General features: G+C 57.4%; 167 protein-coding genes, 7 tRNA genes and 2 pseudogenes (1 of these 176 cut by a window edge). 84 read left to right on the plus strand and 92 right to left on the minus strand.

All coding sequences use genetic code 11. The annotated features are described in order from the left end of the window. Window positions 1–53 precede the first annotated feature (53 nt). The 8 genes from gltX to IPJ12_02890 all read left to right on the plus strand — a co-directional run bounded on the left by gltX (window position 54) and on the right by IPJ12_02890 (window position 3,828). Window positions 54–1,448 carry a glutamate--tRNA ligase gene (gltX, locus tag IPJ12_02855; protein ID MBK7646117.1) on the plus strand — a complete coding sequence of 465 codons (1,395 nt, stop codon included), beginning with the start codon at window positions 54–56 and terminating at the stop codon, window positions 1,446–1,448. A 64-nt stretch (window positions 1,449–1,512) separates the two neighbouring features. Further along, a tRNA-Ala gene (locus tag IPJ12_02860) sits at window positions 1,513–1,588 on the plus strand. Between the two features lie 24 nt (window positions 1,589–1,612). Further along, window positions 1,613–1,688: transfer RNA gene (locus tag IPJ12_02865), tRNA-Glu, on the plus strand. Between the two features lie 22 nt (window positions 1,689–1,710). Further along, window positions 1,711–1,787, plus strand: a tRNA-Asp gene (locus tag IPJ12_02870). 87 nt (window positions 1,788–1,874) lie between these two features. Then, a tRNA-Ala gene (locus IPJ12_02875) sits at window positions 1,875–1,950 on the plus strand. Window positions 1,951–1,988: 38 nt separating this feature from the next. Continuing rightward, window positions 1,989–2,064, plus strand: a tRNA-Glu gene (locus IPJ12_02880). 12 nt (window positions 2,065–2,076) lie between these two features. Further along, a tRNA-Asp gene (locus IPJ12_02885) sits at window positions 2,077–2,153 on the plus strand. A 115-nt stretch (window positions 2,154–2,268) separates the two neighbouring features. Next, window positions 2,269–3,828: a transglycosylase SLT domain-containing protein gene (locus IPJ12_02890; GenBank protein ID MBK7646118.1), complete on the plus strand. Its 1,560-nt coding sequence runs from the start codon at window positions 2,269–2,271 to the stop codon at window positions 3,826–3,828. A 6-nt stretch (window positions 3,829–3,834) separates the two neighbouring features. Here the strand turns inward: IPJ12_02890 and IPJ12_02895 are convergent, their stop codons facing one another. The 6 genes from IPJ12_02895 to IPJ12_02920 form a co-directional block, all read right to left on the minus strand. Continuing rightward, the gene (locus IPJ12_02895; protein ID MBK7646119.1) at window positions 3,835–5,808 is read right to left on the minus strand and encodes a dipeptide ABC transporter ATP-binding protein; all 1,974 of its coding nucleotides are present in this window, start codon (window positions 5,806–5,808) and stop codon (window positions 3,835–3,837) included. After that, the gene (locus tag IPJ12_02900) at window positions 5,809–7,188 is read right to left on the minus strand and encodes an ABC transporter permease (GenBank protein MBK7646120.1); all 1,380 of its coding nucleotides are present in this window, start codon (window positions 7,186–7,188) and stop codon (window positions 5,809–5,811) included. It abuts the gene before it with no gap. Then, complete coding sequence (locus IPJ12_02905; protein MBK7646121.1) at window positions 7,188–8,165, minus strand: ABC transporter permease; 978 nt, start codon at window positions 8,163–8,165, stop codon at window positions 7,188–7,190. The genes IPJ12_02900 and IPJ12_02905 overlap by 1 nt, the downstream gene beginning before the upstream one ends. A 257-nt stretch (window positions 8,166–8,422) precedes the next feature. Beyond that, on the minus strand, window positions 8,423–10,534 hold the full coding sequence (locus IPJ12_02910; GenBank protein ID MBK7646122.1) for a transglutaminase family protein: 2,112 nt from the start codon (window positions 10,532–10,534) through the stop codon (window positions 8,423–8,425). 76 nt (window positions 10,535–10,610) lie between these two features. Further along, window positions 10,611–11,657: a 2-oxoacid:ferredoxin oxidoreductase subunit beta gene (locus tag IPJ12_02915; GenBank protein ID MBK7646123.1), complete on the minus strand. Its 1,047-nt coding sequence runs from the start codon at window positions 11,655–11,657 to the stop codon at window positions 10,611–10,613. Next, window positions 11,654–13,549 carry a 2-oxoacid:acceptor oxidoreductase subunit alpha gene (locus IPJ12_02920; GenBank protein ID MBK7646124.1) on the minus strand — a complete coding sequence of 632 codons (1,896 nt, stop codon included), beginning with the start codon at window positions 13,547–13,549 and terminating at the stop codon, window positions 11,654–11,656. The genes IPJ12_02915 and IPJ12_02920 overlap by 4 nt, the downstream gene beginning before the upstream one ends. 661 nt (window positions 13,550–14,210) lie before the next feature. Here IPJ12_02920 and IPJ12_02925 point away from each other — a divergent pair. The 7 genes from IPJ12_02925 to IPJ12_02955 all read left to right on the plus strand — a co-directional run bounded on the left by IPJ12_02925 (window position 14,211) and on the right by IPJ12_02955 (window position 21,743). After that, window positions 14,211–14,423 (plus strand): hypothetical protein, encoded by a 213-nt coding sequence (locus IPJ12_02925; GenBank protein ID MBK7646125.1) that lies wholly within the window; start codon window positions 14,211–14,213, stop codon window positions 14,421–14,423. A 53-nt stretch (window positions 14,424–14,476) separates the two neighbouring features. Continuing rightward, window positions 14,477–15,565 (plus strand): transaldolase, encoded by a 1,089-nt coding sequence (gene tal, locus IPJ12_02930; GenBank protein ID MBK7646126.1) that lies wholly within the window; start codon window positions 14,477–14,479, stop codon window positions 15,563–15,565. Next, complete coding sequence (pgi, locus tag IPJ12_02935; protein MBK7646127.1) at window positions 15,562–17,220, plus strand: glucose-6-phosphate isomerase; 1,659 nt, start codon at window positions 15,562–15,564, stop codon at window positions 17,218–17,220. The genes tal and pgi overlap by 4 nt, the downstream gene beginning before the upstream one ends. Next, window positions 17,217–19,301, plus strand: coding sequence for a transketolase (gene tkt, locus IPJ12_02940; GenBank protein ID MBK7646128.1), 2,085 nt, complete (start codon window positions 17,217–17,219; stop codon window positions 19,299–19,301). Before pgi ends, tkt begins: the two co-directional genes overlap by 4 nt. Next, a complete protein-coding gene (locus tag IPJ12_02945) occupies window positions 19,298–20,974 on the plus strand; it encodes an alpha-D-glucose phosphate-specific phosphoglucomutase (protein ID MBK7646129.1) in 1,677 nt (558 codons plus the stop codon). The genes tkt and IPJ12_02945 overlap by 4 nt, the downstream gene beginning before the upstream one ends. Window positions 20,975–21,144: 170 nt before the next feature. Beyond that, complete coding sequence (locus tag IPJ12_02950; protein ID MBK7646130.1) at window positions 21,145–21,423, plus strand: type II toxin-antitoxin system Phd/YefM family antitoxin; 279 nt, start codon at window positions 21,145–21,147, stop codon at window positions 21,421–21,423. Continuing rightward, window positions 21,423–21,743 (plus strand): type II toxin-antitoxin system RelE/ParE family toxin, encoded by a 321-nt coding sequence (locus IPJ12_02955; GenBank protein ID MBK7646131.1) that lies wholly within the window; start codon window positions 21,423–21,425, stop codon window positions 21,741–21,743. The genes IPJ12_02950 and IPJ12_02955 overlap by 1 nt, the downstream gene beginning before the upstream one ends. 242 nt (window positions 21,744–21,985) lie before the next feature. Here IPJ12_02955 and IPJ12_02960 read toward each other — a convergent pair. Then, window positions 21,986–22,073 (minus strand) — tRNA-Ser (locus tag IPJ12_02960). Between the two features lie 27 nt (window positions 22,074–22,100). Here IPJ12_02960 and mltF point away from each other — a divergent pair. Then, window positions 22,101–23,684 carry a membrane-bound lytic murein transglycosylase MltF gene (gene mltF, locus IPJ12_02965; protein MBK7646132.1) on the plus strand — a complete coding sequence of 528 codons (1,584 nt, stop codon included), beginning with the start codon at window positions 22,101–22,103 and terminating at the stop codon, window positions 23,682–23,684. Window positions 23,685–23,697: 13 nt separating this feature from the next. Here the strand turns inward: mltF and serS are convergent, their stop codons facing one another. Continuing rightward, window positions 23,698–24,990 (minus strand): serine--tRNA ligase, encoded by a 1,293-nt coding sequence (gene serS / locus IPJ12_02970; GenBank protein ID MBK7646133.1) that lies wholly within the window; start codon window positions 24,988–24,990, stop codon window positions 23,698–23,700. A gap of 187 nt (window positions 24,991–25,177) precedes the next feature. Between serS and IPJ12_02975 the strand changes: the two genes are divergently transcribed. Continuing rightward, window positions 25,178–27,346, plus strand: a complete 2,169-nt coding sequence (locus IPJ12_02975; protein MBK7646134.1) for a 4Fe-4S binding protein — start codon at window positions 25,178–25,180, stop codon at window positions 27,344–27,346. Here IPJ12_02975 and IPJ12_02980 read toward each other — a convergent pair. The 6 genes from IPJ12_02980 to IPJ12_03005 are packed head-to-tail and all read right to left on the minus strand — an operon-like array spanning window position 27,321 to window position 31,541. After that, complete coding sequence (locus IPJ12_02980; GenBank protein MBK7646135.1) at window positions 27,321–27,890, minus strand: DUF4126 domain-containing protein; 570 nt, start codon at window positions 27,888–27,890, stop codon at window positions 27,321–27,323. The genes IPJ12_02975 and IPJ12_02980 overlap by 26 nt on opposite strands. A 5-nt stretch (window positions 27,891–27,895) precedes the next feature. Then, window positions 27,896–29,209, minus strand: coding sequence for a replication-associated recombination protein A (locus IPJ12_02985; protein ID MBK7646136.1), 1,314 nt, complete (start codon window positions 29,207–29,209; stop codon window positions 27,896–27,898). A 5-nt stretch (window positions 29,210–29,214) separates the two neighbouring features. Next, entirely contained in the window at window positions 29,215–29,544 is a 330-nt protein-coding gene (locus IPJ12_02990) for a CcdB family protein (protein MBK7646137.1), read from the minus strand. Continuing rightward, on the minus strand, window positions 29,541–29,792 hold the full coding sequence (locus IPJ12_02995) for a type II toxin-antitoxin system CcdA family antitoxin (protein ID MBK7646138.1): 252 nt from the start codon (window positions 29,790–29,792) through the stop codon (window positions 29,541–29,543). The genes IPJ12_02990 and IPJ12_02995 overlap by 4 nt, the downstream gene beginning before the upstream one ends. A 49-nt stretch (window positions 29,793–29,841) precedes the next feature. After that, complete coding sequence (locus tag IPJ12_03000) at window positions 29,842–30,816, minus strand: integron integrase (GenBank protein ID MBK7646139.1); 975 nt, start codon at window positions 30,814–30,816, stop codon at window positions 29,842–29,844. A gap of 50 nt (window positions 30,817–30,866) precedes the next feature. Then, window positions 30,867–31,541, minus strand: a complete 675-nt coding sequence (locus IPJ12_03005) for a hypothetical protein (GenBank protein MBK7646140.1) — start codon at window positions 31,539–31,541, stop codon at window positions 30,867–30,869. Between the two features lie 91 nt (window positions 31,542–31,632). On the opposite strand from IPJ12_03005, the gene IPJ12_03010 reads away from it, so the two are divergent. The 7 genes from IPJ12_03010 (at window position 31,633) to IPJ12_03040 (ending at window position 35,625) form a co-directional block, all read left to right on the plus strand. Continuing rightward, on the plus strand, window positions 31,633–31,995 hold the full coding sequence (locus tag IPJ12_03010; protein MBK7646141.1) for a DUF2750 domain-containing protein: 363 nt from the start codon (window positions 31,633–31,635) through the stop codon (window positions 31,993–31,995). Between the two features lie 92 nt (window positions 31,996–32,087). Continuing rightward, entirely contained in the window at window positions 32,088–32,654 is a 567-nt protein-coding gene (locus IPJ12_03015; GenBank protein MBK7646142.1) for an HNH endonuclease, read from the plus strand. 83 nt (window positions 32,655–32,737) lie between these two features. Next, entirely contained in the window at window positions 32,738–33,097 is a 360-nt protein-coding gene (locus IPJ12_03020) for a hypothetical protein (GenBank protein ID MBK7646143.1), read from the plus strand. Between the two features lie 87 nt (window positions 33,098–33,184). Next, window positions 33,185–33,841 (plus strand): hypothetical protein, encoded by a 657-nt coding sequence (locus IPJ12_03025; GenBank protein ID MBK7646144.1) that lies wholly within the window; start codon window positions 33,185–33,187, stop codon window positions 33,839–33,841. Between the two features lie 84 nt (window positions 33,842–33,925). Further along, the gene (locus IPJ12_03030; GenBank protein MBK7646145.1) at window positions 33,926–34,249 is read left to right on the plus strand and encodes a hypothetical protein; all 324 of its coding nucleotides are present in this window, start codon (window positions 33,926–33,928) and stop codon (window positions 34,247–34,249) included. A 94-nt stretch (window positions 34,250–34,343) separates the two neighbouring features. Continuing rightward, the gene (locus IPJ12_03035; protein MBK7646146.1) at window positions 34,344–34,799 is read left to right on the plus strand and encodes a hypothetical protein; all 456 of its coding nucleotides are present in this window, start codon (window positions 34,344–34,346) and stop codon (window positions 34,797–34,799) included. A gap of 79 nt (window positions 34,800–34,878) precedes the next feature. Further along, entirely contained in the window at window positions 34,879–35,625 is a 747-nt protein-coding gene (locus IPJ12_03040; protein ID MBK7646147.1) for a nucleotidyltransferase family protein, read from the plus strand. Between the two features lie 185 nt (window positions 35,626–35,810). Here IPJ12_03040 and IPJ12_03045 read toward each other — a convergent pair whose 3' ends face one another. Beyond that, on the minus strand, window positions 35,811–35,990 hold the full coding sequence (locus IPJ12_03045; GenBank protein MBK7646148.1) for a hypothetical protein: 180 nt from the start codon (window positions 35,988–35,990) through the stop codon (window positions 35,811–35,813). Here IPJ12_03045 and IPJ12_03050 point away from each other — a divergent pair. The 21 genes from IPJ12_03050 to IPJ12_03150 all read left to right on the plus strand — a co-directional run bounded on the left by IPJ12_03050 (window position 35,985) and on the right by IPJ12_03150 (window position 48,822). Beyond that, window positions 35,985–36,530 carry a hypothetical protein gene (locus IPJ12_03050; protein ID MBK7646149.1) on the plus strand — a complete coding sequence of 182 codons (546 nt, stop codon included), beginning with the start codon at window positions 35,985–35,987 and terminating at the stop codon, window positions 36,528–36,530. The two genes, IPJ12_03045 and IPJ12_03050, sit on opposite strands and share 6 nt — an antisense overlap. A 43-nt stretch (window positions 36,531–36,573) precedes the next feature. After that, complete coding sequence (locus tag IPJ12_03055) at window positions 36,574–37,008, plus strand: hypothetical protein (GenBank protein ID MBK7646150.1); 435 nt, start codon at window positions 36,574–36,576, stop codon at window positions 37,006–37,008. 26 nt (window positions 37,009–37,034) lie between these two features. Then, a complete protein-coding gene (locus tag IPJ12_03060; protein ID MBK7646151.1) occupies window positions 37,035–37,346 on the plus strand; it encodes a hypothetical protein in 312 nt (103 codons plus the stop codon). After that, entirely contained in the window at window positions 37,343–37,684 is a 342-nt protein-coding gene (locus tag IPJ12_03065) for a hypothetical protein (GenBank protein ID MBK7646152.1), read from the plus strand. The genes IPJ12_03060 and IPJ12_03065 overlap by 4 nt, the downstream gene beginning before the upstream one ends. A 113-nt stretch (window positions 37,685–37,797) precedes the next feature. Further along, on the plus strand, window positions 37,798–38,355 hold the full coding sequence (locus IPJ12_03070) for a hypothetical protein (protein MBK7646153.1): 558 nt from the start codon (window positions 37,798–37,800) through the stop codon (window positions 38,353–38,355). Window positions 38,356–38,529: 174 nt separating this feature from the next. Then, window positions 38,530–39,042, plus strand: a complete 513-nt coding sequence (locus IPJ12_03075; GenBank protein ID MBK7646154.1) for a hypothetical protein — start codon at window positions 38,530–38,532, stop codon at window positions 39,040–39,042. Window positions 39,043–39,136: 94 nt separating this feature from the next. Then, window positions 39,137–39,499, plus strand: coding sequence for a DUF2750 domain-containing protein (locus IPJ12_03080; protein ID MBK7646155.1), 363 nt, complete (start codon window positions 39,137–39,139; stop codon window positions 39,497–39,499). Window positions 39,500–39,549: 50 nt separating this feature from the next. Continuing rightward, entirely contained in the window at window positions 39,550–39,978 is a 429-nt protein-coding gene (locus IPJ12_03085; protein ID MBK7646156.1) for a hypothetical protein, read from the plus strand. A gap of 85 nt (window positions 39,979–40,063) precedes the next feature. Further along, window positions 40,064–40,588 (plus strand): hypothetical protein, encoded by a 525-nt coding sequence (locus tag IPJ12_03090; GenBank protein MBK7646157.1) that lies wholly within the window; start codon window positions 40,064–40,066, stop codon window positions 40,586–40,588. Window positions 40,589–40,725: 137 nt separating this feature from the next. After that, entirely contained in the window at window positions 40,726–41,205 is a 480-nt protein-coding gene (locus IPJ12_03095) for a hypothetical protein (protein ID MBK7646158.1), read from the plus strand. Between the two features lie 96 nt (window positions 41,206–41,301). Then, window positions 41,302–41,568 carry a hypothetical protein gene (locus tag IPJ12_03100; protein MBK7646159.1) on the plus strand — a complete coding sequence of 89 codons (267 nt, stop codon included), beginning with the start codon at window positions 41,302–41,304 and terminating at the stop codon, window positions 41,566–41,568. Window positions 41,569–41,789: 221 nt separating this feature from the next. Beyond that, window positions 41,790–41,996, plus strand: a complete 207-nt coding sequence (locus IPJ12_03105) for a hypothetical protein (GenBank protein MBK7646160.1) — start codon at window positions 41,790–41,792, stop codon at window positions 41,994–41,996. A gap of 93 nt (window positions 41,997–42,089) precedes the next feature. Then, on the plus strand, window positions 42,090–42,485 hold the full coding sequence (locus tag IPJ12_03110) for a hypothetical protein (protein ID MBK7646161.1): 396 nt from the start codon (window positions 42,090–42,092) through the stop codon (window positions 42,483–42,485). A gap of 84 nt (window positions 42,486–42,569) precedes the next feature. After that, entirely contained in the window at window positions 42,570–42,917 is a 348-nt protein-coding gene (locus tag IPJ12_03115; protein ID MBK7646162.1) for a hypothetical protein, read from the plus strand. A gap of 575 nt (window positions 42,918–43,492) precedes the next feature. After that, the gene (locus IPJ12_03120) at window positions 43,493–43,993 is read left to right on the plus strand and encodes a hypothetical protein (GenBank protein MBK7646163.1); all 501 of its coding nucleotides are present in this window, start codon (window positions 43,493–43,495) and stop codon (window positions 43,991–43,993) included. Between the two features lie 84 nt (window positions 43,994–44,077). Then, complete coding sequence (locus IPJ12_03125; GenBank protein ID MBK7646164.1) at window positions 44,078–44,419, plus strand: hypothetical protein; 342 nt, start codon at window positions 44,078–44,080, stop codon at window positions 44,417–44,419. Window positions 44,420–45,004: 585 nt separating this feature from the next. Continuing rightward, window positions 45,005–45,391 (plus strand): hypothetical protein, encoded by a 387-nt coding sequence (locus IPJ12_03130; GenBank protein MBK7646165.1) that lies wholly within the window; start codon window positions 45,005–45,007, stop codon window positions 45,389–45,391. 151 nt (window positions 45,392–45,542) lie between these two features. Then, window positions 45,543–46,319, plus strand: a complete 777-nt coding sequence (locus IPJ12_03135; protein ID MBK7646166.1) for a hypothetical protein — start codon at window positions 45,543–45,545, stop codon at window positions 46,317–46,319. 209 nt (window positions 46,320–46,528) lie between these two features. Beyond that, a complete protein-coding gene (locus tag IPJ12_03140) occupies window positions 46,529–46,903 on the plus strand; it encodes a transposase (protein MBK7646167.1) in 375 nt (124 codons plus the stop codon). After that, window positions 46,891–47,229, plus strand: a complete 339-nt coding sequence (gene tnpB / locus IPJ12_03145; GenBank protein ID MBK7646168.1) for an IS66 family insertion sequence element accessory protein TnpB — start codon at window positions 46,891–46,893, stop codon at window positions 47,227–47,229. The genes IPJ12_03140 and tnpB overlap by 13 nt, the downstream gene beginning before the upstream one ends. A gap of 63 nt (window positions 47,230–47,292) precedes the next feature. Further along, window positions 47,293–48,822: an IS66 family transposase gene (locus IPJ12_03150; protein MBK7646169.1), complete on the plus strand. Its 1,530-nt coding sequence runs from the start codon at window positions 47,293–47,295 to the stop codon at window positions 48,820–48,822. A gap of 30 nt (window positions 48,823–48,852) precedes the next feature. On the opposite strand, the gene IPJ12_03155 is transcribed toward IPJ12_03150, so the two are convergent. Further along, window positions 48,853–49,107, minus strand: a complete 255-nt coding sequence (locus IPJ12_03155; GenBank protein MBK7646170.1) for a hypothetical protein — start codon at window positions 49,105–49,107, stop codon at window positions 48,853–48,855. On the opposite strand from IPJ12_03155, the gene IPJ12_03160 reads away from it, so the two are divergent. Then, on the plus strand, window positions 49,097–49,549 hold the full coding sequence (locus tag IPJ12_03160) for a DUF302 domain-containing protein (protein MBK7646171.1): 453 nt from the start codon (window positions 49,097–49,099) through the stop codon (window positions 49,547–49,549). The two genes, IPJ12_03155 and IPJ12_03160, sit on opposite strands and share 11 nt — an antisense overlap. Before the next feature lie 23 nt (window positions 49,550–49,572). Here IPJ12_03160 and lolA read toward each other — a convergent pair whose 3' ends face one another. From lolA to IPJ12_03175, 3 genes are all read right to left on the minus strand, one after another. Continuing rightward, a complete protein-coding gene (gene lolA / locus IPJ12_03165) occupies window positions 49,573–50,205 on the minus strand; it encodes an outer membrane lipoprotein chaperone LolA (protein MBK7646172.1) in 633 nt (210 codons plus the stop codon). 77 nt (window positions 50,206–50,282) lie between these two features. Next, window positions 50,283–52,577: a DNA translocase FtsK 4TM domain-containing protein gene (locus IPJ12_03170; protein ID MBK7646173.1), complete on the minus strand. Its 2,295-nt coding sequence runs from the start codon at window positions 52,575–52,577 to the stop codon at window positions 50,283–50,285. A gap of 14 nt (window positions 52,578–52,591) precedes the next feature. Beyond that, the gene (locus IPJ12_03175) at window positions 52,592–53,257 is read right to left on the minus strand and encodes a Crp/Fnr family transcriptional regulator (protein MBK7646174.1); all 666 of its coding nucleotides are present in this window, start codon (window positions 53,255–53,257) and stop codon (window positions 52,592–52,594) included. 129 nt (window positions 53,258–53,386) lie between these two features. On the opposite strand from IPJ12_03175, the gene trxB reads away from it, so the two are divergent. After that, window positions 53,387–54,343, plus strand: a complete 957-nt coding sequence (trxB, locus tag IPJ12_03180) for a thioredoxin-disulfide reductase (GenBank protein ID MBK7646175.1) — start codon at window positions 53,387–53,389, stop codon at window positions 54,341–54,343. A gap of 251 nt (window positions 54,344–54,594) precedes the next feature. After that, on the plus strand, window positions 54,595–55,092 hold the full coding sequence (locus IPJ12_03185) for a Smr/MutS family protein (protein MBK7646176.1): 498 nt from the start codon (window positions 54,595–54,597) through the stop codon (window positions 55,090–55,092). Between the two features lie 90 nt (window positions 55,093–55,182). Here IPJ12_03185 and IPJ12_03190 read toward each other — a convergent pair whose 3' ends face one another. From IPJ12_03190 to gyrA, 41 genes and pseudogenes are all read right to left on the minus strand, one after another. Further along, complete coding sequence (locus tag IPJ12_03190; protein ID MBK7646177.1) at window positions 55,183–55,521, minus strand: P-II family nitrogen regulator; 339 nt, start codon at window positions 55,519–55,521, stop codon at window positions 55,183–55,185. A 29-nt stretch (window positions 55,522–55,550) separates the two neighbouring features. Continuing rightward, window positions 55,551–57,170 carry an NAD+ synthase gene (locus IPJ12_03195; GenBank protein ID MBK7646178.1) on the minus strand — a complete coding sequence of 540 codons (1,620 nt, stop codon included), beginning with the start codon at window positions 57,168–57,170 and terminating at the stop codon, window positions 55,551–55,553. 6 nt (window positions 57,171–57,176) lie between these two features. Beyond that, window positions 57,177–57,725, minus strand: coding sequence for an inorganic diphosphatase (gene ppa, locus IPJ12_03200; GenBank protein ID MBK7646179.1), 549 nt, complete (start codon window positions 57,723–57,725; stop codon window positions 57,177–57,179). Between the two features lie 60 nt (window positions 57,726–57,785). After that, the gene (locus tag IPJ12_03205; GenBank protein MBK7646180.1) at window positions 57,786–58,571 is read right to left on the minus strand and encodes a 3'-5' exonuclease; all 786 of its coding nucleotides are present in this window, start codon (window positions 58,569–58,571) and stop codon (window positions 57,786–57,788) included. Continuing rightward, window positions 58,568–59,467 (minus strand): cysteine synthase CysM, encoded by a 900-nt coding sequence (gene cysM / locus IPJ12_03210; GenBank protein ID MBK7646181.1) that lies wholly within the window; start codon window positions 59,465–59,467, stop codon window positions 58,568–58,570. Before cysM ends, IPJ12_03205 begins: the two co-directional genes overlap by 4 nt. Next, the gene (gene rfaD / locus IPJ12_03215; protein ID MBK7646182.1) at window positions 59,460–60,458 is read right to left on the minus strand and encodes an ADP-glyceromanno-heptose 6-epimerase; all 999 of its coding nucleotides are present in this window, start codon (window positions 60,456–60,458) and stop codon (window positions 59,460–59,462) included. Before rfaD ends, cysM begins: the two co-directional genes overlap by 8 nt. Window positions 60,459–60,467: 9 nt before the next feature. Next, entirely contained in the window at window positions 60,468–61,403 is a 936-nt protein-coding gene (rfaE1, locus tag IPJ12_03220; protein ID MBK7646183.1) for a D-glycero-beta-D-manno-heptose-7-phosphate kinase, read from the minus strand. 3 nt (window positions 61,404–61,406) lie between these two features. Continuing rightward, entirely contained in the window at window positions 61,407–62,726 is a 1,320-nt protein-coding gene (locus IPJ12_03225) for a UDP-glucose/GDP-mannose dehydrogenase family protein (GenBank protein MBK7646184.1), read from the minus strand. A gap of 8 nt (window positions 62,727–62,734) precedes the next feature. Further along, complete coding sequence (lapB, locus tag IPJ12_03230) at window positions 62,735–63,907, minus strand: lipopolysaccharide assembly protein LapB (protein MBK7646185.1); 1,173 nt, start codon at window positions 63,905–63,907, stop codon at window positions 62,735–62,737. Then, complete coding sequence (locus tag IPJ12_03235; protein MBK7646186.1) at window positions 63,904–64,194, minus strand: LapA family protein; 291 nt, start codon at window positions 64,192–64,194, stop codon at window positions 63,904–63,906. The genes lapB and IPJ12_03235 overlap by 4 nt, the downstream gene beginning before the upstream one ends. A 60-nt stretch (window positions 64,195–64,254) precedes the next feature. Beyond that, on the minus strand, window positions 64,255–64,539 hold the full coding sequence (locus IPJ12_03240; protein ID MBK7646187.1) for an integration host factor subunit beta: 285 nt from the start codon (window positions 64,537–64,539) through the stop codon (window positions 64,255–64,257). 12 nt (window positions 64,540–64,551) lie between these two features. Next, window positions 64,552–66,231, minus strand: coding sequence for a 30S ribosomal protein S1 (gene rpsA / locus IPJ12_03245; GenBank protein ID MBK7646188.1), 1,680 nt, complete (start codon window positions 66,229–66,231; stop codon window positions 64,552–64,554). A gap of 88 nt (window positions 66,232–66,319) precedes the next feature. After that, complete coding sequence (locus IPJ12_03250) at window positions 66,320–68,251, minus strand: bifunctional 3-phosphoshikimate 1-carboxyvinyltransferase/cytidylate kinase (GenBank protein ID MBK7646189.1); 1,932 nt, start codon at window positions 68,249–68,251, stop codon at window positions 66,320–66,322. A gap of 70 nt (window positions 68,252–68,321) precedes the next feature. Then, window positions 68,322–70,175: a polysaccharide biosynthesis protein gene (locus tag IPJ12_03255; protein MBK7646190.1), complete on the minus strand. Its 1,854-nt coding sequence runs from the start codon at window positions 70,173–70,175 to the stop codon at window positions 68,322–68,324. Between the two features lie 18 nt (window positions 70,176–70,193). Next, entirely contained in the window at window positions 70,194–70,754 is a 561-nt protein-coding gene (locus IPJ12_03260) for a sugar transferase (GenBank protein ID MBK7646191.1), read from the minus strand. Further along, on the minus strand, window positions 70,751–71,749 hold the full coding sequence (locus IPJ12_03265; GenBank protein MBK7646192.1) for an NAD-dependent epimerase/dehydratase family protein: 999 nt from the start codon (window positions 71,747–71,749) through the stop codon (window positions 70,751–70,753). The genes IPJ12_03260 and IPJ12_03265 overlap by 4 nt, the downstream gene beginning before the upstream one ends. A 7-nt stretch (window positions 71,750–71,756) precedes the next feature. Then, complete coding sequence (gene wecB, locus IPJ12_03270) at window positions 71,757–72,884, minus strand: UDP-N-acetylglucosamine 2-epimerase (non-hydrolyzing) (protein MBK7646193.1); 1,128 nt, start codon at window positions 72,882–72,884, stop codon at window positions 71,757–71,759. Next, window positions 72,877–73,887, minus strand: a complete 1,011-nt coding sequence (locus IPJ12_03275) for a polysaccharide biosynthesis protein (protein MBK7646194.1) — start codon at window positions 73,885–73,887, stop codon at window positions 72,877–72,879. Before IPJ12_03275 ends, wecB begins: the two co-directional genes overlap by 8 nt. Window positions 73,888–74,007: 120 nt before the next feature. Next, the gene (locus IPJ12_03280) at window positions 74,008–74,865 is read right to left on the minus strand and encodes an SDR family oxidoreductase (GenBank protein ID MBK7646195.1); all 858 of its coding nucleotides are present in this window, start codon (window positions 74,863–74,865) and stop codon (window positions 74,008–74,010) included. Continuing rightward, window positions 74,862–76,097 (minus strand): glycosyltransferase family 4 protein, encoded by a 1,236-nt coding sequence (locus tag IPJ12_03285; protein MBK7646196.1) that lies wholly within the window; start codon window positions 76,095–76,097, stop codon window positions 74,862–74,864. Before IPJ12_03285 ends, IPJ12_03280 begins: the two co-directional genes overlap by 4 nt. Next, on the minus strand, window positions 76,094–77,239 hold the full coding sequence (locus IPJ12_03290) for a glycosyltransferase (GenBank protein MBK7646197.1): 1,146 nt from the start codon (window positions 77,237–77,239) through the stop codon (window positions 76,094–76,096). Before IPJ12_03290 ends, IPJ12_03285 begins: the two co-directional genes overlap by 4 nt. A gap of 2 nt (window positions 77,240–77,241) precedes the next feature. Then, window positions 77,242–78,228 (minus strand): NAD(P)-dependent oxidoreductase, encoded by a 987-nt coding sequence (locus tag IPJ12_03295; protein MBK7646198.1) that lies wholly within the window; start codon window positions 78,226–78,228, stop codon window positions 77,242–77,244. Next, window positions 78,221–79,465 (minus strand): oligosaccharide repeat unit polymerase, encoded by a 1,245-nt coding sequence (wzy, locus tag IPJ12_03300; GenBank protein ID MBK7646199.1) that lies wholly within the window; start codon window positions 79,463–79,465, stop codon window positions 78,221–78,223. Before wzy ends, IPJ12_03295 begins: the two co-directional genes overlap by 8 nt. Window position 79,466: 1 nt before the next feature. After that, window positions 79,467–80,378: a glycosyltransferase gene (locus IPJ12_03305; protein ID MBK7646200.1), complete on the minus strand. Its 912-nt coding sequence runs from the start codon at window positions 80,376–80,378 to the stop codon at window positions 79,467–79,469. Between the two features lie 3 nt (window positions 80,379–80,381). Beyond that, a pseudogene (locus IPJ12_03310) lies at window positions 80,382–81,891 on the minus strand (oligosaccharide flippase family protein). A gap of 14 nt (window positions 81,892–81,905) precedes the next feature. Next, window positions 81,906–82,655: a class I SAM-dependent methyltransferase gene (locus tag IPJ12_03315; GenBank protein ID MBK7646201.1), complete on the minus strand. Its 750-nt coding sequence runs from the start codon at window positions 82,653–82,655 to the stop codon at window positions 81,906–81,908. A gap of 15 nt (window positions 82,656–82,670) precedes the next feature. Next, window positions 82,671–83,120, minus strand: coding sequence for a GNAT family N-acetyltransferase (locus IPJ12_03320; protein ID MBK7646202.1), 450 nt, complete (start codon window positions 83,118–83,120; stop codon window positions 82,671–82,673). Beyond that, the gene (locus IPJ12_03325) at window positions 83,117–84,076 is read right to left on the minus strand and encodes a hypothetical protein (GenBank protein ID MBK7646203.1); all 960 of its coding nucleotides are present in this window, start codon (window positions 84,074–84,076) and stop codon (window positions 83,117–83,119) included. The genes IPJ12_03320 and IPJ12_03325 overlap by 4 nt, the downstream gene beginning before the upstream one ends. A gap of 3 nt (window positions 84,077–84,079) precedes the next feature. Further along, window positions 84,080–85,042 carry a glycosylase gene (locus tag IPJ12_03330; protein MBK7646204.1) on the minus strand — a complete coding sequence of 321 codons (963 nt, stop codon included), beginning with the start codon at window positions 85,040–85,042 and terminating at the stop codon, window positions 84,080–84,082. A gap of 3 nt (window positions 85,043–85,045) precedes the next feature. Next, entirely contained in the window at window positions 85,046–85,744 is a 699-nt protein-coding gene (locus IPJ12_03335; GenBank protein MBK7646205.1) for a WbqC family protein, read from the minus strand. A 42-nt stretch (window positions 85,745–85,786) separates the two neighbouring features. Then, entirely contained in the window at window positions 85,787–86,893 is a 1,107-nt protein-coding gene (locus tag IPJ12_03340; GenBank protein MBK7646206.1) for a DegT/DnrJ/EryC1/StrS family aminotransferase, read from the minus strand. Between the two features lie 12 nt (window positions 86,894–86,905). Continuing rightward, window positions 86,906–87,454, minus strand: a complete 549-nt coding sequence (gene rfbC, locus IPJ12_03345) for a dTDP-4-dehydrorhamnose 3,5-epimerase (GenBank protein ID MBK7646207.1) — start codon at window positions 87,452–87,454, stop codon at window positions 86,906–86,908. Further along, window positions 87,454–88,338: a glucose-1-phosphate thymidylyltransferase RfbA gene (gene rfbA / locus IPJ12_03350; GenBank protein ID MBK7646208.1), complete on the minus strand. Its 885-nt coding sequence runs from the start codon at window positions 88,336–88,338 to the stop codon at window positions 87,454–87,456. Before rfbA ends, rfbC begins: the two co-directional genes overlap by 1 nt. Next, window positions 88,335–89,402 (minus strand): dTDP-glucose 4,6-dehydratase, encoded by a 1,068-nt coding sequence (gene rfbB / locus IPJ12_03355; GenBank protein MBK7646209.1) that lies wholly within the window; start codon window positions 89,400–89,402, stop codon window positions 88,335–88,337. The genes rfbA and rfbB overlap by 4 nt, the downstream gene beginning before the upstream one ends. Window positions 89,403–89,437: 35 nt before the next feature. Continuing rightward, a complete protein-coding gene (gene galE / locus IPJ12_03360) occupies window positions 89,438–90,442 on the minus strand; it encodes a UDP-glucose 4-epimerase GalE (protein ID MBK7646210.1) in 1,005 nt (334 codons plus the stop codon). Between the two features lie 95 nt (window positions 90,443–90,537). Continuing rightward, window positions 90,538–91,377: a DNA ligase gene (locus IPJ12_03365; GenBank protein ID MBK7646211.1), complete on the minus strand. Its 840-nt coding sequence runs from the start codon at window positions 91,375–91,377 to the stop codon at window positions 90,538–90,540. After that, the gene (locus tag IPJ12_03370; GenBank protein MBK7646212.1) at window positions 91,377–92,246 is read right to left on the minus strand and encodes a prephenate dehydrogenase/arogenate dehydrogenase family protein; all 870 of its coding nucleotides are present in this window, start codon (window positions 92,244–92,246) and stop codon (window positions 91,377–91,379) included. Before IPJ12_03370 ends, IPJ12_03365 begins: the two co-directional genes overlap by 1 nt. Before the next feature lie 4 nt (window positions 92,247–92,250). Next, window positions 92,251–93,339 carry a histidinol-phosphate transaminase gene (locus tag IPJ12_03375; GenBank protein MBK7646213.1) on the minus strand — a complete coding sequence of 363 codons (1,089 nt, stop codon included), beginning with the start codon at window positions 93,337–93,339 and terminating at the stop codon, window positions 92,251–92,253. A gap of 10 nt (window positions 93,340–93,349) precedes the next feature. Then, on the minus strand, window positions 93,350–94,441 hold the full coding sequence (gene pheA, locus IPJ12_03380; protein MBK7646214.1) for a prephenate dehydratase: 1,092 nt from the start codon (window positions 94,439–94,441) through the stop codon (window positions 93,350–93,352). 5 nt (window positions 94,442–94,446) lie between these two features. Next, window positions 94,447–95,532, minus strand: coding sequence for a 3-phosphoserine/phosphohydroxythreonine transaminase (serC, locus tag IPJ12_03385; GenBank protein ID MBK7646215.1), 1,086 nt, complete (start codon window positions 95,530–95,532; stop codon window positions 94,447–94,449). Continuing rightward, complete coding sequence (gene gyrA / locus IPJ12_03390) at window positions 95,533–98,175, minus strand: DNA gyrase subunit A (GenBank protein MBK7646216.1); 2,643 nt, start codon at window positions 98,173–98,175, stop codon at window positions 95,533–95,535. A 97-nt stretch (window positions 98,176–98,272) separates the two neighbouring features. Between gyrA and IPJ12_03395 the strand changes: the two genes are divergently transcribed. From IPJ12_03395 to IPJ12_03410, 4 genes and pseudogenes are all read left to right on the plus strand, one after another. Next, window positions 98,273–99,601, plus strand: coding sequence for a TRZ/ATZ family hydrolase (locus tag IPJ12_03395; protein MBK7646217.1), 1,329 nt, complete (start codon window positions 98,273–98,275; stop codon window positions 99,599–99,601). Between the two features lie 61 nt (window positions 99,602–99,662). Next, window positions 99,663–100,320 (plus strand): annotated as a pseudogene (locus IPJ12_03400) (OmpA family protein). Window positions 100,321–100,394: 74 nt separating this feature from the next. Further along, the gene (gene ubiG / locus IPJ12_03405) at window positions 100,395–101,093 is read left to right on the plus strand and encodes a bifunctional 2-polyprenyl-6-hydroxyphenol methylase/3-demethylubiquinol 3-O-methyltransferase UbiG (GenBank protein MBK7646218.1); all 699 of its coding nucleotides are present in this window, start codon (window positions 100,395–100,397) and stop codon (window positions 101,091–101,093) included. Then, on the plus strand, window positions 101,086–101,754 hold the full coding sequence (locus IPJ12_03410; protein MBK7646219.1) for an HAD-IA family hydrolase: 669 nt from the start codon (window positions 101,086–101,088) through the stop codon (window positions 101,752–101,754). The genes ubiG and IPJ12_03410 overlap by 8 nt, the downstream gene beginning before the upstream one ends. Here IPJ12_03410 and IPJ12_03415 read toward each other — a convergent pair. Together IPJ12_03415 and IPJ12_03420 are read right to left on the minus strand one after the other, a co-directional pair. After that, a complete protein-coding gene (locus IPJ12_03415; protein MBK7646220.1) occupies window positions 101,732–102,904 on the minus strand; it encodes a methyltransferase in 1,173 nt (390 codons plus the stop codon). The genes IPJ12_03410 and IPJ12_03415 overlap by 23 nt on opposite strands. Then, entirely contained in the window at window positions 102,901–105,045 is a 2,145-nt protein-coding gene (locus IPJ12_03420; protein ID MBK7646221.1) for an ABC transporter substrate-binding protein, read from the minus strand. Before IPJ12_03420 ends, IPJ12_03415 begins: the two co-directional genes overlap by 4 nt. Window positions 105,046–105,140: 95 nt before the next feature. Between IPJ12_03420 and IPJ12_03425 the strand changes: the two genes are divergently transcribed. The 3 genes from IPJ12_03425 (at window position 105,141) to IPJ12_03435 (ending at window position 108,474) form a co-directional block, all read left to right on the plus strand. Next, the gene (locus IPJ12_03425; protein ID MBK7646222.1) at window positions 105,141–105,596 is read left to right on the plus strand and encodes a peroxiredoxin; all 456 of its coding nucleotides are present in this window, start codon (window positions 105,141–105,143) and stop codon (window positions 105,594–105,596) included. 45 nt (window positions 105,597–105,641) lie between these two features. Next, window positions 105,642–107,066 carry a PhoH family protein gene (locus IPJ12_03430; GenBank protein MBK7646223.1) on the plus strand — a complete coding sequence of 475 codons (1,425 nt, stop codon included), beginning with the start codon at window positions 105,642–105,644 and terminating at the stop codon, window positions 107,064–107,066. Between the two features lie 82 nt (window positions 107,067–107,148). Beyond that, window positions 107,149–108,474 (plus strand): transglutaminase domain-containing protein, encoded by a 1,326-nt coding sequence (locus IPJ12_03435; GenBank protein ID MBK7646224.1) that lies wholly within the window; start codon window positions 107,149–107,151, stop codon window positions 108,472–108,474. Between the two features lie 67 nt (window positions 108,475–108,541). Here the strand turns inward: IPJ12_03435 and dnaB are convergent, their stop codons facing one another. The 9 genes from dnaB to IPJ12_03480 all read right to left on the minus strand — a co-directional run bounded on the left by dnaB (window position 108,542) and on the right by IPJ12_03480 (window position 116,145). Further along, the gene (gene dnaB, locus IPJ12_03440; protein ID MBK7646225.1) at window positions 108,542–109,951 is read right to left on the minus strand and encodes a replicative DNA helicase; all 1,410 of its coding nucleotides are present in this window, start codon (window positions 109,949–109,951) and stop codon (window positions 108,542–108,544) included. A gap of 68 nt (window positions 109,952–110,019) precedes the next feature. Beyond that, complete coding sequence (locus tag IPJ12_03445; protein MBK7646226.1) at window positions 110,020–110,466, minus strand: 50S ribosomal protein L9; 447 nt, start codon at window positions 110,464–110,466, stop codon at window positions 110,020–110,022. 18 nt (window positions 110,467–110,484) lie between these two features. Beyond that, window positions 110,485–110,760 (minus strand): 30S ribosomal protein S18, encoded by a 276-nt coding sequence (locus IPJ12_03450; GenBank protein MBK7646227.1) that lies wholly within the window; start codon window positions 110,758–110,760, stop codon window positions 110,485–110,487. Beyond that, on the minus strand, window positions 110,732–111,052 hold the full coding sequence (gene priB, locus IPJ12_03455; GenBank protein ID MBK7646228.1) for a primosomal replication protein N: 321 nt from the start codon (window positions 111,050–111,052) through the stop codon (window positions 110,732–110,734). The genes IPJ12_03450 and priB overlap by 29 nt, the downstream gene beginning before the upstream one ends. Before the next feature lie 32 nt (window positions 111,053–111,084). Further along, window positions 111,085–111,471, minus strand: a complete 387-nt coding sequence (gene rpsF / locus IPJ12_03460) for a 30S ribosomal protein S6 (GenBank protein MBK7646229.1) — start codon at window positions 111,469–111,471, stop codon at window positions 111,085–111,087. Window positions 111,472–111,811: 340 nt separating this feature from the next. Continuing rightward, on the minus strand, window positions 111,812–113,665 hold the full coding sequence (locus tag IPJ12_03465; protein ID MBK7646230.1) for a hypothetical protein: 1,854 nt from the start codon (window positions 113,663–113,665) through the stop codon (window positions 111,812–111,814). Beyond that, window positions 113,637–114,302 carry an energy-coupling factor ABC transporter permease gene (locus tag IPJ12_03470; protein ID MBK7646231.1) on the minus strand — a complete coding sequence of 222 codons (666 nt, stop codon included), beginning with the start codon at window positions 114,300–114,302 and terminating at the stop codon, window positions 113,637–113,639. The genes IPJ12_03465 and IPJ12_03470 overlap by 29 nt, the downstream gene beginning before the upstream one ends. A 36-nt stretch (window positions 114,303–114,338) precedes the next feature. Further along, the gene (locus IPJ12_03475; protein MBK7646232.1) at window positions 114,339–115,271 is read right to left on the minus strand and encodes an electron transfer flavoprotein subunit alpha/FixB family protein; all 933 of its coding nucleotides are present in this window, start codon (window positions 115,269–115,271) and stop codon (window positions 114,339–114,341) included. 118 nt (window positions 115,272–115,389) lie between these two features. Then, a complete protein-coding gene (locus IPJ12_03480) occupies window positions 115,390–116,145 on the minus strand; it encodes an electron transfer flavoprotein subunit beta/FixA family protein (GenBank protein ID MBK7646233.1) in 756 nt (251 codons plus the stop codon). A gap of 115 nt (window positions 116,146–116,260) precedes the next feature. Here IPJ12_03480 and IPJ12_03485 point away from each other — a divergent pair, with 115 nt between their 5' ends. Beyond that, window positions 116,261–116,884, plus strand: a complete 624-nt coding sequence (locus IPJ12_03485; GenBank protein MBK7646234.1) for a TetR/AcrR family transcriptional regulator — start codon at window positions 116,261–116,263, stop codon at window positions 116,882–116,884. Here IPJ12_03485 and IPJ12_03490 read toward each other — a convergent pair. The 5 genes from IPJ12_03490 to ppx all read right to left on the minus strand — a co-directional run bounded on the left by IPJ12_03490 (window position 116,881) and on the right by ppx (window position 121,781). After that, the gene (locus tag IPJ12_03490) at window positions 116,881–117,486 is read right to left on the minus strand and encodes a membrane integrity-associated transporter subunit PqiC (protein MBK7646235.1); all 606 of its coding nucleotides are present in this window, start codon (window positions 117,484–117,486) and stop codon (window positions 116,881–116,883) included. The two genes, IPJ12_03485 and IPJ12_03490, sit on opposite strands and share 4 nt — an antisense overlap. Before the next feature lies 1 nt (window position 117,487). Continuing rightward, on the minus strand, window positions 117,488–118,414 hold the full coding sequence (locus IPJ12_03495; protein ID MBK7646236.1) for an MCE family protein: 927 nt from the start codon (window positions 118,412–118,414) through the stop codon (window positions 117,488–117,490). 9 nt (window positions 118,415–118,423) lie between these two features. Further along, the gene (locus IPJ12_03500) at window positions 118,424–119,179 is read right to left on the minus strand and encodes an ATP-binding cassette domain-containing protein (protein ID MBK7646237.1); all 756 of its coding nucleotides are present in this window, start codon (window positions 119,177–119,179) and stop codon (window positions 118,424–118,426) included. Next, on the minus strand, window positions 119,176–120,210 hold the full coding sequence (locus IPJ12_03505) for an ABC transporter permease (protein ID MBK7646238.1): 1,035 nt from the start codon (window positions 120,208–120,210) through the stop codon (window positions 119,176–119,178). The genes IPJ12_03500 and IPJ12_03505 overlap by 4 nt, the downstream gene beginning before the upstream one ends. 68 nt (window positions 120,211–120,278) lie before the next feature. Further along, on the minus strand, window positions 120,279–121,781 hold the full coding sequence (ppx, locus tag IPJ12_03510; protein ID MBK7646239.1) for an exopolyphosphatase: 1,503 nt from the start codon (window positions 121,779–121,781) through the stop codon (window positions 120,279–120,281). 17 nt (window positions 121,782–121,798) lie between these two features. Between ppx and IPJ12_03515 the strand changes: the two genes are divergently transcribed. Then, on the plus strand, window positions 121,799–121,999 hold the full coding sequence (locus IPJ12_03515; protein MBK7646240.1) for a hypothetical protein: 201 nt from the start codon (window positions 121,799–121,801) through the stop codon (window positions 121,997–121,999). Between the two features lie 7 nt (window positions 122,000–122,006). Here IPJ12_03515 and IPJ12_03520 read toward each other — a convergent pair whose 3' ends face one another. From IPJ12_03520 to IPJ12_03530, 3 genes are read right to left on the minus strand one after another with little or no spacing between them, the layout of a single operon-like run. Next, entirely contained in the window at window positions 122,007–123,899 is a 1,893-nt protein-coding gene (locus IPJ12_03520; protein MBK7646241.1) for a propionate--CoA ligase, read from the minus strand. Between the two features lie 50 nt (window positions 123,900–123,949). Continuing rightward, window positions 123,950–125,125 carry a diguanylate cyclase gene (locus tag IPJ12_03525; protein ID MBK7646242.1) on the minus strand — a complete coding sequence of 392 codons (1,176 nt, stop codon included), beginning with the start codon at window positions 125,123–125,125 and terminating at the stop codon, window positions 123,950–123,952. Further along, window positions 125,067–126,062, minus strand: coding sequence for an oxidoreductase (locus tag IPJ12_03530; protein MBK7646243.1), 996 nt, complete (start codon window positions 126,060–126,062; stop codon window positions 125,067–125,069). The genes IPJ12_03525 and IPJ12_03530 overlap by 59 nt, the downstream gene beginning before the upstream one ends. A gap of 120 nt (window positions 126,063–126,182) precedes the next feature. On the opposite strand from IPJ12_03530, the gene IPJ12_03535 reads away from it, so the two are divergent. From IPJ12_03535 to IPJ12_03585, 11 genes are all read left to right on the plus strand, one after another. Beyond that, window positions 126,183–126,692: a C40 family peptidase gene (locus IPJ12_03535; protein ID MBK7646244.1), complete on the plus strand. Its 510-nt coding sequence runs from the start codon at window positions 126,183–126,185 to the stop codon at window positions 126,690–126,692. Window positions 126,693–126,822: 130 nt separating this feature from the next. Continuing rightward, entirely contained in the window at window positions 126,823–127,383 is a 561-nt protein-coding gene (locus IPJ12_03540; protein ID MBK7646245.1) for an ankyrin repeat domain-containing protein, read from the plus strand. 225 nt (window positions 127,384–127,608) lie between these two features. After that, window positions 127,609–128,313, plus strand: a complete 705-nt coding sequence (locus IPJ12_03545) for a leucyl/phenylalanyl-tRNA--protein transferase (protein MBK7646246.1) — start codon at window positions 127,609–127,611, stop codon at window positions 128,311–128,313. Between the two features lie 3 nt (window positions 128,314–128,316). Further along, a complete protein-coding gene (locus IPJ12_03550; GenBank protein MBK7646247.1) occupies window positions 128,317–129,060 on the plus strand; it encodes an arginyltransferase in 744 nt (247 codons plus the stop codon). Further along, complete coding sequence (locus tag IPJ12_03555; protein MBK7646248.1) at window positions 129,057–129,731, plus strand: YbaY family lipoprotein; 675 nt, start codon at window positions 129,057–129,059, stop codon at window positions 129,729–129,731. Before IPJ12_03550 ends, IPJ12_03555 begins: the two co-directional genes overlap by 4 nt. After that, entirely contained in the window at window positions 129,715–130,125 is a 411-nt protein-coding gene (locus IPJ12_03560; protein ID MBK7646249.1) for a hypothetical protein, read from the plus strand. Before IPJ12_03555 ends, IPJ12_03560 begins: the two co-directional genes overlap by 17 nt. Further along, window positions 130,122–131,117 carry a CapA family protein gene (locus tag IPJ12_03565; protein MBK7646250.1) on the plus strand — a complete coding sequence of 332 codons (996 nt, stop codon included), beginning with the start codon at window positions 130,122–130,124 and terminating at the stop codon, window positions 131,115–131,117. The genes IPJ12_03560 and IPJ12_03565 overlap by 4 nt, the downstream gene beginning before the upstream one ends. 18 nt (window positions 131,118–131,135) lie before the next feature. Continuing rightward, entirely contained in the window at window positions 131,136–131,585 is a 450-nt protein-coding gene (locus IPJ12_03570; GenBank protein ID MBK7646251.1) for a MaoC family dehydratase, read from the plus strand. A 160-nt stretch (window positions 131,586–131,745) separates the two neighbouring features. Beyond that, the gene (locus tag IPJ12_03575; GenBank protein ID MBK7646252.1) at window positions 131,746–132,351 is read left to right on the plus strand and encodes a LemA family protein; all 606 of its coding nucleotides are present in this window, start codon (window positions 131,746–131,748) and stop codon (window positions 132,349–132,351) included. A 6-nt stretch (window positions 132,352–132,357) separates the two neighbouring features. Next, window positions 132,358–133,197, plus strand: a complete 840-nt coding sequence (locus tag IPJ12_03580; GenBank protein MBK7646253.1) for a YgcG family protein — start codon at window positions 132,358–132,360, stop codon at window positions 133,195–133,197. A 4-nt stretch (window positions 133,198–133,201) separates the two neighbouring features. Continuing rightward, the gene (locus IPJ12_03585) at window positions 133,202–133,696 is read left to right on the plus strand and encodes a TPM domain-containing protein (protein MBK7646254.1); all 495 of its coding nucleotides are present in this window, start codon (window positions 133,202–133,204) and stop codon (window positions 133,694–133,696) included. A gap of 113 nt (window positions 133,697–133,809) precedes the next feature. Here IPJ12_03585 and IPJ12_03590 read toward each other — a convergent pair whose 3' ends face one another. Further along, on the minus strand, window positions 133,810–134,064 hold the full coding sequence (locus IPJ12_03590) for an acylphosphatase (GenBank protein ID MBK7646255.1): 255 nt from the start codon (window positions 134,062–134,064) through the stop codon (window positions 133,810–133,812). 178 nt (window positions 134,065–134,242) lie between these two features. On the opposite strand from IPJ12_03590, the gene IPJ12_03595 reads away from it, so the two are divergent. After that, window positions 134,243–136,108 carry a potassium transporter Kup gene (locus IPJ12_03595; protein ID MBK7646256.1) on the plus strand — a complete coding sequence of 622 codons (1,866 nt, stop codon included), beginning with the start codon at window positions 134,243–134,245 and terminating at the stop codon, window positions 136,106–136,108. Between the two features lie 46 nt (window positions 136,109–136,154). Here the strand turns inward: IPJ12_03595 and IPJ12_03600 are convergent, their stop codons facing one another. The 4 genes from IPJ12_03600 to IPJ12_03615 are packed head-to-tail and all read right to left on the minus strand — an operon-like array spanning window position 136,155 to window position 142,193. Further along, on the minus strand, window positions 136,155–136,721 hold the full coding sequence (locus IPJ12_03600) for an SRPBCC family protein (protein MBK7646257.1): 567 nt from the start codon (window positions 136,719–136,721) through the stop codon (window positions 136,155–136,157). 23 nt (window positions 136,722–136,744) lie between these two features. Beyond that, entirely contained in the window at window positions 136,745–139,834 is a 3,090-nt protein-coding gene (locus tag IPJ12_03605) for an efflux RND transporter permease subunit (GenBank protein ID MBK7646258.1), read from the minus strand. Continuing rightward, on the minus strand, window positions 139,831–140,955 hold the full coding sequence (locus tag IPJ12_03610) for an efflux RND transporter periplasmic adaptor subunit (protein MBK7646259.1): 1,125 nt from the start codon (window positions 140,953–140,955) through the stop codon (window positions 139,831–139,833). The genes IPJ12_03605 and IPJ12_03610 overlap by 4 nt, the downstream gene beginning before the upstream one ends. Beyond that, complete coding sequence (locus tag IPJ12_03615) at window positions 140,952–142,193, minus strand: TolC family protein (GenBank protein ID MBK7646260.1); 1,242 nt, start codon at window positions 142,191–142,193, stop codon at window positions 140,952–140,954. The genes IPJ12_03610 and IPJ12_03615 overlap by 4 nt, the downstream gene beginning before the upstream one ends. A 65-nt stretch (window positions 142,194–142,258) precedes the next feature. Here IPJ12_03615 and IPJ12_03620 point away from each other — a divergent pair, with 65 nt between their 5' ends. The 4 genes from IPJ12_03620 to IPJ12_03635 all read left to right on the plus strand — a co-directional run bounded on the left by IPJ12_03620 (window position 142,259) and on the right by IPJ12_03635 (window position 145,421). Beyond that, window positions 142,259–142,948, plus strand: a complete 690-nt coding sequence (locus IPJ12_03620; protein MBK7646261.1) for a response regulator transcription factor — start codon at window positions 142,259–142,261, stop codon at window positions 142,946–142,948. Beyond that, complete coding sequence (locus IPJ12_03625) at window positions 142,935–144,305, plus strand: sensor histidine kinase (protein MBK7646262.1); 1,371 nt, start codon at window positions 142,935–142,937, stop codon at window positions 144,303–144,305. The genes IPJ12_03620 and IPJ12_03625 overlap by 14 nt, the downstream gene beginning before the upstream one ends. Window positions 144,306–144,447: 142 nt before the next feature. After that, window positions 144,448–144,930, plus strand: a complete 483-nt coding sequence (locus IPJ12_03630) for an ankyrin repeat domain-containing protein (GenBank protein MBK7646263.1) — start codon at window positions 144,448–144,450, stop codon at window positions 144,928–144,930. Continuing rightward, complete coding sequence (locus IPJ12_03635; protein MBK7646264.1) at window positions 144,924–145,421, plus strand: metal-binding protein; 498 nt, start codon at window positions 144,924–144,926, stop codon at window positions 145,419–145,421. Before IPJ12_03630 ends, IPJ12_03635 begins: the two co-directional genes overlap by 7 nt. Before the next feature lie 115 nt (window positions 145,422–145,536). On the opposite strand, the gene IPJ12_03640 is transcribed toward IPJ12_03635, so the two are convergent. The 6 genes from IPJ12_03640 to IPJ12_03665 all read right to left on the minus strand — a co-directional run bounded on the left by IPJ12_03640 (window position 145,537) and on the right by IPJ12_03665 (window position 151,990). Continuing rightward, window positions 145,537–146,799: an NAD(P)/FAD-dependent oxidoreductase gene (locus IPJ12_03640; GenBank protein ID MBK7646265.1), complete on the minus strand. Its 1,263-nt coding sequence runs from the start codon at window positions 146,797–146,799 to the stop codon at window positions 145,537–145,539. Then, window positions 146,796–148,016 carry an ABC transporter permease gene (locus IPJ12_03645; GenBank protein ID MBK7646266.1) on the minus strand — a complete coding sequence of 407 codons (1,221 nt, stop codon included), beginning with the start codon at window positions 148,014–148,016 and terminating at the stop codon, window positions 146,796–146,798. Before IPJ12_03645 ends, IPJ12_03640 begins: the two co-directional genes overlap by 4 nt. A gap of 79 nt (window positions 148,017–148,095) precedes the next feature. Beyond that, on the minus strand, window positions 148,096–148,797 hold the full coding sequence (locus IPJ12_03650) for an ABC transporter ATP-binding protein (protein MBK7646267.1): 702 nt from the start codon (window positions 148,795–148,797) through the stop codon (window positions 148,096–148,098). Beyond that, complete coding sequence (locus IPJ12_03655) at window positions 148,797–150,023, minus strand: efflux RND transporter periplasmic adaptor subunit (GenBank protein MBK7646268.1); 1,227 nt, start codon at window positions 150,021–150,023, stop codon at window positions 148,797–148,799. The genes IPJ12_03650 and IPJ12_03655 overlap by 1 nt, the downstream gene beginning before the upstream one ends. Further along, window positions 150,020–151,405, minus strand: coding sequence for a TolC family protein (locus IPJ12_03660; protein MBK7646269.1), 1,386 nt, complete (start codon window positions 151,403–151,405; stop codon window positions 150,020–150,022). Before IPJ12_03660 ends, IPJ12_03655 begins: the two co-directional genes overlap by 4 nt. 87 nt (window positions 151,406–151,492) lie before the next feature. Next, window positions 151,493–151,990, minus strand: a complete 498-nt coding sequence (locus tag IPJ12_03665) for a hypothetical protein (protein ID MBK7646270.1) — start codon at window positions 151,988–151,990, stop codon at window positions 151,493–151,495. A gap of 171 nt (window positions 151,991–152,161) precedes the next feature. Here IPJ12_03665 and IPJ12_03670 point away from each other — a divergent pair, with 171 nt between their 5' ends. From IPJ12_03670 to IPJ12_03705, 8 genes are all read left to right on the plus strand, one after another. After that, complete coding sequence (locus IPJ12_03670) at window positions 152,162–153,208, plus strand: quinone-dependent dihydroorotate dehydrogenase (GenBank protein MBK7646271.1); 1,047 nt, start codon at window positions 152,162–152,164, stop codon at window positions 153,206–153,208. A 72-nt stretch (window positions 153,209–153,280) separates the two neighbouring features. Next, window positions 153,281–153,865 (plus strand): electron transport complex subunit RsxA, encoded by a 585-nt coding sequence (gene rsxA, locus IPJ12_03675; protein MBK7646272.1) that lies wholly within the window; start codon window positions 153,281–153,283, stop codon window positions 153,863–153,865. A 5-nt stretch (window positions 153,866–153,870) separates the two neighbouring features. Further along, a complete protein-coding gene (gene rsxB, locus IPJ12_03680) occupies window positions 153,871–154,425 on the plus strand; it encodes an electron transport complex subunit RsxB (GenBank protein ID MBK7646273.1) in 555 nt (184 codons plus the stop codon). After that, window positions 154,425–156,179, plus strand: a complete 1,755-nt coding sequence (gene rsxC / locus IPJ12_03685) for an electron transport complex subunit RsxC (protein ID MBK7646274.1) — start codon at window positions 154,425–154,427, stop codon at window positions 156,177–156,179. The genes rsxB and rsxC overlap by 1 nt, the downstream gene beginning before the upstream one ends. Next, entirely contained in the window at window positions 156,179–157,195 is a 1,017-nt protein-coding gene (locus IPJ12_03690; GenBank protein MBK7646275.1) for an RnfABCDGE type electron transport complex subunit D, read from the plus strand. Before rsxC ends, IPJ12_03690 begins: the two co-directional genes overlap by 1 nt. Next, window positions 157,192–157,854, plus strand: a complete 663-nt coding sequence (rsxG, locus tag IPJ12_03695) for an electron transport complex subunit RsxG (GenBank protein MBK7646276.1) — start codon at window positions 157,192–157,194, stop codon at window positions 157,852–157,854. Before IPJ12_03690 ends, rsxG begins: the two co-directional genes overlap by 4 nt. Continuing rightward, window positions 157,851–158,540, plus strand: a complete 690-nt coding sequence (locus tag IPJ12_03700) for an electron transport complex subunit E (GenBank protein MBK7646277.1) — start codon at window positions 157,851–157,853, stop codon at window positions 158,538–158,540. Before rsxG ends, IPJ12_03700 begins: the two co-directional genes overlap by 4 nt. Before the next feature lie 38 nt (window positions 158,541–158,578). Beyond that, window positions 158,579–159,712, plus strand: coding sequence for an RNA methyltransferase (locus IPJ12_03705; GenBank protein ID MBK7646278.1), 1,134 nt, complete (start codon window positions 158,579–158,581; stop codon window positions 159,710–159,712). A gap of 82 nt (window positions 159,713–159,794) precedes the next feature. Here the strand turns inward: IPJ12_03705 and IPJ12_03710 are convergent, their stop codons facing one another. After that, window positions 159,795–161,204 carry a diguanylate cyclase gene (locus tag IPJ12_03710; protein ID MBK7646279.1) on the minus strand — a complete coding sequence of 470 codons (1,410 nt, stop codon included), beginning with the start codon at window positions 161,202–161,204 and terminating at the stop codon, window positions 159,795–159,797. Window positions 161,205–161,247: 43 nt separating this feature from the next. Between IPJ12_03710 and nth the strand changes: the two genes are divergently transcribed. Genes nth through IPJ12_03725 form a run of 3 tightly spaced genes read left to right on the plus strand, consistent with a single transcriptional unit; the run spans window position 161,248 to window position 163,362 of the window. Beyond that, the gene (gene nth, locus IPJ12_03715; protein MBK7646280.1) at window positions 161,248–161,925 is read left to right on the plus strand and encodes an endonuclease III; all 678 of its coding nucleotides are present in this window, start codon (window positions 161,248–161,250) and stop codon (window positions 161,923–161,925) included. Beyond that, window positions 161,922–162,938 carry an FIST C-terminal domain-containing protein gene (locus tag IPJ12_03720; protein MBK7646281.1) on the plus strand — a complete coding sequence of 339 codons (1,017 nt, stop codon included), beginning with the start codon at window positions 161,922–161,924 and terminating at the stop codon, window positions 162,936–162,938. Before nth ends, IPJ12_03720 begins: the two co-directional genes overlap by 4 nt. After that, window positions 162,931–163,362 (plus strand): DUF1841 family protein, encoded by a 432-nt coding sequence (locus IPJ12_03725; protein ID MBK7646282.1) that lies wholly within the window; start codon window positions 162,931–162,933, stop codon window positions 163,360–163,362. Before IPJ12_03720 ends, IPJ12_03725 begins: the two co-directional genes overlap by 8 nt. An 80-nt stretch (window positions 163,363–163,442) precedes the next feature. On the opposite strand, the gene IPJ12_03730 is transcribed toward IPJ12_03725, so the two are convergent. Then, on the minus strand, window positions 163,443–164,677 hold the 3' portion of the coding sequence (locus IPJ12_03730; protein MBK7646283.1) for a type II/IV secretion system protein. It continues 550 nt past the right edge of the window; 1,235 of the gene's 1,785 nt are visible here — the last part of the coding sequence; its start codon lies off the right edge, out of view; the stop codon is at window positions 163,443–163,445.

The raw sequence follows: 164,677 nt of genomic DNA on the forward strand, positions 1-164,677 counted from the left end.
CAAACTCGGGTCAGCTAGAATAGCACTCTTTGTCCTGAATAGACTCCGCATCCATGAAGCCTGTCCGCACTCGTTTTGCTCCCAGCCCCACCGGTTATCTGCACATCGGCGGTGCCCGTACCGCACTGTTTTCCTGGGCCTATGCCCGCCGCCATGGTGGCACCTTTGTCCTGCGCATCGAAGATACCGACGTCGCTCGTTCGACACCTGAAGCCGTTCAGGCCATTCTCGACGGCATGCAGTGGCTGGAGCTGGGCCACGACGAAGGTCCGTTCTACCAGATGCAGCGCATGGCGCGCTACAAGGAAGTCATTCAACAAATGCTGGCAGCCGGCACCGCCTACTATTGCTATACCAGCCGTGAAGAGCTTGATACCCTGCGCGCCGAGCAGGAAGCGAATAAGGAAAAGCCGCGCTACGACGGTCGTTGGCGCCCGGAAGCAGGCAAGACCCTGCCGACACCGCCAGCCGGCATCCAGCCGGTTATCCGCTTCAAAAACCCGAAAGATGGTGTTGTTGCCTGGGAGGATCAGGTCAAGGGCAGCATCGAGTTCGCCAATACCGAGCTTGACGACCTGATCATTGCCCGTGGCGACGGTACGCCAACCTACAATTTCTGCGTCTGCGTTGACGACTGGGACATGGGGATCACCCATGTCATCCGCGGCGATGACCACGTCAACAACACGCCACGCCAGATCAACATCCTTCAGGCGCTCGGTGCCGAGATTCCGGTCTACGCCCATTTGTCGATGATCTTGGGCGACGACGGCGCCAAACTGTCGAAGCGCCATGGCGCTGTCTCGGTCATGCAATATGACGAAGATGGATTCCTGCCCGAGGCTGTCATCAATTACCTCGCACGCCTGGGTTGGTCGCACGGCGATGACGAAGTATTTTCGCGCCAGCAATTTGTCGAGTGGTTCGACCTCGACCATATCACCGCCTCGGCCGCCCAGTTCAATACCGAAAAGCTCCTCTGGCTGAATCAGCACTACATGAAACAATTGCCACCAGCCGAACTGGCGGCCAAAATCAAGACCCGACTGGCCGAACGCGGCATCGATACGGACGCTGGCCCCGATATTGAAAAAGCCGTAGTTTTGTACGTTGACCGCAGCAATACCCTGAATGTGCTCGCCGATGCTGTCGAAGTATTCTATGGCCACGTCACCCCCAATCCGGAACTGCTAGCCCAGCATCTTGGTGATGATGCCCGGCCGGCACTCGCAGACTTTGCTGCCGGTATTGCCATGGTTGCCTGGGAAACGTCCGCGATCAATGCCTTGATCAAGGAAACAGTCACCAAGCACGGCCTGAAAATGCCCAAATTGGCGATGCCCCTGCGCGTGCTGCTGACCGGACAGGCACAGACACCCGCTGTCGATGCGGTCATCAACCTGATCGGTCGCGAAAAGGTTGCCAGCTCATTGGCTGCTTATCTCTAAATAATCGCCAAAGGCACTTTACAAGGACCAAGGTGATCCCTATAATGCGGCCTTCTTTCGCGGCGGGGGTATAGCTCAGCTGGGAGAGCGCTTGCATGGCATGCAAGAGGTCCGCGGTTCGATCCCGCGTACCTCCACCAAAAGCGCGAAAGAAAATAGTCCGGGTCCCCATCGTCTAGAGGCCTAGGACACCGCCCTTTCACGGCGGTAACCGGGGTTCGAATCCCCGTGGGGACGCCAAGAATTAGGCAGTAAAGGTTTAGGAGTGGTAGTTCAGTTGGTTAGAATACCGGCCTGTCACGCCGGGGGTCGCGGGTTCGAGTCCCGTCCACTCCGCCAACATTGAAGAGAACCGGATCGTTCCGGTTTTTTTTCGGGGCGAAGAGAATAGTCTTTTACCCAAACAGTTCGGCTGTCTCTCGATGTGGGGGTATAGCTCAGCTGGGAGAGCGCTTGCATGGCATGCAAGAGGTCCGCGGTTCGATCCCGCGTACCTCCACCAAGCGCCGAACTGGTAGTTGCTGTAGATTGAAAGTCCGGGTCCCCATCGTCTAGAGGCCTAGGACACCGCCCTTTCACGGCGGTAACCGGGGTTCGAATCCCCGTGGGGACGCCAAGGTTTTAGCGCGGAGTGGTAGTTCAGTTGGTTAGAATACCGGCCTGTCACGCCGGGGGTCGCGGGTTCGAGTCCCGTCCACTCCGCCAACTATTAAAAGACCAGCCTAGGCTGGTCTTTTAGCTACCCCGACAAAAATTGGGTATTCCCCATCGGGGTATAATTAAAGTTTTAGGCGATTCGTTCGTGCCAGGAGCCCAATTCATGCTGCATCGCAAAGCTCTGTCGCTACTTCGCCGTTTGTGTGGCACCGCGCTGTGTGCAGCTCTCTTGCTACTGTCCGCACCTACGCTGGCAGACGCCGACTCCTTCACCTCGGACAATACGCCAAGACTTTCCTTGATCATGCCTTCGCTGGCCGATCCTGGTTCTGCCGACGATACGGATATGCTGATCGTCCATGAAATGCCGGTCGTTCCTCAGTTGTCGAGCACCATCGACCTGACTATCCATTCGAATAATCTGTGGGAACGCATTCGCAACGGTTTTGCGATGACCAATCTCAACGACGATCTGGTCCTGCACTATCAGCAGTGGTACATGAATCGTCCCGATGCACTGCGCCGCATGGTTGAACGCAGTCGGCCCTACTTACATTACATCGTTGAAGAACTGGAAGCGCGAGGCATGCCGACCGAACTGGCATTGCTGCCCATGGTGGAAAGCGCGTTCAACCCGAATGCCAATTCATCAGCCCATGCCTCAGGTCTGTGGCAGTTCATCCCGGCCACCGGAAAACGATTCAATCTCGAACAAAACTGGTGGCGTGACGAACGGCGGGATGTCCTTTCGTCAACGGGTGCGGCGCTGGACTACCTGCAAGCGATCTACGACATGCACGGAGATTGGCATCTGGCGCTTGCGTCGTATAACTGGGGTGAAGGGGCAGTCAAGCGTGCGATTGGAAAGAACGAGTCGCGCGGCCTGCCAACCGACTATCCCAATCTGACCATGCCCAACGAAACCCGGAACTACGTGCCCAAGCTGCAGGCACTGAAGAACATTCTGGGTGACCCGGCCATGATCTCCCAACTGGGTTTGCCGGTGATCCCGAACGAACCCTATTTTGCAACGCTGGAAACCCGTCGCCCAATGGATGTCAAGACGGCAGCGCGACTCGCAAACATCTCACTGGAAGAGTTTAAGCGCCTGAATCCATCGCACAATCGCCCGATCATCAAGGCTGACACCCCACTGGTGATCCCTGCCGACAAACTGGACGCCTTCCGCAGCAATCTGAAAAACACGCAGGCACCGCTAACGCAATGGCAGGCCTACACCGTCACTTCGGCCTCCAGGCTTGATCGTATTGCAGCAGATTTCGACACCACAGCACGCGAACTGGCTCAAGTGAATGGTCTTTCAGAAAAAGTTCGTCTGGGCGCCGGTTCAACCTTGCTGGTACCGGGCAGCGGAAGCAGCATCAGCCTGAATAACTTGCTGAATACCTCGGCGCCGCAACACATCATTGAACCGGAGCCGGTTGTACACACCTGCGGCAAGGCAAAACGCGGAAAACACGCGGCCAAGAAATGCAGCAAGCGTGAGCAGCGTCTCGCCGCAAAAAGCAACAAGGCAGGCGGCAAGGCAGCAGCAGGAAAAACCGGCGGCAAGCAATCCAAGGCCGCCGAAAAATCCGGCAAGGCAAGCGCCAAGGCTGCGGCCAAAGCGACCGGCAAGAGCAAGACGAAGGGTGCTGTCACCACAAAGCCCGGCAAAAACGGGGCCAAGGTCGAAAAATCCAACCGTGGCCGTCGGGGCTAGTACAGATCAGCCAGCCAGGTGGCAGCTGACGATATGCGTTCCTGACATCTCGGTCACTGTCGGGTAACTTTGCCGACAAACATCCGTTGCCAGCGGGCAGCGCGGATGAAAGTGGCACCCCTCAGGCGGATTAGCCGGCGATGGTGTCTCACCGGACAGGCGAATGATCTCGGTATGGCCATCGAGGCGCGGCGCTGGCACTGCGGACAATAATGCCTGGGTGTATGGATGCCTTGGCGAACGCAAAACTTCTTCCGCCCTGCCCTGCTCAACGATGCGCCCGAGATACATCACGGCGACATCGTGTGCCAGATATTCCACCACCGCAAAATTATGTGTGATGAACAGGTAGGCAACACCGAGTTCCACCTGCAAACTCTTCAGCAAATTGAGAATTTGCGCCTGCACCGAGACATCGAGCGCTGATGTCGGTTCGTCACAGATCAGCAATTCAGGTTGTACGGCAAGCGCACGCGCGATGGCGATACGCTGGCGCTGCCCCCCGGAGAATTCATGCGGGTAGCGCTCGACAGCTTCCATCGGCAGGCCGACTTGCTGCAGCAAGGCTAGTACCGCTTCCCGGTTGCCGGATTCTGCTTCGACACCGAGCGCCCCCATGCCTTCGGCGATGATTTCCCCGACACGCAACCGCGGGTTGAGCGAGGCAAAAGGATCCTGAAAAATCATCTGCATGTGCCGGCGCGCACTACGCAGCCGCCGACCCTTCAGCCCAACCAGTTCATTGCCGCCCAGCGTCACGCTGCCAGCGGTTGGTTTGATCAATTGCAGCAGCGCCTTGCCCACCGTCGTCTTGCCGCAGCCGGATTCCCCGACCAGCGCCAGCGTGCGCCCGGCGGAGATGGCCAGCGAAACACCATCGACCGCGCGAACATGGCCCACCGTCCGCTGCAGAAAACCTTTGCGAATCGGGAAATGCACTTTCAGTTCATCCACTTGCAGAAAGGCTCGACCCGGTTCGATATCGAGCTCGGTCACCGCATTGCGCGTCCGGGCATCTTCGACGGCTTCGCCCTGCCAGTGACAGCGCACCGTATGCCCTACTGCAATTTCACGCCAGGGCGGTGACTCGGCGCGGCAAACCGGCATCACGTAGTTGCAGCGTTCGGCAAAGCGGCAACCCGACGGCATGGCGGCCAGCGATGGCACCTGGCCCGGAATGGTCGTCAGCCGCAGACCGCGCCGTGAAACCTCCGGCAAGGCCTGAAACAAGGCCTGGGTATAGGGGTGCCGCGGCTGCGTAAAGAACGCTTCGCGGCTGGCAACCTCGACCAATTCGCCGGCATACATGACACCAATACGATGGGCCATGCGGGCAACGACGCCCAGGTCATGCGTGATGAGCAACATGCCCATGCCGCGGTCAACCTGAATTTTTGCCAATAAATCGAGAATTTGCGCCTGCACGGTCACGTCGAGCGCAGTGGTCGGCTCGTCGGCAATCAGCAGCTCAGGCTCGCCGGCCAGCGCAACGGCGATCATCACCCGCTGCTTCATGCCACCGGACAGCTGGAACGGGTATTCCGTCAGGCGACGTTCCGGATCGGCAATGCCAACCAGACGCAACAACTCAATCATGCGAGGAATCGCCGCGTGACCAGACAGCCCACGATGGCGCTCCAGCACTTCGCCGATCTGTCGACCGACGGTGAGCACCGGATTCAGGCTGGTCGCCGGCTCCTGAAAAATCATCGCCATCCGGCCACCGCGATAGGCGCGCATCTCGGCTTCGGAGAGACTGAGCAGTTCTTCGTCTTCCAGCGCCACCTTGCCGTTCAGAATACGGCCGGCGGCCGGTAGCAGCCGCATGATGCCTTGCGCCGTGGCCGACTTGCCACAGCCGGACTCACCGAGGAGCGCGAAGGTCTCCCCTTTCGAAATCGCAAAGGAAATGCCGTCGACCGCGGCAAGCGTCGTCTTGCCGGCGGTGAAGCCCAAACGGAGATTGTCGACCTTCAACATTTATGCGGCCCTCGGGTCGAATGCGTCGCGGACCGCGTCGGCAAACAGGTTGGCTGCCAGCACCAGCAAGAACATCGCTGAAAATGCCGCCGCCAGTGACCACCAGACGACCGGCTCACGACCCAGTTCCATGCGGGCGTTATTGATCATCGTGCCAAAGCTGGTCATCGTCGGATCGACGCCGATGCCGACGTAGGACAAGACCGCCTCGGCCAGCACCAACCCGGAGAAATCCATGACCAGCGCAATGATGACGATATGCATCAGGTTGGGCAGGATGTGGCGAATGATGATGCGCCAGTTCGACACGCCGAAAGCCTGTGCCGCCTGAATGTATTCGAGTTCGCGCAGCTTCAGCGTTTCGCCGCGCAGCAGCCGGCAAAGACCTGTCCAGCTGGTGATGCCGAGGATGCCACACAATGCCAGCAGGCGCAGGTCGGCCCGCTCGGCCGCAGTCGAGAACCAGTCGGGATGGGTGTCGATCACCACCTGCATCATCAACACGGCGGCAGCGATCAGCAGCACGCCGGGAATCGAATTGAGCACCGTGTAGATGTACTGAATGACATCATCCACCCAGCCACGGAAATAGCCGGCCACAATGCCGAGCAGCACCGCCATCGGCAGCATGACCAGCGTCGTCACCAGGCCGATGATCAGCCCGGTACGCACACTCTTGAGGATTTGATAGAGCACATCCTGGCCGACCTTATCGGTGCCGAACACATGGTACAACCCGGAGAGCCAGAACAACGGCACGACCATTAACAGCATGATGAGCAGCGTCGCCAAGACCGCATCCCAGGCGAAGGCCAATTCAGCAATTTTCAATTTCTGGATTTTTTTCCGGTTGACCGCGGCAACCACGCCAAACGCTCCCAACCAACCCACAAAGGCCAGCATCCCTGCCTTGAAGGCGGTGAAACCGACATCAGCCGCCACTTCATCCTCACGCTCGCCCAGATGCTTCCCACCATATTTCAGGCGCGGGTAATCACGCACCGAACCCTGCCCCGGCACATCGATGGTCTCCTTGGCGTAAAGGCGGGTCGCAAACGGCTGAGAATAAGTTTTCTCGTTCCGCAGGCGCAAGGGCGCAGCAATCGCATCGAGCACCGACAGAACCTCGACCGCATAAACTGCCTTCTGCCCCGGCTTGCCGTCGAGCTGCACCCGATAATGCAGCGAATCGAGCAGACCGATCAAAATGAACGCAAGCAGCACGGTGGCCGACGCCATGCCCACGCGGTTCGCCCCGACCCGCCGCCACGCGGCGAGCAGTGGCGGATTTCTGGCGATCATGACACCAACACCAATACCGCCTGCGACCAGCAACCAGATCAGGATATCCGACCAGAGAACAATGACCTCAAAACCCATCATTCGAAGCGAATCCGCGGATCAACCAGCGTGTAGGAAATATCGGTCAGGATCAGGCCGACGATATAGAGCACCGAGCCGATGAAGACCATCGAGCGCACCACCGAAAAATCCTGCGCGTTGATGGCGTCGATGGTGTAGCTGCCGAGACCGGGGATGCCGAAAAAGGACTCCGTCAACAGCGAGCCCATGAAAAGCAGCGGGATGACCACGACGACGCCGGTCAGAATGGGAATCAGCGCGTTGCGCAGCACATGGCGGAAGAACACCACCGTTTCCGGCAAGCCCTTGGCGCGGGCGGTCCGCACATAATCCTTGCCCACCTCTTCGAGAAAGATCGTCCGATACCAGCGCGTTGACGACCCGATGCCCGACACCACGCCAATCAGCACCGGCAGGATCAGGAAACGCCAAGCCTCCAACCCCGCCCCAAAGCCGGAAATCGGCACCAGTCGCCACACCTTGCTGATCAGATACTGGCCGCCAATGATGTAGAACAGCCCAGAGACCGACATCGCTGCCACGCACAGAACGACGCCCCAAAAATCGAAAGCCGTGGCACGGAAAAAGGCCAGCGTCAGCGCGAAAGTAATCGCCACAAATAATCCAAGAACGAAAGTCGGCAAGGCAATGGCCAGCGACGGCAACATGCGGCTACCGATTTCCCGGGCAATATCCCGGCCATCCTCGGCCCGTCCGAAATCGCCGACGAACATGCGGGCCGATTTTTCAAAGAAGATGGTGTCGGTCAGGCTAGCCAAGCCGGACGCCCCGGCATTGATCATCAGCGGCTTGTCGTATCCGCGCTCGGCTTTCCATTTCTGGATCGCATCCGGCGTCACCCGCTTTACACCCAACTGCATTCGGGCCATGTCGTCAGGCGTATTGACGACAAAAAACAAGGCGAAGGTGATCAGATTCACCCCGATCAAAATCGGGAGGGCATAGAGAAGGCGACGAACGATGTAAGCAAGCATTGACCCGATTATGCCAAGAGCTGGCCTTGAGTGGTTAAAGCATAATAAAGCGTCAAGCTGGACTCAGCGTCACCGGTACGCCGAAACGCTCCGCTTTCCCACCCCATCCGATTAGCAATTCACGCCTGATGCTTGTTTTCCAGCGTTGCTAAAGGGCGTTTTCGAACGCAAAATACGCCGAGATGGAAGCAAGTCAATGATGCTATACCGCGCCGAAAAGTCCATTATCTGCAAGGGATCTACGCTTTCATCGCATTTCAACTAACACTTAAAAAGCGGATGTCTACGCAGTAGTCTCCAACACCACGACACGCTTCAGGTAACTCGGTCGTGGCCCGCTCTACAGAGGAATCCCTGTCAACTTTGCTCACGGTAACACGCTCACTACGACGCATCTCGGCATCGTCCATGTCTTCGGGCAAGCCAGGGTAAGCCTCACCACGTGGCTCCCACTCGTGGAGCGTTATCACGAAATCGCATGCCTCACCGGGGTAGCTGGCTCGAAATATCACCGGGGCCTGCGCCCCCAGCATGGGATGCAAGCCCTGTGTCGGTGGAAAACGCCGGTAGCGAAGGCCGTAGACCTTCAACTCTCCGAGGTAATCGCGCTCCAGGCGCATGGGCAGCGGGAGATTTCCGCTGGATATGGCGATCTCAGGCCATGCGCCGCTCGCCGCCATTTCCTGCCCTTCCTTCAGGGGAGCCGGGCGCAGGCGCAGTTCGACGCGGGCGGTGCTGGAATCGATCAAGCGCGAACTCCCACCCTGTTCCTCGCTGGTGACATCGCCCAATAACGGCCAGAATTCCATGGCACGACGTAGCTCGAGAACGTAACCCGGTAGCCGGACTTTCGCCATCAGGCGGAATTTGTCGGTACGCAGCACCTGCTCGATAGGCTTTCCCAGCCCCAAACCCGCTAAGGCCAAGGCATCGAACACCTGCTGCAAATCCTGCTCCAGATAGAACGGCAAAGCGTGGCGGTCGTGCAGCGCCCGCCCCCAGTCGATCAGCGGCTTGTCGTAAGGTACCGCTGATAGCATGGCAACGATGGCGCGGAGCAGGCAGGCGAGCGCCGTCGCTCTTTCCGTGCTTTGCGGCATGCGCAGGGCGCGGAACTCGACCAGGCCAAGACGTCCCCGCCCTTTCAGGAAGGGATTCCACAACTTTTCGATATTGATTTCGGAACGGTGGCTGTTGCCGGCCACGTCGCACAAGAAAGGGGCCAGGCCCTGCCACACCAGATCGGGGGTAAGCTCCGGGCAATTGGCCAGCAAGTCGAGTTCGAGCACGAGCTCATCGAAGGCATCGATCCCGCGTTCGTCCGGACGTACCGAAATGCCACTGCCGCCGACGAAATCGTGAGCGAAGAGGTAGGACAGTGCCGGGTGGTGGTTGAAGAATCGCACCAGACGCAGCACCAGTTGCGGCTGCAGGATGAAGGGGCTGGTATGCGGCGACGGGCCACCCAAAGTGATATGCCCTCCGCCACCGGAATCCGCCACGGCGCCGTTGAAATACAGGCGGTAAGGCGTCAGCCCCACGGTGCTGGCACTGTCGTAAATCCGGCGGCTGCGCCAGAGAAATTGCTCGGCGCTGGCATTGGGTGCGGAGTTGATCTCGATGACTGCCGGGTCCGGCGTGATGGTGGTGAGTTCGAAATTTTCATCGGTCGGCGGCGCGTCGCCAGCGATAATCAACGTGGACAAGCCGGCATTGCGAGCGGAACGCGCCACGGCGTCCAGTACCTTATGGCATCGCGGCATGCTGTCAAGGGCCGGCAGACCGAGGCGTGCCGACACGCTATCTGTCGTAACGGTGGCGATGGACAATGCGAAACGCAGTTTTTCGCTCTCCCCCTCGCCCCGTACGACGAGTTCTCGCTTATCGGTATCCGCATCAATCTCCAATTCAGTATCTCTGCTGTTGTCGACTTCGGCGTCATCTTCCGTATCGACAGGCCACCCTGCTTCGGTCAGGGCTTCCGCCAGCGCAGCAACCCAAATATCCAGGTCTGGCGATGCCGGTAACGCCTCTTCACACAACAGCGGATCGGGCGGACCTTGCCAGAACGGCGCCCCATCGCTCCGCCGATAGAGGCCAATATTCCAGCGCGGCCTGGATTCGCCGGGATAGAGGCGCCCAGTGCTGCGCAGGATCATCGCGCCCGACATATGCGTAGCAAGCTCCTTGGCCAGTTCGTGGGCCCGTGCTTCCTTTTCACCCCCCAGCGCACTGCTCAGCCATTCCGGCGCTTGCGAATAGCGATCAGTGAAGGTCGGCTCGGAGCCGACCCAAAGGTTCAGGCCACGCTCACGGACGGCCCGGTCGTGCTCACGAACAGCCAATGTGAAGGCATCTGTCGAATTCATGATAAGCATTTCCCGGCCGACTATCTGCAGCCCAAGCACTTGCCCGGCTCAAGCCTCAGGCAAGGCTGATCGTCGATCAGTGTTCGGCAGCAACCGTCCATGCAGCACCTCCCAGCAGCAGTGATTCCAGATGACCAGACCCTTTCTCGGCCACGAGGGCGGCGGATTGCTCGGCGCACAGCTCTTCGTAGGCCGGCAGGCTGGCATTGCGGAAGATGCCGAGCGGCAGCGGAAATTCCGGCGCCTGCATTTGCGACAGTAAAAAGCCCAGGCTGGACTCGGGCATGGCGGCGTCATGTACCAGCAGATCAGCCTCATTGACGCCATTAGCGCCCAGTGTGACGACCTCGGGCCGCAGCCCCCTGAGGCGAATACCCTTGTCGCGCTGCTTGCCGAAGATCATCGACATGCCGTGTTCGAGCACAAGGCGGGCATCGTCGCGCGTCGCTTTGTTGGTCAATGCTTCGTAGGTGCCGTCAGCGAACATATTGCAGTTTTGCAGTACCTCAACAAAGGCCGTGCCGCGATGCACGGCAGCCTGCTTCAAGATCGCGCCAAGATTGGCGAGGTCGGTATCGACGGTACGCGCCACAAACGTAGCCCCGGCGCCGATGGCCACGGCCACCGGATTGAAGGGCCGGTCGATATTGCCGTAGGGCGTGGTCTTGGTCTTCTGGCCGATCTCCGAGGTGGGCGATGCCTGCCCCTTGGTCAGTCCGTAGATGCGGTTGTTGAGCAGGACAATCTTGATGCCGATATTTCGCCGCATGGCGTGGATGAAATGGTTGCCGCCAATGGCCAGCGCGTCGCCGTCGCCGGTCACCACCCAGACCGACAACTCGGGCCGGGCCAGCTTCAGGCCGCTGGCAATGGCCGGCGCCCGGCCGTGGATGCTGTGCATCCCGTAGGTTTCCATGTAATAGGGAAAGCGCGAGGAACAACCGATGCCGGAAATGAAAGCGTAATTTTCACGCGGCGCATCCAGTGTAGGCAGCAGTTTCTGGATCTGCGTGAGCAGCGCGTGGTCGCCGCAGCCCGGGCACCAGCGAACCGCCTGCGAGCTTTCGAAATCCTTTTTGGTCAGGGCATGGAATTCGATGGACTTTTCGATGGGCTGGTTCATGCCGGTTCTCCACAGGTAAGTTCGAGAATTCGCTGGACAAGCTCGGACACCATGAACGGCTTGCCCTGCACCTTGGGCAGCGAAACCACTTCGCGCAAATAGGTTTCACGCAAGATTTTGGCAAGCTGGCCGAGGTTAAGTTCGGGCACCAGGACGATATCGAAACGGCTCAAAATGTCGCCCAGATCGGCCGGCAGCGGATTGAGATAACGCAGGTGTACATGCGCTACCGACTGGCCGCGAGCCTCCGCTTCAGCACGCGCCTGGGCGACGGCGCCATAGGTGCCGCCCCAACTGAGCAACAGCAATTCGCCGCTGGCCGGACCAACGATCTTGGTTGCCGGCATGTCGCGCACCATGCTGGCAACCTTGGCGGCACGGGTTTCAACCATGCGCTGATGATTGGCCGGCGCGTGCGAGATATTGCCGCTGAGAAAGTCCTTTTCCAGTCCACCGATGCGGTGTTCCATCCCTGGCGTGCCCGGTGTCACCCAGGCGCGCGCCAGATTTTCGTCACGCGCATAGGGCTGATAGCCGGCCGGATCGGTGCGATAACTGACCTTGAATTCGGGCAGGCTATCTACCTCCGGCACCCGCCAGGGTTCGGCGCTGTTGGCGATGCCTCCGTCGCTCAGGAAGATGACCGGCGTCATATACTTGACCGCCAGTCGGAAGGCTTCTTGCGCGCAGTCGAAGCAATCAGCCGGAGAGCTGGCGGCAATGACTGGCACCGGGCATTCACCGTTACGGCCATACATCGCCTGCAGCAGATCTGCCTGCTCCACCTTGGTCGGCAAACCCGTGGAAGGGCCGGCGCGCTGGACATTGACGATGACCAGCGGCAATTCCAGCATGACGGCCAGCCCCAAGGCCTCGGTCTTCAGCGCCATCCCGGGGCCGGAAGTGGTCGTCAGCCCGAGGGCGCCACCATAGGAGGCACCGATAGCGGCGCAGATGGCGGCAATCTCGTCCTCTGCCTGGAAGGTTCTTACCTTGAAGTTCTTGTGCAGCGACAGTTCATGCAGGATGTCGGTCGCTGGCGTAATCGGGTAGGAGCCGAGAAACAAGGGGGTGCCCGAGCGCTCCGACGCGGCAATGAAGCCCAGGGCAGCGCCCTGGTTGCCGGTGATGGTGCGGTATTTTCCCGGCGGCAGATGGGCTTGCGGCACGTGATAAACCGGGGCGACCATTTCCGTCGCGTCGCCATAGGCATAACCAGCGCTCAAGGCGTTGATGTTGGCTTCGGCAATCTGTGGTTCCTTACTGCCGAACTTGCTGCGGATGTCGGCAATCTGCTGATCCGGGCTCTCGCCGAACAGCGACAACATCAAGCCGAGAGCAAAGTAGTTCTTGCAGCGGCCGATTTCCTTTTTGCCCAGGCCGGAACTCGCCAGCGCCTGGGCAGTCAGGCCGGACATGTCCACCGCGAAAATCCGATAGTCGGCCAGGCTGCCATCCTCCAGCGGATTGGCCGCATAACCGGCCTTTTCCAGATTGCCGGCGGTGAAGGCACCACTATTGACGATCAGCGTGGCGCCAGACTTGGCATCGGACAGATTGCTGGCCAGCGCTGCCGGGTTCATGATCACCAGCAGATCGGGCTTATCCCCGGACGTGAGCGCACTACCGCTCGCCAACTGAACCTGAAAGCCGGAAACACCGAACAGGGTACCGGTCGGTGCGCTGATTTCCGGCGGGTAATCCGGATGGGTAGCAAAGTCATGCCCGGAACGCCCCATGACACGAGCGAAGTCACTGCCGGTCAGTTGCATGCCGTCACCGGAATCACCGACAAAGCGGATGACAATACTTTCGGTTTCCTGGATCAGCCTGTGCGGGATCGATGACAAGTCGCTGGCACCAATCCCGTCGCTAGGAGAGATTGTGGTCATGATTCCTCCTTGAAGATCGTTACGCGCGCAATGGGGAGCGCGTTGAATCCGACGCAAACAATATGCCAAGTTATTGCAATGGATGGGCGCCAAGGGTAATGAAGTCATCAAACCAAAGGGGGCACGACAAATCCGTTGCTCTTTAGCCAAGAACCTTGGCAATCAACAACATTAAACCGACGGTAACAAGCACTGCACGCGACTTTATGTAGTGATGAAACCTAATCAACAGCTTTTGTCATCGTGCAATTTTGGGCTCGACCAAACACTCTTAATGTTTGGTTCATGACAGTAATGCCGTCGCAATGCCGCACCGTGATGGCGTAGTTTCGCACTAATGTAGCGCACAGAAAGACTGGATGGGCGAACGCCTCCTTTAGCGGCCACCGTTTCGTGCCGGTGTCAGAAGTGACTTCCGAGTCGCGAAGTGGGTCGCTTGTGTATGGCAACGCACATACATCCAGCGGGTTAGGTTACAGAGTGAGGACATGTGAGTCGATGGCCGACTTCGACTGTGGTCCAACGTCCGAGGACAAGCGATCAACCGAGGCCAATGACGACGATCTGCTCCGTCACTGAAAGTTCCTGCCGCATGTTGGAAAGCTTGCAATACCTCGAGAAATTCGCATCGTCATGACTGATGGAGACATCGGGCGAGTCAATGACCCCTACTTCGACGACCAAGTCTTGGCCATCGGCTACTTCATTGTTAACACCAAGCGTGGCGGTCGAATTGCACCGCGAGTCGGTGAAGGTTGCGCCGGCCTACGACTCGTCAGCCGACCTGAACCGGCAAAGCGAGTCGGGCCTGTACACACACTACGCTCGCCCCAATTGCTGCAAGGCCAACTCGATGCTCGGGCACCAGTTCTGAAGCCAGCACCGCAGGGCCCACTCCATAACACTCCTGAACCGAAAGCTGCCCACATGAACAAACCCACCCAGTCACTGCATCAACTCGGCCAGAGCCTCTGGCTCGACAACATCACGCGGACGCTGCTGCAAAGCGGCTCCTTGGCCCACTACATCAGCGATCTGTCGGTGACCGGCCTGACCTCAAACCCGACGATCTTCGAACACGCGATTGGCGCCGGCGACAGCTACGACGCGAGCATCCGTGTGCTCTCAGAAGCCGGCTTGTCCGGCGAGGAGCTGTTCTTCGAACTCGCCATCGAAGACCTGAGCGAGGCGGCCGACCTGTTCCGCCCCGAATTCGAGGCGAGCCACGGCGTGGACGGCTGGGTGTCGCTGGAGGTATCGCCACTGCTCGCCCACAACGCGACCCATACAATCCAGGCGGCGAACCGGCTGCATGCGAAGGCCGCCAAGGCAAACCTGTTCATCAAGATTCCGGGCACCCCCGAAGGCATTGAAGCCATTGAGGAGGTCATCTTTGACGGCGTGCCGGTCAACGTCACGCTATTGTTCTCTTGCGAACATGTGATGGCTGCAGCCGAGGCTTATATGCGCGGCCTTGAACGCCGCTTGGTGGCCGGTCTCGACCTCAAGGTGGCGTCGGTGTTGTCGCTCTTCGTCAGCCGCTGGGACGTGGTGGTCAAGCAGGAAGTTGCATCGCCATTCCACAACCGCCTGGGCATCGCCATTGCCATGCGCACCTACAAGGCGCACTGCGAACTGCTGGCTTCGGAACGCTGGCAGCGCCTGGCCGCCGCCGGCGCGCAGGCGCAGCGCCTGCTGTGGGCGAGCACTGGCACCAAAGACCCGGCGGCGCCGGACACGTTATACGTGCAATCGCTGGCGGCACCCGGCACGATCAATACGCTGCCTGAGAAGACGCTGCTAGCCTTTGCCGATCACGGCCAGGTAGGAACGATGTTGCCGGTCGACGGCGGTTACGCCGAGGCCGTAATCGAAGAATTCCACCGCGAAAACGTTGACGATAACGCCTTGGCCGCAAGGCTCCAGCGTGAAGGTGTCGAAGCCTTCGCAACTTCGTGGCATGCCTTGCTGTCGCGCATCAGCGATAAGTGCCCGGCACCGCCAGAGCGGACATGAAGGGCGTGAAGCCAGCCACCGCACGCCCTGCCTGGCAGGCGCTGGTGACGCATCATGCGCATATCGGCACCAGGCATCTGCGCGAGCTGTTTGCCGCGGACCCGGAGCGCGGCCAGCGCTGGACAGTCAGCGCCGCCGGGCTCACCCTGGACTACTCGAAGAACCGCATCGACGAAAAAACCGTCGCGCTGCTCGCCGCGCTGGCCCGCGACAGCGATCTGCAGGGGCGCATCGCCGAAATGTTCGCTGGCGAGGTGATCAACACGACCGAACAACGCGCGGTGCTGCACACGGCCCTGCGCGCCCCGGCCAATGAACATCTCTGGGTAGACGGCGTAGACGTCGTGCGTCAGGTGCACGATGTACTGGCCCGGATGGCCACTTTCAGCGAGCAGATTCGCAACGGCAGCTGGCGTGGCCACACCGGCCGGCCGATCCGCCACGTGATCAACATCGGCATTGGCGGGTCCGACCTTGGCCCGGTGATGGCGTACGAGGCACTGAAGCATTACAGCCAGCGCGAGCTGGACCTGCGCTTCGTCTCCAACGTCGACGGCACCGCGCTGGCCGAAGCCACGCGCGGCCAGGACGCCGCCGAGACGCTCTTCATCGTCTGCTCCAAGAGCTTTGGCACAGTGGAAACACTGACCGATGCGCGCGCCGCCCGCGCCTGGAGCCTGCGCCAGTTGCATGACGAGGCCGCGGTGGCGAAGCACTTCGTCGCTGTGTCGACCAACGCCCAGGCGACCGCCGAGTTCGGCATCGCGCCCGAGCAGATGTTCCCGCTCTGGGACTGGGTCGGCGGCCGCTATTCGATGGCCTCGGCGATTGGCCTGTCAACCATGATCGCCATTGGCGCGGATCACTTCCGCGACTTGCTGGCCGGCATGCGGGCCATGGATGAACACTTCCGCCAGGCGCCGATCGAAGACAACATGCCCGCCCTGATGGGCCTGCTGGCCATTTGGAACAACGACTTTCTCGGTGCTGCCACGCAGGCGGTGCTGCCCTACGAGCAATACCTGGCGCGCTTCCCGGCCTACCTGCAGCAGTTGACGATGGAAAGCAATGGCAAACATGTCACGCGCGAAGGGCAGCCCGTTGGCTGCGAGACCTCGCCCATCGTCTGGGGCGAGCCAGGCACCAACGGTCAGCATTCGTTCTACCAATTGTTGCACCAGGGCACGCGACTGGTGCCCTGCGACTTCATCGGCTTTGGGCAAAGCCTCAACCCGATGGGCGCCGAAGTCGGTCGTGTCGACAGTCAGCATGACCTGCTGATGGCCAACCTGTTCGCCCAGGCTGAAGCACTGGCCTTCGGCAAGACGGCCGACGAAGTCCGCGCCGAGGGCGTGCCGGAAGCGCTGGTGCCGCACCGCGTGTTCACCGGCAATCGACCGAGCAACACGTTGCTGGCCCGCCAACTCACGCCGCATACGCTGGGCGCCCTGGTCGCGCTGTACGAGCACAGTGTCTTTACCCAAGGCGTGATCTGGGGCATCGACTCTTTCGACCAGTGGGGCGTCGAACTCGGCAAGGTGCTGGCCGAGACCACCGCGGCCGAATTGGCTGGCGAAGACCTTGCGCCATCGCACGACAGCTCGACCAATGCCCTCATCCAACGCTACCGCGAACTGCGCAAGGAACACCCATGACTTCAAACGAACTGCAAGACCTCGACCTGCGCTGCATCAACACCCTGCGCACATTGGCCATTGACCAGATAGAAAAAGCCAACTCCGGTCATCCGGGCACACCGATGGGCGCAGCCCCCACCGCCTACTGTCTGTGGCAGCGCTTTCTGCGCTTCGCCCCCGAAGATGCCGCCTGGCCTGATCGCGACCGTTTCGTGCTGTCGGTAGGTCATGCCTCTGCCCTGTTGTACGGGCTGCTGCACCTGTGCGGCGTCAAGGCCGCGACTAGCCTGGATTCCACACGCCAAGGTCTGGCGGTGACGATGGCCGACCTGCAGAGTTTTCGCCAGGTTGACAGCCGCTGCACCGGGCATCCCGAACACGGCTGGACGACCGGCGTCGAGACAACCACCGGACCGCTCGGCCAGGGTCTGGCGACCAGCGTCGGCATGGCCATCGCCCAGGCCTGGCTGGCCGCCACCTACAACCGCCCCGGTTTTACCCTCTTCGAACATCGCGTGTTCGCGCTGGCCGGCGACGGCGACATGATGGAAGGCATCAGTGCCGAAGCAGCATCGCTCGCCGGGCATCTGAAGCTGTCAAAGCTATGCTGGATCTACGACAGCAACCAAATCAGCATCGAAGGCTCGACGGACATCACCTTTACCGAGAACGTCAGCGCCCGCTTCACGGCCTGCGGCTGGCAGGTGCTGCAGGTGGCAGACGCCAACGACATCGAGGCCACCACGCTGGCCTTGCGAACCTTCGAGGGCACCGACGACCGCCCTACCCTGATCATTGTGCAAAGCCATATCGGCTACGGCGCGCCGCACAAGCAGGACAGCGCTGCCGCCCATGGCGAGCCGCTGGGCACGGATGAGGCGCGCGGTACCAAGCAGTTCTACGGCTTTGACCCCGACGCCAACTTCGCCGTGCCCGAAGGCGTGCGCGAGCATTTCAGTGCGCACTTCGGGCAACGCGGCAGCGTCGGACATGTCACCTGGCAGGCCAGTTTCGCGGCCTACCGCGCGGTCTACCCCGAGTTGGCGACGCAGATCGATCAGATGCAGCGGCGCGAATTGCCCGACGCCTGGGACACCATGCTGACTGTCTTCCAACCCGACACCAAGGGATTGTCCACGCGCGAAGCTTCGGGCCAGGTGCTCAACGCAGTTGCCGCCCACGTGCCTTGGCTGCTCGGCGGCTCGGCCGATCTGGCGCCATCGACCAAGACGACGCTGGCCTTTGACTTCGCCGGCGCCTTCGAGCCAGCGTCGCCGGCCGGCCGCAACTTCCACTTCGGCATCCGCGAGCACGCCATGTGCGCGGCAGCCAGCGGCATGGCACTGTCCGGGCTGCGCCCCTTCGCCGCCAGCTTCTTCATCTTTACCGACTACGCCCGCGGTGCGATCCGCCTCGCCGCGATGATGGGCCTGCCAGTGATCTACGTCTGGACGCACGATTCAATTGCCATGGGTGAAGACGGCCCGACGCACCAGCCGGTCGAACAACTGGCATCGTTCCGGGCCATGCCCGGCATGGTGACCCTGCGACCGGCCGATACGAATGAGGTGGTGGAGGCCTGGCGCTTGATAATGACACTGCGTGATCAGCCGGCCAACCTGGTTCTGTCGCGTCAGGCGCTGCCGACGCTGGACCGCAGTCGCTATGCGTACGCAACCGGTCTTGCCCGTGGCGCCTACGTGCTGGCCGACGCCGATGACGGCCGACCCGACGTGCTGCTGCTGGCCAGCGGCAGCGAGGTGGCGCTCTGCATCGCTGCTTATGAACAGCTCAAGCTCGAAGGCGTCAAGGCGCGCGTTATCAGCATGCCGTCGTGGGATTTGTTCGAGCGCCAGGACGAGAATTATCGGGAGCAGGTGCTGCCCGAAGCCGTGCACGCCCGTGTCTCGGTCGAAGCAGCCTCGGCGCTGGGTTGGGACCGCTATGTCGGTCGCCACGGTGAAATCATCGCAATGCGCAGCTTTGGCCTGTCGGCACCCGGCAAGGTGGTTCAACAGCATTTTGGCTTCGATGTACCGCATGTGCTCGCTGCGGCCAGGCGACAGCTGGACCGGCATGGCAGGGGAAGCGCCGCATGAGCACCGACATCAGCCCGCTGGCTGGCAAGCTGGCGCCGAAGTCCGTGCTCATCGACGTCGACAAGCTCGTGGCGGCCTACTTCGCGGAACGTCCGGACCCGACTGTGCCGGGCCAGCGCGTGGCTTTCGGCACTTCGGGCCACCGCGGCTCGGCCTTCGATGTCTCATTCAATGAATGGCATGTACTCGCCATCACGCAGGCGATCTGCGATTACCGCAAGAGCCAGGACATCACCGGGCCGCTGTTCATGGGTATCGACACCCACGCCCTGTCAGCGCCGGCCTGCGCCAGTGCGCTGGAAGTATTGGCCGCCAACGACGTATTCGTGGTGCTCGCCACCGACAACGAGTTCACGCCGACACCGGCCATCTCGCATGCCATTCTCAAACACAACCGTGGCGGCAGCGGCGCGCGGGCCGACGGCATCGTCGTGACGCCGTCGCACAACCCGCCGCGTGACGGTGGCTTCAAGTACAACCCGCCCCATGGCGGGCCTGCCAGCCAGGACGTAACCGATGCAATCCAGGCCGCCGCCAACGGCTATCTCGAGCGCAGCCTGCAAGGGGTGCGGCGCATGCCCCATGCCCAGGCGCTGCTGGCGACGACCACCCACCACCGCGACTTCCTGAGTACTTATGTCGATGCCCTCGATCAGGTGATCGACATGGCGGCGATCCGCGATGCCAAGGTCCGCATCGGCGTCGACCCGCTGGGTGGCGCCGGCGTGCATTACTGGGCGGCGATTGCCGAGCGCTGGAACCTCGACTTGACAGTGGTCAGCGCCGAGGTCGATCCAACCTTCGCCTTCATGACCCTGGATTGGGATGGCCAGATCCGCATGGACCCGTCGTCGGAATACGCCATGCAGCGGCTGATCAGCATCAAGGATCGCTTCGACATTGCCTGCGCCTGCGATACCGACCATGACCGCCACGGCATTGTCACGCCTGCTGCCGGGCTGCTGCCGCCGAACCACTTTCTCGCCGTGGCCATCGACTACCTGTTTCAACATCGACCCCAGTGGCCCGCGAGCGCCGCCGTGGGTAAGACGGTGGTCAGCACACAGTTGATCGACCGCGTCGCAGCGCGTCTGGACCGCAAGCTGTTCGAGGCGCCGGTCGGCTTCAAGTGGTTCTCGCAAGGATTGCTGGACGGCAGCCTCGGCTTCGGCGGCGAAGAAAGCGCCGGCGCCGCCTTCCTGCGCCACGACGGCACTGCCTGGACGACCGACAAGGACGGCATGATCGCAGCACTGCTCGCGGCCGAGATCACCGCACGCTGCGGGCGCGACCCTGGTGCGCTGTACCTTGAGCTCGCCAGCCAACTCGGCCAACCGGTCGCCGATCGCGTCGAGGCGCCAGCGACGGCCAAGCAGAAGAAGCGGCTGTCTGCCCTATCGCCCAAAGCCATCGCCTCGACTGAACTGGCCGGTGAGCCTGTCATAGATGTATTGAGCCAGGCGCCGGGCAACGGCGCGCCCATCGGCGGCATCAAGGTCGTCGCCAAGAGCGGTTGGTATGCCGCACGGCCGTCAGGCACCGAGGAAATCTACAAGATCTACGCCGAGAGCTTTCAGGGCAAGGCGCACCTGCAGCGCATTCTGCAACAGGCGCAGGCCACCGTCGACGCGGCGCTGGCGGAGAGGGTGGGACTCTTTAGGCAACAGCACTAACCCAATGAATACACGCGACATTCTATTCTTGTTGAGTGAAAGTGTCCCATACAAACCGGTACCCCGAAATGCGAGACCTAGCATTGTTCCGGCATGGCGGGGACACGTCAATCATTGACACCAACTAAATCCGGTACTAAATTTAGACCTAGTGAATTCTAGGAGGCAACATGCGGTCCATCGCCAACATCAAGTCCATTTCGTACCTGAAAAGCCATGCGGCCCAGATTTCTGAAGATCTGGAAATGAACGGAAATCCATTTGTTATCACTCAGAATGGTGAGGCCAGCATGGTGATTGAGGGCGTCAAGCAGTTTCAGGAAAAGGAAGCGCTCATTGCCGCTTTGAAAATCATTGCCTTGGGCGAAAAGGACCGCATACAAGGAAAAGGTATTTCCGCTACGGAATCACGGGCGCAACTGCTGGCTGCTCGTCAAAACCGCAAATAATGGCGGTCATCATTCTTCCAGATGCCCAAGCAGACTTGCTTTCACTCCAGGACTACATGCTCGACAAGTGGGGCGAAGTCGCATGGCTGAAAGCTGAGGACGAGATTTTTGAAAAGCTGGAGAAGCTTGACTCTCGCATTTTCAATGGAACGCCCGTTCAAGAACTGGCATCAGTAGGCATCTTGGACTACCAGCATGTCTATACCTCGCACCACAAATTGGTCTACCGACGGATCTGCAACGATACCTATGTGTACCTTGTTGCCGGGCATAGGCAGGACTACCCCACAACTCTGGCGAAACGGTTGTTGCGCAGGTGATTGGCTGATTAAGTGTTGGTGCTCATACAGGGCATTGATACGTGGTACCACTCAGCGCCACATCGGCTTTAACGCGCAGTTCGTTAACCCAGCTTTACAAAAGCTCACCATTAACCCAGTCATCATGTGAGATATTCTGCTCCCCACTTGAACGCGTCGTGGAGTTAAGCATTGGGTTATACGAAAAACCCTGTCGTTCTCAAGCTATTGATTAGCAAGGAAAAACAGGGCTTTATTGATGCTGGCGGAGAGGGTGGGATTCGAACCCACGGTACCTTGCAGTACGCCTGATTTCGAATCAGGTACATTCGACCACTCTGCCACCTCTCCGCAGCGGCCGGGATAATAGCACAAGAGATGCACTGGATAAAACGACTATCACTGCTTACCATCTGTTTTTTCATCGCCAGTTGCGGTGAGCAGGGGCCATTGCACAAGGCAGCCTCCCTGCCATTTCCCACGCCTGCCCAGCATGATCTGGTCGTGCTGACCACCCCCGGCCCATTAACCTATTCCACTGACGATAACGGAAATCCGATTGGACTTGAGTACGACTTGACCCAGGCATTTGCCCAGGAACTTGGCGTCGATGTGAAATACGAAATCGTTGAGCCCGGCGAACTGGAATCCCGACTGGCCAACACCAAATATCACATTGCCACCGCTTGGCTTTCGCCAGGTAGCAACAGCGACCTACAGGCCACTCCACCGATTTTTCTGACGCGCGACGTGCTGGCGCAGCACGACGCCTCGCTACCTCTCACCGACCCGAAACAACTGGCCGGCAAAACAGTGCACGTCATGGCCGGCACACGCCAAGCAAAAACAATGCGGCGACTGAGCCAGGAAATACCTGGTATTCAGGTTGTTGAAGTTGGCACCGGCGACATTCTCGAGCTCCTGGAAAAAGTAGGTGAACACAGCGTCCAATACGTCGCCATGGACGAGAATTTCGAGGACATTGCCGATCAATACATTCCCAACCTGCGTACCAGCCTGGCCCTGAGCGAAACCCAGCCAGTCGTCTGGCAACTCGGCAAGCAGCCCAATCCGGAACTGCGCGTCCGCCTCGATGCATTTATCGAGCGCGTTCAGCACGATGGAACACTGGCCCGCATTGAAGACCGCTACCTCGGCCATTTAAAGCGCCTGGATCAGGCCGACATCATCAAGTTTCTTGGCGAAGTCGAAACGACCTTGCCCAAGTACCGCAAATATTTCCTCGCGGCGCAGGCACTGACCGGCATCGACTGGCGACTGATCGCCTCGGTGTCCTACCACGAGTCGCGCTGGGACCCCAACGCCACCAGTTACACCAACGTTCGCGGCATCATGATGCTGACGGAAGAAACCGCCGACCGCCTGCAAGTCGGCAATCGGCTTGATCCGAGCGAAAGCATTCTGGCTGGCGCCCGTTATATCAACATGCTGAAGGACTTGCTGCCCGATGAAGTTGAAGAGCCGGATCGCACCTGGCTGGCGCTTGCCGCCTACAACATCGGACCCGGCCATTTCAACAGTGCTCGCGTACTGGCCAAACAACTGAAGGCCGACCCCAACGCCTGGTATGACATGAAGCGGGTGTTGCCAAAACTGGCTCAGGCCAAGTATGCCCAACTGGTGAAATCCGGCCGGGCTCGGGGCGGCGAAGCGGTCATCCTGGTCGAGAATATCCGAAACTATTACGACATCCTGCTCCGCAATGCCGATCCTTTTGCGCCAACGCCATCAGCCGCCGAAGGCCTGAAGCGCCTGGTGATGGAGGTGGAAGAGCGACGCAAGGCTTACGTCAAGCGGATCGCGGCAGCCAAGGCAATCACTACCGTAACCAGCACCGACGAATCAGGCACGCCCGCGCTTCGCCTGCCCACCATCGATCAGAATACGAGCCCTGTCGCCCCGGCCAACACCGGACAAGTTGAAAGCTTGCCCAAAAGCTAGCGCAAGAGGCCGACTACGCCCCTGGTTTGGCCGAGAGAACTTCCAGCCCGCCCATATAAGGCCGCAGCACCGCCGGAATTGTCACGCTGCCATCGGCCTGCTGATTGTTTTCCAGAATCGCCACCAGCGTGCGACCAACCGCCAGACCGGAGCCATTCAGTGTGTGGCAAAGCTCGGGTTTATTTTTGTCATTGCGGAAACGCGCCTGCATGCGACGGGCCTGGAAGGCGCCGAAGTTGGAGCAGGACGAGATTTCGCGGTATGTGTTCTGGGCTGGCAGCCAGACTTCAAGATCGTAGGTCTTGGCGGCTGAGAAACCCATGTCGCCGGAGCACAGCGCCATGCGGCGATAAGGCAACTCCAGCTTTTCCAGGATGACTTCGGCGTGACGAGTCAGCGCCTCGTGCGCCTCGGCCGACTGCTCCGGATGCACAACCTGAACCAACTCGACCTTGTCGAACTGGTGCTGTCGAATCATGCCGCGCACGTCACGACCGCCGGAACCGGCTTCGGAACGGAAGCACGGCGTGTGGCAGACGAACTTGAGCGGCAGCGCTTCGGCGGCGATGATTTCGTCGCGCACGATGTTGGTCACCGGAACTTCGGCCGTCGGGATCAGGTAGAGCGGATCCTGATCGCCGCGCAGCACCTTGAACAGGTCTTCTTCAAACTTCGGCAACTGACCGGTGCCGTACAGGCTGGCGGCATTGACGAGGTAAGGGGCATAAAGCTCGGTATAGCCGTGGTCAGCCGTGTGGGTGTCGAGCATGAACTGGGCAAGCGCGCGGTGCAGGCGGGCCAGGCCGCCCTTGAGCAGCGAGAAGCGGGAGCCAGCAATCTTGGCAGCGGTGGTGAAATCGAGCTGGCCGAGTTGCTCGCCGACATCGGTGTGATCCTTGACTTCAAAATCGAACGTACGCGGCGTACCCCAGCGCTTGACTTCAACGTTGCCGGTTTCATCGCTGCCAATCGGCACGGAATCATCGGGGATATTCGGCAGGGCTGCGAGGATCGCGTTGAACTGTTCCAGCAATTCGCCAAGCCGGGCCTCGGAAGCCTTCAGCTCGTCGCCCAGCGCACCCACCTGCGTCATGACTTCTGAAGCATCCTTGCCCTGCCCCTTCAACATACCGATCTGCTTGGACAGCGAATTGCGCTGGGCCTGCAGCTCCTGCGTGCGGGTCTGCAGCGTCTTGCGCTCGGCTTCCAGCGTCTTGAATTCGGTGAAATCGATCGGCTTGCCGCGCTTGGCCAGGCCTTCGGCAACGGCGTCGAGATTGGAACGAAGTTGTTGGATGTCGAGCATGGTTATTCCTGAATGTCGCGGTCGACCGGAAAAAATGGCCAAAATCGAAATTATACGCGAGGGACATGGGCAAGCCGAGCAGCGCTACCGTGATCGACATTTGCGCCGCGCAGGCCGGCAAATTTTGTGTACCATGAGCTGTATAAAAAACATATCCGACAATGCCCGCGCACACTCGGAGACCGCAATGGAAAATCCATTTCCCGTTGCAAGGCATTTGCACAGCAAAGCCGCATTGTTCTTTCGCCGCTTCACCGCGGCCTGCCTACTGGTTGGCGCCAGCGTACTGTCGGCCGCCCATGCCGGCGACTTGAGCAAGGCTGACATCGAACGTCGCTTTGAGCCGCCGTTGCACGTACAGGACAAGCTGACCCAAATTCCCGCCTGGCCGCTGACCAGCGAACTGGAGCCGGAAGGCGGGCCGGTTGGCTATGTTTTTGAATCCATCGACCTGGCACCCGTGCCCGGCTTTGAAGGCACACCGATGAATTTCCTGGTCTCGATCGACCGCAAGGGAAATTTCATGAATGTTGAACTGCTCCGCCAGCACGAGCCGGTCTTTCTGAGCGGTCTGGGCGAGCCGCCCTTGCGCGAGTTCGTCACGCAATACGCCGGCCGTAACCTCAAGCAACAGTTTCTCATTGCCCTCAACGCCGACCGCAATCGTACCGGCCCGGCCGACAAGCGTAGCGACCAGACGACGCTGGATGGCGTTGCCAAAGCTACCGCCTCGGTGCGCATCGTCAACCAGAGCGTTCTCGGCGCCGCCCTCGAAGTCGCCCGCGCCAAGCTCGGCTTTGCCGACCGCAGCAAGCGCGGCCCGTCGGCGCAGGTGCGTACGGATGTCAACGACACGGTTGCCTTCGCCGACATGCTCAAGAACGGCATGGTCGGCCACTTGCACCTGACCAACGCCGACGTCGAGAAGCTGTTTGTCGGCACTGACGGCGCCGGCGTCGATGAAGAAGGCCTGGCCCAACCCGACGCCGTCTTCACCGATATCTACATCGCCTACCTCAACACGCCCAGCATCGGCCGCGCCATTCTCGGTGACGCCCAATACAAAGAGGCAATGACCCGCAATTTCGAGAACCGGCATCTGTGGTGGATCGCCTCGTCCGGGCGCTACCCCATCGTCGACGACAGCTTCGTGCCGGGTGGCCAGTCTTCGCGTCTGAGCATGTCACAGGACGGCCTGTTTCTTGAACTCCGCGACCAGGGCTTCGAGCCCAAAGTCAGCGTCGGATTACCGGAACTCAACACCTCCCGCCTCTTTGGCGTCTATGCTGAAGCCGGCCTCGACCCCGGCCGCCCGCTGGACCTGACGCTGAGCATCACCCGCGCCAAGGGCATGATCCTGCCCGTCCTTACGCACAAGACCGTCACGCTGAAATACGCCCCGCCCGAGCGCCTGTTCACCTACCCGCCAAAGCCGCTGCCGGAATGGGTGCTGGCCTGGCAACAGCGCTGGGTCGATCTCAGCATCCTGAGCACCGCGTTGATCCTGCTCAGCATCGTGCTCGCCCGCCCGCGCTGGATTTCCATCGATGCCAGCCGACTGAAAGTGTTCCGCCTCGGCTTTCTCGCCTTTACGCTGATCTACATCGGCTGGACCGTACAGGGGCAACTCTCCATCGTTCAGGTCACCGGCGCGCTCAAATCGCTGAAATCCGGCCAGGGCTTGTCGAGCTTCCTTTACGACCCGATTTCGCTGCTGCTCATCGCCTTTACGCTGATCACCTTCGTCGTCTGGGGGCGTGGCACCTTCTGCGGCTGGCTTTGCCCGTTCGGCGCACTGCAGGAGTTTGTCGGTCTGCTGGCCCGCAAGCTGCACCTGCCGCGCCTGCACATTCCGCTGGCCATGGCCAAGCGCCTTGAGTGGGGGCGCTATCTTGCCCTCGCCGTGCTGGCCGGCGCCGCGTTGTTCTGGCCGCATCAGGGTGAAAGCCTGAACGAACTGGAACCCTTCAAGACCGCGATCACCGTCGGCTTTGACCGAAGCTGGCCATTTGTCGCCTATGCCGTCGCGCTGCTGGTCGCCAGTGCCTTCTATTACAAGTTTTTCTGCCGCTTCATCTGCCCGCTCGGCGCCGTGATGTCGCTCGGCGGTCGACTGCGTCGTTTTGACTGGCTGACCCGCCGCGTCGAGTGCGGCAAGCCGTGCCAGAGCTGCAAGTCAAAATGCGCCTACGACGCCATCGAACCAACCGGTGAAATCCGCTATGACGCCTGCTTCCAGTGCCTGGACTGCGTCGGCATCTACCACGACACCCAACGCTGCCCGGTGCTGCTCTACGAAAAGAAGGGAAAAGTCCTGACGCCAAAGGCCATCAAGAGCGCCGGCGCAGGCGGCTGAGCAAGGCCCGGAAGCGCGTCAGCAACCAACCGGCCAGCAGCAGAAAGACGACGAGCAAACCCAGGAAAACCAGCGGCGAGGCAAGCATGGTCCACAAGCCGCCGAGCACCATGCCCTCCTCGCTGAACGACGCGATCCAGTTGGAAAACGGCTCTGGCGAGGTGTTGATCGCCAACCTGCTACCAGCCTTGGCGAAATGGGTGCCGGCCGTGATCGTGCCGCCGATCAAACCGGCCGCCACCGTCCATGCGGGATCAACATCGCCCATGGCAAAGGCCGCCAGCAGCGCGCCAGCCGGGATGCGGATGAAGGTCTGAACGCTGTCCCACAGCGAATCGAAGGCCGGAATCTTGTCGGCGATCAGCTCCGCAAAAGCCATGATGCCGGCCGCGCCAATGACCAGCGGGTTGTGCAGGACGGCCAGCGTTTCCGGCAAATGCAGATAGCCGAAATAGCTCAAAACGCCGGCCAGAAAAACCACCAAATACAGGCGCAAGCCACTGGCCCAGGCAAGGCCGGTGGAAAGCGCGATGGTCTGGACCAGGTCCATTATTTCTTGCCTGCCTTGCGATCCAGTTCCCGCAAATGGGCCAGCTTCTGGCCAATCTGCCCTTCCAGGCCGCGCGGTGTCGGCTCGTACCAGCCCGGTTCTGGCATGCCGTCGGGCAGATAGGTTTCGCCGGCGGCATAGGCTTCCGGCTCGTCGTGGGCGTAGCGGTAGGCGTGGCCGTGGCCGAGTTCCTTCATCAGCTTGGTCGGCGCGTTGCGCAAATGGTTGGGCACCGGGCGCGAGCCATCCTGCTTCACGTAAGCACGGGCTGCGTTGTAGGCCATGTAACCGGCGTTCGATTTGGCGGCCACGGCCAAGTAGATCACCGCTTGCCCGAGCGCCAGTTCGCCTTCCGGCGAGCCGAGGCGCTCAAACGTTTCGGCTGCGTCGTTGGCGATCTGCATGGCGCGCGGGTCAGCCAGGCCGATGTCTTCCCAGGCCATGCGGACGATGCGCCGGGCGAGGTAGCGCGGGTCGGCGCCACCGTCGAGCATGCGGGTCAGCCAGTAAAGCGCGCCATCCGGGTTCGAGCCACGCACCGATTTATGCAGGGCCGAGATCTGATCGTAGAAGGCATCGCCGCCCTTGTCGAAACGGCGCAGGCTTTGTGCCATCGTTTTTTCGATAAATTCCCCGTTGACCGTGGGAATGCCTGCCGTGCGTGCTGCGGTACGAACCTGCTCGAGCAAATTGAGCAAACGCCGGGCATCGCCATCGGCCAAGCCGATCAGGCGTTCGCGGGCCGATGCATCGAAGCTCAGATCAGCCAGCGCCTGAGCACAGGCCCGGTCAAAAAGCTGGCCCATTTCGGCTTCATCAAGTGACTTCAACACATAGACCGAAGCACGCGACAGCAAGGCTGAATTTAGTTCGAACGACGGGTTTTCCGTCGTTGCGCCAATAAACGTCAGCAAACCGGATTCGACAAAGGGCAGGAATCCATCCTGCTGCGCCTTGTTGAACCTATGAATTTCATCGACAAACAGGATCGTCCGCCGGCCTTGCGTGCGCCACATTTCGGCCTGCGCTACCGCCTCGCGCACCTCCTTGATGCCGGAAAACACGGCCGACAGCGCAATGAACTCGCACTGAAACTGCGTCGCCATCATGCGCGCCAGTGTGGTTTTACCCACCCCCGGCGGCCCCCAGAGGATCATCGAATGCGGCTGGCCGGATTCGAATGCCAGTCGCAAAGGCTTGCCCGGCCCGAGCAGGTGCTGCTGGCCAATCACATCATTCGGCGTTTGCGGCCGTAGTTGCTCGGCCAGTGGCGCGCCGGCATCCGGGCTGGCTTTGGCAAACAAATCGCTCATCGCCGTTATCCCCAGGCCCGGGAAAATACTTCGTCGAGCGCCGCCACCACGCAGTCACCCGCTTCCGCCAGCGAAGCAACCTTAGGCCCCAGCGCATCCAGCGACACTGAAACGATGTCGAGCGGGTTAAGCACGACCCGCCGCCCCTCAACCGTGAAGGACGGATTAACCGGCGAGGCCGGCAAATCGACCTCACGCGCCAGCAGATCGCCGGCAACCAGCGGCACGACCACGCGCCGCCGCCGCGCATCAAATGCCGCCGACTGCACGACCACGACATAAGGCACCTGCGCCGCCTGCCGACCGATATTGCGATGCACGTCAAACTGGCTCATAGCGTCGAATGCTCGTCGGCAAACGAACCGTGCGCCTCTTCAAAACGGTTCCAGGCGCCGGAAACCTCGGCGTAATGCTGCTGTTGATCCTGGCGCAATTGCTGCTCACGGGCGACGAACTCGGCCAGCAAGGTATCCACGGTCGACGACAAATTTCGGGTAAAACGCCGCGCCTGCTGAACCGTGCCTTCATTGAGCAGCAAATTAACCGGGCGTTTAGCCGGCGACGTCTGGGCATGTGATTTCATACAAAAATCTCCTCTGCGCATGGTATGCGCAGCGATTCAAAAAAGCCAGTCAGCGCACCGCATCGAGCGGCGACACCACCCCACGCCCACCCCGGTTCAGCACGTGGGTGTAGATCATCGTCGTCGATACATCCGAATGGCCGAGCAGTTCCTGCACCGTACGAATGTCGTAGCCGGATTCCAGCAAGTGAGTGGCAAACGAGTGACGCAGCGTATGCGTCGACGCCGGCTTGGCGATGCCAGCCAGCCCAACCGCCGCCTTGATCGCCCGCTGCAAGGCCTGCTCGTGCGTGTGGTGGCGGCGCTCGATGCCACTACGCGGATCAGTCGACAACTCACGCGCCGGAAACACCCAGAACCAGCCCCAGGCCTTGGGGGCAGAAGGATACTTTCGCGCCAGCGCCTCCGGCATTTGCACGCCGGGCCGCCCGGCCGCCTCGTCGCGCTCCCACAACACCCGAACACGGGCCAGATGCGCCTGCAAGGCCGGCACCGCCGATGCCGGCAGCACCGTCAGGCGATCCTTGCCGCCCTTGCCATGACGCACCGTCAACTCGCCGCGCTCGAAATCCACATCCTTGACCCGCAAGCGCACGCACTCCATCAACCGCATGCCTGTTCCGTAAAGCAAGCGGGCCATCAGCGCATGCGTGCCCTCCATCACCGCCAGTAGTCGTTCAACCTCACCACGAGAGAGCACAACAGGCGTCCGCTTTGGCTTCTTGGGTCGATCCAGATCAGTCAGCCATGGCAGATCAATGCCCAGCACGTCACGATACAAAAACAGCAAGGCCGACAAAGCCTGCTGATGGGTGGAAGCCGCCACCTTCAACTCGGCAGCCAGATAGCCGAGAAACGCCCGAACCTCCTCCGCCCCCATCTCCCGTGGATGACGACGACCGTGAAACGCGACGAAACGGCGCACCCACTCGACATAAGTTCGCTCTGTCCTTATGCTGTAGTGCTTATAGCGAATCACTTCCCGAACGCGCCCCAGCAAAGTCGATGATTGGTTCAATTCCATGCCGTACCTGCCAACAAAAATATACTGTGTATAAATACAGTAATCCATGTTTAACCATATGACAAGTACCTTTGGAGGCGCCATGTTCGCCAGCATAGACGGCGCGAGTCCGGGATACACGGCGCTAACGCCGCATATCCCGGCACCGCGCCATATTTCACCGCCATCCATCCTCGGAAAGCACTTGGCCGCCAATCCAAAAACCCGCTCTGGCCGGCCATCTTCGCCTGAAGTGCTGCCAAGGATGGATGGCAGGTTTCCAGAATACACGGCGAAAACGCCATCCACTTTACGTTGGCAGGCAATGCCGGCACTGCATCAACCGCCGCGTCTAGCGCTTCGGCCCGTAGCGTGTCGCCAATACCATCAATCACACTCCAGTGCTGGCCGCGCCGGAGCTTCCGGTAGCGCTCCGCGTCATTCATCGCAGCAACCGTCTCGGGGTGGTCTTCCAGCGTGTCAGCGTCCGGATCAACAACCTTTTTGTCCGGGTCAAGCATAACGTACATACCCCAAATCACGCGGCCAATTGATCCACCTTGCAGAATGTCCAAAACGTGACGCAGCGCCTGGCCGCAGTGCGCGTCGTCGTTGCGGTAAAATTCCTCCGGGTCGTTGTCGCCTTCCGCTCCATCCGGGAAAAACCGGCGGTCAATCGCTTCCAGTGCGCTGCACAGTTTCAGCGCCATCTCCATATCGGCCGCGCTGGCCTTTGCCATCTTCATATTCGTTCTCCAAAAATGCCTGCCAACACAACGCTCGTTCGGACCGTGCGCAAACACCCGCGCACGTCCGCACAGCTAAGCGTTAGATGCTATGTCTATTGCCCCTGCACACGCCGCTGCTTTTTATCGAGAAGTCTCCGAGCATCAGGTTGTCTGGGCCATCAGCGATTCAGGTGGCTTCGCCGCCCCTCTAGCCACTGATGGTAAACGCGCTATGCCTTTCTGGTCTTCTCAATCAAGAGCCAATGCAATTATCGCGGGCGTGTCTGCTTATGCAGGCTTTCATCCGGTGGCAATCGACTGGAAAGCCTTTTGTGAGCGCTGGGTCCCTGGGCTCACACGCGATGGCTTGCTGGCCGGTATCAATTGGTCTGGGCCAAACGCATCTGGTTTTGATGTCACCCCTTCTGAACTGCAACGCAATGTTGAAGCCCTGCGCCATGGCCGCATCTAACATCCCGGTCAAGGCGCTCCCTCCGGTCGCTGGGACACGCGGCGAGCCGCGTGCCCCTTACCTACAACGTTGGGCGTCTTGAAAGGATGCGCATGAGCAAATACCTTCCGTTGGCCGAGTACCTCAGTAGGCTAGAACAGAACGAGGTTCGCTTGTCATTCAGCGACATCGAGAAAATCATAGGTTCTACGTTACCCAGAACTGCACACGACCACGACGCTTGGTGGGCAAATTCTAGAACCAATGACTCGCATAACTGGGCGCATTTATGGCTGCGTGCCGGGTGGGAACGAGCGGATCACAATCGCTCCCAACAATGGGCTGTCTTCCGCCGAATTGAACACTACCAATTCAGCGATGTGAAAGCACAGGAAGGATACGAGTACGACGCGAAAGTAATTCTCAGAACAAGAAATGCGGCGCTCGCGCTTAAACGAAAAATGATGGACAACTACACATGCCAAGGTTGTGGGTTTCACCTTCAAGTTGGCGAGTCTTACGTCATTGAAGTTCACCACTTGGAACCGTTATCTGCAACAGGGGAAAGAGAGACAAAAATCGAAAAATTAGTTTCGCTTTGTCCGACATGCCATCGGATTGCTCACCTCCGAAGCACGCCATACTCTGTAGAAGAAATTCGGGGTATTCGGGGTGGCTAACGGGAGACGCCCAACATCCCGCTCCACCGGACCGTCAGCCAGCGTTGCTGGCTGCCGTCCGGTGAGCTAGCACGTTAGACATTATGAAAATTCCCGCTCTGCGCATTGAAGTAAATGGCGAGCTAGTCGCAATCGCCGGTGCTGAAGATCTTTCTATTTTGACCGGCCAAGTTGCCTTTGGCGCAGGCAAAGATCGGACAATAAATGTAGGCCAAGTAATGTTCAGCGTAATGGGGCTTGCCGTTCACGGTCCGCAGCCTCGCCAGCTCACTTGGGGCAATGATGTTCAATTAAAACTTGGTGACCGCGTTACCTTTGAAATCACGGAAATTGAGCAACCAAGTCCGCCTCAAGCAATTGTACGCACGCCAAGCTCCGCTGAACTTGCAGCAGCAGCCGCCGCAGAAAAGAAACAGAAGCGCCAAGGGAAGCAAAATGTCTAACATGGCGCTCAACCTCGCTCCTTCCAGTCGCTGGACGCTGCGCGAAAAAACCGCGCAGCGCCGGTTAGCTCTACGTTGGGCCTCACTGTGACCACCACCGGCACCACTCACAATACCCAGCTTGCAAAGGCTGCGAAGAAGCACCTCGGCCCCATCGGCATGAAACGCAAGGGGCAGTCTCGCTTGTGGTTCAAAGACAATGGATGGTGGCTGGGAGTTGTCGAATTCCAGCCAAGCTCTTGGAACAAGGGTAGCTACTTGAACGTGGCGGCGATGTGGTTGTGGAACGCCAAAGACTATTGGTCTTTTGATGAAGGTGGCCGAGTAGAGAGGTTTCACGAATTCAAGGATGCTGATCAGTTCGCCGATGTGGCAGACGCGCTGGCCATGCGTGCAAGAGATGAGGTCCTTGCCCTGTCCCAGAGATTTCCGTCACTTGCCATAGTCGCGGCACATCTGGCTCGGAACTCCGATGAGAATCCTTGGCACAGTTATCACGGGGCAATGGCCGCGCTCGCCATCGGAGATGTCGAGCATGCGCAGAAGCGCCTTCGCGCTCTTCTCGCTTTCAAAGATCAAGCCCCCTTCATGGTCGCTCTCAAGGCCAGGGTGCGGAGCTTTTCTGAGCAGGTGGCATCGGGCATAGAGCCTTCCGCACTCGTCAGGCAGGAGGTCGCGCAGACGAGAGCACTACTGAAGCTAAGCCCCGTCGACACTGCACTCCTATGGCAGGCCGCAGGGTGAGGCCCAACCCATCATTCCACCGGACCTCGCGCATACAGCCGCGCGAGGCCTGTGAATTCAGACGTTGGGCGTCTGGAGTCGCGAATGTACTGTGAAAAATGTGGCGCAGACAATCTTGAGACATCGCTTCGCTGTATCCAATGCGGTAGCGACCTCGTTGCTAATTTCAACAAATCCACCTCACCGTCTGTTGAATTGCCTAACACTCCCGATTCGTCAAATGAAAAGCATCCGTCGCCTATGCGGGTTGGTCTGGCCTGGCTCAGCGCAATCGCTGTTTCTATCGTAACGGCCTTGTCCGTTGGAGCCGTGCCACGTACTGTTGGCCAGTGGGTTGGATTGGCATTGTTCGGCCCGATACTGCTGATGGCAATCGATATGTTGTTCAGTTCGAAATCAAAGAAATGAACGTAACCTCGTTGCTACGCCCAACCCATCATTCCACCGGACCTGCGCAAAAAGCCGCGCAGGCCGGTGAATTCAGACGTTAGCCCTTTTCCTCATGGCCAATACACGCCCTACCAAAATCTCGTTTTTTAAAGCGGTTTACTACTGCTTCCTTGCGATAGTCATGCCGCAACGGTTCGTAGCTGAAGAAACTGCTGACAATGCACTTCTAAATGCGTTAGCACCTCAAGAGCCAGAAGAAAGGGCACTTAAGCTACGCCACGCTTTATTCAAAGCATTTCAGCTCGTTTTCGCCTCCGGGATTTTTGGCGTAGTAATCGGTCTGTTGGCCCATCGATTCTGCGGGCCAGCATCCAGCAACACGATTGCTGCCCTACAGATTATTGGTGCCTTGATATTGTTGTGGGGCACGCTTGCCGTCAGAGGATGGGACATCCAAACGTACGGTGGTGTCACCCTAACCGAGAGGGTGAATCAATGGATTTACCGTTTTCTGTACTGCTGTGGCACAGCAGTATTAGTGCTCTCCTTGTCATGGCCCACAACTTAAGCCGGGCTAACATCACGCTCCAGCGGACCGTCGGCCAGCTTCGCTGTCCGTCGTCCGCTGAGCTAACACGTTAGGCCCCATGTCCGCCACCTTTCTTCGCGAGGTCTCGCTCAATCCAGCAAACGCTGCCATTCTCGCGCGCTGGCAACAACTTGAGCTTCCGAACGCTTGGCTCGTCGCCGGGTGCTTGTTCCAGACAATATGGAATCTTCAGTCCGGCCGACCTCCTGAGTCTGGAATCAAGGACTACGACCTCTTCTACTTCGACGCCGACGATCTAAGCGAATCCGGAGAGCAGCAGGCCCAGGCGAAAGTCAGTACGGCCTTCGCGGACCTCGGAGTCACTATTGAGGTAGCCAACCAAGCACGTGTGCATCATTGGTATCCGGGCCACTTCGGTCGTCCTTACCCGGAACTCGCCTCCTCGGAAGACGGGATCAAACGCTTTCTCGTTCTTGAAACTTGCGTTGGTGTTCGTCCTGGCGTGTGCCACGCGCCATACGGCCTAGCCGGCGTCTACGAGGGAACGCTCTCACCCAATCCTCTTACACCGTACCCTGAGTTGTTCGCCGAAAAGGTAGCGAGCTACCGTGCTCGTTGGCCCAACCTCGGCAAAGTGCCGTCGTCATCAATGGCGCCTAACCCTTCGGTCAAGGCGCTCCCTCCGGTCGCTGGGACGCTGCGCGATAAAACGCCGCGCAGCGCCCCTTACCTTGAACGTTCGGCGGCACCTGAACACAATCAACTCTCCCTAGTTGGCTCAATAGGGAAATCATTGCGTCAAGCTCTCCGCGTTCAAAATGCAACTCCATTCCGTTCATGTTGAACATGTAGGAATCTGCGGTCGACTGATATACGAGCCTGCCTTTGTGCCCAGGACACCCACTAGGCATGCAGTCGTCGCTACACCGATAGGTCACTTCTCGTTCTATGGTTGCCATTCTTTCCTCCGTTCAACCAGCCGCCGAACCCGTCGTTCCAGGCGAACTTCGCTACGCCCGTCGCCTGAACTCAGGCGTTCGGCGGCACAAGTTCGCGGGCGCGTTGCCATGCCAGCGGCTTGCGCCTGTCGTAGTCGAGGCCCATGCCGCCTTCTTCGCGCAGCAGCATGAAGCTGAGTTGGTCTTTCATATCCTTCAGCGCCACCAATTCGGCCAATGCTGCCCGCAGCGCGGCGTTCTCTCGGTGCATCTCAACAATCTTCCGTCTCGCGCTATTGCTCATTCTGTCCTCCGTAATGTGCCGCCGAACCCGTCGTTCAACCGGACGCGCCGCGATAAAGCCGCGTCGCTCCGGTTATCTCAGGCGTTAGAAATCATGCTCAGACACTTTCTGCTATTTGCCTTTGCTACCCTAGCCTCATTCTCGGCACATTCGGTAACAACAACATTCCGAGTGTGGGGAAGCCCTTGGCTTTATTACGTACCTCCAGAGCAATTCAACCAGGCTTTTGTTGGAACGTTATCTGATGGCAGCACAATTGTACATGTCTTGGTAGTAGCCACAGGTAGCGAGGCCGTCGATCCAGAAAGCGGCAAAATCGTCATCAAAGGCGACAAAATTTCTCTTTGTTACGGAATGCGCCCAGCTCGTTACTCCTCTGGGGCTGCAGGTTTCATCCACGCGGTGGCCATCCCTGCTGTTACCTATGCACAAGCACTTGAATATACGATCGCGGGACTCCCAAAAAATGCCAAATACTCCTATCAGGTCGGCATTGGGTGCAATTGAATTTCCCAAAGAGAAAAATCCAATTCACGTTAGGGTGCAGACAATGACTGAACTGATAGAGGTACGCACGCAGTTATGGGTAAGAGTGCTAATTGTCGTTGGGTTGCCCTTGCTCGCTTGGGCCGGGGTTTACACGCTTTGGATAACAATAGCAGCAGGCTTTCATCCGTTATTTATGAGCATTGTGCAGTTTGGCGCTGGTGTATTTTGCGTTGTGGCAGTCTTCAAAGGCATACCTCTACTTCGTTTCTTCAGACACAAGCTCATTTTGCATTCCGAAGGTATTGAAATTGCCTCCGGAAAAATCTCCAGGTATTTCACTTGGGCGCAAATCGGATCAATTAGAGCTAGCGATACATTCAATATTCTTAGCGTTTACGACCAGGCTGGTAGCCTTATTTATGCTGTCGACTATTACGCTGAAAATTTCAGGCATTTAGCGGGGCAGTTAAGTGCGTTATCAACCTCTCACCCCTAACTTTCGTTAGAAGGCAACGGTTTCTCATGTCACCTCGCCTCCCGTCGCTTGCTCTTGGCTCCGTGCTGATTTTGGCCCGTCGGCTCAGCGTTTCCGTCGTTGCTACGATCAACCGGAAATATCAGCCAAATTCAAAATCCACGGGTTTGGGGGCTTTCCCGGCTGCCCAGCATTTTCCGTTTGCCGCCAGCGGTCGCGGCTTCAAGCAGTTCGCTGGCGCCGCCGCTTTCCCGGCAAACCCTTCTAACACTGCGGTCAAGACCGCTCCCTCCGGTCGCTGGACGCTGCGCGATAAACCGCCGCGCAGCGCCCCTTACCTCCAACGTTGGGCATCATGATCTTCGTTGCTGAAACTGAGGAGCGCTCGTTCTACGCATTTCCGACTGAAGCGGAAGCCATAGCTCACTGCGAAGGCTTAGATGTTGAGGCTGCTACCTGGCTCTTCTGGGACGACTCAGGAAATCCTCTGGAACCTCTGTTTTCTGAGCCAAATAAGCGCGGTCTATTCACCGTCGCCAACGGCGTCTACTCCCTTGTGCCGGCTGCGCCAGAACATCATGGTACGTTGGCGGAGGTTCTGAATGAGTTTCTTCACTTCGAGGCTCCAGCACCGTTCAATTCCGAGGCTGGTGTTCGTAGCTATATTTCCCGAGGGCAGGCTGCACAGCATGCGTAACGCCTCTTCGTTGTCACACATGCTGCCCAACATCACAATCCACCGGACCTCCGGCAAGCTACGCTTGCCTGCGTCCGGTGATTTTCAACGTTAGGCCTCATGGGAGACTACGAGTGAATGCACAGGTTTTTATCCCGGTAGTCGCGGCACTAATTGCTGCGCTGGCAAGCATAGGTGGCGTTCTGTATTCCCAAAATAATGTGCTTCGTGTGGAGAGCGTTAAATGGGAAAAGTCGCGCGCCGACGAGACGCGACGGGCACAAGCGTCCGCATTAAGTGACTACGCTCGAGAGATATCAACCGCTGTTCAGCGTATTACTTACATCATGTGGCAAGTAGAGATGACCTCCAATGCTCTAACGAGCAAGGAATTTTCCACTTATGAGCAGGAAACAAAACAGCAATTTCCTCGACTGTTTGCTTCTCAGGTCATGCTCGCTACAACTAACGTTTGCGCCTATAACCTCGTTGAGCCAGTGGCCCGGAAATTTTATAAGCTTGATGAGAGGATAGTTGTGGCGGGGCGTAGATTCACCAAAGACCGCCATCAGGTGCTTCGCGAACTTACGGCGGACAACGACGCTGTGATGGAGTTACAGAACCACATGGTATCCGCGCTCAAAGAAGCAGCCACTGCCATCAGTCAAGGGAACTCTGAATCATGTCGCTGAGGCCTAACCAGGCGTTCAACACGGACAGTTTGCAGCGGGGCATTTTGCTACGCAAAATTTTTTGCCCCGCCGCAAACCACTCCGCCGGCAAGCGGGCTCCGTTCTGCCGGTTAACTTGGCGTTGGGCGTAACTAAACCATCCTCCTTATTTGAACGTATTAGAGAGTTATCGATATGAAAATAAAATCCGTAGCACTATTGCTTGTCGTCATATTTTCTTCAATATCGGCATTCGCTGAAAATCGATGCATCGAATGCCGACAGGCTGCGCTGCGTGAATGGCAAAAATGCATGGAAAGCAGTAAAACAAACACCGACATGGTCGCTTGTAAAGAGCAGGGTACCAAATTGCAGGAACAATGCGATAACGGTGAAGGCATATGCAAGGTAACTCTATCGGACCAAGAAAAAAAAGAATGGGCCCTGGTTATTGATTTCGTCAAAACCAATAAGGATGTAATTCGTGAGGTTGGAGATTTCAAACATGCGGTATCGAAGGCCAGTTATAAAGCGCCTGGGGAACCGATGCCATCAAGATACATGGCGTACGTTCTTGGAGGAAACAAACCGACTTATGCCGTCGTTGATGTTTCACGATTATCTGGCGAGACGAAACCCACGTTGGCTTGCATCACACATATATCGCCACCGGAGTTCCGGGGTCCATTAAAAGACATATGTAAATGAATGGCATGCTGAATATCTGCGAGATGCCCAACTCATCATTCCACCGGACCTCGCGCCTGCGGCGCGCGTCCGGTGAATTCAGACGTTAGATGCTATGTCTATTGCCCCTGCACACGCCGCTGCTTTTTATCGAGAAGTCTCCGAGCATCAGGTTGTCTGGGCCATCAGCGATTCAGGTGGCTTCGCCGCCCCTCTAGCCACTGATGGTAAACGCGCTATGCCTTTCTGGTCTTCTCAATCAAGAGCCAATGCAATTATCGCGGGCGTGTCTGCTTATGCAGGCTTTCATCCGGTGGCAATCGACTGGAAAGCCTTTTGTGAGCGCTGGGTCCCTGGGCTCACACGCGATGGCTTGCTGGCCGGTATCAATTGGTCTGGGCCAAACGCATCTGGTTTTGATGTCACCCCTTCTGAACTGCAACGCAATGTTGAAGCCCTGCGCCATGGCCGCATCTAACATCCCGGTCAAGGCGCTCCCTCCGGTCGCTGGGACACGCGGCGAGCCGCGTGCCCCTTACCTACAACGTTAGCCATATCTTGAGTCCACTTACTAACACCCTCAGAATCATCGTAGCTTTGACAGGCTCGCTATTCTTGCTGGTATTTATGGCTTTATTCGGCGACCAGACACTCAGTCATACGTTTATGGGGTTTGGGCTATTGTCATTCTTTGCCCTTGCGTATTGCGCTCTAACAGCTTCAGGTCTCGAATCGACAAAAGCCTCAGCAAGGGCAAAAAAATACTACCTAGCAGCAAAAACCCTCGGCAACACCGCAATATTCTTTTTCGTGCTTTCTGAAGTTATCAATATCGCCAGAGACAACCCCAATCCGGCGGTTCCTCTTTTGATATATCTACCGCTGTTACTTTTTCTAGGTGTAACCATTGGCAAACAAGCATTCGCTCTTGTTACCACGTTGCACAGCCGCCAATGAGCACTATGGCTAACATCCCGCTCCAGCCGACCGTCAGCCAGCTACGCTGTCTGCCGTCGGCTGAGCTTCCACGTTAAGTGCTCACATGAATGCCACCGCAAAGAAAAAATCCCTTTTTGTGCGCACAGGTGACCTATTGCGCTCGAATCCTTTCAGCGGCTATTGGGTCGCCAGTGTTGTGCTTGCTACACAGGAAAGAACTGATCAGTTTAGTGAGCTGTGCTTGGTGGGAGTTACCGGCACCGTTCTCTCTCACGAGTTCACAAAGGATGATCTCGACATAGAAAAACTAACGTTGCTAAGGCAACCCAACAGGCTCCAAGTCGAAGTTCCGTGCATCTATATCTACGCGGCAAAGTTAAACGACTCCGTTTCAGTTGTAGGCAACATTGATTCACCACATCTCTACAGCGAGCCGCTACGGTTCGAGATTGGTGACGGCCAGAATGGCAAATGGCCTTCATGTGGCAAGCTGGTGCCGTCTCTTGGTTCCCAGTCAGTTCATGCTTGGCGCAAGATAAACGACTACGAGCAATGGTCACGCGATGTTGAGGCTGCCCGACAGTCCCATCAAGAAATGATTGCGCGCTTGAAAGCCAAGGCCAAATGAAGCCAGCACCTAACCCGGCGCTCAACCTCGCTCCCTTCGGTCGCCGGACGCTGCGCGATAAAGCCGCGCAGCGCCGGTTAGCTCTACGTTGGGCGTCTTAGCAAATGCTTCCACTCGATAGCCCCCTTTGGAACTCATTGGAACATGCCTACGGGTATGCATCTGATGTCCCTGCCCTACTGGTGCAACTTGAAAGTTATCCGCCATACGAAAACTGGCAATCTGAACCCTATTACTCACTCACCAATGCGCTTTGCCACCAAGGCGATATTTATAGTGCGTCATATGCAGCCGTCCCCCACTTCGTCCGACTGTTGTCATTAAACCCGAAGGCATCTTGGGCCCTTTACAGTTTTCCGGCTGTCATCGAACAGTGTCGTCTCAAAGGAAACGCTCCAGAAATCCCTGGGTATCTTTCCGAAAGCTATTTCTCATCTCTAAACAAAATACCCAGTATCGTGGCCGAAGCAGCAGAGGCCCCGTGGGATGAATTACGTTGTCGAGCTCTTCTTTCAACCATTGCAGTCGTGAAAGGGCATCAACTGTTATCCGAGGCCATTGATATGCTGTACCCAAAAGAACTTGAGCGGCTTATGAATCATTGGAATTCGGAATGAGCAAACCGCCCAACAATCCGCTCCAGCCGACCGCCAAAAAGCTACGCTTTTTGCCGTCGGCTGAGCTTTTACGTTAGAGCGCTTATGACAAAGGCCATGTGGCTCCTCCTGCCGAGCCCAAGCATATTGATGGTTATAGTGCTAATTGCAGACGTTGTGCCGCCTGGTTATGGTGGCGTCTACGTAGCATTCGCAATACTTCAGGCGATCTTTCTTCTGGCAGCTATCGAACGGATACGACGCCAACCACATTTGCAAAATTGCGGAAAAGTTGCGATGCCAAAATGGCAAAAAGCAATTCTCTTTTTATTTATTGGCTACGCTGTTCTCCTGGTATTCGTCGGCAGCCTGACTTCTCAATGAAAACAAAAATTGCTGTATCAGGCCATAGCCTAACCAGCCGCTTTAGCCGACCGTCAGCTGAGCTTCAACGTTAGGGGTGCAAAATTATGCCAACGAGTAGATTGCTTAAACGGCTAATTGTTACGCTTTTCTTAATTGGGGCTTGCATCTCTGAAAGCATGGCACAAGACACCCCGACACAATCAAAGCCACTTCCTTCATGGGCACCGGATCGGTCATGCATGGAAGAGTTTGAAAGAACAACTCAACACAGCGCCAGATGCAAAGAACAACTTTCCATTGCCACTAAGCGCATGCAAGAAGAGTCAAAGAAGTGCAGTGATGCAATGCAAAAAGTGTACGGCTTATGTGGCATTGGACAAAATTCCAACGAAGCGTGCTACAAGAAATACCGCCCCGATCTAAATGCCGCTTGTAGTGGCATGTAGCCCCCCTCTAACATGGCGCTCAACCTCGCTCCCTTTGGTCGCTGGACGCTGCGCGATAAACCCGCGCAGCGCCGGTTAGCTCTACGTTAGGCCATGAGCGACAATTACCTCCTCCCAAGTGAGTTCGCCTTATTGCTGCTCTTCTGGTTTGGGCTACCACTTCTTATTTCGTTCGCGATCATTGGCCCTCTCTTCATCAAGCGGGGGCTGCTCCGCTCCCATCCATGGCGGGCACTTGTTGCTCTTAGTTTGTCCGTTGTTCTTAGTGTCGTACTGGGCGTTGGTGCTTTGGTTATTTCACCCTCGCTCCCCCGCATCCTTGGGATTCAAGATATTTTCTTCGCTGGTCATTCTTGGCCTGTTTTGCCTCTTTCATTTATTGTTGTGGCAGTCGTTTCAACAGTTGCCGCGTGGTGGGCTCTTCGTGCAGCCAGGCCTAACACTGCGGTCAAGCGGGACGCGCCGCAAGCGGCGCGCCCCTTACCTTAAACGTTAGGCACCGCAAAAACACCTTTTGCAACGATGAACTCCCGAAAATCACTCCCAGATATCCTCGCTGTTAAAGATGGCTCCATGCAGCAATCGATCCCTACCGCTTGGCGGTTGCCATTTAAGAACGTGGCGAGTGCATTCGCGAGAGGAGACTACCGCCTTAAATCTGGGGTGATCGGTGTATCCGAGATCTCGGCAGAGATCGCTGCTCACATTCAGGATTCCGTTCAAAGCTATGGCGCAACGCTGATCGAGCTTCCCGAGGAAACCTGGGAGTCCTCGGTTTGTATGTGGTACGGAACGTACTGGGACGCACTCGTTGACTTATGGACCCAAGAAGAAGGCCGCAGCGATTTGGTACTGAATGTGCGGGTCACAGAATCCTCGTTCGGCTTCTCATTCAAGGTACACATGGTCTATGTACCCTAAGCCAACTCTGCCTAACATTGCGGTCAAGGCCGCTCCCTTCGGTCGCTGGACGCTGCGCGATAAAGCGCCGCGCAGCGCCCTTACCTATAACGTTAGGCATTAAAGTGACGGAAACCAGATCGCTTTGCTCTGCATGCGGCCATCTTTGTCCTGACAGCAATTTCTTTTGCCCGCGGTGCAAAGAAGTGAGGCCGTTTCGTTTCATTGCCTGCCTAGGTTGTTCGCTTATTTTTTTGGTTTTGGCTGGCGCCGGAATCATAAATATTCTTACAGAATATAGTTCTGGCTATACCCGCCAGGGAAAGTTCGTTGAATCCTTTGGCCTCCCAGCTATCGCACATGGAATATTGCTCATTTCCAGCGGCACGCTTTTCCTAGCAGTGGGTTGGAAAGGGAAATTTGGCTTCGCCACAGGGCTATTCGCTCTCGCTGGCATATTGCTTAGTTTTTCTGTTCTTTATATGTCAAAACACCATGCCTAACATCCCGGTCAAGGCGCTCCCTTTGGTCGCTGGGACGTCCCGCAAGCGGGTCGCCCCTTACCTTCAACGTTGGGCATCGTTTCCACATCCGTCATGACCGTTGATTCCAAGAACCTTATCGTTCAAGTAGAACAAGGAGCGTGGATGATGGTATTCACGCCCTTCCTATTTGCCGCGTTTGCTGTAGAAATGCATCGCATTGGAATAAATATCTTATGGTGGGCGCCACCGTTAGGACTCTCGTTTGTACTTCTTCTGGCAGCGCTATTACGAAGGCCACGAGAAGTTGTTTTTTGCCCTCAAACGCAAACCATGGTGATTCGGTTTTGGTCAGGGATGGCAACAAGGGAGCATCCATTCGCTGAATTGGAATTCATCAAGTCATACGTAAAGACATCAGGCGAAAACGACACATACATTCAATTGGCGATTCAGATGAAGAATGGCGATCAAATCGCTATAAAGACGGAAATGCCTTCTTGGGACAAATCGGCGGTTATCGGCTTAACAGGATGTTACGAGCCGGAAACTCTCGCAAGTTTGCGAAGGAAGATTGCATCGCTCACAGGAATAGAAGACCGTGGCTTCATTTAGCCATGCCCAACAATCCGCTCCAGCCGACCGTCAGCCAGCTACGCTGCCTGCCGTCGGCTGAGCTTCCACGTTAGCCATCTTCGAATGCGCACCATTCCACCTCATCCACTGATTCGTTACAGGCATGCGCTGCTGGCTATAGCCATCATGGGCTGGATCATCGCAGGAGTGACCTTGCTCCAATTCAAGGGCAATGCGGATGTGCCGGTGGCCACCATAGTCGGGCTAGCCGGCTTGGTCTTCATTTGGGCCAATGGCATGTACTGGTGGGTCCTGCTTCGCTATCCGTATATCGACCTCGGCAACGGCAACTTCGCGAGCCGCGATGAATGGAAAGGCGAGAGTCACGGCGCGTTCTTTGTAGCCTACTTCCTGCTTGCCGCTATTGCCTCTATCGGTTGTCTTCGGGTGGCGATCGATGGCTAACCCGCCGCTCAACCCCGTTCGCTTCGCTCTCTGGACGCTGCGCGATAAGGCCGCGCAGCGCCGGTTAGCTCTACGTTAGCCGTCTTATGCCCGTTCGTCATCTGACCAAACTCAGTCGCATCGTGGAAACACCGTTCCGGCCAAGTGGAGAGCTTCTTACGTGAGCAAATGCAAGTTCATCCGGCCCGCGTTGTTTGTTGCGGCTTGCGCGTTGCTCTTGCTCGCGCTTTGGTCACTGCTTTGGGTATTTTCTTCAAGCAGTCTTGCGTGCGTTGAATGTAACTGCACTTACTCACTCTTCGCGTCAAATCCTCGCTGCCGCAATCCATCCGTCGCCGGCTTGCTCTGTCTGAGTAGCTTCGCTCTCGCCATAGTGGCAGTAGTTGTCGCTGTAAGGTCAGGCAAGTGAAAAGCAAAACCTCGCGGCATCGGCAATTCCAGACGGCTAACCCTACGGTCAACCGGAACGCCAACAGCTGCGCTGTTGGTTCCCTCCGCGCTGCGCGCTCCGGCGTCCGGTTACCTTCACGTTGGGCGTCATTGAAGTTCATCCCTGACCATTACGAGTACTGAAAGGAATCAATCATGGCAGCGTATGGAAATGCAGCCTTGCGCGCGGTAGAACTTCTCAAACGCAGAACCTGCGAGAGCCCCGAGGATGCTTGGCGCCTCGCTGCTTCTGAGGTGTTCGCACACAGCCCGTCCGCGCAAGCGAAAGTTTGCCCACGCGGGACATTCCTTGGCCTGTGCAGCAGTGGTGTAGTTGAAGGCGTACCCGCTGGAAATTACACACGGTCAGAAAAAAACAAGCTCTACGGTCTACGCGCTCTAGAAATTCTCCGGAGATCACCTGCTCTTGCAAACGACGAGAACACCCTGTGGGCGAAAGTCATAGACGGTGAAACCAAGGTTCCAAACTACCAGATGGAAGTCGTGACTTCGCTTTGGAAAAATGGGTTCCTTTCAAAGTGAGCCATTGCCGCCCAACCCGGCGCTCAACCTCGCTCCCTTCGGTCGCTGGACGCTGCGCGAAAAAGCCGCGCAGCGCCGGTTAGCTCTACGTTATGCCTCTAGAGCATGCTTGCCGATACGCCACAGCGCTAGTACTTAGGGAGATTGAATAATGCCAGGAGAAGAGGTTGTCATTACCGCAGCAGTGGCTGTTGGTGGATACGTCGGAACAAAGCTATTCGGAACTGCTCTGGCCACTATGGGCGATGACATCAACAAGCTCTACGTGAAGGGACGAGACAAGATCGTCGATGTGGCCACAAAGAAGGTGGACAACCCGGACGACGGCAAGAAAGTAAATCTACGCGCTGCACGAGACGTGCTTTGGAACGGCGCGATCACTGAGGATGAAGTTTGCGCTGAATATTTTGGCGGAATGCTCGCTGCCGCGCGCAGCGAAGATGGAAAAGATGATGGCGTGGTCCATTACGTCGACACCATCAAAGCCATGTCGGCTCGACAACTCGAACTGCACTACGTCATATATAAGGCATGGCAGATGCTCTTGAACCAAGCTGGAAAGCCCATCAACGTGGCGCAAAGCTCAGACGTCCAATCATGGCACGTCTTTATGAATGGGTTGGAGTTGAGCGCAAGGCGGCTTCCTTATGATCGTGATTTGACGGTGCTTCATCGACTCGGCCTCGTCTCTCAGTTCAAGTATGCCAGCCATGTTGTTGGCGAAAAGTCTATGCCGTTCGCTGACGTCACGCCGACAACCTTTGGTGTCATGCTGTTTGCGGAGGCACACAACAAGATCGACACATGGCGAAATTTCGGGAATGAGGCTTACGAGTCGGCAGCGGGAATTCAACCACTCGGCTACTTCGCGGAAACTTTGGAGAAGCTTTGTAATGCGTCTGGCATGCCATTCAAAGCCGAGGCATAACCCTGCGGTCCACCGGATGCTGCGCGATAAAGCCGCGCAGCGCCCCTGACCTCCACGTTGGACTGCAACTAAGTAACCGTTGAAATTAGCAACGCCCAACCCATCATTCCACCGGACCTGTGCAAAAAGGTAAGCCCCCGGCGAAGTCATCTGTGAATTGAAGGCTTAGACCGTGAAGATAGTGTCCACTAAGAACGATGGTGGACACTATGGAAATTGAGAAGCCAAGCCGCCGCAGGCGGAACCATACCGAAGAGTTCAAGCAGGCAATGATCGCGGCCTGTTGTGAGACCGGGGCATCAGTCGCCGGCATTGCACTCGCCAACGAGGTGAATGCAAATCAGGTCCGTCGCTGGATGCGGGAAAGAGGCATTGAGCCACCGAGCCGCAGCCTGCCGGCACGGTCGATTTCATCGAAGTGCATTGCCGAACCGGCATTTGTGGCGGTAGCGATTCCCCCCATCGTCTCGAGCGTCCCCGACATCCGAATCGAAGTCCGGCGAGGCAACACGGCGGTGAAGATTGAATGGCCCGGACAGGCAGCGAGTGATTGTGCCGCCTGGTTGCGAGATTGGCTCCGGTGATTCGGGTCGATGCCTTGTGGCTATCGACCACACCGCTCGACATGCGGGCAGGGACCGAGACGATCCTGGCCAGGGTCGTCTCGATGTTTGGCGAAGCCCGGCCGCACCACGCCTATCTGTTTGCCAATCGCCGAGCTAACCGGCTCAAGGTGCTGGTCCATGATGGCTACGGCATCTGGCTAGCGAACCGTCGGCTCAATCAGGGGCGATTCTGCTGGCGACATGGCAATACGAGTGTTGAACTGTCCCGGTCGCAGTTTGATGCACTCGTCCTCGGTCTGCCCTGGGAGCGCCTGGCAGACGGCGGTGTAATCCGGATCGTTTGACTGTCCACCAGTAGGGGAAGTCCACGATAGCCAAAGGCTGTGGTGGCCGGCATCATGCCGGTCATGTCCTTGCCCGCCAACCTTGATCAACTCAGTGCTGACGAACTTCGCCAATTGGTGATTCGTCAGGCAGGCTTGCTGGCCGAGAGTGATCGTGAACTGAACTGGCGGCAGGGCAAGATCGACAAATTGACGCATGAATTGGCCGTGCACAAGCGCTGGCGCTTCGGGGTCAAGACCGAGCACTGGCCGGTCGAGCAGCGGCAACTGTTCGAGGAAACCATTGATGCCGATCTGGCCGCGATGGAAGAAGAGCTGGCGCAACTTTCTGCAACACCAGCGAAGGCGAAAGGCCAAGCCAAGCGCCAGCCGTTGCCGGCAAGTCTGCCGCGTACCGACATTCATCACGAGCCGGAATCGACGGTCTGCCCTTGTGGCTGCACGATGAAACGGATCGGCGAAGATGTGTCGGAGAAGCTCGATTACACGCCCGGCGTCTTCAGCGTTGAGCGCCACATTCGCGGCAAGTGGGTCTGTGGGCAGTGCGAAACACTGATCCAGGCACCGGTCCCGGCACACGTCATCGACAAGGGCATTCCGACCAGCGGACTGCTCGCGCAGGTGCTGGTTGCCAAGTACCTCGATCACCTGCCCCTCTACCGCCAGGAAGCGATGTTCGGCCGGGCCGGACTGGCCATTCCGCAATCGACGCTGGCCCAATGGGTTGGGAAATGCGGCGTGGCCCTCCAGCCGCTGGTCGATGCCCTGAAGGGGGAGATGCTCGGGCATCGGGTGCTTCACGCCGATGAAACGCCAGTCGCTATGCTGGACCCGGGGGCCGGCAAGACACATCGGGCCTATCTCTGGTCATACAGCATCGGCGCCTTCGAGCCGACCAAAGCGGTGATCTATGACTTTGCCGAAAGTCGTGCTGGCAGGCATGCCCAGGAATTCCTGGGGGACTGGCGCGGCACGCTGATCTGTGACGATTACTCAGGCTACAAGGCCCTGCTGGCCAAGGGCCTCACCGAAGCGGGCTGCATGGCGCATGCCCGACGCAAGTTCTTCGATTTGCACAGCCAGAAGCAGAGCCTGATTGCAGGTGAAGCACTGGAGTATTTCGGCAAACTCTATGGGGTCGAGCGAGAGGTCGTTGACCTCGATGCCGATGAGCGACGACGAATCCGGGAAGCGAAAGCCCAACCGATTGCTAATGAGCTGCATGCCTGGCTGACCCGGCAACGGCAGGGGGTGCCCAATGGTTCAGGGACCGCCAGAGCCATCGACTACAGTCTGAAACGCTGGGTGGCGCTGACGCATTACCTGTCCGATGGTCAGGTGCCGATCGACAATAACTGGATCGAGAATCAGATTCGGCCTATCGCGCTTGGCCGCAAGAACTGGTTATTTGCCGGCAGCCTGCGTGCCGGCAAACGCGCCGCCGCGATCATGAGCCTGATCCAGTCCGCCAAACTGAATGGTTATGATCCGTTGGTCTATCTGAAAGATGTCCTGACGCGCCTGCCGACCCAACCAGCAAGCCGTGTCGGCGAACTACTGCCGCATCGCTGGCAGCCTCAAACTATCGCCTGACTCAGAAAACAACCTGGGTTCGCCGGGGGCTTACGCAAAAAGCCGCGCTGCGCCGATTAACAGCACATCCCAGCCGGTATCGCTTATTGGCGATATGGCAATTGATTCATCAAGCGGGCATAACGGTTTTGAATTTTTGGCTTTTTTTCCGGTCGACCGTGGGGACATTGCTTGTCCGTACGGTGTGGGATCAGTTGTTGCAAACCCGGTCGCCGAAGTAGGTTTGTGCCGCTTTTGCCATGCACCATTCACTACAACTCCAAGAGGTACGTCGATGAAACTCATCAAGACATTGCTGACCGCTACCTTCATTGCCTTCGCGTCCCTGGCAAACGCGGCTGATGGCCTGGTTTCCCTGAAGAGTCCGCATAGTGCCCGGGAGACGATGGACAAGTTTGAAAGCCTGGTCAAAGAGCGCGGCCTGACTGTGTTTGTCCGTATCGATCATGCTGCAGGCGCGGCAAAAATTGGCAAGCGCCTGCGCCCGACTGAAGTGCTGATCTTCGGGAATCCGCAGGGGGGCACGCCGCTGATGGAATGCGCACAGACCAGCGGGATTGATCTGCCGCTCAAGGCACTGGTCTGGGAAGATGCTGCGTCCCAGGTCTGGCTGGGTTACAACGATCCGGCCTTTATCGCACAGCGGCACGCGGCAGGTGAATGCCCGGTGGTGGCCAATCTGCGCAAGGCGCTCGGTGGACTGGCCGAGGCTACCGTCGCCAAATAATGGCGCGAGCGTGAGTCGACGATTTACTCGCCGACAATGTCGACACCCGCCGGCGGGGTGAATTTGAAGAGCGTGGCCGGCAGGGCCGGATTGCGTTCGAGCTTGGTAAAACGAATGAGCGTGGTTTGACCGAAGCTGTCATGCAGTTCCATGGCCTTCAGGTCGTTGCCGGCAAAGCCGAGGCGAACGGATTCGAATCCGCTGTCACCCACCTTGGGCACCGCCTCAACCCAGACGAGGCCTTCGGATTCGCCAGCGTCCTTGAGGGTAAAGTTCTTTTCGAGATCGTTATTACCGGAGAGCAACGCGGCCGGCGAGCCGCCAATGGCTTGCCCGGCTTTGCGAACCGTGACCTGCTGTAGCTCGGGGTCATGTATCCAGATTTTTTCGCCATCGCCGACGATCAGTTGCGGATAAGGTTTCTGGATTTCCCAGCGCAATTTGCCGGGCCTTGAAATGGCGACAACGCCGGACGATTGTTGCGGCTTGCGACCACCTCTACCGATCACCGCCTGCGAAAAATCTGCCTTCAGGGTGCGCGTGCTTTTCAGGAACTCGTGCAACTGATCAAGCGCGCCGGCATGGGCAGCGATGGGGAAAAGCAGCGGTAGCAACACGACTGCTGCGGTCAACCGGAATTTTTGGGCAAATTTCATTATTTCAGCTTAGCGCATCAAGGCGTGGCGCGTTGTTTCAGGGTGTAACAAATTGCTGATGAAACCGCCGGCGAGAATTACTCGGCCGGCTTTTTCATAATGACTTCGCGACCGCCACGGCCATCCATGCCGGACACCAGCCCGGCTTTTTCCATGGCCTCAATCAGCCGTGCCGAGCGGTTGTAGCCGATGCGCAGGTGACGCTGGACCAGTGAAATGGAGGCGCGCTGGTTCTTGAGCACGATGTCGACAGCCTGATCGTAAAGCGGGTCGCTCTCGGCATCGTTGCTGCCCTCGCCGGCTTCGCCACCTTCTTCGTCGTCACCGCCAGCACCGGTGAGAATATCTTCAATGTACTCCGGCGCGCCCGTGGCTTTGAGGTGTTCAACAACGCGATGCACTTCGTCATCGGAGACGAAGGCACCATGGACACGGGTCGGGTAGCCGGTGCCGGGTGCGAGGTATAGCATGTCACCTTGGCCGAGCAAGGCTTCGGCGCCCATCTGGTCGAGGATGGTGCGCGAGTCGATCTTGCTGGAAACCTGGAAGGACAAGCGCGTCGGGATGTTGGCCTTGATCAGGCCGGTGATGACATCGACGCTCGGGCGCTGGGTGGCCAGTACGAGGTGAATGCCGGAAGCGCGCGCCTTCTGGGCGAGACGGGCGATCTGCTCTTCAACCTTTTTGCCGACGACCATCATCAGGTCGGCCAGCTCGTCGATGATGACGACGATGAAAGGCATAGTCTGCAGCGGCTCGGGCGTTTCCGGCGTCAGGGACAGCGGGTTCGGGATGTGTTCGCCACGCTTTTCGGCATCGCGAATCTTGGTGTTGAGGCCGGCGATATTGCGCACGCCCATCGCCGACATCAGCTTGTAGCGCTTTTCCATTTCGGTAACACACCAGTGCAGCGCGTTGGCGGCCTGCTTCATGTCGGTGACGACCGGTGCCAACAGGTGTGGAATGCCTTCGTAAATGGAGAGTTCCAGCATTTTCGGATCAACCATGATCAGGCGCACCTGATCCGGCTCGGCCTTGTAGAGCATGGAGAGAATCATCGCATTGACGCCCACCGACTTGCCGGAACCCGTCGTACCGGCGACCAGCAGGTGCGGCGTCTTGGCCAGGTCGGCAACCACCGGCAGGCCGCCGATGTCTTTGCCCAGGCAGACGGTCAGCGGGCTGCTCATGTCGTTGTACGGTTTGCTGGAGATGATCTCGGAGAGCTTGACCATCTGCCGCTTCGGATTTGGCAGTTCGAGCGCCATGCACGATTTGCCGGGCACTGTCTCGACGACGCGAATCGACACCATGGCCAGCGCGCGCGCCAGATCGCGCGCCAGATTGACGATTTGTGCGCCTTTGACGCCGACCGCCGGCTCGATTTCGTAGCGGGTAATGACCGGCCCGGGCATGGCAGCAAGCACCTTGACCTGCACGCCAAAGTCGGCGAGCTTGCGCTCGATCAGGCGTGAGGTGTATTCCAGCGTCTCGGCGCTGACCGTTTCGGTGGCTGGTGGCGCCGGGTCAAGCAAATGCAGCGGCGGCAACCGGCCGCCAACAATGGCCTCGGGGAACAGGGCTACCTGCTTTTCACGCTCGATGCGCGCTTCGGCCTTCTTGGAAACGGGCACGTCGGGCGGAGGCGTTTCGATGAAGATCGGCTCATGCAGCTCAACGCGCCGCTTTTCTTCCTCAACGACCACTTCACGTTGCTGGGCGACTTCCTTGCCGATCTGCCGGTCGCGCCAGGCGTCGACGCGACCGTAGAAAAAGCTGAGCCCACGCTCGAGCACAACGCCCAGTTGCTCAAAGGCCCACAGCCACGACATCCCGGAGAAAACGCTCCAGCCGGCAGCCATCACCGCCAGCAGCAGCAGGGTCGAGCCAGTGTAGCCAAACTGGGTAGCCAGCACGCGACCGGCTTCAACCCCGAGCAATCCACCCGGCGCCAGCGGCAAGGCTGCCTTGATTGAATAAAAGCGCAAAGCCTCAAGCGCGGAACTGGCAACCAGCAGCACTGAAAACCCGGCCAGTGCGATGAACAGCGGATGCTGGCGATGCGCCTCGGGCGAATTGAATTTACGGAAGCCCCACCAGACGAACATGCCGAGCAGGACGATCCACCACCAGGCCGAAACGCCGAAGAGGTAGAGCATCAGGTCGGCAATCCAGGCACCGGCCCGGCCAGCCGGATTCTGGGGGGAGGCTGAGCCGACGGCGTGCGACCAGCCCGGATCTTCCTTGCTGAACCCCCACAAGGCCATGATCAGGAACAAGGCAACAGCCCCGACCCCCAACCAGCGTGATTCCTGCAACAAGGTGCCGATTTTTTCCGGCAGCGGGCTTGGCGCCGCTGCCCGATTGACCATCCGTGCCCCCACCGTCAGGCGACCCCGGGGATTACCAGCAGGTCATTCTCATAACGAATGTAACCGCTCAATTCCAGATCGCGCATGACTTTGCTGACCATTTCGCGCGATGCACCAATCATTTTCGCCATATCCTGCTTCGACATCTTTTTCTTCACAATACGATTTCCGTCCACGATCTCCGACATATCCAGCAGGAGGCGCGCGACGCGGCCATAAACATCGAGCAAGGCCAGGCTTTCGATCTTGCGGTCGGCTTCGCGCAGTCGCAAAACGAGGATCTTCATCAGTTTCTGAACGACCTCGAAATTGTCCTGCAGGCAGCGCTGCAACGAATCCTTGTCGAGAAAGAGCAGCTCGCAGGGTTCTGCAGCAACCACATTGGCCGAACGCGGACTACCGTCAATCATGCCCATTTCACCAAAAAACTCGCTGGGTCCGAGCCAGGCCAGAATGATTTCCCGACCTTCTTCATCGGTATTGGTAACTTTCGCTCGCCCACTGATCAGCACATACAGCGAATCGGTACTGTCTCCGGCACGCACGACAAATGCACCACGTTCAACACGCTTGCGCCCGGCAACTCTGGAGAGCTTTTCCAGCTCATGCTCATCCAACCCGGAAAATAACGGCACATTGCGCAAGACAACAAGGCTTAATCCACAAGGGGCAGCTGACATAAATCAGTTTCCGTTCATATAGTTACGAAAATATTATAAACCTGTTTCCCAAATTTCATAGGAACTTCAAGAAAATTGCGGGCTCAGAGAACGCTATAATTTTCAAATCGACCACCCAAGAGGATGACCATGTCCCAGAATGTCCGCCACACTCCCCTCATTATCCTCGGCTCCGGCCCTGCAGGTTACACCGCCGCCGTTTATGCTGCACGTGCCAATCTCAAGCCGGTCATGATTACCGGCATGGCCCAGGGTGGCCAGCTGATGACCACCACCGATGTCGACAATTGGCCCGCCGACGCCGACGGCGTGCAAGGCCCTGAACTGATGGCCCGCTTTGAAGCGCATGCCCGTCGCTTCGAGACCGAAATCATTTTCGATCACATTCATACCGCCAAGCTGACCGAGCGGCCCTTCACCCTGATCGGTGACACCGGCACCTACACCTGCGATGCGCTGATCATCTCCACCGGCGCCTCGGCCCAGTATCTCGGCATGCCTTCCGAAGAGGCATTCATGGGCAAGGGCGTTTCAGCCTGCGCCACCTGCGATGGTTTCTTCTACCGCAACAAGCCGGTCGCTGTTGTCGGCGGCGGCAATACTGCGGTCGAGGAAGCACTTTATCTCGCCAATATTGCCAGCCACGTAACGTTGATTCATCGTCGCGACAAATTCAAGGCCGAGAAAATCATGCAGGACAAGCTGTTCGAAAAGGAACGCGCTGGCAAGATCACCATCCTTTACAACACGACGCTGGATGAAGTGCTTGGCGACGACTCGGGCGTCACCGGCCTGCGCGTCAAGAACAAGCAAACCAATGCGACGCAGGATCTTGCTGTGCACGGCGTGTTCATTGCCATCGGCCACAAGCCGAACACCGACATCTTTGCAGGCCAGTTGGAGATGGACAACGGCTACCTCATTACCGAGGCCGGCCGCAACGGTAATGCGACACAAACCAGCATCGCCGGCGTTTTCGCTGCCGGTGACGTGCAGGACCAGATCTACAAGCAGGCTTGCACCTCGGCCGGCACGGGCTGTATGGCGGCACTGGACGCCGAGCGTTTCCTCGATCAACTCGCCTGAATTTGATCGACCCAGAAGACCTTGCCGTCTTCCACGCGGCAGTGGCTGATACCAGGCCACTGCCGCCGGCGAACCGTGTTCAACTCAATCGAACGAAGCCAGTGCCGATAAAACGTCCTCCGGACAACGAGCCGCCCGCTTCCAAAAAGAAAAAATCACGCGGCGACGCCTTGCCGGCGCATTGGAGCAGCGGAGCAGAAGAAGCCCCGACGCGACTGACCGACCCTGAGCAAGCGGCTTTTCGCACTGCGATGGCTGGCGTTGAGCGACTGCCGCCGCCCAATCTCGTTCAGCATGGCAGTTGCCCACCTCCGCCCCGTCCGTTGCAGCACCTAGCCGACGAGCGGGCAGCACTGCATGAAAGCCTGCATGGCCGCATCGAGCTGCAGGACCGACTGGAAGGCGGGGATGAGCCCCATTATCTGCATCAAGGAGTGGCGCAACATGTGCTGCGTGACCTGCTCCGCGGGCGTTGGGTAACTCAGAACGAAATCGACCTGCACGGCCTGAACCGCGACGAAGCCCGACACCAGCTCGCCGCCTTCCTGGCCGAATGCCTGCACCACGGCAAGCGCTGCGTGCGGGTTGTACACGGCAAGGGACTGGGCTCGCCGCAAAAAACATCGATCTTGCGTCAACTGGTACGCGGCTGGCTGGCGCAGCGCCAGGAGGTGCTGGCCTACTGCCAGGCAAAACCTCATGACGGTGGCGAAGGCGCACTGATTGTCCTGCTGCGCAATCAGAAATGACAAAGGGCAGCCTGGCTGCCCTTTTCAATTTTGGCTGTTTTTTCCGGTTGACCGCAGCAACACGAAAAAACGCCGAACCGGCGCCTGCGGTTAAATGGCAGCCTCGTTGGTTTCACCGGTACGGATGCGGACAACCTGCTCTACCGGCATCACGAAGATTTTGCCATCGCCGATCTTGCCAGTGCGTGCAGCCTTGATGAGCGCTTCAATGGCTGCATCGACGTGTTCGAGACTGACCACCACTTCGATCTTGATCTTGGGCAGGAAATCGACCACATACTCGGCACCGCGGTACAACTCGGTATGGCCCTTCTGGCGACCGAAGCCCTTGACCTCGGTCACGGTCAAGCCGGTGATGCCGATCTCGGAAAGGGCTTCGCGGACTTCGTCGAGTTTGAACGGCTTGATAATGGCTTCAATTTTTTTCATTGATTGGCTCCTCTTCTCTCTTCAGGTTCTTAAAATTCGTCTGGATATCTATTGGTAATAGGATACCGCCAATCCCTGCCAAAACCACGCGGCGTGATGCGGATCCCGATCGGTGCCTGGCGGCGCTTGTATTCGGCAGTTCTCAGCAGACGAACGACGCGCCTGACTGCATCCTCCGGCAAGCCGGCTGCGATGATTTCACGCGGACTGCGGTCTTCTTCCATGTATGCACGGACAATGGCATCAAGCACCTCATAGGGTGGCAACGAGTCCTGATCGGTCTGATCCGGCTTCAGCTCGGCCGAAGGCGGACGAACGATGATGTTTTCGGGAATGACAAGTGGACCATCGCCGCACAGCGTGTTGCGATAGCGCGAAAGACGATAGACCAGCGTCTTGTAGACATCCTTGATCACCGCGAAACCGCCGGCCATGTCGCCATAGAGCGTGCAATAACCAACCGCCATTTCGGATTTGTTGCCGGTCGTCAGCACCAGCGCACCCGTTTTGTTGGACAGCGCCATCAGGATGTTGCCACGGATGCGTGCCTGAATATTCTCTTCGGTCGTATCGGCCGGCATGCCAGCGAACAACGGATCGAGCATCGCGCCGTAAACGTCCATCGCCGGAGCAATGGCGATTTCGTCATAACGCACACCGAGCACGCGAATCATTTTGCGGGAATCATCCAGGCTCATTTGCGCGGTGTAAGGCGATGGCATCATCACCGCCCGCACTTTGTCCGCCCCCAGCGCATCGACCGCGACACACAGCGTCAATGCGGAGTCTATGCCGCCGGACAAGCCGATAATGGCGCCCTTGAACCCTGTCTTGCCAAGGTAGTCGCGAACCCCCAGAACCAGCGCCTGATAGGCCTCTGCTTCGAGTGAAAGCTCCTCCGCCATGTCGTCGGAGCGCAAACTGCCGGCCTCGAAATCGACGATACCCAAGGCTTCTTCGAAAGACGGCAAACGCATTCGGCATTTTTTCTGGGCATCGAGTGCGAACGAGGCACCATCGAAAACCAGCTCATCCTGGCCACCGACCAGATTGCAGTAGATTGCCGGAATACCGGTTGCGTCGATGCGGTTACTCAACACCTGCATACGTTGCTGGTGTTTTTCCAGATGGCAGGGTGAAGCGTTGAGGACAAGCAATAATTCTGCACCGGCCTTGTGTGCCATCTCGGCGGCCCCCTCTTCCCAGACATCGGCACAGATATTGATGCCGCAACGGACACCACCTAGTGTGACGACACAGGCTTCGGTGCCCGACTCGAAATATCGCTTCTCGTCGAAAACCTCGTAATTCGGCAGGCGAATCTTGCGGTAAACCGCCTTTTTCTGCCCGTTTTCAATAATGGTTGCGGCGTTGTAACAACTGCCATGATGTTCATCGGGATGCCCGACGACGACGGCTATGCCTTCGACACGTGCCGCCAGATCATCAAGCGCCAGCTTGCAGGCCCGGTAAAAATCAGGACGCAACAACAGGTCCTCAGGTGGGTAACCACACAATGCCAGCTCAGGTGTCAGCAGGACCTGAGCGCCGCGTGCTTTCGCGTCGGCAGCGTACTTCAAAATGCGTTCGACGTTGCCCGTCAGGTCACCGACGGTGGCGTTAAACTGGGCAACGGCGATACGCAACATCACAGCTTAGTAGTTCGGCTTGTCTTTCGCGTCGTTGAAACGCTGGACACCCGTCATGATTTCGTTCTTGGCGGCATCAATGCCTTCCCAGCCATTGACCTTGACCCACTTGCCCGGCTCGAGATCCTTGTAGTGCTCGAAGAAGTGCGAAATCTGCTTGCGCAGCAATTCCGGCGTGTCTTCGAAGGTCTTGACGTCCTTGTACAGCGGGGTCAGCTTGTCGACCGGCACGGCCAGCAGCTTGGCATCTTCTCCACCTTCGTCGGTCATCGACAGCTGACCAAGTGGACGGCAGCGGACAACAACGCCCGGCGGCAGCGGGAAGGGGCTGATCACCAGCACGTCAACCGGATCACCGTCACCGGCGATGGTGTGCGGAATGTAGCCGTAGTTGCAGGGATAGTGCATGGAAGTCGACATGAAACGATCGACGAAAATCGCGCCGCTGTCCTTATCGACTTCGTATTTGACGGGGTCGGAATGCGCGGTAATTTCAATGATGACATTGAAATCGTCGGGAAGGGACTTGCCGGAAGGAACGTTGTTAAGAGCCATCGTTATCTCTCTGCAGTTAGGTTTTGGAACTTGCAATTATAACGTCGCGTTTGCGCTAATTTATCGCCAGGCAGCGAGAAACTCCTGCCAATGTGACGTACCGATCTTGGCGAGTTGGCCTTTGACGAATTCGATTTCGGCATTTTCCTCGACGCCAGTCAGCTCTCCGCGCAGTCGGCGGAAGCGGTTGTAGACCAGATAGGTATTGATTACATCGGTTTCGCAATAGTCTCGGATCTCCGCACTCTTGCCGGCCTGCCAAGCTTCCCACACTTTGCCGCCATCCATGCCGAGCTTGCCGGGAAAGCCATAGAGTTTGGCCAGATCATCAAGCGGTGCATTGGCGCGAGCGTTATATAGGGCCAGCAAGTCCATCAGGTCGAGATGGCGCATGTGGTAGCGGCTGATGTAATTGTTCCACTTGAAATCGCGCGAATCGGCATAGTCGCCGTCACCAAGATCCCAGTAGCGCGGCGCACTGACGCCATGGAGCATGCCGCGGTAGTGCAGTACCGGCAGATCGAAGCCACTGCCGTTCCAAGAAACGATCTGCGGCGTGAATTTCTCGATGCCGTCGAAGAAACGCTGGATGATGGCGCCTTCATTCAGGTCTGGCTCCGATAGCGACCAGACCTTCAGTCCCTCGCCAGTGCGCAGTACGCAAGAGATCGTGACAACACGCTGCAAGTGCAACTGCAGAAAGTCGTTTCCAGTCTTGGCGCGCCGTTGCTGAAAAGCGAGTTCGGCGACTTCATCATCGGAAAGCCCATCCGGCAAATCGTTCAGACGACGCAGCCCTGCAACATCGGGAATGGTCTCGATGTCAAAAACCAGGACCGGTTTCATGCCGGGAAAACACCAGTCGACAGGTAGCGATCACCCCGGTCACAAATGATGCTGACAATCACCGCATTCTCAAGCGTTTGCGACAGCCGCAAGGCGACTGCCAGCGCACCGCCGGATGAAATGCCGGCAAAAATTCCCTCTTCCATCGCCAGGCGACGGGTCATTGCCTCGGCATCGGCTTGGCTGACATTTTCGACACGGTCAACCCGACTTTTATCGAAAATCTTCGGGAGATAGGCTTCCGGCCATTTGCGGATGCCGGGAATCTGGCTTCCATCCTCTGGCTGGCAACCGATAATCTGGATTGCCGAATTCTGCGTTTTCAGGAAGGCAGACGTTCCCATGATGGTGCCGGTCGTACCCATACTGGAAACAAAATGGGTGACCTTTCCATCTGTATCGCGCCAGATTTCCGGGCCTGTGCCTTCGAAATGGGCTAACGGATTATCCGGGTTGCCGAACTGGTCAAGAATAATGCCCTTGCCTTCATTGCGCATCTTTTCAGCAACATCGCGGCACAATTCCATGCCGCCATCCTTGGGCGTCAGCACCAGCTCGGCACCGTAAGCGCGCATGCTTTGGCGGCGTTCAATACTCTGGTTCTCGGGCATGACGAGAATCATCCGATAGCCTTTGATCGCTGCCGCCATAGCCAGCGCAATGCCGGTGTTACCGGAGGTTGCCTCAATCAGCGTGTCACCCGGCTTGATATCACCTCGCAGCTCAGCGTGGACGATCATCGACAATGCCGGCCGGTCTTTTACCGAGCCGGCCGGATTGTTGCCTTCCAGCTTGGCAAGAATAACGTTGCCACGCCTGTCATTGTCAGCGCCCGGAATCCTCACCAGACGAACCAGCGGGGTATTTCCGACAAAATCCTGCAGGGTTTTATACATTGCGATGAAGCCACTCGATATATTGGGAGACGCCCTCCTCAACCGTGGCCATCGACGCGTCGTAACCGGCAGCACGCAGTTTGCTCAGATCAGCCTGCGTGAATGCCTGATACTTGCCCTTCAGCGCCTCGGGGAAGGCCACGTACTCCAGCAAGCCTTGTGCCCGCAACTGCTCGAGCGATAGCGAAACTTCGCCTTTTGCCGCTCTACAGCCGTTGACCGCAGCAATCGCAACATCATTGAAGCTTTGCGCCCGTCCGGAACCGAGATTGAAGATTCCGGATTTCTCCGGATGGTCGAGAAAGTACAGATTGACCTTGGCAACATCGCCGACAAATACAAAGTCACGCTGCTGCCCACCATTCTCGTAGCCATGCGATCCCTCGAACAACTTGACCTTGCCATCCGCACGGAACTGGTTGAAGTTGTGGAACGCCACTGAGGCCATACGCCCTTTGTGGGTTTCGCGCGGGCCATAGACGTTGAAATAGCGGAATCCGACGATCTGTGACGACGGGTGCTGCGCCAGCCGCTGACGAACAATCTGGTCAAACAGAAACTTGGAATAGCCGTAAACGTTGAGCGGGCCTTCGTACTGGCGCTCCTCTTTGAAGACATTGCTGGCGCCGTAGGTCGCCGCGCTGGACGCATAAAGAAACTGGACGTCCTGATCCAGGCACCAATCGAGCAAAATGCTGGAGTAACGGAAATTGTTCTCCATCATGTAACGACCGTCAGTTTCCATGGTGTCAGAACAGGCACCTTCATGAAAAATGGCGTCTATCTCGCCATCAAAATGACCCGCCTGGATACGGTCGATAAAATCGTTTTTATCAATGTAATCAACAATCTCGCAATCGATCAGGTTCCTGAACTTGTCAGCCTTGGTCAGGTTGTCGACCGCAATAATTTTGGTCACACCGCGCTCGTTGAGCGCCTTGACGATATTGGAACCGATAAAGCCGGCGGCGCCGGTAACGATGGTGTACATGATTTTTCCTTACAATGCGGCAGCGAGCTCATCGCGGCTGACAACAGCGGTACCGAGTTTACCGACGACTATGCCGGCAGCAATATTGGCGACCCGAATGGCTTCCGCCCAATCGGCGCCGGCGGCGATCATGACTGCCAGCGTGGCAATGACGGTATCCCCCGCTCCCGAAACGTCAAAAACCTCCCGTGCCTGCGCTGCCTGATGATGAATTTCATCAGCAAACAGGGTCATCCCCTCTTCACTACGGGTCACCAGCAAGGCTTCAAGTCCGAGGTCGCCACGCAGCTTCCGGGCCTTCACGGCAAGTTCCTCATCGGACGACCAGCGGCCGATCACTTCCTTCAATTCGGAGCGGTTCGGCGTGATTACCGTCGCGCCGGCATACTTCCCCCACTCATCGCCCTTGGGATCAACCAGAACGGGCTTGTCCTGGGCACGGGCGATACGAATCATCTCGGCAATGTGCGTCAGCCCCCCCTTGCCATAGTCTGAAAGAACAATGACATCGGCCTGGGAAACACGGCTCTCGAAATCCGCCAGCTTGGCCTGAAGGATTTCGTGCGATGGCGTGGTCTCGAAATCGATCCGCAGCAACTGCTGCTGACGGCCGATGACGCGAAGTTTGACTGTGGTATCAATCTCGCGGTCAACGTGCAAATTGGCATCAATTTGTCCTTCTTCCAGCAAGCGTCCCAAGGTACGGCCAGCTTCATCATCACCGACCACCGACAACAAGGCAGAAACTGCGCCCAGTGACGATGCGTTACGAGCAACGTTGGCAGCGCCGCCAAGGCGCTCTTCCATGCGCTGAACCTTGACCACCGGCACCGGTGCTTCCGGCGAAATCCTGCTGACTTCGCCAAACCAGTAGCGGTCAAGCATCACATCGCCGACCACCAGGAGGCGAACCTCCGAAATCTTCTCCAGCATGCCAGTGCTCATCACTCAGCGCCCGATAGCGAAGTATTCGATCCCGGCATCACGCACGAACTTGGGGTCGTAAAGATTGCGGCCATCGAAGATCACCGGATTCTTCAGCGTTGCCTTGATGGCATCGAAGTCCGGACTGCGGAACTCTTTCCATTCGGTCACGATGACCAACGCATCCGCTTGATCAAGGGCGCCCATCGGGTTCTCTGCGTACTGCAGGCGCGGTTCATCACCGAAAACACGCTGCGCTTCATGCATGGCAACGGGGTCGTAAGCGGTGATGGTCGCACCCGCAGCAAACAAGTCAGCGATCAATTCCCGGCTCGCTGCTTCGCGCATGTCGTCGGTATTGGGCTTGAAGGCCAGCCCCCACAGGGCGAAGTGCTTGCCTTTTAGATCGCCAAAACGGGATTTCATCTTGCGAGTCAGCACATGTTTCTGCGCATCGTTCGCTTCTTCGACGGCAGTCAGCACCTTGAGCGTGATGTCGGCATCGTCCTGAGCGGTCTTGATCAGCGCTTTGACATCCTTGGGAAAACAGGAGCCGCCATAGCCACAACCAGGGTACAGGAAGTGATATCCGATGCGGGGATCGGAGCCGATGCCCTGACGAACCATTTCAATGTCGGCACCGAGCACCTCAGCCAGATTGGCCAGCTCGTTCATGAAGCTGATGCGCGTTGCCAGCATGGCATTGGCAGCGTATTTGGTCAGCTCGGCGCTCTTGACGTCGGTGATGATCAGACGCTCGTGGTTGCGCTGGAAAGGTGCGTAGAGCGCACGCATCAAGTGGATAGCCCGTTCATCATCAGCTCCGACCACAATACGGTCAGGGCGCATGAAGTCCTCGACGGCAGCACCTTCCTTGAGAAACTCCGGATTGGAAACCACACTGAACGGTATGTTGACACCCCGCTTGGCGAGTTCGTCAGCTATGGCTGCCTGTACTTTGGCTCCAGTTCCCACCGGAACGGTGCTCTTGTCGACCACCACCTTGTAGTCTGTCATCAGACGACCGATATTGCGTGCGGCGCCAAGCACATATTGCAGGTCGGCCGAGCCATCTTCGTCCGGCGGTGTACCGACGGCAATGAACTGGACGGTGCCATGTTGCACGGCCTTCTCGATGTCCGTGGTGAAATGCAGGCGACCAGCCGCTACATTGCGGCGCACCATCTCTTGCAAACCGGGTTCGAAGATCGGAATCCCGCCCTCTTCGAGAATGCGGATTTTTTCCGGATCAACATCCAGGCAGAGAACATCATTACCCACTTCAGCCAGACAGGTTCCACTGACCAAGCCAACATAGCCGGTACCAACAACGGTTATTTTCATGGAGCTTCCTACAAGGATTGATCGAATTCTTCACTGCGGCGTGGTGGATAGGTTTCCCAGCCCCCACAAGCCGGGCAGCGCCAGTAAAACTGGCGCGCCTTAAAGCCGCAATTATTACATCGATATCGTGACAGGCGCTTGGTATAGCCCTGAATGATGGTTTTGGCCAATTCGACATCCGGCCTTACCTCTGGCGCCACCAGCGGCAAACGCGCACTCATCAATTTCTCAAGGCCGAGCAAAGTGGGATTCCGTTGCAACTCCGCTCGAACAAGACGATAAGCAGACTCGATGCCTTCGCTTTCGAGTACAAGTTGATAAACCACTTCCAGCAAATCCAGTGACGGATAACGTTCCAGATATCCACTTAAAAGAGCGATACCTTCCGCCGGTCGCTCAAGTCGTCGATACGCTTCCAGCAAGCGCTGAGCCACCAAAGCCAAGTAGGCAGGATCCTGTTGCTCAATTCGTTGCCATGCTTCAATGGCACTAGCCAAGCGGCCCTCCTGCAACAACAAATCTCCTTGCAAAAGACTGGCACGAACGCATTTACGATTTTCCTTGGTGGCGACCTCCAGATATTCACGCGCCGACTCCGGACGAGAACGCATGATTTCATTGGCTGCCAATTCACAGTAATACTCCGCAATCTCGCGGCGCGATGCCACATCGGGTAATTCACGAGCAATCTCGATTGCCTTGAGCCACTCCTTCTCAACCTGATAGATCTCGAGCAGATTGCGCTTGGCCTCTTCTTCGAAAATAGTTCCCAACAGCTTGTTGAATATCTCTTCAGCCCTGTCGAGCAAGCCAGCCTTCAGGTAATCCTGTCCAAGTTCCGACAAAGCCTGTAATCGGACTTGCTCCTCCAGGTCCGGCAAATCGATCAGATTCTGGTGCATTCGAATAGCACGCTCGGTTTCACCTCGCCGACGGAACAGATTGCCAAGCGCAAAATGCAATTCAACAGTCTGGGAGTCAACCTTAGCAACTTCGAGAAACGAGTCAATAGCCTTATCAGGTTGCTCATTCAGAAGAAAGTTCAAGCCCTGAAAATAGGAGCGAGGCAGCGCACGAGACTCATGTACCACCTGCTGCATATCAATGCGAGCAGCTGTCCAGCCGAGTACAAAAAAGACTGGAATCAGCAGTAACTGCCAGTATTCAAATAACTCGCTCATTCGAGGTGCGAAACTACTTGCTTGCCTGAAACGGGGGCTCGAGTCTCTACACGCTTCAAGCGCGAGATTTCATGACGCTGACGAAAAATCACGCCGAGCAAGGAAAGCGCTCCGAGCATCACTCCTCCGACAAAGAACACCAGCAAGGCCGTCACAAGTGACACCTGCCAGATAACCCCAGGAAGGAGACGAAGACTCACCGGATCGGCATTTTGGGTTGCGAAAACAACCAGAAAAACAAATATAGTTAGGCGAATGGCCCAGGTCAGAGCTGTCATGACATTCAATAAAAAGGGCAGTGAAATAATTCACTGCCCTGAATCTACCACATTGGGCCAAGCCCGGCGTCAGATTGCCAGATCAACCCGTTCGCGCAATTCTTTTCCGGCCTTGAAGTGGGGAACCCACTTGGCCGGTACGCCAACCTTTTCCCCTGACTTGGGGTTGCGGCCAGTACGCGGTGGCCGGTAGTTGAGCGCAAAGCTGCCGAATCCGCGGATCTCAATGCGATCCCCTCGCACTAGTGCTTCGGACATCGCATCAAGAATCATCTTGACCGCAAAATCTGCATCTTTCGCCACAAGCTGAGGAAAACGCTCCGCCAGCCGGGCGATGAGCTCGGATTTGGTCATGCTTATGCCTTATCAGCCTTGCTGGTTAAGCTTGGCCTTCAGAAGAGCACCCAGGTTGGTCGTACCGGAAGCAGCGGCGGAAGATTCAGCAGAAAGTTTCTGCATGGCTTCGTGCTGTTCGGCATTATCCTTGGCCTTGATGGAAAGATTGATGCCACGTGTCTTGCGATCTACGTTGATGATCATGGCTTCAACCGTGTCGCCCACCTTGAGGTGTTGCGACAGGTCGTCGATGCGATCACGCGAGAATTCGGAAGCACGCAGGTAACCTTCGTTCTCACCATCCAGCGTCAGCACGGCGCCGCGAGCGTCGACCGTCTTGACGGTGCAGTTCACGATGCTGTTCTTCTCGTGGGTAGCGATGAAGTTGGTGTACGGATCACCTTCCATCTGCTTGATGCCGAGGGAGATACGCTCCTTCTCGACGTCAATGCCGAGAACCAGCGCCTCAACTTCGTCACCCTTCTTGAAGTTGCGGATGGCTTCTTCGCCAGTCGCAGACCAAGACAGGTCGGACAGGTGAACCAGACCATCGATGCCACCCGGCAGACCGATGAAGATACCAAAGTCGGTGATCGACTTGATGGCGCCCTTAACCTTGTCACCCTTCTTGTGGTTCATCGCGAAGTCGTCCCACGGATTGGCTTGACACTGCTTCATGCCGAGGGAGATGCGACGACGCTCTTCGTCGATTTCGAGGATCATGACTTCGACTTCGTCGCCGAGCTGGACAACCTTGGACGGATGAACGTTCTTGTTGGTCCAGTCCATTTCGGAAACGTGAACCAGACCTTCGATGCCTTGTTCGATTTCAACGAATGAACCGTAGTCGGTCAGGTTGGTGACCTTGCCGAACAGACGGGTACCAGCCGGGTAGCGGCGGGCAATACCGACCCACGGATCGTCGCCCAGTTGCTTCATGCCCAGTGAGACGCGGTTCTTCTCAGCGTCGAACTTGAGGATCTTGGCGGTAACTTCGTCACCAACATTGAGCACTTCGCTCGGGTGACGGACACGGCGCCAGGCCAGGTCGGTGATGTGCAGCAGGCCATCGATACCACCGAGGTCAACGAATGCACCGTAATCGGTGATGTTCTTGACGATACCCTTGACGGTCGTGCCTTCCTTGAGGTTCTCAAGGAGCTTTTCGCGATCTTTGTCAGCAGTGGCTTCGAGCACAGCGCGGCGTGACATAACGACGTTATTGCGCTTGCGATCCAACTTGATGACCTTGAACTCCATGGTCTTGCCTTCGTACGGCGTGGTGTCCTTGACCGGACGCATGTCGACGAGGGAGCCAGGCAGGAAGGCGCGAACACCGTTGGACATGACGGTCAAACCGCCCTTGACCTTGCCGGTGATGGTGCCGGTAACCAGGGAGTTGTTGTTCAGGGCTTCTTCCAGGAAGTTCCATGCGGCGATGCGCTTGGCGCGATCGCGGGACAGGCGCGTGGCGCCATAGCCGTCTTCCAGCATCTCGATGGCAACCTGGACGAAATCGCCCACTGCCACTTCGAGTTCGCCCTGATCATTCAGGAATTCTTCGAGCGGAACATAAGATTCCGATTTCAGGCCGGCATTGACCACAACGAAGTTGTGATCGATGAGCACCACTTCTGCAGTGATGACTTCGCCTTGACGCATTTCCTGGCGAGCCAGGGATTCTTCAAATAGTTGAGCAAAAGATTCCATTACGGAGAGAACTTTCATGCCGCGAATCGTGAAACTCACAGCGGGTTAGGGTTTGAAACAAATTACCGACCACCTGGCCGGCAACACCTTACTGCAATGCTTCCCTGCTCCAGACCAGCACCTGATTCACCGCCTGTTCGATGGTGAGATGCGTGGTGTCGAGCAGCTTGGCATCAGCCTCTTGCCGGAGTGGAGCGACGCTACGCTGCGAATCGCGTTCGTCACGTTGCTTCAGGTCCAGCAGAAGGTCGGGGAGATTAGCAGATAAACCTTTTTCGATCAACTGCTTATAACGACGTTCGGCGCGCGCTTCAGCACTCGCCGTCAGGAAGACCTTAAGCTCAGCCCTGGGGAAAACAACCGACCCCATGTCGCGCCCATCACCGACCAGGCCGGGCCGCTTGCCGAAGGCTCGCTGGCGAAATAACAGCGCCTCGCGAACTGCCGGCAATGCAGCAACGATTGAGGCACCAGCCGACATTTCTTCGGTTCGGATCGCGTCGCCAACAACAGCGCCGTTCAGGTGAATATCGTTCTCGGAAAACTCGACGTCGAGACCGGCGGCAATAGCTGCTACGCGTGCCTCATCAGCCCAATCAACACCGGCCTGCCTGGCGGCCAGCGCGGTCAACCGGTAAAGAGCGCCAGAATCCAAATAGGCGTAGCCAAGTGCCGTAGCCACCCGCGCTGCAACCGTGCCCTTGCCGGAGGCCGATGGGCCGTCGATAGCGATAACAGGCGCAGCCAGAGTCACCGCGGCAAAGCGGTCGAAGTAGTCTGGGAAGGTCTTCGCCACACACTTTGGATCGTTGATACGCAATGGTGTACCGAAAGCGGCCAATGAGAAACACATTGCCATTCGATGATCGTCATAGGTATCGATGGCAGCAGGTTTGAGGGTTGCCGCTGTAACGCAGATGAAATCCTCGCCCTCCTCGACCACCGCACCCAGTTTGCGCAGTTCGGTTGCCATTGCGGCAATCCGATCAGTTTCCTTCACTCGCCAACTGGCGATGTTGCGTAGCTTGGTCGTTCCTTTGGCAAACAAAGCGGTCGTCGCCAGCGTCATAGCCGCATCGGGAATATGGTTGCAATCCAGGTCGACCGCAACTAGACCATCTTGCGGCGCCCGCGCCGACATCCAGTTCGGCCCCATTTCTATTTCGGCGCCCATTTTGGCCAATGCTTCAGCAAAACGTACGTCGCCCTGAATCGAATCTCGTCCGACTCCCTCGACGCGAACCGGCCCGCCACCAATGGCACCCAAGGCTAGGAAATACGAGGCCGACGAGGCATCGCCTTCGACGTAGATCGTCCCCGGCGAGACATAGCGACTGCCGGCTACTACCGTAAAACGCTGCCAGCCATCACGCTGAACCTGCACGCCAAAACGCGCCATGGTCGCCAGAGTGATCTCAATGTAAGGCTTGGAAATCAGCTCACCGATGACTTCAACCACAACCGTTTGCCCAGTCAGCGGCAAAGCCATCAGCAAACCCGTCAAAAACTGACTGGATACATCGCCTCGAACCTTAACCACTCCATTTTGGAGAATGTTTGCCGGTTTCAGATGCAAAGGTGGATAGCCTACATTCTCCAGATAGTTAACATCAGCCCCGAGCTGGCGCAGACCATCCACCAGATCGCGGATCGGCCGCTCATGCATGCGGGCCACGCCCTTCAGTATGTAGTCTCCGCCCGACAGTGCCAGCGCCGCAGTCAGCGGGCGAAATGCCGTTCCGGCATTACCGAGAAAGAGTTCCGCTGTTCTGGTCGGAAATGTGCCGCCACAACCCTTGATCTGCCAATTTTCACCACCCAGATGGGTAACGCCCACACCTAACACCTTCAGCGCATCAAGCATCCGCTCGGTGTCATCCGATGCCAGCAAATCGCGGACTTCGGTTGCGCCTTCTGAAAGGGCGGCCAACAAAAGGACTCGATTGGAGATACTTTTCGAGCCGGGAAGGCGAACAACGCCGGATGCGGACAAGAGTTGGGGTAGGTCGAGAAATTCCATGATCGGCAGAGTGGGGGAAATTGAATAGTGTACCTGTACAAAAGCAAAGCCCGAGGCTCTCCTGCTAAAGTCAGGCGACTGGACTGGTTACGTACTCAGGCACAAAACGGCGGAGACCCGCCTTAACCTCATTACTCGGACGAACCCCGGACTGAAGCCAGGCTAGCAGTTCAGCGTATTCATCAGCAAGCAGGACATCCGACAGCCTGGCAATCCGCAGCTTCGGGTGCGGCGTTGGCAGAGTAGCCTCATCATCAGCCAGCAATTCCTCGTAAAGCTTCTCGCCCGGCCGCAGCCCTGTAAATTCGATTCGAATTTCCTCGTCAGAGAAGCCTGAAAGCCGAATCATGTCGCGAGCCAGATCGACGATCTTCACCGGTTCGCCCATATCAAGGACAAAAATCTCCCCCCCTTGCCCCATACTTCCTGCTTGCAACACCAGTTGCGCCGCCTCGGGAATGGTCATGAAGTAGCGCACGATGTCCGGATGAGTGACAGTGACTGGCCCGCCACGAGAGATCTGCTCGCGAAACTTGGGAATAACGCTACCATTGCTGCCAAGCACATTGCCGAACCGGACAGTGACGAACTTCGTCCCGCCTTCCGCATGGACTGCCAGGCAGAGACGTTCGGCCAAGCGCTTTGTGGCGCCCATAACATTGGTCGGATTAACAGCCTTGTCGGTCGAGATCAGCACAAACTTGTCGACCCCAGCCCGCTGCGCCGCGCGCGCCATGGTGAAGGTGCCCAAGGCATTGGTCCGTACCGCCTGCCAAGCATTGACGTCCTCCATCAGCGGCACGTGCTTGTAGGCGGCGGCATGGAAAACCACTGCCGGCGCTTCCGCCAACAGGATCTCGGCTACCCGCTCGCTATCCCGCACGTCAGCCGCCCAGCATTGACAAGCCAGCCCTGGAAACTTGCTGCGCAACTCTTCATCGATCGTGTACAGCGCAAATTCAGAAGAATCGAGCAGTATCAGCCGCGCCGGTTCGAAGCGAGCGATCTGCCGGCACAGTTCCGAGCCGATCGATCCACCGGCACCACTGACCAGCACGACACACCCGCGCAGCAAATCATGTAGACCATCGTCGTCAAGCGTCACCGCCTCTCTACCGAGCAGGTCTTCCAGTTCCACCTTTCGAATATTGGAGACGGACAAACGACCAGAAAGCAGGTCGTCGTACGAAGGCACGGTCATCACCGCAAGACCGGCCGCAGCCGCCAGTTCGGCCACCCGCCGCCGTTCTCCGGGACGAGCCCCAGGCATGGCTATGATTGCGTGCTGTGCACCAAGACGCTCTGCGACCAGTCCGATTTGATCGATAGGAGAAACGATGGGCAAGCCACGTAATTGACGGCCACTACGGCCGGGGCTGTCCTCTAGAACGGCCACCGCATACCATTGCCCACTTCGCCCAATCTCGCGCAACAATGAATCGGCCGACTCGCCGGAGCCAATCACCAGAACCGGCTGCCCCCGCAATTTAGCCGGTCCATATAAGCGATGCTCCTTCCAGCTCCGATACGCAAAGCGGCTGCCACCCATGATAACGGCCAGCAGCATAGGATGGAGTACCAGTACCGATCGCGGAATGTGTGGCACGGTAAAGAATGCGACAACTGCCGTTGTCAGCAAGGCCCCAACCCCGATCGCGGCGATCAGGTGATGCAGGTCCGAAATACTGGCGAAACGCCACAGTCCGCGATACAGGCCGAACAAGTAGAACAACCCGGCGAACAGCGGCACCAGCCAGATTAATGCTACTCGAGCCGCCTGTGCGTAGTCCACCGGCACATCAAAGTTGAAGCGAAGCCAGTAGGCGAGCAACCAAGCCAGCATAGCTGCGGCCACATCATGGGCAAAGGCTGCAAACGTACGCGGATTGGAGAATGGAACCAGTTTTGTTGTCTTGTTTTTCATTTTTCTGCCTGAATACCGTCAATGCGACACGCCCTCGCGACGAATGACCTTCATGGCTGTCAGCCAAAGAATATACACGTCGAATGCCAGTGAGCGGCGTTTGAGATACGCAGCATCAAGCACAACCTTCTGTGGAATCGGCAGTTCGTCGCGACCATTGACCTGCGCCCAGCCGGTCAGCCCTGGCAGCAGTTCATGAACCCCCGCCGCCGTCCGCAAGGCAACCAGATCATCTTGATTAAACAGGGCCGGGCGCGGCCCGACAAAACTCATATCACCCTTCAGGATGCTCCACAACTGAGGCAGTTCGTCGAGACTGGACTTGCGCAGGAAGGAACCGATCGGCGTCAGATAGGCATCCGGACTCTGCAACAAGTGGGTGGCGACGGCCGGCGTACCGGTCTGCATGCTGCGGAACTTTGGCATCTTGAACACACGGTTATTACGCCCGACCCGATCGGACCAGTACAGCACAGGCCCAGGCGACGTCAGTCGCACCGCGAGGGCCACCAGCAGCAGTGGCAGGCCAAGAAACAGCAGTGCAAACAGAGCAAGCTCTATGTCAAAGGCGCGTTTCATATCCGCAGCATCTCCCGCAAACCATCCTTGAGGTGAACAGCAGGTTTCCAGCCTATTTCCACCTGAATTCGCGAACCATCGTAACAAGCCGAGCCGAGAAGGCGCTGCAGTACCTCGCCATTGAGAAGCAGACGACGCCCTAGAAGCTTGCCCAGGCCATCGCCGGCCCCGGCCAGCCGCCTCAACAGGCTTTCGGAGATTGACCAAGAGCAGGGATGCATGCCCGACACTTCGCGGAGCGCATCGAACAATTGCCGGCCCGACGGCGCCTCTGGCCCGCAGACGATGTAGGTCTTACCGGCAGCCCGCCCGTCGCCGGCAACAATGAGAATCGCCGCCACCACGTCATTGACATGAACCATTGAGCGCCGATTGCCGGTCTCGGGCAGCGGCGGAAAAAACCCTTGGCGAACCAGACGCCCCATCCGCTCCAGGTTGCCGCGCCCGCCGGCACCATAGACCATGCTCAGCCGTAGATTGACGACATGCATCCCATAGGTCCGGGCCGCGTCGACAACCGTCGCTTCGGCGGCGCGCTTAGACAAGCCATACTCGCTCTCCGGCTCGCCTGGAAAATCCTCATTGGCACAGGCATCGCCCGGCTCGGCCATGGCTTTGACACTCGACAAAAACACAAAGCGGCGGACACCCGCCCGCCCGGCGGCCTCGATCAGGTTGCGCGTTCCTTCAAAGTTGACCTGCCAGTGCTGGCGAGCTTCATCGCTGGAACGGGCCGAGAACGCATGGGCATAACCGGCGCAATGAATCACGCAGTCAATGCCGGCGCAGGCCGCCACCAGAGCCGGCACATCGGCCAGATCTGCCCGCACGGTGCCCGGATCGCCCCCGTCGCAACGCACCAGCGACCGAAATTGATCACCGCGACGAGAAAGCGCGGCAAGTACCCGGCTACCAACGAAACCAGTGCTCCCTGTAATCAGATAGTGATCGGCAGCGCCCTCCTGGCGCCCTGTCGATATAGAGTCTTCCTTCATCTCCGGATCAGGATTTGCGCCAGACGGTCCGGTTGATGTAGTCCGTGTAGCTCAGGACTATCCGCACCACCTGCTTGGAAACCGGACCGGCCTGATAATCTGGCACCACCGGAATCACCCGCTTATTGGGATCGTGCTGGGACAGCACGATCCTGACGGCATCAAGCACCGGTTGGCGTTTCAGACCACTCATGATCAGCACGCCCTCATCCATGCCTTCCGGCCGCTCGTGGGCATTGCGCAGTGTAATCGCCGGCAGATTCAGCAACGAAGCCTCTTCGGTAATCGTGCCGCTATCCGACAGTACGCAGAAGGCCGACATTTGCAGCTGGATGTAGTCGAGGAGACCATAGGGCTTGACGAAGCGGATCAGCGGATGATCCAGCGACTCGCCCAGCGCCTCCAGGCGCTTGCGCGTGCGAGGATGCGTCGAGACGATGATCGGCAGGCGGTACTCGTCGGCCAGCGCGCGCAAGGTATCGAGCAGATCGCGCAAGTTTTCCGGTGTATCGACATTCTCTTCGCGGTGGGCGCTGACGATGAAGAAGCCTCCCTTTGCCAGCCCTTCGCGCGCCAGCACGTCTGATTTCTCAATACGCGGCATGTAGTACTCGAGCACCTCCTCCATGTGAGAACCGGTCTTAATGATGGTTTCCGGGCGAATGCCCTCGGCCAGCAGATAGCGTCGGGCGTGTTCGGTCAGGACCATGTTGATGTCACTCAGGTGGTCGAGAACCTTGCGATTCAGCTCTTCCGGAACACGCTGGTCGAAGCAGCGATTTCCCGCCTCCATGTGGAATACCGGAATCTTGCGCCGCTTGGCCGGGATAACAGCCAGACATGTGTTGGTGTCGCCATACAGCATCAGCGCATCCGGCTTTTCGCTTTCGAATACCAGGTCGACCTTGGCAATAATTTCTGCGATCATCTGTGCCGCCGTTTCCCCGGCAGCCCCAAGGAAATGGTCCGGTTTTCGGATCTCGAGATCGTCGAAAAATACCTGATTCAGTTCGTAATCGTAGTTTTGTCCTGAATGAACTAGAACGTGATCGACCTGGCGGTCGAGTTCGGCGATCACCCGGCTCATCTTGATCAGCTCGGGCCGGGTGCCAACCAGAGTCATGACTTTAAGCATCGAGCTGCTCCTTGATGTAATCGAGCTTGAGCAGCAACTGCTTGATGCCTGGCACATCCAGGCGCTCGGTGTTGTGCGATGTGTAGTCGTCCTGCTCGGAGATCCTCTCTTCGCCCTCGACGAAGTACTTCTTGTAGTTGAGATCGCGATTGTCCGCTGGAATGCGGTAGTAGCGCCCCATATCTTCGGCCTTGGCCATTTCTTCGCGGGAGACCAGCGATTCATAGAGCTTCTCGCCATGACGGGTGCCAATTACCCGCACCGGGTTGTCGCGACCGAACAATTCCTTGAGCGCCTGGGCCAGGTCACCGACGGTGGAGGCCGGTGCTTTCTGCACGAACAGATCGCCCTGCTCGCCATGCTCGAAGGCATGCAGCACAAGATCCACCGAGTCTTCAAGAGACATAAGGAAGCGCGTCATATGAGGATCGGTGACCGTAATTTGCTCGCCACTACGCATCTGATCGACAAACAGCGGAATCACCGAGCCGCGCGAGGCCATCACATTGCCGTAGCGGGTCGCACTAACCACTGTGCCACCCTCTGGAATCATGCGTGATTTGGCGACCATCAGTTTCTCTGCCATCGCCTTGGAAATGCCCATGGCGTTGATCGGGTAGACAGCCTTGTCGGTACTCAGCACCACCACGCGCTTCACACCGCTGGCGATGGCAGCGTTGAGGACGTTCTCGGTGCCGTTGACGTTGGTACGCACTGCCTCCATCGGATAGAACTCACAGGAAGGCACCTGCTTGAGCGCAGCAGCATGAAATATGTAGTCGACACCGACCATGGACTGCTTGAGGCTGTCGTAGTCGCGCACATCGCCGATGTAGAACTTGACCTTGTCGTTCGCCAGGGCAATGCGCATGTCCTCCTGCTTCTTCTCGTCACGGGAGAAGATGCGGATCTCGCGCACTGCAGTATTGAGAAAGCGCTTGAGCACCGTATGGCCAAAGGAACCGGTGCCCCCGGTGATCATCAATACCTTGTCGTCGAACATAGAACCTTCCAGATCGCAAACGCGTCCAATCAGGCCGCGCGAATAAATAGTAAAGTTGTCGCCACGTCACTCATCGCCCTTCCCTGACAATTCGAAGCAGCGAAGAAGTCCCGTAACCTCCTACCGCTCCACATACATCAAGCGAATCAGCTCGGGCCAAGTAGGTGCCACATAACCGGTGGCCTCGCGGAAACACGTCCCGTCTAGAGAGCGGTTGATCACCAACGCATCATCTGGCCGAATCTCAATCTCCTTGCCATACTGCAAAGCCACCAACTGCAATAGATCCCGCTTGGCGATTGGCTCGGCGGCGACATGATACAGGCCATTGAGCTGAGGTAGTGGAACTACAAAATCCTTCATTACCCGAGCCAACTCCACGGTCGGAAGACCAGAGAAAATTGCATGGGAGTAACCCTTTACGCTACCTTTTTGTGACAGAAACCAGTCCACCAGCGCGTAATTTGAGCTGAGCTCATGACCAATGATCGAGGTACGCAGCGTAATCGCGTTGTGCAGATCGTGCAGTTCGCCGATGTATTTGGACTTGCCATACAGGTCCTCGGCGTCAGACAGATCGCTCTCCAGATAGGAGCCCTTCCGCCCTGAGAACACGCAGTCGGTGCTTATATGGATCAACCGTGCACTAGCCAGCGCACACAGCCGCGCCAGTCGATGCGGCAGCATGGCATTGATCGGCAGTGCAGTCAGCGGATCCTTGGCGTCGGCCAGCTGCTTGATCAGTCCAACGCAATTAATCACCACATCCGGCCGCACCTTCGCCAGCACCGCAACCAGCGTATCCTGGTCGAGCACATCCACACCCGTCACCAGCCGAGCATGGCGCTGCTGCGGAAAATACCGCAACGCTGCACCACTGCGCAGCGTGCCCCAGACCTCATGTTCTGCATCTGCACCGAACACACGAAAAACAGCATTGCCCAGCATGCCAGTAACGCCAAGAACAAGTACCTTCATTTGTCACTACCCTTGCCAGCCTCAAAATCCAAGTACTTTACCAGCACCTGCACCTGCCGACTCATATCAAAATTCACATCGAAATAGGCCCGCCCCGAGTTCCCCATTTCCTTGCGCTCCGCATCCCCAAGCGCCTTCATGCAACGAATATTCGCCACCAGTGGCAACACCTTCTCAGCCGGCGAGACAAGGCCTGCGCGAGCTTCGCAGACAACCCGGGCGCCCTCGCCGTTCATGCAGGCAATGATCGGCTTCCCGGCGGCCAGATACGCTTGGATCTTGCTAGGAATGGTCTGCGCGAAAGCTTCTTCATCGTTGAGCGAAACTAGCAAGGCCGAGGCACGCTCGAGAATCTGCGGCATCGCTTCCATCGGAAAGCGGCCCGGAATCACCAGATTGTCCAGCCCATAAATCTGCTGCTGCGCCTTAATCCAGGCAAGGCGGCTACCGCTACCGACCAGCACGAGGCAGATCTGTGGATCATCACGCAGATGCACTGCGGCCTGAACCAGCGTATCCAAGGCCTGAGCGGTCCCCAAATTGCCAGCGAAGACCACGCAGAAATGCTTTTCCAGCAATTCACTCAACTCCGATGGTATAGGCAGCAGCACAACCGGGGGCCGTACATCCATAGAGTTGGGGTAATAGAAAATCTTCTCTCGCTCGGCATAGCGCGCCACCGGCTCGATGAACGCCCGCGACTGCACCAGCAGGGTATCGCTGCAGTGGTAGATGGCCTTGACCATCCAGCCCACAGCCTTAAGCAAATGAGGATTCCTGACAAAGCCAGTTGCGGCCAGGCTTTCCGGCCACATGTCCTGAACCCACAAGACCAATTTAGCCTTCTTCAACCATTTGAGTGGAATCGCTGGAATCGTTTGGGTAATGGGCGAAGGCGCGAAGACCAGAATCGCATCGAACTCGCGCTTGCGTAGCATCCAGGGCAGGAGCAACAGGCCTGCGAACACGAATGAAAGGTAGTTGAGGACAAGGTTCTTAGCGCCACCCTTGCCTCGAGGCCAGAGTGGCACACGCAGCACCTCGACCTTGTTCAGGTAACGCTCACGCTGGGTCCCTCTGGCGCGATAACCTTCGAACACCTCGCCATCCGGATAGTTGGGCTTGCCGGTAGCGACCACGATATCGTGTCCCTGCTCGTCCAGCATGCGCACGATGTCATTGATGATGAAACTTTCGGGCCAGAAATATTGGGAGACGATGAGCAGTCTCATCGCACCGATTCCGAAAGAATACGTTGATAAAGTTTGAGATACTCCGGTGCCAGTGCTATCCAGGAATACCTGCGATCAACGAAACTCACCCATGCCGGCGACAGTTTCTCCAGAACGCCGGGCTCTGCAAGGAGACTGACCAACCCGTCCGCGATGCCGCCCACGGAGACCGGCACTTCAAGCCGTTCGTCGATTGCCCTGATCTCGCCAAAACCGCACTGGTCGGTCAGCAGCACCGGCACACCGCAGATGCCAGCTTCTATCGCGACGATGGACATCGCTTCCTGCCGCGATGGAACCACCAGCAGGTCGGCCATGCGGTAGGCCGCCGATTTGTCGGCCCCGCCGACATAACCGATGAAATGCACCATTCCGCTCATGCCAGACCGCTCGGCGGTCTCAAACAGCTTGGCCAACATGCCTCCGTCCGGACCAGCAAACACTAGATGATGTTCCGGAAATGCCTGTCGCGAATTCAGGAACGCCTGCAACAGCAGATCCGGTCCTTTTATCAGGTTGAGCCGCCCCATGAAGAGAATGGTCGGCGCATCCGGCAGGCCATGCCGGCGTCTGAAGTCGGCGATATCCACGGACGGAAAATCTTCAGCGCTCACGCCGTTCGGGATCACCGTCACCCGGGAACGGGGCACACCGTATTCCTCAAATTGGGGAAATTCTCCTTCGGTGACCGCGATCCAGCCTGATGCATTGCGGACGATCAAGTTTCCGATGACAAAATTGTAGAAGCGCTTCAACCATCTTGACCTTCCGAAGAACGGCAGAGCCCCCGCCGGACAGACCACATAGGGCTTGCCAGCGCGCCGGACCGCCAGATAGACGACCGCATTCAGCACACTCCAGTGCCCCATGAGGTGAACGATGTCAGCCTCTTCGACTGCGCGCCGTATGGTCGCCAATCGACAGCGGGGAACCTTGAATCTTCGCAACAGACACGGCAGCACAGAAACCCTAACCGGCTCAAGCGCCTCAATCCGTTGTGCGTCGAGATGATCGGTATCGATCGTCAACACTTCGCAGGACACGCCTTGGCGCGCCAGGAAGCGACTCATCTGGAAAGTCCGCTCTGCCGTCCCTCCGCCCGTCTTTACGTCGAGCATGTCGTTGACATTAAGTATCCGCAGTGTCATGAAGGCTCCTGCACCTTTTCGCCGAGTTGAGTAGCGCGATACCAAGCAGCGTATTCGGCCAGCCCCTCACTCAGAATCACTGGACTCTTGAAGCCCATCCGACGTAGCTTGCCCGGATCAAAGTCGCAGCGCGGATTGACGTTGTTCCGCCCCAGCGACAGAAGCAACCATTTGAGCAAATCCGGCGGAAGCGGAAAGCGCGGCAGGATATCCGCCTTCACCCCCAGCGCACCCTTCAGAAATCTTTCCACATCTAAGAAGTTGTTCTTCGGATCATCGTCATCCGAGACTATGAATATCTCACCTTCAAGACACTTGGTTGCACGTACCAAGAAGACAATTGCTGCCACCACGTTCGCCACATGCACCAGATTCATCCGGCGCCTGTCGAACAGACAGGATTTAAGATAGTTTTTCCAGCGGTTTCCGCGACTGAGGTCCGCCGCCAGTTTCTTGAGCGGCTCGCCACCGATACCGAAGACTGCTGTCGGTCGCAGAACGACCGCCTCAAACTCCCCCCTTGCTAAGTCAATGATGTCCTGCTCAATCCTCAACTTGGTTACGCCATATTCCGTAACGGGAAGACAGCGGGTGGTTTCGTCGACCAGGTCGTTCTCCACCCGCCCCACCACGGCAGCGGTACTGCAATGTATCAATCGGGTGACCCTAGCCTCCTTGCATGCCACCAGCAGGTTGCGTGTACAGGCCCGATTCCTTTCCTCTCCGGCATCCCAAAGGTACACAAGGTTGATGACTGTACAGCCGGGTACAAGAAAACCTTCCAATGTGTGCTGATCATCAAGAGCCCCCTCGAATATCTCCACACCTGCGCCGAACCTCGCTTCACGCAAGTCGCGCTGCCTGTCCCTGGAAAGCACCCTGATGGCATACCCGCCGTCGCGCAGCAATTCCGCGACCAAGTATTTTCCGATAAAACCCGATGCACCGGATATTGCAATCGTGTGCTTGCCGATTTCATGCATGGCCAGTTCTTCGCCCAGCCAGAGGGAGCTCCGCCTTTATGATTATTCTGGCGCAAAGTATCACCACCATCGCCTGTAGATACTCGATGTAGGCCCCGAACCATCCGTTCATCAACCATATCAATCCTGCGAACCAAGCAAATTCGACTAGCAATCCCGCATTCTCCTGTTTCTTTGCTAGCCAGACACCCAGCCATGCCAGCAACAAGAGATACCCCACATAGGCCAACCACCAGCCGGGTGTAATCCAAAACCACCCGACCAGCCCGGAATGTGTGTTGCTAACGACGCCCTGCACTGTCGGCCTGAACACGGCAAAGTAGTCGAGCAGTCTCAGATGTATATCAGGTATGCGCGGCAGTTCGAGCAGGCGTTCCAGCGTAAACTGGGGCAACCCTTCTTCAAAGAAATACAGGAACTCCCTAGCCCGCACTTTTTCGTACAGGAATGTCGAGTTGTTGATGATCACCGTCACGTTGTCCACATGCTGCATGCGCATCAGTGACCGCTCTATCGTCAACAACATGGATTGCCACCAGTCCACCTCCCGTACCATATCCATCAGGTCGCTGGCGCTTGCTAGGAAAGCGTAGCCATGGTCGCGCATCTTCCATTTGATCTCGACCAGATAAGGAATGAAAATGACGAAGACCGTTAGCAATGCTGCGATCCTCTTCCAGTTGAAGCGTCGCTCCCGGATCAGGTGTGCCCCTTCGATGAACAGTATAAGAATCCAGAACCCTAGCCAGCCCCGCAGAATATTGGAAAGGACATAGACGCCCAGATTGGGAAACACTAAACGCGACCGCCTGTACAAGCAGTAATAGACCATAAAGATCGCATCCGCAGGAAAGAACACCCACACATACTTCAGCGGCAAATCGCTCTGTCTGGTCGATCCTGCGATACCCACCCGTTCAACTAGGCAGTAGACTAGGAAAGTGAACTGGAGAAAGAATACTAGCAGGGAGAGCAACCGTTCGGTGTGCTGCTCTCTCCTGCCTGGGGGGGGCAGAAGGGTTTTGACTCGGACGTTCCCCATCCAGTTGAAGATGGGCCCCATGCATAGCAGGTAGGCAATCACTATGCTGCCAGCCGCAACCAGCACGGTGGTCGGGTTGGAGATCACGACCCCCTTGAAGTCTCCGTCCAACTGACCCCTGATGGTGAACAGGCACGCGGCCACAACTGCAGCCATCACATACACTCCCAGCCAGAATGCCTTGTAATATCTCACTTCATATTCCCACGTTGATCCGCTTGAACCGTTTCAGTTGAGTAATGAACTCCCACGGCGAGACCCAGCAGAATGACCTAAACGCCAGCTTCAGGAACAGGAAAGCCGATGTACGCCGATTCTTCAGTTCCACCAGCAGGTATAGTAGGCTGTTGATGAAAATCTCCCGTCTGTGGCCAGGCAGCAACGCGAGATAGTGATCCAGGTGCTCTGCATACAGCCGCATGACCGTTTGCGGACCGCGCCCTTTTCTGGAGATACCGGTGTCGCTGTTGTAGCGGTACTTACCCAGTATCTCCTCCAGATATTTTCCATAGCCGGAAACGAGCATCTCGACAGTATAGAAGTAATCCAGCGTCTCGCCCTCGACACACCGGGTCCTCCTAGCGTTCGCCCGGTACATCATTGCACTGTGATAGCCGACGCTCCCGAATCTGAGGGCGTCGGACAAGAGCACGATGCCGTCCTCGAACACGCCCACATCGTGCAGATTCGGTTTGCATAACGTACCGGCATCATTGAAGAGCAGCACGCGGTGCCACACCACCGAACAGTCTGGGTGTGCCTCCAGGTAGTTAACCTGTGCCTGGAGTTTGCCCGGCAGCGCGATATCGTCGCCATCAATGTGGGCGACATACTTTCCTGCAGCCCGATTGTGCACCGAAATGAAGTTCTGAGTTCCGCCGACCTTGTGCGGATATAGCAACGGAACGATCTTGCCCGGATAGCGCTCCGCAAACTCGATCACGGCCTCTCTCGTACCGTCGCAGGAGCAATCGTCACCGACGATGACCTCGAAATCGAAGTCAGTCATCTGGTCCACGATGCTTTGCAGGCATTCGCGTATGTATGCCTCCTGGTTATATGTGATCACACAAACCGAAGCTTTCGGGGGAGTCCTGGTTGCTTGCATCGGCTATCCTCGGGCAAATTGGCTGCACCATCTGCTGTTTATCTTTTCTCTCGCCCACGATGAACTCGCGACAGCCGCTGCGGCCAGTCCCAAACCTATCGCTACTAGGCCCATCGCTATCATGGATCGCGACTGCGGCAATGTCACCCAGCGTTGCAGGCCAAACGCAAGAACCATCGGCAGCACCACGACTGGCATCACATCCTGCAGTATCCACCGGGCATGCAAACCCTTCACAAAGCGGCGGTGCACGAGCGGGAGCCAGACGAAGAATGGAAGCAAGTTCGCCCCTATCCATGCATATCCCGCCCCCACCATCCCATGCATGTTTACAGCCCAGACCAACATCGGGATAAATATCACCAGGAACAATGCGTTCCCGATCAGATGCAATTTCAGATCGCCTTTGGCGAACTGCAGAAAATATGGGAAGGCTGCTAGAGCAAGCAGTCCGTTCCCCAAGGCATAAAGCGTGAGCACAAGGGCGGATCTCTGCGCGATGACAATGTTTCCTGTCCACGCCCACAACACCTGTTCGGGAAAGAACGCCAAGACAAAAGTGGACGGAACGATGATAATCCCCACCAACTGCGTCGCCTGCCGATACAGCCGTACCAGTCCTTCCTCGTCGCCTTCGGCATTCATTTTGGTCATGCGCGGAAGCAGCGCACCGCTGATGGGCGCACTGAGCATCAGGATACTGCTGGCTACCAGTACCGCCAAGGTGAAATAGGCGTAATCGGACAACAGTAGCATGGTAGAGAGGATTAGCTTGTCGGTCTGCGTGACCAGTACCCATACCGCGCCGGTGAAGGCGATGCTCAGAGAGAACTTAAGAACGCCACGCAACGGCTCCCATTGCCACGGAATGTGCCTTTCCAGCACTTCAGGCAGGAGCGCATAGACCTTGATGGTCAGCCATATCACTTCTATCACTGCGACGACGACTTGGTATGTAAAGAAGGATGTCGCGCTGGTATCGACAAAGAGGAGGAATGGGATCACCAGAACGAAACGGGCCGTTGCAACGGCCGTATTGAACCAGCTCAACCAGACCAGATGCTCGAAACCGTTGATCACGCCCCGGTACAAACCGCACAACCAGCGCAGTGCCACGATAATGGCCATGAGCATGATGGCGTTAACCACATCGTCCTTCGGAAGCATCTCGACCCTGAGCCACCGATTTGCGATGCTGTCCGCTCCCGCGATGATCACGACCACGCCAAGCACGGCCACACCAATGAAAATACCCTCCAGGGCACGCAACAACCTGCGCAACATGAGCACGTCCATCGCACCGCCACGGAAACGCGCGACCTGCCTCACCATTGTGGGAGTAAGCCCCATGTCCAGCAGCATGAACCATGCTTGCAACATCGAGAAGAAACCTACGAGCCCGTACGCCTCCACACCCCATGTACCTAATGTATACGGGGATCATGACGATCCCGATCAGCGTGACATAGAACTGACTAAGATAGTTGGCAAGGATGTTCTTCCTCAGCGACATCAAGGTGCTTCCGCTTATCTCGCGTCACCCCGCTCGCACATTAGGAAGATACTCGAACACAGGTCCGGATAGTGCTGCCCGAGTTTGTAGCAGCCTTCCAGATATTCCTTGGAGATGATGTCCGTCTGCAGCAAGCGATCCCACTGGAAGTTCGCCAGAGCCTTGAAGAAGATTCCGGAACGATGAACCACTTTCAACCCCGCAGCTTCCACATCGCGCTCCAGCGTGTCCAGCGAATAGGTGCAACGATGGCCATGCTCAGCCTCAGCTGGGGTAACCGCCGCATTGTGCGTGATGAGACCCATCTTGACCGCGATCTGCCGCGATGGTGCATTGGCGTTCGGGCATACCAGAAAGAAGCGTCCTCCTTCGGCCAGCCATTCATCGTTGATGCGCTTCAGCACCTGCACCGGATCATCCAGATGTTCCAGTACGTGGGTCAGCACGATATTGTCATAGCGCTTGAGCAGGGTCACTTTTTCGAATAGCGAATTAACGAACTTCACTTTGTCGCCCAGTTTATTCCTGGCCTCTTCGACTGCCACATCCGAGGCCTCGACGCAGGTGACGTCATCAAAATAGGGCAGGAACCTTCTGGTGAAGTCGCCTTTGAAACTGCCCAGTTCGAGCAAGCTACCCTTTTTGAAGAACGGCTCGAATGACTTGATCATGTATGGATGCATCACGTCAAAGTCGAAACCGTAGGCGTACTTATGGTCGTTGGCGTCTTTTATTTCGACGTTGTAATCACGTTTGCTGTTCATTCTTTATCCCCGCTATCATTCCAAATATAGATCCATGGCAACAAATGATGCATAGGTTTTGCCTGCTACAAAACCACTCTTCTCGTACAAACCGATGGCCGGTAGATTATCGCTCGCCACTTCCAGACTTATCTGCCTCATCCCAGATACTCTTGCATGCGCGATGCACTGCTGAATCAAGCTTTCAGCGATGCCCTTGCCCATCCATTCCTTCAGTACACTGACACTGGTGATGAAAGCGACACTTCGCTGCTGATCGTTGCAGTACGCCCCTACCAACCCCACCAACTTATCGCCAGACCATGCCTCAAACCGCATCGCTTTGTTCGTGATCTTATTGGCATAGTCGTTTATCTCGACCCGATCGCTTAGCGGCGGCACGAAATTGGCATCACAGTGCCACAAGTGCCCGACAATCTCTGCTTCGGACGCATTGTTCAGTGAGAATTGGATACCCTCACTCACCTTTCCAGCTCGGCCAGTCCAAACCCATAGCGCCCAAACTCGTTGCCGTTATAGAGCAGATAGATCTTGCCGTCGCACTCGAACACATGCGGATAGCACAGCATGTCCGAATCCCAGCCACCGGGAGTAACATCGAGCAATGGGTTCTGGTCATCACGTGTCCAGTTCACCAGATCGTTTGACCAAGCATGGCCAATGCGATAGCCGCGGCCGCTGTTATTGCGGAAGTCGAACGATTGGCGATAGCAGAAGAACATGTGATGCAGACCATCAATCCCGATCACCGTCGGTAGTGCCTGGCTCTCATCCGGCCCTAGTTTGTCCGAAATGATCTGGCGTGCCTCTTCTTTCACCCAGTTGATGCCGTCGCTGGAAGTCGCATGGCCAATCTTGTAAGTGCGGTCCGGCGCGGCGTCCGGTGAGAACTTTTTCCAGCCGGTGCCAAAGATGTACCACATGTGGAATACGCCACCGATAACCTTCACGAAGCCATCGCCGACCAGGCAAGGCTCGTGTAGCGATGCCGCCAACACCGGTCCGTCGCCAATGCGCAGGAAGGTAAGGCCGTCGTCGCGGCTGATGGCCAAGCCGATGGCGGTATCCACCGATACCGACACACGGCGATTCCAGCCGCAGGTGTAGCCGAACACCGCATCGCCGTGGCGCATGACACTCATCGGAAAGATGCCGTGTTCATCGAAACTGCCAAGATTGCCGAGCTGGATAACGGCCTGCTCAGACAGGCGGATCACGTCACGCAGGTTCTTCTGCATGTCGACGAAGGCGATATGGCTCAGATATTTCCCATTGCTCTTGTCCACCGAGCGGGTGGAGAAATAGATACGCACAAAATCATCGAACACTAGCGCCTGCGGTGACTGGGCGAACTGCACGCAGTCGTGCGGCAGTGTGTGCAGTGTCGGATCGAATATCTTGCCAAGCTTTTTCCACTTCATTGCTTAATCCAACTTTCCATCCAGCACGGCCAGCCCAAAACCGTGTCGGCCAACCTGGTTGCCGAGGTAGGCCATATAGGTCTTGCCATCCAGTTCGAACACATGCGGGTAACTTATCATCTCGGCATCCCAGCCTTCTTCCGACACTTCGATTCCCGCCTTGGCATCATTGCGCACCCAGTTCATCAGATCGGTGCTGGAGGCATAACCGATGCGGTAGCCATTCTGCTTGCCGCGGTAATGGCTACTGTAGCGGTAGCAAAAGAACATATGATATTTGCCGTTGGCGTAGAACACGTCCGGACTGGCCTGAGCTTCGTCTTCTTCTATGCGGCTCTCGATCAGATCCTTATTGAGCTTGTTCCAGTGGATGCCATCGCCGGATGTTGCCATGCGAATCTTGTAGACCGGCTCCGCGCGCCCATCCACCACCTTCCACTTGCGCCCAGCGATATACCACAGATACCAGGTTTCGCTAAAACGTCGGATCTTCGGCCCGCTCAATACGAAGGGTTCGTCAGGCGAGTACGACAATATCGGGCCAGTTCCGAGTTTGGTGAAGGTATCGCCACCGTCACAGCTGGTCGCCATGCCGATGGCAACGTTGAACGGCACGGATTCACAACGCGTCCAACCTGCGTAATAAGCGCGCAGTTCATCGCCATTGCGGATAACAGAGACGGGGTAGGTGCCGAACTCGTCGAATTCGCCCAGTCCTCCCAGGTTCAAAATCGGCTGCTCGCCGACATGCCGAATCTTGAACATATCTGCACGGTCAAGATCGACATAGGTAGAGTAGCTGACAAACTGCCCATTCTCATCCGCCGGCGGGCGGCAGGAGAAATATACGCGCACGAAATCGTCGAACAACAGTGTGGCAGGCGCCTGTGCGAACTCCTTCAGCCAGCTGCGCCCTTCCACTTCCTGCGGGGTGAACACCTTGCCTAGTTTCTTCCACTTGAACACGGTTCAGATCAACTCATAGTTGGTTGTGATACAGGTACGGATGGCATCGAGAGGATTGAACATCATCACGTCAACGATTGACAGCCAGGGTACGAACTCATCACCGAGCTGCGCATATTCGAGCGGCTTCGATTTGATGAACTTCAACTCGACGCCTCCCTTCAGGAAGGCCTCCTTCGAATACAGCTCCATCCCGCCGATAGTGTTCAAATAGGTGGTCGCTCCGGCCGCTTCACATAGGGCGAGTACTTTGTCCTGACTTTTCAGGCCGTGGTCGATCGCAATGTCGGATGAGACTCTGATCATGGTGGTAATGCCCAGATGTTTGCATGTCTGGGCAATGGAATGGTGCAGATAGCGGAACAGGTTCGCGTCTTCGTATCTCACGATCTTTTCGAGCAGCGGGTAAGTTTGCTCGAAATAGGGCGCGTGCCGGTATGCGCCTTTGAGTTGGTTGAGCAGTTTGTCACGATTGAAGTCCGCCGCCAGTTCACGTTCGCACACATCCAAGAAGTCAGAATCGCTCTTCAATGGCAATGAGAACATCACGTCCTTTCCGTTCTGGAGCATGCGGTTGCGGTTGATCCAGCCCTTCTTGGTGTACTTTATATTGTCGTACACGATAAATTGGTCGACTGCCGCAATCAACTGAAAGTAGCCGATGTAGGGGAAAAAATATGGTTGCATAATGGCCAGCCTCATCCTGACCATCCTGTGAAGCCGACTGTTTGCTTGGTATCCACTTTATTGCGCCGCGATAAAACGGGTAACCTCGTCAACCACCGACATCTCCAGATCTGGATAGATCGGCAGGCAAAGGACACGTTGCGCCGCGACAGTGGCTACCGGCAGATTCTCGCGATGAGAAGAAGGTAAACCGCGATACATGGGGAAATCCGATATCAGGGGATAAAAGTAGCGCCTAGGATGGATGCCGTAGTCCTTGAGCTTTTGATAGAGATCGTCACGGCTGATCGGGTAGTCGGCACCCACCAGAATCGGGAAATACGAATAGTTGGCAACCTTTTCGCCCGCATCGTTCAAACAGTGAATACCCTTTACACTTGCCAACCGCTCGCGGTACTTCGCATCGATCGCTTTGCGACGCGCGAGTGCCTGATCGATGTATTTCAATTGCAGCAAACCGAGCGCCGCGTTGAATTCGCTCATCTTGCCGTTGATGCCTGGGGCCACTACAGTAACTTCGCCCACATGGCCGAAATTCTTGAGGTGGTCGATGCGCACTTTCGTCTTAGCATCAGGACAGACGATGGCACCCCCCTCAAAGGTGTTGAAAACCTTGGTGGCGTGGAAACTCAGTACCGACAAATCACCGTGCCTTAATACGCTACCCTTTGCATCTTCCACGCCGAACGCGTGGGCGGCGTCGTAGATGACCTTGAGGTTATAGATGTCGGCGATATTCTGTATGGCTTCGATATCACAAGGATGCCCATAGCAATGCACCGGCATGATCGCGGTGGTATGCGGAGTTATGGCCGCTTCTATCTTGGCCGGATCGAGATTGAGTGTGTTCGGATCAATATCCACAAACACCGGCTTGATTCCGTTCCACAACAGGGAATGTGAGGTGGCAACGAAAGAGTATGGCGTGGTGATCACCTCGCCGGTCACGCGCAGGGCTTGCAATGCTGTCACCAGTGCGATCGTTCCGTTGGTGAACAGAGCAATATGTTCGACCCCTAGGTGTTCGCATAACGCCCGTTCCAGTTGCTGATGGAAAGGCCCGTCGTTGGTTAACATTTTATTGGTCCAAATCTGTTCCAGATAAGGAATGAACTCCTCCAGCGGCGGCAGGAAGGGCTGTGTCACATATATAGGTTTTTTTATCGTCATTTTTGACTACACCTCACTCAACAGTGAGAAAAAGCTGCTTGCAGTAATATCTTTAGCGGACAGCTTCGGCAATTCGACGAGCGGCCAATCTACCTGCAGATCCTTGTCATTCCATAAGATGCAGCGCTCATTTTCCGGGTAGTAGTAATCTGTGGTCTTATATAGAAAATCAGCCGTTTCGCTCAATGTTAGGAATCCGTGCGCGAAACCTGGAGGAATCCATATTTGCAGCTTGTTCTCTGCTGAAAGCACCTCACCAATCCACTGCCCATAGGTTGCCGAGCCTTTCCGGATATCGACGGCCACATCGAAGACTTCGCCGTGAATGACGCGGACGAGCTTGCCCTGAACCTTCGGTGGCAACTGGTAATGCAGCCCTCTCAGTACGTTCTTCGCACTCTTCGAATGATTGTCTTGGACGAAAGCGATCTCCTGTCCGACAGCATCATTGAAGGCCTTCTGATTGAAGCTTTCGAAGAAGAAACCGCGCTCATCTCCGAACACTTTCGGCTCGATGATCAGGACATCGGGAATCCGAGTCGGCGTGACTTTCATCAGTAGACCTTTTCCTTCAGCAGATTGAACAGGTACTGGCCGTAGCCCGTCTTTGCATAGCTTTGGGCTAGTTGTTCGAGCTTTTCATCGCTGACCCAGTTCTGGCGCCAGGCGATTTCTTCGGGGCAGGCGACCTTGAGGCCCTGGCGCTTTTCGATGGTGGCGATGAACTGGCCGGCTTCGAGCAGGCTGTCGTGGGTGCCGGTATCAAGCCAGGCGTAGCCGCGACCCATGATTTCTACCTTCAGTTTTTGTCGCTCAAGGTAGACGCGGTTGACGTCGGTGATTTCAAATTCGCCACGAGCGCTGGGCTTGATGTTACGGGCGATGTCGACGACGCTGGTGTCGTAGAAATAGAGGCCCGTGACGGCATAGCGTGACTTGGGTTGCATGGGCTTTTCTTCGATGCTGATGGCGTGTTGGTCTTTGTCGAACTCGACAACACCGTAACGTTCCGGATCGGTGACGGCGTAGGCAAAGACGGTAGCGCCGTTCAGGTTAGCGTTGGCGCCTTGCAGCAACTCACTGAACTCATGACCATGGAAGATGTTGTCGCCAAGGATCAAGGCCGACGGGTTGCTGCCGACGAAATCGGCGCCCAGGATGAATGCCTGAGCCAAACCATCCGGGCTTGGCTGGACGGTATATTGGAGATTGATACCCCACTGCCTGCCGTCGCCGAGCAGTTGCTCGAAGCGCGGGGTGTCCTGCGGGGTGGAAATAATCAGGATGTCCTTGATGCCTGCCAGCATGAGCGTGGTCAGCGGGTAGTAGATCATTGGCTTGTCGTAGATCGGCAGCAGTTGCTTGGAAACCGACAGGGTGGCCGGGTACAGGCGGGTGCCGGAGCCACCGGCGAGGATGATGCCTTTGCGCTGACTCATTTTGTTTCTCCGTATTGCTTGCCCAGCCACTCGCGGTATGCGCCGCTCGTCACATTAGCCACCCAGGCCTGGTTATCCAGATACCACTGCACGGTCTTACTGATGCCGGTCTCGAAGGTTTCTGCCGGTTTCCAGCCAAGTTCGCGTTCGATTTTGGTGGCATCGATGGCGTAACGGCGGTCGTGGCCGGGGCGGTCGGTGACGTAGGTGATCTGGTTTCTGTAGGGCTGGCCGTCTGTTCTCGGGCTAAGTTCGTCAAGGATGGTGCAGAGGGTATGAACGACGTCGAGATTGGGCTTCTCATTCCAGCCGCCGATGTTGTAGGTCTCGCCGAGACGGCCGGCTTCGAGGACGCGGCGGATGGCGCTGCAGTGATCCTTGACGTAGAGCCAGTCGCGGATTTGCTGGCCGTCACCGTAGATAGGCAGCGGCTTGCCGGCCAAGGCGTTGTGGATGACCAGCGGAATCAGCTTTTCCGGGAAGTGGTAGGGGCCGTAGTTATTGGAGCAGTTGGTGGTCAGGACCGGCAGGCCGTAGGTGTGGTGGTAGGCCCGCACGAGGTGGTCGCTGGCCGCCTTGCTGGCCGAGTACGGGCTGTTCGGCTCGTATTGGTGGGTTTCGGTGAAGGCGGGATCGTTAGTGGTGAGCGAGCCGTAGACCTCGTCGGTGGAGACGTGCAGGAAGCGGAATTCATTTTTGGCCGTTTTTTCCAGTTGACCGTGGAAGGCACGTACCGCTTCGAGCAGGCGGAAGGTACCGACGATATTTGTCTGGATGAAGTCTTCGGGACCGTGAATGCTTCGGTCGACGTGCGATTCGGCAGCAAAATTGACGACAGCGCGCGGCTGGTGCTCGGCCAGCAACTTGGCGAGGAGGTCAAAGTCAGCAATGTCGCCCTTGACGAAGAGGTGTCGCGCATCGCCATCGAGCGAAGCCAGATTTTCAAGATTGCCGGCGTAGGTCAGCGCATCGAGATTGATGACTTTCTCGTCGGACTGGGCCAGCCAGTCAAGTACGAAGTTGCTGCCAATGAAGCCGGCTGCGCCGGTGACGAGGATGGTCATAGGTTCTCCACGATTTTCTTCAACCGTAAATTCAATTACCGAAAACCGTTCGGATTGTTGCTTTGCCAGCGCCAGGCATCGACACACATGGCATCCATGTTTCGCTCGGCGCGCCAGTTGAGCAGTTCGGCCGCGAAAGCCGGATCGGCGTAGCAGGAGGCCACATCGCCAGCGCGGCGCGGGGCCAGTTCGTAGGCAACCGGACGGCCGCTGGCTTTTTCGAAAGCCTTGACAACATCAAGCACGCTGTAGCCGGTGCCGGTGCCAAGATTCACCTCGAAGCACTGCGCAGCGTTCAGGCGTTCCAACGCCTTCAGGTGGCCGAGAGCCAAGTCGACGACATGAATATAGTCGCGAACGCCGGTGCCGTCCGGCGTCGGATAATCGTTGCCCCAGACCTTGAGTTGCTCGCGCCGGCCAACGGCCACCTGGGCGACGAAAGGCATCAGGTTGTTTGGAATACCTTGTGGGTCTTCGCCAATCAGGCCGCTTTCGTGCGCACCGACAGGGTTGAAGTAGCGCAGGAGACCGATCCGCCATGACGGGTCGGAGCGATACAGATCGCGCAACATGTCTTCGATGACCAGCTTCGTTCGACCATAAGGATTCGTCGCCGATAGCGGGTGATCTTCCGTCAGCGGCAGACGCTGCGGCTCGCCATAGACGGTGGCCGATGAACTGAAGACCAGCGTCTTGACGCCGCATTCAGCCATCGCACCCAGAAGGCGATGCGTACCGATGACGTTGTTGTCGTAGTACTCCAGCGGCTTTTCGACCGACTCGCCAACGGCCTTGAGGCCAGCAAAGTGGATGACCGACGTGCAATCGTATTGGCGAAAGGCAGCTGCAACAGCGGCCTGATCACGGATATCGCCTTCGACCAGCTTGATTTTACGGCCAGTAATCGACTCGACCCGTTTCAGCGATTCTGGATGGCTATTGCAGAAGTTGTCGAAGACAACCACATCCTGACCAGCGCCAAGAAGTTCGACACAGGTATGAGAGCCGATATAGCCAGCCCCGCCAGTTACGAGGATCATCGTAGTTCGCCGTCAGATAAAACCGTAATTTTACCAGCCGGACGTCACCGGGGCATTACGACTAAAGTAAAGTATTGAGAAGGTGGGATGCCACCCTACTCCTCGCGTACCCTCAAGAAACTGGCAAAACGCGGCAATCCCTTGGCGGTCAGATCACGGTAGCGATAAGTGACCGTGGTACCCGGTGCCGGTGGCTCGCGTCTCTGGGCATCCGAAAACCCCGTACCCAGCATGAACTCTCGCCCATCCGGCGTGCGCACTCGCAAGGCCCCGAGCAAACCGGCAAAACGCCCCTTGCCTGGCTGATGGCCGACCACCACCGCTTCGGCGTCCAGCAGCGGTTTCATCTTGAGCAGCACATCGCTGCGCCCGGTTTGGTAGGGTGCATCAGCCAGATGGAGCATCAGGCCCTCACCACCGCCGCGGACGACTTCATCAAAGCGCTTTTTCAGACTTCCACGGTCAACCGGAAAAAACTGCTGAATTTCAAATAACCACGGTACGTTGGCCTGGCGAACCAGGCGGCGAATCTGCTCGGCGCGCTCGCTGAACGGCCCGGGCGCATCCGGCAATTCGAAAACCATGTAGCGCACTTCCCGCCAGCCGGCGTCATCCGCAACCTCGTGCCGAACAATCCCCGAAACCCGCTCAAACTGGCCGCGCGCTATCCACAATTCACCATCGAGCGGCTGCTTCGGTAGCCCCGCGACAAACCAGGGCGGCGCATTGATCGTCCTGCCGCTACGGAAACGCAAGACCTGGCCATCCCAAAGCGCCCGCACACCATCAAGCTTTTCACTGACCATGTACCGCGAAACATCAATCTGGTTGCGATAGAGATTGGCCAGCAGGATGGGCGGCGCATCGGCTGTGGTCGAATACGTTGGCAGCGAAAATGCCAGCCCAACCAGTAACGCAGCCAGCAGGCGGGACATCAGCCCTCGCCGGCCCAATTGCGCCGGGCGCGCCGGGCGATGCCGAAGACTTCTTCCAGCCGCTCGCCATCGTTGCGTGCCAGCGCAGTGCGCAGGTCGTCGAGTTGAGCCCGGTAGCTATCCAGCTCACCAAGCAGCGCCTCACGGTTGGCAAGGCAGATGTCGCGCCACATTTCCGGATGGCTGGCAGCAATGCGGGTGAAGTCGCGGAAGCCGGAGGCAGCAAAGGTGAAGAACAGATCGGCATCCTCGCGCACCGCCAGATCGTGCACCAAGGCGTAAGACAACAGATGCGGCAGATGGCTGACGGCGGCAAAGACGCGGTCGTGCATTTCAGGCGTCAGCTCGTAGATGTCGGCGCCGCACAGGGACCAGGCGCGCTTGATATGGTCAAGCGCATCGTCGCTGTTTTCCGGCAACGGCGTCACAACCACCTTTTTACCTTGATAAAGATCCCAACGCGCCGCTGCGGGGCCGCTGTTTTCCGCGCCGGCAATCGGATGCGCCGGCACAAACTGGCTTATACGATCACCCAGCGCAGCCCTCGCCGCCCGCACCACATCACCCTTGGTCGAACCGCCATCGGTGACGACTGTGTTGGGGCCGAGGTAGGGGCCGATACGGTCGAAAATATCGGCCATCTGCGCCACCGGGGTCGCCACCAGCACGATGTCGGCATCCTCGATTTCATGCGTCGGATTAATGCCGGCCCGGTCGATAACGCCCAACTCCTGCGCCTTGCGCAAGGTTGCCGGCGTCCGGCCAAAGCCGACGACTTCCTCGACCGCCCCCGCCTCCTTGAGAGCGAGCGAGAACGAACCGCCGATCAGGCCGGTGCCGAAGACAACAATTTTTCCAAACTCGGACATCGGATTACAGCGCTTTTTCCAGCGCTTCGAGGAAGCGGGCGTTCTCCGGCTCGGCCCCGATGGTCACGCGCAACCACTCCGGCAGACCATAACCGCCGATCGGCCTAACGATGACGCCCTGCTGCAGCAGCTTCTGATTGACCGCGGCGCCGTCGCCCACCTTGAACGTAACGAAATTACCGTGTGGCTTGATGTATTCGAGTCCCAGTCGCTCAAGGCCCGCGACAATCTGCGCCATGCCGCGCCGGTTCAGCTCGTAGCTGGCCAGCAGGAACTCTTCGTCATCAAGCGCGGCAAGCGCACCGGCCAGCGCCAGGTTGTTCACGTTGAAGGGCTGACGGACGCGGTTCATCAGGTCGGCAACTTCAGCAGACGCCAGCGCATAACCGATGCGCAGGCCGGCCAGACCATAGATCTTCGACAAGGTGCGGCAAACGACCAGGTTGGGGAAGTCGTTGATCCAGCTTGCGGTATCGACGCGGTCAGCCGGCGGCAGGTATTCGTTGTAGGCCTCGTCGAGGACAACAACGACGTCCTTCGGCACCGCTTCGAGGAAGGCGCGCACTTCCGGATAAGGCACGAAGTTGCCGGTCGGATTGTTCGGATTGGCGATCCAGACGATGCGCGTATCCGGCCGGATGGCGGCGCGCATGGCATCAAGATCGTGACCGTAGTTCCTGGCTGGCGTCGAGATCAGCTCGGCGCCCGTCGACAGCGTGGCCAGCGGATAAACCGCAAAAGCATGCTGGGCGAAAATCGCTGAACGCCCTGGCGCCAGGAAGACACGGGCGACCAGATCGAGCACATCGTTGGAGCCGTTACCCAGCACGACCTGGTTCTGCGCCACGCCACAATGCCCGGCCACCGCCTTGATCAGGTCAAACTGATCGGGATAGCGTTCAATGCCGCCAATCGCCGCCTCAACCGCCTTTTTCGCCTTCGGGCTCATGCCCAGCGGATTTTCGTTGGAGGCGAGCTTGAGAATTTTATCGACCGGAATGCCCATTTCGCGGGCCAGTTCGGTAATCGGCTTGCCCGGCTGATAGGGCGAAATGGCACGAACGTACGACAACGCTTGTTCAGCAAGGCCCATGACACTTCCCTCAATAAACGGCAACCGGGTAGGACCCGAGAATTTTCAGATAGGCGGCATAGCCAAGCAGTTTTTCCAGCGCGGCCTTGATGGTCGGATCGTCGCGATGACCTTCGATGTCAACGTAGAAAACGTATTCCCACAGCGCGTTGCGTGCCGGGCGGGACTCCAGGCGGCACATCGAAACGCCAGCCGAAGACAGCGGCAGCAACAGTTCGTGCAGGGCACCAGTACGGTTCGGCGCCGACATGATCAGTGAAGTCTTGTCACGACCGGAAATACCGGCATCGTGCTTGCCGAGGACAAGAAAGCGTGTCGTGTTATTCGGCTCGTCTTCAATATTCCCGACCAACTTCGCCAGCTTGTAGTGCTCGGCCGCCGCCTCGCCGGCTATCGCCGCCGAACCAGGTTCGACAGCTACCATCTGCGCTGCCAGCGAGTTGCTCGCCACCGAAATACGCGGAATGCCCGGCAGATTGCGATTCAGCCATTCATGGCACTGGGCCAGCGACTGGGCGTGCGAATAGACCTTGGTGATCTTGCTCAGATCGGTTTCATTGCTCAGCAGATTCTGGTGAATACGCAGCACCACCTCGCCGCAAATCTTCAGCGGCGTCGCCAGCAGCAAATCCATTGTCCTGCCGACTGCACCTTCAGTTGAGTTCTCGACCGGCACCACGGCGTAATGGGCGTGACCGGATTCGACTTCGCGGAAGACGTCGTCAATCGACGCCTGTGGCAACAAACGGGCAGCGTGGCCGAAATGCTTGGTCGCGGCGCTACCGGTAAAGGAGCCGAGCGGCCCAAGGAAGGAGATCCCCAGTGGCTCTTCCAGCGACAAACAGGCCGACATCACTTCACGGAAGAAAAAGGTGATGTTTTCGTTCGGCAGCGGGCCGGGATTGGCATCCTGCAAGCGACGCAAAACCTGCGCCTCGCGCTCCGGGCGGTAGATGTGCCCGGCTTCGCCATGCTCGGCCTTGATCTCGCCTACGCGCTGGGCGCAGCGGGCTCGGTCATTCAGTAGCTTGAGTAGTTCACCGTCGATGCGGTCAATTTCAGTACGCACACCCGCCAGGGCTTGTTGCAGATCGTCGCTCATAAAACTCAACCGTTACGTTTGGCAAAGTCGTTCATGAATTCAACCAGCGCCCGGACAGCGGCCAGCGGCACTGCATTGTAGATCGATGCCCGCATGCCGCCGACTGACTTGTGACCCTTCAGCGAGACCAGGCCAGCGGCCTTCGATTCGGCCAGGAAAGCCGCGTCAAGATCGGGATTGGCCAGCACGAAAGGAACATTCATGTTGGAACGACAATCCGGATCAACCGGGTTCGTATAGAAGCCTTCGGAATCGTCGATGGCATCGTACAAAATCAGGGCTTTTTCGGCGTTGACCGCAGCAATGCCCGGCAAGCCACCTTGCCGCTTCAGCCACTTGAAAACCAGGCCGGCCATGTAGATGCCGTAGGTTGGTGGCGTATTCAGCATCGAGCCGTGTTCCGCCATCACTGCATAATCCATCACCGTCGGCGTGTTCAACGGCGCCATGCCGATCAGGTCTCGATGAACAATGACCAAGGTCAGGCCGGACGGACCAATGTTTTTCTGTGCGCCAGCGTAGATCAGCCCGAATTTTTCAACATTGACCGGCCGTGACAGGATATGCGAGGACATGTCGGCCACCAGCGGCACGCCCGTATCGGCAATGCGTTCGGCCGGAATCTCGACGCCGTGAATCGTTTCGTTGGTGCACACGTGCAGATATGCCGCAAACGGGTCAAGCTTGATCTCATCCGCAATGGGCAAACGGGTGAAATGGCTGCTCTCGGTCGTCGCTGCACAACGAACCTTGCCGATGCGTTGCGCTTCCTTGAAAGCCTTCTTCGACCATGAGCCAGTCACGATGTAGTCGGCCGAACGCCCAGCCAGCAGATTCATCGGGATCTGCGCAAACTGCTGCGTTGCCCCACCCTGCAGGAACAGCACCTGATACTGCTGAGGAATCCCCATCAACTCGCGCAGATCAGCTTCGGCCTGCTCAATGATGCCGGTGAATTCCTTGCCGCGATGGCTCATTTCCATGACGCTGCAGCCAGCGCCATGCCAGTCGAGCATTTCCTCCTGCGCCTGACGCAGGACTTCTTCGGGAAGCGCAGCCGGACCAGCGCTGAAATTCCAGATGCGACTCATTTATGCTTCTCCGCCTTCATTGGGTTCAGACGATTCCGGATTTTGCTGATTTTCCGGGTTGACCGTGGGAATCTCGGATTCTGCTTCCAGCTCGGCGTCAACCTCAACCACCGACTCTGCAACCTTCTCCAGCCCGGCCAGCTTCTCGCCATCGTCCAGCGAAATGAGTGTGACGCCCTGCGTCGCCCGTCCCATGCCACGAATTTCCGCGACGCGGGTACGTATCAGGACGCCGCCCGTAGTGATCAGCATGATTTCGTCTTCGTCATTGACCAGTTTGGCGCCCACGACGATACCGTTGCGTTCGCTGTCAGCAATGGCGCGCACGCCCTGCGTACCGCGACCGGAGTGGCGGAAATCGGCCAGCACGGTACGCTTGCCAAAGCCATTTTCGGTCGCAACGAGCACGGTCTGCTGATCGTTGTCCGCGACCAGCAAGGAAATTACGGACTGCCCTTCCATCAGGCGCATGCCGCGCACACCACGAGCACCACGGCCCATCGGACGGACATCTTCTTCGTCGAACCAGACCGCCTTGCCGGCGTTGGAGACGAGCACGATGTCGCTGGTGCCACTGGTCAGCTCGACCCCGATCAGATAATCGCCTTCATCCAGCGACACGGCGATAATGCCGGCCTTGCGCGGATTCGAGTAATCGGACAGCGGGGTCTTCTTGACGGTACCCATTACGGTGGCCATGAAGACGTACTGGTCGTCGGAGAATTCCTTGACCGGCAGAACGGCATTGATCCGCTCGCCCTCTTCCAGCGGGAAGAGATTAACGATGGGTTTGCCACGGCTGGTCCGGCTGCCTTGCGGCGCTTCGTAGACCTTCAGCCAATAGCAGCGGCCACGGTTCGAGAAGCACAGGATGAAGTCGTGCGTATTGGCAACGAACAGATGATCGACGAAATCCTCTTCCTTGATCGCCGCTGCCTGCTTGCCACGGCCGCCCCGGCGCTGGGCGCGATAGTCTGCCAGCGGCTGGGCCTTGATGTAGCCACCATGCGACAGGGTAACGACCATGTCCATCGGCGTAATGAAGTCTTCGATACCCAGTTCCTGCGTGTGCAGCACGATTTCGGAGCGACGCTCGTCGCCGAACTGGTCGCGGATCGCCGTCAATTCACCAACGATGATTTCAGTAATGCGTTCCGGCTTGGCCAGAATGTCGAGCAGATCAAGGATCTTCAGCATGACATCCTTGTACTCGCTGACGATCTTGTCCTGCTCCAGACCCGTCAAGCGCTGCAGACGCAACTCCAGGATCGCTTGCGCCTGAACGTCGGACAGACGGTAACCTTGCTCGGACAAACCGTACTCTGGCGCCAGACCATCCGGACGCGATGCATCGGATGCCGCACGCACCAGCATTTCCTCTACCACCGGGCTGCGCCATTGGCGCTCCATCAGGCTGCGCTTGGCATCCGGCGGCGTCGGCGCAGCCTTGATCAGGGTGATAATTTCATCGACGTTGGACAGCGCTACCGCCAGACCTTCGAGAATATGGCCACGTTCGCGCGCCTTGCGCAGTTCGAACACGGTGCGCCGTGTCACCACTTCGCGGCGGTGGGAGAGGAAGCACTCGAGCATCTGCTTCAGGTTGAGCAGGCGCGGCTGACCATCGACCAGCGCGACCATGTTCATGCCAAAGGTGTCCTGCAACTGCGTCTGTTTGTAGAGGTTGTTGAGGATGACCTCGCCGACTTCGCCACGCTTCAGCTCAATGACGATGCGCATGCCCGACTTGTCGGACTCGTCGCGAATGTCGGAGATGCCTTCGATCTTTTTCTCATTGACCAGCTCGGCAATCTTCTCGATCAGCGACTTCTTGTTAACCTGGTAAGGAATCTCGTCAACGATCAAAGCCTGACGACCATTGCCCTTTTCCATGTCTTCGAAGTGGGTGCGGGCGCGCATGATGACGCGGCCACGACCGGTCTTGTAGCCTTCGCGCACGCCCATCACGCCATAGATCAGCGCGGCAGTCGGGAAGTCAGGTGCTGGAATGTACTCGATAAGGTCATCGATGGTAATCGCCGGGTTTTCCAGCAGAGCCAGACAGCCGGCAACCACTTCGTTCAAATTGTGGGGCGGAATGTTGGTCGCCATACCCACCGCGATACCAGACGAACCGTTGATCAGCAGATTGGGGATACGGGCCGGCATGACCAGCGGCTCGTTCTCGGAACCATCATAGTTAGGCCCGAAATCGACGGTTTCCTTGTCCAGGTCCTCCAGCAGCTGATGGCCGATCTTGGCCATTCGAACTTCCGTGTAACGCATGGCCGCCGCGTTGTCGCCATCAACCGAACCGAAGTTACCCTGACCATCAACCAGCATGTAGCGCAGCGAGAAATGCTGCGCCATACGAACAATAGTGTCGTACACCGCGGTATCACCGTGCGGGTGGTACTTACCAATCACATCGCCGACAATACGCGCAGATTTCTTGTAGGCCTTGTTCCAGTCATTGTTCAGCTCATGCATCGCAAAAAGTACGCGACGATGCACTGGTTTCAGGCCGTCGCGCGCATCCGGCAGCGCCCGGCCGACGATTACACTCATTGCGTAATCGAGATAGGAACGCCGCATCTCATCTTCGAGGCTGATCGGCAGTGTTTCTTTGGCGAATTGGTCCATGTCTCACTTCGCACCGCTTGCGCGATGCCTTATTAGTTGATTCGAGCGTAATTTGCTATTTTAACACGCCACCTTCACCGCACAGACCCCGTTTTTCATGACAACAACACCTCAAATAATTGACCTGCTGATCGAAGCGCGCTGGATTGCAGCGGTCGATCCTGATGTTGTATATAAAAACCACGCCGTTGCAATCCACGGAGGCCGCATCCTGGCCATCCTCCCAGCCAGCGAAGCGCGTATCCGGTTTACACCAGACAAAAATGTCACCCTTGCAGACCATATATTGATTCCCGGACTGATCAACCTGCACACTCACGCCGCGATGACCTTGATGCGCGGACTGGCGGATGATCGTCCACTGATGGACTGGCTGCAAAATCACATCTGGCCAGCCGAGGCGGCACACATGTCAGCCCAGTTTGTCCTTGACGGCACCCGTCTCGCCTGCGCCGAGATGCTCAAGGGCGGCATCACCTGCTTCAACGACATGTATTTTTTTCCGGAAGCTGCCGCAGCCGCTGCTTCCGAGTACGGCATGCGAGCCATGCTTGGCATTACCGCAATTGAATTCCCAACCCCCTACGCCAGTGACGCCGACGACTATTTGAACAAGGGGCTGGCGGTTCGCGAACTTTGGCTGAACAACCCACTCATCGGCTTCTGCATTGCACCACACGCCCCGTACACCGTCTCAGACCAGACCTTCGATCGAGTTATGACGCTCTCGGCGCAACTTAACCTCCCGGTTCACTGCCATATCCATGAAACCGCCCACGAAATCGAAGAAAGCCTGAAACAATACAAACGCCGACCACTAGACCGGCTTCACGAACTCGGCCTGCTCGGGCCCAACTTCATTGGCGTTCATGCCGTCCACCTCAACGATCATGACTTGGAACTGCTCGCCGACACCGGCAGCAACATTGCCCACTGCCCAACCTCGAATCTGAAACTGGCCAGCGGATTCGCACCTGTGGCGCAGATGCGACAACTCGGCATCAATATCGGACTGGGTACCGATGGCGCAGCCAGCAACAACCGACTCGACCTATTCGGAGAAATGCGCCTTGCATCACTTCTGGCAAAAGGACTGACCGGTGACGCCAGCGCACTACCCGCCAATGAAATTCTGCGCATGGCCACATTAAATGCAGCCAACGCAATCGGTCTGGGCCGGGAAATCGGCTCAATCACCCCCGGCAAATCAGCAGATCTTTGTGCCGTTGACCTAGGCGCGCTGGAAGCACGGCCATGTTTCGACCCTGTGTCACATCTCATCAACGTTGCCGGGCGAGAATGCGTCAGCCATGTCTGGGTGGCTGGAAAGTGTTGCGTAGACCACAAAACTTTATCCACCAACGACCAAAATCACTTGGAATCGGCTATTGCACTATGGCAAAATAGCTTGGAAGTCCGCCGGTAGGCTTGAATTTGGCCGAAGCGCGGGTTAAAGATTTTCAAATTTTCTTCAACGAGGGAAAACAATGATCAAGAACATCGCCAAGAAATCTCTGGTTCTGGCCCTGCTGGCCGGCATCGGTTTTACTGCTGTTGCCCAAGAACGCGTTTATGTAATCGACCAGCGCGACGTCGTCGCCAAGTCCGGTTTCGGCCTGTGCTGGCGTGATGGCTACTGGACCCCGGCCGCTGCCGCTGCTGACAAGGCCGGTTGCGAGTGCGACAAGGACCTGCTGCCGAAAGAAACCTGCGAGCCGAAGATGGCTGCCGCACCGGCTGCTCCGGTCGCTGGCGTGAAGCCGTCCGGTGAAAAGATCACCGTCGCCGCTGATGCCCTGTTCGACTTCAACAAGGCTGTCCTGCGTCCGGCCGGCAAGGCCAAGCTCGACGAACTGGTCTCCAAGGCCCAGGCCATCAAGCTCGAAGTGATCCTGGCCGTTGGCCACACCGACCGTATCGGTTCTGACTCCTACAACCAGAAGCTGTCCGAGAAGCGCGCTGCCGCCGTCAAGGAATACCTGGTTGCCAAGGGCATCGAAGCCAACCGTGTTTTACACCGAAGGCAAGGGCGAGAAGCAGCCGGTTACCGGCGACAAGTGCAAGGGCACCAAGAAGTCCAAGGCGCTGATTGACTGCCTGCAGCCGGATCGTCGCGTTGACATCGAAGTCATCGGCACCAAGTAATCGGCCGACGCTTCAATGAAAGCCCCGCCCTGCGGGGCTTTTTCTTTTCCGATCAAACTTATTCGATAAAAGCCATGCTCAACGCCGATCCCGCCGAACTGGAAAAATTTGGTGATCTTGCCCACCACTGGTGGGATCCGAACAGCGAATTCAAACCCTTACACGACATCAACCCACTGCGCTTGGACTGGATCGAGCAATCCGTAGGACTTGTCGGCAAGCGAATTCTTGATGTCGGCTGTGGTGGTGGCCTACTCTCCGAAGGTATGGCCGTACGCGGTGCCAACGTGACTGGCATTGATTTGTCCGAAAAGCCACTGAGCGTTGCCAAGCTCCACTTGCTCGAAAGTGGCCAGAAGGTCGATTACCGAAAAATTTCCGTTGAACAACTGGCTGAAGAAATGCCAGCGGCTTTCGATGCGGTGACCTGCCTCGAAATGCTGGAACATGTTCCGAACCCATCCAGCGTCATTGCCGCCTGCGCCCGCCTGGTCAAGCCGGGAGGCCAGGTTTTTCTCTCGACACTCAACCGTAATCCGAAGTCTTACCTGTTTGCAGTGATCGGCGCCGAATATGTGCTGAACATGCTGCCCAAGGGGACACACGATTATGCGAAATTCATTAAGCCGTCCGAACTCGCACGCTGGGCAAAACTGGCCAATCTCGAACCTGAAGAGGTGGTCGGCATGAGTTACAACCCATTGACCAAGACGTATGCTCTGGGACGAGACACCAGCATTAATTACCTGATGCGCGCCATTAGGCATGTTTGAGGCGGTTCTTTTCGACCTGGATGGGACATTGGCCGATACGGCACCCGACCTGGGCAGCGTCGTCAATATTCTGCTTGAGCAGGAAGGGCGACCGCAGAAAACGCTTGAAATGCTGCGCCCTTACACCTCGCAAGGCGTCCGCGGTCTGTTGAAAGCCGGCTTCGGCATTGATGCAACACACGCTGAATACGACGCGTTGGCGCAGCGCTTTCTCGACATCTACATTCAGCGCCTGTGCCTGGAAACACGTCTTTTTGAAGGCATTCCGGAACTCCTCGACAGACTTGAAGCCATGAATCTGGGTTGGGGTATCGTTACCAACAAACGGATGCGCTTTACTGACCCACTGGTGAAACTACTGCAACTGACGCCACGAACAAACTGCGTGGTCAGCGGAGACACCGTTGCCGAGGCAAAACCATCCCCATTACCGGTCCTCCATGCCTGCCGATTGCTCGAATGCCGCCCGGAGAAAACCTTGTACGTCGGCGACGACCGGCGCGACATCGTGGCCGGGAATGCAGCCGGCTGCAAAACTGTAGCCGTGTCCTACGGATACCTCGGCGACAGTGGCCCGGTGCATAGCTGGGGTGCCGACCTGGTCATTGATCACCCGGACGAACTGGCCGAATACCTGGCTACGCAAGCCAGGCAGAAATAAGCAAATTGCGTGGGGTCAGTTTCCGCTCACAAAAACTGCCCAATTCCACCACATAGCCTCGGCTTTCCAGATAACAGGACAGATCAAGCGCCAGCCACACTTCGAGTGCCCGGCGAAAACCGTGGCGCACGATGGACAATCGCATCATTTCATCACGCCGCTGCCAGCCTTGCTGCTCAAACTCTGCTGCAGCACCTGACTTCGGCGATGGCAAGCCTTCACGTCCGCTCATTCTTACGAGGAAATCGGCAAATTCAGCACGCAACCAAACGTCCGGTACCGACTTGAACGAGCGATAGGTATTGCCCGAAACGACGCGGCGATAGGCATCGAAACCTAGCTTCCAGGCAATTGCACGATCCCGCTGCCGTGTTTCACGCGGCGCTGAAGTCACTGTTTCGGTGACAGCAAGACGTGTATCGTCCCTGCTCAGGACAAGCTGCAAGCCAGTGGACAGCGGCTGATAGGTTTCAGCGACGCCACGGTAGTAGCAGCACGGTGCGACATCAAAGCGGCTAACGCCTTTCTCCACTCCGCCCGTAATCAAATGGCGATGCAGGTCACCACAAGCATGCAACGCCACGGCATGTTGAGTCGCCCGTGGCCAGTCGGCTACGCGCAAGGCGTCAGCAACAACAAACTTCTGGTTTACTTTGGCTCGGACTGCCAAGTCAGTTCCGGCAACGCACAATCCAGCATCAATTTCCAGTGTATGCACTGGCGCCTCCCAAGCCAAGGCGAGCAGACGCCCGAGATGCCCCTTGCCGCCGCACCAGTCAAGCACCGGCTGGCCACTTCCCCGCGCCACCGCTGCAAATGCCTCGATCTGCCGCTGTTTTCGTCCCGGAATCTCCCAGGCCCAATTCGTTCGACGACTGGGCAAAATGCCTTCCGGCCTCGCCGGTAGCATGGCTAATGGACCAATGTCGGCAACTGCCGGAATATGTCGGGCCAACAGGGCTAGCGCAGCAGCAGAATCGTCGTTAAGGCGCTGCACGTCGGCTTCCGGCAAACTCAGCAATTCGTCCAGCAAGGCAGGCCACAGTTCGCACCACGATGGGCGAATTTCCCGAAAAGGCTGCGGATGCCACAGATCACGAAAGGACAGCAGCGCCGCATCCAGTTCTCGCTGCCGATCGGCCAGCCTCACCTCAGTGCAGCTCGACGTTCACGACGGCGATAACCAATGGCGGCAGGCACAACTGCCAGCAAAAGCACCAGCAAGCCAAGACCAAGCGGCCAGACTACCGGAGCGTTCCACTGGCGACGGGCGGTCGCACGATCTTCGGCGTCGATGCGCTGGTATTTGAGAATGTTGTTGCCGACATCGTTCGGCTTGCGATTCTTCAGCCAGCGATGGCCGAGTGTATAGCTCTTGGGATGAAGGCCGAACACCCAGGGTGCGTCGTGTTGCAGGATGTGATTCATCTGACGGACGATACCGAGGCGCTCCGGGGTGTTGTCCATGTTCTTCATGCGGAGGAACAGCTGATCGAATTGCGGGTTGGCATAATTCGAGGCATTTTCACCACCCTTCGCTACTTTGCCTTCGTTGCCATCCAGCAGGAAGAAGAAGTTCTCCGGGTCCGGGTAATCGGCATTCCAGCCCAGATAGTAAAGCTGGACGTTACCCTTTCGGATTTTGTCCTGAAAGCGATTGAAGTCCGTCGAGCGAACGACCAACTGCACGTCAATCTTGGCAAACTGTCGGGTCAGCCAGTCCAGGCGGGACTTTTCGCCCATGCCACCGCTGGTCGTGTCGAGATTGACCACCAACGGCTCACCGGTCTTTTCATCGCGACCATTGGCGTAACCCGCTTCGGCGACCAGCCTTTTCGCTACTTCAACCCGCTTGCGCTTTGGCTTGCCATCGACCCAGTCGTAGACCGTGGCATCGATACCTTGCTCGCCCGGTTCGTGACCAAAGATCCCCGGCGGTAATGGACTCTGTGCTGCAATGCCGCGGCCATTCTGGAAAATAGAAATGTACTCTTCCTGATCGATGGCGATCGAGATCGCCTGGCGTAACTTGGTCGCCCGCGGCGACAGCCCGCCAACAACAGGATCCAGCATGTTGAAGCCCATGTAGAAGGTCGAAGTCTTGACCGAGGTCAGCAGTCGGATGCCCTTGTCGCGCATTTCATCGGTCAACGCAACATCGCCGCCGACATTGACGCGCACCGCCTGATCGAAGCTGTCCGAGGAAATCCCCGAGGCGTCGTAGTAGCCTTGCAGGAACTTGTTCCAGTAAGGAATCGCCTCCTTCTCGCGCGTGAAAATGGCCTGATCGATAAAGGGCAAGGGCTTGCCGCAATCGATCAGCAGCCCAGCCTCACGGTCTCCGGCATCGCCTTCGCAGGGATAGGTCTGGCCATGGAAATTCGGGTTGCGCGACAGCACCATGCGGCGGTTCGGATCGTTTTCGCTCAGCATGTACGGTCCGGTGCCGACCGGCCACCAGTCGAGCGTCAGGTTCTTGACTGCCATGCCGGGCTGGGCAAAAAAGCGGTCAGCCTCGCGGGGCACAGGCGCAAAGAAAGGCATGGCCAGCCAGTAGAGGAATTGCGGGTACTTGCCTTTGATGTGGACGCGCCAGGTGTAGCGATCGATTTTCTCAACTCCGGATAACGGAAAGGCATCGAGATCCAGCCATTCATCTGCCAGTTTGTCCTTGGCGGCATTCTGGAGCGTTTCGCCCAGCTCCTTCAGACCAAGAATCTTGTCTGCCATCATGCCGAAAATCGGCGAATGTAGCCGCGGGTGGGCCAGGCGCTTGATCTGGTAAATGTAGTCGTCGGCCGTCAGTTCACGCGTACCGACCTTGGGAAAATCGGCAATTGTCTGCCGTTTGGAAATTTCATTTTTGGTCAAAATTTCCGGTTGACCGTGCGAATCAAGCACAAAAGCCGGATGCGGCTGAAAGCGGATGCCCGGCTTTAGTCTCAGCTCGTAAACGCTCTCTGCTATGCGTTCAACCGGCGCGTCGCTCGGTAATTCACGGCCCGCTGCATCGTAAAAACGCGGCACCGGCACTTGCTCAACGGTGGATGGAATCAGCTCATATGGCCGCTTCAGATAATGGTATTGCAAGGGCGGCTCATAGATCTGCGCCGTAAAGGCAATCTCGTCCTCGGTATACGACTGCGCCGGATCAAGATGCTTGGGCCGATCAGTGAAAGCAGTATAAAGAATATTGCGTCCCGCATCGGCCGCCGGATACGGGTCATTCCAGGCCTGACCGCAGCCGGCCAGGACAATGACAGCAATGAGACTGACGCATATTTTTCGCATGACCCACAGTTTAGCAAATGCCCGCCGCGCCGCTTGACCTCGCAGGCGGGAATTGCCCACAATGGCTCAAACGCCAACAACACAGAGGCTTCCCGATGCTCGACACAAAAATCCCCGATTTTTCCCTGCCTGCCACCAGCGGCAAAAGCTTTAATCTGGCTGAACAGGCCGGCAAGGTTGTGGTCATTTATTTCTACCCCAAGGACAGCACCCCGGGCTGCACGACCCAGGGGCAGAACTTCCGCGACCTGTACGACCAGTTCTCGGCTGCCAATGCAGTCATCCTCGGCATTTCGCGGGACAGCCTGAAATCGCACGAGAACTTCAAGGCCAAGCAGGCATATCCCTTCGAACTCGGCTCCGACGCCGATGAAGCCATCTGCAACCTGTTCTCTGTCATGAAAATGAAAAACATGTATGGGAAACAGGTACGGGGCATCGAACGGAGCACCTTCGTCATCGACCGTTCGGGTGTCCTGCGCCGCGAATGGCGCGGCGTAAAAGTTCCCGGCCACGTTCAGGAAGTTCTGGATTACGTCAAAACCCTTTAACTCAAACCACTTAACCTTTTCCCACCCTGACCAAAGGCCCACTCCATGCCGCGCAAGCCCGCAGCCACCAAGAAGCCCGCCGTTACAAAAATATTTGTCCTTGATACCAACGTGCTGATGCACGATCCCAGTTGTCTTTTCCGTTTTGAAGAACACGACGTCTTCCTGCCCATCATGACACTGGAAGAACTCGACAACCACAAGAAGGGCATGTCGGAAATTGCCCGTAACGCCCGTCAGACGTCACGCATGCTGGACGAGTTGCTGGCCAACAATGGCGACATCGACGAGGGAATTGAGCTTTACATCCCCTCCAGCAAGCAGGCCAGTGGCCGGCTCTTCCTGCAGACCGAAGCGATCAGCGCCGATCTGCCGCAAGGCCTGCCAACCTCCAAGGTCGACAACCAGATCCTCTCGGTCGTCATCCACCTGCAAAAGAAATTCCCGAAACGCCCAGTCATTCTGGTGTCGAAAGACATCAACATGCGCATCAAGTCGCGCGCCCTCAACCTGTTGGCAGAAGACTACTTCAACGACAAGGTGCTGGAGGACACCGACATCCTCTACACCGGCATCCGTGCCTTGCCCGATACATTTTGGGACAAGCATGGCAAGGGAATGGAATCCTGGAAAAAGGATGCCAAAACCTATTACAAGGTAACCGGTCCTCTGTGTCCGCAGATGCTGGTCAACGAGTGCGTGTGGCTGGAAAAGGACGGCTTTACAGCCATCGTCAAGGAGACCTCCGGCAAGACAGCCGTGCTTGAGACCTTGGTTGACTATACGCACCCGAAAAATGCGATCTGGGGCATTACCGCCCGCAACCGCGAACAAAATTTTGCGATGAACCTGCTGATGAATCCGGATATCGACTTCGTCACGCTGCTTGGCCAGGCTGGCACCGGCAAGACCTTGCTGACACTGGCGGCAGGCCTGACCCAGGTTCTGGAAAGCAAGCTTTTCGTCGAGATCATCATGACCCGCGCCACGGTACCCGTCGGCGAGGACATCGGCTTCCTGCCGGGAACAGAGGAAGAAAAGATGGCCCCGTGGATGGGAGCACTCGAAGACAATCTCGACGTCCTCACCCATACCGACGAAAGCAGTAGCGGCCCGTACGGCGGCGACTGGGGCAAGGCGGCGACAAACGACATCATCCGTTCGCGGATCAAGGTCAAGTCCATGAACTTCATGCGCGGCCGAACTTTCCTGAAAAAGTACCTGATCATCGACGAGGCGCAAAACCTGACGCCAAAGCAGATGAAAACGCTGGTCACCCGCGCCGGCCCCGGTACCAAGGTTGTTTGCCTCGGCAATATTGCGCAGATCGATACTCCTTACCTGACTGAAGGCAGTTCAGGGCTGACTTACGTGGTCGACCGCTTCAAAGGCTGGCCGCATTCCGGTCACATTACGTTACAACGTGGCGAGCGTTCCCGTCTGGCTGACCACGCGGCCGAAGTGTTATAATCGTCATCAATGATCAAGGGGCCGTGTCAGTGACACGGCCTTTTCGTTTCAACCACGGAATTGTCTCCGCCGGAGGAGTTACTTGAAACGTCGCGACTTTCTAACATCTGCTGCAGCGCTTTCACTATTTGTCACAGATGCCTGGGCCAATAAGAAACAGGCCAAAACCAGTTCTTCCAAGCATGCCGCAAGCAGTGCCAAACACAAAGGCGCCGCTGGCAAACCATCGTCCAGCAAATCCGGGAAGTCATCCAAATCGAGCAAGCTGTCTAAAAAAGCCAGCTCGAGACACGAACGCCACCACAAGGAAAAGATCGTCTACCGACCGCGCGAGCCAGTCGCGCACACGGCGGAAGATCCAGTCATTGAGCGCCCGCCGCAAGGTACGACCGCTTCCAGGCTACCGCCCGTCAAAGCACCGGAGCCGCCCAGTGATTGGCGCACGTTTGAAATCACCACGACAATCAATCTGAAAAACCGGAGCGGCTTGACCAAGCTCTGGTTACCGTTGCCACTCAATCAGGACACACTTTTTCAACGCACGCTCGGTCATACGTGGGTTGGCAATCCCGCTACAGCAGGCATGCGCCGACTGCCAGATGGTGACCTTGAAGTCTTTTTTTGCGAGTGGCCGGACAGCAGCGATGCCAAGCTGCAACTCACGACACTGGTCACCACGGCCGACAGACATTTCGACATTACCAAGCGCACGGTAGCGCCTGAGAGGGAAGATATCCTGCGTCGAAATTTGCAGGCGTCCCAGTTAATTCCCAATGAAGGCCTAGCCTTCCAGCTCGGGGAACGCATCCTGGGCCGCATCAAGGATCCACTTGCCCAAGCCAAGGCCATCTACGACTGGGTTGTCGATAACACAATTTACGACCCCAGCCTGCCCGGTTGTGGTACTGGCGATGTTCGGAAACAATTGATCCAGGGACAATACGGCGGACGCTCGGCCGATATTAACGGCCTGTTCGTCAGCATCTGCAGGGCCATAGGGATTCCCGCACGCTGCGTCTACGGCATGCGTACCGGGCCTTCACGACTATTCCGCAGCCTGGGACTCACCAGCGATGACGCGACACGTGGCCAACACGTGCGCGCAGAGTTTTACGTTCCCGGGTATGGGTGGATACCGGTTGATCCAAGCGATGTCCGACGTGCAATTTCATTGGAAGTACTATCCGACCGCGACAGCAAGTTGAATGCGCTGAAAAAAATCCTGTTCGGTGTATGGGAGATGAACTGGATCGCCTTCAATCTGGGAACGGATATCGTACTGCCAGGAACGAATGCCCCGTTGCCCTTTATGCTCATGCCACAATTCGAAACGGCCGGTGGCCGTTATGATACGGGCAGTTCAGCTAGCCCGCAGTACAGCATCCGAACACGTCAGGTCGCAATTTGACTGACACTGGTTTCGGAGGGCGACGAAACCAGTATTTGCCAAACTCTGGCGACATGCAAATCGCCAATTAATCTCTAGCGTCCTGAAAGCCACCGGACGCAAGATTTTCAAAGCGCGTGTATTCACCGATAAAGGCCATGCGTACGGTTCCTGTGGGGCCGTTACGCTGCTTGCCGATGATCACTTCAGCCAGCCCCTTGTTATCGTGGCTATCCTTGTTGTAATACTCATCCCGGTACATCATCAGGATTACGTCCGCATCCTGTTCGATAGCGCCTGATTCGCGCAAGTCGGACATCATCGGTCGCTTGTCGGTACGCTCTTCGACCTTCCGCGACAACTGGGACAATGCCACAATCGGCACTTGCAATTCCTTCGCCAGCGACTTGATCGAACGAGAGATTTCCGAGACTTCTGTAGCCCGGTTTTCCCCTTGTCGGTTACCGCTCATTAACTGGATATAGTCAATGACCAACAAGCCGAGCTTGCCACCGTATTTTCGCGCCAGCCGTCGGGCACGCGCACGCAAATTTGCCGGACTCAAGCCACCCGTTTCGTCAATATAGATCGGTGCTTCATGGAGTTTGCCGAGCGCAAAAGAAAGGCGGGACCATTCGTCATCAGACATCCGTCCCGTACGCAAACTTTGGGAATTGAGACGCCCGATCGAGGCCAGCATCCGCATGGCCAACTGGGCACCACCCATTTCCATCGAAAAAATTCCGACCGGCAACCCGGTGTCGACAGCAACGTTCTCGGCAATATTCAGCGCAAACGCCGTCTTGCCCATGGATGGACGACCTGCAACAATAATCAAGTCACCCGGCTGAAAACCGGATGTCTTCTGGTCCAGATCGATGAATCCTGTCGGCACCCCTGTAATATCCGAAGGGTTATCGCGATCATGCAATTCCTGAATACGCTCAACCACCTGAGTCAGCAAGGGATTGATGTGAATGAATCCCTCGTTGTGCCCTGCACCGGCTTCGGCAATCCTGAATATCTTTGACTCTGCTTCATCCAGAAGGCTCTCGGCGTCACGGCCCATGGGATTCAGGGCATCCGCCGCGATTTCGTCCGCCGTCGCTACCAGTTGACGCAATACAGAACGCTCACGAACGATTTCGGCGTAACGTTTAATATTGGCCGCCGACGGTGTATTGGCAGCCAACTCACCCAGATAGGCCAGACCGCCGGTCTGATCACCCTCCCCTGCTGCATCCAGCGCTTCGGCAACGGTAACCACGTCGGCCGGCTTGGCACTATCCAGCAGCTTGCGAATCTGTCGAAATATTCGCCGGTGCTCATCCCGATAAAAATCAGTTTCAGCGACTTGATCTCCGATCCGGTCCCACGCTTGATTATCCAGCAATAGACCGCCAAGAACAGATTGCTCTGCCTCTATGGAATGAGGTGGAACACGCAAGTGGTCCAGGGACGAATCGGAAATTCTAGGTTTGGAAGGGCGTTGATTCATGACGGCAAGTTTAAATTAAAAAGGCCTCGCTATTGCGAGGCCTTTTGAGTGTGTTGGATTAACTAAAATTACTCAGCAACCACAGCCACAGTAATGTTGGCCAGCACGTCAGTGTGCAGCGCTACGTCGAGCGGAAACTCGCCGATTGCCTTGAGCGGACCTTCCGGCATGCGAATGGCAGACTTGTCGACATCGAAGCCGATTGCCTTGAGTGCATCGGCAATATCCGAATTACCAACAGAACCAAACAGACGACCATCCATGCCGGCCTTACGAGCGACGGAAACGGCGGTACCGTTCATCTTGTCGGCAACAACCTGGGCAGCAGCCAGCTTTTCAGCGGCCAGCTTTTCAAGTTCGGCACGGCGGGTTTCGAACTCAGCCATGGTAGCGGGCGTTGCGCGCTTGGCCATGCGTTGCGGAATCAGAAAGTTGCGGGCATAGCCATCTTTGACCTTAACGATATCGCCGAGGTTACCGAGGTTAACAACCTTTTCGAGCAGAATAATTTGCATGTTTCGTCTCCTCGAAGATTATTGATGGTTGTCGGTGTAAGGCAGCAGAGCCATGAAGCGAGCACGCTTGATAGCAGTGCCCAGCTGGCGCTGGTAGCCGGCCTTGGTGCCGGTCAGACGAGCCGGCATGATCTTGGCGTTTTCCTGGATGAACTCTTTCAGGACATCCACATCCTTGTAGTCGATCTGTTCGACTTTTTCAGCCGTGAAGCGGCAGAACTTGCGACGCTTGAACAGGCCGCCACCGCGCTTCTTTTTCTTGTCATCATCCTTCTTCTTGAAGAATCGAGCCATTTTCGTTTCCTTCCAAATATTCGAGTGTATTCACATGTAGCACGGGCGCTTTGCTGTTGCGACTTTTGGCAGCAAGAAATCCGATCAGTTTGATCTTCCCCCCAAGGGGCGCTGCTTCTAACCAACGGGCGTTTTCTCCCAGAGCTATGACAGCGATTTCTACTTCTACCAATCGCTCTGCACCACCTTCCATCTGCGAGGAGCCATGATGCAGCCATCCCTCGCTAACCGGAGTTCCCGCCGGGGTATAACGCAGTTTTTTGCGCTCAATCAGCTTTCCGGAAAGTGTGATGCAGTTCAGCCGTTAATCCCGTACAAATATGTTTAAGCAGCAGCCGTTTCAACTGGCGCGGCCGGAGCGGCATCACCAGCAGGCATCATGGACTTGGACTTTTCTTCCTTCATCATCGGGGAAGGAGTCGTCACAGCGGCCTTCATCTTGACGGTAAGATGGCGCAGCACGGCATCGTTAAACTTGAACGAATGTTCGAGTTCATTCAGCGTCTCGCCGTCGCACTCGATGTTCATCAGGACGTAGTGAGCCTTGTGGATCTTCTGGATCGGATAAGCCAGTTGACGGCGGCCCCAGTCTTCCAGACGATGAATCATACCGTTTTTGGCACTAACAATAGCGCGGTAGCGCTCGACCATGCCGGGCACTTGTTCGCTTTGGTCCGGATGGACGATAAAGCAGATTTCGTAATGGCGCATGCAATCTCCTTTTGGGATATACCCTCCGCCATGCGGGTGCGGTAGGGCAAGGTTGAAAAGCCCAAGATTATAACAACATCCGCAAGGTTTTGGCTGAATACGAATACGACCTGCAAAAAACTATCGTCAACAATAGCCAGAGGGCTAGCAGGCAAAGATGGCTGACTCAGAAAAACGACGAGCCGGGGTCAAAATAATCAGGAACAGTTAGAGTGCCGCAAACCTAGATGCGCCGCATCCATTCGCCCCATCAATATCAATTCCATGGAGGGTGATCATTGCTCGCTCGCAATTACCAGCCGCCCTCAGCGACAACGCCAACAACGGGGCGAGCTATCACTCAGGTGAGGCTCTCCATGCGATTGGCAGTTTCTTTCAACTCGATAAGGAACAAAATATCCTCGACAACCGGAAGGGTAAAGCCCATGCGTTGACCACCGCGATTGTCACGCAGCAACTGATATAAATAGCCGACTACATCACCCGCGTTCCACAAGCCGATTACCGTATTCATCAGACGTGGCAAGTCCTCCAGGCATGTCGCCCGAGGGGCAAGCGGCAATCCACCGGCCGCTTCGGAAGAGGGAACACTGATCGCCGCAGCCCCATCATCCCAATTCTGCACCTCAACGTTGAAATGCATGTTGAGATTTCGTGCAACGTTTTCAAACTCCGCACGCATGCCAGCCATCCGGTAAACATCCATCAAACGAATCCATGGTTGCAAGGCTTCTTGAGGATTATTGTCGATATATTCCTGCAATGCCTGAGCTGCACCTTTTACCCGACCAAAGGAGAGCATGATGTCCGCCAGCTCCATGACTGGATTAGCCTCAAAATGCTCGTCCAGCGTTGTAGCACTCATGGACATTATCGAATCCTGCCCCTGCACGGGCACCACTTCAGGCACTTCTGAACGCCGTGATCGGTCTTCGTTTCCAGTATCTAGTTCGAGATCTACCTGCATCGGCATGCCCATGGCAGCGGGCTCAAAGGGAAGATCAATGCCCCCCCGCTCTACATGTTCATCGGATCGCTTCGGATCAACCTTGAGCGCAGGTACAGGAATCGGGAAGTCGCGCTCGTCATCGTCCAGTTTCTTATTGCGATAAGTACGCCAACCAAGCCACCCGGCAATCCCGAGCACCGTACCGATCAGAACACCATAGAGGCTCCATTCGGACAATCCGCCATCGTTGGTGTCGAGCTGATGCGGAGGAGGCTGCCTTGAGACTGGCTTATCAGCACTTCCCGGACGAGACTCTCCTGCAACAGGCGGGGCCAACTGTGGCGCAGTTTGCGTAGCAGCAACAGGTACGCTTCCACTATTTTCAACGCGCTGAGCAAAACCGGCGGCATGCTGCTGTAGCTCTCCCAGCGTGGACTCCATATTTCTCAATTTTTCAGCCGTAGCCATTTGAGAAGTAGCCTGTTGCTGCATAGCCATCAACATTCGGTACTCAAGACGCAGAATTTCTCGCTGCTCTTCTTTGACCTCAGTCTCTGCGCTCAGAAGCTCGGTTGCCAATCGCAGCGATGGCTCACCAACCACATCATCCGATAATAGAAGGCGATCCGGCAATCGAACGGCTGTAGACGATTTTTTCGTTCGCTTTGGCGTCAACTTTGGAGGAGCATCAGCCGCAGCAGGCGCTACCGAACGCACCTTTACATGCCGACGAACTGGCGGCGAGGAAATACGAGCATCCACTTCCTGAGCGCGCGGTTCAACACGTGGCGAAGCGGTAGTGCTAACCGGCGAAGCCAAAAGGATATAGTCCCGTGAGATCTCCAATCCGCAACCCAATTGAACCGCCAATTGCATGATGGGTTCGCGCAACGGGGTATCAGAAGCAATTTCGAGAACGGGGCGCGCGCCCTTGCGAACACGAAGTGTGGCTTTTTTCAACCATGGGAAATCGCCGCCACCGGCAGGCTGCACCAGACGAAAACAACCGGCATCCAGCTTTTGTGTGTCGCCACCTAAAAGGTCTATTTCCAGTTGTATGCGCTCACCCAAGGCTGGCTGTCCGCGCAATTCGCCGAGGCCAACCGCCGAAACGCTTCCTGACAAAGCCAACAGAAATATCGGCAAGGAGTAGCGAAGAGCAAAGCGATTCAAAGAGACAGCCCCCAATGACAACAAATTATTCGAATTGTAACTTTTATTTATCAGCCAGATAACTGGAATCATCGAAGCTCACGACCCAATGAGGGCGGTAAACAACGAACAGCGTCATCAACATTCCGGACAGCGATGCCTCCGAGAAAGCAAGCAAGAGAAAATACGGGAAATACTCGCTGAATAAATAGCTCCACTCATAGGCGCCAACCATTGCCATCATTAGTGTTGTAGCCGCTCCAACGCCGACAATCGTGAGTGCAGCACCCAAAAATCCGTTTATGAAGATGTATACAAAGAAATGCTTGGGCAGCATACCGGAGAAAATCCGGTAATAAAACTGACTCAATCCGACGCCTAGTCCTGCCAGCATCAAGGCATTTGCGGCAAAGGCGAATGGCCCCGCAGCGCCGTTCAGGGTAATCCCTGCGGTCACCAGGCACAGCCCTACAAAAGCCAAATATGGCCCGAAACATAAGTTAAATGCGGTTGCACCCAGCAAATGAAAAGTCAAACCAGGTCGGACCCCCGCCTTCATGCTCCAAACCAGGGTCAGCAGTACGACCATGCCGAGCCATACATTCATTTGCTCCGAATCTTTGAGGCGCGCCCATGGCGCCCGCCAAATACAAAAAGCGAAGAGTGGTACCCAGACGACCCAAGCCGCCCAGTACCACGCTTCGCCCATCAGGGTATCTGTCAGATTCACATGGCTATTCTAGTGCCAGCCTCGGATTTTGTGGCATTAGCTGACAGCGCCGACCATCTGCGGCACCAGTTCAAACAGATCGCCAACCAAGCCGTAATCGGCGACCTGGAAGATCGGCGCATCGGGATCCTTGTTGATGGCGACGATGACTTTCGACTCCTTCATCCCGGCAAGGTGCTGGATGGCGCCGGAAATACCGACGGCGATGTAAAGCTGCGGGGCGACGATCTTGCCGGTCTGACCGACCTGATAGTCATTGGGCACAAAGCCGGCATCGACGGCGGCACGGGAGGCGCCCAGCGCTGCACCGAGCTTGTCGGCGAGCGGTTCGAGCAGGGTGTGATAGTTCTCGCCACTGCCCAGACCACGACCGCCGGAAACGATGATCTTGGCGGCACCGAGTTCGGGACGCTCGGACTTGGTGAGTTCGCGGTGGGTCAGCGTGCATTGGGCGGTGTCGGCAGCCGGGCTGATGTTTTCGATTTTGGCGGCATTTTCCCGGTTGACCGCGTCAAAGGCGGTGGTGCGCACGGTGATGACTTTGACGGTGTCGGCGCTCTTGACGGTGGCGAGGGCATTGCCGGCGTAGATCGGGCGGACGAAGGTGTCAGCCGATTCGACGCCGGTGATTTCGGAGATTTGAGCGACATCGAGCAGGGCCGCGACGCGGGGCATGAGGTTCTTGCCGAAGGTGGTGGCCGGGGCGAGGATGTGGCTGTAGCCGGCAGCGTTGGCGATGACCAGGGCGGTGAGGTTTTCTGCGGTCTGGTTTTGGTAGTGGGCGGCGTCAGCAACTTTGACGACGGTCACGCCGCTGAGGGTGGCGGCGTCCTGGGCGGCGGCATTGCAGTTGGCACCGGCGACGAGGAGGTGTACTTCGCCACCGATCTTCTGGGCGGCCGCGACGGTGTTGAGAGTGGCGGCCTTGAGGGTGGTGTGGTCGTGTTCGGCAATAACTAATATGGACATTCGGTTCTCCCTTAGGCCGCCTCAGAGCGGCCGGTGGTCGATTGAAGACTGGGGTTTCGGCGGCGAATCATGATTCGCTTTACTCGCATCCCCGCTAGCGGGGCCCCTGCTCGGTAGCTCACGCGATTACTTTCGCCTCATTGCGAAGCTTGTTGACGAGTTCGGCGACGTCGGTGACCTTGATGCCGGCGGAGCGTTTGGCGGGTTCGGCAACTTTGAGGGTGGTCAGGCGCGGGGCGACATCTACACCAAGGTCGGCGGGCTTGACGGTGTCGAGCTGCTTTTTCTTGGCTTTCATGATGTTGGGGAGCGTGGCGTAGCGCGGTTCGTTGAGGCGCAGGTCGGTACTGATGACGGCCGGGAGATTGATTTCGAGGGTTTCGAGGCCGCCGTCGATTTCGCGGGTGACGGTGGCTTTGCCACCGGCGATGACGACTTTGGAGGCGAAGGTGGCTTGCGGCCAGTTTTGCAGGGCGGCGAGCATTTGCCCGGTCTGGTTGGCGTCGTCGTCAATGGCTTGTTTGCCGCAGATGACGATTTGGGGTTGTTCTTTGTCGCAAAGGGCTTTGAGGAGCTTGGCGACGGCCAGCGGCTGGAGGTCGATATCGCCGCAGTCGACGAGAATGCCGCGGTCGGCGCCAATGGCCATGGCGGTGCGCAGGGTTTCCTGACAGGCGGCAACGCCGCAGCTGACGGCAATGACTTCGGTGGCGATGCCGGCTTCTTTGAGCCGAACGGCTTCTTCAATGGCAATTTCGTCAAAGGGGTTCATGCTCATCTTGACGTTGGCCAGGTCAACGCCCGTGCCGTCTGCCTTCACGCGTACCTTGACGTTGTAATCTACTACCCGTTTTACTGGGACAAGAATCTTCACAAGCATCTCCTTTTTCTCGGTTGAATTTCTTCAAATAGCCTCGCCGGTTTGACAGGCGATCACCCAGCCAGCACAATGAACATACTGTGTCGTATGGAAAAGCATACGGTAGCGTATGGAAAATAAACCTGTCAAGTCTGCAATCATAACCCCATCACTCAAGCTGCGTAGCCGAGTTGCAGCAGCACGCACTCAACTTGACCCGGAGCGTTGGGTCAATGAGGCCACTGACGTCTTGGCACGGGACGGCATCAGTGGGCTGCGCGTCGAGGTACTGGCCAAGAAATGTGGTGTAACAAAGGGAAGTTTCTATTGGCACTTCAAGGATCGCCAAGCCCTTCTGGATGCCGTTCTGGATCAATGGAAAAATGGACGCATCCTCGACATAGAAAAGACAACCTCGGTCACCACCGGCAATGAACGAGATCAATTGCAGTACGCTATCGAATTATATGGCGCAAGCAAAAATCGCAAGGGCATGGCTATTGAATTGGCGATACGCGACTGGGCACGACATGACCCACTTGCGGCTAAAGTCGTTGAAACCGTTGATCTTTATCGACTGGAATGTACGCGCAAATTATTCGTTGCCACCGGCATGTCAGACGCCGAAGCAAAAAGCCGCAGCCTGCTGCTTTATGCCTGCGTTTTTGGATTGTCATTGATGCATTACGCGCAATTCGACCAAGATCTTGCAGGCTTGAAACAACGCATCGCTGAACGAATTATTTCAAACTAGCCTGAACAGCCAGCGGCTTTTCCGCTCTCGATCAAACCTTGCTCCCAAGTCTGAAGATCGATCGCCAGTCGAGTCACGTTGGTAGTCATCGCCTTGACGCCCCCTGACGCATCCTGACTGGAAGCGGATTGCTCCAGGTTCAGATCAAGTTCGGCCAGCTGGCGACGCGAGCGATCAAGCAGCACTGCCCGCCCTTGCAAAATTCCCTTGCTGCTTTCCGGGGAGGAAAAAACCTGACTGAATTCCGTGATCTCCACACGCAAGAGACAACGGGCTTGTCCCTGCCCAGCCCTGACAAGATCAAGTTGCTGCATCAAGCGCTGCTGGATCAATTGGGCGGGAGGCCCAGCCCAGCGCGCTCTTGCATATTCACGCAAACGGGCTGCATCAACATACAGCAGCCGATAATCAATGCCCAGTGAATCGAACCATAGTGGTGCCCGAACCTCGACCGCCAAGGCTTGCTTGCGTGGCTCAGCGAGAAGGCGTGGCACTGCCGGCCCAAAATCATAAGTAGCCATGGCAACGTCACCGCCACGTTTGCCGGAAGTAAAACAAGCAGAAACAAGGAGGCAAAGCAGAAGCGTGATGAACCAACGCATCTCATTTCTCCTTGGCGGGATTGAACCCGGTTTCACCAGGCCCCGGCGATTGAGCTGGGGCGCCAAAAACAAGGCCTTGTGGCGACTCTTCCAAAATGCGAAGTACGCGGCTCAACTGACGAGAAGTCATAGAAAAATCTGTCGCCAGCTCGTTCAGACGCGGCATCAGCGCTGACGTTCCGCCGGCCGAAGCATCACCAATGGCCACATCCAGCTTGTCTGTCGCCACCTGCATTTTGCCGATCAGGATACGCGTATCGGATAGCAATGGCCCGACTTCACCTGCAGCTTTCGACAACTGCTTGATATTGCGATCGTCAAGGAGCTTTTTGACTTGACCCAAGGTCACATTCAGATTCTCAAGCGCTGGCTTCATGCTGACCGACGCAGCTTCCAGATTTACCAGCGTCGCCGCGAGGTGAGCACGATTCTCGTCATTGAGCATGGCATTGGCGCTCACCATCATCTGGCGCGCCTGCTTCAGCGTTGCCATTCCGGTCTCACCGAGTTCCTCGAGCAACGAAGGGATCATCGTGATACGCGGCGGCTGATCATCATTCGGTTTCAAAGGCTCCATATCCTTGCCGGTTTCCAGCAAGAGGATATGCGCCAGCCCCGTGACCCCCTGATAGTTCAGTTTGGCGACAGTCCCCTTGGTCAGCGGCACATCGCCATTGACCGAAATAGTCACCAGAATATTGCTGTAATCCTCAGGATCAAGACGGATATCGCTGACCTTGCCAACTCGTATTCCCCGGTAACGAACTTGCGCCTGCGGATTAAGTCCACCTATGTTCTGTTTGGTTACGACAATATATTCATGTGACTCGTCCTTGCCGCCGCTCAGCCAGTACAGGGCCAAAAGCGCAGCAACGCCAAGCAGAAGCGCGAACAGACCAGCAGCGAAGGCATATGACTTGTTTTCCATGACTACCCATTAAAGCAGTTTCCGGCGATCTGCGCCAAAAAAGCCGGTTACAAAAGGGTGATCGACAGTCATGACCTCGGCCTTCGGGCCAAAGGCGATGATGTGCTGATCCGCCAGCACCGCCACGTGGCTAGCCAGACCTGCAAGCGTATTAAGGTCGTGGGTCACCATGATTACCGTCAATCCAAGCTCGCGTTGCAGGTCACCGACAAGCTCGACAAAATTCTGGCTCCGATCAGGATCAAGGCCTGCAGTCGGCTCATCGAGCAACAAGAGCTCCGGCTCCAACGCCAGCGCACGCGCCAAAGCAACACGTTTGACCATTCCCCCCGACAGTTCAGCCGGCATCAGTTTTCCATGCACTGGTTCCAGCCCGACCATCGCCAGCTTGAGGTGCACCAGGCGGCGAATCCAGTCCGTATCGAGGCAATGCAGTTCGCGCAAGGGGAAAGCAATGTTGTCGAAAACGGATAATGCGGAAAACAGCGCTCCCTGTTGAAACAACATGCCAAGACGCCGGCGCAGGTCACGCTGCACCTCGACATCCGGATCGTTGAGATCGACACCAAAGAGCCGCACGATACCTGAATCAGGTGTCAGGAGACCCAGTATTTCCCGCAGCAGCGTGGTCTTGCCGCTGCCCGACCCGCCGAGCAAGCCAACGATCTGACCTTCTTCTACCCGTAACGAGAGGTCGCGATGAACTACCTGCCCGCGAAAAGTAGTACAGATGTCGCTCAGTTCAATGACAGGTGCCTGCTTCATAATTGCGGCACGCCGATCTGGCGGGTGAATATTGCAAATATCGCATCGACCAGAATGACCGTGGTAATTGCCGTTACTACCGCGCTGGTTGTATTTGCCGACAGGCTGTCCGTATTCGGCTTGACCTGTAATCCGAAATGACAGGCGACGATGGCGATGACAAAGCCAAACATCACGCCCTTGCTCAAGCCAATGAGCAGATTCGCCACCGGCAGTGCTCGCGGCAAATTTTCGAGAAAATAAACCAGCGACAAATCAAGTTGAAGCAAGGCAGCTAGCATGCCGCCCAGCAAGGCCACCGCCGACGTCCACAACACCAGCAAGGGCATTGCTACGGTCAACCCGAAAATCTTGGGTAAAACGACACGAATGCTCCGCGAGACTCCCATCGTCGATAATGCGTCGATTTCTTCGGTCACCCGCATCACGCCAATCTGAGCCGTCATCGCCGAACCTGAACGCCCGGCCACCAGCACAGCCACTAGGACCGGCCCCAATTCTCGAACGATCGAGATGCCGAGAATATTGACGATAAACAAATCTGCGCCAAAACTTTTCAGTTGCAGCGCTGAAAGATAACTGATGGTCACACCGATCAGAAAGCCAACCAGCGCTGTGACGGCCAAGGCCTGCGCCCCCGCCTTGTAGACGTTAGCCGTGAACTCTTTCCACGGAATGTCCATCGGATGGCGACAAAGATAAGCCGTATCGAGGAGCAGTTGCCCAAACAACACAACCATTCCTTTCAGATTGGTCATTGCCTTCAGCAACAAAGCCCCGACCATCTCCGGAAAGACTACCCTTGGCCTTACGTGCTCAGGTAATTCCCGAGGCAATTCCGCAACTCTCGAAAGTGATTGCCGGTGCAAGTCGCTGACCGCCAAGCTCGCCGGCCAAGCCAATCCCCAAGTACGCCACAATAGTACTGCAGCGGCGCTATCCAGCCGGGTGACCGCCGATAAATCCCAATGGCTGGAAGTTTCCGAATGCGCAGCCAACTCAAGCTGCAAGGCCGGCATCTGCGGCAGCATTTCAGCCAGCGTCCAGCTGCCGGACAGTACTACCCTCCCCGGCTCGACACGCAAGCAGGGGAGCTCGCTCACGCGATTTTCCTGGCCGGCTTGGAGTGGACGATGTACTCCCGACCCAGTTGTTTCCAAACCACTGCCTCTTCGCCAAAGGCAGCAGCCGTCCATGGATTAGCAGCCAGCCAGGCAGCGGGTAATTCAATCAGATAGCCATTGCCGCTCCGGCTTGCCCGCCAGTCCGGAATGGCCCGATCATCACGCGTGCGATGCAATAACACGGCCAATCGCAAACAGAAAATCAGATCCCACGCGCTATCAGTTGCCGGTAGCGCCCCCAGTTTCTCGAGCTTGCCCCGATGGCCGAGGACCAGCATGGCCAGGCGCCCCTGATCTTTCCTCGAGAAGCCCGGCATGTCTGCGTGCGCCAGAATATAGGCGCCGTGCTTGTGATAAGCGTTGTGGGCCACGGAAATGCCGATTTCGTGCAAACGGCAGGCCCAGGACATGAACTGCAAGTCGGCTTCGGTCGGCGCACCATCGGCCAACTGCGTCAGCGCCGAAATTGCAGTCGCCTCGACACGCTCGACCTGGTCCCCCTCCACCTGATAGCGGCGCCGGAATTGAGCAACCGTCGAATCCCGCATATCATGTTGATGAAAGCGGCCGAGCAAATCATACAGAACGCCCAGGCGCAACGCACCATCAGCGTAGGACATTCGTTCGATATTGAGCTCTTCGAAGATCGCCGACATGATGGCCACACCGCCGGGAAATACCGGCAGGCGATCCCCCTTGACACCGGGTAGATCCAGCGCTTCAGCTGAGCCGGCCTTGATGAGCAGCGCACACAATTTTTCCAACCCGACTCGCGTAATGCCGCTTTCGCCATTCGGATTCATGGCATTCAGTTCCAGCACATCGGCAATCGCTCTAGCCGACCCGGAGGAGCCCACCGCCTCCTTCCAGCCAAGGCGCTGGTAATCATGGGCAATCAACTCAATTTCCTTGGCTGCCGCCACTTGCGCTTCGCGCAAACGCTTGCGATCGATCCGGCGATCAGGAAAAAAACGCAGCGTGTAACTGACGCAGCCCATGTACAAGGACTCCATCAATTGTGGCTCGTGACGCTTGCCGATGATGAATTCCGTGGAGCCACCGCCAATGTCAATGACCAAACGCTTGTGCGCCGCCGGTGGCATTGAATGGGAAGCGCCGATGTAGATCAGGCGAGCCTCCTCACGACCGGCAATGATCTCGATGGGGAAGCCCAGCGCCTCTTCCGCCAAGGGGAGAAATTCAGTCGAGTTTTTTGCCACACGCAAGGTATTGGTCGCTACAACCCGCACCGCGCCCTTGTCCAAACCGCCAAGACGTTCGCCAAAACGGCGTAGCGCATCCAGGGCGCGCGCCTGGGCGGCAGCATCCAGACGCTTGTCCGGCATCAGACCTGAAGCCAGGCGAACCGGCTCTTTCATTGAGTCCAGTGTATAAATCTGATCATCCACAACCCGTCCGACCTGCAAACGGAAGCTATTGGAGCCCAAATCAACGGCAGCGACGGTTTCGTAAATCATTTGCTCAATGCGACAGAGTGGTAGAACTGGCGGGCATTCTACCACCCGCCCTCTCGGCAGACTGTGCACCAGATCAAAAGCCTTTTCATGACTTAGTCTTTCCCGGCCACGACAAGCAAAGCGATTCCCACGGTCGACCGGAAAAAAAAGCAAAAATTGAAATTTCTGCCGCAAAAAAAAGCCCGCCGACTCGCATCGGCGGGCTAGATCAAGCATGAATTTCGCTTAGCTTGCCAGCGCGTTCTTGATCTGCTCCAGCGTGGAAGGATCGTCGATGGTCGTCAGATCGCCGGGATCACGGCCTTCAGCCAATGCCTGCAGTGAGCGGCGCAGCATCTTGCCTGAACGGGTTTTCGGCAGGCCGGTCACGAAGTGCACACGAGCCGGACGGCCAATGGCACCGAGAATGCCGTCGACCGTGCCAAACACTTCCTTCTCCAGCGCCTTTACCAACTCTGGCGTAGCAATTTTGGAGGCGTCCTTGACAACTGCAAACGCCATTGGCACCTGGCCCTTGAGTTTGTCCTCGACACCAACCACAGCCACTTCGGCAATCGCCGGGTGATTCTGGATGGCCTCTTCGATTTCACGGGTACCCAGACGGTGACCAGCAACGTTGATCACGTCGTCAGTACGGCCGAGGATCGTGTAATAACCGTCGTCATCCTTGATCGCCCAGTCATAGGACGAGTAAACCAGCGGGTCCTTGAACAGCGTGAAATAGGTTGAAACGAAGCGATCGTCCTGACCCCAGACGGTAGACAGGCAGCCTGGCGGCAGCGGCGGAATGACAGCGGCAATACCCTTTTCGTTGGCACCGCAGATCGAACCGTCTTCACGGAAGATCTGAAGGTTGTAGCCGTAAACCGGGAACGACGGCGAACCGTACTTTATCGGCGTGTTTTCGACACCCGGCAACGCGGCCAGCATCGGCCAACCGGTTTCAGTCTGCCAGTAGTTGTCGATGACCGGCTTCTGCAACTCGGTCATGAACCACTCGTGGGTCGGCTGATCCAGCGGCTCACCGGCCATAAAGATGTGCTTCAAAGAAGACAGGTCGTACTTGTGCATGAAAGCCGGATCCTGCTTCTTCAGCACCCGTGCTGCCGTCGGCGCCGAGAACATGACCGTCACCTTGTATTTCTCGACAATCTGCCACCAGATGCCAGCATCCGGACGCAGCGGCGTGCCTTCGTACATCACGGTGGCCATACCGGCAATCAGCGGACCATAGATGATGTAGGAGTGACCGACCACCCAGCCGATGTCCGAGGTCGAGAAGAAGGTTTCACCTTCGCCGCCGCAGTAGATGTGCTTCATCGAGGAAGCCAGTGCCACGGCATAACCGCCGGTGTCGCGCTGCACGCCCTTCGGCTTGCCGGTCGTCCCCGAGGTGTAAAGAATGTAGGAAGGTTCTGATGACTCCAACCATTCGCACGGCACCTTGGCATCCATGAATTTGGCGCGTTCGGTAGCGTAGTCGACATCACGACCGGCAACCTTGTTGTAAGCCTTATCCAGCCCACGATCAATCATCAGCACCTTGGCAGGCTTGTGTTCAGCCAGATCAATGGCCTCGTCAAGCAGATGCTTGTAAGGAACAGCCTTGCCACCGCGCATGCCGGCGTCCGAGGAAACGATCAGCACGGGTTTGGCATCGTCGATACGCGTTGCCAGCGATCCGGATGCAAAACCACCGAACACCACCGAGTGGATAGCACCAATACGGGTTGCTGCCAGAATGGCAAAACATGCTTGGGCGACCATCGGCATATAAATCAGGACACGATCGCCTTTTTTGACACCAAGGCTCTGGTAAATCGCTGCCATGCGCTCAATTTCACGCTGCAGTTCGGCAAAGCTGTAAACCGTCTCTTCATCCGTTTCAGTCGAAATGAAGATCAGTGCATTGTCGTTTGGACGCTTTGCGGCATGACGGTCAACCGCGTTGTGGCAGAGATTGGTCTTGCCGCCAACGAACCATTTGGCAAATGGGGGACGGGAATAGTCGCAAACCTGGGTAAACGGTTCATTCCAATCAACAAGCTGGGCCTGCTCAGTCCAGAACTCATTCGGTTTTTCGATCGAGTACTGATGAAACTCTTTGTATGTCGCCATAAAATTCCCTCTAGCTAGGTTTTCCTGCACAACTCACAACGAAGAACGGACTAGTTATTATTTAATTTCCGTTCGCACAAAAGGTACTCAATCTCCGCCACTGGCAAATTCAGTCCCAATTCCTGATTCATCAAGCTCATCAAAGGCAACAGGCGCTCGGCCAGCGACGGCAGATGTGGAATGACCGGCGCCTGCCGATTGGCTTCCAACAATTCCAGCGCATGATGGATTGAAATCGGCCGTGTAGCCGGCAAAATTCCGCCCGATTCTGTTCGATTTCCCCCGGCAAGCATGGCTGCCCGCATCCGTTCCCCTGCCAGATCGAGCAAAGCGCCGGCCGAACTGACGCGATCCGTCGGCACGCTGGCCAATCCAATGCTGACCGTCAGCGCAACCGTCTCTCCCTGAACCGATAACCGCGCCACCTCGACTGCTTCGCGCACACGTTCGGCAAAGGTGGCACAAAAGGCCGGCGCCGTTCCGGGTGAAATGATCGAAAACTGTCCAGCACTAAAATGGCCCAGGCTATCCTCCTGACGCATCTTGCCCGCCAGCATCTTGGCGAAACGATTGCTGACTTCGTCGGCCACATTCGCCCCCAGACGCTCGCGCAATCCGTCAAAGCCGTCAAAACCAAGGACCATCACGCTGACATCAAGGCCATGCCTGGCCGCATGCGACAGCGCCTGTGCTGCCTGTAATTCCAGATATTTTCTTGTAAACAATCCGCTCACCGGATCCTGAACCATCTGCTCGCGACCAGCCTCAAGGTTCTCCTTGGCACTGCTCAAGACCAGCAAGTTATTCAGACGGGTCAGTACCTCGGTACTTCCCGCACCCTTCGTCACAAAATCGGAAACCCCCAGCGTCCTGGCCTTGGCTCGCTCCTCTTCGCTTTCTTCACCGGAAACCAGAATGAACGGCAACTGCTGCAAACGCCGGAGCTTTGACGTACGCACTCTTTCAAGCAACTCGAAGCCGTTCAGCTTGGGCATCTGCAAATCGGAAATCACTGCCCGGATCGAATGATCGACCACCAGTGACTGCCACGCAGCCTCCCCATCACATTCTTCGCGGACTTCGTAATACCCCTTCAAATGCTGAATAAGCGACACCCGGACAACCCGGGAGTCATCAACGATCAGGATACGTGGCAAATCGGCCACGTCAGCCTCCGGCAATTTCCACCACCACTCGTCCCTTGGCGCGCCCGGCGATATAGTCACCAAAGGTAGCCGGCAGGTCATCAAAAGGAATACGACGGGACATTTCAGCCAGATGCGGCGGCCGCAGGTCGCTAGCCAAACGCTGCCAGACGCCACTACGGTATGGTTCCCGGATATAGCCAGAATCCACCCCAAGCAAGGAAACGCCACGAAGGATAAACGGTGCCACAGTAGTGTTCAACGACATGCTTGCAGCCAGCCCGATACTGGCGATCGTACCGCCCTGCTCCATGGTGCTGGCGATCCACGCCAGCACATCGCCCCCCAAGTTGTCGACCGCGCCGGCCCAGCGCGCCCGATCCAGCGGCCTGATTTTTGACAAATCCAGACTCTGCCGCAACATCACCTCTGCCGCCCCAAGGCGGCGCAGGTAGTCAGCCTCGCTCTCTTTTCCGGTCAGCGCGACCACGTGATAGCCGATGCTGGACAGCATATCTACAGCCAGGCTACCAACCCCGCCAGTCGCGCCGGTAACGATCACCGGTCCCTTTTTTGAGCGGAGTCCATTTTCTTCCATGCGCACGATGCCCAGCGCAGCAGTAAACCCAGCTGTTCCCAGGGCCATCGCATCGTAAAGCGACAAGCCGTCGGGCAACGGCACCACCCAATCTCCCGGCACGCGGGCAACTTCGGCGTAGCCACCATGATGCACAACGCCAATGTCGAAACTTGTCGCAATGACCGGATCACCCGGCTTGAAGCGCGCATCGCTACTCTCGATGACCATACCGGAAAGATCGATACCACCGACGCACGGAAAGCGTCGAATGATCTTGCCCGCACCTGTCGCCGCCAGCGCATCCTTGTAATTGATACTTGAGTATGCAACCCGAATCGTGACATCGCCGCTATCCAGCTGACTTTCATTCAGCTGGGCAAAACCACTGCTTACCTTGCCATCGCATTCTTCAATGAGCAATACCTTGAAAGAATCCATAGTTTGCCTCACTCCTCGGGAGGGAAATTGTATTCATAATTACGGAGGATGAACATAGTTACGCTTGGTGATTTTTCTCAGACTTTACAGTTGCTCACTTTTCAAATATATTGCAAAGCTATGCAAAAAACACTTGCCTCCCTTTTTCTTGCCACTTCGCTGCTCGTCGGTGGAGTCACAGCGTCCGTCGCAGCAGAACCAGTCCGCAAGTCAGAAGATCAACAGTCGTTTTTTGAACGTTACACCAACGCCGCGCAGGATGTCATCCTGCAAGGGCTGAAGCTGGTTGGTGTTCGCTATCGTTTCGGTGGCAATGACGAGATTAACGGCCTTGACTGCAGTGGTTTCGTGCGTCTGGTATTCAAGAACAGCATCGGCGCGAGCCTGCCACGCACCGCTCGGGAAATGAGCGAAGTCGGCGAGCAGGTCGACGCCAGCCAACTCAAACCGGGTGATCTGGTGTTTTTCAACACCATGCGCCGCACCTTTTCGCACGTAGGTATTTATCTGGGCGACAACCATTTCTTGCACGCCCCGCGTACCGGCGCTGAAGTTCGTGTCGAAAACATGGATAACAGTTACTGGATGGCGCGTTACAACGGCGCCCGACGAATACTCGAAGGCAACTAATCAAAAGCGGCGTCCATGCCGCTTTTTTTACGCCAAAGAATGGCGTATCAGCGAAGCCTCAAAGCCAGCCAGTTCTCGCCAAAGTGCCTGTAATTGCCTACAATTCCCCGATAGTCGAGAATATTGAAAAATGACCGCCAAGGGAATTACCACAAGCAATTTGATCGAAGCGATCCATGCCGGACGGCTAAGCGCCGTCATCAGCGCACTGGACGAAGGTGCCGATATCGAGACGCCTGACATGCACGGTTGCACTGGCCTCCCTTTGCGCACAGCCTGCTTTGAAGGCAATCTACCCATCATCCGCGAGCTGTTGAATCGCGGTGCCGATGTGAATGCAAGTGCCAGCGATGGACCGGGGGCACCGCTGCGCCTGGCTTTGAGAAAAGGGCATCAGGAAGTGGTTGCCCTGCTGATGCAACACGGTGCCCATATGCCAGACAGCCTTGCAGCCGCTGTCCAGGCTTCTTCTGCGCCAATACCGGACGAGCTCGAAGCGCCAACGCTCCCGGAGAGCAACCCTGACAGCAATATCATCGACTTCACCCATGACGATAGCTTTCTGGTCAGCGATGGTTTGGATACGCCGAGCCAGTTTGGTACGGAAACCAACTTATTAAGTATGGATCTGCTTTTTCTTGACGAAAACGAGGCACACCATGGCTCGTCGCAACCCAAGAAAAATCACTGAGCGCCAGGCCCGTCGATGCTTTTAGTGAGCATTACCATGATCTCGCCGAGGTGTTCAAAGTGCTCGCAGGCATGACCGGCATTGGCAGCTATCCGCTGGCGCAATGACCCAAGCCAGCAAACACTTCTCTTCCAGCATCGAAGGCGACGGTGCTCCTTGCATCCGCCGTCAGGCTGGCGTGTCAGCTCGCGTCACCGCCATCAACAAAGCGTAGGTTGGCGACGCATGATTCCTTGTCTCGGACCACTCGATCCTTTCCCCCCGGTCGAGCAGACCCGGGAAGAAATGGGCGGCCTGCTGGCCTTGGGCGGCGGCTTGCTGCCAGACCGCCTGCTGATGGCGTACCGACAAGGCATTTTCCCCTGGGGTACCGTTGATGGCTTGCCGCTGTGGTATTCGCCCGATCCACGCATGGTGCTGTTTCCGGAAGAATTCCGGCTAACCCGTTCGCTGCGCAAAGCGGTGCGTGCCGGAAAATTCGACGTCCGCTTCGACAGCAACTTCGCAGGCATCATGGATGCCTGCGCGACCACACCCCGCGCTGGCCAGGACGGCACCTGGATCACTGCCGAGATGAAAGAAGCCTATGTTCGCCTGCATGAACTTGGCTGGGCCCATTCAGTCGAAGCTTACGAAGGCGAAACGCTGGTCGGCGGCTTGTACGGACTGGCCATCGGGCGCATGTTTTACGGCGAATCGATGTTCTCGCATCGGACCGATGCTTCCAAGGTCGCTTTCGCGCACTTGGTGGCGTATCTTCTGGACAACGAATTCGGCATGATTGACTGTCAAATGCACACCACGCATCTCGCCTCGCTCGGCGGCCGAGAAATCCCGCGGGATTCTTTTTTGGCGCGATTATCGACGTTGACCGTGGCGGGCACTCCGCGCAGCATCTGGCCCACTCACCCTGCTGATCCGGTCTGGTAGCCCATGTCTCTGCCCGACGACGCTGCGCTCCCGTACTCGCTGCTTCAGTTCTATGCGACTTCACCTTATCCGTGCAGTTACCTGCCGGACCATGAGGCACGCTCGCAGGTCGCCACCCCGGCCCACCTGATCGACAGCCAGATCTACAGCGCGCTGGTCCGCAACGGCTTCCGGCGCAGCGGCATTTTCACCTACCGTCCGCATTGCGACTGTTGCCACGCCTGCGTGCCGGTACGCCTGCCTGTTGCCGAATTGCAACCCAACCGCAGCCAGCGCCGCGCCGCCAAGCACCACGCCAACCTGCGCGCCCGTGAATTGCCGCTGGTATATATCGACGAGCATTACGCGCTCTACAATCGCTATCAGCAAACTCGCCACCCAGGCGGCGGCATGGACGAAGACAGCCACGAACAATACGCCCAGTTCCTGCTGCAAAGCCGCGTCGACACCCGACTGGTGGAATTTTCCGAAGACGGCATTGTGCGCATGGTCAGCCTCATCGACATCCTCGACGACGGCCTGTCGTCGGTCTACACCTTCTACGACCCGGATATCCCGAATGCCAGCTTCGGGACCTACAACATCCTGTGGCAAGTAGCGCAATGCAAGGCCATCGGATTACCCTACCTTTATCTTGGCTACTGGATCGCCGGTAGCCGGAAGATGGCCTACAAAGCCACCTTCCGTCCCCTAGAAGGACTGCAGGACGGCCACTGGACCACCCTGCCCATCCCGGAAAAACCATGAAACTCCACTATCTGCCACTGCTGCTCATTCCCCTCTGTGCGAATGCCGACGAAGAGCGCATCCCCTATACCTGCGATAATGGCAGCCACATCAACATTTCGTTTTTTGCCGATAATTCCGGTCGACCGCAGGCAAGCCTGCATTTCGCCGACGAAACCATTACCCTGCCCCTGGTCCCGTCAGGCGCCGGCGAAGCCCTCTATCGCAACGGCGACATCCGCCTGCACACCAAGGGCGACGACGCCATTTTTGAAGACGGCAAAAGCAACAGGCGCCGCTGCACGCGCGGCAATATGCCGCCGGCCGCATCCCGACCAGCACCGCCCCCCGCCGCTACCAGCAGTTTCATGGAAGTCACCGGCAACATCAGATACCTGACGCGCAATGCGCTCCCATCCGACGCAATCATCACCGTCCGTATCCAGGCAAGCGGCCGCACCTTGGTCGAACAGCGCTATGAGCTCAACGGTGCCCAGGTGCCCATCCCCTTCAGCGCCACCGTTGACCGTGACCTGATCGGCAAGAAAGCCCGACTCACCATCACTGCTCGAATCAGCGCCGGTGGCAAGCTGCGCTTTATCAGCGGCAAGGTTTATCCGGTCATGAAGAACAAGCAGCCTCAACCGGTCGACATCATCCTCAAGCCGGCCGGCCATGCCAAGGCTCACTAACGCGCTGCTCGGCTTCCTGCTAGCAGGAAGCGCGTTAGCGCATGCCGAACCGAATGAGCGCGTCGCCTGCCATCTCAACTACGGTGGCGAAAGCCGGATCGTTGAAGCCCGGCCCACCGCCTCGCCCTACACCGTTGCCCCGGTTGACGTGGGGTCCTACCTTCAGTTCCGCATCGTCTTTCGTACCGAGCCAGCCGATCTGGCCAGCATCAAGCTTTATGCCTACGGCAATTATGAAGACGGCCGTTCACTGATCCAGCAGGCGACCTACAACTATCCGCCGCTGATTCATGATCGCAGCTACGGCTTCACCGGCCTGAACCAAGTCTATGAACCGCGCTACGGACTTGAGCTCGAATACTGGTGCGAACTGAAACAGGAAATTTCAAAATGAGCCGAAATTTCCGGTTGACCGCAGGAAGCGCATTTTTAGCCACGGTTGCCGCAGCCGGGCTATTTTGGTCGGCCAGCGTCCAGGCTGAACCGATGACCCTGATTTTCGCCGGCGACATCATGCTCGACGACGGTCCGGGGCGCTTCATCGCCAAGGGCGGCGACCCACTGGCACCCTTCGCCGCCGTGCTCAAGGCAGCCGACTACCGCATCGCCAATCTCGAATGCCCGATCGCCGAAAGCGGTACGCGCCTCACCCCCAAATTCTTCACCTTCCGCGCCCACCCGCGCACGCTGCCCGTCCTGCAAGGGCGTTTCGACGCGGTCACGCTGGCCAACAACCACACCGGCGACTACGGCACCGACGCCCTGCTCGAAACCATGCGTCGGCTCGACGCAGCCGGCATCGCCCGTTTCGGTGCCGGCAAGAATCTCGCCGAAGCCCACAAGCCGTTGTGGATAGAACACAAAGGCCTGAAAATCGCCGTCCTCGGCTACAACGAATTCATCCCGCGCGCCTTCGAAGCCGGCCCGAATTCACCCGGCACAGCCTGGAGCGAGGACGATCACGTCATTTCCGACATCCGCGCTGCGAAAGCAGCCGGCGCCGACCTCATCATCCCCTTCATGCACTGGGGCTGGGAAAACGAACCCACCCCCACTCAGCGCCTGCAGACCTTCGCCCGCCGCATGATCGACGAAGGTGCCAGCATGGTCGTCGGCAGCCACCCTCACGTCACCCAGGGCGCCGACATCTATCGAGGCAAACCCATCATCTACAGCCTGGGCAATTTCGTCTTCGACGGCTTCGACTTCCCTGAAGCCAAACTCGGCTGGCTGCTCCGCCTCAAGCTGGACAAGACCGGCGTCCTCGAATGGCATACGCTTGCTGCGCAAATCGACAGCGACGGCACGCCGCATCCGGCCCCCGGCGCCTTGACGCCCTGCGGCAAGGCCGGCGACATCGTTGTTTCGCAATGCAAAAACCCCTGAACCCTGAGGAGACGCCCCATGGATACCCGATTTCTTGACGACCTGACCCCGGGCCAGCGTTTTACATCGCCCGGCCTGACCCTGACCGAAGCGGAGATCATCGATTTCGCCTGGCGCTACGACCCCCAGCCCTTCCATCTTGATGCCAATGCAGCCGCAAACTCTCCGTACGGCGGGCTGATTGCCAGCGGATTTCAGAGCCTGGCCATCTGCTTTCGGCTGTTCATCCAGTCCGGCGTCCTGGCCGAGTCGAGCATGGGTTCGCCTGGCATCGATGAACTGCGCTGGCTGGCCCCGGTACGACCAGGCGATACGCTGCACAGCGAGATCGAGGTGCTTGAGGTCAGGCCGTCGAATTCAAAGCCGGATCGCGGCATCGCACGACTGAAATATCACGCCGTCAACCAGCGCGGCGAAGCCGTACTGACCTTTATCGTCAATCACCTGCTGCGCCGAAAAACGGCTTGAATTTCGAGGATCGGCCGGCAGCTATCGGGTTGAGGGCTGGCAATAAAATTTCGTTTTCGGTCATTTTTTCCGGTTGACCGCAGGCATCACGAATCTTTACCTCGCCACAAATATCACGATGGTATGCTGTCCCGCGAACCATTTTTCCGGAGCCACTTCAATGCGCATTCCTCTCTATTCCGTCCTCGTCCTCATCGTCACCCTGCTGTCCGGCTGTGGTTACAACCAGATCCAGATCAATGATGAAGGCGTCAATGCCGCCTGGTCGGAAGTGCTGAACCAGTACAAGCGTCGGGCTGACCTGATCCCCAACCTGGTCGCCACCGTTCAGGGCTACGCCGCACATGAAAAGGAAGTGCTAACCCGCGTCACCGAGGCGCGCGCCAACGTGGCCGGCATGAAGATCACGCCGGAACTGGTCAATGACGAAGCCGCCTTCGCCAAGTTCCAGAAGGCGCAGGGCGAATTGTCCGGTGCCCTGTCCCGCCTGCTCGTCGTCGCTGAAAACTATCCGAACCTGAAGGCAGACGCCAATTTCCGCGACCTGCAAGCCCAGCTTGAAGGCACCGAGAACCGCATCACCGTGGCGCGCAACCGCTACATCGACACGGTGCGCCAGTACAACATTTCTGTTCGCACCTTTCCGAACAACCTGACGGCGATGGTCATGGGCTACAAGCCCAAGGCCAATTTCACGGTTGAAGACGAGAAAGCCATTTCCGCCCCACCCGTGATCAAGTTCGACACCCCGGCAACGGCCAAGTAAACGCGGATGCTGCGCTGGCTTGCCGTCCTGTGCTTTGCGCTACTGCCGCTACTCGGCTGGAGCGCGAACGAAGTGGCGCTGCCGGCGCTGACGGAGCGCGTCACTGATCTGACCGGCACGCTGTCAGCGGAAGATAAAGCTTCCCTGATGGCCAGCCTGACAGCGCTGGAGAAGGACAAGGGCGCGCAAGTCGTCATCGTCATGCTGCCGACCACGCAGCCGGAAGCCATCGAGCAATACAGCATCCGGCTGGCCGAAGCCTGGAAAATCGGGCGCAAGGGCGTCGATGATGGCGTGATCATCCTTGTCGCCAAAGATGACCGAAAAATGCGGATCGAAGTCGGCTACGGTCTGGAGGGCGCGATACCCGACGCCATCGCCAAGCGCATCGTGGCCGAGCAGATGACCCCGCGTTTTCGCGAAGGCGATTTTGCCGGCGGTTTGAAGGCGGCTGTCGCAACGCTGGACAAGGTCATCCGCGGCGAGGCGCTGCCAGCACCCGCAGCGCCTACCACCCGGACAGGCATCGATCCCGGCGACGCAATGACGTTTCTCCTGATAGTGCTCTTCATGGGCGGCGTCATTCGTTCCATGTTCGGCCTGCTTGGGTCGGTGGCCATTTCCGGCGTCGCTGGCTGGCTGGCGTGGACGGTCTTTGCCTCGCTGGGCATTGCCGGCATTGCCGCGCTGCTGGCTTTTGCGCTGTCCTTCATCCGACTTGGTCGCGGCGGCTGGCAATCCGGCGGCGGATTTCCTGGCGGTTTTGGTGGCGGCTCATCGGGCGGTGGCGGATTTTCTGGTGGTGGCGGCGGCTTTGGCGGCGGCGGCGCTTCGGGGGGATGGTGAAACGATGCTGAAACGCCTGCTCAAACATTTGTCAGCGCCCGGTTGGTGGGCCAGACGTGCTTTCCGGGCTGACGATCTGACGGCCATCGGCGCCGCAGTCAAAGCCGCCGAAGCGACACAGCGGGGCGAGATCCGGATTGCCATCGAAGGCGCCCTGCCGCTGCGTTCGCTAGTCGACAAGCAGTCCTGCCGCGACCGCGCCGCAGCACTGTTCGAATCACTGGGCGTGGCCAAAACGCGTGAAGCGAACGGCATTCTCATTTACGTGCAACTGGTCGACCGCCGCGTAGAGATTCTGGCCGACCGTGGCATTGCCGCACTCATTGCCCAAAGCGAGTGGGACGCCCTGTGCCGCAAGATGGAGAAGGCATTTTACGCTGGCGATTACCGGGGCGGCATGCTCGAAGCAATCACTCGCATCAGCCAGTTACTGGGCGTCCATTTCCCGGCAACGGCGGACAATCCGAACGAACTGGATGACGCACCGACAGTGCTTTGAATTCTTTCAATTTTGGCCGTTTTTTCCGGTTGACCGCGCCACTCGCTAGCCCGCAGCGTCAGGCATACTGCTCAGGCGTCACTTCGGTACTTTTGGGGTTCAGCAAAAGCCTTTCAGGCATTCGGTGCCTGCTCAAAGGCGCGAAAATCGCCCTCTCCAATCGCTACATTGACGCGCTGGACAACTGCATGAGTTGGTCCGCGCTGCGCCCAGCCGATCAACTCGAGCACGGCCATTTCCTCACCGATCACCATCGCCTCAACCCGGCCATCGGCCAGGTTGCGAACCCAGCCAAAGATGCCAAGCTTTTTCGCCTGCTCGGTCATCGACCACCGGTAGCCAACGCCCTGCACACGACCTTCGACCATCAGATGACGTCCGATTTTAGCCACATTACGCTCCTTGCCATTCAGTCCTTCAGATCCTGATCTATACCAAAGGTCATGGCAAAGTGCTAGATTCGCAGTCTCGTCAGTCCGCCGTCAGTCTGGACCGGCAAGGTGAACAGCATAAAAAACCAGCGCCAAAGGCGCATCAGGGGTATCAATGTCGTCGCATAACAAGCAAGCCTTACCGGCCATTACGGTCGCCGCCATCGGAGTCGTCTTTGGCGATATTGGCACCAGTCCACTCTATGCCTTGAAGGAAATCTTCAATGGCCATCACCCGATCCCGGTCACGCCTGAAAACATTCTCGGCGTCCTGTCGCTCGTCTTCTGGGCGATCATCGTACTGGTCACCATCAAGTACGTCGCCATCATCATGCGTGCCGATAACCGCGGCGAAGGGGGCTCACTGGCCTTGCTGGCGCTAGTGACCGAGCGTGCCAAGAACCCCAGGCTCTCATGGATCATCACCTTGCTTGGTATCTTCGCCGCCGCGCTATTCTACGGCGACAGCATGATCACGCCGGCGATTTCAGTGCTCTCCGCCGTCGAGGGCATGGAAATCATCACACCCACACTGACGCCCTATGTGATCCCCATCACGCTCGGCATCCTGACCGGTCTGTTCTTTATCCAGAAACGCGGCACGGGTGCCGTCGGCATCTTCTTCGGCCCGGTCATGGTGGCATGGTTCTCCATTCTCGCCGTTCTCGGCCTGATTCAGATTGCGTCCAATCCGGCCGTATTGCTGGCCCTAAATCCACTCTACGCAATGGTTTTCATCGGCACCCAGCCGATGCTCGCCTTCCTTGCCCTTGGCTCCGTAGTCCTGGCAGTAACGGGTGGCGAAGCCCTATATACCGACATGGGCCACTTTGGTCGCCTGCCGATTCGTATTGCCTGGTTCGGCTTTGTCATGCCAGCACTGGTCCTCAACTATTTCGGCCAGGGCGCCTTGCTGCTGATTGATCCGCAAGCCATCGCCAGCCCGTTCTTCCACCTTGCCCCTGACTGGGCCCTGATCCCGATGGTCATCCTGGCGACCGCAGCCACCGTCATCGCGTCGCAAGCCGTCATCTCCGGCGCCTTCTCGGTTGCCCGTCAATCGATCCAGATGGGCCTGCTGCCGCGCATGCAGATCATCCACACGTCAGGTATGGAAGAAGGCCAGATCTACGTCCCCTTCACCAACTGGTCGCTATTCGTTGCAGTGGTCGCCCTGGTCATCGGCTTCAAAAACTCTTCCAACCTGGCCGCGGCCTACGGCATCGCCGTCACCGGCACCATGCTGATCGACACCGTCCTTGTCGCCTTTGTCATGGTTCTGATGTGGAAATGGAACAAGCTGATCGTTGCAGTGGTTGCCGGCTCGCTATTGCTCGTCGATATCGCCTTTTTCGGGGCCAATGTCATCAAGATTCCCGAGGGCGGCTGGTTTCCGCTGGCCATGGGCCTTGTATCGTTCTCCGTACTCACCACCTGGCGGCGTGGACGGCGCATGGTGTCTGAGGAAATGGCCAAGCAGAGCATTCCGATGAGCGATTTTCTGCAGTCGATCGACGATGTTCATCGTATTTACGGCACGGCAGTTTTCATGACCAGCGCCAAGGATGGCGTACCGCCTGCCCTGTTGCACAACCTGAAACACAATCAAGTATTGCATGAACGCGTCGTACTGGTCACCGTGCAAACCACCGACACACCGATTGTCAATGACATGGAGCGCATCTACCTCCACCGCATGCAGAAGGGGTTCATGCGCCTGATCATCCGCTACGGCTTTATGGAAAGCCCGGACATTCCCGGCGCACTGGAACTTTGCAAAGGTCACGGCGAGCGCTTTGACATGATGGAAACGACCTTCTACCTGTCGCGCGAAACCATTGTCCCATCGATGGCTCGTGGCATGACGCCGATCCGCGCCCGCCTCTTTGCCGTGATGTCGAAGAATGCCACCAGTGCCAGCGACTTCTTCCACATTCCGACCAATCGCGTGGTCGAACTGGGTACGCAACTGGTCATTTGATATCAGCCCATGCGCTACATGCCCCGACCGATACGGCGGGGGATGATCAGTGCTGGGTGCGTGGCCGGAGAGTTTGGCGCCGCGCAATCTCACGAGCCAGGGCCGAAAACTGTTCGGCCAGTTCGTGACGCATCAGATTGACGCCCATGCTGGAAGGAATCCAGCGATCCGGAACCACCTCCATCCGGTAGTCGATGCGCGTCCCGCCGGCAACCCCCTGATAGCGCAACTCACTCCGCATGTATTTGGTCGATCCGGACAGTGCCTGAGCCACCAGGCGACCATCGGGAAAGCATTCGATCCGGCGTTCCGATTCGAAGGGGAAGGAAAATGGTCCAAAAACGGCGTTTCCTTGCTGCTGGATACGAAAAATGTTGCCTGAGCGGGAAACGACACGGCTGGATACAAGATTCGGCACAAAATCAGCCATATGCTCGAAATCGGTCAGCACTTCCAGTACCTGTGCCGGCGGAGCAAAGACACGCAGGCTCAGATTGGTGAAATAGGTGCCATCCCGATATTCGACCGCAACGTCTTCATCACTGATCTTGCCAGCGGGGAGATCGTCGCCCCAGGCTACTGCTGGAGCAAATAACACCAGGAAGATGGACATGAGCCGCACTTTTTCTCACGCCATCAATGCAATGCCCTGGCCAACCGGGGGTGCGTTGCCACGAAGTAATAAAGCGCCGGCAACACAAACAAGGTCAGCAAGGTCGCCGAAATCAGGCCACCAATCACGACCAGCGCCAGGGGCCGTTGGGTTTCCGAGCCAATGCCGTGCGACAACGCCATGGGTAGCAGGCCGAGCATGGCCAGCAGCGCTGTCATCAACACCGTGCGCAAGCGCGACAGAGCGCCCTGAAAAACAGACTGGTAGGCGTCCATGCCTTGAAGCTTCAACTGATTGATATAACTGACCATGACCACCCCGTTGAGCACCGCCTGTCCAAACAGCGCAATAAAGCCAATCGCAGCCGATACCGAGAGTGGAATTCCCGAAATCAACAATGCAAATATACCGCCAATCAATGCAAACGGGATATTGCAGATGATAATCAAGGCATCCTTGAAGGACTCGAAGGCATCGAATAGCAGCACGAAGATCACTAGAATCGACAACGGAACGACCAGCATCAGTCGCTTCATGGCGCGTTCCTGGTTCTCGAATTCACCTGACCAGGCGATCGAGTACCCCGGCGGCAATTTGAGGTCCTTGGCGTGATTCTGCATGTCGGCAACGACGCTGCCCATGTCACGGTCACGAATAAAGACGCCAATGGCCACCACGCGCTGCCCCGATTCGCGCGCAATATTCATGGCACCGCTACCCAGCTTGAAATCAACCAGACTGGAGAGCGGCACCTGCGCACCTGACGGAGTTGGCACCAGCACATCCTTGAGCTTGTCTAGCTGGCGCGAAGGCTCGTCGAGGCGCAAAACCACGCTGAAATGACGGTCACCTTCCCACAACTCGGTCGCCGCCTTGCCGGCCATGGCCGTTTCGACGACATCCTGCACGTCCATGACATTGAGCCCGTAGCGGGCAGCGGCAGCACGGTCGATTTCGAGCCGGTATTGCGGCAGGTCGCCATCGCGGTCAATGAACGCACGGAGAACGCCCGGTACGTTGCCGATCTTGTCGAGCAGCTGATTGGCATAGCGTTTAAGTGCTACCGTATCGTCGCCGAACAGCTTGATGACGATCTGGCCGTCAATCTGCGAAATGGACTCGAGAATCTGGTCGCGCACCGGCTGACTGAAGCTTGGCTCGATGCCCGGCACATCGTTCAGCTTGTCCTCCATCTCGCGGATCAGTTGATCTTTGGTCATTCCCTTGCGCCAGGCGCTTTCCGGCTTCAGGTCGACCAGCATTTCAGTCATGTTGATATTCTTCGGATCGGTACCATCCTCCGGGCGCCCCGCTTTGGAAATCGCCGCATTCACCTCCGGAAAGTCCGCAATGATCCGGCGCAACTTGTGCAATTCACTTTTGGCTTCTCCGACCGACACCGAGGTTGGCAAAGTGATGTTGATCCAGATCGAGCCTTCATTCAATTCGGGCAAAAACTCTGTGCCCAGTTGCGGCACCAGTGCCGCCGTAACGGCCAGCGCGGCTAGGGCAACCACCAGCACGCGCCGCGCATTGGCGAGTACCCATTTCAGTGCCGGCTCGTACTTTTCCATGAACCAGTGCATCAACTTCGTTTCTTCGTGCGGCACGTGATTCTTGAATGCGATTTTCGAGAGAAATGGCACCAGTGTCAGCGAGAGAATCAACGATGTAATCAGCGCGGCGACCACCGAGTAAGCCATCGGCGCGAAAATTTTCCCTTCGTGTCGCTGCATGGTGAAGATCGGCAGATGGGCAACCATGATGATGACCATTGAGAACACGGTTGGCCGCCCAATTTCGACGACGGCCTCCTGAATGGTTCGCGACTGCGGTTTGTGACCGCCATCGCGATGTGACTCCCCGAGGCGCCGGAAAATATTCTCGATAACGATCACCGCCCCATCGACAATGATGCCGAAGTCCATGGCCCCCAGGGAAAGCAGGTTGGCGGGAATACCGACCACGGACAATCCGATGAAAGTGCCGAGCAAAGCCAGGGGAATAATCGAGGCAACAATACCTGCCGCCCGAAAATCAGCAAGAAAGAGATACAGAACCAGCGTGACGAGGAAAGCCCCCTCAAGCAAATTGCTGAAAACCGTTTTCAGCGTCTTGCTGATCAACCAGGAACGGTCGTAAAACGGAATGATCTGGACGCCAGGTGGCAACCCGCCAGCATTGAGTGCATCCACCTTGGCCTTAAGTGCATCCAGCGCCATGGATGGATTTTCATCCTTGCGCAACAGTACGATGCCGGACACCACATCGTCCTGATCACCACTGGCATCGCTGATGCCGACAATACCCTGCTCCGGCACACGGGACTCAACCACCTCGGCAAGGTCGCGGACAAGCACCGGTGTGCCTTGGTTCTCGGCAACCACCACCTGACCGATATCGGCCGAGGACTTTAACAGTCCGAGCGAACGGATCAGGAACTGCTGTCTACCTTGCGCCACTGAGCCGCCGCCAGCGTTTGCATTTGCCCTTTGCAAGGCAGAGAACAACTGACCAATAGTCAGCTTGTAATCGCGCAGTTTGGCGAGATTCGGGTGCACCTCGTACTGGCGGATCGGCCCGCCAAACGAGACGACATCTGCAATGCCCGGTACCTGCTTGATCTGGCGGGCAACCGTCCAATCCTGGATAGCCCGCATTTCGGTGGGCTTCAGGCCGGGCGCATCGAGACGGTAACGAAAGATTTCGCCGGTGGCAGTGGCCGGTGGTGCCAGATCCGGTTCGACTCCGGGTGGCAGATCAAGGCCGCGCAAGCGCTCCTCGACTAGCTGACGAGCCACGAACAGGCTAGGCTTTTCGTCGAAGGTAATGACGATAAAGGAGAGCCCGAATTGTGTATGCGAAAACATCCGGATCGAATTCGGTACTCCGGACAAGGCAATTTCGAGCGGAATGGTAACTTGCTTCTCGACTTCTTCCGGCGCCCGTCCAGGATAAAGCGAAATAATCGTGACCTGGGTATCGGTGACATCCGGAAAGGCTTCGATCGGCAATGACCGGAAGGCTGCGACCCCGACGCCAATGAACAGGACCAGCCCGAAAATAATGAACAGCGGCTGGTTAAGCGCGAAATGAACAATCCGCTTGATCATTTAGCTGCCTGTTTATCAGCGATAGCCGGCTTGAAGAATTTGAGCAAATTGAGGTTACCTTCAGTGACTACCCGGTCGCCCTCCTTCACGCCAGCCAGCAGATCGATCCTGCCTTCACGTTCACTTCCCGCCTCAACCTTCTGGCGACGATAGCGCCCGGGGGTTTCCTCAACAAAAACGTAGCGCTTTTCGCCAAGCAGGAAGACGGCCGAGGCCGGCACTCGAAGCGCCTGCGAGGCCGGCAACGCCACCAGCGCATTGACAAACATTTCTCCCTTGAGGCGGCGATCGGCGTTGGACACCTCGCCACGTACCTTGATGGTTCGGGTTGCGGGGTCCACAAAATCGGCGACATGGCGGATCACGCCTTTGAAGCGCTCGCCGGGAAACTGCCTGGACTCGATCAGCAGTGGCTCGCCAGCTTTCAGGTTGGCCAGATCAGCTTCGCCGGCATCAATCTGTATCCACAAGCTGCCTGGATCGGTCACCACGAACAAGGGCGCAGTCGCCTGATCTGCCCGAAACTCCATGCCGGGGTTCAGATTGCGCTCAACCACAACACCAGCCAACGGGCTGCGCAATATATAGGCGCCGTCACCATCACCGCCCAACCCAGCGAGACGCCGACTGGCACGCTGAGCCTCAGCCCTAGCGGCAACCGAAGCCGCCTCTGCCAGTTGCCAGTCCTTTTCGGCAACAACCCCGGCTTCGCGCAATTGTCGATTGCGCTCAAGCGCTTGCGCCGCCACTTGCGCATCTGCCCCGGCCTTGCGTGCATCGGCCAGTGCCTGGCCATAATCGGGCGAATTCAGGACGGCAAGCGATTGGTTGATTTTGACCGCATTTCCGACGTCGACCGCGATACTCTGGACCCGACCACCCAGTTGCGGAAATACCCGTACTGTCTTTTCTTCATTCCAGACCAGACGACCAGGCAAACGGAGCATGCCACCTGTATCACGTTCCACCGCTGCCAACTTGAGAAAAGTGGCTTTATCGGGCTCGGCCAGCGTGGCAATTTCGCCATTCACCTGAATGCTCGCTTCCTTGGCGGCCTCAGGCTCGGCAGTACAGCCGGCAAGCACCAGCAGGATAGTGGACAGAACAAGAGTCAGCTTCATTTGAGTTTCCTGAATTCGGCCTGGATCTGCCAGTCCGACAATGCCTTGGCGTAATCGGCGCGGGCGCTAGCCGCTTCAATTTGTATCTGGCGCAAGGTGCGGCGTGCATCAAGGAGGTCCATCAAGCCCATGGCACCTTTGCTATAGGCTAGCTCTGCTGCCTTGGCGACGCGTTCGGCATCCGTGAGCAAGCCGCTGTCGAGGCGCTTGTATCGATCACGTGCCGAGAGCAGCGCATTCCTTGACTGCGCCACCTGCCCGCTGGCTTGCGCTTGCTGCTGTTCATACTGCAAGCGGGCAACATTAAAATCAGCCTCGGCGCGGGCGATATCGCCCTCATATTCATGCCAGGCGAAGAGCGGAACACTAAAGCCGAAACCGATGCTGTCGCTTGGCGCATTCTGCAGGTTATGCTCTATCTGAAACCCGATGCTCACATCACGCTTCTTTTTCGCACGCGCCAGATCACGATCAGCCTCCGCCGCAAGCACCCGCTTCTGCGCTGCTTCCAGATCCGGGCGCTGCACGAGGGGGGCCTCATTCAGCACTTGCTCCGCCAGCACCGGCCAGTTGTCGACTGCTACCAGTTGCCGGGCATCCGGCTCCCGCCCAATCAGATAAGCCAGCGCCTGTTGCGCCTGCTCCAGTTCGGTTTGCGTCTGCCGGACATCGCTATCAGCACGCGCCTTGTCGATCTGCAGTCGCGAAACATCGACCGGCGCAATGTCCCCCGCCTTCTGCCGCAGCCTCCCTGCGTCCAGGCTCCGGCCATAAAGCTCCGCGGTCTCGTGCGCCAGTACCAGTTTTTCCTGGGCCAAGCGCAGGTTGTAATAGGCATAGCGTAGAACGCCGAGTTGCTGGCGTGCCGTATCATCCAGATCAAAACGGCTTGCCTCCAGCCGGGATTCAGCCCCTTTTATCCGCAGATCCCGCTTGCCGCCACGCTCAACAAGCTGATCAATACGCAAGACCGTATCCAGTTTTTTTTCGCTCCAGCCGCCAGCACCATAACCAGACCACGGACTGATGGAGAGCACATTGAGCGAAACATCCGGATTGGGCCGCTGGCCGGCCACCCTGACATCTGCCGCCGCCCCCGTCACTGCAGCCTGAGCCAGCATAATTTCGCGGCTATGTTGTTGCCAGAGCGCTTCCGCATCCGCCAGTGACAGCGCTATGGAGCCATCTGCATGGCACAAGCACGGAAGCAATAATATTGAAAGCAGTAGACGTCGCATTGATGAATCGTTGAATGGGGAGTGATATCTTATGGAGTTAGCCTGACGAATGACTGACCACCACTATGCATATACTGCTTGTCGAAGATGATGCGCTGCTCGCCGACGGCTTGGCCAGGTCGCTCAGTCAATCCGGCTATCAGGTCGAACTGGCCAGCGATGGGTTAATTGCGGATCGATTGCTCGAATCCAGTGCATTCGATTTGGTCATTCTCGATCTCGGGCTGCCAGGGCTCGATGGCCGCAAGGTCGTGGAGCGGCTGCGCAGACGCAAGCAGACCATGCCCGTCCTTGTTCTGTCAGCACGCATGGACCTCGAAGAACGCGTTCTGCTGCTCAATCTTGGTGCGGACGACTATGTGGTCAAACCGGTTGCATTGGTAGAACTTGAGGCGAGGATGCGCGCCCTGATTCGCCGCACCCAGGCCACCCATGAACCATTTGTCATGTTGGGCCGATTGAAACTCGACACCGACGGCAAGCGTGCCTGGCTTGGCGAGCAGGCGCTTGAGCTAAGCGCTCGCGAATGGGCGGCAGTCGAGTTTCTTGCCAGCCGGGTAAATCGCATTGTCAACAAGGATCAGATCACCCAGGCAATCTATACATGGGATGACGAGATTACCCCCAATGCCATCGAAAAATTCATTTCCCGACTGCGCGTAAAGCTTGAACCAGCAGGTGTCACGATACGGACGGTACGTGGTCTCGGTTACTTCCTGGAAAAGCCTTCCGAAGGCAGTGATGCAGCAAACTAGCCTCCGCTTTCAACTGCTGCGCAGACTGCTTCCCACCATGCTCGCCCTGCTGCTATGCGGGGCTGCGACGGCCTATTGGGTGGCTTGGCGGAGTGCAACGAAAGCCTATGATCGCGCACTTCTAGATACCACATTGGCCATCGCTGATCAGTTGAAGGTCGTTGATGGCAAGCCGCAATTGCCACTGACACAACAAGCTCGCGCAGTCTTGCTGACCGACAAATTTGATCGTATTTTTTACGCCGTTCGCGGCCCCGATGCCGAGGTGATCGACGGCGAACCCGGACTGCCAATGCCGACACTCGAGAGCCCCCGCACGCCTGGCAGCGAGGTCCGCTACTATTTTGACGGTTTCCTGAAAACCGAACCAATTCGTGTTGCCGCATTTCAACTGGAACTGGCCAACCAGACATTTACCGTGCTAGCCGGCGAAACGCTCGTCAAGCGCAATGCGTTGGTACGGGAAATCCTCCTCGGCATGCTGTTGCCCGAACTCCTGTTGACCGTTGCCTGCATCGTTGTCGTGTGGTTTGGTGTTCGCTCGGGCCTGACGCCATTATCAAACCTTCGAAACGAGTTGGCAGCGCGCTCGCAGACTGACCTTAGCCCAGTCCAGGTGGGTGTACCTGAGGAAATGCAGCCGGTCGTCACCGAGATCAACGAGCTCCTGCGCCGCCTGGAGCATTCACTGTCTAGTCAGCGAAATTTCGTTTCCGATGCAGCCCATCAACTGCGCAATCCGATTGCGGCGCTCCAGGCCCAAGTCGAAGCTGCTTCCTGTGAATCCCCGCTGGAAGCCAGCAAAAAACTCGACGGCATCCTGTCAGCCACCCACCGGCTATCGCACCTGATTGACCAGATGCTAGCCCTGGCCCGTGCCGAACCGACGCCGGCACAAACCTATGCCGATATCGCGCTCGAAGACGTAGTGAGACAAGTGGCAGAAACCTGGCTCCCGGTAGCCATTCGCAAACAAATCGATCTCGGCTTTGAACTATCACCCGTTCTTGTTCATGGAAACGCCCTGCTCTTGCAGGAAATGCTGGGGAATCTGCTCGACAACGCCATTCGCCATACGCCAGAAGGCGGATCTATCACCGTTAGCTGCGGACATGATGCCGAGGAGGCCTGGATCGCCGTCGAAGACAGCGGCATCGGCATTCCGGAAACCGAATACGAACGCGTATTTGAGCGCTTCTACCAACTCCCCGAGAACTCAAGAGAGGGCAATGGACTGGGTTTGGCGATCGTTCAAGCAATTGCAAGCCAACACGGCGGAATGGCAACCGCTGGTCCAGCCAACAAGTTGGGCGGCGTTTGCTTCAAGGTCACTTTGTGCTCGTCGCAGCAGCGCTAAGCACTTTGACAATTCTGTGAGTATGCCTATTGCCTTCAGTGCCTGGTACCACATTTGTGGGGTGCTGAAACTAGCGTAGATCAAGGCTGTCAGATTAACTAAAGGTAAAAATCGCATGAATCAAACTTTTGGAATGATTTCGATGAAACGATTGCTCCCTTGGCTGGTAATTTTCTGCGTAGTGCTCCAACCCCTGTCAGGCGTCGCCGAGGTAACAAGCTACGATCATGCGATCCACGACGCGGCTCGCTCCGGCTCTGGTAGTGACGTGCGGCGCCTGCTCAAGGCAGATCCAAAACAGCGGGATGTGCGGACAGCAATGGGTTCTACACCGTTGCATCTGGCGGCTACCAATCCGGATCTATCGGCCATGAAAGCCCTGATTGAAGCAGGCGCTGATGTCATGGCCCGAGACAATGATGGCGCAACCCCCTTGCACATGGCGGCCTACTCCAGCCGCCCTAAAAACACGCAACTGATGCTCGAAGCAGGCGCCGACCCGATGGCCAAAACAGATAACGGCCGCGACGCCGGCTCAATGGCGCGCAAGGTAAAAGCCGACGAAGCGGCCGGCGTTATTTCCTTATGGGTACTCAAGGGCTGCAAGGCTGGAAAGCCATGCTGAGAAAGCTCGTTTTTCTACTCCTCACCCTGCTGTCTGCAGACGGCATGGCTGAGCCACCAGCATTTGCCCCTGTCGAAGTGTTTACGCCGACAGTTTGCCTGACGTGCATAGAATGGGCCGAACACCTGCGCCAGAATGGCTTTACGGTGAAAGTGACGCCGACCGACGACATGGATGCCCTCAAACGTCGCCTGAAAGTCCCCAAGGATATGGAGTCAGTGCCCAGCGCTACAGTCGCCGGCTATTTCATCGAAGGACATGTGCCAGCCGAGGACATCAAACAGTTGCTGATCGAGAAGCCACGCGCCTTGGGCCTGGCTGTTCCCGGACTGCCTCAGGGCGCGCCAGGCCGGGAATTTTCAAATCCAACCTGTGAAACAGCGTGCACGATGCTCGACAAGGATAGCGTTGAGCAACCCGTACGTCGCGAATTTTTCGAAACTTTTCTGGTTGACCGCAATGGAATTCCGTCTCGATTTGCACGCCACTAACTAACAGCGCCATTTTACAGAACAGCCAGGTACGCAGGTTGAAGTTTGACCAAGGCATGGTCAGTCCGCTTAACGTAATTGCTCATCAGCTCCGCGTATCCAGGCTTTTGATATTTCAGGGGCGCAGGAAATCCCGATAAATGGTTTCGGCCCAAGCAACATCCTCGCCATCCGGATTTGGATTACGCACCTGCTTGACCTGCTGCAACAGAAAGCCATCACCACGTTGCCGATAGGTGGTTTCGATACGCGTTTGCTCGTCTGGATCGATATTGCTCGACACGTGGCAAACGCTTTCCGGCAATAATCCCGGCGAGGTTTTACCCACGGCACGTTCAGCAATTTGCTGGGCCACAATCGCCCCCATTCGGTTAGCCAAGTGCCCGGTCTTCGGGTAGTACCCGAAAAGCGGCGAAACCAATCCAGCGGCGTCGCCGATGATGAAAATCCTTTCGTCAGCCACGCTGCGAAAATTGAGTCCCCCCTGATCGGCCCATCCACTGGCTCTACCCGTATCATCGTGGCGGATCAACCCGGCCTGCCAAAGCAGATCAGCCGCCTCCTGCGGTGGGCACAGTAGCGCCTCGTCGAAGCGGATATCATCTATTTCAGTCGACACCGTCTTACGCACAGGGTCAATTTGCTGGACACTGGCGTGGTCCACATAAGTGATCTGGTCCTTGAAACGTTCGAGCAAGATTGACCGGAACGCCGGCATTATCGGGTTGGGGTCGATGATGATCAGTTTGCCCGGTATCTTCTGGGTTTTCAGCCACCAGCCGATCAGCATTGCCCGCTCGTACGGCGCAGGCGGGCAACGATAAGGCGCGGGAGGGATGGTCATCAACAGGTCGCCGCGCTTGAAAACTGCGAGCCGCTTTTTTACCGCAGACAGGTCAGCGGCATTGACCATGGCGCCACCATAGTGTTGCTGCAACTCAGCCACGGTCGACACGTCATTGACTTGCCAGGCACTGAAGTTCTCGCGAATGCCAGGCGCCAGCACCAGCCAGTCGTAGGGTAGCCGGCCCGCGCTGGTGGTAGCTACCCGCTGTGTGCGATCAATATTTTCGACGCTGGCCTGCACAAAGCGATAACTTCGAGCCGCAGCCAACGTGGCGTAGTCGTGCCGTTCAATGCTGCTGATACCGCGATCAACCAACCAGCGATTGCTCAGCGCGAACGACGAGAATGCCGGCTGTCGATCGACAAGCACAACGTCAAGTGCCGGTGCCAGGCGCTTCAAATGGCTGGCTGCAGAGAGACCGCCCCAGCCGCCACCCACAATCAGCACTCGCTCACCAGCGGCGGCACGAAGCGGCCGAACCAGAGGCAACAGACCAGCGGCAACAAGAAACTGTCGACGTCCGGATTTCATTGGTAGCGCAAGGCCTCAATCGGATCGAGCTTGGCGGCCTTTTGCGCCGGATACCACCCGAAGAAAATACCGACACCGGCGGCCACGGCAAAGGCAATCAGCGCCGCACTCCCGGAAATGACAATGACCATGCCGGTGAACATATTGATGCCGAGCGCCACGCCCAGTCCGAGGAGCAGGCCGAGCAGGCAGCCGGCAAATGAAATCATCACGGCTTCGAGCAGAAACTGGCTGAGGATGTCTTTTTGCCGGGCGCCGATCGCCATGCGGATACCGATTTCACGCGTCCGTTCGGTCACTGAAACAAGCATGATGTTCATGATGCCGATGCCGCCGACGAGCAGCGAAATCGAGGCGATGGCGCCGAGCAGGATGGACATGGTACGCGTCGTTTCCGCTTCGGATTCGGCCGCCGCTGACAGGTTGCGCGTGAAGAAATCGTCCGGCATGCCTTCGCGCAAGCGGTGGCGCTGGCGGAGCAGCGCAGTCGTGCTGTCCATGACTCGCGGCATGTTATCGGGCGAATCTGCCTGCACCATGATCATGCGTACCGAGCCGAGGAAGGGCGTTCCGAAAACCTTGCGCTGGGCGGTCGACAGCGGAATGATCACCGTATCGTCCTGGTCGCGGCCGTCAAGGCTCTGCCCCTTGCTGCCCAGGACACCGATGACGATGAACGGATTTTGCTGGATGCGCATCGTCTTGCCGACCGGATCGTCCGCACCGAAGAGGTTTTCGGCGACCGTCTTGCCGATGATCGCCACCCGCGTTGAAGAGCGCACGTCGGAATCCCCGAAGCCGGCGCCATTGACGATGCTCCAGGCTCTGGCCTCAAGGTAGGAAGGCGTCGTGCCGATCACCTGCGAACTCCAGTTTTGCGAACCATAGACCAGTTGCCGTGTGCCCTGATGGGTCGGCGCAACGTTAACCACGCCGTCGAGCTCGCTAATCGCCTCGGCATCCGACACATTAAGCGAGGGCGCCCCGGCTGAACCGCTACGCACACCCGCTGCAGTGAACGAGCCCGACAGCAGGATGAACAGGTTGGAACCCATGGTGCTGATCGTTTGCTGCACGGCATACTGCGCGCCCTGCCCGATGGCCATCATGATGACGACGGCGCCGACACCGATCACCATGCCTAGCATGGTCAGCGCCGAGCGCATGCGGTTGGCACCCATCGCCAGCCAGGCTTCGCCGAGCATGGCCTTCAGCATGAAAAATTCTTCTCTGTGCCGGTTTCAGCCGACTTCCACGGTCGACCGGAAAAAATGGCCAAAATTGAAATTTTTGAAGTCATGCTGTGACCTGCTCCGTCAGCTGATCACTGACAATTTCGCCATCGAGGAACTTCACCTGCCGCTTGGCATGCGCTGCCACGTCAGGTTCATGCGTCACCAGCACGATGGTGATGCCCTCATCGTTAAGTTCGCCAAACAGACGCATGATTTCTTCGCTGGTATGGCTGTCGAGGTTGCCGGTCGGTTCGTCGGCGAGAATCAGTCGCGGGGAATTGACCAGTGCCCGGGCAATCGCCACCCGTTGCTGCTGCCCGCCGGAAATGCGGCTGGGCAGCGACTCGGCGTACTTGCCGAGGCCAACCTTGTCGAGCAACTCCCGCGCCTTGGCCCGTCGTGTTTCCTTGTCGACGCCGGCATAGACCAGCGGCAATGCGACATTGTCCTGCAAGCTCATGCGCGGCAGCAGGTTAAAGCCCTGAAAAACGAAGCCCAGCGTGCGATTGCGCAGGACGGCCAGGGCATCCTTGTCCATGTGCGCAACGTTTTGGCCGGCCAGAAAGAAATCACCCATGGTCGGCGTATCGAGGCAGCCCAACAGGTTCATGAAAGTCGACTTGCCGGAACCGGAAGGCCCCATGATGGCGATGAATTCCCCGACATGGATGTCGAGATTGACGCCCTTCAGCGCCGGAAACAGGCCGGCCGCCGTTTCGTAGGACTTGCCCAGACCAACCACCCGGATGACCGACTCAGCCATCAGAACATCCGCATGCCGACGCTGGACGGTGACTTGGTACCGTTGGTGTTTTCACCGATCACGATGCGATCACCTTCCTTCAAGTCCCCGCCGACAATTTCCGTGTTGCGATTGTCCGTGATACCAAGCTGGACGCTGACTGGCTTGATCTCGTCGCCGGCCAAGATGTAAACCGTGCCGCTCTGGGCATCACGCTTCTTGCCCTTGCCGTCGCCGGATTTAGCTGCGGCGCCCATACCCGGGCCAGGCGCTCCTGCGGTCGACGGGGGTTTTTGGTTATTTTCCGATTTTTTCTCGGCGGCATCGGCCAGCTTGAAGCGCAGCGCGGCATTGGGCACCAGCAAAGCACCCTCACGTTTCTGCACGCCAATATTGACGTAAGCCGTCATGCCCGGCAGCAGCTTGAAGTCGGGGTTATCCACCCGGATACGGACGTTGTAAGTCACCACATTCTGCTGGTTGGTCGGATTGAGGCGAATCTGCTGCACCTCACCGTTAAAATTTCGACTTGGAAAGGCATCCACCGTAAAGCGAACCGGCAGCGCCTCCTTGATGCTACCAATGTCAGCCTCGGCAAAACTGGTATCGATGGCCATCTTGGAAAGATCCTGGGCAATCTGGATCAGCACCGGCGTCTGGAAACTGGCCGCCACCGTCTGGCCGATATCAACCAGTCGCGCCACAACCACGCCTGACACCGGCGAAGTAATGACCGAATAACTCAGGTTAACCTGATCCTTGTCGGCCGCCGCCCTGGCCTGAATCAGCTGGGCCTGAGCCGATTTCAGTCCCTGCAGCGCGACATCGTAATCCTGGCGAGAGACATACTCCTTGGCCAACAGGGCTTTCATCCGGGCCTCGTTGGCCTTGGCCAGATCGACGGAAGACTGTTGATTCACCACGTTGGCCTGACTCTGGCGGACGATGGTTTGCAGCAATGACTGATCAAGCTCGACCAGCTTCTGCCCGGCGACCACCTTGTCGTTGAAATCGACGTAGAGTTTCTTTACGGTTCCCGAAACCTGCGTGCCGACATTGACCAGCACCAGCGGATTGAGGGTACCGTTGGCCGACACGGTCTGCGTGACATCACCCTTCTGCGCATTCGCGAATTTGTAGCGCGTTTCCGGATTCTGCGCTGCGCGCTGTTTGCTGTACCAGACGCCGCCGCCGATCAGTCCGGCAACTACCGTCACGCCAATCAGTATCTTGCCGATGGATTTCATGGTCTTCCTTCCGCTGCCGGTTGCAGCAGCGTGTAATCAAGTGCGCCCATCGTCTGAGCCAGCGTGGCGCGATAAACATTCCAGTCGAGCTGCGCCTGTATTCGCTGCAGCCGGGCACTGGCCAGCGCACTCTGCGCCGACAGCAAATCCAGCACAGTACCCACGCCAGCCTTGTAGCGCCCCAGCGCCACGCGCTCGGATTGTTCGGCGCTGGCCACGAGATCTGCAGTGGTCTTCAGACTTTGCGTTGCCGTCGTCAAACTTTGGTAGGCCTTCCAGGCATCGAGCGCAATCTGATTGCGAATGCGATCGCGCTGCGCCGCCCTGACCTCTGCCTGGGCCGATGCTGAACGTACCCGATAAGTGGTATCGAACCCGGTAAAGAGCGGCACGTTCAGGCTCACGCCCACGCTGCCACCCTGCGTGATGACCCCTGCCGAGTTCTGCCAGCTTGGCCCGACTCCCAGCGAGATGGTTGGCCGTCCCTGCGCTCGCGCGAAATCAACACTGGCCTCAGCCGCCTTGAGCTGCGCCTCGGCCGCACGCAGATCGGGCCGTCTGGCTTGTGCCTCGCCAATCAGCGCATCGATTTCCTTCTGGAAAGCCAGCTCGGCTGGCAGGGCCGGCATTTCAGCCAGCACAATACCTTGCTGCGCTTCAAAGCCGAGCGCATTGGCCAGCGTACCGAGTGCGTTACGGGCATCACCCTCCGCCCGGATGCGGTTCAATGTCGCCTGCGACAGCGCAGTCTGCGCCTGCAGACGATCTGCTGGCGTCCCCGCCCCCACCTGATAACGGGTATCTGCCGCCAGAAAACCTTCACGAGCCGAACGCTCGGCCTCAAGCGCCGAAAGCACAGCTGCCTGCGTCGCCTGCGCCGAGTAATAGGATTGCAGCGCCGCGAGGAAGAGCGATTGCACCGTTGCATCCTGCGTCGCCGCAGCGGCATTCAACAATTGCCGTGCATTTTCAACATTAGCCGAACGCTGGCCAAAGTCGTAGAGCAGCCACGACAGCGTCAATGCCGCCGAGGTCCGGTTATATGAGCCATTGTCGTACTGAAAACGGGTTGCCCCCGCGCTGCCATCCAGCCTCGGCAACCAGGCTGCCTGCGCAACACCGACCAGCGCTGCCTGCGCCCGGGCCGACGCCCAGACTTCACGCGTCTGCGGATGGTTGCACAAGGCCAGATCGACTGCGTCGACGGCGGTCAGCGCACTCTCCGGCAAGACGTTCCGACAAGGGGCGTCATCCACACGAGCGGCAAGCCGCGTCGACGGCTTGAGTGGCGCCACGGCGTCGGTCCCGAACGGATCATCGCCCCCTGCCCAGGCTGGCAAGGCTGCTGCGGTCAACAGGAAAAAACAGGGTAAAAATCGCATGAGCGAAAGTTTAGCCTCACTGCGAAAAATAGGTCGTTACAGTTTGTTTCCGTGGATGTACCGGGCAACCCGGATGCGCCAAATTTTTCAACGCATGTTTTCGATGGCGCGCAGCGTTTCCGCTTCGAGAGCCTGCGTATCCGTGTCGGAATGACCCAGCAGGACGATTTCCTCAAACACCGGGTCAGCCGACTGCCCGGCGGAACTGCTTTCTTCGCCATAGCCATCGCGAAAGGCAATCCACTTGGCCAGCATGATTTCATGCTCACTCAAGCCGCACGCCATATCCGGCGGCACCTTTGCCCCCAGCTGGATCAGGGTACGCACAACTTCGTTGTGCTTCCCGCGCACCGCCATGCTGAGCGCCGACGTTGGCGAATGGTTATCCGCCAGATTGACCATGGCACCCCGCCTGACCAGTTCGGTGACAATATCGACATGCCCCAGAAAACAGGCAATACCGAGCGGCAAGCCGGGCTCACCACCCTGCGTATCATCCGCCAGCGCACCGTCATCTAGTACCCGAACAACGTATTTAAGCCGGCCTGACCGGATGGCCTTGATGAGATCCAGTTGAGTTGCCATGGCCCTTCCATGAAAAATATCTGCTGCTGACACCAAGAATACTAATCCGCAAAATCGGCCAGTGTGAGTTAAGAGATAGTACGTTCGTGTAAAAAATCGCAAAGCACAAGCTATCCATGGCTCGATTTCGCTGCTGCCACCACTACCGCATGCGATAAAATGCCACCCACTATGCTCTATCCACTCATTCGTAAATTTTTCTTCTCCCTCGACGCTGAAACCGCCCACGGCATTGGCATGAAGGGCATCGATTTAATGAGCGCCGCCGGACTAACCTGCGCCGTCGCCAAACCGGTTGCCTCCTGCCCACTGGAAGTCATGGGCCTCAAGTTCCCCAACCCGGTCGGCCTGGCCGCCGGTTTGGACAAGAACGGCGATCATATCGACGGTCTGGCCAAGCTCGGGTTCGGCTTCCTTGAAATCGGCACCATCACACCGCGCCCACAAGCTGGCAATCCAAAGCCCCGTCTGTTCCGCATCCCGGAAGCCCAGGGCATCATCAACCGCATGGGCTTCAACAATGACGGCGTAGACAAGTTGCTGGAAAATGTTCGGGCTGCTGAATTCCCCAAGCAAGGCGGCATTCTCGGCATCAATATCGGCAAGAACGCGACCACACCAATCGAGAAAGCCGTCGACGACTATCTGATCTGTCTCGACAAGGTTTACAACGACGCAAGTTACGTCACGGTGAACATTTCTTCACCCAACACCAAAAACCTGCGCGAGCTCCAGAAGGACGAGGCGCTGGACGACCTTCTGGCCCAATTGAAGGCCAGACAATTGCAACTGGCCGAAAAATTTGGCAAGTATGTCCCCATGGCGCTAAAAATCGCGCCCGATCTTGACGACGAACAGATCACCGCCATCGCCGACGCACTGCGCCGCCATCGCTTCGATGCGGTCATTGCAACCAACACTACCCTGTCGCGCGAAGGCGTGGAAAACATGGCAAACGCTACCGAGACCGGGGGCTTGTCAGGCAAACCAGTATTCCAAAAATCAACCGCCGTTCAGAAAAAACTGTCGATTGCGCTGGCCGGAGAACTACCGATCATTGGCGTTGGCGGCATCATGGGGGGTGAGGATGCGGCGGAAAAGATCAAGGCAGGCGCCAGCCTGGTCCAGTTCTACAGCGGCTTTATCTACCGCGGCCCTGATCTGGTCAGCGAAGTGGCAGAAACACTCGCTAACATGATGCGAAAGAAAACCGTATAAAGCCATAAGCAGCGCGCAGTTGTTTGCAGTGCAGCAAACCCCGATAATACGGACTTAACGCTTGCCCAAATTATGAGCCATTACTTATTCATCCTCGTCGGCGCGGTGCTGGTCAACAACGTCGTACTGGTGAAGATTCTCGGTCTTTGCCCCTTCATGGGCGTTTCCAAGAAACTGGAGACAGCCTATGGCATGGGTGCAGCCACGACCTTCGTGCTGACCATGGCGACCGGGGCCAGCTACATCATCGACCACTACCTGTTGATGCCATTCGGGCTGGAATACCTGCGCACGCTCTCCTTCATCGTCACCATTGCGGCCATTGTCCAGTTAACTGAAATGGTCATCGCCAAGACCTCGCCAACCCTGCAGCAGACGTTGGGCATCTATCTCCCGCTGATCACCACCAATTGCGCCGTACTAGGCGTACCCCTGCTCAATGTGTCGAATGGCTACAATTTTGTCGAATCGCTGCTTTTTGGCGCCGGGAGCGCCTTGGGTTTCTCGCTAGTCCTAGTGCTCTTTGCCGGTATCCGTGAACGCATCGAAGGCGCCGATGTACCCGTTTATTTCCGCGGTGTGGCCATAGCGATGGTCACCGCTGGTCTGATGGCTCTGGCCTTCATGGGCTTTGCCGGTCTGGACAAATACCAATAATGGATATCCTGCTCGCCATTGCCATCATGGCCCTCGGCGCCGTCGTGCTCGGCGCTGCACTGGGCTTCGCCTCGATTAAATTCAAGGTTGAAGGCGACCCGCTGGTCGAAAAGGTCGAAGCCATCCTGCCCCAGACGCAGTGCGGCCAGTGCGGCTTTCCTGGCTGCAAGCCCTACGCCGAAGCGATCGTCAATGGCGAGGAAATCAACAAGTGCCCACCCGGCGGCGCTGAAGGCGTTCAACGTCTGGCCGACCTGCTTGGCCGCGAAGTCAAGCCGCTCGACGCTGAAGAAAAGCCGAAACAAATCGCCATCATCGACGAAAACACCTGTATCGGCTGCACGTTGTGCATCCAGTCCTGCCCGGTCGATGCCATCGTCGGCGCTGCCAAGCAGATGCACACCATCATTACCCAGCAATGTACCGGCTGCGAACTCTGCCTGCCGCCCTGCCCGGTCGAGTGCATCCATATGGCCGTGATTCCCGAAACTATCGACAACTGGAAGTGGAGATACCCTGTCGTCGAGATCAAGGCCGCGCCGATCAAGGAAGCAGCCTGATGCTGATGAATCTGTTCAAGTTCAAGGGCGGGGTCAAGCCGCCGAGCAACAAGCTGCAATCCAACCACTTGCCGATTGCCCAGGCACCAATGCCTTCGCGCCTGGTCATACCTTTGCACCAGAGTATCGGCGGCATGCCGCAGCCGATCGTGGCAGCCGGCGACAAGGTACTCAAGGGCCAGATGGTCGGCAAGGCTGACGGCTGGATTTCCGCCGCTGTTCATGCCCCGACTTCGGGTACCGTGGTCGAGGTGGCCATGCATGTCCGCCCCCATGTCTCCGGCCTCGACTCGCTGTGCGTTGTCATCGAACCGGATGGCCGGGATGAATGGATCGCCCGCACACCCATCGATCATCGGGCGGTACCGGCCGCCGACGTTTTCCATCACCTGCAGCAATGCGGCATCGTCGGCCTCGGCGGCGCCGGGTTCCCGGCCCACGGCAAGCTGACGCCAAGCAAGGGCGTGGCGATGGATGAGCTGATCATCAACGGTGCCGAGTGCGAACCCTTTATCACCTGCGACGACTTGCTGATGCGCGAACGGGCCGATGAAGTAGTCCGTGGCATCGCCGCTTTCCGCGATTTGCTGCAACCGAAAAAAGTGCTGATCGGCATCGAGGACAACAAGCCCGAAGCCATCGCTGCCATGCGGGCTGCGGTCGACGCCCAAAAAGAGGCATTTTCGGTCGTCGCTGTGCCCACCCTCTATCCGGCCGGCGGCGCCAAGCAGTTGATCCGCGTACTGACCGGCAAGGAAGTTCCCGGTTCGATGCGCTCGACGGCCGACATGGGCGTCCAGGTTTTCAACGTCGGCACAGCCTACAGCGCCTGGCGCGCCATCGCCCACGGCGAACCGCTGGTGTCGCGCATTCTGACCATCACCGGCAATGTCCAGGCGCCGCGCAACTATGAAGTGCTGATCGGCACGCCGATGGACGAGTTGCTGGCCTTGGCCCAACCACACCCGGATACCGACGGCATTCTGATGGGTGGCCCGATGATGGGCTTCATGGTGCCGAACCCCAAGGTCCCGGTAGTCAAGACAACCAATTGCCTGATCGCTCACAACGACAGGCTGTTTCCTCCCAAGGCGCCGGAAATGCCATGCATTCGCTGCGGCTCCTGTGCCCGGGTCTGCCCGCACGAACTGCAGCCCTTCGAGATGTACTGGTTCTCGCGCGCCAAGAATTTCGGCAAGACGCAGGAATACAGCATCTTCGACTGCATCGAATGCGGCTGCTGCTCCTACGTCTGCCCGTCGCGCATCCCGCTCGTCCAGTATTTCCGCTTTGCCAAAAGCGAAATCTGGGCGCGCGAACGGGAAAAAAATGCCTCCGATCAGGCCAAGGCCCGCTTCGAGTTCAAGCAACTGCGCGAAGAGCGCGAGAAATCCGAAAAGGCCGAAAGACTGGCCAAGGCGGCTGCCGCCCAGGCCGCCAAGAAAGCTGCTGAAGCCGCAGTCGCGGCAGCTACCCCGCCAGAAAACATGCCAGGGACGCCAGAGGTAAAACCTGAATCAGCCCCGGCAACTACCACGGTCGACGCCGAAAAAGCCGCAAAAAAGGCAACAATCGAAGCTGCCATGGCAAGAGCCAAGGCACAGCGTGAAGCTGTTCCGCCAAAGAATACCGACAATCTGACACCGGAACAGCAGCGTGCCGCTGCCGAAATTGAATCCCGCCGTGTCGCCGCCCACCTGATTGAAGCCGATCCGGCAACCGTATCGTCTCCAGCCAGCGAGAAATCCGAATAATGTTCGCTCCCGCCCCTTTCCTCCTAAAAGACGCCAGCGTCAGCAAGGTAATGATCCAAGTCTGCCTCGCACTGGTGCCAGGTATCGCTGCCTATGTCTGGCTGATCAGTCCGGCCATCGTGGTACAACTGCTCATTGCCACACTCACCGCACTGTTTGCAGAGACCTGCATGTTGCGCATACAGGGGAAGCCGCTGGCCATGTTTTTGTCCGATGGTTCGGCGATAGTCACCGCCTGGCTGATCGCCCTCGCCTTTCCGCCTCTGGCCCCCTGGTGGCTGGTGGTCACCGGGACCCTGTTTGCCATTGTCGTTGCCAAGCACCTCTACGGTGGCCTTGGGCAGAATCCATTTAACCCGGCCATGGTCGCCTTCGCTGTCTGCATCGTTGCCTTTCCGGCACTGATGTCGCAGTGGCCAAGCGTCGGCTTGCAAATGCCTTTGCTTGACCAAATCAATGTCATTCTCGGTTTCGCGCCGCGCGTTGATGCGATTTCGGGTGCGACCCCTCTCGATGCCTTGAAGACGGCGCTGAAGCTAAGCGAGGGCGAGCTGAACGTCAGCAGCGTGCTGACCAATCACGCTATCTATGGAAATATCGCCGGCCGCGGTTGGGAATGGGTCGCTGCGTGCTACCTGATCGGCGGCATCTGGCTGTGGCAGCGCCAGCTGATCAGCTGGCACATCCCGACCGCATTCATCGGTGCCATGACCCTGATTTCCGGCGCCTTGTGGATATATCAGCCAGCACAATTTGCCAGCCCACTGTTCCACCTTTTTTCCGGCGGCAGCATGCTCGGTGCCTTCTTCATCGCGACCGATCCCGTTTCCGGCTGTACGACGCCGCGTGGCAAGCTGATTTTCGGTGGATGCGTTGGCCTGCTCGCTTACATCATCCGAGTTTTTGGCGGCTATCCTGACGGCGTGGCTTTCGCTGTCCTGCTCATGAACCTGAGCGCACCGCTGATCGACCTGCTGACGCAGCCGCCGGTCTTTGGCATGAAGGACAAAGCATGAGTGCCGTGAAGGGGATTTCCGCTCCCGGTATGGCGGTACGCACGGCCGCCATCCTGTTCGTCTTTGTCATCATCTTCACCGCCTTGCTTTCGGGTGCCTATCTGTGGACCAAGCCAGCGATCGAAGCCTCGGCCGCCGAAGAAAAAATGAAATTGGTCGATGAAGTTCTACCTCGCAGCGAGTACGACAACGCACTGCTGGAAGACACCTTACGCCTGCCAGCAACGCTTGAACTTGGCCTTGCGGACCCAACCCTGCTCTATCGTGCCCGCAAGAACGGACAACCGGTTGGGTTCATTTTTGAAGCCGTGGCTCCAGATGGTTATGCTGGCAAGATTCGCCTGATCTTAGCCATCCGCGCCAACGGTGAAGTCGCTGGCGTGCGCGTCACCCAGCACAAGGAGACGCCCGGGCTTGGCGACTATGTCGAGATAAAGAAGGACAAGAACAAGGCACGGCCGTGGATCACACAATTCAACGGCATGTCGGCGGCTCAAGTACCGGACAGGGAATGGAAAGTAAAGAAAGATGGTGGCCGCCTCGACTCCTATGCCGGCGCAACCGTCTCCCCGCGCGCTGTCTCAAAAGCCGTGCTGAAAGCCGTCAAATGGGCCGAAGCCAATCGTGACCGGCTGTTTTCCGAAGGAGTCGCCAAATGATCACGCGTGATGAAGTCAAGACCATTGCCGGCAACGGCGTCTGGAAGCAGAACACCTCAATTGTCCAGATTCTCGGCCTCTGCCCTTTACTGGCAACGACCACCAACGCGGTCAATGGCATCATGCTATCACTGGCCACTATCATCGTCATGGCCATCTCGGGCTTTGCGGTCGCCTCGTTGCGCAACCTGATTCCGCATGAAATCCGCATTCCAGTGTTCATCCTCATCGTTGCCGCGCTGGTCACCGTAGTGGACCTGCTGTTCAATGCCAACTTGCATGAGTTGTATCTGGTACTCGGCATCTTCATTCCGCTGATCGTCACCAACTGCATCGTGCTGGCTCGCGTCGAAGCCTTTGCTGCCAAAAACGCACCGATACAAGCGACATTTGACGGCGTTTCCATGGGCATCGGCATGTTATGGACCTTGGCATTGCTCGGTGCCATGCGTGAATTCCTTGGCAACGGCACCATTCTCGGTGGTATAGACATGGTTTTCTCCAGCCTTCATCCTATCCAGTTGCTGCCGGAAAGCTACCCCGGCTTCCTGCTTGCACTGCTGCCACCCGGTGCCTTCATTCTGCTCGGCTGCATGATCGCCTGGAAAAACTGGATGGAGGCACGGGCGGCAGAACGTGCCAATATGAAACCACCCACGCCAATCGCTGCCGCCGGCTGCCACTAAAGATGCCTGCCCCTCGCGGGCCCGAGGGAAACACCAGCATGCGTATTGCAGCTATCCGCCAGTCCATGTACACCGCAGGTGGCAAGGATTGCCACGTGGACCGCGTACTGCGCGCCTGGACCCAAGCCAAACCACTCGATTCAGGCGCACGCCGCCATCAGCCCGAGAACTACTTGCCACTTGCCTTGCGCACGGTACTGCCTGCCTTGCAGAATGAATTGTCTGGCCTGGCTCGTGTGCGCTCCGAACACCCGGGCGAGGACGGCTCCTCTCGACTTCTGGTCGAACTGACTGATGGCCAAACGGTAGAAAGCGTGCTCTTGCCACGCGACGGTATGTGCGTGTCGACGCAAATCGGTTGCGCTGTCGGCTGCACGTTCTGCATGACCGGCCGTGATGGCCTGCTTCGTCAAGTCAGCAGTGCGGAAATGGTGGCTCAGGTTGTTCTGGGCCGAGCCCGGCGCAAGGTATCGCGCGTCGTTTTCATGGGCATGGGCGAACCGTCGCACAACATGGATAACGTGCTCGAAGCCATCGATACGCTAGGCACATTTGCCGGTATCGGACACAAGAATCTGGTGTTTTCAACCGTGGGCGACCGTCGCGTTTTTGAACGCTTGCCCAAGGAACGCGTCATCCCGGCCCTCGCTCTGTCCCTGCACTCAACTCACACAGCACTGCGTGCCGAACTGCTACCCAAGGCGCCGCACATCGAGCCTGCGGAGCTCGTCGAGCTGGCGGAACATTATGCCCGAACGACCGGCTACCCGATCCAGTACCAATGGACGCTTATCGATGGCATCAACGACAGTTATGAAGAGATGGATGGCATCGTTCGCCTGCTCAAGGGAAAGTACGCAATCATGAACCTGATTCCGTACAACACTACAGCTGCCCTCAGCTATCGGCGCCCTAGCTATGGACATATCACGGCGCTGACCAAGCATCTGCACGCCCATGGAATCCGGACAACAGTACGCAACTCCGCGGGGCAGGATGTGGACGGCGGTTGCGGCCAATTGCGAGCCCGCCAGAGCGATACACAGCCAAATGCTGCTCCCGTAAGGCTGCACCGAAAAAGCACCTCGACAGCCAAGCTCGGCGATCCCGCCGGAATCAACGGCATCACGCAGCAGGCGCCAACCTGGCAACTGGGTGACATTGGAAGTTGATCATTTAAGCGCCCGACAGACAGCTCTTCCCGGAAGCGTGGAAGAGCCCAGCAAATGCTCAGCAATTAACAACAGTTATCTATCACTCGCTCGCGCTGGCAACAATGACACAGTTCTTGCCACGCTCCTTGGCTCGATAGCACGCCGCATCCGCTCGCTGAATAATCGATTTCTGGCTGTCACCAGGCATCCACTCGGCAACACCAATGCTGACCGTACAGCGAATTTCTTCACCGATTGCAGAATGGAGCACCTGAGCGCTAAAGGCACTGCGCAGACGTTCGGCCAGTGACTGAGCTGAACTCAATGCCGTTTCAGGCATAAGGATGACAAATTCTTCACCGCCATAGCGAAACCCGCTGTCTGAGCGGCGCATGCAATGTCGGATCACTTCTGCCAGCATCTGTAATACCCGATCCCCTTCCAGATGACCAAAGCTGTCGTTAACGCGCTTGAAATTGTCGCAATCAAGGACCAGCAAAGACAATGGCCGACCATAGCGTAAAGTCCGTTGAGCCTCTGCAATAAGGCAATCGTGCAGATGGCGCGAATTGAAAAGCCCGGTCAGTGAATCGGTCAGGCTCAATGTGCGGTAACGCTCCTCGCTCTCGCGCAAGGCTTCTTCTGCCCGACGCCGTTCAGTGACGTCCTGCAAAGTTTCGATGGCGCCAACGATATCTCCGGCCGCATTACGCAGTGGCGCGGCCGTAAAGAACAGCCAACGGCCACCATCACCAAAATGGGGAAAAAAATCTTCGGCCTCGTATCCCCCCTGAACCAGCGCCGATTGCCGATAACGGCCATGATAGAGACGACCCACTTCAACATCGCCGGCCCCATCCAGGACGAGGTCTGCCATGATTGAACGCCGCCCGGCATAGAAGGCTTTCCAGTGGTTCTCCGTACAGATCACGTTGCTGGCAGACATGCCGGTCAACACTTCGCAGGCGTGGTTCCAGTGGGTGACGCGGTGCTCGGCATTGATGACCAGCGTCGCGACCGAGGAGCCATCGATGATCTGTGACAAAAAGGCCGTCGAATCATGCAAGGCTGCCTCTGCCTGCTTTCTGGCGGTGACATCCTGCAGGGTTTCGATAGCGCCGACTATTTCGTTCTCGTCATTGCGGATCGCGGCCGCCGTAAAAAACAGCCAGCGCCCGTTTTCACCAAAGGCCGGAAAAAAATCTTCCGCCTCCCACCCTCCATCGATCAACTCGGAGCGCTTGAACTTGCTGTCATAGAAGGTCGCAACGGCCACTTCCACTGCCTGATCAACGATCAAATCGGCCAGCACGGGGCGAGGCTCGGCATAGAAAGCGCGCCATTGCTCATTGCGTCCGATCATTTCAACGGCACTAACACCAGTCAGCACCTCGCAGGCACGATTCCAGTGTGTAACGCGATGCTCTGCATCGATGACGAAGGTCGCAACCGGATTACCTTCAAGCAACTGCGTCAGGGCAATTGGATTGCCTTCTGTTGTACGCGGCATGGGAGCCCACCCTCTCTGTCAGGTAGAATTTGTTTTCAACAATATGGCGTATCCCGAAGCGCCTGACAATCCAATCTCGTCATCCACCTTGAAAAAATTACAGATCGAGCAGTTCTTTACCCGCCTGCGTGACAGCAATCCGGCTCCTACGACCGAACTGCACTATGCAACGCCTTTTCAGTTACTGATCGCCGTCATTTTGTCGGCTCAGGCAACCGATGTCGGCGTCAACAAGGCAACGGCGAGACTCTATCCGGTTGCTCCAACACCGGCTACGGTGCTCGCGCTTGGCGAAGAGGGGCTAATCGAATACATCAAGACCATCGGCCTGTTCCGCACCAAAGCGAAAAATGTCATCGCGACCTGTCGCATGCTGCTCGAATTGCACAACGGTGAAGTTCCCGATGACCGCGCCGCACTGGAAGCCCTGCCCGGCGTTGGCCGCAAGACTGCCAACGTCGTACTCAACACGGCTTTTGGCCATCCGACCATTGCTGTCGACACACATATTTTTCGCCTCGGCAATCGTACCGGGCTGGCCACTGGCAAAACGGTAGATGAGGTCGAGAAGAAGCTGCTGCGTGTCACGCCTGATGAATTCAAGAAAGATGCTCACCACTGGCTGATCCTGCACGGACGCTATATCTGCAAGGCGCGGAAGCCGGAATGCGGGCGCTGTGTGGTCATCGACTTGTGCAGCTACCGGGGAAAAACTGTATGAAAGCAGCGAGTGCACTGGTAGCCGGCCATCGGCCGGAACCCGAACTGGCGCATGCTGCAGTTCAGGCGGCCTTGGCCACAGCCGGGCTGGAACGCGCCGACAACGTCATTCTTTTCCTGAGTCGTGACTTCAGTCGTCATCCCCAGCCAGCCGTCCTCGCCGCAGCACGCGGCGCGGGCTGCCTTTCAGTCAGTGGCTGCACAGCCAGCGGGCTATTCACCGAACGGGGCTGGCAACTCGACCAGCCCGCGGCAGCCGCGCTCGTTTTTTCGTCGCCTTCCAGGCATGCAGAGCAGGACTCACCCATCCTCTCCTTCACTGGCCACGGCCGGCTACCTTTCGAGTGGCAGGACGATGCCCCACGTGCCGGCCTCCTCGATGCCGATGCGGTGGCTTGGTCGCACGGCCGGACGACGGATAATGCTTGCGCCGAATTTCGTCTGCCTGGACTACAGACCCGCTTGGTATGCGCCAGAGGCCTGCGCCTGCTCGGCGAAGCCCAGGCTGTCGAACGTTGCCAGCATTATGAATTGAGCCAGATTGGCGGCCACAGTGCTGTCGATAGTCTGCGTCGCGTCCTGCCGGCCGAGTTACGCGATAACCTGCCTCTGCATCAGATCGCCGCCCTGCGTCATCCGGATGATCCTGGCATCGCCCTCCTGTCAGCCAATGCCGACGGTTCTCTAACCCTTGCCGACAGCTTCAGCGAAGGCGAAACAATTACCTGGGCAATTCGCCAACCACTCGCCGCCGAGCACGAAATGCGTCAGGCGCTGACTTCCGCGGTCAACCGGAAAAAACCGCCAAATTTTGCATTAATGTTTTCATGCATTGGCCGCGGCCCGCTGTTTTACGGCGACGATGATCGCGACCTAGTGGCATTTCGCGAAACATTCCCCGACACGCCGCTACTCGGCGCTTACGGCACTGGGCAGATTGCCCCGCTAGCCGGCCGCAACCGCCTGCTCCACAACACTGCACTCACCTTATTGTTTGAAAGCGCTCATGTTTAATCCCTCCCGCGACCAGGTCCGCCGATTCTTTTGCGATGCCTGGAAAAAGCACATTGACCGCCTGCCCTTGGTTGGCGCCGAAGTAACCGCTGCCGATATTACCGCTCGTCATCCGGAATACCAACCCCTGCTGAGCGACGCCAATGCCGCCGTGGAAAAGGAATGGACGCCGGAAGGTGGTGCAATGAACCCGTTCCTGCATCTATCGCTTCACCTCGCCATTCACGAGCAGGTCAGCATCGACCAACCACCCGGCATCCGCATGGCCTTTGAGCAGCTGCGCGCCCGTATGGACCCGCACGATGCCGAACACGTACTGCTTGAATGTCTGGGCGAAACGATCTGGCGCGCCCAGCGCGAAGGCAAGCCCATGGATGCCATGGCTTATGTCGATGCGGTACGGCGAAAATCGAGCCTGATTTAACCCGCGTGAGTGCAATTATTGGTCCGCCAACCTGACTACCACGGTCAACCGGAAAAAACCGCCAATATCAAAATATTTTTCTAACTATCGTCAGACGGCGGCGCGACCTTGATCACCTCTTCCAGCGAAGTCACGCCCTGCGCCACCTTCAGCGCCCCGGAAATTCGCAAGGGGCGCATCCCTTCACGGAAAGCCTGCTCGCGCAGCTTGGGGATTTCCGTATTCGGTTTGATCAGACGACGAATCTCGGGCGAATTCATCAGGATTTCATAGACCCCGACACGACCGGTGTAACCAGTCATCCGACACTCCAGACAACCAACCGGTTGCCAGATCTGCGCCGGCTCGCCCGATTTCCAGGGAGCAACCAGCGAACGCCAGGCGGCACGCTGGTCCTCGGTCGTTGGCGTCGGCTTCTTGCAGTGCGGACACAAGGTACGCACCAAGCGCTGAGCCATGACGCCCAGTAATGTCGAATTGATCAAATAGGCCGGTACGCCAAGATCAAGCAAGCGGGTAATCGCCGATGGCGCATCGTTGGTATGCAATGTTGATAGCACCAGATGGCCAGTCAATGCTGCCTGAATCGCCATTTCAGCCGTTTCAAGATCGCGGATTTCGCCAATCATGACGATGTCCGGATCCTGCCGCATCAAGGCGCGCACACCATCCGAAAAGCCAAGATCAATGCTCTGCTGCACCTGCATCTGATTGAACGCAGCTTCCACCATTTCGATCGGATCTTCGATGGTGCATACGTTAACTTCCGGCGTCGCCAACTGCTTCAGCGTCGTGTACAGCGTCGTGGTCTTGCCTGAGCCTGTCGGCCCGGTCACCAGAATAATGCCGTTCGGTGAGGCCGTCATCTGCTTCCAGCGCGACTGATCCTCATCAGAAAAACCAAGCGAACGGAAATCACGGACCAGCACTTCCGGGTCGAAAATCCGCATAACCAGCTTTTCGCCGAAGGCAGTCGGCAGCGTCGAGAGACGAAGTTCAACCTCCTGCCCGGCTGGCGTCCGCGTCTTGATCCGCCCGTCCTGCGGACGGCGCTTCTCGATGACATCCATGCGGCCAAGCAGTTTAATCCGGCTGGTCATGGCATTCATGACCGCCATCGGAATCTGATAAACCTGATGCAGCACACCATCGATACGAAATCGCACGATGCCGAGATCACGACGCGGCTCTATGTGTATGTCCGACGCGCGCTGATCAAACGCGTATTGCCACAGCCAATCGACGATATGGACAATGTGCTGATCATTGGCATCAAACTGCTTGTTGCCCTTGCCCAACTCAACCAATTGCTCGA

The sequence above is a fragment of the Betaproteobacteria bacterium genome (assembly GCA_016709965.1).
Taxonomy (GTDB): Bacteria; Pseudomonadota; Gammaproteobacteria; order Burkholderiales; family Rhodocyclaceae; genus Azonexus; species Azonexus amarohabitans.

What these genes read in the sequence shown, in the direction of transcription:
- IPJ12_03055 (MBK7646150.1), top strand. Translation starts at nt 36,574, where the DNA reads ATGACTGAACTGATAGAGGTACGCACGCAGTTATGGGTAAGAGTGCTA.
- rsxG (MBK7646276.1), top strand. Translation starts at nt 157,192, where the DNA reads ATGAGTGCCGTGAAGGGGATTTCCGCTCCCGGTATGGCGGTACGCACG.
- IPJ12_03630 (MBK7646263.1), top strand. Translation starts at nt 144,448, where the DNA reads ATGAAACGATTGCTCCCTTGGCTGGTAATTTTCTGCGTAGTGCTCCAA.
- IPJ12_03425 (MBK7646222.1), top strand. Translation starts at nt 105,141, where the DNA reads ATGCTCGACACAAAAATCCCCGATTTTTCCCTGCCTGCCACCAGCGGC.
- IPJ12_03585 (MBK7646254.1), top strand. Translation starts at nt 133,202, where the DNA reads ATGCTGAAACGCCTGCTCAAACATTTGTCAGCGCCCGGTTGGTGGGCC.
- IPJ12_03205 (MBK7646180.1), bottom strand. Translation starts at nt 58,571, where the DNA reads ATGAAACCGGTCCTGGTTTTTGACATCGAGACCATTCCCGATGTTGCA.
- IPJ12_03335 (MBK7646205.1), bottom strand. Translation starts at nt 85,744, where the DNA reads ATGAGGCTGGCCATTATGCAACCATATTTTTTCCCCTACATCGGCTAC.
- IPJ12_03370 (MBK7646212.1), bottom strand. Translation starts at nt 92,246, where the DNA reads ATGTCCGAGTTTGGAAAAATTGTTGTCTTCGGCACCGGCCTGATCGGC.
- IPJ12_03125 (MBK7646164.1), top strand. Translation starts at nt 44,078, where the DNA reads ATGCGCACCATTCCACCTCATCCACTGATTCGTTACAGGCATGCGCTG.
- lapB (MBK7646185.1), bottom strand. Translation starts at nt 63,907, where the DNA reads ATGAGCGAGTTATTTGAATACTGGCAGTTACTGCTGATTCCAGTCTTT.
- IPJ12_03030 (MBK7646145.1), top strand. Translation starts at nt 33,926, where the DNA reads ATGTACTGTGAAAAATGTGGCGCAGACAATCTTGAGACATCGCTTCGC.
- IPJ12_03570 (MBK7646251.1), top strand. Translation starts at nt 131,136, where the DNA reads ATGGATACCCGATTTCTTGACGACCTGACCCCGGGCCAGCGTTTTACA.
- IPJ12_03690 (MBK7646275.1), top strand. Translation starts at nt 156,179, where the DNA reads ATGTTCGCTCCCGCCCCTTTCCTCCTAAAAGACGCCAGCGTCAGCAAG.
- IPJ12_03600 (MBK7646257.1), bottom strand. Translation starts at nt 136,721, where the DNA reads ATGTCCATCTTCCTGGTGTTATTTGCTCCAGCAGTAGCCTGGGGCGAC.
- IPJ12_03060 (MBK7646151.1), top strand. Translation starts at nt 37,035, where the DNA reads ATGTCACCTCGCCTCCCGTCGCTTGCTCTTGGCTCCGTGCTGATTTTG.
- IPJ12_03625 (MBK7646262.1), top strand. Translation starts at nt 142,935, where the DNA reads ATGCAGCAAACTAGCCTCCGCTTTCAACTGCTGCGCAGACTGCTTCCC.
- IPJ12_02920 (MBK7646124.1), bottom strand. Translation starts at nt 13,549, where the DNA reads ATGACCACAATCTCTCCTAGCGACGGGATTGGTGCCAGCGACTTGTCA.
- IPJ12_03080 (MBK7646155.1), top strand. Translation starts at nt 39,137, where the DNA reads ATGTCTATTGCCCCTGCACACGCCGCTGCTTTTTATCGAGAAGTCTCC.
- IPJ12_03315 (MBK7646201.1), bottom strand. Translation starts at nt 82,655, where the DNA reads ATGAACAGCAAACGTGATTACAACGTCGAAATAAAAGACGCCAACGAC.
- IPJ12_03035 (MBK7646146.1), top strand. Translation starts at nt 34,344, where the DNA reads ATGGCCAATACACGCCCTACCAAAATCTCGTTTTTTAAAGCGGTTTAC.
- cysM (MBK7646181.1), bottom strand. Translation starts at nt 59,467, where the DNA reads ATGTATAAAACCCTGCAGGATTTTGTCGGAAATACCCCGCTGGTTCGT.
- serS (MBK7646133.1), bottom strand. Translation starts at nt 24,990, where the DNA reads ATGCTCGACATCCAACAACTTCGTTCCAATCTCGACGCCGTTGCCGAA.
- IPJ12_03670 (MBK7646271.1), top strand. Translation starts at nt 152,162, where the DNA reads ATGCTCTATCCACTCATTCGTAAATTTTTCTTCTCCCTCGACGCTGAA.
- IPJ12_03105 (MBK7646160.1), top strand. Translation starts at nt 41,790, where the DNA reads ATGGAAGAGTTTGAAAGAACAACTCAACACAGCGCCAGATGCAAAGAA.
- IPJ12_03255 (MBK7646190.1), bottom strand. Translation starts at nt 70,175, where the DNA reads ATGAAAAACAAGACAACAAAACTGGTTCCATTCTCCAATCCGCGTACG.
- IPJ12_03135 (MBK7646166.1), top strand. Translation starts at nt 45,543, where the DNA reads ATGCCAGGAGAAGAGGTTGTCATTACCGCAGCAGTGGCTGTTGGTGGA.
- IPJ12_02925 (MBK7646125.1), top strand. Translation starts at nt 14,211, where the DNA reads ATGACCCCTACTTCGACGACCAAGTCTTGGCCATCGGCTACTTCATTG.
- IPJ12_03185 (MBK7646176.1), top strand. Translation starts at nt 54,595, where the DNA reads ATGGCTGGCGTTGAGCGACTGCCGCCGCCCAATCTCGTTCAGCATGGC.
- IPJ12_03720 (MBK7646281.1), top strand. Translation starts at nt 161,922, where the DNA reads ATGAAAGCAGCGAGTGCACTGGTAGCCGGCCATCGGCCGGAACCCGAA.
- IPJ12_03530 (MBK7646243.1), bottom strand. Translation starts at nt 126,062, where the DNA reads ATGGATTCTTTCAAGGTATTGCTCATTGAAGAATGCGATGGCAAGGTA.
- IPJ12_03580 (MBK7646253.1), top strand. Translation starts at nt 132,358, where the DNA reads ATGCTGCGCTGGCTTGCCGTCCTGTGCTTTGCGCTACTGCCGCTACTC.
- IPJ12_03110 (MBK7646161.1), top strand. Translation starts at nt 42,090, where the DNA reads ATGAGCGACAATTACCTCCTCCCAAGTGAGTTCGCCTTATTGCTGCTC.
- IPJ12_03705 (MBK7646278.1), top strand. Translation starts at nt 158,579, where the DNA reads ATGCGTATTGCAGCTATCCGCCAGTCCATGTACACCGCAGGTGGCAAG.
- IPJ12_03065 (MBK7646152.1), top strand. Translation starts at nt 37,343, where the DNA reads ATGATCTTCGTTGCTGAAACTGAGGAGCGCTCGTTCTACGCATTTCCG.
- IPJ12_03170 (MBK7646173.1), bottom strand. Translation starts at nt 52,577, where the DNA reads ATGGTCAATCGGGCAGCGGCGCCAAGCCCGCTGCCGGAAAAAATCGGC.
- IPJ12_03130 (MBK7646165.1), top strand. Translation starts at nt 45,005, where the DNA reads ATGGCAGCGTATGGAAATGCAGCCTTGCGCGCGGTAGAACTTCTCAAA.
- IPJ12_02895 (MBK7646119.1), bottom strand. Translation starts at nt 5,808, where the DNA reads ATGTTGAAGGTCGACAATCTCCGTTTGGGCTTCACCGCCGGCAAGACG.
- IPJ12_03660 (MBK7646269.1), bottom strand. Translation starts at nt 151,405, where the DNA reads ATGCGATTTTTACCCTGTTTTTTCCTGTTGACCGCAGCAGCCTTGCCA.
- IPJ12_03535 (MBK7646244.1), top strand. Translation starts at nt 126,183, where the DNA reads ATGCAAAAAACACTTGCCTCCCTTTTTCTTGCCACTTCGCTGCTCGTC.
- IPJ12_03620 (MBK7646261.1), top strand. Translation starts at nt 142,259, where the DNA reads ATGCATATACTGCTTGTCGAAGATGATGCGCTGCTCGCCGACGGCTTG.
- IPJ12_03240 (MBK7646187.1), bottom strand. Translation starts at nt 64,539, where the DNA reads ATGACCAAATCCGAGCTCATCGCCCGGCTGGCGGAGCGTTTTCCTCAG.
- pgi (MBK7646127.1), top strand. Translation starts at nt 15,562, where the DNA reads ATGAAGGGCGTGAAGCCAGCCACCGCACGCCCTGCCTGGCAGGCGCTG.
- IPJ12_03040 (MBK7646147.1), top strand. Translation starts at nt 34,879, where the DNA reads ATGTCCGCCACCTTTCTTCGCGAGGTCTCGCTCAATCCAGCAAACGCT.
- IPJ12_03490 (MBK7646235.1), bottom strand. Translation starts at nt 117,486, where the DNA reads ATGCGTTGGTTCATCACGCTTCTGCTTTGCCTCCTTGTTTCTGCTTGT.
- IPJ12_03140 (MBK7646167.1), top strand. Translation starts at nt 46,529, where the DNA reads ATGGAAATTGAGAAGCCAAGCCGCCGCAGGCGGAACCATACCGAAGAG.
- ppa (MBK7646179.1), bottom strand. Translation starts at nt 57,725, where the DNA reads ATGGCTCTTAACAACGTTCCTTCCGGCAAGTCCCTTCCCGACGATTTC.
- gyrA (MBK7646216.1), bottom strand. Translation starts at nt 98,175, where the DNA reads ATGGACCAATTCGCCAAAGAAACACTGCCGATCAGCCTCGAAGATGAG.
- IPJ12_03640 (MBK7646265.1), bottom strand. Translation starts at nt 146,799, where the DNA reads ATGAAATCCGGACGTCGACAGTTTCTTGTTGCCGCTGGTCTGTTGCCT.
- tkt (MBK7646128.1), top strand. Translation starts at nt 17,217, where the DNA reads ATGACTTCAAACGAACTGCAAGACCTCGACCTGCGCTGCATCAACACC.
- IPJ12_03325 (MBK7646203.1), bottom strand. Translation starts at nt 84,076, where the DNA reads ATGAAGTGGAAAAAGCTTGGCAAGATATTCGATCCGACACTGCACACA.
- IPJ12_03500 (MBK7646237.1), bottom strand. Translation starts at nt 119,179, where the DNA reads ATGAAGCAGGCACCTGTCATTGAACTGAGCGACATCTGTACTACTTTT.
- IPJ12_03420 (MBK7646221.1), bottom strand. Translation starts at nt 105,045, where the DNA reads ATGCGAAAAATATGCGTCAGTCTCATTGCTGTCATTGTCCTGGCCGGC.
- wecB (MBK7646193.1), bottom strand. Translation starts at nt 72,884, where the DNA reads ATGCTTAAAGTCATGACTCTGGTTGGCACCCGGCCCGAGCTGATCAAG.
- IPJ12_03100 (MBK7646159.1), top strand. Translation starts at nt 41,302, where the DNA reads ATGTGGCTCCTCCTGCCGAGCCCAAGCATATTGATGGTTATAGTGCTA.
- IPJ12_03015 (MBK7646142.1), top strand. Translation starts at nt 32,088, where the DNA reads ATGAGCAAATACCTTCCGTTGGCCGAGTACCTCAGTAGGCTAGAACAG.
- IPJ12_02915 (MBK7646123.1), bottom strand. Translation starts at nt 11,657, where the DNA reads ATGAACCAGCCCATCGAAAAGTCCATCGAATTCCATGCCCTGACCAAA.
- IPJ12_03275 (MBK7646194.1), bottom strand. Translation starts at nt 73,887, where the DNA reads ATGTTCGACGACAAGGTATTGATGATCACCGGGGGCACCGGTTCCTTT.
- IPJ12_03265 (MBK7646192.1), bottom strand. Translation starts at nt 71,749, where the DNA reads ATGAAGGAAGACTCTATATCGACAGGGCGCCAGGAGGGCGCTGCCGAT.
- gltX (MBK7646117.1), top strand. Translation starts at nt 54, where the DNA reads ATGAAGCCTGTCCGCACTCGTTTTGCTCCCAGCCCCACCGGTTATCTG.
- IPJ12_03195 (MBK7646178.1), bottom strand. Translation starts at nt 57,170, where the DNA reads ATGTTGCGTATCGCCGTTGCCCAGTTTAACGCCACCGTCGGTGACCTG.
- trxB (MBK7646175.1), top strand. Translation starts at nt 53,387, where the DNA reads ATGTCCCAGAATGTCCGCCACACTCCCCTCATTATCCTCGGCTCCGGC.
- IPJ12_03655 (MBK7646268.1), bottom strand. Translation starts at nt 150,023, where the DNA reads ATGAAATCCATCGGCAAGATACTGATTGGCGTGACGGTAGTTGCCGGA.
- IPJ12_02905 (MBK7646121.1), bottom strand. Translation starts at nt 8,165, where the DNA reads ATGCTTGCTTACATCGTTCGTCGCCTTCTCTATGCCCTCCCGATTTTG.
- IPJ12_03045 (MBK7646148.1), bottom strand. Translation starts at nt 35,990, where the DNA reads ATGCACCGAGAGAACGCCGCGCTGCGGGCAGCATTGGCCGAATTGGTG.
- IPJ12_03155 (MBK7646170.1), bottom strand. Translation starts at nt 49,107, where the DNA reads ATGAGTTTCATCGACGTACCTCTTGGAGTTGTAGTGAATGGTGCATGG.
- IPJ12_03150 (MBK7646169.1), top strand. Translation starts at nt 47,293, where the DNA reads ATGTCCTTGCCCGCCAACCTTGATCAACTCAGTGCTGACGAACTTCGC.
- IPJ12_03645 (MBK7646266.1), bottom strand. Translation starts at nt 148,016, where the DNA reads ATGCTGAAGGCCATGCTCGGCGAAGCCTGGCTGGCGATGGGTGCCAAC.
- IPJ12_03005 (MBK7646140.1), bottom strand. Translation starts at nt 31,541, where the DNA reads ATGAAGATGGCAAAGGCCAGCGCGGCCGATATGGAGATGGCGCTGAAA.
- IPJ12_03120 (MBK7646163.1), top strand. Translation starts at nt 43,493, where the DNA reads ATGACCGTTGATTCCAAGAACCTTATCGTTCAAGTAGAACAAGGAGCG.
- IPJ12_03020 (MBK7646143.1), top strand. Translation starts at nt 32,738, where the DNA reads ATGAAAATTCCCGCTCTGCGCATTGAAGTAAATGGCGAGCTAGTCGCA.
- rfbB (MBK7646209.1), bottom strand. Translation starts at nt 89,402, where the DNA reads ATGACCATCCTCGTCACCGGCGCAGCCGGCTTCATTGGCAGCAACTTC.
- IPJ12_03430 (MBK7646223.1), top strand. Translation starts at nt 105,642, where the DNA reads ATGCCGCGCAAGCCCGCAGCCACCAAGAAGCCCGCCGTTACAAAAATA.
- IPJ12_03250 (MBK7646189.1), bottom strand. Translation starts at nt 68,251, where the DNA reads ATGGAATTTCTCGACCTACCCCAACTCTTGTCCGCATCCGGCGTTGTT.
- rfbA (MBK7646208.1), bottom strand. Translation starts at nt 88,338, where the DNA reads ATGAGTCAGCGCAAAGGCATCATCCTCGCCGGTGGCTCCGGCACCCGC.
- IPJ12_03475 (MBK7646232.1), bottom strand. Translation starts at nt 115,271, where the DNA reads ATGTCCATATTAGTTATTGCCGAACACGACCACACCACCCTCAAGGCC.
- IPJ12_02900 (MBK7646120.1), bottom strand. Translation starts at nt 7,188, where the DNA reads ATGGGTTTTGAGGTCATTGTTCTCTGGTCGGATATCCTGATCTGGTTG.
- IPJ12_03635 (MBK7646264.1), top strand. Translation starts at nt 144,924, where the DNA reads ATGCTGAGAAAGCTCGTTTTTCTACTCCTCACCCTGCTGTCTGCAGAC.
- IPJ12_02990 (MBK7646137.1), bottom strand. Translation starts at nt 29,544, where the DNA reads ATGAGCCAGTTTGACGTGCATCGCAATATCGGTCGGCAGGCGGCGCAG.
- ppx (MBK7646239.1), bottom strand. Translation starts at nt 121,781, where the DNA reads ATGATTTACGAAACCGTCGCTGCCGTTGATTTGGGCTCCAATAGCTTC.
- IPJ12_03555 (MBK7646248.1), top strand. Translation starts at nt 129,057, where the DNA reads ATGAAACTCCACTATCTGCCACTGCTGCTCATTCCCCTCTGTGCGAAT.
- tal (MBK7646126.1), top strand. Translation starts at nt 14,477, where the DNA reads ATGAACAAACCCACCCAGTCACTGCATCAACTCGGCCAGAGCCTCTGG.
- IPJ12_03090 (MBK7646157.1), top strand. Translation starts at nt 40,064, where the DNA reads ATGAATGCCACCGCAAAGAAAAAATCCCTTTTTGTGCGCACAGGTGAC.
- rsxC (MBK7646274.1), top strand. Translation starts at nt 154,425, where the DNA reads ATGCTGATGAATCTGTTCAAGTTCAAGGGCGGGGTCAAGCCGCCGAGC.
- IPJ12_02995 (MBK7646138.1), bottom strand. Translation starts at nt 29,792, where the DNA reads ATGAAATCACATGCCCAGACGTCGCCGGCTAAACGCCCGGTTAATTTG.
- IPJ12_03000 (MBK7646139.1), bottom strand. Translation starts at nt 30,816, where the DNA reads ATGGAATTGAACCAATCATCGACTTTGCTGGGGCGCGTTCGGGAAGTG.
- IPJ12_03260 (MBK7646191.1), bottom strand. Translation starts at nt 70,754, where the DNA reads ATGAAACGCGCCTTTGACATAGAGCTTGCTCTGTTTGCACTGCTGTTT.
- IPJ12_03700 (MBK7646277.1), top strand. Translation starts at nt 157,851, where the DNA reads ATGATCACGCGTGATGAAGTCAAGACCATTGCCGGCAACGGCGTCTGG.
- rfbC (MBK7646207.1), bottom strand. Translation starts at nt 87,454, where the DNA reads ATGAAAGTCACGCCGACTCGGATTCCCGATGTCCTGATCATCGAGCCG.
- IPJ12_03175 (MBK7646174.1), bottom strand. Translation starts at nt 53,257, where the DNA reads ATGTCAGCTGCCCCTTGTGGATTAAGCCTTGTTGTCTTGCGCAATGTG.
- IPJ12_03285 (MBK7646196.1), bottom strand. Translation starts at nt 76,097, where the DNA reads ATGAGACTGCTCATCGTCTCCCAATATTTCTGGCCCGAAAGTTTCATC.
- IPJ12_03615 (MBK7646260.1), bottom strand. Translation starts at nt 142,193, where the DNA reads ATGCGACGTCTACTGCTTTCAATATTATTGCTTCCGTGCTTGTGCCAT.
- IPJ12_03545 (MBK7646246.1), top strand. Translation starts at nt 127,609, where the DNA reads ATGATTCCTTGTCTCGGACCACTCGATCCTTTCCCCCCGGTCGAGCAG.
- mltF (MBK7646132.1), top strand. Translation starts at nt 22,101, where the DNA reads ATGCACTGGATAAAACGACTATCACTGCTTACCATCTGTTTTTTCATC.
- IPJ12_03710 (MBK7646279.1), bottom strand. Translation starts at nt 161,204, where the DNA reads ATGCCGCGTACAACAGAAGGCAATCCAATTGCCCTGACGCAGTTGCTT.
- IPJ12_02975 (MBK7646134.1), top strand. Translation starts at nt 25,178, where the DNA reads ATGGAAAATCCATTTCCCGTTGCAAGGCATTTGCACAGCAAAGCCGCA.
- IPJ12_03280 (MBK7646195.1), bottom strand. Translation starts at nt 74,865, where the DNA reads ATGAAGGTACTTGTTCTTGGCGTTACTGGCATGCTGGGCAATGCTGTT.
- rsxA (MBK7646272.1), top strand. Translation starts at nt 153,281, where the DNA reads ATGAGCCATTACTTATTCATCCTCGTCGGCGCGGTGCTGGTCAACAAC.
- pheA (MBK7646214.1), bottom strand. Translation starts at nt 94,441, where the DNA reads ATGAGCGACGATCTGCAACAAGCCCTGGCGGGTGTGCGTACTGAAATT.
- nth (MBK7646280.1), top strand. Translation starts at nt 161,248, where the DNA reads ATGGCGTATCCCGAAGCGCCTGACAATCCAATCTCGTCATCCACCTTG.
- IPJ12_03610 (MBK7646259.1), bottom strand. Translation starts at nt 140,955, where the DNA reads ATGAAGCTGACTCTTGTTCTGTCCACTATCCTGCTGGTGCTTGCCGGC.
- IPJ12_03295 (MBK7646198.1), bottom strand. Translation starts at nt 78,228, where the DNA reads ATGCATGAAATCGGCAAGCACACGATTGCAATATCCGGTGCATCGGGT.
- IPJ12_03605 (MBK7646258.1), bottom strand. Translation starts at nt 139,834, where the DNA reads ATGATCAAGCGGATTGTTCATTTCGCGCTTAACCAGCCGCTGTTCATT.
- IPJ12_03075 (MBK7646154.1), top strand. Translation starts at nt 38,530, where the DNA reads ATGAAAATAAAATCCGTAGCACTATTGCTTGTCGTCATATTTTCTTCA.
- IPJ12_03115 (MBK7646162.1), top strand. Translation starts at nt 42,570, where the DNA reads ATGCAGCAATCGATCCCTACCGCTTGGCGGTTGCCATTTAAGAACGTG.
- IPJ12_03445 (MBK7646226.1), bottom strand. Translation starts at nt 110,466, where the DNA reads ATGCAAATTATTCTGCTCGAAAAGGTTGTTAACCTCGGTAACCTCGGC.
- IPJ12_03485 (MBK7646234.1), top strand. Translation starts at nt 116,261, where the DNA reads ATGGAAAATAAACCTGTCAAGTCTGCAATCATAACCCCATCACTCAAG.
- IPJ12_03725 (MBK7646282.1), top strand. Translation starts at nt 162,931, where the DNA reads ATGTTTAATCCCTCCCGCGACCAGGTCCGCCGATTCTTTTGCGATGCC.
- IPJ12_03465 (MBK7646230.1), bottom strand. Translation starts at nt 113,665, where the DNA reads ATGATTCCAGTTATCTGGCTGATAAATAAAAGTTACAATTCGAATAAT.
- IPJ12_03395 (MBK7646217.1), top strand. Translation starts at nt 98,273, where the DNA reads ATGACAACAACACCTCAAATAATTGACCTGCTGATCGAAGCGCGCTGG.
- IPJ12_02985 (MBK7646136.1), bottom strand. Translation starts at nt 29,209, where the DNA reads ATGAGCGATTTGTTTGCCAAAGCCAGCCCGGATGCCGGCGCGCCACTG.
- IPJ12_02945 (MBK7646129.1), top strand. Translation starts at nt 19,298, where the DNA reads ATGAGCACCGACATCAGCCCGCTGGCTGGCAAGCTGGCGCCGAAGTCC.
- galE (MBK7646210.1), bottom strand. Translation starts at nt 90,442, where the DNA reads ATGATCCTCGTAACTGGCGGGGCTGGCTATATCGGCTCTCATACCTGT.
- rfaD (MBK7646182.1), bottom strand. Translation starts at nt 60,458, where the DNA reads ATGTACACCATCGTTACCGGCGCCGCCGGCTTTATCGGTTCCAATATC.
- IPJ12_02890 (MBK7646118.1), top strand. Translation starts at nt 2,269, where the DNA reads ATGCTGCATCGCAAAGCTCTGTCGCTACTTCGCCGTTTGTGTGGCACC.
- IPJ12_03410 (MBK7646219.1), top strand. Translation starts at nt 101,086, where the DNA reads ATGTTTGAGGCGGTTCTTTTCGACCTGGATGGGACATTGGCCGATACG.
- IPJ12_03520 (MBK7646241.1), bottom strand. Translation starts at nt 123,899, where the DNA reads ATGGCGACATACAAAGAGTTTCATCAGTACTCGATCGAAAAACCGAAT.
- IPJ12_03225 (MBK7646184.1), bottom strand. Translation starts at nt 62,726, where the DNA reads ATGAAAATAACCGTTGTTGGTACCGGCTATGTTGGCTTGGTCAGTGGA.
- IPJ12_02910 (MBK7646122.1), bottom strand. Translation starts at nt 10,534, where the DNA reads ATGAATTCGACAGATGCCTTCACATTGGCTGTTCGTGAGCACGACCGG.
- IPJ12_03540 (MBK7646245.1), top strand. Translation starts at nt 126,823, where the DNA reads ATGACCGCCAAGGGAATTACCACAAGCAATTTGATCGAAGCGATCCAT.
- IPJ12_03650 (MBK7646267.1), bottom strand. Translation starts at nt 148,797, where the DNA reads ATGGCTGAGTCGGTCATCCGGGTGGTTGGTCTGGGCAAGTCCTACGAA.
- lolA (MBK7646172.1), bottom strand. Translation starts at nt 50,205, where the DNA reads ATGAAATTTGCCCAAAAATTCCGGTTGACCGCAGCAGTCGTGTTGCTA.
- IPJ12_03365 (MBK7646211.1), bottom strand. Translation starts at nt 91,377, where the DNA reads ATGTCCCGCCTGCTGGCTGCGTTACTGGTTGGGCTGGCATTTTCGCTG.
- IPJ12_03305 (MBK7646200.1), bottom strand. Translation starts at nt 80,378, where the DNA reads ATGCAAGCAACCAGGACTCCCCCGAAAGCTTCGGTTTGTGTGATCACA.
- IPJ12_03160 (MBK7646171.1), top strand. Translation starts at nt 49,097, where the DNA reads ATGAAACTCATCAAGACATTGCTGACCGCTACCTTCATTGCCTTCGCG.
- IPJ12_03550 (MBK7646247.1), top strand. Translation starts at nt 128,317, where the DNA reads ATGTCTCTGCCCGACGACGCTGCGCTCCCGTACTCGCTGCTTCAGTTC.
- IPJ12_03375 (MBK7646213.1), bottom strand. Translation starts at nt 93,339, where the DNA reads ATGGGCCTTGCTGAACAAGCGTTGTCGTACGTTCGTGCCATTTCGCCC.
- dnaB (MBK7646225.1), bottom strand. Translation starts at nt 109,951, where the DNA reads ATGAATCAACGCCCTTCCAAACCTAGAATTTCCGATTCGTCCCTGGAC.
- IPJ12_03575 (MBK7646252.1), top strand. Translation starts at nt 131,746, where the DNA reads ATGCGCATTCCTCTCTATTCCGTCCTCGTCCTCATCGTCACCCTGCTG.
- IPJ12_03665 (MBK7646270.1), bottom strand. Translation starts at nt 151,990, where the DNA reads ATGGCAACTCAACTGGATCTCATCAAGGCCATCCGGTCAGGCCGGCTT.
- IPJ12_03590 (MBK7646255.1), bottom strand. Translation starts at nt 134,064, where the DNA reads ATGGTCGAAGGTCGTGTGCAGGGCGTTGGCTACCGGTGGTCGATGACC.
- IPJ12_02955 (MBK7646131.1), top strand. Translation starts at nt 21,423, where the DNA reads ATGGCGGTCATCATTCTTCCAGATGCCCAAGCAGACTTGCTTTCACTC.
- IPJ12_02950 (MBK7646130.1), top strand. Translation starts at nt 21,145, where the DNA reads ATGCGGTCCATCGCCAACATCAAGTCCATTTCGTACCTGAAAAGCCAT.
- IPJ12_03560 (MBK7646249.1), top strand. Translation starts at nt 129,715, where the DNA reads ATGCCAAGGCTCACTAACGCGCTGCTCGGCTTCCTGCTAGCAGGAAGC.
- rpsF (MBK7646229.1), bottom strand. Translation starts at nt 111,471, where the DNA reads ATGCGCCATTACGAAATCTGCTTTATCGTCCATCCGGACCAAAGCGAA.
- IPJ12_03505 (MBK7646238.1), bottom strand. Translation starts at nt 120,210, where the DNA reads ATGCTGCCGCAGATGCCGGCCTTGCAGCTTGAGTTGGCTGCGCATTCG.
- IPJ12_03495 (MBK7646236.1), bottom strand. Translation starts at nt 118,414, where the DNA reads ATGGAAAACAAGTCATATGCCTTCGCTGCTGGTCTGTTCGCGCTTCTG.
- IPJ12_03565 (MBK7646250.1), top strand. Translation starts at nt 130,122, where the DNA reads ATGAGCCGAAATTTCCGGTTGACCGCAGGAAGCGCATTTTTAGCCACG.
- IPJ12_03450 (MBK7646227.1), bottom strand. Translation starts at nt 110,760, where the DNA reads ATGGCTCGATTCTTCAAGAAGAAGGATGATGACAAGAAAAAGAAGCGC.
- IPJ12_03190 (MBK7646177.1), bottom strand. Translation starts at nt 55,521, where the DNA reads ATGAAAAAAATTGAAGCCATTATCAAGCCGTTCAAACTCGACGAAGTC.
- serC (MBK7646215.1), bottom strand. Translation starts at nt 95,532, where the DNA reads ATGAGTCGCATCTGGAATTTCAGCGCTGGTCCGGCTGCGCTTCCCGAA.
- IPJ12_03010 (MBK7646141.1), top strand. Translation starts at nt 31,633, where the DNA reads ATGTCTATTGCCCCTGCACACGCCGCTGCTTTTTATCGAGAAGTCTCC.
- IPJ12_03595 (MBK7646256.1), top strand. Translation starts at nt 134,243, where the DNA reads ATGTCGTCGCATAACAAGCAAGCCTTACCGGCCATTACGGTCGCCGCC.
- ubiG (MBK7646218.1), top strand. Translation starts at nt 100,395, where the DNA reads ATGCTCAACGCCGATCCCGCCGAACTGGAAAAATTTGGTGATCTTGCC.
- rpsA (MBK7646188.1), bottom strand. Translation starts at nt 66,231, where the DNA reads ATGGAATCTTTTGCTCAACTATTTGAAGAATCCCTGGCTCGCCAGGAA.
- rfaE1 (MBK7646183.1), bottom strand. Translation starts at nt 61,403, where the DNA reads ATGAGCACTGGCATGCTGGAGAAGATTTCGGAGGTTCGCCTCCTGGTG.